This is a genomic window from Pseudomonas syringae CC1557, from assembly GCF_000452705.1.
In the GTDB taxonomy this organism is placed as follows: Bacteria; Pseudomonadota; Gammaproteobacteria; order Pseudomonadales; family Pseudomonadaceae; genus Aquipseudomonas; species Aquipseudomonas syringae_F.
The window spans coordinates 4,973,186-5,203,871 of sequence record NZ_CP007014.1; the positions used below are offsets into that span (position 1 = coordinate 4,973,186).

A 230,686-nucleotide genomic window follows, 5' to 3' on the forward strand; every position below is an offset into this window, starting at 1 on the left:
CTGAGTGGCGCTGGCGCGGGAGATGCGCTGAGTGTCGAGGCGCGTCATGCCGCTGCCCGGATCGAAACGCGGCACCCGCGCCAACCCGGCATCAATCACTACACGCACGCCGTCGATGGTCAGGCTGGTTTCCGCGATGTTGGTCGCCAACACCACTTTACGCGTGCCCTTGGGGGCGGGCTCTATGGCGGCACGCTGCGCATTGAGGTCCAGCTCGCCATGCAAAGGGCAGAGCAGAATATCGGCGCGCTCACCGAGCGCTTCCGCCAGTTGCTGGTTGACCCGACGAATCTCGGCCTGCCCCGGCAGAAACACCAGCAGGCTGCCGGACTCGCTTCCCAGCGCATCCAGCACCGTCTGCACGACACGCGGCTCGACAAACTCACCGGGCTGAAAAGGACGCCCCCACTGCATCGTCACGGGAAACATCCGCCCGTCGCTGCGCACGACCGGCGCATCGTCCAGCAACGCTGCCAGCCGCTCGCCTTCCAGGGTTGCCGACATCAGCAGAATCTTCAGCGGTTGGTCATCACGAAACAGCTCCCGGCCATTGAGGCTCAGAGCCAGCGCCAGATCAGCATCAAGGCTACGCTCGTGAAATTCGTCGAAAATCAGCAGCCCCACGCCTTCCAAAGCCGGGTCGTCCTGCAAGCGACGCGTAAGAATCCCCTCGGTGACCACTTCAATACGCGTCTTCGGGCCGACTCGACTTTCCAGACGAATCCGATAACCCACGGTCTCGCCAACCTTCTCACCCAACTCACTGGCCAACCGCTCCGCCGCCGCCCGCGCGGCAAGCCGACGCGGCTCCAGCATCAGAATGGTCTGCCCGGCCAGCCAGGTTTCCTCAAGCAGCGCGAGCGGCACGCGCGTGGTCTTGCCCGCACCGGGAGGGGCTTCGAGCACGGCTTCATGGCGTGTGGACAGGGCCTGGCGCAGGGCTGGCAGGACGGCATCGATGGGTAACGAAATCATGGGGGCTCCCGGAGAGATGCGGGGAGTATACCGGGGTGGGGTTGGGGAATCAGGCGGCGTGTTTTAGCTGGATGGCAGTCGCTACCAACAGCACGATGCACAGCACCATGCAAATAGCGTTGGTGTCTGCCCAACCCACCGTGCTGAACAAGAGCGAGGGAGTGAACGCGCCAATCGTTGCAAGGATTGCGATAGCCAGATCGTTTTTGCCTTGCATCAGCATGGCTCCGGAATTGCTCTGCTGGGCGCGTGCCAACAGTGCTCCGCCCCCGACATAGGTCAGGTTCCAGCCCAGCCCTAGAATGATCAGCGAAAAAACCACGACCTTATGACTGCTCGATCCCATGTTTATGGCAGCGCAACCAATCAACAGGATCAAGCCTGTACAGATGGTGGTTTTGATCCCGATTTTCTGGATGATCACCCCGGTGAAAAAAGAAGGCGCAAACATGGCTATCACATGCCACTGAATCGCAAGGCGAACATCCGAGAAGTCCTGATGCATATGCTTCATGTGCATCGAAGCCTGAATCATCAGCAAGTTCATGACGCCGTAACCTACGGCTGCGACCGTCATGGCAATCACGATCGTCGGTGTAAACAAGGTCTGGCGCTCTGTTTCGAGCTTTTCGTTCCCACTGATAGCTGAAGGCATCACTGGATCATCAGGCAGACAAACAGCTATCAACAACGATAACGCTGCCAGACCAATGAACGACGCATAGCACAACGAAAACAGCGGATAGCCGCCCAAGTCTCTGAGCAGTTCGGTAAGTGTGGGCCCAACGATGGCGGCGATGACGCCGCCGGCCACAACCAGCGAGATAGCCTTGGGTTTTAACGTTTGATGCAGATTGTCGGTCGCCGCGAAACGGTTGAAGTTGGCAAACGCGATATACACCCCGAGTGCAGCATGGCTGAAAACCAGCGCAGGGAAATGCTGATGCTCAACTGCCCAAAAGCCACTCATGCCGGATATCACCAGCGGGATAGCGCCCAGCATGAAGGCTTTTTTTCGGCCGATGCGACTCATCAATCTGGAGACGGGGTATGTCGCCAGCATCAGCAATAAGAACTGAAAGCCATAGGGTACGGTTGAGAATCTTGTATCGGGTGCGAGTGCCGAGCCGACAATGGCTGCCATGGTTACCGACATCACAGCTGTGGTCAGGTTGATGGATTGCGCAGTGAAATACAGGTAGGTGCGTCGGGGCAGCGTGTTCGTCATGGACAGTGCTCATGGTAGGGAAGGAGCTGCCGTCCTTTTGACAAAAAGCTCAGACATCAATGGATGCGGCGCCTTGTCTCAGCCCCGGCAGCAAATGCATGCTCGCATCTGTCCGGCGTCTGCGGGCACACAGTCGACAAGCTTTTCGATTAACTGTTAGGGTATTTTTTCTATCAGTTTGACGAAGCTGCCATGACCCCCAATGCCCTTTATGACTCGCTGAAGCAGCGCCTTGAATCAGGCGAGTGGCTGGCGGGCCAACGCATGCCCTCGATCAGGAAACTGGCCTCGACTGCTGACGCCAGCTACCACGATGCAGTGTCGGCGTATGCGCGTCTGGTGAGTGAAGGCGTGCTATCCGCCGCCCCCGGGCGTGGCTATTTTGTAACCAGCGGTGCCTCGCAAGCGGTTAACCCTCGCGAGCCAGAGTGCATGAGCGCTGATCCTCTGTTCAGGCTTCTACAGGGTGGACCGCAGTACACCAAACTGGGGTGTGGCTGGCTGCCACCGGCATGGCGCGATACCGAATTGCTGGCCAAGGCCATTCGACGCACGGCGCGGCTGGAGCAAAGTTCGTTGGCCGAATACGGCGACATTTCCGGTTATCTCCCGATGCGTAAACAGCTGTGCGTGCATATCAAGCGCCTGAGCCGCATCGATATCAGGCCGATTCAGGTGCTTACTACGCTAGGCGCGACGCAGGGCCTGGATCTGGTGGCAAGGCTACTGATCAAGCCGGGCGACCATGTATTCGTGGACGAGCCGGGCAATGGCAACCTGATCAGATTGATCCAGTTGGCGGGGGGGCATGTGGTCGGCGTGCGGCGAACTCAGGATGGACCCGACATTGCGGAGATGGAAAGTTACCTGGCGAAGCACACGGTCAAAGCCTTCTTCTGCAATAGCACCTTTCACAACCCGACCGGCAGCAACATTAGCCCGCACAACGCCTTCAAGGTCCTGCGTCTGGCCGTCGAGCACGAGTTTTTTGTGGTCGAAGATGACGTCTACGGCGACTTCAGCCCAACCGTCCGCCAGACGTTTGCCGAGCTGGATAATCTGGATCGGGTTATCTACATCGGCAGCTTTTCCAAATGCCTTTCGGCGTCACTGCGCGTGGGCTTTATCGCCTGCTCGCAAGAGCTCATCGAGCCACTGACACGCTTGAAGCTATTGACCTGCGTTGCCGTTCCTGCGTTTTGCGAGCGCTTCGTGAATACCATCCTCGCAGACGGTACTTACACTCGGCACATGCAAGATGTGCAGCAAAGGCTGATCAGCCAACAGGTCCAGACACAACGCTCGCTACTCGCACGAGGCTGGAGGTTCGATATAGCACCGCAGGGCGGCATGTTCATTTGGGCCTATCATCCGGATATTCCGGATTTACAGCCCTTCATGAAGAAACTTGAGCAGCACAAGATTCTGCTGATGCCGGGTTCGGCCTTCTCGGTGTCACGCGATTACCAGCGTTTTGCACGGATCAACTGCACGCACTTTTCCGAGGCCGTGGAGGGGCACTTTTGCCTATAGAACCGCGGATCAGATGCAGGCAGGTGACGCGGAGCGCTCATCGTTATACACAAGCCGATTTTGATTCTGGCCGCAGGCCGTCGGAGCGAGCCGGGCGAGGCTTCGCTTGTTCGCGAAAGGGCCGGTATGATCGCCGAAAATGCATCTTCTGAAACACCGTCTTCGCGAACAATGCGGATCGCCGCCCCGGTCGCTCCTACGCCCTGCGGGCAGAAGCCTGAAAGGCACCTATTCCGGGCTCTCCAAGACTTGTGTATACGCTGAGCCCAGAGCGTATTGAACGATCAGCGCCTGAAAATCAACCCGCCTTCACCGCCATCGCCGTCACCTCAACGCGCATCCCTTCAACCGCCAGCGCAGCGACACCCACTGCCGCACGAACCGGCCACGGCTTTTTGAAGAAGCGCTTATACACATCGTTGAATGCAGCGCGGTCTGCCATGTCGGTCAGGTAGATGGTCAGGTGCAGGACGCGGTCCATCGAGCTGCCTGCTCGCTCCAGCGCATCTTTCAAAGCCCGCAAGGTGCATTCGCTTTGTGCGGTGATATCACCCAGTTCCAGGCTGCCGTCGGGGCGGGTCGGGATCTGAGTGCTGACCAGCAGGCCGTTGAAGTCGGCGACGTCGGAGGAGATGGAGTCCGCATCAGGATCGGGGGTGAAGGTGATGTCTGCGTTTGCCATGGGATCTCTGCTTTGCAAAAGACGGAAAACGGTAAGCCTACGCGAGCGGCAGGTATGGGTCGAGCCGTGGGCTTTTTCGCGGAAAGTTGAAATGCACGGCGTTGCCCGACAGAATCGCGACCCGATCCAGCCAACGGTGGTAGATGTCTCAGATGAAAAGGTGCGACGGTTGAACGAGCAGACGTTGTCCATGCGCCTTGAGCGCGTCGCCTCGCAGGTGCCAGCGGGTGCGCGACTGGCCGATATCGGCTCGGACCACGGCTATCTGCCGGTGGCGTTGTTGAACCGTGGGGTGATTTCGGCGGCAGTGGCTGGCGAGGTGGCGTTGACGCCGTTCTATGCAGCCGAGCGCACCGTGCGGGAAAACGATCTGGAACAGCAGATCACCGTGCGCCTGGCTGATGGGCTGGCGGCGATTGAAGCGAGCGATGGCATCACGGCGGTGAGCCTCTGCGGCATGGGTGGCGAAACGATTCGCGACATTCTGGAAAGCGGCAAGGCGCGGCTGAGCGGTCAGGAACGGCTGATCCTGCAACCCAACGGCGGCGAGCAGCCATTGCGCGTCTGGCTGATGGAAAATGGCTACCGCATCGTTTACGAGGAGGTGCTGCGGGAAAACCGTTTCGACTACGAAATCGTTGTTGCGGAACGCACCGGGCCTGTTATTTACACCGCAGAAGAGTTGTACTTCGGTCCGCTACAACTACAGACGCGCAGCCCGGCGTTTCTGCTCAAGTGGCAGCGCCTGCTGGGCAAGAAGCAGAAGACCCTGAATAACTTCAACCGAGCGCAGAAAACCGTACTGGAAGAGAAAATGCAGCGCGTCACGCAGCAGGTGCAATGGATTACCGATTTGCTGGCTTGAGCACTCCAATCGAACTCAGGCCCTGGCCCGCTCTCAAAAACCCATGATCAACCGACGGGAGAAACATGACCATGCATTCAGACACTCTTTCATGGGGTCACGGCCCTCACTTGTTTGAAGTATTCCTTGAGCCCACCTGCCCCTTTTCAGTGAAGGCGTTCTTCAAGCTGGATGACCTGCTGGCTCAGGCCGGGGAAGACAAGGTCACGGTCAAAATCCGTTTGCAGTCTCAGCCCTGGCATATGTTTTCGGGCGTCATCGTGCGCTGCATTCTGGCCGCTGCAACGCTGGAAGGCGGCAAGGAAAGCGCCAAGGCGGTCATGACGGCGGTTGCGTCGCACCGCGAAGAGTTCGAGTTTGAACACCACGCGGGCGGGCCGAATCTCGATGCCACGCCCAACGACATCATTGCACGCATCGAACGCTACAGCGGCTTGGCGCTGGCTGAAGCATTTGCCAATCCCGACCTTGAACACGCGGTGAAATGGCACACCAAATATGCGCGGCAAAACGGTATTCACGTTTCGCCGACCTTCATGGTCGACGGCCTCGTGCAGCCCGGTTTGAGCAGCGGCGATCCCGTCTCGAAGTGGGTGTCTGAAATCAGCTGAAGCGCAGGTCAAGCCCTCGCCGCAAGCCGCTCATTGATCCACTCATGACTGCGGGCCAGGGCCTTGCGCGCCAACGCCGTCGGGAAGTGAATGAATCCGTGCGGAGACTCCGGCAGAAGGTGCATTTCCACGTCTGCCGAGTTCGCCCAGCGCTCGGCCATCTGCAGGGTGTCGTCCAGCAGAGGATCAATCTCCCCGACAAACATCAGTGCGGGTGGCAGGTCGGTCAAGTCGCCATAAAGAGGTGAAAGAGGCGCCTCTCGGCGCTTCTCATCACTGATATCGGGCGTCAACAAGCGCATTGCACTGACCATACCGGGGCCATCCAGCACGAGTGTGTCGGGGCCTGCCGTACGAACGCTTGGCGTGCCGGTCAGGTCGTAAACGCCGTAATACAGGACCGTGCCGACCACACGCTCAAGCAGTTCGGGCCTGGCCTTCAATTTCAGCAGAGTCGCTGCGGCGAGATGCCCGCCCGCCGATTCACCCACGACAATAACCGGCAGACCGGCAAACTCTTCGCAGTCCTCCAGCAACCAGCAGGCCGCAGAGAAACAGTCGTCCATCAGGCCTTCAACGGGTGTCGACACGGCCAGCCGATAATCAACAGACACGATCGCTACGTCGCAGGCGTTGAGCATGCCGATGTTGAGGTCGTCATTCATCTGCGCGTTGCCGATCACCCAGCCGCCACCGTGGATATCAAACACCACGCCTTTGGGCTTGCCCTTGGGTTTGATGATGCGTACCGGCACCGGCACTCCGTTTACGCTGATAATTCTCTTTTCAGCCCGAAGCCCTTGCTTGCCCAGCTTGAAGGCGCCACCCACCTGACCGACACGCAACAGCGCTTGAATCACCAGCGGTGCGACGCGATTGCGGATACGAAAACGTGGCAGGCGCGCAAGAGTCTTGTTGAACCGGCGCACTTCCGCCAATTCCTGCTCACTGGAAGGCCAAAGCTTTTTAGTGTCCACTGTCTGCTCTCTTGTCCGGCGTTGATGTGCGGGCGCGATTACGCAGTCTGCTCCCGCCTATACCTGAGAGGCCACTAATCGTAGAACGGTTCAACCGACGCACGGCTGCCGACAAAAAAACTGTCCGCGACCAGTCGTAACGGCTGTAGATCCAGATCGCTGGTTTTAGTGGCGATCAACTGTTGAAAGTGTCGATACACCGCCGCGTACTCACCCTCTTCCGAAACGGTCTGGCGCACACCATCGATACTCAGCAGCGCGCCGCCGTTATCCAGACGCAAGGTGCCTTCGGTGCAACGAATTTCGATGCTCCAGAGTTCGTCATGACCGTGATCGAAATCGAACTCTGCGCGGATGTCGAGGTGGCGTGCGTCAGACATTTTGATCGACGCGGCAATAGGCGACTGGCAGTTGCCCGGTACACGCAGCTCGGCAGATTCCACGAGCATTGGCAGTGGGAGCAGATGGGTCGCAATCGACAAGGCATTGATGCCCGGATCAAACACGCCCAGGCCGCCGGGCTGCCAGATCCACGCCTGACCTGGGTGCCACTTGCGCACGTCTTCCTTCCAGTCGATCTGTACGCTTTGCAGAGTGCGGGTGGCGAGCCAGTCGCGGGCAGCTTCGATGCCGGGCGCATAACGCGAATGCCAGGCAAAAAAACCGCTGACGCCCTGCTGCTTCACTTGGTCGACCAGCATCATCGCTTCACCCAACGTGGCGCATGGCGGCTTTTCCACCAGCACATGCTTGCCAGCAGCCAGCGCCTGCTGCACCAAAGCGAAGCGGCCTTGTGGCGGTGTGCAGAACGCAATCGCATCGACATGAAGCCCGCTTTCAAGCAGCTCGCCCAAAGACTTGAAATTCTCAACCCCTGCACACGGCTGCCCTTGGGTGGCAACGGCCACCAACTGAAACGCGGGGTTGGCGCGGATAGCAGGGACGTGCTGATCCTGAGCAATCTTGCCGTAACCCACCAGCCCGAGACGAATCGGTTGCATACATGACTCCCTGAGTTTTTGTAATTGTCTTGGGGCACAGTAAACCAGATGTTAATCATGGTCGGTAAGGGGGTATGGCGGGTGGAGGCAGTACCCGCGATGTGCCTGAACAGGGTTTAAAGCGCGATAGCCGGGGAAACTCGTGCTACAGGTGGCTATGCACAGATTGCCAAGCTGCCGATCGGCGACGCGGAGCGCCGCACGATCGTTGAGGTTATCGTTCCGCTCGCTCCGGCGTGAGAATGCAGTTCTGGCATCGGCAAGATAGTTCGTTGGCTTTATGTACAACCGGCACGGTGATCAATTCACGCAGAACCACGCCATCGCTCAATAGTCTTAGCCTTGCAGTCATTGCCTTGTATAGTTGCCCTCTTCATCTCAGGAGCTTTCCATGCGCATTCCTTCTCGCTTGATCGGTGGCGTTCTGGTCGCCACGTTGCTGACTCAGATTTCGGCCTGCGGCAGTATTTTCTATCCGGACCGTCGTGGTCAGATTGATGGCAAGGTTGATCCGGCCATTGCGGCGCTGGATGCTTTTGCGTTGCTGTTCTATATCGTGCCTGGGGTAATTGCCTTCGCGGTGGACTTTGCCACTGGCGCGATTTATTACGGACCGGGCGAGCACGCGCAGATTGATCCACAGAAGCTGCAACCGGCAATCAAGGCGGATGGCAGCGTCGACAACACCAAGCTGCAAGCCATCATTGAAACCGAGCTGGGCCGTTCCCTGCCGTTGAATGACCCACGCCTGATCCAGCACAAAGGCAGCGTCGAGCAACTGGCTGCGCTGGGGCTGGTCCCGGCGGCCTGATAACAACACGATTCAAGGAAGCGTCATGAGCACCACTGCCGAACATTCCCGACTGCTGCGTCTGGCGACGCGGGCCTCGCTGGCGGTTGCCGTGACGCTGATCCTGGCCAAGGGCGTTGCCTGGTGGCTGAGCGGTTCGGTGAGCCTGCTGGCCGGGCTGACCGACTCTCTGCTCGATGGCGCGGCCTCGTTTCTCAATCTGCTGGCGGTGCATTACGCACTGCGGCCGGCGGATGACGATCATCGTTATGGTCACGGCAAGGCGGAAGCCTTGTCGGGCATGGCGCAGGCGCTGTTTATCACCGTCAGCGGCGTGTTGATCGCCGTTCAGGCAGTCGAGCGCATCCAGAATCCCGAGCCATTGGGCGCGCCGCTGCTGGGCATGGTCGTGATGGTGGTGTCTATCGCACTGACGCTGGCGCTGCTTACCCTGCAATATCGGGTGATCAAGGCGACGGGCTCGGCGGCGATTCGTGCCGACTCGTTGCACTACCGCTCTGACTTGTTGCTCAACGCCAGCATTCTGGTTGCACTGACCCTGGCGTATTTCGGCTGGCAACAGCTGGATGCCTATTTCGGTCTGGGCATCGCGTTTTACATCCTCTGGAGCGCTTTGCAGATTGCTCGCGAAACGGTGTCAGTGCTGATGGATGAAGAGCTGCCTGCCGATGTCAGCACGCGTATGCTGGAACTGGCGTGCGGTGTGCCGGGCGTACTCGGGGCACATGACCTGCGCACGCGGATTTCCGGCAATCACTGGTTCGTGCAATTGCACCTTGAGTTGCCGGGAACATTGACCCTGTCGGTGGCCCACGCCCTCTGCGACCGGGTTGCCGAAGCCATCCACGCGCAATTCCCGAAGGCCGAAGTGCTGGTGCACGCCGACCCTCAGGAAGTCGTTACGCAGGCTGACGCCTGATCAGCATCAGTTGACGCTGTAACCACGCCCCGCCAGACAGGCACCCATCGAACGGCGATACACGTCCACTATGTCGGGCGGCGGCTGGCCCGCAAAGTTGGCGGGATCGAAGCCACTCTGTTCTGCTGCCCAGCGGTAGCACTGATAACGATCCAGCTCGACCTGCTGTGGGCTCTGGCCGTTCGCAGGGTAGGCAACCGGGTCATAACCATTGTCCTGCTGTTGCGGAGCAGCCTGATAAGCGGCGTTGTTCTGCGGCGGATTGACCACCACGTAGTCCTGCGTGTCAGGCTGATAGGCGTAATAGGCACCGGCTGCCAGAAACAGCAGGCTGCTGCCGATCCACACTTCCTGTGAATAAGACGGCAAGCTGCGCACACGCACGCCATAGGGTGGCGTGACCACTACATAGCGCGGGCCTTGCGGGCGATACCAGTAACCTTCCGAATAGAAATAGTCCTGCCCGCGATAAGGAATACGCGAGTATCCACCCGGCACGCGATCTATCGCATAGCCCGGTCGGTATTGCGGGCCTGGGCCCCAGCCATTGCCGTGCCCGTCCGGGCGACCTTCCCAGTGATCATTGGGGCGACCGTTACCGGCCTGCCAGTTGCGATTATTGCCACGCGGGATGTCCTGGTAGTAACCCTGACGCGGTGGCTGGGTTTGCCGGGCTTCTCCCGGGCCACCCTGAATCGGCAGGTTGTCCTGATTCTGTCTCAATTGCTGACGCTGCTGGTTTTGCTGTTGCTGAATCTGGCGCTGCTGGTCGCGTTGCTGCTGCTCGATCTGCTGTTGCTGCTGGCGCTCTACGTTGCGCTGCTGCAACTGTTGCTGCTGGATCTGCTGCTGTTGCTGACGATCAACCTGACGCTGTTGATTCTGCTGTTCCTGAATCTGGCGTTGTTGATTGTTCTGCTGCTGGTTGATCTGCTGTTGCTGCTGACGCTCGACCTGGCGCTGTTGATTCTGTTGCTGCTGAATCTGGCGCTGCTGGTTGTTCTGCTCCTGCTGCCGCTGCTGTTGTTGCTGACGTTGCTGCCCGTTTTCAGCGGGACCGCCATTGGGCTGGTTCTGCCGGGAATCATCACGCTCGTCGGCCAATGCCTGAGCACTGATGCTCAAACACAACAGACTTACACCCGCAAACTGCCAGATGCCAGATTTCATGCTTTCCTCACTCGGACGCGGGTTGATGTCATTAAGACTACTGAAGCGTAGCGCCGTTCTCGCACTTTATCAGCAGACAAAGAAAAGGGGACCAGATGGTCCCCTTGAGATATTTCGTCGTCCTGCGCAACGCTTTTGACGTTGGCTCACCTCATGCCGTCTTCTGGACAGTATGTAGCCCGGGGGCCTGGCACACCCGGTTGGGTGGGAGGCCGCGACCGGCCTGATTGGGCGGTCGCGCTGGACGCTGTGTCCGGGCAGTGATTCTGTTTAAAAGAATAGGCCTGAGGCTCTAGCGGAAGATTGCTAATATTGCCGATTAAAACATCACTTGCGCAATTTTTGACTTCAGATGAATAATCCAGCGCAATTGAACTCATTAAGGGATGCATCGTGAGCAAGCTCGACAGATATGACCTGAGCATTTTGGCGGAACTGCAACGCGACGCCCGTATTTCCAATCAGGAACTGGCCGAACGCATTGGTCTGTCACCTTCGCCCTGCTCGCGCCGGGTCAAACAACTGGAAGACGACGGCTATATCGTGCGTCAGGTCGCGCTGCTGGATCGCAAGAAACTCGGCCTGAACCTGACCGCCTATGTGTTGATCGGCATGGACCGGCACACGCCGGAGCGTTTCGAGAACTTCGAGCAGCAGATCCGCAACCTGCCGCAGGTGCTGGAATGCAGCCTGGTGACCGGCATGGACGCGGACTATCAACTGAAAGTCGTGGTGCCAGACATGGATCACTATCAGAAACTGCTGCTCGGGCACCTCACCCGGATCGAAGGCGTGACCAGCGTCAAATCGAGTTTTGTACTCAATCAGGTGCTGGCCAGCACCGAAATGCCGTTGACTCACTTGCGCAGCTGAAAGATCCCTGGCGTCACAGCTTTGCGGCAACTTCCCGGTATTGGCCCTGATCCAGGCCTTCGAGCGTCCAGTCGCCAATCCTGACCCGCACCAGACGCAAGGTCGGTAGCCCGACGGCGGCGGTCATGCGCCGTACCTGACGGTTGCGACCTTCCTTGATGACCAGCTCCAGCCAACTGGTCGGCACGCTTTTGCGAAAGCGCACCGGCGGATTGCGCGGCCAGAGTTGCGGCTCTTCCAGCTGTCGTGCCTCGGCGGGCAAGGTTGGGCCATCGTTGAGCTGCACGCCGTCGCGCAACTGCTGCAACTGCTCTTCAGTCGGTTCGCCCTCGACCTGCACCCAGTAGGTCTTGGCCAGTTTGTGCTTCGGGTCGGCAATCCGCGCCTGCAACTGTCCATCATTGGTCAGCAACAGCAGGCCTTCGCTGTCACGGTCCAGCCGCCCGGCCGGGTAGATACCGGGAATATCGATGAAGTCCTTGAGCGTGGCCCGCCCGCCCTCGTCACTGAACTGCGTCAGCACGTCGAACGGCTTGTTGAACAGGATCAGCTTCGGCTCGGCCGGGGGCGCTTTGGCAACGCGCCGCGCAGCACTGGCAGGGCCGGGGGCAGGACGACGGGAGGTGGGGCGTTGAATGCGGGACATGAGAATTCGGTAATCGGAAAACAGAAAGGGCCACTTTAGTGGCCCTTTCTGCAAATACCAATCTATTAACGAGCGGCGGTTAACGGAATGGCGGCTCGTCGAAGCTGCGCAGTTTGCGCGAGTGCAACGAGTTCAGCTGGGTACGCATCAGGTCCAGCGCGGCGATGCCGATCTTCAAGTGCTGGCTGACCGCACGTTCGTAGAACGCATTGGCCGAACCCGGCAGCTTGATTTCACTGTGCAACGGCTTGTCGGAAACGCAGAGCAGCGTACCGTAAGGCACCCGCAGGCGATAACCCTGAGCGGCGATGGTGCCGCTTTCCATATCGACAGCAACAGCGCGCGACAGGTTGATCAGCGGTCGCTCCTGAGCCCAGCGCAGCTCCCAGTTGCGATCGTCGTAAGTCAGCACGGTGCCGGTGCGCAGACGCTTCTTGAGCTCTTCGCCACGTTCGCCGGTGATCTGCGCTGCGGACTCCTGCAAGGCCAGTTGCACCTCGGCAAGGGCCGGAATCGGGATGTGCGGCGGCAGTACGCGGTCGAGAATCCCGTCGCGACGCATGTAGGCGTGGGCCAGCACGTAGTCGCCAATGGTCTGCGACTGACGCAGGCCGCCACAGTGACCGATCATCAGCCAGCAATGCGGGCGCAGCACGGCCAGGTGGTCGGTGATGTTCTTGGCGTTGGACGGGCCGACGCCGATGTTGACCAGAGTCACGCCATGACCGTCTTCGGCGATCAGGTGATAGGCCGGCATCTGGTAGCGGTGCCAGACCACGCTGGCGACAATCGCCTGGGCCTCGTCGACGCTCATGCTCTTGTCGACTACCACATTGCCCGGCAGGACCATGCGCACGAAACGCGGGTCTTCGCGGAGTTTTTCCAGACCGTGCAGAATGAACTGGTCAACATAACGGTGATAGTTGGTCAGCAGGATCCACGGCTGCACATGACGCCAGTCACTGCCGGTGTAATGCACCAGACGGCGCAGCGAGAAATCCACCCGTGCAGCGTCGAACAACGCCAATGGCAGCGGGTCGACATTGGCCCAGTCATACAGGCCGTCGGCAATACCGTCGGTCGCGGCCGAAAGGTCGGTGCTCGGGAACACCCGTGCCAGCGCCGCAGCTGTGACGCCGGTGCCCGCCAGCTCATCGCCCTGCTCGACCACATAGGGATAAGGAATGCTCTGCGCGCTCATGCCGACTTCTACCGTCACGGTGAAATCACTCATCAGCGGGACAAGTTGTTCGAGCAGGTACTTCTTGAACGCCTTCGGTTGCGTGACGGTAACGCTGTAAGTGCCGGGCAACTGCACCTTGGCGTAGGCGCGAGTGGTCAGCGGCACTTCACCGTGGCATTTGTAGACCAGTCGCAGTTCCGGGTAGTTGAACTGCGCTCGCTCTTCGGCGGTAGGCTCGACGCGGTCTTTCAGGTAGCGCTTGAGCGCCTGACTCAACGCGCTGGTGGCGCGCTCATGCAGCTCGGCAAGGCGCTCGACGGCTTGCTCGGCGGTGTCTACGGCAACAAAGGCTTGTGTCACGATTCATGTCCTGTCTGATCTGGCAGACGTGCATCGTAACGGGTTCGGGGGCTCATGCCACCTGTGGCGAAGACCTGAGCAGCAATGTTTCTACATCGACGCCTCTGGGCAAGGAGCCATACACGCGCCCGCCGGACGCTATCCGACCGGCCATGAAGCCGTCGCTGACCGCCGCGTTGCCCGCTTCCAGCAGCAGTTTGCCCTGCAAGGCGACGGCGATGTCTTCGGTCAGTTGCCGGGCGCGGTACTGAATGTCGCTGGTGTCCTGAAACGCAGCCTTGAGTGTGCGGATATGCAACCCCAGGTGGCGGTCGCCATGCCCGTCGCCCAATTCGTCAAACAGCGCATCGAGCGCGCCAGGTTCCCTGGAGAGTGTACGCAGCACGTCGAGGCACTGCACATTGCCCGACCCTTCCCAGATCGAGTTCACCGGTGCCTCGCGATACAGCCGGGGCAGGATGCTGTCTTCGACATAACCCGCGCCGCCCAGGCACTCGGCCGCTTCATTGATCATGGCCGGGGCGCGCTTGCAGATCCAGTATTTGCCCACTGCTGTGACCAGACGGGCGAGTCGTTTTTCGTGATCATTGTCCAAATGATCCAGCGCCCGGCCCATGCGCAAGGTCAGGGCCAGCGCGGCTTCGCTTTCAAGCGCCAGATCGGCCAGCACGTTCTGCATCAACGGCTGTTCGGCGAGCAATCGTCCACTGACGGAACGATGCGCACAATGATGGGTGGCCTGAGTCAGCGCCTGACGCATCAGGGCGCTGGAGCCGATCATGCAATCGAAGCGGGTCATGGCAACCATTTCGATAATGGTCGGCACGCCGCGTCCTTCTTCACCGATCATCCACGCCAGCGCGCCACGAAACTCCACCTCGCTCGACGCATTGGAGCAATTACCCAGCTTGTTTTTCAGCCGCTGGATATACACCTCGTTGCGGGTATCGTCCGGGCGGTGACGCGGCAGCAGAAAACAGCTGAGCCCTTTGTCCGTCTGCGCCAGGGTCAGAAACGCGTCGCACATCGGCGCAGAGCAGAACCACTTGTGCCCGACCAGCTCATAAGCCTGGCCGGGGCCGCCCGCGCCAATGGCAAACGCTCTCGTGGTGTTAGCCCGCACATCGGTGCCACCCTGCTTTTCGGTCATCGCCATGCCGATGGTTGCGCCGGCCTTGTGCGCGATGCCGACGTTGCGCGGGTCGTAGTGCGTAGCGAGCACCTTGGGCAACCAGATGTCGGCCAGATCGGGTTGCAGCCGCAGCGCCGGAACGCTGGCAAAGGTCATGGTCAACGGGCAGCCAGTGCCAGGCTCGGCTTGCGTGTGCAAGTAACTCATGGCGGCGCGCGCGACATGGGCACCGGGCTGCGGATCAGTCCACGGCAGGGACGGAATCCCATGTTCGATGGCGGTGTTCATCAACTGGTGATATGCCGGGTGAAATTCGACCAGATCAATGCGATGGCCATAGCGGTCATGGCTGGCGAAGCCCGGCTTGTGCTGATTGGCCAGAAAACCTGCTTCCATCAATGGCCCGCCGGCCAACGCGCCATAGGCGTAGATACGCGCCTGCGCCCAGCCCGCGCCGAACCGCTGGCTCCATTCCTGAAGCGGCACGTCGATGCGGTAAAGGTTTACGCCGTCCAGAGGCGGCGGCTGGTTGGTCACTTCGTGAGTTTCGGCGAAGGGTTTCAGGTTCATGAATCAGCTCCTGCCTGTGTGCAATCGCAGCCTGTCAGGCAGTGAATCACGCGCGCGCTCAGTGCAACAGTGCCGTAGCCGCCGAAACACCGGCGTTATTGACCTGCATCGACCTCAGACGGTCAGTGTCCCCACTGGGCTTTCAGTTCCGGTGTTCTGCGCACGGCACCTGGTATCGCCATCATGACCGGAAGGCTGAGGGTAAAGCAGCTGCCTTTGCCAGGCTCCGAGCGATGGCTCAGTTCGCCACCCTGCAATTCGATCAGTTTGCGGCAGATCGCCAGACCAATGCCAAGTCCGCCATATTCGCGGGTCATGGAGCCGTCGACCTGAAAGAAGTGCTGATAGAGAATGGCTTCGTCGAGTTGCCCGAAACCAATACCGCTGTCCATCACCTCGATGCGCAGGTGCATGCGTTCCAGATCCTGCGGCTGACCGCTGAATCGCACCTGCACCGCGCCTTTGCGAGTGAATTTGATCGCGTTGTCCACCAGGCACTCGATGCACTGGTACAGCTTGCCGACGTCCCCACGAACACTTGGCGGCAGTTTATCGTTCAGGTCCAGCGTCAGGATCAGACCTTTTGATTGCGCGGCAAGGCTGAAACGCTCACGCACCTTGTCGACCAGATCTTCAAGCACAAACGTGTTGCACTCGGCAGACAGCACCCCGGCCTGAAGTTCGGTCAGGGTCAGAATGCCGTTGATCATGGTCATCATGTCGCGCGCCGAACTGGCCGCAGTCTGATGATACATCTCCACTTCATCGTCCATGTCGAGCGTCTGCATGACCTCCAGCGACCCAATGACGCCGATCATGGGGGTGCGCAGCTCGTGAGTCAGCGTGGCAAGAAACTCGTCTTTCAACCGGTTACTGGTGGCCAGTTGCTTGTTCAACCGTTCGAGGTCCTGACCGGCCGCCAGCAGCGTCTGCGCTTGTTGACGCCGGGCATGGTTGATGCGGTCTGCCAGCGCCATGGACAGGAATGCCATTTCCAGCACGGTGCCGATGTGAACGGCGTACATGGTCAGAAAAGTATTGGGCAGATAGCCGAGTAACATCAGCGTGAACACCACGCCACTGGCCAGGAACACCGACCAGGCGAGCACAAAGTAGCGACCGACGCGTTCGCCTTTGACCACCGCGACGAGGCCCGCCAGATATATCGAGAGGGTCCCCAGTAGAATCAGATACGTCGCGCCGCGCAGGGCCGGTCCATAGCCCAGAAACAAAGCCATGCCCATCACCAACACCGCAGCGCCGATAACGGTTTTCAGCAGCCGGTCGAGCCAGCAACTCAAACGGGCGGTCACCAGAAAGCTGCGTGTGAACTGACAAGCGAACAGCATGGCCATTGACATCAGGAACGGCGTTGACGCATTGGCCCACCAAGGGCTATCGGGCCACAGGTATTCGATCGCAACCCCGTTGATCGACATCTGATACACCCCGAACGAGGCGACATACAACAGGTAGTAAAGGTAATCGGGCTCGCGGACACTGATATAGATAAACAGGTTGTAGACCAGCATGCCCAGCAGCACGCCGTACATCAGGCCAAAGACGTAAATCTTGGTCGGTTGCGCCTCAATATAAGCGTGGGTGGACCAGAGGTTCAGCGGCGCCTGAACAGGGCCTTCACTGCTGACGCGCAAATAGAACGTGCGCATCTGGCCCGGAGGCAGATCCAGTTGAAACAGGTAGTTGTTCTGGGCGAACTGACGGCTGGAAAACGGCCGCATGTCACCGGTCTGCCAGGCCATTTTCAGGCTGCCGCTGGCATCCGGCTCGTAAAAATCAATGCGATCCATCGGCGGATACGCCAGTTCCAGCAGCCAGTCGTTGTGCGTCCGGGTGCTGCCAGGGCGATAGGTGAGTTCGACTTTCAGCCAGAAAGCGGAATGCGAATACCCGGCATTGAAGGTGCCCGTATTCAGATCGCGAAATGCGCGTGTTCCCGCCGCAGAGCTGACGCTCTCGATGGTTGCCTCGCCGGTCGGGTCCTCGAACACCTGAACGGCACGCCCCAGAGGCAGAAACCGGGTGTTTTCATCAAACTCGACCGCGTGCACCTGCAACGGCAGCCAAAGAGCCAGAATGATCCACAGATAGCGCATTGAAGCCCCAAGGTAGGTCGTCGATTTCAATCCATCCGTTGATAACGACGTCCGCTAATTTCTATCCTTGAAACAGGCCGATGATTCAATACAAGCCTTTTTACGTGAACAGGCCGGCGTCAGTAAGAGAATAGTTACAAAACCTCTACATTTCCCCGCACACGTGAAGCATAGCCGCTAATAACGTAAAGACGTTATCGCCTTCAAAATCAAAGCAATAGCTCTGTATCGGCCATTTCAAGGCAAACATGAGTATTTTTCCCGGTCGTCGAGGTGTCGGGGAGGCCATCGGGTCGCGGAGCAACGCAATAAAAACCGGGGATCGGCAGGCGACTCGCGAACGGTAGTGATAAGCTCGCACACCATGAATATCTATAGCTCTCGCCCCGTTGTCCTCTGCCTTTCCGGCCACGACCCAAGTGGCGGCGCCGGTCTGCAGGCTGATATAGAAGCCCTGCTTGCTCAGGGTTGCCACGCCGTTCCGGCGATCACCGCGCTCACTGTGCAGGACACCGTGAATGTCAGTGATTTCCGAGTGCTCGATCGCGAATGGGTGATGGCTCAGGCCAACGCCGTTCTCAACGACTCATGTGTCGCCGCCGTCAAGCTGGGCATGCTCGGCTCGCTGGAGATGGTCGATACAGTTGTCGAACTGCTGCTGGCTCATCCGCATTTGCCTGCGGTCTGCGATCCGGTATTGCGCGCAGGCGGTGGCGGAGCGCTGGGCAAGGATGAAGTCGGTTACGCCATGCGTGAACGGCTGCTGCCGTTGTCGATCATCGCCACGCCCAACCTTCCTGAAGCACGCATTCTGGCGGAGCTGCCGGAGGGCACTGCGGATGAGTGCGCACATAAACTGCTGCCTTTCTGCGAACACCTGCTGATCACCGGCGGGCATGGCGACGAACAGCAGATCCATAATCGCCTGTATGTGCGCAACGGTCAGACGCACACTTTTGTCTGCGAGCGTTTGCCGGGCAGCTACCACGGCTCCGGCTGCACACTCGCCAGCGCCCTGGCCGGGCGTCTTGCGCAAGGTGAAGCACTGGTCAGCGCAGTGAAGTCGGCGCTGGATTACACCTGGCGGACATTGCGTGATGCCGAACAGCTGGGCAAAGGGCAATTCGTGCCCCGTCGCCTGCCACTGGACTTTTGTTCGTAACACGCTGCCATGAGGCTCGATTCATGAAACTACGTGGCCTGTATGCCATTACCGACAGCCAGTTGCTGAGCGGAAAATTTCTTGCCTACGTTGAAGCAGCTCTGGATGGCGGCGTCACCCTGCTGCAATACCGCGACAAGACGGGTGATGACTCCCGTCGCCTGCGCGAGGCCACTGAGCTGCTCAAGTTGTGCGAACGCTACAAGACCCGCCTGATCATCAACGACGATGCCGAACTGGCAGCGCGGCTGGGCGTCGGCGTGCACCTGGGCCAGACCGACGGTTCGCTGCCGGATGCCCGCGCGTTGCTGGGGCACAAGGCAATAGTTGGGGCTACCTGCCACGGCAAACTGGAGCTGGCGGAACGTGCCAGGGCCGATGGCGCGACGTATGTGGCGTTCGGCAGGTTTTTCAATTCACAGACCAAACCCGGCGCACCGGCCGTGCCGCTCGACCTGATCGCTCAGGTACGCGCCAAGGTTCACCTGCCCATCGCGGTGATCGGCGGCATCACCCTGGAAAACGCCCCGCAACTGGTCGAGCACGGCGCCGATCTGCTGGCCGTGGTACACGGACTGTTCGGCGCTGAAACCCCTCAGGAAGTGACGCGTCGGGCGAAAGCCTTCATGGCGTTGTTGTAGAGCTCGTCCACAACTCCGATCGACGCAGACTGCGCGCACTCAACGGCGGACGCAGAGCGTCCAGAACGGCATGCTCACGCGGAGCATGGGTACGAGAGGTGCTCGCTCAGACTATGGGCGCGAGTGTCATATGTGTGCGCAGCTTTTGTTATAGTGCGCACTCCTGCGCTTTCTCTGGCTCATGCCACTCAATAAAGCAGCCTGCCTTGAAGCTGCCCGCCTCGGCTGACCCCAGCGTAGACACGAATTCCCCGTTTCAAAGCAGAGACCCGATCATGTCCCGTTCCGAAACACTGTTCGCCAACGCCCAAAAACACATCCCCGGTGGCGTCAATTCGCCGGTTCGCGCTTTCAAGAGTGTGGGTGGCACGCCGCTGTTCTTCAAGCATGCTGCCGGCGCTTACGTGACTGACGAAGACGACAAGCGTTACGTCGACTACGTCGGCTCCTGGGGCCCGATGATCCTCGGCCATAGTCATCCGGACGTTCTCGACGCCGTGCGCAGCCAACTGGAGCACGGACTGTCATACGGTGCGCCGACGGCGATGGAAACCGAGATGGCCGACCTGGTCTGCGAACTGGTGCCGTCCATGGAAATGGTGCGCATGGTCAGCTCGGGCACCGAAGCGACCATGAGCGCGATCCGTCTGGCCCGAGGCTTCACCGGCCGCGACAGCATTATCAAGTTCGAAGGTTGCTACCACGGTCACTCCGACAGCCTGCTGGTCAAGGCAGGTTCCGGTGCACTGACCCTGGGCGTGCCAAGCTCGCCTGGCGTACCGGCTGCATTCGCGAAACACACCCTGACCGTGCCCTTCAACGACCTGAACGCCGTGCGTGACCTGCTGGCCGAAGTGGGCCCGGAAGTGGCCTGCATCATCGTCGAACCCGTCGCCGGCAACATGAACTGCGTGCCGCCTGCGCCGGGTTACCTGCAAGGGCTGCGCGCACTGTGTGACGAGCATGGCGTGGTGCTGATTTTCGACGAAGTGATGACCGGTTTCCGCGTAGCTCTTGGCGGCGCGCAGGCTTATTACGACGTGAAGCCCGACCTGAGCACGTTCGGCAAGATCATCGGCGGCGGCATGCCGGTCGGCTGCTTTGGTGGCAAACGCGAAATCATGTCGCACATCGCCCCGCTCGGCCCGGTCTATCAGGCGGGCACCTTGTCCGGCAATCCGCTGGCCATGGCCGCTGGCCTGACCACCCTGCGCCTGATCAGCCGTCCCGGCTTCCACGATGAACTGAGCGACTACACCCGACGCCTGCTCGAAGGCCTGCAACAGCGTGCCGATGCTGCCGGCATTCCGTTCGTAACGACTCAGGCAGGCGGCATGTTCGGCCTGTACTTCAGCGCAGCGCGCGAAATCGTCACCTTCGAAGACGTGATGACCAGCGATGCAGAGCGTTTCAAGCGTTTCTTCCACATGATGCTGGACGGCGGCGTGTACCTGGCGCCGAGCGCTTTCGAAGCCGGTTTCACGTCCATTGCCCATGGCGATGCCGAATTGAAACTCACGCTGGATGCTGCCGAGAAGGCCTTTGCTGCGCTGAGATAAGCCCGTCAGACTCACTTGCGCAGGGTGTCATTGAACCGGCGCAAGTGATGTCCGCACATGAAACAGCGCGATAACCCCGTATTTTGCTTCTACAATGCATTGCGATAACTGCAAACGCAGGGCCGCTGGAAGTCTTGTTTCAGGTCATACCCCTGTAAACAAGGTTATTTCATGGCCGCGCAGCAGAAAATCCGTAAAGACTTTGTAAGGTTGGCTCTGCTTATTTCATAATGCGCAGCCAGCACGTTAGCTGGTCGGGCATGCCCGCACCTTTTCAGAGGTAAGTCGACTCCCATGAACCGCACCGGCCGCACCCTTGTATTGGGCTGCCTGTTGCTTGTCTATCCCCTGCTGGCGACTGCCGGCGGCAACTCGTTGCTAGTCCCAGCGATGGGTCGTTGCACCCTGAATACTCAGCCAGAGAACCTGCCCGCTGCGCTCGCCGCGTGTCAGCAGGCGGCTCAGGGCGGGGATGCGCAGGCGCAATACGAGTTGGGTGAGTTCTATTACGAGGGCAAGAATGCACCTCGCGATCTGCCGCAGGCGCTGAACTACTTCGAGCAGGCTTCATTGCAGGGTCATGCGCAGGCGCAATATCAACTGGGCTTGATGTTCAGCCGTGGCGAGGGCGTGCAGGCCAATAACATTCAGGCGTATATCGTACTGAAGATGGCCGCCGTCAATGGTTCGGAAGACGCACTGGACGCTGCCGACGAAGTCGCGGCGAAGATGAAGCGCGATGAACTGGAAGTTGCCACTCAGGTACTGGGGCAGATTTTCCGCAAATACCTGCTTGAACTGCAAACGGCCGAAGGTCGCAGTCCGTTCTCTCCATTGCCCTGATGCGGTTTCGCTCAGGGCAATCGCTGTTCACTCCCCCAACACCTATTTTTCCGGCATCGGCATGGGAAACGGCATTACATTGCTGTTGCCGCGTGCTTCGCTGATCTTCGGCGTGCCCATGCGCTCGACTTCATCGATACGCACAATCGAATGCATCGGCACGAAACTGCGCACCACACCTTCGAACTGAGCCTTGAGCTTCTCTTCGCTCGGGTCTACCACAACAGTCGTGCGCTCGCCGAAGACGAACTCTTCCACTTCCAGAAAGCCCCACAGATCGCTTTGATAGATCTGCTTGGCGTACATTTCGAACACCTGTCCCTGGTTGAGGAAAATCACCTTGTAGATTGGAGCTTCGCGTTTGGTCATAACGGGCGGGTAACGATCAGAGATGAAAAAGGGGCGCGGACTATAGCATGTCCATCTGCATCGTCGGACAGCGAACGCTAGGAACCCGAGCCCTTCGTCCCTATAATGCTCGGTTCACTGAATCGGTTGATGATCACGCATGGCCAAGAAGCTTTACATTGAAACCCACGGTTGCCAGATGAACGAGTACGACAGCTCGCGCATGGTCGATCTGCTGGGCGAACATCAGGCTCTGGAAGTCACCGCTCGGGCGGAAGACGCTGACGTGATCCTGCTCAATACCTGTTCGATTCGCGAGCGCGCCCAGGACCGGGTGTATTCGCAACTCGGGCGCTGGCGTGAGCTGAAACTGGCCAACCCCGAAATGGTAATTGCCGTCGGCGGTTGTGTGGCCAGCCAGGAAGGCGCGGCCATCCGCGACCGCGCGCCCTATGTGGATGTGGTCTTCGGCCCGCAAACCCTGCACCGCCTGCCGGAAATGATCGACGCGGCACGCACCACCCGCTTGCCGCAGGTCGACGTCTCGTTCCCGGAAATCGAAAAATTCGACCATTTGCCCGAGCCTCGCGTCGATGGCCCGAGCGCTTATGTGTCGGTGATGGAAGGTTGCAGCAAGTACTGCACGTTCTGCGTAGTGCCCTACACGCGCGGCGAAGAAGTCAGCCGCCCGTTCGATGACGTACTGAGCGAAGTCATGCACCTGGCCGAGCACGGCGTGCGCGAAGTCACGCTGCTGGGGCAGAACGTCAACGGTTATCGCGGCACCACCCATGACGGGCGGCTCGCGGACCTGGCAGACCTGATCCGGGCCGTCGCTGCAATCGACGGCATCGACCGTATTCGTTACACCACCTCGCACCCGCTCGAATTTTCCGACAGCCTGATTCAGGCTCACGCGGAGGTGCCGGAACTGGTCAAGCACCTGCACTTGCCGGTGCAGTCGGGCTCGGACCGCATTCTGGCGGCAATGAAGCGCAACCACACCACGCTGGAATACAAGTCCAGGCTGCGCAAGCTGCGGGCTGCAGTGCCGGGGATCAGCATCAGTTCCGACTTCATCGTCGGCTTCCCCGGCGAGACCGAAAAGGATTTCGACAACACCATGAAGCTGATCGAGGACGTGGGCTTCGATTTCTCGTTCTCGTTCGTCTACAGCCCGCGCCCCGGCACACCGGCCGCCGATCTGAAAGACGACACGCCGGAAGCCTTGAAAAAAGAGCGCCTGGCAGCCCTGCAACATCGCCTCAACCAGCAGGGTTTCGAGATCAGCCGACAGATGGTCGGCAGTATCCAGCGCATTCTGGTCACCGATTACTCGAAAAAAGACCCCGGCGAACTGCAAGGCCGCACCGAGAACAACCGGATTGTCAATTTCCGCTGTGACAATCCCAGGCTGATCGGGCAATTTGCCGACGTGCACATCGATGACGCGCAGCCACACTCGCTGCGAGGCTCGCTGCTACAGTAAATCCAGCGCCGCTAAAGCAGGCCTCGCGTCCCGCGCAGAAACGAAGATCCGAATGAATTCGGTTCTGCGCGGTCCCTACCCTTGAGCACGGTGAAACCTCCAGCGCGGCCTTTAACAAGGCAAAGCTTTCGCACAACCACCGCTAGAGGTATTCTTCAATACATCTCAATTGCCGCCGGACGGCCATTAAAAGACCTTGAACGTACCCATAGAACCTCATCGTTTCACCCTCGAACCTTTCGAGGCCCATCGTTTCGCCAATCTGTGCGGGCAACTCGACGAGCACTTGCGCCTGATCGAACAACGCCTGGACATCGAGATCCGCAATCGCGGCAATCAATTCGAGCTTATTGGCGCGACCACTCAAACCCAATCCGCCGAAAATCTTCTGCGCCGCCTGTACCGGGAAACCAAAGGTACCGAGCTGACGCCGGACATGGTGCACCTGTTCCTTCAGGAATCGGGCGTTGACGGCCTGGACAACCACCCTGCCGCCGAAGTGGGCGTCTCGCTGCGCACCAAGAAGGGCATGATTCGCCCGCGCGGCCTGAATCAGCAGCGTTACGTCAAGGAAGTCCTCAGCAACGATATCAACTTCGGTATCGGCCCTGCGGGCACCGGCAAGACCTACCTGGCCGTGGCCTGCGCGGTCGATGCGCTGGAGCGCGAACAGATACGTCGCATCCTGTTGGTGCGCCCGGCCGTCGAGGCTGGCGAGAAGCTTGGCTTCCTGCCCGGTGACCTGGCGCAGAAGATCGACCCGTACCTGCGCCCGCTGTATGACGCACTGTATGAGATGCTCGGCTTCGAGTACGTCGCCAAGCTGATCGAGAAACAAGTCATTGAAGTTGCACCGCTGGCCTACATGCGCGGACGCACCCTTAATAACAGCTTCATCATTCTCGACGAAAGTCAGAACACCACCGTCGAGCAGATGAAGATGTTCCTGACCCGTATTGGCTTTGGCTCCACCGCCGTGATCACTGGCGACATCACCCAGGTTGACCTGCCCAAGGGCACCCGGTCGGGCCTGACGCATGTCATCGATGTGCTCAAGGACGTGCCTGGCATCAGTTTCACGCACTTCAAACCAAAGGATGTGGTTCGCCACCCGCTGGTGCAGCGCATCGTTGAGGCCTATGAGCGCTTCGATGACCAGCTCAGTGATGGCCCGTCGGGCAACAATGGTTACTCACGGGACAAGAATCGCAATGCTTGAGCTGGATCTGCAAGTTGCGAGCGAAACGCCTGCTCCTGGTGAAGACCAATTTCGCCTGTGGTGTGAAATGGGCCTGCGCCAGCGCAGTGCCGATTCCGAGCTGACCATCCGGCTGGTTGACGAAACCGAAGGCCGTGAGCTCAATCACACCTGGCGACACAAGAATTACGCCACAAATGTGCTTTCATTCCCGGCGGATGTTCCAGACGACATGCTGGACATTCCGTTGTTGGGCGATCTGGTCATCTGCGTCCCGGTAGTCAACCGCGAAGCCGCTGAACAGGGCAAATCCGTAGACGCGCACTGGGCGCACATGGTCATTCATGGCTGCCTTCATCTGCTGGGTTTCGACCACATCGATGATGAAGAAGCCGAAGAAATGGAAGCACTGGAACGAACGTTGCTTGAGGAGTTGGGTTACCCCGACCCTTACGCCGACGACGAAAGTGCCGACCACCCACATTCAGACACACCCAGCAAGGACCACGAGTAAGGGCTATGAGCGAAGACCGATCGAGCAACGGGCAAAAGTCATGGTTGGGTAAACTGACCCAGGCCTTTGTCCATGAGCCGAAAAACCGCCAGGAGCTGCTAGAGCTGCTGCGCGAAGCCCACCAGAACAAACTGCTGGACAGCGAAGCGCTGGCCATCGTCGAAGGGGCCATTCAGGTGGCTGACCTGCAAGTGCGCGACATTATGGTGCCGCGTTCGCAGATGATCAGCATCAAGGCCACCCAGACACCCCGCGAATTCCTGCCCGCCGTCATCGATGCCGCGCACTCGCGCTACCCGGTGATCGGCGAGAGCCATGACGACGTGCTCGGTGTGCTGCTGGCCAAGGATCTGCTGCCATTGATCCTCAAGGCCGATGGCGACAGCGACGACATCAAGAAGCTGCTGCGCCCGGCCACGTTTGTGCCGGAGTCCAAGCGTCTCAACGTGCTGCTGCGTGAATTCCGTGCCAATCATAACCACATGGCCATCGTCATCGACGAATACGGCGGCGTGGCGGGTCTGGTGACCATTGAAGACGTGCTGGAACAGATCGTCGGCGATATCGAAGACGAGCATGACGTCGAGGAAGACAGCTTCATCAAACCGCTTCCCAGCGGCGACTTCCTGGTCAAGGCCCTGACGCCGGTGGAGAACTTCAACGAGTTCTTCGACAGCAGCTTTTCGGATGACGAGTTCGATACGGTGGGCGGTCTGGTCATGAACGCCTTTGGCCATCTGCCCAAGCGTAACGAAATCACCGAAATCGGTGCCTATCGTTTTCGCATACTGAGCGCTGACAGCCGTCGCATTCACTTGCTGCGCGTGAGCCCTATTTCACGCCCGTAAACACCTGATGTCGCTCTAAGGAATCTACATGCGCTGGATAACCCGCCCCGGCTGGCCCGGTAATCTACTGGCCCTGGTGGCTGGTGGATTGACGACCCTGGCCCTGGCGCCTTTCGACATCTGGCCGTTGGTGCTGGTGGCGGTGGCGATGTTCTATCTGGGCCTGCGCGAGCTGAATCCGCGCCAGGCTCTGGCCCGCGGCTGGTGCTATGGCTTCGGCCTGTACGGTGCCGGCACCAGCTGGATCTACGTGAGCATTCACACCTACGGCGGCGCTTCGGTGCTGCTGGCAGGTTTGTTGATGCTGCTGTTCATCGCCGCCATCGCGTTGTTCTTCGCTCTGCCCGCCTTTGTCTGGGCGCGCTGGATACGTCGCAATGAAGCGCCGCTGGCCGATGCGCTGGCGTTTGCTGCCCTGTGGCTGGGGCAGGAAGCGTTTCGCGGCTGGTTTCTCACCGGTTTCCCTTGGCTCTACTCCGGTTACAGCCAGCTCGACGGGCCGCTTGCAGGTCTCGCACCTCTGGGCGGTGTATGGCTGATCTCGTTCGCGCTGGGCCTGACTGCCGCCTTGCTGTGCAACCTGCACCGCTTGCGGGCACGCAAATCGTTTCTGGTCATGGGCGTACTGTTGCTGCTGGCGCCGTGGATCGCAGGGCTGGCGTTGAAGGATCACGCCTGGACGTCGCCTTCCGGGCCGCCACTGAAAGTTGCGGCCATGCAAGGCAACATCGAACAAAGCATGAAATGGGACCCGCAAAAGCTCAACGATCAGTTGGCGCTTTATCGGGACATGACCTTTCGCTCACAGCAGGCTGATCTGATCGTCTGGCCCGAGACCGCCGTGCCGGTGCTCAAGGAAAGCGCGGAAGGCTACCTGTCGATGATGGGCAAATTCGCTTCGGACCGGGGTGCGGCGCTGATCACCGGCGTTCCGGTGCGCGAACCGAACGGGCGTGGCGAGTATCGCTACTACAACGGCATCACCGTCACCGGTCAGGGCGACGGCACTTACTACAAGCAAAAGCTCGTTCCGTTTGGTGAATACGTACCGCTACAGGACTTGCTGCGCGGGTTGATCTCGTTCTTTGATCTGCCGATGTCAGACTTCGCACGCGGCCCGAACGATCAGGCGCTGTTGCAGGCCAAGGGTTATCACATCGCGCCGTTCATCTGTTACGAAGTGGTCTATCCGGAGTTTGCGGCGGGCCTGTCGGCACAAAGCGACCTGCTGCTGACGGTCAGCAACGACACCTGGTTCGGCACCTCGATCGGCCCATTGCAGCATTTGCAGATGGCCCAGATGCGCGCACTTGAAGCGGGCCGCTGGATGATTCGCGCCACCAACAATGGCGTGACGGCGCTGATCAACCCATTCGGCAAGATAACCGTGCAAATCCCGCAGTTCGAACGCGGCGTACTGTATGGCGAGGTCGTGCCGATGCACCAACTCACGCCTTATCTGCACTGGCGCTCCTGGCCACTGGCGATTGTCTGCCTGCTGCTGTTTGGCTGGGCACTGATGGCGGCGCGGATTTCCAAGACTGTCTGATGCATCGGCAAAGGCCGACTTCGCCTGATTTCAGGTGGAGTCGGCGCTCCTGCTCAGCGGCTATTGCGATAAATCCACGGATAAACCAGCAAACCTGCCGCTTCATTAAGCAGCACCCCGCTCTGCGTGAACACCCGACTTTCAGGCAGCCAGCCGCCAAAAGGCCGAGCGTTATCCACACCGAGGAAGCCGACCGGCGCACTCACCACCGTAAAACCCGCCTGTTCGAAACTCCAGCGCGCCCGTGGCATATGCCAGGCCTGCGTGACCAGCACCACACGCTTGATGCCCAACGGTTGTAGCACCCTGGCGGTCATGGTCGCGTTTTCCCAGGTCGTACGGCTGAGCCCTTCCTGCCAGCGCACGGTCACGCCGAAGTCCTGTTGCAGCGACTGAGCCATGATGGCCGCCTCACTGGGCGGCTGATCAAAGTGCAAACCGCCGGAGGTGAGAATCGGCAGACCGGATTCTTTCGACAACCGGGCTGCCAGCCTGAGTCTCTCCAGGCCCAGACCGGTCGGCGTATCGGCGCCCCAGGTGGGTGAATTGCGCTCGCGACCGTTGCCGAGCACCACAATTGCGTCAGCCTGCTGCGCCAGTGTCACCCACTGCTGCGGTGGCAAAGGCGGAATCTGCTCCAACTGGCGGGCTGAAAATTCCACGACGACCGGCAGACTCATCAGCCACAACCCGCCAAGCCCCAGGATAAAACAGCCAGCAGCCAGGCGCGGGCGGGAACGACGCAGCCACCAGGCTGCAATCAGAAGCAGAAACAGAACGCCGGGCGGCAGCAAAAGGGTTTTAAGCAGATAGCGCAGAGGCATCGGGACATCTCCAGAGATGCCCGAAGCCTAAAATGTTTGAAGCCTGGCAACAATGTCTAAACACTGCCTTTAAGCAGGCCCTGACGCCTGCGCGTGGAACCAGAAATGTAATGGCTAAACGATGCGACCCAACCTTGCCGATGCCCTGGCGCGCCGTTTGTCCTTCAGCCAGATGATAGTGGCTGACTGCTTGGGCGCTCTGATCAACCGGTGATGCTCCGGTAAAATCGTATCACTGCCTGGTGACCCACCCGCGATGGTCACATTGGCCATCCTCGAGTCCTTTTCAAGATAGGCCTCTATCAGCTCGAACTCCGCCCTGCTCAATCCCTTTAGTTCAAGCTCGGCGGGCGACTCGTTTCGGAGCCGAACCGAAGTGCTTGCCGTTTCAAGCGCAAGCCCTAGACGATCGATCAAACGTTCATACAGTTCAGATGTGCTGACTACGTGCTGCAACTCTGTCATCCGCTCACCTCCTCGAAGATTGTCATTATCCTCGGAGTTGAGCTTAGCGCCGCTTTAAAAACAGGTAGGTAACTGCGACCAACGGCCGGATAGAGCTGTCAGACGGGCTTTGCCCTGTTGAGAGGCAATCAGGGTTTCCCTCGATAGACGGCCCTCATGTATGCTACGGCGCTTCCTGTAATTCCACTTCCGCGCTCTTGAGCCCGAACGCACCGCACAGACAGATGCAATTGTCCGGCAAGCGGTGCCGACCTGACTCGGCAGAGCAATGAAGAGGTCAAGGGTCACTAATCTTTAGCAAAAAGTAGCCATGCACGAACTCTATCAGCCCCGCGAAATCGAAGCCGCCGCCCAAACCTTCTGGGATGAGCAAAAGTCTTTTGAAGTCAGTGAACAGCCAGGCAAGGACACTTTCTATTGCCTGTCGATGTTTCCTTACCCGAGCGGCAAGCTGCACATGGGCCATGTGCGCAACTACACCATTGGCGATGTGATTTCCCGTTATCAGCGCATGCTGGGCAAGAATGTCCTGCAACCACTGGGTTGGGACGCATTCGGCATGCCGGCTGAAAACGCCGCGATCGACAACAACGTCGCACCCGCCAAATGGACCTACGAAAACATCGCCTACATGAAGAACCAGCTCAAGAGCCTGGGTCTGGCGGTCGACTGGTCTCGCGAAGTGACCACCTGCAAACCTGATTACTACCGCTGGGAACAGTGGCTGTTCACTCGCCTGTTCGAAAAAGGCGTGATCTACCGCAAGAACGGCACCGTGAACTGGGACCCGGTCGACCAGACCGTACTGGCCAACGAGCAGGTCATCGATGGCCGCGGCTGGCGTTCCGGCGCGCTGATTGAAAAGCGCGAAATCCCGATGTACTACTTCAAGATCACCGCCTACGCCGACGAGCTGCTGGAAAGCCTCGACGAGTTGCCGGGCTGGCCTGAACAGGTCAAGACCATGCAGCGCAACTGGATCGGCAGATCGCGTGGCATGGAAGTGCAGTTCCCCTACGATCAGGCATCGATCGGCGCAGCAGGCGCACTGAAAGTCTTCACCACCCGTCCTGACACACTGATGGGCGCGACCTATGTCGCCGTCGCAGCCGAGCACCCGCTGGCTACCCAGGCAGCGCAAGGCAACCCTGCGTTGCAAGCGTTCATCGATGAGTGCAAGGGCGGCAGCGTCGCCGAAGCCGATGTGGCCACTCAGGAAAAGAAAGGTCAGCCGACCTCGCTGTTCGTCGAGCATCCACTGACAGGCGAAAAACTGCCGGTGTGGGTCGCCAACTATGTGCTGATGCACTACGGCGACGGCGCGGTTATGGCTGTACCAGCCCACGACGAACGTGATTTCGAATTCGCCACCCAGTACGGCCTGCCGATCAAGCCGGTGGTACGCACCAGTGCTGGCGATGAAACGCCTGCACCGTGGCAAGCTGCTTACGGCGAGCACGGCGAGCTGATCAATTCCGGCGAGTTCACCGGCCTCAATTTCCAGACCGCCTTCGATGCCATCGAAGCCGCGCTGGTCAGGAAATCACTGGGCCAGTCCCGTACCCAGTTCCGCCTGCGTGACTGGGGCATCAGCCGACAGCGTTACTGGGGCTGCCCGATCCCGATCGTGCATTGCGACACCTGCGGTGACGTGCCGGTCCCGGAAGACCAGTTGCCGGTCGTGCTGCCAGAAGACGTCGTGCCCGACGGTGCCGGCTCGCCACTGGCGCGCATGCCCGAATTCTACGAGTGCATCTGCCCGAAATGCGGCGCACCGGCCAAGCGTGAAACCGACACCATGGACACCTTCGTCGAGTCTTCCTGGTATTACGCACGTTACGCCTCACCGCATTACGAAGGCGGTCTGGTCGAGCCGAACGCGGCCAACCACTGGTTACCGGTCGACCAGTACATCGGTGGTATCGAACACGCCATTCTGCACCTGCTGTACGCTCGTTTCTTCCACAAGCTGATGCGTGACGAAGGCCTGGTGACCTCGAACGAACCGTTCAAGAACCTGCTCACCCAGGGCATGGTCAACGCCGAAACCTATTTCCGCATGGAAACCAGCGGCAAGAAGACCTGGATCAACCCTGCCGACGTGACCCTCGAAAGAGACGCCAAGGCCAAGGTCATCAGCGCTACGCTGACCAGCGACGGCCTGCCGGTGGAAATCGGCGGCACGGAAAAGATGTCGAAGTCGAAGAAGAACGGCATTGACCCGCAAATGATGATTGACCAGTACGGCGCTGACACCTGCCGCCTGTTCATGATGTTTGCCTCGCCGCCTGACATGAGCCTGGAATGGTCCGACTCCGGCGTCGAAGGTTCGCATCGCTTCCTGCGTCGCGTCTGGCGCCTGGCGCAAAGCCATGTCGGTCAGGGTCCATCGACCGGCCTGGATATTGCGGCCTTGACCGATGAGCAGAAGGCTGTGCGCCGCTCGATCCATCAGGCCATTAAGCAGGCGAGCCAGGATATTGGCCAGAACCAGAAATTCAACACCGCTGTTGCGCAAGTGATGACGCTGATGAACGTGCTGGAAAAAGCCCCGCAGGCCACTGCGCAGGATCGCGCACTGCTGCAGGAAGGCCTGGAAACGGTCACTCTGCTGCTGGCACCGATCACGCCGCACATCAGCCATGAGCTGTGGACACAACTGGGCCACAGCGAGCCAGTCATCGACGCCGGCTGGCCGGTCTTCGACGCACATGCACTGGTGCAGGACAGCCTGCAACTGGTCATTCAGGTCAATGGCAAGTTGCGCGGTCATATCGAAATGCCCGCCAGCGCCAGCCGTGAAGAAGTCGAAGCTGCCGCACGCATCAACGAAAACGTTTTGCGTTTCACTGATGGCCTGACCATTCGCAAGGTGATCGTCGTACCTGGCAAGCTGGTCAACATCGTCGCAAGCTGATTGGATCGGGCGCCCGGCAGATGCCGGGCGTCGAACATATTTCCAGGGCACGCCAAGTCGGCCCAAACGGATTCAAGGGGAGCATCAAGATGATCAAACGCAATCTGCTGGTAATGGGCCTGGCTGTTTTGTTGAGTGCCTGTGGCTTCCAGCTGCGCGGCACCGGCACCACCGAGCTGGCGCTCAAGGAACTGGATGTCAGCGCACGCAATGCCTACGGCGAGACCGTGACGCAGCTGACTCGTGTGCTGACCAGCTCCGGCGTCAAGGTCTACACCGGGGCGCCTTACAAGCTGATCCTGACCAATGAAGCTGAAAGCCAGCGTACCATCAGCTATTCGGGCTCGGGCCGTTCGGCGGAGTACCAACTGACCACCACGCTCAGCTACGAAATACATGGCGACAGAAACCGCACGTTGCTGGACAGCAAAGTGACCGCAGACCGTTCCTATGTACACGATGGTAATAACCTGACCGGTTCCGATCAGGAAGCTGCACAGGTTCGTCAGGAAATGCGCAACGACCTGATCCAGAAGTTGATGGCGCGCCTGCAACAGCTGACGCCGGCCCGTCTGGAAGAGTTCCAGGCCAAGGCGGACGCGGTTGCCAAGGCAGAAGCCGACGCACTGGAAGCGGCTCAGCGAATCCGCGACGAGACGCCTCAGCAGTCGCCTGTCGAAATTCCAGCCAGGTAAATGTTTGGGGCCAGTCACCTGGCCCCGACATCCTCTGACCCATGAAACTCGCCCCCGCCCAACTCGGCAAGCACCTGCAAGGTACGCTTGCGCCCGTCTACGTGGTCAGCGGCGACGACCCGCTGCTTTGCCAGGAAGCTGCCGATGCCATCCGTACGGCCGCACGCCAGCAAGGCTTCGACGAACGTCAGGTATTCAGCGCCGATGCCAGCTTCGACTGGGGCACGCTGCTCCAGGCGGGTGCCAGCATGTCGTTGTTTGCCGAGCGGCGTCTGCTCGAACTGCGTCTGCCCTCTGGCAAGCCCGGTGACAAAGGCGCTGCGGCGCTCATGGAATATTGCGCCAGACCCGCAGAAGACACCCTGCTGCTGATCAGCCTGCCCAAGCTCGACGGCAGCGCGCAGAAGACCAAATGGGGCAAGGCACTGATTGACGGCGCACAGACTCAATTCGTGCAGATCTGGCCGGTGGACATCGGCCAGTTGCCGCAATGGATTCGCCAGCGTCTTTCTCAAGCCGGGCTCGCCGCCACTCAGGATGCGGTCGAACTGATCGCCGCCCGGGTTGAAGGCAACCTGCTGGCCGCCGCGCAGGAAATCGAAAAGCTCAAGCTGATGGCCGAAGAAGGTCAGATTACCGTCGAAACGGTGCAGGCGGCTGTGGCCGACAGTGCGCGCTTCGACGTATTTGGCCTGACTGATGCGGTGCTCAATGGTGAAGCAGCTCATGCCCTGCGCATGCTGGAAGGCTTGCGCGGCGAAGGGGTTGAAACACCGGTGATTCTCTGGGCATTGACCCGCGAGCTGCGTGCGCTGGCCAACATGTCCCAGCAATTCAGCCAGGGCGTGCCGCTGGACAAGATCTTCAGCTCTGCACGCCCGCCGATCTGGGACAAGCGCAAACCGCTGATGAGCAAAGCCCTGCAACGCCACTCGGCGAAACGCTGGAGCCAGTTGCTCATGGACGCGCAACGCATCGACGCGCAGATCAAGGGCCAGGCGGCAGGCTCACCGTGGAGCAGCCTGAGCCGGCTCGCATTGCTGATGACTGGCCAGCGGCTGGCACTGCCTGCGGAGTGAGGCCTGTCGAGGCATTGTTGACTCTCGTTACCACGCTCTGCGTGGTAATGGCCTTCAGGACGCTCCGCGTCCTCTTGTGACGCAGAGCGTCACGAACTGCATGCCAACGCGGTGCGTCGGCACGATAATCATGGCCGTCCGCTCCTCTTCCCAGAGCCATAGCACACAACTATTAGACACAATCGCGCATCTGCCCGATGATTTGCGTCGCGTTACAACACCCATCAGGAGCACCTCGCCATGAGCAAGCCAAAGCGGCCGAACAAGGCCAAATCCATCATCGCCCAGCCCTTGTTCCGCAGTCGTCAGGAACAACCCTCCAAGGGCAAAGGAAGCTACCGCCGCGAAGCCTTCCAGTCTAAAAGCTGGGAGGCTTCCTGCTTTATGGCGGCCTGATATCGAGCAACATCTCCGAGGCGCTTTCAACCGCTTAGCCGTGTTATGGTCTGCACCTAACGGTAATACCCTTGGACTCAAGCATGCCTTCTCGTTTTACCTATCGCCCGCAGCTGCGCCAACTCATCGCTGCCTCCAGCCTTATTGCTCTGGTAGCCTGCGCAGAAAAACCCACTGCAGCCGATGCAACCCCCCTTCAATCCAGCAAAGTACAGGTCAACCCTCCCGCTGTTGCGCCTACGCCAGCAGTGGTCGTCGACGACTCCCTTACGATTCAGCCCGCCGTCAGCTTCAGCGAATGGCAGGCCGGTTTTCGCGCGCAGGCGCTGAAAGCAGGCATTCGTGCGGATGTGTTCGACCTGGCATTCGCTGGCGTGACGCCGGACATGAGCGTGGTGAAGGCAGACCGCAGTCAGCCCGAGTTCAGCCGCCCGGTCTGGGAATACCTCGACGGCGCCATTTCCGCTGCTCGTGTGCGCAAGGGGCAGGCATTGCTTTCGCAGTACGCTGACGATCTGCTGAAGATCGAGCAGCAGTACGGCGTGGACCGTCAGGCATTGGTCGCGGTGTGGGGGATGGAGAGCAATTTCGGCTCGTTCCAGGGTACGCAATCAGTCATCCGCTCACTTGCCACACTGGCCTATGAGGGTCGTCGTCCGGGTTTCGCGCAGAGCCAGTTACTGGCCGCGCTGGAAATCATCCAGCATGGCGACATCACGCCCGACAAGATGCTCGGCTCGTGGGCGGGCGCTATGGGCCAGACGCAATTCATTCCGACCACTTACAACACCCACGCAGTGGATTTTGATGGCGATGGCCGCCGTGATATCTGGAACACACCTACCGACGCCCTCGCCTCTACGGCACATTACCTGCAAAGCTCCGGCTGGCAGCGTGGCCAGCCTTGGGGCTTCGAGGTGGTGCTGGGCACGGGGTTCGATTACTCGCTCGCCGACTCGACGACCCGCAAGAGCCTGGCTGAATGGCAGCAACTGGGCCTGAAACAGCCCGACGGCTCGGCAATCCCGGTTGCAGCCAGCCAACAGCAGGCCGCACTGCTGTTGCCTGCCGGTTACCGTGGGCCTGCATTCCTGGTGCTGGATAACTTCCGCGCGATTCTGAAGTACAACAACTCCACGTCCTATGCGCTGGCGATCAGCCTGCTTTCCGATCGATTCAAGGGCGCTGGGTACGTGGTAGGCACATGGCCGCGTGGAGACCTGCCGCTGAGCCGCTCTGAGCGCATCGAGCTGCAAACCCTGCTCTCGGCCCGCCAATACGACGCAGGCGCGCCAGACGGCATTATCGGCGCCAATACGCGCAAGGCGATCCGCAGCGCGCAGCAGTCATTCGGCTGGCCGGCAGATGGCTACCCGACGCATGAACTGCTGGAAAACCTGCGCAAGCCTGTAGGGCAGTAACTGGACGCTGAGCGTCGGCACGATAATCAACCGTAAAAAGAAGGGCCAGGTATCGCTACCTGGCCCTTCTTGTTTTGCGGCTCGTTATCAGAGCATCGCTTTGGCGATCTTGGCTTGCTCGTCAGCGTGGTACGAAGAGCGGACCAGCGGGCCAGAAGCGACGTTCTTGAAGCCCATCTTGTAGCCTTCCTCGGCGAACCAGGCGAAGGTGTCCGGATGGACGAAGCGCTGTACCGGCAGGTGGTTGCGCGAAGGCTGCAGGTACTGGCCCAAAGTAAGCATGTCGATGTCATGCTCGCGCATGCGCTTCATCACTTCGATAACTTCTTCGTCTGTCTCGCCCAACCCCAGCATCAGACCGGATTTGGTCGGTACATGCGGGACCATCTGCTTGAAGCGTTGCAGCAGGGTCAACGACCACTGGAAGTCCGAACCCGGGCGCGCGGCCTTGTACAGGCGTGGCACGGTTTCCAGGTTGTGGTTGAACACATCAGGCGGCTCGGCAGCGGTAATTTCCAGCGCGATGTCCATGCGCCCACGGTAATCCGGCACCAGCGTTTCAAGCTGCACGCCCGGCGACAGCAGACGGATCTCGCGAATGCAGTCGGCAAAGTGCTGAGCACCGCCATCACGCAGGTCATCCCGGTCGACGGAGGTAATTACCACGTACTTCAGGCGCAGGTCGGCAATCGCGATGGCGAGGCTCTTCGGCTCGTCGGCGTCCAACGCCTTCGGACGGCCATGGCCCACGTCGCAGAACGGGCAGCGACGGGTGCAGATGTCGCCCATGATCATGAAGGTTGCAGTGCCACCGGAGAAGCACTCGCCCAGGTTAGGGCAGGATGCTTCTTCGCAGACGCTGTGCAGCTTGTGCTTGCGCAGCAATTGCTTGATACGGTCGACTTCCGGGGAAACCGGGATGCGCACGCGAATCCAGTCAGGCTTCTTCGGCAGATCAACAGTCGGAATGATCTTGACCGGGATGCGCGCAACCTTCTCCGCTCCGCGCAGCTTGACGCCGGCTTCGACTTTCGGACGGGCCACACGCTCGGAAACGTCAAGCGTCGGGATCAGGGTTTGCACGGTGTCAGTCATATTGGTTTATTCCGCCCGTAAGGGTCGCCTGCTCAGCGTAGTCGAGGTGTTTGACGAGCTGCGCACGCAGTCGGGCACTAACCTCGGAAAATTCTATTTGCCCTGCCTGATCGCTCAGTTGGGTCATGACCAGCCCGGCGTAGCCGCACGGGTTGATGCGGCGGAACGGCTCCAGATCCATGTCGACGTTCAGCGCCAGACCATGGAACGAACAGCCGTTGCGAATACGCAGGCCGAGTGACGCGATTTTTGCGCCGTTGACGTAGACGCCCGGTGCATCGGCCTTGGCCGCTGCCGTGACGCCGTAATCGGCCAGCAAGGCAATGAGCGTGTTCTCGATCCGGGTGACCAGATCGCGAACACCGAAGCCAAGGCGCCTGACGTCCAGCATCAGGTAAGCGACCAGTTGACCCGGGCCATGATAAGTCACTTGGCCGCCGCGATCGACCTGTACGACAGGAATATTACCCGGAAGCAGTAAATGCTCCGGTTTACCGGACTGCCCCTGGGTGAAGACCGGCGGGTGCTGCACCAGCCAGACTTCGTCTGCAGCCTCTCGACCGCGCTCATCGGTGAAGCGCTGCATGGCGTGCCAGGCGGTTTCGTAATCGATCAGACCCAGATCACGAAAGCCAAGGGCATCGCTCATCAGAGCACCATGTGCACGAAACCCGTAGCGCGAAGGGCACTATTGATATCGCGCAGCTGGTCTTCGCCGGTGGCGACGATGTGCAGCTGGACCGTGGTGTATTTGCCGTTGCTGCTCTGGCGCTCGGCAAGCGTTGCCAGATCGACCGTGGCGTGCTTTTCAAGCACTTCCATCACGGCGGCAGTAAAGCCCACACTGGTGTCACCGATCACTTTGATCGGGTAGTCATTGCAGGGAAATTCGATTTTGTGCGACTTGACGTCGGTATCAGTCATGGCAGTAAAGGTCTCACAAGCCGTGACGACGGACACGCAGCCCGCTCAGATCATGAGCGGGCCGCGAGAAGGTCGGCAGTAGTTACTGGAAAGTCAGTTGAACAAGCCGTAGAAGAACAGGCGGATGCTATCCCACACGCGGCGGAAAATGCCACCTTCCTCGACTGCTTCAAGCGCAATCAGATTGGCGGTGTGAACCACCTGATCGTCCTTCTTGACTTCAACCTTGCCGATCACGTCACCCTTGGCGATTGGCGCAACCAGTTGCGGGTTCATGGTCATGCTGGCAGACAACTTCTTCATGTCGCCTTTGGGCATGGTCATGCTCAGATCTTCAGCCAGACCGGCCTTGACCTGACGCTCGGTGCCTTTCCAGACAGTCGCCTGGGCCAGCTCGGTGCCCTTCTGATAGAAGTTCTGGGTTTCGAAGAAACGGAAGCCATACGTCAGCAGCTTCTGGGTTTCAGCCGCACGGGCCTGCTCGCTGTTGGTGCCGAATACGACAGCAATCAGGCGCATGCCGTCACGCACAGCCGAGGACACCATGCAGTAGCCAGCTTCGTCGGTGTGACCGGTTTTCAGACCGTCAACGGTCTTGTCACGCCACAGCAGCAGGTTGCGATTAGGCTGCTTGATGCCGTTCCAGAAGAACTCTTTCTGCGAGTAGATCGCATAGTGAGCCGGGTCTTCGTGGATGATCGCGCGGGCCAGGATCGCCATGTCATGAGCCGACGAGTAGTGCTCCGGGTTCGGCAGACCGGTCGGATTCATGAAGTGGCTGTTGGTCATGCCCAGATCGGCAGCCGTCTTGTTCATCATGTCGGCAAAGGCATCTTCGCTGCCGGCAATGTGCTCGGAAATCGCGACGCTGGCGTCGTTGCCCGACTGAATGATGATGCCGTGCAGCAGATCGCTGACAGTTACCTGGCTGCCGACCTTGATGAACATCCGCGAACCGCCTGTGCGCCAGGCGTTTTCACTGATGGTCACCGGATCGTTCTCGCCGATCTGGCCGCGACGGATTTCCAGGGTCGCGATGTAGGCCGTCATCAGCTTGGTCAGGCTGGCAGGTGCCAGGCGCTGATCACCGTTGTTCTCGACCAACACGTTGCCGCTGGTGGCGTCCATCAGCACGTAGGCTTTGGCCGCAAGTTGCGGTGCGGCAGGCGTCATCTGCTCTGCAGCCCAGGCAGCCGGGGTGATTATCAGTGGTACAAGCAGGCATAAGCGTTTTGCAAAGGTGGTGATGTTCATCCGTCTCTCGAGAATCCTAATGGGCAAACATGCCCTTGCGGGCAAAGCTGAACAGACCGGCGAAGCGAAAGCGCCTCGGTACGGCTCGTGGCGCCAGGCTGTAGCCCTGGCTGACAAAGTCGCCTGTCCGACACACGACTTTGTGGACAGTTGCCTGCAACGCTTGCCCGATGGCAAATCCACGCTGCCTGCGACTGCATCTCGCCCTCCATTGTTGCCGGAGGGCGACTGTCAAAAAAAGCTTACTGATCCGATGTCACTACGCTCGGCTGGCCAAGATTGGCCGACCTGACGCTGTTTTGCAGTTGCTGGGCTTCACCCTGCGTGTCGATCGGTCCCATCCGCACCCGATAGAGCGTTTGCTGATTGCGTGCTATCGAGCTGACGAAAACCGGCGCTCGAACCATCCCGCTCAGCTTCGACCTCAGGAGTTCCGCAGCGTCCGGGTTGGCGAAGGCTCCCACCTGGAGAAACAGCCCAGCGGCTTGTCCTGAAGCGTTTTTTTTTGCGTCAACCTGCAACGGCACGACAGGTGCGGCGTGCTGCTGGGGTGGCGGCGTGTATTGTTCGACAGTGCCGGTCGAAGTGGACAGCGCGGGCGGCGTCGCCTGGGCCACGACCTGCGGCTGATTGAGCATCAGCGGCGCCGGACGACCCCGTTGCGCCCACCATTCCTGCGGGTCGATCCCTTCAACCTTGACCCGGGCGGTGCCGGTTTCGGCGTAGCCCAGCTTTTTGGCTGCAGCGTAGGACAGGTCGATGATGCGGTCCGAATAGAACGGGCCGCGGTCGTTGACGCGCAGGATAACGGTGCGGTTGTTGTCCAGGTTGGTCACTTTGACGTAGCTGGGCAACGGCAGGGTCTTGTGCGCGGCGCTCATGCCGTACAGGTCATACACCTCGCCATTGGCGGTGTTCTGACCATGAAACTTGGTGCCGTACCAGGAGGCGGTGCCCGAGGCGACGTAACGCTTGGCATCGCTCATCGGGAAATAGGTCTTACCCAGCACGGTGTACGGGTTGGCCTTGTAGGCACCTGTGTGCAGGGTCGGCGTCGCATCCGGGATACGTGAAACATCCACATCCCACCACGGCGCGCCGTCCTTGTGGGCACGGTTGATGTCCAGCCCCGGCATCGAACGCACCACTGCTCCGCCTTTCGGCGACTGCGTGGAGGTCGTGCGGGACGGCGACGAGCAACTGGCAATCAGCACTGCCAGACCGGTCAACGCCAGAAGCTTGAATGATTGAATGATCGGCAATGCCCGCATTACTTGACGCCTCGAGCTTGAACCATCGATTCAGACAGCTGATACACGGCCATGGCGTACATCACGCTGCGGTTATAACGAGTGATTGCATAAAAGTTATTCAGACCCAGCCAGTATTCAGGACCCTGGTCGCCGTCCAGACGGAACGCCGTCACGGGCATGTCATCGCGAAGCGCATCATGACTCGCCCAGCCCAGCCCTCGCAACTCCCCAACCGACATTACAGGGTCCAGAGCAGGGCTCAGCCCTTCGTCGACACGGTCACCGCGTGCCGTGGCACGGCTGACAACCGGCTGACCGGCTACCCAGCCATGACGTTTGAAATAACTGGCCACACTGCCGATTGCATCGTCCGGGTCGGTCCAGATATTGATATGACCATCGCCGTCGAAATCCACTGCATAAGCGCGAAAGCTGCTCGGCATGAACTGCGGCAGCCCCATCGCTCCGGCATAAGAGCCTTTGAGGGTCAGCGGATCAACCTGTTGCTCGCGTGCCAGGAGCAGGAACTCGCGCAGTTCCTTGCGGAAGAACTGGGCGCGTGGCGGATAATCGAAGCCTAGTGTCGAAAGCGCATCGATCACGCGGTAATTACCGGTATTTCGGCCGAAAAACGTTTCCACCCCAATGATCGACACAATGATCTGCGCCGGTACACCGTATTCCTGCTCGGCACGCGCCAGTGCAGCCTCGTGCTGACGCCAGAAGTCGACGCCGCGGGCAATGCGCGCGTCGGTGATGAACATCGGCCGATAGTCCTTCCACTGCTTGACCCGTTCGGCGGGGCGGGAAATCGCATCGAGAATGGCCTGCTTGCGCTCGACCTCACGGAACAGGCTCATCAATTGCTCACCGGCAAAGCCGTGATCGCGGGTCATTTCACCGACGAATTCAGCGACCTGAGGCGAGCCTTCATAGTCGCCGGCGAGCACTTCCTGCACTGATCCGAGGATGCCTACCAGACCGACCACTGGAGCATATCGAGCCCAGTTAAGCACTGCTTGCATTGAATTGTTCACCTTAATCAAACCTGTGCGATCCATTTACGATGTGTATGGATCGACATCAAAACTCCAAACGCTGACAGTAGCGTCACCAGCGAAGTTCCGCCGTAGCTAATGAAGGGCAGCGGCACGCCCACCACCGGCATCAGGCCACTGACCATACCGATGTTGACGAAAACGTAAACAAAAAACGTCATGGTCAGCGCGCCAGCCAGCAATTTGCCGAATAACGTCTGCGCCTGTGCGGTAATCACCAGTCCGCGACCGATCAGCAGCATATAGATGATCAGTAGCGCGCAGATGCCCACCAGCCCGAACTCTTCACCCAGTACCGCAATAATGAAGTCGGTGTGGCTTTCCGGCAGAAAGTCCAGGTGCGACTGAGTGCCCAGTAGCCAGCCCTTGCCGAATACCCCGCCAGAACCGATGGCAGCCTTGGACTGAATGATGTTCCATCCAGTGCCCAGCGGATCGCTTTCCGGATCGAGAAAGGTCAGTACACGCTGTTTCTGGTAGTCATGCATGAAGAAGAACCACATGGCCACCGCAGCAGGCACGGCGGCGGCCAGCACGCTGAGAATCCAGCGCCAGCGCAGGCCGGCCATGAACAGCACAAAGGCACCGGACGCCAGAATCAGCAGCGAGGTACCGAGATCAGGCTGGCGCACGATCAGCACGAACGGCACGCCGATCAATGCCAGACTGACCGCAACATGCTTGAGATGCGGCGGCAGCGTGCGCTTGGACAGGTACCAGGCGATAGTCGCAGGCATGATGATCTTGAGAAATTCCGAGGGCTGGAAGCGAATCACGCCGGGAATGTTGATCCAGCGGGTCGCGCCCATGGCGTTGTGGCCCATCACGTCCACCACCACCAGCAACAGCACGCCAATGACGTAGAGCACCGGCACCCAGCGAGCCATGAATCTCGGCTCCAACTGCGCGATCACCACCATGGCCACCAGGCCGATGCCGAACGAACTGGCCTGCTTGATCAGCAGATCCCAGTTCTTGCCACTGGCCGAATACAACACGAACAGGCTGCCCGCCGCCAGGGTCAGCAGCAGAATCAGCAAAGGACCGTCAATGTGAATGCGCTGCAGAAACGTGGCGCGGCGACGCATCACGTCTTCGCTGGAGAGGATGCGGTCAAAATTACTCTTCACGGGCCGCAGCCTCCAGATTCCGGGAATCAGCATACTCAGGCTTGAGATGGCCGTTTTCGTCGAGCAGCCAGGCGTCCATGACCTGGCGCACGACCGGTGCCGCGACGCCCGAGCCGGACTCGCCGTTCTCGACCATCACGGCCACGACGATTTTCGGGTTGTCGGCCGGCGCGAAGCCGACGAACAAGGCGTGGTCGCGATGGCGCTCCTGGACCTTGGTGCGGTCATACTTCTCGCCCTGCTTGATTGCCACGACCTGCGCCGTACCGCTCTTGCCGGCAATCCGGTATTGCGCACCGATGGCTGCCTTGCGTGCCGTACCGCGCGCGCCGTGCATGACTTCCTGCATGCCATGGTTGACCCGTCCCCAGTTGGTCGGATCACGCAGCACGATGTTCGGCATCGGGTTCTCGTCCACCGGCGGCTTGCCTTCGATGGTTCTGGCCAGATGCGGCCGGTTCCAGACGCCTTTGTTGGCCACCAGCGCGGTGGCCTGCGCCAGTTGCAGCGGCGTGGCCTGCATGTAGCCCTGGCCGATCCCGAGAATCAGCGTTTCACCGGGGAACCAGGCCTGGCGGCGAGTAGCGCGCTTCCAGTCCCGGGACGGCATCAGGCCGGGCGACTCTTCGAACATGTCCAACGAGACTTTTTCGCCGATACCGAACTTGTTCATGTAGGTCGCCAGCCGATCAATACCCAGCTTGTGCGCAAGATCGTAGAAATACGTGTCATTTGAACGCATGATCGCCGTGTCCAGGTCAACCCAGCCATCACCGGTGCGGTTCCAGTTACGGTACTTGTGATCGTAATTGGGCAGTTGGTAGTAGCCCGGGTCGAACACACGGGTGCCGGGCGTCACTACCCCGGCGTCCAGCGCGGCAATCGCCACCGCAGGCTTGATGGTCGAACCCGGAGGATAAAGGCCACGCAGAATACGGTTGAACAGCGGCCGGTCGATGGAATCACGCAATTCGGCGTAGGCCTTGAAGCTGATGCCGGTCACGAACAGGTTCGGGTCGAAACTGGGCGCACTGACCATCGCCAGCACTTCCCCGGTACTCGGATCCAGCGCCACTACCGCACCACGACGCCCACCCAACGCAGCTTCGGCAGCTTCCTGAAGATTGATGTCCAGGCTCAGGACAATATCCTTGCCAGGGATCGGATCTGTACGCTTGAGTACCCGCAACACGCGGCCACGGGCGTTGGTCTCGACCTCTTCGTAGCCGACCTGACCATGCAGGTCGGGCTCGTAAAAGCGCTCGATACCGGTCTTGCCTATATGGTGGGTGCCGCTGTAATTGACCGGATCGAGGCTTTTCAGCTCTTTCTCGTTGATGCGCCCCATGTAACCGACCGAGTGCGCGAAGTGCGGCCCCTGCGGGTAATGACGCACCAGTTGCGCCACCACTTCGACGCCCGGCAGGCGGAACTGGTTGACGGCGATCAGGGCGATCTGCTCTTCACTCAATTCGAACAGGATCGGCACCGGCTCGAACGGCCGACGCCCCTGCTTCATACGCTTTTCGAAAATGATCCGGTCGTCGGGGGTGAGCTGCAAAATATCGACAATGGTATCGAGCACGCTGGACCACTCACCCGAACGCTCACGGGTCATGGTCAGACTGAAGCTGGGCCGGTTGTCGGCCACCACGACGCCATTGCGGTCGTAGATCAGGCCGCGACTGGGCGGAATCGGCTGAACGTGAACACGATTGTTTTCCGACAGCGTGGAGTGATACTCGTACTGGATGACCTGCAGGTAATACAGCCGGGCAATCAACACACACACCAGCAACACGACCGCCACAGCACCGAACACGACCCTGCCGCGCACCAGACGTGCGTCTTTTTCGTGGTCTTTTAGGCGGATCGGTTGAGACATTTAGGCCGTGTTCACAGTAAAGACGATGCTACTTGTGATAAGGGTGCCCGGACAGAACTGTCCAGGCGCGATACATCTGCTCGCCGATCAGAATGCGCACCAACGGGTGCGGCAAGGTCAGCGGCGACAGCGACCAGCGTTGCTCACTGCGCGCGCAAACCTCCGGTGCCAGGCCCTCGGGACCACCCACCATCAGGTTGACCGTGCGAGCATCGAGACGCCAGCGATCGAGCTCGACCGCCAGTTGCTCGGTGCTCCAGGGTTTGCCATGCACTTCCAGTGTGACAACCCGCTCGCCCGGCTGCACCTTCGCCAGCATCGCTTCGCCTTCCTGACGGATAAAGCGCGCGACGTCGGCGTTCTTGCCACGGGTATTGAGCGGGATTTCCACCAGTTCGAGGGCAAGCTCGGAGGGCATACGCTTGGCGTATTCGTGCCAGCCTTCCTCCACCCACTTGGGCATGCGCGAACCCACCGCGATCAGACGCAAACGCACATGGATGCCTTATTCGTTACCCGGGGTATGGTGCGCGGCGCTGGCTGCACGGCTTTGCTCGGCACCCTGCCACAGACGTTCCAGATCGTAGAACTGGCGTGCAGCGGCGGTCATCACATGAACGATCACATCGCCCAGGTCCAGCAGAACCCAGTCGCTGTCGCCCTTGCCTTCTTCGCTCAGGGATTTCAGACCGGCAGCCTTGACCTTGTCACGGACGCTGTCGACCAGTGCATTCAGCTGGCGATTGGAAGTACCGGTGCAGATCAGCATGTAATCAGCGATGCTGGTCTTGTCACGCACGTCGATGGTCAGGATGTCGGCACCCTTGATCTCTTCGAGGGCTGCAACCGCAACCTTGACGACTTCTTCACTGCTCATTTTTTGCTTTGTCATATAAAACTCATTCAGCTCGTATGTGTGGGACCGCCCAAACGCTTGTCGATAAAAGCAGTTTCAGGGCAACCCATCTGTGTTCGGCGCACGGTAAAGCCCGTGCGCATCGATATAGGCCAGTACCGCGTCTGGCACCAGAAAACGTACCGACTTACCGCTGGCCAGCAGTTGTCGGATCTGGGTGGCAGACACCGATAACGGCGTCTGCCAGACGAATGTAATCTGTCCGCCCGGCCCTCTCAGGGCCTTGGGATCACTGACTGCACGTGCCGCCAGCAGATTGCGCATGGCATCCGGCGACTCGCTGTCTGCGTCCGGGCGTTGCAGCACCACGATATGGCAGTGCTCCAGCAGTTCTTCCCACCTGTGCCAGGTCGGCAGCCCGCAAAAGGCATCCCAACCCAGCAACAGGAACAACTGGTCATGAGGCGCCAGTTCTGCGCGCATCGATTCCAGCGTGTCGAGGGTATACGACGGTTTGTCCCGTTTCAGTTCACGGTCATCCACCGTCAAGGGCGACACACCTGCAACCGCACTCCTGACCATCGCCAGACGGTCCTGAGCGGTAACGCTCGGCATGTCACGATGCGGAGGCCTGGCGCTGGGCGTCAGGCGCAACTCATCGAGTTCCAGCAGTTCAGCCACTTCAAGCGCACCGCGCAAGTGACCGATATGAACCGGATCGAACGTCCCGCCGAGCATACCGATACGTCTGGGCAGCACAGCCACGGGCTCGCTCAAGTCAGGCTTGCCCGCGCAATTGACCGTCGCCGATCACGATGTACTTCTCGCAGGTCAACCCTTCCAGCCCGACCGGGCCACGGGCGTGCAGCTTATCAGTAGAAATGCCGATCTCGGCACCCAATCCGTATTCGAAGCCGTCCGCAAAGCTCGTCGGCGCGTTGACCATGACCGAACTGGAGTCGACTTCGGCCATGAAGCGGCGAATCTGGCCCTGATGCTCGGAAACGATGGCGTCACTGTGATGCGAGCCATAGTGATTGATGTGTTCGATGGCCTCGTCCAGCCCGCTGACGACCCGAATGGACAGGATCGCCGCCAGGTACTCGGTGTGCCAGTCCTCTTCGGTGGCAGCAACGACATCGATCAGTTCGCGGGTACGTTCGCAGCCGCGCAACTCGACACCCTTCTCGCGAAACTGCGCCGCCATCTGCGGCAGGAAATCGGCTGCCACGGTCTGATCGACCAGCAGGGTTTCCATCGCGCCACAAATACCGTAGCGATAGGTCTTGGCGTTAAATGCAATCTTCTGCGCCTTGGGCAGGTCGGCGTGCGCGCTGACATACACGTGGCAGATACCGTCCAGATGCTTGATGACCGGCACGCGGGCGTCACGGCTGACGCGCTCGATCAGGCCCTTGCCGCCGCGCGGGACGATGACGTCCACGTACTCGGGCATGGTGATCAGCGCACCGACGGCCGCACGGTCGGTGGTTTCCACCACTTGCACCACGGCAGCAGGCAAACCGGCCTCGGCCAGACCGCGCTCGATACAGGCTGCAATGGCACGGTTGGAATGAATCGCTTCGGAGCCGCCGCGCAGGATGGTCGCGTTACCGGACTTCAGGCACAGACTGGCAGCATCGATGGTCACATTCGGACGCGACTCGTAGATGATTCCAACAACACCCAGTGGCACGCGCATCTTGCCGACCTGAATACCCGATGGCCGATAGCTCATGTCGCGGATCGCACCGACCGGGTCTGCGAGGCTGGCAACCTGACGCAACCCGACAATCATGCTGTCGATACGTGCGGGGGTCAGGGCCAGACGTTCCAGCATGGCCGGCTCCAGCCCGCTCGACTGACCGTTGGCCAGGTCCAGCGCATTGGCGGCAGACAGCTCGTCACGCGCGGCGTCGAGCGCGGCGGCGGTAGCGTGCAGGGCGCGGTTCTTCTGCGCGGTGCTGGCACGACCGATCACGCGCGAGGCTTCGCGGGCGGCGCGACCCAGGCGGGTCATGTAGTCAAGAACGGACTCGGTCATGGTCTCAGAGGTCTTGGCAAAGAGGAAAGCGGCCGATTATAGCTGTCGTGGGGCACGAACGACAGCGCAGACAGGCGGATGGTCAATAACAGTGCGCAGATTTTTGCCCGTATCGGCGCTCATCGTTGCCCGCCTGCGTCACCCAGCGAGCGCCAGTACAACGCGGAGCTCGGCTGGCCACGTCAAGCCAAGGCCACATGGCCTGTCATGATTCGGTCATTTTCAGAAACAACAAAGTCGGCAATAGCGACACATTCAGCTGCAATTAAAGTTGCGCTTGCTATGATCGGGCATCTTCTCAAACTGCCTGTCCGATTATGCCCACTGCTGCGCCCGTTGCTCTCCCCGACAGTTTTTTCCAGCGCGATGCCCAGCTACTGGCGCGCGACCTGCTGGGCAAGGTCATCCGCCACAAGGTCGGTGATCTTTGGCTGGCGGCGCGGATCATCGAAACCGAAGCGTATTACTGCGCAGAGAAAGGCAGCCACGCCTCGCTCGGCTACACCGAAAAACGCAAGGCGCTGTTCCTCGAAGGCGGCCACATTTATATGTACTACGCGCGCGGCGGCGACTCGCTGAATTTCAGCGCCGAAGGCCCTGGCAATGCCGTGCTGATCAAGTCGGCATTTCCGTGGACCGACACCACCAGCGACGAAAACGCCTTGGCGCAGATGCAGTTGAACAACCCCGACGCCAGCGGCGCAGTCCGCACAGCGCAGAGGCTCTGCGCTGGCCAGACCCTGCTCTGCAAGGCACTCGGCCTGAAAGTGCCCGCCTGGGACGCCAAGCGTTTCGATCCACAACGCCTGCTGGTCGAGGACGTTGGCCAGACACCTGAACGCATTATCCAGACCACCCGACTGGGCATCCCCAGCGGACGCGATGAGCATCTGCTGTATCGCTTCGTGGACGCCGGTTACGCCCGTTTCTGCACACGGAACCCTCTCAGACGCGGTCAGGTCGAAGGCCGCGACTATTTACTTCTCGATCAAGGAAACTGACCCATGGGCGATCTGCTCAATGGCATGACCGGCTGGTTGACGGAAAACCCCTCCTGGGTGGCTGTCGCGATCTTCTTAGTCGCTTTTACCGAGTGTGTCGCGATTGTCGGGATCGTCGTGCCGGGCACCGTGATCATGTTTGCCATTGCCGCCCTGGCGGGCAGCGGCATCCTGCCGTTGAGCGAAGTCCTGCTCCTGGGCTTTCTGGGCGGGCTGCTCGGCGATGCCGTGTCGTATTTCATCGGTCGTCGTTTCCACCAGAGCATCCGTCAGTTGCCGGGCCTGCGCACGCACCCGGAGTGGATGGCCGGGGCCGAAACCTATTTTCATCGCTATGGGATTGCCAGCCTGCTGGTCGGCCGCTTCATCGGCCCGCTGCGGCCCATGCTGCCGATGATCGCCGGTATGTGCGACATGCCGCTGCCACGCTTTATAGCAGTCAGTGTGCTGGCGGCCGCGGGCTGGTCGATTGCCTACCTGATGCCTGGCTGGGCAGCCGGTGCCGCCATTCGCCTGCCGCTGCCGGAAGGTTTCTGGCCCGAGGCTGCGGTTGTCGGTGGCGGGCTGGCGATTCTGTTTGGAATGAGCATCCAGAGCAGCATTCGCCAGAAGCGCTATGCCACCAAGGTGATTTCCGCGCTCAGCCTGATTCTTGTAGCCGGCCTGTTCATCGGCTGGCCGCATCTGTCCGATTTCGACAACGGTTTGATGACACTGGTCCAGGAACACCGCAGTGAAGCCGCGCAGAACATTGTGCTGTTCGTCACCAGCATCGGTGACTTCAAGGCTCAGTTGCTGGCGGCGTCGCTGCTGATCATCGTGCTGGCGGTGGCCAGACAATGGCGTCATGCAGCCTTTGCACTGACCGTGACCCTGGGCACCGCCATCGCGAACGGCACACTGAAAACACTTTTCGCCCGTGCGCGCCCGGAAGTGCTCCTTGATCCGATCACCTCCTACAGCATGCCCAGCGGACACAGCTCTGCGGCTTTCGCGCTGTTCATGACCCTTGCGGTGCTGGCGGGACGTGGCCAACCGGTGCGCTTGCGCCTGACCTGGATGCTGGTCTGCGGCATTCCGGCGCTGTCGATTGCCCTGTCGCGTGTGTACCTGGGCGTTCACTGGCCGACGGATATCCTGGCCGGCATGCTCTTGGCGTTCTGCGTCTGCGCCGCCAGTCTGGCGTTCTTCCAGCGCAAGGAATCGCTGCCTGCGATGTCGGTCAGGGTCTGGTGGCTGGTCGTTCCGGCGATGACTGCGCTGCTCGGCATATTTGCCGTGCGCGCCTTGTCCCACGCGGTATTGCGCTATCAGTACTGACCGTAAACAGGGAAGTTGACAGCTTGCCAGCGCGCCTTCGAGGCGTTGTCTACACTCCCGAAACAGGAGAGTGAGCGACGGCGTTGCCGAAGGAGTGTTGATGTCTCGCCTGATTCGTTATGCCGCCTCGCGGCGTCGGCAACGCGGCGCAATCGGTCTGATGGCCGCGCTGACGCTGGGGCTGGCGTTGCTGTGCGCGCTGGTAGTGGTCGACAGCGGCAGGCTTTATCTGGAGAAACGTTCGCTGCAGAGAGTCGCGGACATTGCCGCGCTGGAAGCCGCTGGACGTCGAGGCACGTGCAGCGGCACATCCAGCGCCGCCGACTTTGCCAAACAGAGTGCCATACGCAATGGATTTACCCCCGGCAGCGACGGTCGCATACTGGCAACCCGTTGCGGCACGCTGGTGTTGAATGCTCTGAGCCAGCGAACGTTCAGCGTCGATCCTACGCAGGCGCTGGCCATTGAGGTGGTCGCCACACACCCCGTACCACGCAGTATCGCAGCGGGTATCGGAGCCTTGTTCGGCGGATCGGCGACGCCCGTGAACGTTGCGCTCAGCGCCACGGCCGTTGCTGCGAGCGCCTCGCCACTGGCGGCCCTGACCATCCGTAGCGCGACGGTCACCATAGACAGCACCAGAGCGGCGATCCTCAACCCGGTCATCGGCAGCCTGCTCGGCAGCACGCTGAACCTCAGCGTTGCCAACTGGCAAGGCCTCGCCAGCACCGATCTCAGCCTGCTCAACTACCTGAACCGGCTCAAGACCGACCTCAATCTGACGGCCGTGGGCTACAGCAGTGTGCTCAACACCTCGGTGTCGGTCAGCCAGTTGATTCAAAGCGCGATCAATACGCTGGACCCCGGCGCGACGCTGGGCGGCACCTCAACCATTGCGGGCTTGCAGGCCTTGAAACTGGTTTCAGGCGCGACCAAGGTGACACTGGGCGATTTACTGTCGATACAAGGCGCTCCGGACATCACAGCATTGAGCACCAATCTGCGACTGATGGACCTGGTCCAGGGCATCGCGCAACTGGCCAACAACAAAACCGGCATTTCAACCGCCGCGCAGATCAATGTCGGCAATCTGGCGCAGGTCACCACGCGTATTCAGGTGATCGAGCCGCCGCAGCTGTCAGCCATCGGCGACCCGAGCAAGATCGACCGGGCCAACCCCAAGACCGGTGCCAACCGGATTTACGTGCGCACCGCGCAAATGCGCGCGCTGGTCTCGATCAACCTGCCGGTGCTGGGCACGATTACGTCGCTGGTCAACACCGCAGGCTCGGTGGTCGGCAGCCTGACGCCGATTCTTAACAGTGCGCTGGGGCTGAACATTGCAGGGCTGGGAACTTCGGCCACCTGTGCGCTGGGGTTGACCAGCTGTATGGTGACCGACTTTCAGTTTCTGACCTCTGGTACATCTGGCCCCAGAATCGACCTGAGCCTGTCGCTGGCCAGTGCCGACAGTTATGTCACCGGTTTCACCTGCACCAGTAACACCAGCAAAACCCTGAGCGTCAAAACCGACGCAGCCTTGCTAAGTGCCAAGGTCGGTCAGATATCTGACAGCAACGCTTTTCCGGCCAGCACTGATCCGGCGGCAATCACCGCCCTGCCCCTTCCAGTGATTGATATCGGCACCAAAACCTGTCAGAAAATCGCTGGCCTGCTGGGCAATTGCACCACCCGCACACCCTTCGGCGGTGGCGGCATTGGCCTCACATTCGACACGGTCAGCCAGTCAGCACTGGGCAGCTCGTCGGTTGTCAGCACCACCTTCGGTTCGCCCAGTCTGCCGGAAATCAGCAAATCGCCGTATTTCCTGACACGTGTTGCGAACACCAAGCCGAGCACCTTGCTCAACGGCACGGTTTCAAGCGTGAAGGTGAATGCCTACAAACCTGCGACCAGTAACGTGCTCGGCAACGTCATCACCGGGGCGGCTGCAACGCTGAGCAGCCTCACCGTCGCGCTGGATGCCATCGTCGAAGACACGCTGACCCACTTGCTGACATCGGTCGTTGACCCGCTTTTCGAGTCCCTGGGCCTTAACCTGGGCGCCACCGACGTCGGCGCCAACCTGAGCTGCAACCTGGGCCAGGCGACGCTGGTGATCTAGACGGTATTGAATATCGGCAACTCAATGCTGAATCGCGCTCCTTCGTCCACGTTGCTCACGGTGAGCTGACCGCCCATCTGATCGACAATGCCGTAGCTGACCGACAACCCCAGCCCGGTGCCGACGCCCACCGGTTTGGTGGTGAAAAACGGCTCGAAAATACGCTCCAGCAGGCGCGGATCAATACCACCGCCGTTGTCCTGCACCACCAGGCGGATGATGTTTTCATCCCGCCCGGCCTCGATACTGATCCACGGCTCGAACCCCCGGTCCTTTTCCCGACGCGACAACAACGCATCCCGGGCATTGACCATCAAATTGATCAGCACCTGTTCCAGTTGATCGACGTGTCCACGCACCTGCACGCCCTCAAGCATGCTCCCGACACGCAGTTGAACGCCTTTGCCTTTCATGCCTTCAGTCAGCATCGAGATCGTGCCTTCGACCGCTTGAACCGGATCGAACAGTTGCTCCTCGACCTCGGAGCGGCGACCGAACACCCGCATGTGGTCCACCACCCGAGCAGCACGTTGCACCTGAGCGTCGATGCGATTGAGCTTTTCGGTGAGGTATTCGATATCCACGTCGCCGCGCCCCAGACGCTTGAGCACGTTGACCACCGCCATGCGCATGACATTGAGCGGCTGATTGATCTCGTGGGCCAAACCGGTGGCCATTTCGCCGAGGGTCGCCATTTTGGCGCTCTGGTTCAGTTGCATCCGGGAGCGGCGCACATCGGTGTTATCACGCCCTACCGCCTGAACCTCGACCAGCTTGCCCTGCTCGTCGAACACCCCCCGGTCTGCCCACACCCACCAAGCGTATTCACGACCGGGCAGTTCAATACAGATCTCTTCGGTGCTCAACGGCGACTCAGGGGTCAACAGCCCAATGCGCTTTATGAACGCCTCGCGCTGCTCATCGGAGAGCCAATCGCCCAGATTGATCCCGGTCAGTTGCTCCGGGGTGCATTCCATGTAGTTGGCCAACGGCCGGTTGCCGAAACTGAGCACCAGGTCGGGCGTGTAGCGACAGATCATCGCTGGCGAGTCCTCAACCAGAATCCGGTAACGCTCTTCGCTCTTGCGCACCTGCTCCGCCGCCAGGGTCGCCTCGGTAACATCAAGCCACAGGCCGACTGCTTCCACCGGGATACCGAGGTCATCGCGCAGCAAGCGTGCTTCGTCCAGCAGCCAGTGATAGTCGCCCTGCCGATCGCGAAGCCGATAGCGCCGACTGACGAAGCCTTCGCGCAGCAGCTGTCGAGTGCGCTCAAACCAGATGTCACGGTCTTCGGGGTGAATGTATTCAGCCAATTGACCGTCTACGCAATCCGCAAGCGTCCAGCCGAGCAACGGGGCGAGGCTGTCACTGAAGAAAGTCGGCTCCAGGTTGCCCTGATCGTAACGCTGCACATAGATCACTGCGGGCGAACTGGCAATCAGGTTATCCAGCCTGGCGTGCGCGGCGGCCGCTTCGGTTTCCTGATTCTTGATATCGCTGACGTCGAGCATGAAGCCCAGCACCCGCTGCACCTGACCACTGACCAACGCCTGCCCCTGAATACGAAACCACAGGGTTTCTTGAGCCGGATCGCTCTGCGCCAGGCGCACGCACAGCAACATTGGCGTGCCTTTGTCGCGCAGACTGGCCAGGCGGCTGGACAACTCCTGCCGATCTGCCGGATGAATCAGCGCCAGCCAGTCCGGACGCGACAGGCTCTCGACCCGGGCGCCTACGCGCAAATTGCGCGCCAGCTGCGGGGCGAGCAGGATCTCGTCACTGGCCGGCAGCAACTCCCACCAGCCAGTACCCAGCAGATCCTGCAGCACCGCCAGACGCTCGACGTGATGACGATTATGCTGCTCCGACAGGCGAAACAGTACCGGCCCGGCCAGCGCCGAACACAGGTTCAGCCATTCGCGTTCACCCAGATCCGGCGCCTGCTGCTGCGGGTCATAAAAGCCGAACATCAACCAGGCCCTGGCCACGTTGTCCCGACTGTGAGGGATCAGAAAACCGTTGGCGTTGCCGAAGGCGCTTTGCAGCCCGGCGTGTCCGCCGTCGCTGCCGTCGCTGCCGTCGCTGCCGAACTTCAATTGATGCGCACTGTTGGCATCGAACAGGTCCAGTGCGCTGCCCAGGCGCTGCCCGACCTGCCACAGCTCGGGCGCGGTGTGGGCGCTGTATTGACAGTAGACACGCCAGCCGACGCCGCTGATTTCCGGCAGCACCAGCGCGACGCAGGGGATACGCCAGAGCTGCGCCAGCTCCTCCAGTTGCTCGGTCACCACTGCGGTGAGCCGCTCGACGTTGCAAACCCGTACCCGCTCCGCCATCTGTCCGGCAAAACGCAGGCACTGCTGACGGCTGCGCGCAGCACTCGCCTCTTCCATCAAGTCGCTGATGTCCAGCAATTGCAGCAGCCAGCTCCTGCCGTGCGCCTGTACCCAGCCACGGGCGTGCAGCGTGTGCGCGTCAGCACTTTTGAAATCCAGGTCGAGCATGTGCCCCAGCCAGTCGTGCGGCACCCCTTCGATGACCAGCGCACTGTTGGGCAAAAGCAGGTTCATCAGGCGTTGCGTCGCAGCCACCGGCGCGGCGATACCCAGCCGCGCTAGCAAATTCGCACTGAGGCTTTGTACCCGCCCCTCGTCGTCCAGCAGCAGGTAGAGTTCAGCGCCAATCGGATCAGGCTCGCTGCCTGGTGTCACATTCTGCGGCACACTCTGCGGCCCGGGCGACGTACCACCACGGCCCAGCCAACGGCTCAGGCGGTTTTTATCAAGGGACAAGTTGCAGACTCGCTTGTGCAGTGAGGTTATTCGGCAAGCGCGGGACTTCACCAATGCCCGGGAGCGTCAACAGCGGCAAGACCTGGGTCAAGCGGGTTTTGGGATATTGGATAGTCACCGTCAACACGCCAGCGGTGTAGGTCACGTTGGTGTAGGCAGAACTGAAACCCAACGCAGCCGGCATCCATGCCAACTGCGTCATGACCACGCTCTGCGCCTGGCTGCGCAACAGGCTGTCGTAATTGGCAACGGCCGGACTGAGCGCGACACTTCGGCGCACGGCTTCACTGGCAGCCGCATTGAAAGACTGCATCATCAGCAACGGCAGGCTATAACTCACCATGCCGTAGAACACAGCAAAAAAGATGACGAACACTGCCGCGAATTCAATAGCAGCGGCGCCCCGTTGTTTACCCGGAGAGGAATGATGCAAGACTGTTTTCATGCCGACGTCTACCCTGACACTTGCGACTTCAAAACAGCATAGATTCTTTCCGGTAAAGTAAACAAGGTGTGTTTTGATTGATGAAATTATGTTGCCTACTCTTGTGGTGCGCAGTCTGTGCCGAGCAGGACGCGCGAAAGAAAGAAATCTCCAACCTGCTGACAATTGGCGCAATTGCCCTGGCAGCGGGCTATCTGATTGTTACCGGCCGAACCTGGCTGGACGCCGCTCCCACAGAGGCCGCTCTGGCGCTGTTGATTGCGCTGGGTTTGACGCTGCCTGGCTATGCGCTTGGCAGGCTGGGCGCTGGAGACGTCAAGCTGTTGGCGGCCCTGGCACTTGCATCGGACAGCACGTATCTGCTGGGTACTTTTATTGGCGCGGGCGTCGCCCTCTTGGTGTGGCTGGTCATCGGGCGTGCAACCTGGAGCCTTATTCACCAAGGGCTTACGCAACGCTATCCGTACATGAACCCGAAAGCGTCAGATAAATTGCCCTTCTCACCGTTTTTGTTTATCGGACTGTTGATGGCCGCCACCTTGCTCCACTAGTCGACTGCCCGGTTAATGCTATGTACATAGTCAGAAAGTACAGCTACGTTTAAACAGTCCTTCCGAAACGCCTCACGCTCAAACACAGCTCAATCATGTTTTGCTGAATGGATTAAGTCCTCGATCTATTATTGAGGCATAACAGCATGGAGTAGCATGTGAACATATCCCGAATTACAAAAGTTCTAGTAGTTGATGATCAGCCTCTTGTCGTTGAAGAACTCTGCGAGTTTCTGGAGAGCAACGACTTTCAATGTGTGCGCTGCCACTCAAGTCTGGAAGCCATCGAACAGTTCAGCCATGACAGCAGCATTGGCATTGTCCTGTGCGACCTGGAAATGCCCGGCCTGAACGGCATCGAGATGGTCGAAGCCATGAAGCAGATCGGCGGCAAGATGCACCTCTTCGAGGCCATCATGCTGACCGGCCGTGCCGAGAAAAAGGACGTGATCAAAGCCTTGCGCGCAGGCATTGCCGATTATTACCAGAAACCGGTCAATCTGGAGGAACTGTTGGAGGGTGTGCGGCTCCAGTTGGAAGCGCTGAACGAGCGGCAGAAGAACCGGCAGCAGTTGGGCCTTCTGAACGAAAAGCTTCAACACCTGGCGGCGTCCATCGACGACCTCTACCAGAATCTGGACAACAGCCGAACGGCACCGCCCACCGAGCGCCGGACGCGCAATGCTGCGCCAGACAATGCGCCGATGCCCATGGCGCTGGCCAAGCTCTCGCCTCGCCAGGTGGATGTGGCCCGCCTGGTGAGTACCGGGCTGACCAACTACCAGATCGCCTGCGAATTGGGGATTACCGAAAACACCGTAAAACTCTACGTGTCGCAGGTGCTGCGTCTGACTCACATGCACAATCGCACGCAACTGGCACTGGCGTTTTCACCCGGCAAACCCGCAGAACGGCAACGCGCCATTGAAAATCAGGAGTGAAGCAGGTTTACGCTACCGGCGAAGCCTTCACCACATGGTAAGGCGCATCCGACAGCGAGGAATGCACCTGATTGCGACCGGCATGCTTGGCGCGATACAACGCGATGTCAGCCTGGGATGCCAGGCTCAGGCTGTCGTCATGGGCGCCGAGACAGACCACACCGGCACTGAACGTACAGAACAGGTCGACAGGCTGCGCGGGATAATGAATTTCTGCGAAACGGTGACGAATTTCGTCGAGCACTTTATGCGCACTGTGGATATCGGTGTCCGGCATGACCACCGCGAATTCCTCGCCACCGTAACGGCCAATGAAATCGGTCTTGCGCAAACGCTGCTTGAGGAACAGTGCCAGGCTTTTGATCACCCGGTCGCCCATCGGATGCCCGTGGCTGTCATTGACCCGTTTGAAGTGATCGATATCGAGCATGGCAAAGCACAGTGGCTTGTCTTCACGTCGCGCACGAAAGCTGCAATCTTCCAGCAACTGCAGGATGTGCGTGTGATTGTAGAGCCCGGTCAGGCTGTCGCGGACCATACGCGCCTTCAGGCTGCGCGCCCTGGCGGCGCGATTGCGAACCGTGGTGATCAGGTGGCGCGACTTGATCGGTTTGGTCAGGAAGTCGTCGCCGCCTTCGCTCATGGCGTCGAGCTGCTTGTCCTGATCGTCTTCGGCCGACAGGTAAATGATCGGCACGCTGACATAACGATCATTGTGCCGAATGACCTTGGCCAGTTCCGTCCCGGTACAGCCCGGCATGTACATGTCGAGGATGATCAGATCAGGCTGAAACTCGGCCAGCTCGGCCATCGCCTGAATCGGGTCGATCAAGACCCGCGTCACGATACCGGCAGCATTCAGCACGCGTTCGGTGTGCAGCGCCTGGGCACGGGAGTCATCGATAATCAGCACCTTGTAAGGCTCGTATTGCGCTACACAGGTCAGGACTTCGATCTTCTCCAGCAGGCTCGACGCTTCCAGCGCACCGGTCAAAAATTCTTCACCGCCCGCCCGTACCGCAGCCAGCCGGGTAGGTGTATCGGTTTCGTGGTGGCTGAAAAACAGCAAGGGCAGCTTCTGTTCAAGCCCTTCCTGAGCAATCGATGCCAGCTTCAAGCCCTGGCCCGGACCGCCAAAATCGACATCCATGACAATCGCCGCCGGATGTCGCTGCGCCATCGCTGCCTGGAAGTCAGACACACGGTGCAACGACAGCGCAGCCAGACCGAAAAACTCCAATTGCTTGGCCAGCCGCTCGGCGCGTTCGTCATCCTGAAGCACCACATACACCGGCTTGCGTAGCGGCGGCAGTGCGGTCTGTTCAAGCCTGTCGCCGTGTCTGAGCCCGGTACGCGACAAGCGCTGCATCAGACGATTGAGCTCGGTAATGGCGCCGCTATTGAGGCGACCACGGTTGGCTTCGACGGCTTTCAGCGCCTGACTGATATCGTGCGCCAGGGTGACATGCTCAACCTGTTCGAAACGCTCGGCAAAACGCAACAGGCGCAGGTTCGACTCATTGAGTTCGGCCATGTCAGCGAGCGACCATTCGGCTTTTTGCAAGCGTTGCCATGTCTCAAGAATCTGACGAGCCTGATGAATGACCCGTTGGGCAAAATGATGCTTCAAGCGATCGCGACTGGGATCTTCGGGCTCTGTCATATTCAGACTACTATGGTTTTTCTGAGCGGTATGGCTGATGGCGCTATGCTAGCACCTCCGATACGACGGCAGCGCGCCGTAAGTCACTTATTTGACAACATTTGAATGGCGCTTAGCCATCACTCAAAATCAATCGACTCATAGATAGAAGCTATGAGCTTCAAGCGGCAAACTACAGCGGTTCGCGTCAGGCTTGCGGCTTACTGCTTGAAACTGCCCCGCAAGGTTGCGGTCGAACCACTCATGAAGCATTCAACTCAAGATTGAAAGGACCCTACCATGCTGGATTGGAAGAACCGCGCAGGCAGCTCGGGTGAGCGCAAAGCTGATACCTCATCGGCCAAACGCCGAGGTTACCTGGGTAATTTGTTCTATAGCCGCGCGCTGGGCGCCTTGATCTTGATTTATCTGTTGGTCGCCTTGCTGGTCGGCTGGTACTGGAGCAAAGAACCTGCGTTGTTTCCGGTGCAACAGAACGCGCAAGCTGCCGCCGAGCGTGAAGGCAAGCAGATGGTCATCGGCTACACCACCGTCGAAACCCTGAAGACCGTGGCGGGCACCCTGCTGAACAAGCCGGGGGGCTACCTGCTGAACGACAAACTGCCACCAGGTGTTTGGCTGGACAACATTCCAAGCTGGGAATATGGCGTGCTGGTGCAGGTTCGAGACCTGAGCCGTGCGTTGCGCAAAGACTTCGCCCGCTCGCAGTCACAGTCCGCTGAAGATGGTGATCTGGCACGTGCCGAGCCGCTGTTCAACGTGAAAGACGACACCTGGCTGTTCCCTTCCAGCGAGTCCCAGTACGCCGAAGGCATCAAGGCCCTGAGCCGCTATCAGGCGCGGTTGTCTGATCCGAACCAGAAAGGCGCGCTGTTTTATGCGCGTGCCGACAACCTGAACAACTGGCTGGGCGACGTCGGCACCCGTCTGGGTTCGCTGTCGCAACGTCTGTCAGCCAGCGTGGGCCGGGTCAAACTGAACAGCACGCTGAAAACCGAGAGCAACCTTTCAGTCAAACCGGGCGAAGTGCCGCAGGTCGATGAGGAAATCGTCGAAACGCCGTGGCTGCATATCGACAACGTGTTCTACGAAGCACGCGGTCAGGCCTGGGCACTGTCGCACTTGCTGCGCGCCATCGAAGTGGACTTCGCCGACGTACTGGCCAAGAAGAACGCGACGGTCAGCGTGCGCCAGATCATTCGTGAGCTGGAAGCCTCGCAAGAGCCCATGTGGAGCCCGATCATCCTTAACGGCAGCCCGTTCGGTGTGTTCGCCAACCACTCGCTGGTCATGGCTAACTACATTTCCAGGGCCAACGCTGCGGTGATCGACCTTCGCCAGCTGCTGAACCAGGGCTGATATGTCCATCCCCTCGAACGAGGCCGCACACCGCGCCGCCTCGGACGCCGAGCAGATCGCCTGGGTCGACGAGCAGGATCAATTGCTCGGCTCCATGGTTCGCGCAGAGCTGCGCGAACAAGGCCTGATCGGGCGTGGCACCTACATTCTGCTGTTCAATAGCGCAGGCGAGCTGTGCGTGCATCGGCGCACGCTGAGCAAGGCCATTTATCCCGGTTACTGGGATGTGGCGGCAGGCGGCATGGTGCAGGCGGATGAGAGCTACGCCGAGTCCGCCGCTCGCGAGCTGGAAGAAGAGCTGGGGGTGAGCGGCGTACCGTTGCAGGCCCATGAGCAGTTTTTCTTCGATCAGACGGGCAATCGCCTGTGGTGCGCGGTGTTTTCGGCGGTGTGGGACGGTCCGCTGACGCTTCAACCTGAGGAAGTGCTGGAGGCGCGTTTCATGCCTGTCGACGAGGTGCTACGTGAGGCTGAACAGAACCCTTACTGCCCGGACTCGCTGGCTGCGCTGAAACGCTATCTGGAGCAGGCTGCAAATTTTCGGTAAAACACGGGGCAGGTAAAGCAAGTGTTCAGTAAATTGGCGCCTCCAGCCCCTTAGCAATCGGCCTGTTTGCCGTTACACTGCGCGACCTTTTTCAAACTGTATCGGCCCTGCCGTTGCAGCAGCGCTGCCCCTGCCAGAGTGGGGCTTCGCGGTCGATGGCTGGTATGAGCCCGACCCGTCTTCAGTCCTCAACAAGAGGATTTTGCGTGGCTAAAAAAGCCGCTTCTCTTGCCGCCCTCGGTGGCTTGGTGTTTTCAACCGACGCAGGGCGTCATTGCCCCGACTGTCGCCAACCTGTCGCCGACTGCACCTGCAAGCAGACTGCCATTCCGGAAGGCGACGGCGTAGCGCGCGTGCGCCGCGAAAGCAAAGGTCGGGGCGGCAAGACCGTCACCACCATCAGCGGCGTGCCACTGGCCGAAGAGCCTTTGAAGGAGCTGGCCAAAGCCCTCAAGCAACGCTGCGGCACAGGCGGATCGCTCAAGGACGGCGTGATCGAGATTCAGGGCGACCACGTCGAATTGCTGCTGGCAGAGCTGGTCAAAAAAGGCTTCAAGGCCAAAAAGTCCGGCGGCTGAGGCCACCAATCAAATCGTCACTTCCACTCATTACACTGCGCACAGCCCGTTTCAGGCTGGCGTAACGACTTCTTTATAGGGGACTTCGATGTCCGTACGACGCACACGCAAAGACGATGGCAGCCAATGGACAGTTGCGGACAGCCGCAGCGTTTACGGGATTCGCCATTGGGGCGCGGGTTATTTTGCAATCAACGAAGCAGGTCGCGTTGAAGTTCGGCCCAATGGCCCGGACAGCTCGCCGATCGACCTCTACGAGCAGGTCGACAATCTGCGCAAGAGCGGTCTGTCGCTGCCGTTGCTGGTGCGCTTCCCCGACATCCTGCAAGACCGCGTGCGTCAGTTGACCGGTGCATTCGACAGCAACATCGCGCGTCTGGAGTATCAGAGCCAGTACACCGCGCTGTACCCGATCAAAGTCAACCAGCAGGAAGCGGTGGTGGAAAACATCATCGCCACGCAGAACGTGTCCATCGGTCTGGAAGCAGGCTCCAAGCCTGAGCTGATGGCCGTGCTGGCATTGGCGCCCAAAGGCGGCACCATCGTCTGCAACGGCTACAAGGACCGCGAATTCATCCGCTTGGCGCTGATGGGCCAAAAGCTGGGCCACAACGTATTCATCGTCATCGAGAAAGAATCCGAAGTCGAACTGGTCATCGAAGAAGCCGCCGAGCTGAAAGTGGCTCCCCAGGTCGGCCTGCGCGTGCGTCTGTCGTCTCTGGCCTCGAGCAAATGGGCTGACACCGGTGGCGAGAAGTCCAAGTTTGGCTTGTCCGCCGCGCAATTGCTGTCGGTGGTCGAGCGTTTCCGCAAGGCCGGGCTGGATCAGGGCATCCGCCTGCTGCACTTCCACATGGGCTCGCAGATCGCCAACCTGGCCGACTACCAACACGGGTTCAAGGAAGCGATCCGCTATTACGGCGAACTGCGCAAACTCGGCCTGCCGGTGGATTACATCGACGTCGGTGGCGGTCTCGGCGTCGATTACGACGGCACGCACTCGCGCAACGCCAGTTCGATCAACTACGACATGGACGATTACGCCGGTGTCGTGGTCGGCATGCTCAAGGAGTTCTGCGACGCGCAGAGCCTGCCACATCCGCACATTTTCTCGGAAAGCGGCCGCTCGCTGACCGCTCACCACGCCATGCTGGTGGTTCAGGTGACCGACGTCGAGAAGCACAACGACGAAGTCCCGGAAATCGCCGACAAGGAAAGCCTGCCGGAAACCGTGCAATGGCTGGTCGACCTGCTGGGCCCGACCGACATCGAGATGGTCACCGAAACCTACTGGCGCGCCACGCACTACATGAGTGACATCGCCACCCAGTACGCCGACGGCAAGATCAGCCTGGCGGAGAAGGCACTGGGCGAACAATGCTATTTCGCCGTCTGCCGCCGCCTGTACAACTCGCTGAAGGCACGGCAACGCTCGCACCGCCAGGTGCTCGACGAGCTCAACGACAAGCTGGCCGACAAGTACATCTGCAACTTCTCGGTGTTCCAGAGCCTGCCGGACACCTGGGCCATCGGCCAGGTGCTGCCGATTCTGCCGCTGCACCGTCTGGACGAAGAACCGGTGCGCCGCGCCGTGCTGCAAGACCTGACCTGCGACTCCGACGGCAAGATCAAGCAATATGTCGACGAGCAAAGCATCGAGACCAGCATGCCGGTGCACTCGCTGAACGAAGGCGAAGACTATCTGCTGGGGATCTTCCTGGTGGGCGCCTATCAGGAAATCCTGGGTGACATGCACAACCTGTTCGGTGATACCGACTCGGTGAACATCTACCAGAACCCGGACGGCAGCGTGTACCACGCGGGTATCGAGACCCACGACACCATCGAAGACATGCTGCGCTACGTGCACTTGTCGCCGGAAGAACTGATGACCCATTACCGGGACAAGGTCGCCAGCGCCAAGATCACTCCCCGCGAGCGCACCTACTTCCTCGACGCCCTGCGTCTGGGCCTGACGCGCTCCTCGTACTTGTCTTCCTGACGGTAATCCTGACTCTCGTGCCGATGCTCCGCGTTGGCATGCAGTTCTGGAAGCTCTGCGTCCGAAATGCGCTCCACGCTGGAGCGCGTGAAGCGAGAATTTAGTAACTATTATCCCAATGCGCTGGCAGTAGGCGTCAGTCCAGGCTTGTGCATAACGACATCAACCCAACCAATGTAGTCCCCCGCCTCTTCCCTCTGTAGGAAACGTCCTTTTCTGCCTCTCCGCGCACTGCGCTACCCGCCTTCTCCGCCAGAATCCGTGACCGCATTCCCGGTAGAGACATCTTTATGCCCGACCCAGCCAACGCGCCGTTGTTTCGTCTGGAAATCGCCCGCCTGTATCGCCGCTTCGACGTCATATCGTTCAGTGTAAAGGAGGCCATCAGCCAGCCGTTTGTGTTCGACATCGAAATTCTCGGTGACGGCTTCGATATGGACCTGGTCAGCCTGATGTACAAACCGGCCTACCTGAGTTCAGACGCCGAACAGGGTTTTCACGGGCAGATCCACAGCGCGACACGCAGCCATTACCAACCCGGCCCGGCGTATTACACGCTGACCATGGGGCCGCGGTTGAGCTGCCTGGGCCTGCGTTACACCTCACGCATCTTCCAGCACATGACTGCAACGCGCATCATCGCCCAGGTGCTGGACGAACACGGCCTGAAAAACGGCTATCGCTTTGACCTGAATACCGAGTGCCGCGAGCGCGAATGCTGCGTGCAGTATCACGAGTCCGACCTGCAACTGGTGCATCGTCTGTGTGCAGAAGAAAATATCCATTATCACTTCGTCCATTCGAGACGCCACCATCAGTTGGTCTTCGGGAATGACGGCTCGGCACCGCCTGCACGACCGCCAAGGCCGCCGATTGCACAACTGCAACGGGCCTGGCTGATGGGTCCTTACGGCGAGCACGTCAGACGCGATGCGTCAGAACGGGTGCAGGTACGGTTCGAATGGGACATACATGCCCGTGCCAACTGCTGGCTGAACATTGCGCCGGGGCTGGACTTCGCATGCCTGGGCGGCATGCCGGTGCTGGTGAGCTTTGCCGAAGATGATTCACAGCCGCCGCTGATCACCGGCGGCCTGCAGGCATCGAGCGGGGAACACCTGGCCAGCCTTGAACCACCCCACCACGGCGACGCGCCCTCACCGAGCGACAACGTGCACATGCGCCTCGACTGGCAGACGATTTCGGGCGAGCAAAGGCGTCTGCAATTGCAGGACGGCACCCACGTAGAGATCGGCAAAGGCAGCGAACTGACCGTGAAAACCGGGCAAAGCACGCTGCGCTTTGACCACGACGCCGTTGAACTGAGCGGCCCGCGTATCAGCTTTACCGGCAAGGCAAATGACCAGCCGGGTGATCCGAATGCTTCCGGCTGACGTAGCGGTAAATTGGGGCAACCGGGGCGTATCGCGGTGGTCTCAGGTATATCCGAACTATTTGTCAGAGCCCCCACCATGATCCGAGTGATTTTCCTGACACTGCTGAGCACAGCGTTACTGGCAGCCTTGGCTGGCTGTTCACCATTGACGCTGCTCAATACCCTGAACCCCAACGGCCCTGTCGATCAGGTATCCGGGTTGAGCTATGGGTCGGACCCGCGCAACAGGCTGGACATCTACACGCCGAAATCGAAACCGGCCAATGCGCCGGTGGTGGTGTTTTTCTATGGCGGAAGCTGGAACACCGGCTCCAGGACTGATTATGCATTCGTCGGCCAGGCGCTGGCGGCACGCGGTATCGTGACCGTCATTGCCGACTACCGGCTTTATCCACAGGTGCGCTACCCGAGTTTTCTCGAAGACTCGGCACAGGCGCTGGCCTGGACTTATAAACACATCAAAACCTACGGCGGCGACCCCGGACGCCTGTACGTGATGGGCCACAGTGCAGGGGCCTACAACGCGGCGATGCTGGCGCTTGACCCGCGCTGGCTGGCCGTAGAAGGATTATCGCCCTCCATCCTCAGTGGCTGGATCGGGCTGGCCGGGCCTTACGACTTCCTGCCCATCGAGAACCCGGAGGTGAAACCGGTGTTCTTCTTCCCCGACTCACCGCCCGATTCGCAGCCGATCAATCACGTCAGTTCAAACGCACCGCCTGCGTTGTTGATGGCGTCGAATAACGACACGCTGGTCAACCCCAAACGCAACACCGGCGGCTTGGCGCAGAAGCTGCGAGCGGCGGACGTGCCGGTTCGCGACCTGTACTTCTCGCGCACCAACCACGGCACCCTGGTGGGCGCATTTGCCAAACTGTTGAGTCGCCTGGCACCGGTTACGGACGAGGTGGAGATGTTCGTCAACAACACGCCGCAAAAGCAGCCGCCAGCGAAATCAACGGCTCAGTGATTGAACCAGCCATCGCTGCGCGTCAGACGCCAGGCAATCGTGCCCAGACTCAGACCGCGCAGCAGGGTAAACGCGAGAAAGGTCAGCCATAGGGCATGATTGCCGTGGCTGGAGGCCAGCCAGGCAAGCGGCGCAATGCCTGCCGCGCTGATCAGCATCGCGTTGCGCATCTCGCGGGCCCGCGTGGCGCCGATGAACAGCCCGTCGAGCAAATAGCTCCAGACGGCCAGCAACGGCATCAGTGCCAGGTACGGCAAGTAGATGATCGCTGTCTCACGCACTGCCGGGATATCGGTCTGCAGGCTGACAAACCAATGCCCGCCCGCCAGAAACAACAATGCAAAGCCTACGCTGGCAATCAGTGACCAACCGCCTGCCACCACCAGTGAGCGGCGCAACGTGTTGCGGTCGCGAGCGCCGATGGCGTGACCGCACAACGCTTCGACCGCATGCGCCAGGCCGTCCAGTGCGTGGGCGGTCAACAGCAGGCCGTTGAGCAGCAATGCGTTGGCCGCAACCGTTGCGTCACCGAGACGAGCGCCTTGCACGGTAATCAGAAACATGACCGATTGCAGCGCCAGCGTGCGCAGAAAGATATCGCGATTGACCGCCAGCAACGGTCGCCAGTTGCTCCACAGCTTCAGCGCCGACCAGACAATCTGACCGGGCCAGGCGCGCAGGGTCTTGCGCGCCAGCAGCAGACCGAGCACGACGCCGGTCCACTCCGCCAGTACCGAAGCGCGGGCCGAGCCAACCACACCCCAGTCCAGCCCCATGACGAACCATAGGTTGAGCACAATGTTGACCACATTGGTGACCAACAGAATCGCCAGCGGCGCACGGGCGTTCTGCGTGCCGAGAAACCAGCCGACCAGCGCATAAGTGGCCAGTGCTGCGGGCAGGCCGAACAGCCGGGTATGGAAGAAATCCAGAGTCATCTGTTGCAGATCGGCAGACGGCTGCATCATCGCCAGCGCCAGATGGCTGAACGGCAAGGCGATCACACCCAACAATAAGGCCAGGCCAACAGCCAGCAACAGCCCCTGCAACAAAATCCGTCGCAACTCGGCACTGTCGCTACGCCCCGCCGCCTGCGCGGCAAAACCGGTGGTGCCCATGCGCAGAAAGCCCATGGCCCAGGCCAGAAAGGTAAACAGCGTCGACCCCACCGCCACAGCGCCTAACTGATGCGCATGCGGCAAATGGCCGATCACCGCACTGTCGACCAGCGCCACCAGCGGCACGGAAATGTTCGACAGAATCATCGGCGCCGCCAGCGCCCAGACGCGACGATGGGTTGAGCGATGACGCCAATCGTTGAACAACGTGGACATGAGAACTCCCGACAAGGCGAGCATTGTAGCCAGAGTGCAAGGGCTATGTAGCTTAACTATCGTGCAGCTGCTCTGCGCGCCAAAGGTGTCAGGGCGGACACTGCTCTATCCGAGAGTAATACTTGTCACCTCGAGTGTTATATAGTCGCCTCCTCTCTACCGTTGCCGATGAGTGCCCACATGTTAAACAAAGGATTGTTTCTGGCGTGCGCGCTTGCGCTGCTGAGTGCCTGCGATTCCTCGACGCCAGACAAACCCGCGTCGAGCGCGGCCCCCGCCACTCAGGCAGCGGTTACCGATACCAGGCCCAAACCCGCAGTCGACCTCGCCGCGCTGGGCAAGCGCTATGCCGGGCGCGAGCTGACGGTCATCGATGTCTCGGAAATCCAGGTCGAGGGCGCCAGTACGCTGTCGGTGAGTTTCTCGGTCCCGCTGGACCCTGAGCAGAAGTTCGCTGAGAAACTGCATCTGGTAGACAGCAAGAACGGCAAGGTCGACGGCGCCTGGGAGCTGTCCGACAACCTCATGGAGCTGCGTTTGCGCCATCTGGAGCCGCAGCGCAAGCTGGTACTGACCGTCGACGCCGGCCTGCTGGCGGTCAACAAGGCTACACTCGCCGCCGAATACATCAGCCGTCTGGAAACCCGCGACCTGCAAGCCACTGTCGGCTTCGCCAGCCGCGGCAGCCTGTTGCCGACACGTCTGGCCGAAGGCCTGCCGATCATCGCCCTGAATGTCGACAAAGTGGATGTCGAGTTCTTCCGGGTCAAACCCGATTCGATGCCCAACTTCCTTGCCCAATGGGACGGCGCGTCGAGCCTGTCCAGCTACAGCTCCGAAGAGCTGCTGCCCATGGCGGATCTGGTCTACGGCGGCCGTTTCGACCTCAAGCCCGCGCGCAATACGCGTGAAACCGTGCTGCTGCCGATTGCCGGTATCAAGGCGCTGCAGCAACCGGGCGTTTACCTGGCCGTGATGCGCGCATCCGGCACTTACAGCTACTCGCAACCGGCCACCCTGTTCACCCTCAGCGATATAGGCCTGTCGGTCCACCGTTACAGCAATCGCCTGGACGTATTCACTCAGGCGCTGGAAGGCGGCAAGGCCCTCGGCGACGTGAGCGTCGATGTCTATGACGACAACGGCAAAGTGGTCGCCCAAGGCAAGACCGACAGCGATGGCCATGCGCAATTGCCGCTGCCGGCCAAGGCTGCGGTAGTCCTGGCGCACAAGGATGAACAAACCAGCATGCTGCGCCTGAACAGCTCGGCGCTGGACCTGGCCGAATTCGACATATCCGGCCCGCAGGCGCACCCGCTGCAATTCTTCATTTTCGGCCCGCGTGACCTGTATCGCCCCGGCGAAACCGTGCTGCTCAATGGCCTGCTGCGGGACAGCGACGGCAAGAACGTCAAGCCGCAACCGATCACCGTCGAAGTGCGCCGTCCTGACGATCAGGTCAGCCGCAAATTTGTCTGGGAAGCCGACAGCAACGGCTTCTACCAATACCCCTTGCAACTTGCCGAAGAAGCCCCGACCGGGCGCTGGCAACTGGTGTTCGACCTGGGCGACGGCAAACCGCAACTTTACGAGTTCAAGGTCGAAGACTTTCTGCCCGAGCGTCTGGCCCTCGAACTCAAGGGCAGCGACACGCCTGTGGCACCGGCTGACGACCCGCAGTTCGATATCACCGGCCGCTACCTGTACGGCGCGCCTGCGTCGGGCAACAGCCTGACCGGTCAGGTTTACGTGCGTCCGCTGCGCGAAGCGGTGCCCAAATTACCGGGCTACCAGTTTGGCTCGATCACCGAGCAAGACCTCAAGCACGATCTGGAGCTTGAGCCCGTCACTCTCGATGCCGAAGGCCATTCAACGCTCTCGGTGAAGACCGAATGGGCAGAGGCCAAATCGCCGTTGCAACTGATTCTGCAAGCCAGCCTGCAAGAGTCCGGTGGTCGTCCGATCACTCGCCGTCTGGTGCAGCCCATCTGGCCTGCCGAGCAACTGCCCGGCGTGCGGGCGCTGTTTGGCAGCAGCACGGGCGGCGAAGACTACGACGACGAAGCCGGCAAGGGCGAAGCGCAAACCAATGGCGATGGCCCGGCCGAATTCGAAATCGTCATGGCCGATGCCGCAGGCAACAAACTGGCCGCCGATAACATCAAAGTCCGTTTGATCCGTGAGCGCCGCGACTACTACTGGAACTACTCGGCCGATGATGGCTGGAGCTACCACTTCAACGAGAAATTCCTCAACCTGAACGAGGAAACCCTCACGATCACCAAGGACTCCACGGCCAAAATCAGCTTCCCGGTCGAATGGGGCCCCTACCGCGTCGAAGTGGAAGATCCGTCCACCGGCATGATCAGCAGCCTGCGGTTCTGGGCCGGTTATCGCTGGCAGGACAATACCGACGGCGGCGCGGTCAGGCCCGATCAGGTCAAACTGGCGCTGGACAAGCCTGCTTACAACGATGGCGACACGGCCAAGGTCACAGTCACGCCACCCGCCGCCGGCAAGGGCTACCTGTTGGTCGAGTCCAGCGAAGGCCCACTGTGGTGGAAGGAAATCGACGTGCCGGCCGAAGGCAAGTCGTATGAAATTCCGCTCGACAAGCAATGGGCGCGTCACGATCTGTATGTCACCGCGCTGGTAATTCGTCCCGGCGAGCGCAAGGCCAATGTCACGCCGAAGCGCGCCGTGGGCGTGCTGCACCTGCCGCTGGACCGCGCACAACGCAAACTGGCGCTGACCGTGACCGCGCCGGAGAAGATGCGCCCCAAACAGCCGCTTACCCTAAAAGTTGCCGCGAAGAATGCTGACGGCAGCGTGCCCAAACACGTCCACGTACTGGTTTCGGCGGTGGACGTCGGCATCCTCAATATCACTGGTTACGCCACGCCCGACCCGTTTGCCAGCCTGTTCGGTCGCAAGCAATACGGTGCTGACCAACTGGATATCTACGGCCAGTTGATCGAAGCCGGCCAGGGCCGTCTGGCGAGCATGGCGTTCGGTGGCGATGCGCTGGCCAAGGGTGGCAAGCGTCCGGACACCAGCGTCACCATCGTCGCGCTGCAAAGTGCCCCGGTCACGCTGAATGACGCGGGCGAAGGTGAAGTCAGCGTCGACATTCCAGACTTCAACGGCGAACTGCGCATCATGGCGCAGGCCTGGACCGACGAGCGCTACGGTATGGCCGAGGCGAAAACCGTCGTGGCCGCGCCGATCATCGCCGAGCTGTCGACACCGCGTTTTCTCGCCGGTGGTGACCAGACCAGCATTGCGCTGGACGTGTCGAACCTGTCGGGCAAGGCACAGAAGCTGGAGGTAAAAATCAGCGCTGAAGGCCAGTTAAGCATTCCCGGCGGCGATCAGAGCAAGCCGTTGCAGCTCAAGCAAGGCCAGCGCGTGACCCTGAAAGTGCCGGTGCTGGCGCAGGGCGGTCTGGGCCAGGGCAAGATCAAGGTGCAGGTGGAAGGGCTGGACCTGCCGGGCGAAAACCTGCCTGCCTTCACTCGCGAGTGGACGGTTGGCGTGCGCCCTGCCTACCCGGCGATGCTCAAGCATTACCGCGCCACCCTCAACGATCAGACCTGGAGCCTGCCGGAAGGCGCGCTGGAAGCGTTCGAGCCTGCCGGTCGTGAAGCACTACTGTCGCTGTCGAGCCGTCCGCCGCTGAACCTCGGCGAACAAATTCGTGCACTGAAGGCCTACCCTTACGGTTGCCTGGAGCAGACCGCCAGCGGCCTGTATCCATCGCTGTATGCCGACGCTGCAACCCTCAAGCGCCTGGGCCTGACTGGCGAGCCGGATGCCGAACGCAAGCGCAAGGTCGAAATCGGTATCGAGCGCTTGCTGGGTATGCAGCGCTACAACGGCAGCTTTGGCCTGTGGGGCTCGGACGGCGACGAGGAATACTGGCTGACCGCCTACGTCACCGACTTCCTGCTGCGCGCCCGCGATCAGGGCTTCGCTGTGCCGCCGGATGCGCTGAAGAAAGCCAACGAGCGCCTGCTGCGATATTTGCAGGATGCGGGTCAGATTCAGGTCAATTACAGCCAGAACGCCGAACATACCCGCTTTGCCGTGCAGGCTTACGCCGGGCTGGTGCTGTCACGCAGTCAACAGGCACCGCTGGCAGCCTTGCGCAGCCTGTTCGACCGCCGCAGCGATGCGCGCTCGGGCCTGCCGCTGGTACAACTGGCCGTGGCGCTGGAGAAAATGGGCGACAAGCCGCGTGCCGATCTGGCCTTGACCGCAGGTCTGGCGGTCGGTCGCAAGAACGAATGGCTGGCCGACTACGGCAGCTCGCTGCGTGACCACGCGCTGATTCTGGCATTGCTGGAAGAAAACGACCTCGCCAAGGACAAGCGTGATGAGCGCCTGTTTGCCTTGGCGGATGAAGTGGCTGCCAGTCGCTACCTGTCTACTCAGGAAAGCAACTCGCTGTTCCTGGCGGGTCGCAACCTGTTGAGTAAGCCGGAGAAGGACTGGACCGCAAGCATCGCCAGCGGCACCGAAACCCGTGAGTTGAGCAACCAGCAACCGGGGCTCAAGCTCGACGGCGCGTTGCTGGGGTCACCGCTTTCGGTTCGCAATCAGGGCAGTGAGCCGCTGTATCAGCAACTGACCGTTTCCGGCTATCCAACCCAGGCACCTGCGGCCGGTGGCGAAAACCTGAGCATCCGTCGTGAATACCTGAGCCTGAGCGGCGCGCCCTTGAACGTCGGCGCGCTGAAAACCGGGCAACTGGTGCTGGTGCATCTGGAGATCGGTGCCAAGCAGCGTGTGCCGGATGCCTTGGTGGTGGACTTGCTGCCCGCAGGCCTGGAGCTGGAAAACCAGAACCTCGCACAAAGCTCGGCCAGCCTGGCGGATGCCAGCGAAGAGGTGAAAACCATTCGTGAGTCGATGGAGAACGCCGGGATCAAGCATCAGGAATATCGCGGTGACCGTTATGTGGCCGCGCTGGACATCGACGGCAGCAGCAGCGTGCACCTGCTCTATCTGGCACGCGCAGTCACACCGGGCACTTATCGCGTACCGCCACCACAGGTGGAATCAATGTACCGCCCGAACTGGCAGGCCCTGGGCGAAGCGCCAGCGCAGATGGTGGTGAAGGGCAAGTGAGCACTCATTGATTGGAACGGTGGGGGCAAGCTTGCTCGCGAAAGGGCCGGTACATCCGCTGAAGATGTATCGTCCGGAATGAAGCCTTCGCGACCGAGGTGAATCCCGGTCGCTCCGATACCCCCCCGATCCGGAACAAGGCGGGCCTTTTAACGCATCAATGAATGATCCAGCTCAGCAACCACAGGCCCAGCGCCAGCCAGATGATCCCGAGGATGATAGAAGCACGCATGAACGCCCGGACGGCCGAGTACAGCAGCATCAGGCCGATGATCAGGGCGACGATGCTGATCAGAGAGGTATCCATGCCGAGCGTACGCGACAGGCCGTCGACAAAATTTCCTCCAGCGTGGGTAAACCCGTTGAACAACCACGCAAAGCCGTCGATGAAGAAACGAATCACCGCGCCGATGGCCTGCCCGAGCCATTCAAAAAAGCCTTCTACCTGCATATGTACGTCCTGATTGAGGTCGTGAAGAAAATGATCTGTCCGCTTTGGCCGTCGCCAGGGATTCAGGTTCCGTGGATCATAAAGGCTCTTTGCGTTGAAACCTGAATTTCTTATGCGCCTCGTGCAAAAAATCAAATGGCTGGCAGGCAGTATGTTGTTCCTGATCGCCCTGCTCTGGCTGGCTGATCGCGTGTGGCCGTTGCCTCTGCCCAAGGACGATCTGGCGCGTGTCGTGCTGGCCGAGGACGGCACGCCATTATGGCGTTTCGCCGATGCCAATGGCGTGTGGCGCTACCCGGTCACTCACGCACAGGTATCGCCGTATTACCTTGAGGCGCTGCTGACCTATGAAGACCGCTGGTTCTACAGCCATCCCGGCGTAAACCCTCTGGCGCTGGTGCGCGCCAGTTGGCAAAACCTCAGCGGGACGCGGGTGGTGTCCGGCGGCAGCACGTTGTCGATGCAGGTTGCGCGGCTGCTCGACCCGCATTCACGCACCCTCCCCGGCAAATTTCGCCAACTGTGGCGCACCTTGCAGCTTGAGTGGCATTTGTCGAAAGAGCAGATTCTCGACCTGTACCTCAATCGCGCGCCGTTCGGCGGCACGCTGCAAGGGGTGGCCGCTGCCAGTTGGGCGTATCTGGGCAAATCGCCGCAAAACCTGACCCGTGCCGAAGCCGCGTTGTTGGCGGTGTTGCCGCAGGCGCCGAGCCGTCTGCGCCCTGATCGTCATCCGCAGCGCGCGCAACTGGCCCGCGACAAGGTGCTCAAGCGTCTGGCCGAGTTCAAGGTATGGCCGCAGGGCGCCGTCGACGAGGCGCAGGAAGAACCCTTGTGGCTGGCGCCGCGACAAGAGCCGAGCCTTGCGCCACTGCTGGCCCGACGCCTGAATCGGCCGAACAGCCCACCGCTGATCCGCACCACGCTGGATGCCACGCTGCAACGGCGCATGGAAGACTTGCTGATGGGCTGGCGGGCGCGGCTGCCGGAGCGTACCTCGGCGGCGATTCTGGTGGTCGAGGCGGAGAACATGGCGGTACGCGCCTACGTGGGCTCGGTGGACATCAACGATGCCAGGCGTTTCGGCCATGTGGACATGGTCACCGCGCTGCGTTCGCCGGGCTCCACGCTCAAACCTTTTCTGTACGGTATGGCGATGGACGCCGGGCTGATTCACTCCGAATCGCTGATGCAGGACGTGCCGCGTCGTTATGGCGACTACCGGCCGGGCAATTTCTCGACCGGTTTCGGGGGGCCGGTGGCGGCCAGTTCGGCGCTGTCGATGTCACTTAATCTGCCTGCGGTGCAGTTGCTGGAAGTCTACGGCACGAAACGCTTCGCCGCCGAACTGCGCAATGGCGGTGTGCCGCTGACCTTGCCGCCGCTGGCCGAACCGAACCTGGCGTTGATTCTGGGAGGTGCAGGCAGTCGGCTGGAAGATCTGGTGACCGGGTACAGCGCCTTTGCCCGAGGTGGCAGAAGCGCGGATGTGCGGCTGCAACCGCAGGACCGGCTGCGCGAACGGCGGATGATGTCGCCGGGGGCAGCGTGGATTATCCGCCGCATTCTCAGTGGTCAGTCGCGTCCGGATGTTGATCCGCGGGCAGAGCTGGTGCAGCGTCCGCAACTGGCCTGGAAGACCGGCACCAGTTATGGCTTCCGTGATGCGTGGGCGATTGGTGTAGGGCCGCGCTTTCTGGTGGGCGTGTGGATCGGCAGGCCGGACGGTACGCCGGTGCCGGGGCAATTCGGACTGGCTTCCGCCGCGCCGCTGATGCTTCAGGTTCACGATGTACTGGTCAATCGCGACAGCCAGCGCGGGATTGCGGCGCCGGTGCAACCTGTACCGTTGAATGTCGGTGTGGCAGCGATCTGCTGGCCGCTGGGTCAGCCGATGAGCAAGAGCGACCCGAATTGCCGCCGTCAACGCTTCGCATGGACCCTGGACGGCACCACGCCACCCACCCTGCACGCGGCCGATCAACCCCTCGGGCTGGGTTTGCAGGAGCGAATCTGGGTCAATGCCAAGGGTTTGCGGGTCGGCGCCAGTTGCCCGGATGCCCAGCCGCAGGATATCGCCCTGTGGCCGGCGCCGCTGGAACCCTGGCTGCCCAAGGCGGAACGCCGTGACACGAGGCTGCCTCCCGCCGACCCTGAATGCCCGCCACAGAACCTGAACCTCGCACCGCCACTGAGCATCGTCGGCGTGCGCGAAGGCGACAACCTGCGCCTGCCCGTTACCAGCCGCCAGGCCCTGCGCCTGAAACTCTCGGCATTGGGCGGCAGCGGACGACGCTGGTGGTTCATCGACGGCACGCCGCTGGCAGACACCGACACCCGGCAAGACTTCACCCCTACCCTGAACAAACCGGGGCGCTACCAATTGAGCGTCCTGGACGAAAGCGGCCAGACGGCGAGGGTTGAATTCAGTGTGGTCGAGTGAGATGGGTGAAGCGGAGCATCAAGACCGACGCTCATAGTTATACACAAGTCCAACTGACTCTTGTGCCAATGCTCCGCGTTGGCATGCAGTTCTGGACGCTTCGCCTCCGATCCTGAGAGGCAGCGCATGGCTGAGCGCTTCGAAAGCCGCCGTCACTGAACCTGAAAGATCTTCGGCTCGGGGAACAGGTTATTGAGGGTTTCCAGCAAGCGGACGTGGTAGATCGGTTTACGGAACAGGTCGAGTACGTGCAGACGCAGCAGGTCGCTGACGTCGTCCATATCGGCGTGGCCTGAGGTCACGATGACAGGCAGGTGCTGGCGGGAGGTGTGATCGCGAAGGTGGCGGATCAACTGGATGCCGCTTTCCTCCGGCATCCGCAGATCAGTGATCACCAGCGCGATATCCGGATGGCGAGTCAGCTGGTGCAAGGCCATCTTGACGGAAGACGCGGTGAAGCAACAGAAACCCTCGCCTTCGAGCAATTCCGCCAGCTCCTCGTTTGCGTCCTCTTCGTCGTCAACCAGAAGCAGTTGCTGGCGGGGAGGATGGACAGCCATGTTGACACCTTCAGACTTGTTTATGGTAAGCAGGATATCTAGATTCTTCCGGCGACAAAAGGGACTTCACAGATATCCGGTGCTCCCATCACAACGCATTACTTATCGTTGTGAACATCGTTGTAATCTTGCCACTTATTGCCGGCACGAAAGCAATCAACGCCACAGCGACCATTGCAGCGATCAGTGCGTACTCGATACCTGAAGCGGCCTCACGATCCTTCAGAAAACCAGTGACCCGAGTATAGGCACCTACATAAATCTTGGTAAGGAACATCTCATTTCTCCTTGCGCCTCCGAGGCGCGAACATGCATCACACATGCGAAACCATCTGCACCCCCAGCATTGTCCCCAATCCCCAAACCTACAATCGCAAAAAAGCATTAACCGGAAAGTTATAGCCTCGCCACAACGCCCGAAACAGGCACTTCGAGCGCCGCGCCAACACACAAAACCCCTTTAATACCAAAGCACTATGGCGTTTTTTAAACAATGAGCTACCGTCACATAAAAGCCCGTACGCCGTTCACCGTTGCCTTATTACGAAGTTGACGCACCGGTTCGAAAGTGTCCTGCGATGACAAAGGGAAAGTTGCCATGAGCAGTCGTATCACCATGGTGCTCGCTGTACTGTTTTTGCTGGGTGCGTTGATCGCTGGATACTTGGGAATTGTCGTCGGCAGGCCGCCTGATGCGCCTGTCGCTGCCCCACCGACGGCCCCCCCGGTAATCGCCGAACAAGCCACTCAGACCGCCCCGACACCGTCCGTCGAGGAATCATTGCGCCACAATGTTGTGGTCGTCGCCCGGGATATCCCTGCCTACACGCCGATCACAGCGGACGATCTGGAAATCGAGCGCCTCAAGGTCGCGCCGCCCGGAAGCTTTGACGCCGTCGATAAACTCGTAGGCCGCAGCAGCTGGCGAACGCTGACTGCCGGAACCTGGCTTAGCGAGAGCAACTTCGAGGCAGGCGGCACGCTGGCGAGGATGATTCGTCCGCATGAGCGGGCGCTGGCCTTACAGGTGGACGAAGTGATCGGCGCGTCCGGGCAGCTCAGCCCGGGCGATTACGTGGACGTGCTGCTTTACCTGCCGGAAGACACCACCAATCCCAATCGATCCAGCCAAGTGGTGGTGCCAGCGTTGCGCGTGCTCAGCATCGGCGACTTGCTCGGCCCGGATCGCAATGGCAAGCCGGTGCAGTACGTCACGGCTGACGAACGCCTCAAGCAAGAACAGCACCGGGTCAATGCGCGGACGGTGTCGGTTGCCGTACCTGAAGCGCTGCTGGGGCGCCTGATGCTGGCCTCGCAAACCGGCGTATTGCGCCTGGCCGTGCGCAGTGCAGATGAAGGCAATCTGCAGAATTACTGGGCGGGCGAAGCCGGCAGTCGCGACATCGCCGAGCGGCTGGATTCAGCCAATCGCCAACTGGTCAGCTTCAGGCAACTGAGCCTGAGTACGGCCAGTGCGTCAACACCAGGTACAACATCCCGCACACCGCGCCCCGTCGAGGTGATACGCGGTAACCAGATCACGCAACAAACTCCCTGATAGAGCAAGGATTGCATTTGATGAGCTGCTGTTTCGTGCCGGTTAAAAAAAGCAGGCTGCTGGTCGTTCTGGTGACCGCCCTGTCTGTGGATTCAGTCTGGGCCGCGTCAGGCGGTTGCAACAGTCTGGCTGCGATGCCTGCGGCGGTGGAAATCGATCAGGGTATTCAACAGAACATCAGCTCGCCGGTCGCTATCACCCGCATTGCCGTGGGCGACCCGAAAATTGCCGATGTACACGTCAGCGGCAACGATGGCTTTCTATTGACCGGCGTCGCTCAGGGCACGACCAGCCTGATGGTCTGGACTGCCTGCTCGACCGCTCCGCGCCAGAGCATGGTGTTCGTTCGTGGCCGAGCCACGGCGTCGATGGTCGAGGCAGCCTCCGCGCCGTCCGGCGATACGCAGTTGCCCAGTCAGGTGCAGACCGACATCCGCTTCGTCGAAGTCAGCCGCAGCAAACTCAAGGAAGCCAGCACTTCGATCTTCGGCAAAGGCTCGAACAATTTTCTGTTCGGCGCGCCCGGCACGGTGCCCGGCGTCAACGTCACGCCCGGCACAGTCAGCGCAACCCGGCCGAGCATTCCGTTGAACAACAGCAACTTCAATATCGTCTGGGGTGGCGGCAGCAGCAAGGTGCTGGGCATGCTCAACGCCATGGAAAACAGCGGCTACGCCTACACACTGGCACGCCCCAGCCTGGTTGCGCTGAACGGCCAGAGCGCCAGCTTTCTGGCCGGTGGCGAGTTCCCGGTTCCGGTGCCCAATGGTGAAGGCAACGGCATTTCCATCGAGTACAAGGAGTTCGGCGTGCGCCTGACCCTGACACCGACAGTGGTGGGACGCGACCGGATCCTGCTCAAGGTTGCGCCGGAAGTCAGTGAGCTGGATTTCTCCGCCGGTATCACTATCGCCGGAACGACCGTGCCGGCGCTCAATATCCGGCGTACCGACACCAGCATCGCGCTGGCCGACGGCGAAAGCTTCGTGGTCAGCGGGCTGATCAGCTCCAGCAACGTCGGCTCAGTGGGCAAGTTTCCCGGGCTGGGCGACATCCCGATCCTCGGTGCTTTTTTCCGCAGTTCGCAGATCCAACGCGACGAGCGCGAGCTGCTGATGATCGTCACCCCGCATCTGGTGCAGCCACTGGCCGCCAACGCACAACTGCCTTCGCTGCCGGGAGAAAGTCTGCGCACATACGACCCGAGCTTCCCGCGCCTGTATTTCCTGGAAAACGGCGATTTTGACCGTCGCAGCGGGTTATCCAAATGAGCCAGAGCCTGAGCCAGACGTTTCTGGCCATCACCCGTAACAACACCGATCTGGAGTGGCTGCAAAGTGCCCTGGGCTCGCTCGGCCAGGTGGTCAGTGCCGGAACCGGCAGCCTCGACGATCTGCTGGCGCTGGTCGACGTGACCTTTGCCAGCGTGGTGTTCGTCGGCCTCGACCGCGAGCATCTGATGACCCAGAGCGCACTGATCGAGAGCGCGCTGGAAGCCAAGCCAATGCTGGCTATCGTTGCGCTGGGCGATGGCATGGACAACCAGTTGGTGCTCAACGCCATGCGCGCCGGGGCCAGGGATTTCGTGGCTTACGGCTCGCGCTCCAGCGAAGTCGCCGGGCTGGTCAGACGCCTGAGCAAGCGTCTGCCCGCCGTGACGCCGAACCCGAACATGAGCGGTCTGTCAGTGCTGTACGGCGCGCAGAGCGATGACGACGGAGCGCTGATCGCGACCCATCTGGCGATGGTGGTGCACAAGACCGGGCAGCGCACGCTGCTGCTGGACATGGGCCTGCCACGCGGCGACAGCCTGTCGATGCTGGGTCTGGAATCCTCGTTCAGCTTCGGTGATGCCCTGCGTCACTTGCGCAGGCTGGATGCGACGCTGATCGACAGTGCGTTCACCACCAGCGAAAGCGGCTTGCGTATTCTGGCCTACACCGACGCCGACGATCATCTTGAGCAGTCCAGCGCCGCCGAGCTGTACATGCTGCTGAGCGCGTTGCGTCAGCACTTTCAGCACGTGATCGTCAACCTCGTGGGCCAGCCGGACAGTGAGGCACTGCGCTCGCTGGTCAGCCATTGCGATCAGTTGCTGTGGTACACCGATCAGAGCGTACTGGGCTGCCGTCGTAATCTGACCGTGCTCGCCCACTGGCGCGAAAAAGGCATGAAAATGCAGCACACCAGACTGCTGGTCGATCGCTACCAGCGCTCGGTCGCGCCCAACTCGGAAACCCTGGGCAAAACCTTCGGCCTGCCGGTGCTTGCTGTGCTGCCGCTCGCGCCGGAGCTGCGCCTCAACGCCAAGAATCAGGGCATCACACTCTTTGAACTGGCGTCGCGTGACGCCTTGTGCACCGGGCTGCGTCGCCTTGGTGAACACCTCGCACGTCACTCCGACACTCACGACAAACCCGATCAGGGCTGGTTCGCACGACTGTGGGGGAATAAATGATGGCGGAAAAACTGTTTGGCGTGTCTTCACGCTCGCCAGGTCAGGCCAATGACGGTCAAGGCCTGAAACTGGTCTTGCACCGCTACATCATCGACGGCATCGAAGAAAGCGGCAAAAACCTGCTTGAAGGGTCGCGACCGGCGCTGGCGCAATTTGTCATCGACAAGGTTGCCGAGTACGTCGCTCGCCTGCGGCTGGCCATCTCGCGTTACGAAATGGAGCGGCTGGCTGAAGAGCTGGTCGATGAATTGACCGGTTTCGGCCCCCTGGAAGTGCTGCTGCGCGACAGCTCGGTCACGGAAATTCTGGTCAACGGGCCGAACAAAGTGTTTGTCGAACGTGACGGTGTGCTGCATCACACCGACCTGCGCTTCATGGATTCGCATCATGTCGAGCGCGTGATGCAGCGCATTCTCGCCCCTATGGGTCGGCGGCTGGACGAGTCCTCGCCGATGGTCGACGCACGCCTGCCCGATGGCAGCCGGGTCAATGCCATCATCCCGCCCATCGCGCTGGACGGCCCTTGCCTGTCGATACGGAAATTTCGCAAGGACATGCTCAAAAGCGCCGATCTGGTGGCCATGCAGACCATCGACCAGCCGATCTTCGAGTTTTTCCAGGAAGCAGTCGGCAAGCGCTGCAACATTCTGGTCAGCGGCGGTACCGGTACGGGCAAGACCACCATGCTCAACGTCCTGAGCCAGTTGATCGATAGCAATCAACGCCTGGTGACCATCGAAGACGTGGCCGAACTGCAACTCACCCATCCACACGTGGTACGCCTGGAAACCCGCCCGCCGAATGCCGAAGGTCATGGCGAGGTAAGGGCCAGCGACCTGATTCGCAACTCACTGCGGATGCGCCCGGACCGCATCATCCTCGGCGAGATTCGTGGTGTCGAAGTACTGGACGTGTTGACGGCGATGAACACCGGCCACGATGGCTCGATGAGCACTGTCCACGCCAACAATGCGCAGGATGCGCTGTTGCGTCTGGAAACCCTGGTCGGCCTGACCGGACGCCTGATCCCTGAGAAAACCCTGCGGCAGATGGTCTGTGCGGCGCTGGACGTGATCATCCAGCTGGCCCGCCTGCCGGATGGTCGACGCTGCGTCAGCGAGGTGGTGGAAGTGGTCGGCGTGCGCGATGACATCTATGTCACGAACACGCTGTTTCGCCTGGATCGGCGCACCGGGGTCGGTTTCATGCGTGAGGCTGCGCATGCTGCCGGTGAAAAGCTGCGGCCGGGCTACTGAGCCGGGCTATCGAGTCAGACCAAGGAGGCGGCATGACGGCATCTCTGATACTCGGCCTGGTTTCCGCGCTGCTGCTGATGGCGTCCGTGCGCATGTTCTATCTGGCGCTCAATCAAGAAGCCAGCGAACGGGTCAGGCAGCGTCTGACCGCCGGCCAGGTCGAGCCTGTTGTCGAGAAAACCGGCTGGGTCTGGCTTGACCGGGCTTTTATACGCGCCGGGCTAGGCCTGCCGACCGAGCGCGTGGGCCTGGTGTTGACGCTATATGCGCTGCTGATTCTGATCGGCTACGGGCTGGGCGACGGCATCGGCGCGGGCGCTGCGCTGCTCGGTGTGCCGCTGATGTTGCGTTTGTTCGTTTCGTGGCGGGCTCGCGTGCGCGTGCGGCGCATGATCGAGCAACTGCCGCAATTGCTCGACCACAGCGTGCGCAGTCTCAAATCAGGCAGAACCCTGGCCGATGCTGTGCTTTATGGTATCGCCGCCGCAGACCAGCCACTCAAGGACGGCATGAGTCGCATCGAACGCAACGTGCAACTGGGGGTGAGCCTGCCGGATGCCGCCAGGGATTTCGCCGAACTGTACGAAAGCGACGAATTTCACCTGTTTGCCCTGGGCCTGCGGGTCAACCATCGGTATGGCGGCAATGCCAGCGAACTGATGGAGAACCTGATCAGGCTGATTCGCGACCGCGAGCAGGCCGGTCGCCAGTTGCGCGCCATGACCGGCGAAACGCGCATGACGGCGCTGGTGCTAGGGCTGCTGCCGGTCGGCATGGCCGGTTATTTCATGGCCGTGAACCCCAATTACCTGCTGCACATGTGGAACGACGGCAGTGGACGAATCCTGCTGAGCATGGCATTTGCCCTGCAACTGCTGGGCTGCCTGATGTTGTGGCGCATGTTGAGGAGCATTTGACATGGATCTGCTGTTCAGCGCCCTGATGCTCGCCGCGGCGGCGTTTCTTCTGCTGTCCGGCATAGCCCGCAGGCGTCGCGACGAGCGTCTGGTGGCGCAGCGCCTGCGGGGTATCGTCCTGCGCGAGAGCCGTTTCGGCAGCCTGCTGCGCCTGCTGGGTGACACGCGCCTCGGACAGCGCAGCATCAGTCTCGATTCGGAAACCCAGATATTACTCAACCGCATCGGCTGGCGCCGCGCCAGTAAACGTTCGCTGTTTGCTGCCTGCCAGATTGGCGTGCCTGTGGGGTTGATGTGTGTCGTCGCGCTGGCCCAGTTGCTGTTTTTCAAAAATATCGAGCAGCCGTTGATAGCGCCGGTCTTTGCGCTGGGGATCGGCTATCTGCTGCCCAAAAGAATTCTCGCCGCAGCCGCCAAACGCCGACAGAAACAGGTAGTGGTAGAGATTTCCACGTTTATCCCCCTGCTGCGCATCCTGTTCGAATCCGGCATGGCGGTCGAACAGGCCTTGCGCGTGCTGAGCAACGAGGGCAAGGACCTGCTGCCGGTGCTGTCCGAAGAAATCCGTATGGTTCTGACGCGGGTCGATTCCGGGCTGGAGCTGGGTGAAGAACTGCGCAAGACCGCTGCGCTGCTGGCGGTCGATGAGATGAGCGATACCTGCGTGATCCTCAATCAATTGATCCATCAGGGCGGCGGAGCACTGAAATCGCTGCTGACACTCAAGCAACTGATTGACGATCGACGCCTGACCCGGTTGCAGGAATACATCTCCAAGCTGTCGGCCAAAATGTCGATGGTGATGATGGTGTTCCTGTTCCCGGCCTTGCTGATCGTTCTGGCCGGGCCAGGATTCATCGCCATCAGTCGCGCTCTGGGCGGTTTATAAGCCGGGTCGCCAGCGCTGGTTCGCCACTACAAGGAAGGAAAAGGTTTGATGAAAGCAGCCATTGCGGTTATCGGCATTCTGATGCTGAGCGGATGTGCCAGCGACGGGCGGGCATTGTGGACGCAGACGTCATCGCTGCAGGCCAGTGAGTGCCCCAAGCTGACTTCGGATCAGGAGTTTGCCCTCAATCTGGCTCAGAACATGGCCGACGAAGGGCGCCTGCATGCCAGTCTGGCCAATCTCGAAGGTTTGCCGGACAGTCTTGGCGAAGTCCGCCTGCGCAAGGCCCGGGTCTTGCGCCTGCTGGGCAGCAATGAAGCCGAGCCGCTGTATCGCAGCCTGCTGGGCACGTGTCGCGCCGCGCAGGGTGAGCATGGCCTGGGCCAACTGGCCGCGGCGCGAGGTGACAATGTACTGGCTGAGCAACACTTGCTCAGAGCCAGCAAACTGCAACCCACCGATGAAAAAATCCGCAACGATCTGGGTGTTGTGTACCTCAACCAGTTGCAACTGGAGCGGGCACGCTTTCAATTCCTGACGGCCATGGAGCTCAAACAGTCCGACTCGCTGGCAGCCGTGAATCTGGCCACGCTGCTGATTTATCAGAACAACTGGACACAGGCCGCCGAGCTGGCCACCAGGGCAGGGCTGACGCCTGAGCAGATCACCGATGCCCAGGCACGTGCCGAGCAACTCAGGAAACCTTCTACCACGCGGCCGACACCCGCCAGACCTGTCGCGAGCGTGACGGGGCAAACTACTCTTCAGGCACACGAGGGACGACCATGAAGCGCATCATGCTGGCAGGTATTGCCCTGCTGTTGATTGCCGACAACGCCTGGGCTGACAACAGTGACTCGTCGGCCTCCGCCCCCAGACAGACCGAAACCTGGCTGCAGCTACAGGCCAGTGGCAGAGCGGCTTCGCCGACGCCGCAAGTCAACACCGCGGCGGAACGTGATCTGAGCCTGCAACGCTGGCTTGAAACCTATAAGTACAAGATCCCGGAGTTTTACGATCAGGAAGCGGGGGGCAGCTTTTCATCGGGGAAGAAGTAAATCCAGCGCGCTTGTGGATTTGCTGACACCCACTTTTACAACCTGTTCTCGGCAGGCAGGGAAGCACTCCGTTATCATGCGCGGACTTTCGAGACTCGAGATTGCCATGCGCCGTTTGCTTTGCCTGATGTTACTGGTCCTGGCCCTGCCCGTTTCAGCTGCGGGTCTGCTGGACAACCGCCCCGCTTCGACACTGGGTGGCACCTCGCTGGATAACAGCAAGGATTTCCTGCCCGTTCGTCAGGCGTTTCAGTTGAGCCTGATCGACACCACGCCAGAATCAATCAAGCTGCGCCTGGTAGCCACCGAAGGCTATTACCTGTATCGCCATCGCTTTCAGTTCCGCACCGAGCCCGCCGATATCGGCCTGGGTGAAGCGCAGTTGCCCAAGGGCGAGCAGAAGCATGACGAGTACTTCGGCGACGTCGAGGTCTATCACGGCATTCTCGACATAGACCTGCCACGCAAACCCGGTGAGCAACGCCCCTTCACGCTGGTTGTGACCTATCAGGGCTGCGCCGACAAGGGGCTGTGCTACCCGCCTGAAACCGAACGACTGACCATCGGCGATGTGGCAGCCAGTGCGCTTGCCGAGGCATCTGCACCTGTGCCTGCGGCCGCCTGGAGCTGGAAAGAGCTGGCGCTGTTTTTCCTCGCCGGTGTCGGCCTGACCTTTACCCCATGCGTATTGCCGATGCTGCCGATTCTGTCCGGCGTGGTGCTGCGCGGCCAGGTTGGCGGCCTGCGCGGTCTAAGCCTGTCTCTCGCCTACGTATTGCCGATGGCAGCCTGTTTTGCGCTGCTTGGCGCGCTGATGGGCATGTTCGGTGCAGGTCTGAATCTCCAGGCTCGACTGCAATCGGCCTGGGTGCTGGTACCGTTTTCAGCGTTCTTCGTGATTTTTGCCATCGCGATGTTCGGCGCGTTCGAACTGCGCCTGCCACAAGCAATCAGCTCTCGCCTGGTCCGTGTCGCCGGCAAGACTGAAGGCGGGTCGCTTTGGGGCGCTGCGGTGCTGGGCGTGGTTTCCAGCCTGCTGGTCTCGCCGTGCGTGTCGGCCCCGCTGGCGGGTGCGCTGCTGTACATCAGTGCCAGTGGTGATGCGCTGGGCGGCGGGTTGAAGCTGTTTGCCCTCGGCCTGGGAATGGGCGCGCCGTTACTGTTGATCGCGACCGGTGGTGCGACCTGGCTGCCGAAAAGTGGCCCGTGGCTGGTCACCGTGAAAAATGCGATTGGTGTGCTGCTGCTGGCCCTGGCAATAGGCCTGCTCAGCCGTGTGCTGCCGGGGCAAATCACCCTGCTGCTGGTCGGCCTGCTGTCGGCTGGCGTCGCTCTGTTTCTCGGCGCATTGGAATTCACCGAAAAAACCACCCGGCAAAAACTGGCTCAGTTACTCGGGCTGGCACTGCTGGTCTATGCATTGGCCAACTGGTACGGCGCGTTGTCCGGGCAGACCGATCCCATGCGCCCCCTGGGCAGGGAATACACTGCGGCAAACAACGGGGCTGCAGCATCGGCCTCCTCGCAGTGGCAGACGATTACCACCTCGGCCGAACTGGACCGCGTGCTGCAGGAAGCCAGCAACGCGGGCAAGCCGTTGCTGCTCGACTGGTACGCCGACTGGTGCATCAGTTGCAAAGTCATCGAACACGAAGTCCTGCCTGATCCGGGTGTCGTCGCCGGGCTGTCGGGATACAGCCTGATCCGTTTCGACATGACCGCCAGCAATGCAGAACAACGCGCCCTGCTCGACCGCTACAAGCTGTTCGGTCCGCCCGCGATGCTTTTTTTCGGCAAAAACGGCGAAGAACTGCAAAATGCGCGAGTTGTCGGCGAAATCGATGTCACAGGCATGATTGAGCGCCTGAATAGAGCAAATGACCAAAACTAAACGGTGAGTCATAAACTTTGCGCGAATATCGGTCATCGTGTCGGCTACTGTAGTTAACTGGACAGTCCATCGCCCTTCCGGCATAGTCGCCGGGCGTAAACCGCTCGCAGACAACAAAAGGAACACGCAATGGCGACTATCCTGGTCCTTCACGGGCCCAACCTGAACCTGCTGGGTACTCGGGAACCCGGGGTCTACGGCACCGTCACCCTGCCTCAGATCAACCAGGACCTGGAGCAGCGCGCGCGCGATGCCGGTCACCATCTGATGTATCTGCAAAGCAACGCCGAATATGAACTGATCGACCGAATCCATGCCGCTCGTGATGAGGGTGTGGATTTTATTTTGATCAATCCCGCTGCTTTTACGCATACAAGCGTTGCAATACGTGACGCGCTGATGGGAGTGAGCATCCCATTCATCGAAGTGCACTTATCAAACGTGCACAAACGCGAACCTTTCCGCCATCACTCCTACTTTTCAGACGTCGCTGTAGGAGTGATCTGTGGCCTGGGCGCCAGCGGATACCGACTGGCCCTGGAAGCCGCTCTGGAACAACTGGCCGCCAGCGCCAAGCCGTGACGAGTACAGCCCTGGAGCTGACCATACGGTTTGAAGCAGCCGCCAAAAAGCCCTTACAGAACCTTGGGAGTTGATTAATGGATATTCGCAAAGTCAAGAAACTGATCGAATTGCTGGAAGAGTCCGGCATCGACGAGCTGGAAATTCGTGAAGGCGAAGAGTCCGTACGGATCAGCCGTCACAGCAAGACCCCGGCGCAACCTTACTATGCTCCTGCTCCAATGGCCGCCCCGGTCGCAGCACCTGCACCTGCCGCCGCTCCGGCTGCGCCAGAAGTGCCATCGGCTCCGAAGCTGAACGGTTTTGTGGTCAAGTCGCCAATGGTCGGTACGTTCTATCGCACCCCGGCGCCTACTTCGCCAGCATTCGTCGAAGTCGGCCAGACCGTCAAGAAAGGCGACACCATCTGCATCGTCGAAGCGATGAAAATGATGAACCACATCACGGCAGAAGCCAGCGGTGTGATCGAATCCATCCTGGTAGAAAACGGTCAGCCGGTTGAGTTTGACCAGCCGCTGTTCACTATCGTTTGAACCGGGGAGAGCCTGCGATGTTGGAAAAAGTTCTGATCGCCAACCGCGGCGAAATTGCCTTGCGCATCTTGCGTGCCTGTAAAGAACTGGGCATCAAGACCGTCGCTGTACACTCCACGGCAGATCGCGAGCTGATGCACCTGGGCCTGGCAGACGAAACCGTCTGCATCGGTCCGGCACCGGCCAATCTGTCCTACCTGAACATCCCCGCGATCATCTCCGCGGCTGAAGTGACCGGCGCCACGGCGATTCACCCAGGCTACGGTTTCCTGGCGGAAAACGCCGATTTCGCCGAACAGGTCGAAAAATCCGGCTTTGCCTTCATCGGCCCGAAAGCAGACACCATTCGCCTGATGGGCGACAAGGTGTCGGCCAAGGACGCCATGAAGCTGGCCAACGTGCCAACCGTTCCGGGTTCCGACGGCCCGCTGCCGGAAGACGAAGAAACCGCTCTGCGTATCGGTCGCGAAGTCGGTTATCCGGTGATCATCAAGGCCGCCGGTGGCGGTGGTGGTCGTGGCATGCGTGTGGTTCATCGCGAAGAAGACCTGATCGAAGCCGCTTCCCAGACCCGTGCCGAAGCGGCAGCCTGGTTCAGCAACCCGATGGTCTATCTGGAAAAATACCTGACCAACCCACGCCACGTGGAAATTCAGGTCCTTTCCGATGGCCAGGGCCAGGCAATTCACCTGGGCGACCGCGATTGCTCGCTGCAACGTCGCCACCAGAAGGTTCTGGAAGAAGCACCGGCACCGTTCATCGACGAACAGGCTCGTACCGATGTACTGGCCGCCTGCGTCAAGGCGTGCGTCGATATCGGCTATCGCGGCGCGGGTACTTTCGAGTTCCTGTACGAGAACGGTCGTTTCTACTTCATCGAAATGAACACCCGTGTTCAGGTGGAGCATCCGGTTTCGGAAATGGTGACTGGCATCGACATCGTCAAGGAGATGCTCAGCATCGCCGCCGGCAACAAACTGTCGTACACCCAGGATGACGTCGTCATCAAGGGTCATGCGCTGGAATGCCGGATCAACGCTGAAGACCCGAAAACCTTCGTTCCGAGCCCGGGCCTGGTCAAGCATTTCCATGCGCCAGGCGGCAACGGCGTGCGAGTCGACTCGCACCTGTACAGCGGTTACAAGGTGCCGTCGAACTACGACTCGTTGATCGGCAAGGTGATCACCTGGGGCGCGACTCGTGAAGAAGCCATGGCACGCATGCGCAATGCCCTGGACGAAATCGTGGTCGACGGGATCAAGACCAATATCCCGCTGCACCGTGATCTGACCCGCGATGAAGGCTTCTGCGAAGGCGGCGTCAACATCCACTACCTGGAACACAAACTGGCCAATCAATAAGCCAACGTGCTTCAGAACGACAAAGCCGCAGTGATGCGGCTTTGTTGTTTGCAGCGCATAGCAGTAAACTTGCCCGCTTCCTGCGGCCTCAACGGCCGTGCAAGCCGCACCTATTTCGAATCGAAGGTAATCCGCCATGCCTTGGCTGCAAGTCCGTCTCGCCATCAGCCCAGAACAAGCCGAAACCTACGAGGACGCCCTGCTTGAAGTCGGCGCCGTGTCCGTGACGTTCATGGATGCCGAAGACCAGCCGATTTTCGAACCCGAGCTCAATACCACGCCGCTGTGGACGCACACCCACTTGCTGGCGCTGTTCGAAGCGGACACCAATGCCGAAATGGTCCTTGCTCATCTGAGCCTGCTGACCGGCGCAGAACTGCCCGAACACAGCGCCGAAGTCATCGAGGATCAGGACTGGGAACGCAGCTGGATGGACAACTTCCAGCCAATGCGTTTTGGCCAGCGCCTGTGGATCGTCCCTAGCTGGCATGTAGCGCCGGAGCCCGACGCGGTCAACCTGCTGCTCGATCCGGGCCTGGCATTCGGCACCGGCACGCACCCGACCACCGCCCTGTGCCTTGAGTGGCTTGATGGTCAGGACCTCAAAGGCTGCAACGTCCTGGATTTCGGTTGCGGCTCGGGCATTCTGGCCATCGCCGCGCTGCTGCTGGGAGCCGAACAGGCGGTGGGCACCGACATCGACGTACAGGCGCTGGAAGCCTCGCGCGACAACGCCGGGCGCAACCATATCGCTGCCGAACGTTTCCCACTGTACCTGCCGCAGGACCTGCCCGCTCAGCAAGCCGACGTACTGGTGGCCAATATTCTGGCCGGACCGCTGGTTTCGCTGGCCCCGCAATTGACCACGCTGGTCAAGACCGGCGGTCGCCTGGCGCTGTCCGGGATCCTGGCCGAACAGGGCGAAGAAGTCGCTGCGGCCTATGCTGAAAGCTTTGTGCTTGACCCGATCGCAAACCGTGATGGCTGGGTACGCATCACGGGCCGCCGCCGTTAATCGCCGCATGAACCGGATTGCCGCATGACCGACAGTTTTGTCACCCAGTGCCCGCACTGCCAGACCAGTTTCCGAGTCAGCCACGCGCAATTGAGCGTAGCGCGAGGCGTGGTGCGTTGCGGAGCCTGCCTGCAGGTTTTCAACGCCGCCCGGCAATTGCTGGAACAGCGCGCCATCGACGACTCCGAGCGGACGGCGGCTGCGCCGTTACCCGCCGTCATCGAGCCACCGCTGCCCGAGCAGTCCGCTACGCCGGAGCCGAAACTCGCGCCAGAACCCGCGCCGCTCAAGGCCGTAGAGGATGATGACGACATATGGCAGGTCAGCGAGATGGATCTCGACAACCTGAACCTGGACGAAGAGCTGGCGCGCCTTGAACAGCGCGAGACCCGCCGGCCCGACACCTTCGGACACACAGCCAGCACTGCCGATAACGACACGCTGAGCCTTACGGCCAAGCGCGACACTCGCCAGACCGACGAAGCCGCCTGGGTCGACACGGTACACAACGACGATGTCGAGCATTTGCCGGAACTGCACGCCGAGGTCGTTTCGCCTGCCGATTCGATTGAAGAGCCGGAGCCTGCTTCAGACAACAACCGCACCGAGCCTTCACTGTCCCTGGATAAAGACCTCGACGATGACGAGCCCAACCTGCCCGTCATCACTCAGCGCAAAGCCCTGCCTGTCGAGAAAGTCGAACGCTGGTCAGCCGTGGACGACGATGACCAGGACGACGATCATGAGCCAGAGCCTGATCCACGCAGCAAACGCGCACGCAATGAACCGGCAGTCCGCGATCAGGCGCTGCTGGACCTGACCGACGACCCACTGCAACTGGACTGGCAGCCGCCCAGGCCGCGCCGGGGAAGGCGCTTTGCCTGGATCGTGCTGGTGGTGCTGGCGCTGGCTGGTCTGGCGGGGCAATACATCTGGTATCACTTCGATCAACTGGCGCGCCAAGACCAATACCGCCCCTGGTTTCAGGAAATCTGCCCGCAGATTGGCTGCAAGGTGCCGACCAAAGTCGACATTTCCCAGCTCAAAAGCAGCAACCTGGTGGTGCGCAGCCATCCCGAGTTTCAGGGGGCGCTGGTGGTCGACGCGATCATCTATAACCGCGCACCGTTTTCGCAGCCATTCCCGCTGCTGGAGCTGCGCTTTTCCGACACCAGCGGTCAGTTGATTGCCAGTCGTCGGTTCAAACCGAGCGAATACCTGAGCGGCGAACTGGCCGGCAAGGAAGAGATGCCGCCGCAGACGCCGATCCATATTGCGCTGGACATCCTTGATCCGGGCGCCAAAGCCGTCAATTACAGCCTGAACTTCCGCTCTCCGGAATGACAGGGCAGCACCCCTGCAAGCCGCCGCATTGATCCTGATCGTGGCGGTTTGCGCTATACAACACTGCACGATTACCGAAGTTTCTCTATCAATCGGCCCCTGATTGCACTCTTCAAGGACTGAAGACAACTGTTCAGATTTTATCCAATTCAGCCTTTATCCAGTCATCGAGAGCGGGTATCATGCCAACCCTTTTTCAAACTCTCGGTTCGATCTGACGGTGGCGCAAGCGGCTGGCTGGACGGGCCGTTGCAGACCGGGTGAAACGGTTTTTTACACGGCCTGCGGATGATTTGGCCTCCACAACAGGTAAGGCTATGTCGGCAGTACGCATCGGCCCATATACAGTGCACAACGGCTTGGTTCTCGCCCCGATGGCGGGCGTCACCGACCAGCCTTTCCGTCAGTTGTGCCGCCAGCTCGGTGCGGGCCTGGTGGTGTCGGAAATGGTCACCAGTGACATGAGCCTGTGGAACAGCCGCAAATCGCGGCTGCGCATGATCCACGAAGGTGATCCCGAGCCACGCTCGGTACAGATCGCTGGTGGTGACCCGCAAATGCTGGCCGATGCAGCACGTGCCAATGTCGAACTGGGCGCCCAGATCATCGACATCAACATGGGTTGCCCGGCCAAGAAGGTATGTAACAAGGCGGCCGGTTCGGCGCTGCTGAAAGACGAGCAACTGGTCAATGACATCCTGCAGGCCGTGGTGGCGGCAGTCGATGTGCCCGTCACGTTGAAGATCCGCACCGGCTGGGATCGCGACAACCGTAACGGTCTGACTGTGGCCAGGATCGCCGAGCAGGCCGGAATTCAGGCATTGGCGGTACACGGGCGCACCCGGGCCGATCTTTATACCGGTGAAGCTGAATACGACACTATCGCCATGATCAAGCAGGCGGTGTCGATTCCGGTCTTTGCCAATGGCGACATTGATTCACCCGAAAAGGCCCGACGTGTACTCCAGGCCACCGGCGCAGACGGATTACTGATTGGCAGGGCCGCCCAGGGGCGTCCCTGGATTTTTCGCGAGATAGAACACTACCTGCGCACCGGAGAAACACTCCCGGCCCTGCAGTTGAGTGAAGTGGAACGCATTCTGCTTGAGCATCTGGCAGCGCTCCACGTTTTCTATGGCGACGTGATGGGCGTGCGCATTGCACGCAAGCATGTCGGCTGGTATCTCGCAACCCTGCCGGGCGCCAGAGAGTTTCGCGCCCTCTTCAATCGTTTGGAAGATACGGAAGCACAGTGCGCCAACGTTCGGGAGTTCTTCAGCCAAGGCTGCAAGGGCCCGGATAACCAGAATGATAACGAGGTGGCCGCATGACGTTGATGACCGAGACTTTAGTGAGTGGAACAACACCCGTGAGCGACAATGTCAATTTGAAACAGCACCTCAACACGCCGAGCGAAGAGGGTCAGACCCTGCGCGGAAGCGTCGAGAAGGCGTTGCACAATTATTTCGCCCACCTCGAAGGCGCATCCGTCACTGACGTCTACAACCTGGTGTTGTCGGAAGTCGAGGCCCCGCTTCTGGAAAGCGTGATGAACTACGTCAAGGGCAACCAGACCAAGGCCTCCGAGCTGCTGGGGCTGAACCGCGGCACGCTGCGCAAGAAACTCAAACAGTACGATCTGCTTTAAAGCATTCAAAACAGAAAAAACGACCCTCCCTGCACTCGGTCGTTTTTTTTGGCTGACTTCTTTTGCTTTTGATGGAAATCCAGATGACCGACCAGACTACCCGCCTGCCGATCCGCCGCGCTCTGATCAGCGTATCCGACAAGACAGGAATCCTCGAATTTGCCCGTGAGCTTGAAGCGCTGGGCGTCGAGATTCTTTCCACTGGCGGTACTTTCAAGCTGCTGAAGGACAACGGCGTTGCGGCAGTCGAAGTGGCCGATTACACCGGCTTCGCTGAAATGATGGACGGCCGCGTCAAGACCCTGCACCCGAAGATCCACGGCGGCATTCTGGGTCGTCGCGGTATCGACGACGCCATCATGAACGAGCACGGCATCAAGCCGATCGATCTGGTAGCGGTCAATCTGTACCCGTTTGAAGCCACAGTGTCCAAACCGGGTTGCGACCTGCCGACCGCCATCGAGAACATCGACATTGGCGGCCCGACCATGGTCCGTTCCGCGGCCAAGAACCACAAGGATGTCGCAATTGTGGTCAACGCCGGTGATTACAGCCAGGTCCTGGAAAACCTCAAGGCGGGAGGCCTGACCTACGCACAGCGTTTCGAGCTGATGCTCAAGGCGTTCGAACACACCGCTGCCTACGACGGCATGATCGCCAACTACCTGGGCGGTGTCGACCAGACGGCCGAAACCCTCAGCACCGAAGGCCGCAGCCAGTTCCCGCGCACCTTCAATACCCAGTTCGTCAAGGCCCAGGAAATGCGCTACGGCGAGAACCCGCACCAGAGCGCGGCGTTCTACGTTGAAGCCAAACCCGCCGAAGTCGGCATCGCCACCGCGACCCAGCTGCAGGGCAAAGAGCTGTCGTTCAACAACGTGGCCGACACCGATGCTGCACTGGAATGCGTCAAGAGCTTCGTCAAACCCGCCTGCGTGATCGTCAAACACGCCAACCCGTGTGGCGTTGCAGTCTGCCCGGATGACGAAGGCGGTATTCGCCAGGCTTACGAGCTGGCCTACGCCACCGATTCGGAATCGGCTTTTGGTGGCATCATTGCCTTTAACCGCGAGCTGGATGCGGCAACCGCCAAGGCCATCGTCGAGCGTCAGTTCGTCGAAGTCATCATCGCACCGAGCGTCAGTGCCGAAGCGCGCACCATCATCGCCAGCAAAGCCAACGTGCGCCTGCTGACCAGCGGCCAGTGGAGCGAGCGCCTGCCAGCCTGGGACTACAAGCGTGTCAACGGCGGCCTGCTGGTGCAGAGCCGCGACATCGGCATGATCACCGAAGCCGACCTCAAGGTCGTCACCCGCCGTGCGCCGACCGAACACGAAATGCACGACCTGATCTTTGCCTGGAAAGTCGCCAAGTACGTGAAGTCCAACGCTATCGTCTACGCCCGCAACCGCCAGACCATCGGCGTCGGCGCAGGCCAGATGAGCCGCGTGAACTCGGCACGTATCGCTGCCATCAAGGCGGAGCATGCAGGCTTGCAGGTACAGGGCGCAGTCATGGCCTCCGATGCATTCTTCCCGTTTCGCGACGGTATCGACAACGCGGCCAAGGTCGGCATCACCGCCGTCATCCAGCCAGGCGGCTCGATGCGCGACAACGAAGTGATTGCTGCGGCAGACGAAGCCGGCATTGCGATGGTGTTCACCGGCATGCGCCATTTCAGGCATTAATCAGAAAAGCGGCCGCACTGTCGCCGGCGTCTGCTGCGCTGGATGCACCTGCGCCATTGCGACCTCGTATTGCGGTATTGATCTGTTCAGATATACCGCGTACCCAGAATCAGCGTCATCGAGGTTTTTGAAATGAATATTTTGATCATTGGCAGCGGCGGTCGTGAACACGCCCTGGCCTGGAAAGTCGCTCAGGACCCTCGTGTTCAGAAGGTGTTTGTCGCACCCGGCAATGCGGGCACGGCGATTGAAGCCAAATGCGAGAACGTGAACATCGACGTTCTGGCGCTTGAGCAACTGGCGGACTTCGCAGAAAAGAACGTTTCCCTGACCATCGTCGGTCCTGAAGTCCCGCTGGTTGCAGGCGTTGTCGATCTGTTCCGCAGCCGTGGCCTGGATTGCTTCGGCCCGACTGCCGGTGCCGCGCAGCTTGAAGGCTCCAAAGCGTTCACCAAGGACTTTCTGGCGCGCCACAAGATCCCGACTGCCGACTATCAGAACTTCACCGAGATCGAGCCTGCACTGGCGTATCTGCGTGAAAAAGGCGCTCCGATCGTCATCAAGGCCGACGGTCTGGCAGCCGGCAAGGGCGTCATCGTGGCCATGACCCTGACCGAAGCCGAAGACGCGGTACGCGACATGCTGGCCGGTAATGCCTTTGGCGATGCCGGTTCGCGCGTCGTCATCGAAGAATTTCTGGATGGCGAAGAAGCCAGCTTCATCGTCATGGTCGATGGCAAGAACGTACTGCCAATGGCCACCAGCCAGGACCACAAGCGTGTCGGTGATGGCGACAGCGGCCCGAACACTGGTGGCATGGGTGCCTACTCCCCTGCCCCGGTAGTCACCCCCGACGTTCATCAACGTGTCATGGACCTGGTGATCTGGCCAACAGTGCGTGGCATGGCCGAGGAAGGTAACGTTTATACCGGTTTCCTCTATGCCGGTCTGATGATCGACAAGGCTGGCAACCCCAAAGTGATCGAATTCAACTGCCGCTTTGGCGATCCGGAAACCCAGCCGGTCATGTTGCGCCTGCAGTCGAGCCTGGTGTTGCTGATCGAAGCGGCACTGGCGCAGGCACTGAACAAGGTCGAAGCCCGATGGGACCCGCGTCCGAGCCTCGGTATCGTGCTGGCGGCCGGTGGCTATCCTGGTGATTACGCCAAAGGCGCAATCATCGAGGGGCTAGAAGAAGCTGCGCAACTGGAAGGCAAGATATTCCACGCGGGCACCGCCTTGCAGGATGATCGTGTCGTGACCAGTGGCGGTCGTGTACTGTGTGCCACAGCACTGGGTGACAGTGTCGGCAGCGCGCAGCAAAATGCCTACGCGCTGGCATCAAAAGTCGATTGGGAAGGTTGTTTTTACCGTAATGACATTGGCTACCGCGCCATTGCCCGCGAGCGTGGCGAAGAACAGCAATAATCAACCAGGCCAGCGCCTGCCCACAGGAGCTGGCCGGCTGACCTGCACTGCGCGGTTTTACCTGGCATTCACTCACGAAGGGATTTCATAGTGCGCTGGCTCAGGATTGCCATAGCCTCAACGGTCGGATTGTTGACCTTGCTGTTCATGCTGTCAGCTCAGGCAGAACATGGCGCAGGCTGGTCAACGCTGCTCGACGAAAACGCCAGCCTGACGCTGGATGAAATCCGTTCTGCGCGCTATCAGAATCAATTCAGCCCCATTGAACTGGAACGCGTCACTGCTACCGAGCGCAGCGGTGCGGTGTGGCTGCATTACCGGTTGCACCCCACCCAGCATGAGCAACTGCTGCGCATCTTCGCGCCGGACCTGGTCAGTGCCGACATGTATGTCATGGACGGTGACCAACTGGTCGATCACCTGCGCACCGGCAATGAGGTGCCCATTGAAGATCAGCGCCTGCCTTCCAACGATTTCCTGCTGCCCATCCCGCAAAGCGCAGCCTCTCTGGATATTTACCTGAGGCTTGTGTCGGCCCAGAAAATGCGCCCCAGCATTACGCTGGAACAGGCAATCCAGAGCGCTGCAGACGAGACCGAACCGTTTCTGTTCGGCCTGCTGTTTGGCGCCCTGGCGATGCTGATCGTGCAGAACCTGACGCGCTACGGGCATACCCGCTCACGCAGCAATCTGTGGCTGGCAGCCTGTGAGTCATTGCTCGGACTCAGCGCACTGCTGCTGCTCAACCTGCTGCGCCCAATCGACCCGTGGCGAATCGCCCAAACGCCCAGTGCGCACCTGGCCTTGCTGTTGGCTGCCGTGGCGGGACTGATCTACACCTATTGTTTCTTCGTCCATCGCAATGCACGCAAGCTTGATCGACTGCTGTTGGGCAACGCCGTACTCATGGGGCTTGGCGCGCTGATAGTGCTGTTCGACAGCACGCTGCCGATCAACATCCTGACCTTTGTACTGGTGTCGCTTACCACCCTGAGCATCCTCGCGGTGTCGGTATGGCACTGGCAGAAAGGCTATCGTTCGGCACGTCTGTTCGTGCTGGGAATGATCACCTTCAATATTGGCTACATGGTGGTCCTGCCGGGCCTCTTATGGCTGAGTCTGATCCCGCCACAATGGCTGATACTCGCGTTGCTGACGGTGTTCTGCATCAGCGGCCTGCTGATGAGCCTGGCCCTGAGCGAACGCCATCGCAGCATCACTGAAGACCGCTTCAGCCTCAGCCGTGATCAGGCCGCCAGTACCGCTGAAATCAATGCCAAGGCAGAATTTCTGGCCAAGATCAGCCATGAGATACGCACGCCCATGAACGGCGTGCTGGGCATGACCGAGCTGTTGCTCGGCACGCCGCTTTCGGTCAAGCAACGCGACTACGTACAGACGATTCACAGTGCCGGCAACGAGCTTCTGACGCTGATCAACGAGATTCTCGACATCACCAAGCTTGAATCAGGGCAGATCGAACTCGACGATGTGCAGTTCGATATCAGCGCGCTGGTTGAGGATTGCCTGAATATTTTCCGCGCCAAGGCCGAGCAGCAGCAGGTCGAGCTGATCAGCCTTATCCAGCCGCAGGTGCCCCGCGTTATCAACGGCGATCCGACCCGCTTGCGTCAAACGCTGCTGAGCCTGTTGGAAAACGCCCTGAAGAAAACCGACGAAGGCGAAATCCTGCTGGCTGTGGCGCTGGAAACGTCGAAGACCGGCCCGTCTCGCCTGCGCATTGCGGTTCAGGACAGCGGCGAGTCGCTGTCCGACGAAGAGCGCGACGAACTGCTGCATGCCGAACTGCACAGCAGGAACTTCCTCGCCAGCAGCAGGCTCGGCGGTCATCTGGGGCTGGTGATTGCCCGACAGTTGATCGTGTTGATGGACGGCGAATTCGGTATTCAGAACAGCGGCACGCCAGGCAACACGCTGTGGCTGACCCTGCCACTGGACGCCAAACTGCTGGAGCAGCCGACCATCGATCTGGACAGCCCATTGAAAGATGCCCGCGTGCTGGTGGTCGACGACAACGATACCTGCCGCAAGGTACTGGTCCAGCAATGCAGCGCCTGGGGCCTGCATGTCAGTGCCGTGGCGTCCGGCAAGGAGGCACTCGCCCTGCTGCGCACCAAGGCGCACCTGCGCGACTATTTCGACGTGGTCCTGCTGGACCAGAACATGCCCGGCATGACCGGCATGCAACTGGCCGCCAAGATCAAGGAAGACCCAAGCCTGAACCATGACATCCTGCTGATCATGCTCACCGGCATCAGCAATGCGCCCAGCAAGATCATTGCCCGCAACTCCGGCATCAAGCGCATTCTGGCCAAACCGGTGGCGGGCTATACGCTCAAGACCACCCTGGCCGATGAACTGACTCAACTGAACAAAGGCGTCACGCCACCCAAGTCCAGCCCGGTGTTCAACACCCCGGTCAGCGTGCCGAGCGACTTCCGCATCCTGGTGGCCGAAGACAACAGCATCTCGACCAAGGTAATTCGCGGCATGCTCGGCAAGCTCAATCTGAATCCCGACACCGCGAGCAATGGTGAAGAAGCGCTACGCGCCATGAAAGCGCAGCGCTACGACCTGGTGCTGATGGATTGCGAAATGCCGATCCTTGACGGCTTCTCGGCCACCGAGCAACTGCGCGCCTGGGAGGTCGGCAATCAGCGGGTGCGCACACCGGTTGTGGCACTGACCGCGCACATCCTCACTGAACACAAGGATCGCGCACGTCAGGCCGGGATGGACGGCCATATGGCCAAGCCTATCGAGTTGTCGCAACTGCGCGAGCTGGTCGAGCATTGGGTGGCGCATCGCGACAAGGCACGCGGGCTGACCTCGGCCGGCGAGCTGTATCAACAGAACTGACAACATCGGGAACGCCTGCCTGACAAGGTTCTGAACGAAAAGTCGGCGAGCGCAGCCACTTTCCGTACAGAGCCTAGGGCCTGATAGACTGGCAACGCCCTTTATCTGCCGCAGCGAGCCCACTCATGCTTCACGTGTTGTTCAGCGTTTATCTGAAAATGCTGGTGCTTTACAGCCCGTTCTTTGTTCTTTCCTGCTTTATCAGCCTGACCCGTGGTCACTCGCGCAAAGAACAAAGACGTCTGGCCTGGAAAGTGGCGCTCGCCACACTGGTTTCCAGCGTGCTGCTGTATTTGTTCGGCCGGGTGATTTTCGATGTATTCGGGATCACAGTCGATGCATTCAGGATCGGTGCTGGCAGCGTACTGTTCATTTCGGCACTGGGTATGGCGCAGGGCAAATCCGCCGTGCAGACCGACAATATTCAGCAGGACGTGACCATCGTTCCACTGACCATTCCGCTGACCGTCGGCCCCGGCACCATCGGCGCGCTGCTGGTCATGGGCGTCAGCCAGCCTCATTGGGATGACAAGCTCACCGCCATTCTGAGTATCGCACTGGCCAGCTTGACGGTTGGCGTGGTGCTTTACCTGTCCAACCGTATCGAGCGCATCCTGGGTGATCAGGGCCTGCAGATTGTCAGCCGCTTGATGGGGCTGTTTGTCTGCGCATTGGCGGCGCAGATTATTTTTACCGGTATACGGGGCTATTTGCTGCCCTGATCTGCCTCAAATAGATGCAGAACGCACCAGGCTTTGGGCTTTGCCGTCCAGGTAGCGCGCCACATCGTTACGGTAGGCCGCATAAATAGTGCTGTCGAAGCTGTAGCTACCGCCCTTGAAGTGGAACAGCAGCCTGCGTCCGCTCGCTGCGTAATCGTCCACGCTCAGGTGCAGGCTGCACAGCAACAGGAGTATCCGGTTCGGCTCATACTGTTCACAGGGTACGACCTGAAAACTGCCCAGACGCCCCTGATCGAAACCGTTTTTAAAGTAGGACTCTACTGCCTGATTGACGCCCATTGCAGTAAAGGCACGCTGCACCATGCTGCCAAGTCGCTTGCGATCCGCAGAATTGATGACCTTGAAGGTCGCCTGCAACAAATCGTCAACGCTACTCAGGACCAGCGAGTTGCCCAGAATCACACCTTTTTGTTGCATACCGCGTGCCTTGAGCCGGCTGCGGTAATAATGCATCCAGCTGCTCCACTGTGTTTTGAAGTCAAACTGTTTGCCAGCGAACAATTGGGCTTCCAGCAGCACGTCCTGAATGTCCGTGCGCTCCTCGCTCGATAGTCCCGGAAGAAATGCCACCATGCTGGGGATATCGCCCAGGTAAGCGGCGTTATCTGTGTCTGTACTCATTGTCGTTACTCCCTTCCATGGGACCTGATCACTCGTTACAAGCTGATGATTTCGGCTATAGCACGATCGGACAGGATGTCCTGAACAGTCTGACGAAACGGTTCAAAGCGCTGGCGGCTGAAACGGAACGCCGTACCGGCAGCATGTACCTGCATTTCCCCTCCCAATATTTGCCAGAAGTAGAGCGCGGGCCTGAGCGCCAATGTTGTCATCTGCATACCGCACAGCAGGATCGTTGCTTCGTCTTCGCTTTGCATCGCACAGGGGATGATCTGAAAGCTTTCGGAGCGACCCGACACAAACCAGTTGCTGAAAAATGCCTGCGCATGATCGCTGGCCATAAGGCTGTCGAGTGAGCGCAGGTATAACTGGCGAAGTTCTGCGGAGTTGCTGAGCGCAGGTAGCTGCAACCTGCCGATATCCTTGAAACGGTGAATTTTAAAGCGGGTATCCATGATCTGTGCGCCTGAATACACGCCGGTGGCAGAAATTGTTCGCTGGTAAGCATCCAGCCATGGACGCCATGCCTGATGAGCGGAATGGAGATCATCTGCAACAATTCGGGCGTATTGCAGACAGTTCAGAATGTCCTGACGCAGATCCGGATGAACGTTTTGGGCAAATGACACCAGATTACTGCCTGACAACAGACTTTCATCGCCCTCAGACATCGGGAACCTCCACCAGTGTTTCGATCAGGCCGGAACGCTTGCTTGCCAGCGCCGAGCTGATCTGGTCGCGAAACCGGAGGTACACGTGATCCATCAAGTGCAGGGAGTACAACGTCAGACCGACGTTGCCTACCGTACTTATAGGCTCAAGGACGTCAAACAGAAAGCCGGCACTCAGCGGCTGGCGGGTGACAAAATGGAGCTGTGCCAGTGTCAGGTTATGCCGTTCGTCAACGAAACCTGCTTGCACAGCCACAAGAGTCTGCGCCCGTCCGAGCTGATCCGTTGCATATTCAAGTGTCTGGCTGCCCAGCAGTCGAATAGCCCGGCTTGCGGACGACTGCGCGCACGCCTTGCGAATCGACTGCTCTGCATGGTCAAGCGCCTCTGATGTGACTGACGGGGCAAGCGCTCGACGGAAATAGATCCATATAGTCTCGCCTGCGGCTACCGGCAACGGCTCACTGACATGCTCGGTGGCTTTCAGTACCCAGCCAAAGCGCATTGCCGCAGCCAGCCAGGTTTCACTCCATTTTTCGAAGCTGGCAAATTTCGGGTGTTTCTTCGACGCGGCCAACTGCACATACAGCATCGAGTCCATTACATCGCTGTGCGAGGCCGTCTGACCCTGCTCAGAAAAAAACAGCAGACAACCCGCGTTGACCACCCCGGCATTCAATTCCTGCATCATGGGAAAATTCCTTTTATCCCGGGAGTGGAGACGACACGCGTCTCCGCAAATAATCCGTTCAGATCTTAAACTCGGCGATTGCACTCTTGGCGCTGTCACCCAGTCTTTGCTGAATCAATTCGCGGTGGCGTGCATACAGACCGGTGTTGAGAACCAGATTGTCCTCGCCCTTCCAGGTCTCGACGCTAGTGTCCTGCCATTCCCAGAACAGAACATTGGTGACTTCGCTGTTGGTCTTAAAGCTGACGGCGCCCATGGCCAGATTGAGGGTGCCATCTTGCGACTCGATGCAGGAGGCAATACGAAAGCTGCCACCACGGTGCGTTTTGGTCTGGCGCTCGAACAGACGCAGCGGCTCTTTTTTGGCGCTCAGGGCAGCAACAGCATCAGCGGCGACCTTGAGCATCAACAGCGAAGCAGGGCCTGGCAATGCGGCGGCGGTGATCGCCGAGCCGAGAATCTCGAGGCCGACTTCGTCCATGGTGAAGCGTTGCCGGCCGGCGTTGAACCGCGAGTAGTTCCAGTGAGTGGACAGCCAGCCAATCTTGGAGAGCACTTCATTGAATTTGTCGTACCACTGATCACTTTGGGTTTCTGCGCTGAACGCCCTGTTGGCCACCAGGGTAGCGAACAGAAAGGAGTTCATGACGTCGTCCTTGTTCTGACGCGACACGCCCTCGCCAAAGGCAATCAGACCGCCTGCGACTACAGCGGCTTCAGCGGCTTTTTCGACCTCATCGCTTTGGTGGGCAGCCGTCAGCGACGGGGAGCAGTCAGCCAGTTCACAGGCAGCAAGGTAATCAAGGTTATCGGTAGTGTTCATAGGGTTTTCCTGTTTCATCTCATTAGTCCTTTAATTAATGCGTCCCGATGGACAGGCACGAGACTAACGAAATAAAACAGGCTGTTTACCCACGCCCTGTGTCGATAAATGTCGGCGTCAAATTGCCAGACTTCCGAATGTTGCAAAGGAGCAACCCGTTGAACTTCACGGGCTCCCCCGACAGATAGGGCGCAAAAGAAAAGTCCACTGGCAGACAACGAAATGAGCTACAGGTGGGGATAGCTCACAAGCGGTTATTCACGCGACGCGCAAGCCGTGAATCCGGCTTGCATGAGTGTTCTTTACGGGAGGATTCCGGCGACTTCCCACAACCGAAAGCCGCCGGTATGACAAACAGGCGGGATCAGGCTGTAGGCTTCTCGCCGTACCAGCGCGGGGTGTATACCCAATTGCCGCCGCTGTGACGAGGAAAGGTGCAGGTCAGCGATGAGCCGACCAACACCATGGTGCGCATGTCGACCTGCTCCGGTGTCAGTTCACCCAGCGTAATGACGCGCAATGTCTGGCCCGGTCGGCCAATGTCACGCCCCAGCGTCACGGGGGTTTCAGGTAGGCGGTGCTGACGGACTATCTCCAGCGCACGTCCCAGTTGCCAGGGTCGGGAGCGGGAAATCGGGTTGTAGAAGGCCAGTGCCAGATCGGCCTGACAGGCCAGCTCCAGACGCTTCTCGATGATCTCCCAGGGCTTGAGGTTGTCGGACAGCGACAGTACGCAGAAGTCATGGCCGAGTGGTGCACCGGCCTGCGCGGCGGTCGCCAGCGAGGCCGAGACTCCGGGCAGGATTTCCAGCTCGACCGCGTGCCAGTGCGGGTTGTCAGACTCATGCAGCGCTTCCAGCACCGCCGAGGCCATGGCAAATACGCCAGGGTCGCCGGACGATACGACCACCACCGAGCGGCCTTGCGCAGCCAGTTCGAAAGCATGCCGGGCGCGCAGCATTTCTTCGCGATTGTCGGTGCTGTGCAGCACCTGATCGGCCCGAAACGGCCCGGCCATGCGCACGTAGGTTTCGTAACCCAGCACATCATTGGCGCGGGCCAGCTCGGCCTTCACGGCAGGCACCATCAGATCCGCTGCGCCAGGGCCCAGGCCAATTACCGCAACGCGCCCACGGCCGCGGCCGACCTGCAATGCATCCAGCGGCTGCTCGGCGATGGCAATCGCCATCTCGCTGCCGACACTGACACAGGTCAGCCACTGCGGCACAGCGCGTGAGGCCATTTCGCTGGCTGACCCAGCCGCGATAAAGCGCACAGGAATGCCCAGTTCGGTGGCCGCCTGATGCAGTTGTGCATTGGGCATCTGCTCTTCGCTGGCCAACAGGCACGCCAGCGATTGTTCGGCGATGCCTGAGTCGTGCAAGGCCGAACGCACTCGCGCAGCCAGTTCACCGGTTATTTCTGCGACGGCAACCAGCACACTGCGGGGGTAGATCAGTAATTCATCGTTCGAAGGCTCACGCACGTCACAACCGACATGAATCACCCGCTCGGCCTGCGGGTCTTCGGGCAGTTGCGCGCGGACCAGCCAAGGGGCCTCGCCTTCAATGCGCACAGGCTCTCCGGAAAGCAGATCGGAAACGAAGCGTTTGCCGCGCTCCAGATCGTCCAGTACATACCCGCTCGGCGGGTTGAGCAGGCACGTGCCGAAGCGTAATTCGCCGCTGGTGGTGATCGCGGGAGCAACGCCAAGCCCGACCGCAATGCTGCGCGCCATGACATTGACCCCGCCCAGACCGCCCAGTAGTGGCACCACGGCACTGCCGTCCTCGGCAATAGCCAGTACTGGCGGCTCGGCGCCTTTTTCCAGCAGCAGCGGCGCCAGCGTGCGGATCACGATACCCGCCGCACACAGGGCAATGATCGGCGTGTTCTGTTGATACAGCTGACGCAGCGTCGCGCCGAATTCACGGTAGGTGCAGTCTGCGCCGCTCACCCGCTCGGCGAGACCGTGAATCTGCGCGCCGGGAAACAGCTGCTGTATGCGGCGCGCCGTGGCGAGGCTGCCGTTGCCGAGAATGACGATGGCGGGGGTGTCGAGAATCATCAGCCTTGCCACCTGTCGCCGGGAACGATGATCAGCGAAAAGTACGGTGACGACATCGGGTCGACCTGATCCAGCGGCACGATTTTCTGGTTGCTCATGGTCGCCCGCTCGACATACAGCGCACGCCCGGCCATACCCAGTTCGATCAGCACTTCGCGAACCTTGTGGAAATTGCGCCCCAGTTTCATGATCACCGCCGCATCGGCATCGGCCAGCTTGCGTTTAAGGTCGTCGTGGGACAGCACGCCGGACAGCACCGACAGGCTCTGATTGCGATACACCAACGGCGCACCGAGTACCGAAGCTCCGCCGAGCATTGAACAGACTCCCGGAATCACTTCGGCTTCGTAACGCTCGGCCAGGCGATCGTGCAGGTACATGTAGGAGCCGTAGAAGAACGGATCACCCTCGCAGATCACCGCCACATCACGCCCTGCATCCAGATGTGCAGCCACCTGAAGGCTGGACTCATCGTAGAAATCACTGATGACTTTTTCATAGGACAGCGTTGCTGGCAGTGCCTCGGTAGTGACCGGGTAGACCAGCGGCATCAGCGTCTGAGCGTCCTGCAAATGCGCTTCGATGATGCCGAACGCGTTGCCTTTCTTGCCCCTGGCGACGAAGTAGGCAACCACGGGTGACTCGCGCAGCAGGCGCAGGGCCTTGACGGTAATCAGCTCCGGGTCGCCAGGGCCGACGCCCAGGCCAATCAATCGACCGCGTGCCTGCATCATTCGATCTCCGTGGCCAGTGCGTTGACGGCGGCAACAGCCATGGCACTGCCGCCACGACGGCCCTGCATGATCACGAACGGCACGCCGCGACTGTCGGCGGCGAGCATGGCCTTGGATTCGGCAGCGCCCACGAAACCGACCGGAAAACCGAGGATCAGTGCCGGTTTTGGCGCCCCTGCATCAAGCATTTCCAGCAGATAGAACAGCGCGGTCGGCGCATTGCCGATGACCACCACGCTGCCTTCAAGATGCGGACGCCAGCGCTCCAGCGCCACCGCAGAGCGGGTGTTGCCCAGTTCCAGCGCCATTTCGCGCACGCCTTCGTCATGCAGTGTGCAGATGATCGGGTTGTTGGCGGGCAGTCGGGTACGGGTGATGCCTTCGGAGACCATGCGTGCGTCGCAGAGGATCGGCGCACCGGCTGCCAGGGCATTGCGCCCGGCGGTACCGGCACCCGGCGAGAAGCGCAGGTCTTCGATGACTTCGACCATCCCGCAGGCATGGATCACGCGCACGGCGAGTTTTTCCAGGTCGGCGGGGATCGTGTCCAGGCGCGCTTCAGCGCGAATGATCGAGAAGGAATTGCGATATATCTCCTGACCATCGCGGATGTAATCAATCATGCAATGCTGCTCCGTGAGTCGGCGTTCAACTGCGCACCGACTGCTTCAATAGTAAGGTCACGCGCGCGCAGCACCCCGAAACCGGAATGCGCTGCGTCGCGAAGATAAAGGTCGTAACGGCCGGGCGAGACAGCCAGCAAGGTCATCGGCGCCACATGAGCAGCGGCACAGGAACGCCTGCAACCGCTTAGATGCACCGCCTGGCTGCCCGCCAGCACGGCCGCCAGTTGCAAGGCATCGGCCTTGGTATCGGCCAGCCCTTTGGCGCAACCGGCAGAACCGGTACAGGCCACGATCTGTGCCAGCGGCTGTTCAGCGGAACAGATCAGGCCCGTAGCGTGCAATTGCGCCATAACAGCGGATGCACGCTCGACCGGCACATTGGGCAACAACAGGCTTTGCCACGGAGTCAGACGCAAGGTGCCATCGCCATGCGTCTCGGCCAGATGCGCCACCGTGGCGAGCATGGATGCATTCAAACGCCCGAGCGGCACGACTGCGCCCACCGCAACCAGGCCGGGCTGCGCCTGTGGATAAACCCCGATATGGCGATTGCCTTCGACCCCAGGACGCTGCCAGCCGATAACAACCGGGTCAACCCGCAATGTGCAGCTCAATCGGGTCGAGAGCTGGCTGAGTAGCCCGTCTGTGGATAACTCGGCCAGCAGATGGCGCATCCGGGTGTGCTCCGGGCGGGCCAGATCGAGAAACAGCTCCAGCAACGCGACAACCAGCGCCCGTCCGGCAGCCAGCGGCACTGCGGCCAGTGGCCGATCAGTGGCGGGACAACCCGCCAGCCCGAACGCCAGCCACACGTCGCCGTCCAGTTTCATGGCGGACAGCCACACGTCATGCGGGTGCTCCAGCATGACCAGCGCTTCGCCCGCGTCCAGCGACAGCGCGAACTTGGGCGACAGTTCGTGAAAACGCGGATGGTTTTCCAGCGCCTCGAGAATCTGTGCTGCCAGCGGCCGGGCATCGAACAGCATGTGCGGGTCCAGCCCGGCGGTCGGGCTGAGCATCAGGTTGCGCACGTCATCACTGGCTGGGTTGGCCGGGCCGAGTCCTGCCGCCATCAATGAATGGATCAATCCATCATGGTCAGCACCGATGCCGCGAATCTGCAGATTGGCGCGGTTGGTAGCTTCAATCACACCCTGCGCATACGTCTGCGCCGCCTCTGCAACCGCAAGTGCCTGCTCACAGGTAATCACCCCACCCGCCAGTTTGATCCGGCAGATCCCGCCATCCAGCGCCGGGACGATACGCAGCAACCCCGGACAGGCCGAGGGGCGTAGCGTTGCAGACGATGTGCGAGCGGCTGGCTGCTCGTTCAATGGATCACCCGATGTGGCTGGCTGGAAACGGATTAGAGCACTTGTACCCCGTTGGGCGCGGTATTATGCCTGCTTTGTCCGCAGGCATGAAAAGGCGCTCTGTCGGAAGTTCGAATTGAGGTATGTGCATGTCGCCGTGGCTGACAGTCGTGGGAATCGGGGAAGACGGTTACAAAGGCCTGGGCAAGAACGCCCGGCACGCTCTGCTGCACGCTGACCAGGTGTTCGGCGGCCCGCGTCAACTGGCATTGCTGCCGCCTTGTATTCGGGCCGAACGGCGCGCATGGCCGAGCCCTTTCTCGCTGAGCCCGGTGCTGGAACAGCGCGGTGCCGAAATCTGCGTGCTGGCCAGTGGCGACCCCATGCTGTTTGGCGTTGGTGCCAGCCTGGCCCGCGTGGTGGCCATCGAAGAAATGCGCATTCTGCCTGCACCTTCTTCCTATTCTCTGGCTGCGGCACGGTTGGGCTGGCCGCTGCAAGAGGTCGTCACGCTGTCGGTTGTCGCTCGACCAATGGCTGCCCTGAACGCCCATTTTCATCATGGTGTGCGCCTGCTGGTGCTAAGCAACGACGGCAGCAGCCCGGCGATCATTGCGGGGCTGCTGCGTGATCGCGGCTTTGGCCCGAGCCGCATGACCGTACTTGAACACCTCGGCGGCGAAGCCGAACGGCGCGTCGAGGGGCTGGCCAGTGAATGGGGCAATCCCGAGATCGCTGCGCTGAACGTGGTCGCCATCGATTGTCGCGCCGATGCCAGCGCCATTCGCCTGAGCACGCTGGCCGGTCTGCCGGACAGTGCATTCGAGCATGACGGCCAGCTCACCAAGCGTGATGTGCGCGCCATCACCCTCGCCCGCCTCGCGCCAGTGCCGGGCGAATTGCTGTGGGATGTGGGCGCAGGGTGTGGCTCCATCGGCATCGAATGGATGCGCGCCCACCCGACCTGCCGGGCCATGGCCATTGAGGCTGACGAAGGTCGCCAGCAACTGATCGAGTTCAATCGTGATGCGCTGGGCGTACCCGGCCTGCAACTGGTTCGCGGCAGTGCGCCTCAGGCGTTGAGCGGCTTGGAACGTCCGGATGCGATTTTTATCGGCGGCGGGGTGACGCGTATTGGCGTGCTGGAGACTTGCTGGGAGCAGTTGCGCTCGGGCGGGCGGCTGGTTGCCAACGCGGTGACCCTGCAAAGCGAAGCCGCCTTGATGGCCTGGCGCGAGCGGCACGGCGGTGAACTGACGCGAATTCATGTGGCGCATGCTCAGCCGCTTGGCGAGTTCGATACCTGGCGGCAAGCCTTGCCTATTACCGTGCTGGACGCGGTCAAACCCTGATGCGCGAAGAAACCGCCGAACAGCCCGCCCCGTTGCGCAGTGGCCTGACCACCGGCAGTTGCGCGACCGCGACCAGCCTGGCGGCAGCGCGATTGTTGCTCAGCGGACAGGTCAGCGACGCGGTGGAAATTGTCTTGCCCAAGGGCAAACAGGTGCAGATGCGCCTGGAGTTCTGCCGAGTTGTGGATAACTTCGCCGAAGCCGGGACGCTCAAGGATGCCGGTGACGATCCGGATGTGACCCACGGCGCGCTGGTGTTTGCCCGCGTCAGGCTGGAAGCATCGCCCGGCGTGCGCTTCGTGGCAGGCGCAGGTGTCGGCAGCGTGACCCGGCCCGGGCTGGTGCTGGCAGTGGGTGAACCGGCCATCAACCCGGTGCCGCGACGCATGATGACCGAGCACCTGCTGCAGTTGGCTGAAGAGCTGGGCTACAACGGTGGTTTCGAGGTCACGATTGGTGTCGAGGGTGGCGAGGCACTGGCACTCAAGACCATGAACCCGCGCCTGGGGATAATCGGCGGGCTGTCGATTCTTGGCACCAGCGGGATTGTCCGGCCGTTCTCCTGTGCCGCCTACATCGCCTCGATTCATCAAGGCATTGACGTTGCGACCACCAACGGCTATCGACATATCGCGGCCTGTACCGGCAATGCCAGTGAAGACACCATGCGCCGCGTCTACAACATCCCGGACATTGCCCTGATCGAAATGGGTGATTTCGTCGGCGCGGTGCTCAAGCATCTGCGCAAGGTGCCTGTGGATAAGTTGAGCCTGTGCGGCGGCTTCGGCAAGATCAGTAAGCTGGCGGCCGGTCACATGGACCTGCACAGCCGTCATTCGAGTATCGACCTGCCGCAACTGGCGCGCTGGGCGACAGAGGTCGGTGCGGATGCGGGCTTGCAGCAACAGATTCTGCAAGCCAACACCAGTCAGCAAGCATTGGCGATGAGCGCTGCAGCCGGAGTGCCGCTGGGTGACGAAGTGTGTCGCCATGCGCTGAATTTCGCGCGCAGCGTGGTGCCCGCGAGCGTTCAGGTCGAGGTGTTCGCGATTGATCGTCAGGGCGGGCTGGTGGGCCAGGCAGGCGTTGCATCATCGAGAGAGGCACCATGAAAAGAATTTTGCTGCTGGGCGGCATCACCGAAGCGCTGGCAATTGCCCGCACACTCGGACCTGAGCATATCTACAGCCTGGCTGGCGTAGGTCGGGTGCCGACAGACCTGACTTGCCAGTTGAAAGTCGGTGGCTACGGTGGTGCCGAAGGCATGGCACAGTACATTCGCGAACACGGCGTCGATCTGCTGCTGGATGCCACCCATCCGTATGCCGCGCAGATCAGCCACAATGCTGCGCTGGCTGCGCAGATTGCAGGTATCCCCTGCTGGGCCTTGCACCGCACTGCATGGCAACCAGGTGCGGGTGATGACTGGCGCGAAGTGGCCGACTGGACAGAACTGGTCACGGTGCTGAAGCCTTTCAAACGTCCGCTATTCACGCTGGGGCGCGAGCCGTTGCAACATCTGAATGACATCCCGGAACATCAGTTCTGGACACTGCGTGCCCTGGACAGCTATCCCGGCAACGACCGCTGCGAAGTGATCGGCGCACGCGGCCCGTTCTTGCTGGACGATGAACGTCAGTTGTTCGAACAATGCAATATCGACGTACTGATCAGCAAAAACAGCGGCAGCAGCTCCACCGAACCCAAACTGGACGTCGCCCGTGAACGCGGCCTGCCCGTCCTGATCCTGAAACGCCCACTGTTGCCCGAGGTTGATCGAGTGTTCTGGAGCGTGGATGAGGTGTTGGGGGCGTTGGGGCTTGCTGAAAAAAGGCTGAACCCACGATAGTTCTCGTTCCGCACGCTCCAGCGTAGAAATGCAGTTCTGGACGCTCTGCATCCGATTTTGGGTAAGCGGCGCGGCGCAGATCTGTGACGCGGAGCGTCACGGGACGCATGCCAACGCGGAGCGTCGGCACGAGAGGTGTTCTTTCGGACGACTCTCGTTCCGCACGGCCCAGCGTGGGGATGCAGTTATGGACGCTCTGCGTCCGACATTGAATGTGCGGCGCGGCTTGGATGTGTGACGCAGGGCTTCACGAATGCATGTCAACGCACGAGAGTCAGCCGGACTTGTTATAACGATGGGCAAAACATCTGAAAGCCCCCGGAGAATCCCCCCATGCTCAAAAAAGCATTCCTGCTGACCGCATTGCTGCTGCCGGCCTGCTTCGTCCACGCCCATGAGTACAAGGCGGGGCCCCTGCTGATTGGTCATCCGTGGTCGATGGAGCTGCCGCCCAATGCACCCACTGTGGCGACGTACTTCACTATCGAGAACAAAGGCGACAGCGCCGACCGCCTGATCAGCGTCGACACGCCCATCGCCGGGCAGGCTCAGTTGCATGAGCATGTGCACGCCGATGGTCTGATGAAGATGCAGCATGTCGAGGCGGTCGATATCCCGGCAGGCGCCAAAGTGAGTTTCGCGCCGATGGCCTGGCATGTGATGCTGCTGGACATCAAGGACCGTTCGAAACTGGTGGTCGGCCAGCGCTTCCCGATGACCCTGCATTTTGAAAAGGCGGGAGATGTCGAGGTCCAGGTCGTGGTACAAAAGCAGGCCCCTGAGCACCAGCACTGAGTAGCTTTCGAGAGTGAGCGCCACACGCCGTCGCAACCGTTCAACCGCACCCCGTAATAGCCGGGGCGCGTGGTTGAGCCTGTTTGCCATGTTGATGATCTTTATCGGTCCACTGGTCTCCCAGTCGATGCCGATGGACCAGCACGCCGGTATGTCGATGTCCATGCCCGCCGGCATGAACATGTCGGCTGACAGCCACGCCCATCACAGTGCCGAACATGCCATGCCTGCTGATACCGGCATGAGCGATCACGCGCTGTGGGCCAAGTGTGGCTATTGCACCCTGCTGTTCAGTTGCCCGGCGCTGCCCCATGTACTGGAGCTGGTGGCGGCTACGCCTCCCGTGCCAAGCGATTTCTTCGCGTTGTTGCCGTTGCAAGGCCACGCCCACAAACCCATCTTCCCCAACGCTCGAAGTCGGGCTCCGCCGACGCTCATCGCCGCATAACCAGAAAAAGATTCCACGACCGCGCACGGCTCCTAGGCTGCGTGCAGTTCGTGCTGTGTTATCCCTGTTGGGGAGCGTTGAACGTGTCCAAACCTGTTGTCTCCTTTTATAACCTGGCCTGGCGATGGCATTTCTACGCCGGCCTGTTCGTTGCACCCTTCATGATTCTGTTGTCGCTGACCGGGATCATCTACCTGTTCAAGCCGCAACTGGACAACCTGATGTACAGCGATCTGCTGTACGTGACGCCGACCGAGCATCGTCTTGGCGCCGATGAGCAGCAAAAGCGGGTGCTGAGTGCTTATCCACAGGCCGCCATCGGCAAGTATTTCCCGCCGACCAGCACCGAGGGCAGTGCGCAATTTGTCGTCAGCGAGCGGGGTCGCGAAGTCAATGTCTTCGTCGACCCGTATCGCGGCGACATTCTTGGCACTCAGGACGCCAAGGATAATTTGCAGGCGATCGCCCGCGCGCTGCATGGCGAATTGATGATCGGCACTGTCGGTGACCGGCTTGTCGAGCTGGCGGCGGGCTGGGGCATTGTGCTGGTGGTCTCCGGACTTTATCTGTGGTGGCCACGCGGTCGCTCGGCGGCTGGCGTGTTCTGGCCACGCCTGACCGCCAAAGGCCGAGTGCTGTGGCGAGACCTTCACGCAGTTACCGGTTTCTGGGGCGCGTTGTTGCTGCTGTTCATGCTGCTGAGTGGCATGACCTGGACCGGTATGTGGGGCAAGCAATACGCAGCGGTATGGAATACCTTCCCGGCGGCGATGTGGACAAACGTGCCCAAATCCGACAGAACGGCCGGCGAGCTGAACAGCGCCAGCGTGCAGACTGTACCGTGGGCCATGGAAAACACCCCGATGCCGGTTTCAACGGGCGAACACGCCGAGCACATGGACCACATGCATATGTCCAGCGCGCCGGCCGCGCCAAAGGTATCGTTGCAGCAAGTGGTCGACATCGCACAGGCCAGAGACATCGTGCCGGGCTACAGCATCACCCAGCCCAAGACCGCCGATGGCGTGTTTACCGTGTCGGTGTTCGCCGACGACCCACGCGATGACGCCACGCTGCATATCGACCAATACACCGGCAAAGTGCTGGCCGATGTCCGCTACGTTGATTACAGCGCAGTGTCCAAGGCCACCGAACTCGGCGTGATGCTGCATGAGGGCAAGTTTTTCGGCTGGATCAATCAGCTGTTGATCCTGCTGGTATGCCTGATGGTGTTGCTCAGTTCGGTCAGCGGCCTGGTGATCTGGTGGAAGCGCAGACCTCAGAGCGGGCTTGGTGTGCCGCCGTTGCGCCATGACCTGCCGCGCTGGAAAACCGCGACCGTGGTGATGATCGCGCTGGGATTGATGTTCCCTCTGGTGGGCATTTCAATGCTGATTGTCTGGGCGCTTGATCGAATAGTGCTTTCGCGCTTTGCCAAACAGGCGGCAACAGCTTAGATTGCTCGCTGCGGGGCCTGAAACCATTGAGTGGCGTTGTGATGAATTCCTCCTCATACCTGGTTTCAGGCCTCGCCCTGCCTTGAATCGCTCTTGCCCCACACCGATACTTCCTACCGACCACGTAGCCGATACAGCAGTCATCTACCAGCACTGGCCGGTAGCCCTGCGCCGCCAACCCTGACTACATGAAATGAACCGCGTGGCGACAGGCTGCCGCGGATCATCAATCATGCAGGCCAGCCTGACAGGCTACGCTCAGGTCACCCAGCAACGTGAACAGCGTCACAACCAGAAGCTCGCAGATTACTGGGTCGTTGAACTACCCGAGGGTAGACCCGAAGCAGCGCATTGCTTGCAGCTTTGCGCGACAAAACGCCGCAACCGCTAGTTGTTCGCTTACTTCGACGTACCTGAGCAGATCGTTGGCGAGACTTATGACCTGTATACGGTCGAGAAAGAAGACTCGGTGTGACATTCCCTATCCGATAAGCAGCTAGCCCGCCCGATGAAAGCGGGCCTTTGACGCACCGCACCATCACGGCGCGCAACGCGCACCGCCTTTCGCACGGCGTTCCACGGTGGTGCGCGACGCGCCTCCCGCGCGACAGATTCATTCCATTTTGCGACTTTTTTGCATTGGCCCAGCATTTGCTAATGCTTGATAAGCGCAATGTTTGCACCGCCCGCAACCCTCATTCAGAAATCACGAACGGAGTCAGCCATGAAGCGTCGCAGTCTGATCAAAGCCTTCACCCTGTCCGCATCAATCGCCGCCATGGGGCTGACCTGGACGGTTCAGGCTGCCGAGACCATTAAGGTCGGCATTCTGCATTCGCTGTCAGGGACCATGGCGATCTCCGAGACCTCGCTCAAGGATATGGCGCTGATGACCATCGACGAGATCAATGCCAAGGGCGGTGTCAACGGCAAGATGCTGGAGCCCGTGGTTGTGGACCCGGCATCCAACTGGCCGTTATTCGCGGAAAAAGGCCGTCAGTTGCTGACCCAGGACAAAGTGGCGGTAGTGTTCGGTTGCTGGACATCGGTATCCCGCAAGTCGGTCTTGCCAGTATTTGAAGAATTGAACGGTTTGCTGTTCTACCCCGTGCAGTACGAAGGCGAAGAGATGTCGCCCAACGTGTTCTATACCGGTGCAGCGCCTAACCAGCAGGCCATTCCTGCGGTCGAGTACGTGATGAGTGAAGACGGCGGCTCTGCCAAGCGCTTCTTCCTGCTCGGCACTGACTACGTTTACCCGCGAACCACCAACAAGATTCTGCGCGCGTTCCTGCACTCCAAAGGTGTGAAAGATACCGATATCGAAGAGGTCTACACGCCGTTCGGCCACTCCGATTATCAAACCATCGTCGCCAACATCAAAAAGTTCTCGGCGGGCGGCAAAACGGCAGTCATCTCGACCGTCAATGGCGACTCCAACGTGCCGTTCTATAAGGAACTGGCCAACCAGGGCCTGAAAGCCACCGACGTTCCGGTTGTCGCCTTCTCGGTAGGCGAAGAGGAACTGCGCGGCATAGACACCAAACCGTTGGTGGGCCACCTGGCTGCCTGGAACTACTTCCAGTCGGTGGAAAACCCAGTCAACAAGAAGTTCGTCGCTGACTGGAAAGCCTACGCGAAAAAGAAAAACCTGCCAGGCGCTGACAAGGCGGTGACCAACGACCCGATGGAAGCCACTTACGTCGGCATCCACATGTGGGCGCAGGCAGTCGAAAAAGCCAAGTCCACCGACGTGAACAAGGTGCGTGAAGCCATGGCCGGGCAGACGTTCGCTGCCCCATCCGGCTTCACCCTGACCATGGACAAGACCAACCACCATCTGCAAAAGCCAGTGATGATCGGCGAAATCCAGGACGACGGGCAATTCAACGTCGTCTGGCAGACCAAAGAACCGATCCGCGCCCAGCCTTGGAGCCCGTACATTCCCGGCAACGACAAAAAGCCGGACGCCCCGGTGAAGAGCAACTGACGGATAAAAGCCGACTGCTGATCGTTCCTACGCTCAGCGCCAAGCGTTATATACAGGTCCTGAAGCCCGCGAAATACGGGGCTTCAAAGCTTCTGCCCACAGGGCGCAGGAGCGAACTTGTTCGCGAAGACGGTAGTTCGAACGATACATTTTCGGAGAATGTACCGGCCCTTTCGCGAACAAGTTCGCTCCTACGGCCTTCGGTCAGAATCAGAACAGACCCGCACGTAACGCTGGGCGCAGGCCGTGAAGGACCGCCTCAAGAGCAGACGACGCCCTACTGAATCAAGGCCATATTGATATGCCTTCTTACCTTTACCGCTTCATCCTCGCCCTCAGCCTGCTGCTGCCCTTCACAGCACAGGCCAGCGATGCCGGTGAATTTGCCTCAGCCAGCTCTTCCCGACAGGCAGAGCTGCTGGAAGCCTGGGCAGCAAGTCCGGTCCCTGAACGCCTGGAGCTGCTTGAAGCGCTGCGCGATGGCCGTGTTGCCGCCGACAGCAGCAAACGCGCCTGGATCGAAAGCAACGAGAAATACGTGGCGGTCGATGCACAAGCGCCCACAGCAGCCGACGCCCCAAGCCCTGACGAACCGCGAAAACTGCGCCTGAATAACCGGCTGCGTGGCCTGGTCGAGACAGCTCTGGCCAGCCACCAACTGCTGGCAGACGATACGCGACTGCGCATGGCGGCCGCCTTGCAACTGCAAAAAAGCGCCCGCCCCGCGCAACTGGGCCTGCTGAGCCAACGGGTAGCCAGCGAAACTGATTCCAGCGTTAAAAGTGCACTGACACTTGCCTTGGCCAACCTGCAACTGGTCGATTCCAGCCCCACAGTGCGTCTGGCCGCAGTGCGCCTGCTCGGTGAAACCGGCGATCCGCTGGCCCGCACCCGCCTTGAGTCGCTGCTGGCTCCAGGCGTTGAAACCGACACGTCAGTCCGCATAGCCGCTGAAACCAGCCTGGCGCAGGTCAACCGCAAGCTGATGATTGGCGAAATCCTCGGTCAGGCGTTCAGTGGCATGTCCCTGGGTTCGATCCTGCTGCTGGCGGCTTTGGGCCTGGCAATCACCTTCGGCCTGCTCGGCGTGATCAACATGGCCCACGGCGAAATGCTGATGCTCGGCGCGTATTCAACCTATGTGGTGCAACTGATGTTTCAGCGCTATGCGCCGGGAGCAATCGAGTACTACCCGTTGATCGCGCTGCCAGTGGCGTTTTTTGTCACAGCCGCTATCGGCATGGCGCTGGAGCGCACGGTGATTCGTCACTTGTACGGCCGCCCGCTGGAAACCCTGCTTGCCACTTGGGGCATCAGCCTGATGCTGATCCAGGCCGTGCGGCTGGCATTCGGCGCGCAGAACGTCGAAGTTGCCAACCCGGAGTGGCTGTCCGGCGGGATTCAGGTGCTGCCCAACCTGGTGCTGCCTTACAACCGCATCGTGATCATCGCGTTCGCGCTGTTCGTGGTGGTGCTGACCTGGCTGTTGCTGAACAAGACCCGTCTGGGCCTGAACGTGCGCGCTGTGACCCAGAACCGCAACATGGCTGCCTGCTGTGGCGTGCCGACCGGACGCATTGACATGATGGCCTTCGGGCTGGGCTCGGGTATCGCAGGTCTGGGCGGCGTCGCACTTAGCCAGATCGGCAATGTCGGCCCGGACCTTGGCCAGAGCTACATCATCGATTCATTCCTGGTCGTGGTGCTCGGCGGTGTCGGGCAACTGGCTGGCAGTGTCACAGCGGCCTTCGGTCTGGGCATTGCCAATAAGATTCTCGAACCGCAGATCGGCGCGGTACTGGGCAAGATCCTGATCCTGGCGCTGATCATTCTGTTTATCCAGAAACGTCCGCAAGGCCTCTTCGCATTGAAAGGACGGGTGATCGACTGATGAGCCAGCCATTGATGGTAACTGCCGCACAAAAAGTCGGCCCTAAAGGCACGCTGACGGTGGGCATTCTGATCCTTGCAGTGCTGCTGGCACTGCCGCTACTGTCGCTGTTGCCTGCCGATAACAGCTTTCAGGTGTCGGCCTACACGCTGACACTGGTAGGCAAGATTCTCTGCTACGCCATCGTCGCCCTTGCGCTGGATCTGGTCTGGGGCTACGCCGGGCTGTTATCGCTGGGCCACGGCCTGTTCTTCGCGCTTGGGGGTTATGCGATGGGCATGTACCTGATGCGCCAGGCCGCAGGCGACGGCTTGCCTGCATTCATGACGTTCCTGTCGTGGACCGAGCTGCCGTGGTACTGGGCGGGCACCGATAATTTTCTCTGGGCGCTGTGCCTGGTGGTGCTGGCGCCGGGTTTGCTGGCGCTGGTATTCGGCTTTTTCGCCTTCCGCTCCCGCATCAAGGGCGTCTATTTCTCGATCATGACCCAGGCCCTGACCTTTGCCGGCATGCTGCTGTTCTTCCGCAACGAAACCGGCTTTGGCGGCAACAACGGTTTCACCAACTTCCGCAGCATTCTGGGTTTCAGCATCAGTTCGCAAGGCACCCGTGCCGTGCTGTTTCTGGCCACTGTCGTGCTGCTGGTCGCCAGCCTGTACATCGGCTGGAAGCTGGCACAGAGCAAGTTCGGCCGGGTGCTGACGGCGCTGCGTGATGCGGAAAACAGGCTGATGTTCTGCGGCTACGATCCACGCGGCTTCAAACTGTTCGTCTGGGTGTTGAGCGCCGTCATGTGCGGCCTGGCCGGGGCCTTGTATGTGCCGCAGGTCGGTATCATCAACCCCGGCGAAATGTCGCCGACCAACTCCATCGAAGCGGCTGTCTGGGTCGCTTTGGGCGGTCGCGGCACACTGATCGGGCCACTGCTGGGCGCGGGTCTGGTGAATGGCATGAAGAGCTGGTTCACCGTGGCTTTTCCGGAATACTGGCTGTTCTTTCTCGGCGCGCTGTTCATCATCGTCACGCTGTACTTGCCCAAGGGCGTGATCGGCCTGCTGAAGAAAAGGAGCGATCAATGAAAACCACTCCGACGCCGTCTTACATGCTCGAACCGGTGCTGGCCCCCAACTCCGACGCCGGCACCAGCCGCGACGCCGTGGGACTCGGCAAAAGTGCCGGGAAAGGCTTGAATACACGCCACGGCACGATCCTCACGCTGGAAGACATCAGCGTCAGCTTCGACGGTTTCAAGGCGTTGAATAACCTGAATCTGTACATCGGCGTGGGTGAACTGCGCTGCATCATCGGCCCCAACGGCGCAGGCAAGACCACGCTGATGGACGTCATCACCGGCAAGACCCGCCCCAGCCACGGCAAGGCCTGGTTTGGCGAAACGCTGGACCTGACGCAGATGAGCGAGGTGCAGATTGCGCAGTCCGGCATTGGCCGCAAATTTCAGAAACCCACGGTATTCGAAGCCCTGAGCGTGTTCGAAAACCTGGAACTGGCGCAGAAGGCCGATAAATCGGTGTGGGCCAGCCTGCGTGCGCGCCTGAGTGGCGAACAGCAGGACCGGATCAACGAAGTGCTGGAAACCATCCGCCTGACCACCTCGATGCATCGCCCGGCAGGCTTGCTGTCCCACGGCCAGAAGCAGTTTCTGGAAATCGGCATGCTGCTGGTCCAGGACCCGCAACTCTTGCTGCTCGACGAACCGGTGGCAGGCATGACCGACGCCGAAACCGAGTTCACCGCCGAACTGTTCAAAAGCCTGGCTGGCAAGCACTCGCTGATGGTGGTGGAACACGACATGGGTTTCGTCGGCTCGATTGCCGACCACGTCACCGTGCTGCATCAGGGCAGCGTACTGGCCGAAGGCTCATTGAACGACGTACAGGCAGACGAGCGCGTGATTGAAGTTTACCTGGGGCGCTAGCGCAACGAACTGATCGTTCCAACGCTACGCGTGGGAATGCATGTCCAGACGCTCCGCGTCGCAAAGCGGCGATCATGCTGCACTAGACGAGAACACGAACCATGCTTCAGGTCGAAAAGCTCCACCAGTATTACGGCGGCAGCCACATTCTTCGCGGTCTGTCGTTTGAGGTGAAGGTCGGTGAAGTTACCTGCCTGCTGGGCCGCAATGGCGTCGGTAAAACCACGCTGCTGCGTGTACTGATGGGCCTGCTGCCTTCGAAGGAAGGCGCGGTGCACTGGGAAGGCAAGGCCATCACAGGTTTCAAGACGCATCAGCGCGTGCACGCAGGTATTGCTTACGTGCCTCAGGGCCGGGAGATCTTCGGTCGGCTGACGGTCGAGGAAAATCTGCTGATGGGCCTGTCACGCTTTCCCGGCTCTGAAGCCAAGGAAGTGCCCGCCTTCATCTACGAGCTGTTTCCGGTGCTGCAGCAAATGAAGCATCGCCGTGGCGGAGACCTGTCCGGTGGTCAGCAGCAGCAACTGGCGATTGGCAGGGCGCTGGCGAGTCGCCCGCGCCTGCTGATTCTCGATGAGCCCACCGAAGGCATCCAGCCGTCAGTGATCAAAGAGATCGGCGCGGTCATCAAGAAGCTGGCCGAGCGTGGCGACATGGCGATTTTGCTGGTCGAGCAGTTCTACGATTTTGCCGCGGAACTGGCTGATCAGTATCTGGTGATGTCACGCGGCGAGATCGTTCAGCAAGGCCGCGGCGAGAACATGGAGGCCGACGGGGTGCGTGGCCTGGTGACCATTTGATGCGCCAATCCGTTATCGTGCAGCACTCGACAAACCAGTGAAGATGCCATGAACCTGCCTGCCCACACTGCTCTGTTCACACCCAGCTGGCATGCCGAGCTGGAACTGGGTTATGGCCGTTTTGATGACTGCACGCGCCCGACGCAACGTCGCCACAAAGGGCCGTTGCGGGTACAGAAACATCTGTACGCCGAAGGACCCGAGGTGTGCCAGCACATCATCGTTCATCCACCGGGCGGCATCGCAGGTGGCGACCGGCTGGATATTTCAGTCAACGTCGGTACAGCGGCCTGGGCACAATTGACCAGCCCCGGCGCCGCCAAATGGTATCGCGCAGCCAGCCCGGCGTTTCAGCAACTGGAGCTGCATGTTCAGCCCGGAGCGACGCTGGAGTGGCTCCCGCAGGAAACCATCGTGTTCAGCAACGCCCAGGCAGAACTGAGCACGCGCATCGAACTGCACGGTGATGCCCGGTTATGCTACTGGGACGTCGTGGCGCTGGGCCGTCCCGCCAGTGGTGAGCGTTTCGAGCACGGGCACTTTCAGTCGCATCTGGACATCCGTCGCGACGGCGCATTGCTCTGGCACGAGCGGCAACGCATTATCGGCGCTGACGGACTGCTGGATTCGCCGATCGGGCTGGATGGCAAAACGGTGTTCGCCACCCTGCTGCTGACCGGTGAGGCGGCCAGCGAGCTGCTTGAAGATTGCCGCTCGCTGTCGATGCCCAATCCGGTCCGAGGTAATCTGACTCAGTTGCCGGGATTAATCGTCGCGCGCTGTCTGGCTGACGAGGCCTTGCACGCCAGGGCCTGGCTGATAGAAATCTGGAAGCGCCTGCGCCCAGCCCTGCTGGGACGCGAGGCGGTAACGCCAAGAATCTGGAATACCTGAGGGTTGGACCCAATGCATCCAGGGCGGCATTTCTGGCCGGAGCACGGGAACGATCAACCACCGAATCTGAAGAAGCGAAAAACCCATGGACCTGACGCCACGCGAAAAAGACAAGATGCTGATTTTCACCGCCGGGCTGGTCGCCGAACGGCGTCTGGCACGCGGCGTGAAGCTTAACTATCCGGAAGCCATGGCCTACATCTCGGCGGCGTTGCTGGAAGGCGCGCGTGACGGGCAGACCGTCGCTGATCTGATGCACTACGGCACCACCCTGCTGAGCCGCGATCAGGTCATGGAAGGCATCCCGGAAATGATCCCGGAAATCCAGGTGGAGGCCACCTTCCCGGACGGCACCAAACTGGTCACCGTGCACCAGCCGATTGCGTGAAGGAATGATCATGCAGGAGCTGATTCGTGATGCATTGCCGGGCGATCTGCCGGGCATTCTGGCCATCTACAACGATGCCGTGCTGAATACCACGGCTATCTGGAATGAACAGCCGGTCGACCTGGCAAACCGTCAGGCCTGGCACGCGTCTCGCCAGACCCAGGGTTATTCGATCCTGATCGCCGTCGAGAGCACAGGCGATGTACTCGGTTATGCATCGTTTGGCGACTGGCGGCCTTTCGAGGGCTTTCGCCATACCGTCGAACATTCGGTTTACGTGCGCGCCGACCAGCGTGGCAAAGGCCTGGGGCCGCGCTTGATGACTGAGTTGATCGAGCGCGCCCGCGCCTGCGACAAGCACATGATGGTAGCCGCCATCGAAAGCGGCAACGCGGCCTCCATCGCCCTGCATGATCGTCTAGGCTTCAAGATCACCGGGCAAATGCCACAGGTCGGCACCAAATTCGGCCGCTGGCTGGACCTGACGTTCATGCAGCTAGACCTGTCACCCGGCGCTCCGCCGCCCGCTTCACAAGCGCCCAAATCCATCTAGAGAGCACGCCATGAACCATGCACACCTGCGACGGGTTACCGCTGAAAGCTTCGCGCATTATCGCCACGGCCTGGCGCAGCTGCTATTCGATACGGTTCATGACGGCGCATCGGTCGGGTTCATGGCGGACCTGGACATGGCGCAGGCGTTTGCCTGGTGCGATGGTCTGAAAGCCGATATCGCCGCCGGCAATCTGTTGCTATGGGTGGTGGCCGAGGACGATAAAGTGCTGGCCAGCGCGCAGCTGTCTCTGTGCCAGAAGCCCAACGGCCTGAACCGCGCCGAAGTGCAAAAACTGATGGTGCTGCCAGAGGCCCGGGGCCGGGGTCTGGGACGGCAACTGATGGACGAGGTGGAGCAGACTGCGGTGAAACACAAGCGCGGGCTGCTGCATCTGGACACCGAGGCGGGCTCGACGGCTGAAGCCTTCTATCGTTCGCTGGCCTACCACCGTGTCGGTGAGCTGCCGGATTATTGCGCCACACCGGACGGTCGTTATCGGCCGACCGCCATTTATTTCAAAACCCTGGGGCAACCGACATGATCCCTGGTCAATACCAGATCCAGCCCGGTGACATCGAACTCAACGCCGGACGCCGCACCCACAGCCTGACCGTCGCCAACAGTGGCGACCGGCCGATTCAGGTGGGCTCGCACTTTCATTTTTTTGAAACCAACGACGCTCTGACCTTCGACCGCGCCGCCAGCCGTGGCATGCGCCTGAACATCCCGGCCGGCACCGCCGTACGCTTCGAACCGGGCCAGTCCCGCGAAGTCGAGCTGGTCGATCTGGCGGGATTGCGCGAGGTTTACGGGTTTGCCGGTCGGGTGATGGGAAAGCTTTGAATATCGTTCCTGCGCTTCGATTACACCCACCATCGCGCAAGACTGAAGATTTGTGACGCGGAGCGTCACGGGATGCATGCCAACGCGGAGCATTGGCACGATAGTCAAAAACTTACAGCTTGCGGCTTGTAGCTTGCAGCTCTGAATCCGAGACCCGAAAGATGAAGATAAGCCGACAAGCCTACGCCGACATGTTCGGCCCCACCGTTGGCGACAAGGTTCGACTGGCGGATACCGAGCTGTGGATCGAGGTCGAGAAGGACTTCACCACCTACGGCGAAGAAGTGAAGTTCGGCGGTGGCAAGGTTATCCGTGACGGCATGGGCCAGGGTCAACTGCTGGCCGCTGACGTGGTTGATACGCTGATCACCAACGCCCTGATCATTGACCATTGGGGCATCGTCAAGGCCGACGTCGGCATCAAGAACGGGCGCATCGCCGCCATCGGCAAAGCGGGCAATCCCGACATCCAGCCGGACGTGACGATTGCAGTCGGTGCGGCCACCGAAGTGATTGCCGGTGAAGGCATGATCCTCACCGCAGGCGGCGTCGACACACATATCCACTTCATTTGCCCGCAGCAGATCGAAGAGGCGCTGATGAGCGGCGTCACGACCATGATCGGCGGCGGCACCGGCCCCGCCACCGGCACCAACGCCACCACCGTTACGCCAGGCCCATGGCACATGGCGCGTATGCTCCAGGCCTCGGACTCGTTTCCGATGAACATCGGCTTCACCGGCAAAGGCAACGTCAGCCTGCCCGGCCCGTTGATCGAACAGGTCAAGGCGGGGGCTATCGGCCTGAAACTGCATGAAGACTGGGGCACTACGCCGGCCGCCATCGACAACTGCCTGAGCGTTGCCGACGAGTATGACGTGCAGGTCGCGATTCACACCGACACGCTGAACGAGTCAGGTTTTGTCGAAACCACACTGGCCGCGTTCAAGAATCGCACCATCCACACCTACCACACCGAAGGCGCTGGCGGCGGCCATGCACCGGACATCATCAAGGCCTGCGGCTCGCCGAACGTGCTGCCAAGTTCGACCAACCCGACCCGCCCCTTCACCCGCAACACCATCGACGAGCACCTGGACATGCTCATGGTCTGCCATCACCTGGACCCGAGCATCGCCGAGGACGTGGCCTTCGCGGAAAGCCGCATACGCCGCGAGACCATTGCTGCCGAGGACATTCTTCACGATCTGGGCGCGTTTTCGATGCTCAGCTCCGATAGCCAGGCGATGGGCCGGGTCGGCGAAGTGATCATGCGCACCTGGCAAACCGCCGACAAAATGAAGAAACAGCGTGGCCCGCTGCCACAGGATGGCCCTGGCAACGATAACTTCCGCGCCAAGCGCTACATCGCCAAATACACCATCAACCCGGCGATCACCCACGGCATAAGCCATGAGGTGGGCTCCATCGAAGTGGGTAAATGGGCGGATCTGGTGCTTTGGCGGCCGGCGTTCTTCGGCGTGAAACCGACCCTGATCCTCAAGGGCGGCGCCATTGCCGCGAGCCTGATGGGCGATGCCAACGCCTCGATACCGACACCACAACCTGTCCACTACCGCCCGATGTTCGCCAGCTATGGCAGCTCGCTGCACGCCACCAGCATGACCTTCATCAGCCAGGCCGCGTTCGACGCAGGCGTGCCGGAATCGCTGGGCCTCAAAAAACAGATCGGCGTGGTAAAAGGCTGCCGCACGGTGCAGAAGAAGGACCTGATCCACAACGACTACCTGCCGGACATCGAAGTCGATCCGCAGACCTATCAGGTCAAGGCCGACGGCGTACTGCTGTGGTGCGAACCGGCAGATGTGCTGCCGATGGCGCAGAGGTATTTTCTGTTCTAGAGATGAGCATTGTCACGATAGTGATTGTTCAGGCACTCCGTTCAATACGCTGCCGATTGGACACCGCATCCAGAAAAAGGCCGTTTACCGACCAAAATGACAGTAAACACTCGGTGTTTCATGTCATGTAAAGGAGGTAATATGCGCCATCTTTTGTCATGCACCTCTAGCAAGGTACTCGGCCATGCGCCTTTCCGAATTCATCGTTGTTCATGTGGATCGCATTGTCGATGAATGGGAAGACTTCGCCAGAACCCTGAAACCGGCTGCAGAATCGATGACCAGGGTTGAACTGCGGGATCATGCGAAGTCGATTCTGCTCGCGGCTGCACGCGACATGAAAACGGCACAGAGCAAGAGCGAAGAGATCGCCAAGGCTCGTGGTGAGGAGTTGAACAAGACGCCGAGCCTGGATGAAGCCGCCAGCAGCCATGGAGAACTGCGCCATGAGGTCGGTTTTGATCTGGTGCAGATGACGTCCGAATTCCGCCATTTGCGCGCCAGCGTCATTCGTCTGTGGGCGGAAAGCCTGACTGTGCCGCAACTGACTGACTTTCAGGATGTGATTCGCTTCAATGAAGCGATTGATGAAGCCTTGGCAGAGTCCACCGCCGCCTATGCCGAGCGAGTCGGACGTTCACGGGATATCTTTCTGGCCATTCTGGGGCATGACCTGCGCGCGCCGCTGCAAGCCGTCAGCATGTCCACTGAACTGCTGGCACGCAAAATAACGCTGGACGAAAAGACCGGGGGCTACGTCGCTCGCATCCAGACCAGTACCCGTCACATGGGCGCGATGGTCAGCGATCTGCTTGAGTTCGTGCGCAGCCGTCTGGGCGCCGGGCTGCCGGTGGAGCGCAAACACATGGACCTGGCCAGCGCCTGTCGTGAAGCCATTGAAGAAGCCTGCGCCGGGCGACCGGATTCCACTCCGGTGCTCAGCATCGAAGGCAACACCAAGGGTCACTGGGACACTGGACGGATCAGCCAGATGTTGCAGAACCTGATCGGCAATGCCTTGCAGCATGGCGCAGCCAGTCACGAGATCACGGTCAGTGTCACCGGGGCCGAAAAATCAGTGGAACTGGTGGTGCACAACGAAGGCAAGCCGATCGCCGAAGATGCCATTGGCACGATCTTCGATCCGTTGGTGCGCAGCACCGAGGAAAACAGCGAAACACGCGGCACGTCGACCAGCCTGGGGCTGGGCCTGTTCATCGTCAAGGAAGTGGTGAACGCCCACGGCGGCAGCATCACAGTGACCTCGACCATTGGCGAAGGCACCACGTTTAAAGTGGTGCTGCCAAAAAACTGAAGCGGCTGGCTGCATACCACTCAGCATGCAGCCGTGACGCTTCACACCACATCAACGCCGAATCAGACGGCGCTGCCCGCGCTTACCCCTTCCAGTGCGCACGCGGATCGAACGACGCGCTGTTGTCGGCCAGCTTCTGCCAGAGCGCCCGCGTCGCCTCGTCGGACTGTTTGGGCATGACGATCTTCAACTGCGCATACAGATCGCCGCGTTCGCCATTCTTGTTCATAAGGCCATTGCCTTTGATTCGCAGGCGTTGACCGTTCTGGCTGTCAGGCCGAATAGTCAGATTGAGCCTGCTGGTCAGCGTCGGCACTGCCACCTTGGTGCCCAGCGCTGCTTCCCACGGGGCCAGCGGCACGGTGATCACCAGATCATGGCCTTCGACCTCGAACATCGGATGCGGCGCCAGGCGGATGATCAGGTACAGATCACCATTGGCACCGCCGCCGATACCGGGTGCGCCCTGGCCTTTGAGGCGAATGCGCTCGCCGTCGACCACACCTGCCGGAATCTTCACGTTCAGGGTCTTGGTGATATCGCTGACCCGCTGCCCGTTGGCGCTGTGCTGAGGCACCTTGAAGCTGACCTGCTTGGATTCCCCGGACAGCGTTTCCTCAAGGAACACCGCCAGCTCCATTTCTACATCCTGGCCCTTGCGCCCCGGGTTGCGAGTACGCCCACCCTGCTGCGGCCGACCACCGAAAATGGAACTGAAAAACTCGGAAAAGTCGGCCGTCTCTTCGAATCCGCCTGCGCCCGCCCCGGCACGGCTTTGCCAGCCAGGCGGGGTCTGGAACGGACGGCCCTGTCGACCGTACTTGCGCAGTTCATCGTACTCGGCACGCTTTTCAGGACTGCTGAGCACTTCGTAGGCTTCGGACGCTTCCTTGAACTTGTCTTCGGCGCCCGCCTCCTTGCTGACGTCGGGATGATACTTGCGTGCCAGTTTGCGATAGGCGGTCTTGATCGCCTTGTCGTCCGCAGTGGGCTCAACGTCAAGTATCTTGTAGTAGTCTTTGAAATCCATGTAACGATCACCCATCCGATTTATCCGGCAAAGCCAGATACGCTGGCGTCACGCGCCCAGCTCCCTCTGTTTATGAGGTATCTGGATTACCTAACGTCGAAAAATGTACAGGTAGCCAGCCGCGTTTCAGGCGGGTCGAGCCTTCGACGACCTGGTCTACCGAGAATACCTTCAAGATTGGGGGTGATGGGCCTCAGTTCAAGCCTTGGCCGCAAATACAGCCAGGCAAATATAAGCGACGTGTCGCGCTACGCAATTTGCCCGCGCTGACATAAACTGCGCGGCCGTTTTTTGACTGGAACGTAAAAGACATGAATGACCAATCCCCGGCCCGTGCCTGCGGTATCGACTTCGGCACGTCCAACTCCACCGTCGGCTGGCAACGCCCCGGCATGGAATCGTTGATCGCGCTGGAGGACGACAAGATTACCCTGCCATCGGTGGTGTTCTTCAACATGGAAGAGCGCCGCCCGGTGTATGGCCGCCTTGCGCTTCACGAGTATCTGGAGGGTTATGAAGGCCGCCTGATGCGCTCGCTCAAGAGCCTGCTGGGCTCCAAGCTGATCAAGCACGACACCAGCGTGCTGGGCACGGCAATGCCGTTCAAGGACCTGCTGGCGCTGTTTATCGGTGAGCTGAAAAAACGTGCCGAGAACACTGCCGGACGTGAGTTCGAACAGGTGGTGCTGGGTCGCCCGGTGCATTTTGTCGATGACGACGCGCAGGCGGACCAGGAGGCGGAAGACACGCTGGCTGAAGTGGCGCGCAAGATCGGCTTCAAGGACGTGTCCTTCCAGTTCGAACCTATCGCGGCGGCCTTCGATTACGAGTCGACCATTGAAAGCGAAGAATTGGTGCTGATCGTCGACATCGGCGGTGGTACTTCAGACTTCTCGCTGGTGCGCCTGTCGCCCGAGCGACGCCAGCACGATGATCGCCAACAGGACATTCTGGCCACCGGCGGCGTACACATCGGCGGGACCGACTTCGACAAGCAGCTGAGCCTGCAAGGCGTAATGCCGCTGTTCGGTTACGGCAGCCGCATGAAAAGCGGTGCCTACATGCCCACCAGCCACCACATCAACCTCGCGACCTGGCACACCATCAACGCGGTGTATTCGCAGAAGTCCCAACTGGCACTGGGCAGCATGCGCTACGACATCGAGGACACCGGCGGCATCGACCGCCTGTTCAAGCTGATCGAACAACGCGCCGGACACTGGCTGGCGATGGAAGTGGAAGAAACCAAGATCCAGCTGACCCACGCCGAACACCGCCACCTGCCGATGGACCGGGTTGAGCCGGGGCTCAGTGTAGAGTTGAGTCGGGCGATGTTTGAAACGGCTATTGATGGGCAACTTCAGCGGGTGCGCAACAGCGTGACCAATCTGCTGAACGATGCGGGCGTAAGCGTAGCGCAGGTCAACACGGTATTTTTCACTGGCGGCTCAAGCGGCATTCCGGCACTGCGCAACAGCGTCTCGGCGATGCTGCCCAACGCGCGCCACGTAGAAGGCAACATCTTCGGCAGCATCGGCAGCGGCCTGGCAATCGAGGCGAAGAAGCGTTACGGCTAGCTCAAGAGCGGACGCGGAGCGTCCAGAACGGCATGCCAACGCGGAGCATTGGCACGATAGCTACTCTGATGTGTATCAAGGAAAGCGTTAAACCAACCCTTCCTTCTGCAACTCGCTCTTCAGGTACGCATAATAAATCGGCCCTGCCACCACGCCCGGCAGGCCGAATGCGGCTTCGAACAGCAGCATCGCCAGCAACAGCTCCCACGATTTGGCATTGATCTGCCCGCCAACAATTCGCGCGTTGAGGAAGTACTCGACCTTGTGGATCACGATCAGATAACCCAGTGCCGCCAGAGCGACCCAGATCGAGATCGACATGCCGACGATAAAGATCAGCGTGTTGGACATCAGGTTACCCACCACCGGCAACAGGCCGAGCAGGAAGGTCAGGATAATGAGGGTTTTGGTCAGTGGCAGATGAATACCGCACAACGGCAGCACGACGGCCAGAAAGATCGAGGTGAACGCAGTATTGAGCAGGGATATCTTGATCTGGGCGAAGACGATATTGCGGAACGCGCGGCTGAGCAGATACAGACGATCAAACAGCGTTGCCGCCAGCGGCTTGCGCACGTGATCATCGGAAATCCGCTGCAAGGCGATGATCGCCCCCAGCACCATGCCGATCAGCATGGTGACGAACATATGCGCCGCGCCCTTGCCTATCATTTGTAGCTCACCGACATGCTTCTGCAGCCATTGCCCCAGGGAAATCCGGAACTCCGCCGCACTGGCTGGCAGATAAGCGTCGATGAACGGCGGTAACTGCCCGCGCGCGCGATCCACCAGCACCATGAACTTGTCCAGCGAGGCGCCGGGATTTTCGGCTTCATGCAGCACAAAGCTGATGACACCCGCGAAAATCAGGGTCAGCAGACTGACCACGATGGTCCCCAGCAAGGCAACGGCCAGCCAGCGCGCGCGCTCGCCCGAGATAAGGCGTTGCAGCTTGGGGGTCAGCATGTTGACCAGTTCGAAGACCAGCAGACCGGCCAGCAGACTGGGCAACAACTTGAAAGGCAATACCAACAGCAACCCGCCAAACACAAGAATCCAGCTGGCTATTAACACCTGACGCGCAGAAAACGTTGGCATAGACCCTCAAAGGGCGACACAAGGAAGGTGGGCAGTCTGCCAGCCTTCTCAGCCGAGAACCAGTGATGCGCAAGATGGAAAAATCACGACACAATCATCCGCCCGATGATCGGCCTTATAACCGCAAGAAAGTGCCGTGTTTGCTGCACATTCGCCAGCCATTCAAGGCATTGCTCAGCGCCGGAAAATTATTTCTTCTTGAGACAATCACTCATGAAGCTTTTCCGCGCATCACCCTTGAGCGCGTCAGCGCTGGCCGTCGCGTTGCAGGTTTTCATCTTGTCCTGCTGGGTAGCCGCAGGCGGCGGCGCGGCTTTCAGGCAGGTGCTCATGAACGTCTTGCGCTCGTCGCCCTTGAGTGACTTGGCGCTGGCGTCAGCGTTACAGGTGGTCATCTTGTTCTGCTGCGCGGTGGCGGCAAAACCCTGAGCGGACAACATCAGGCCAACGAGCAACAACGGAATACCGAGCTTCTTCATCGACAGACTCTCCAGATACCCTGCAGCAAACGGCACAGGTTGAGAACCAGTGTAGTCAAAGGTTGCGAGAGATGACGGCGCACTGCGTATTGAAGCTGGCATTCGCGAAGAACAGGCGGATAATCGCTGCTCGCTTTCATGATGATCCCCACATGCAATACGCTTTTCCGCTGATCACAATCCTTATCTGGGCAATCAATACGGCCGTCACCAAGGCGTCGTCCGGAGTGATCTTCCCGGCAGAGATAGGTTTTTATCGCTGGGCGCTGGCCGGGCTGCTGTTCACGCCATTCATGCTCGGGCCGGTCTGGGCAAACCGTGCCGCAATCAGACCGCTGCTGGGCAAGATCTTTATCCTCGCCGTGCTGGGCACAGCGCTTTATCAAAGCCTGGCGTATTTCGCTGCAGGCCTGACGACCGCCACCAACATGGGAATCATCCAGTCCATGGTGCCGATGATGGCGCTTGGGCTGTCGATAGCCTGTCTCGGCACTCGCCTGACCTCGGGCGCGCTGGTGGGGGCCATGATTTCATTCGCGGGGGTAGTAGTAGTGGTTTCGGCGGGCCACCCGGGCGAGCTGATCGAACATGGGGTCAATCGTGGGGATGCGATGGTGTTGGTGGCAGCGGCATCCTATGCCGTCTACAGCACGCTGCTGAAGAAGTGGCAGCTGTGCCTGCCGCCCCTGCAATTGCTGTATGTGCAGATTCTGCTGGCGATTATCGTGCTGCTGCCGCCGTTTATCCTGTCGGAGAAAACCGGCCTGAACGCGAACAACATCCCGATGGTGCTGTATGCCGCCATTCCCACGTCCATGCTCGCGCCATGGCTGTGGATGAAAGCGATCATGCGCCTGGGCCCCAGCCGCACAACCTTGTTCTTTAACCTGATGCCCATCGCCACGGCATTGATTGCCGCGGCGACGCTGGGCGAACAACTGGCGCTCTATCACCTGTTCGGCGGAGCGCTGACCCTGTGCGGCGTCATCCTCGCGGAACGCTGGACAACGCCGTTGCGGTCAAGGGCAGACTAGGCCGTCGCGCTGCTCTCGCCCACCTCCAGGCTATGAATTGAAACATCCGTGATACCGGCGGCGTGAGCAATGCCGGTTTCGCTGCCTGAAAGCTCGTCCAGTTCCACATGATGCTTGAGCGCCAGCTCGTGCACCACGTCGATAATGGGCACGTCCAGATTCTCGATAACGTCTATGTGGTGCTCGCCCTGCAAGGTGTACTCGATCTCATACAGTTCTTTATCGCTCATCGCATCTTCCTGGCCGTCACAGAGGATCGGCTGATTAACGAACTACGGTCTGACAGACAAACGATGACCGAGCCCAGGGCCGAACAAAAGCGCTCGACCATGCCATCAGATTGACCTCGGCCTTTTGGGAACGTGCGAGGAATATTCAAAGGGCCATCTTTTCCCAACCGTCGTGGCATTCTGGATCGAAAAAGACATCAATGCGACTGCAAAATACTGCCTCATCGCCATCTTTTTTCGAACTCTTGCACACCTTCCCTGCTCCAAGGCATACCGGGCCAAAACCGGCTCTGACATGTGGAGCAATAACGATGTACAAGAAAATCTTCGCGGCGACGTTTGTGTTGGCAACAATGGCTGGCTGCAGCAACACAACCGTGCAGAACCCGGTGGACTACGTCACTTATCGCAACGAGCCTCTGGTCAAGCAAGTCGAGAATGGCATGACCCGCCAGCAGGTTCTGACCATCGGCGGCGAGCCTTCGTCGACTATCGAGCGCAAGGTCAACCCAGGCACCTGCAACAACTACGTCATGGCCAAAGACGGCCACAAACAGGTCTACCACGTCAGCTTCAACAGCGACGGCCGTGTGACCAACAAGGGTTTCATGACCTGCGAACAGCGCGAGAAAAACGAAAAAGCGATGTAATCGATACAACCACAAAAGCCCGACGCGCAACGCGTAGGGCTTTTCCATGCCTGACGTTTAACTATTAAACACCCGATTAAACATTGCGTTTCAAACGAACCTTTGTACCTTGAATCACGCAGAAAATTTTGTTGTCATAGCCGCTCATCGCAAAATTCCTACGTTACACCACTGATTACCAAGGAGAGGTAAGCATGGCTTTCGACGCTTTCATTCAGATCGCAGACATCCCTGGCGAGGCGCTGGACGAGAAGTACAGCAAATGGATTGAAATCACCGGCTATAACTTCGGCGTCAGCCAAAGCACCTCAGCCACCGCCAGTTCCTCGGGCGGCGCTTCATCCGGTCGCACCACCATGACCAACTTCACGTTCACCAAATACCTCGACAGCGCAAGCTGCAAGCTCATGGAAGCCAGTTGCTCAGGCCAGCACCTCAAGGAAGTGAAGCTGGTGCTGTGTCGCGCAGGTAACGACAAACTCAAATACTACGAAGCTGTGCTCGAAGAAGTCATCATCGCCGACTACACGCAGAACGCGAGTTCCGGCATCCCCATCGAAATCGTTCAGCTCAACTATGGCCGGATAAAAACCACCTACACCCTGCAAAAGCGTGTCGATGGCACGGCAGGCGGTAACGTGGCTGGCGGATGGGACCGGATCAATAATAAAAAGTACTCGTGAGGTACGACCATGGCCGAAGCACGATCCTTCATCAATGCCAGAACACAGACCTTTGACTCTCTGAAAGCCAACCTAGCGCTGCCAAAGAACACCAAGGCAAAGTTCCTCGCCCTCAACTCACACATCTCGGGCAGCGTTGTTCTTGCCGGTGAGCTGGTCATCGTCGGCGACGCCTCCACTCCGTCGTCTACCGCCCAGGAAGCTTTCCTGATGGCCAAGGCCGCGGAGGTGCATACGGCGTTGCTGGTGAATGGGGTGGAAGCGGATGATTTTTTTCTTGAAAATTTTGAGCTGCTCAAGCAGGCGATCTCCTACACATCCATAGGCATAGGCGCCACGAGTGATGGCTGGGCCAAGCATATGGAAGAGATCAAGAAATCGCTCCAGGATATCGAAAAGCTCTACCAGGCGCATATGGGCTCCGGCACCATGACCCAACGGGACGCTTTCTACGCCAAGCGAACAGAGTTGTTCATGAAGCTTGAGAAGCTGCTGAGTAATTTTCTGGCATATGGGTCCGGGCTGCGCAACAAAGGCTCGATCAAAAGACTGCTCGGACTTTCAACCAACAGCTATATGCATACTGGAGAGATAGCGGGATACGCTGACAAGGTGTCTGGCGTGGCCAAAGCTTCTAAATGGATCAAGCGAGGGACCTATATTGGGACAGCCCTTGAGGTTGGTTCCACCGGGCTTGCGATTCATAAAGCTTGCACTGCGGGGCGTGAAGAACAGTGCAGGAAGGCAAAATACGTCGAGGGAAGCTCGCTATTGTTCAATGTAGGCGGAGCAAGTCTCGGTGGTTATTTCGGGGGGCTTGGGCTGACGGCAGGTTGCGCTGTCTTATTAGGAATTACAACCGGGCCGGGTGCGCTGGTGTGTGGCGTCGTCGGAGGCGCCGCTGGCGGATGGGCAGGAGGCAAAGGAGGAGAAGAAGCCGGCGAACGAATAGGTGAGTACCTTTACAGCGAGGTTACAAAATGACGAACACTCCAATAGGCTTAATCAGTCTAATTGTAGTAGGACCGATAATTCCAACCTGTATAGTCATCGCCATCATTGCAAACAAATATGTCGAGACCATTGAGACATACCTCCCAAACTGTTCCTTTGTGCAAACAATTAGGCAAACTTACTTAGAGGCCGGCTTGCTTGGCAAGGTCATGCGCGGAGGCGTTATTGGCATGATACTGCTCATGCCAAAGCCCTATTCTCGAAGAGGCCTAATAAGCGCTCAAGAAATAAATAACTTACCTAGCCATTACAAAAGAATGTTGACAATTCCACTTATTCTAACTTGCTTTCTATTTTCGGCTTTAATGGCGTTATGGGCTATGATTTATTTTTTTGACCTATAGGAATGGTCTGACGGGCGCTTTAATGGGACAACCAGATGTGTTATTAGTGATGGAAAACATTCAGGTTTCGCAAAAAGCTCGCGAGCTTATGCACAGACAATCGGAGAGCGACTCATGACGCTCGACAATGCAAGGAGATACTCTGCGTGTGCGAGATCAGAAGTTGACCAGTATCGAGCCGGGCCTGATAGGTATTATCTTATACGCCATTATGCTCATTACTATTTTTGCATCAGGCTACATAGCGCATAAATACACGTATACGTTCGAATCACACTTACCGAACTGCAAGCTCATCACAGACAACAAAGCCACTTACGGCGAAGAAGGCTTGCCCGGAAAAATAGTGCGATGAATGACATATATATTCTTGACCACCCCCAGTCTAGGCAAGAAGCAAGGGCTCATGGACATACAGCAAGCCAGACGTTTTCCTGCCAAGTTAAGATACCTGTTGTTTATTCCCTGGACGGCGCAGATTGTGGTGTTTGTAGCACTGATCTGGCTCACTCAGTTCATGATCCCCCGCGCGTGAGGTATAAAAATGATACATACAGTAATAGCGTTAGCTGGAGGATTTATACTGATGCTGATGTTACTGCTCTGTATCGCCATGGCGTTCATTGCGCATAGGTACGTCGAGGCTATCGAAGAGCGCTTGCCAAATTGCTCTTATATAACGGACATAAGACACGTCTGGTCAAATGCCGGCCTGCTCGGAAAAATCATGCGAGGTAGCATTATCGCTACAGTATTAATAATGCCCAACATTCACGAAAAAAGAGGCCTGATTGATATTCGGGAAGTAGACAATCTGCCGAAGCGCTATAAGAAGCTTCTGATAATTCCATTGGCTTCAGGATATGCGCTGACGATTTGCCTCATTGCACTGCGAATCGCATCGCATTTTCTGGAACGGTAGAGAACATGATTGCTGCGCCCTGAAGGAATCCCCCCAGAGCGCAGCATCAAGGCCAACCAGCAGGTTGACGCTTAGAAAACCAGCTTGAACAGGGCAATAACCACTACCAGGCCGATCAGAAAGATGATGCCGACGGTGCTTCCCAGGAACTTGAGCATTGTGTATCTCCACGATTTATTAGGGTCTCATGGTTGGGACCGCAGCGTTCAGAGCTCGTTTCTTATATTTTTACATTTAGTCACACCCGGCCTGTCCTGTGAAAATCCGATAAAACTTTTTGCATCCTCCGCCACTCACAACCTTTGCTGATCCTGCCGGGCAACACACAGAGCGGGACAGCAAAACCTGATGAGTCCTGGAGATAAATGATGAATTCTGCACCGCAATCACAGCTTTCCGATGTAAACACCCTGCGCCAGCGTGCGCGCCAGAACGTTGAGAATGGTGCGGTGACTGAGGGTTACAGCGCTGACCGTGAGACGGTGTTGCGCCTGCTCAATGAGTCGCTGGCCACCGAACTGGTCTGCGTGCTGCGCTACAAGCGCCACTACTACATGGCGTCCGGCCTCAAAGCCAGCGTCGCTGCGGAAGAGTTTCTGGAGCATGCGACTCAGGAAGCCGAGCACGCCGACAAGCTGGCCGAACGTATCGTGCAACTGGGCGGCGAGCCGGAGTTCAACCCGGATCTGCTGTCGAAGAACTCTCATGCGCAATACGTTGCAGGTAACACGCTGAAGGAAATGGTCTATGAAGACCTGGTAGCCGAGCGCATCGCGGTCGACAGCTATCGCGAGATCATTCAGTACCTCGGCGACAGCGACCCTACTACTCGCCGTATCTTTGAAGAAATCCTTGCTCAGGAAGAAGAGCACGCCGATGACATGGCGGACATTCTCGAAGGCCTGTAACACGCGGCATCCATAAAAAAGCCAGGACCTCGGTCCTGGCTTTTTTATGGGTAACGGGTTCTCAGGCAATGTGCAGAAACATCGTTGCGCGCCCTCAGCGGGAATGCATTTCCGACCCCTCTGCGTCCGGCCAGATGTGCGCTGGGCGCACACTTGTAACGCAGAGCGCTGGCACGAGAGATAGGGCGTTACTTCACCGTCTTCGGCGCTTTGCCGGTGCGCATCTGCTCCAGCAACGGGCCGCACTGGTTGGGTTCGTTGTCGCCCGTCGCAACCAGCGCCAGCAGGCCTGCCACCGGGCCTACGGTCGCACCGAGCAGGACCATACCTGCGCCGCGCAGCAGCAATGGCCCGGACTGCACACCGGCATTGGGCTTGGCGAACGGGCCGTTGACGTACAGCGGCGAACGCAGCGAGAACACGCGGAAGCCTTTGGATTCAGGGTTGACCTGCAAATCCAGTTGCTCGGTCTTCATGTTGGCGGTGCCGCTGATGTAGATGATGGCGTTCTCGGTGTCGAAGACGAACAAGCGGCTGGTCGCCAGCCCGTCCTTGATGCCGAAGTTTGAGGCAGCGCAGTTGATCTTCACGTCCTTGTCGCCAAACAGTTTGCCCACCACGTAGTTGCCGACGTTAAGCCCGGCGATTTCCATCAGGCCACGACTGATAGCACCGTCGTTGACCAGCATCTTCATTTCCCCGTTGGCGGTGCCGAGCAAGGCTGCGATCGAGTTGCCACGACCACTGATATCAGCATCGCCGTTCAGCTCACCGAAACTGGTCTTCATCGGCTCGAATGTCGGGAACAGTTGCTTGAGCTTGAAGTTACGCGCAGACAGCTTGGCACGGCCCTGCAAGGGTTTGTCGCGCCCGTCGAGCCGAATGTCGGCGTCCAGCTTGCCACCCGCCACGCCAAACCGCAGCGGTTCAAGGCTCAACTGGCCGTCGTTGAGAATCAGGTGCGTATAGAGGTCGGTAAACGGCAGATCAGGGCTCTGCACAATGCGTTTGCCGGTGAACTCGACGTCAGCGTCCATGGCTCGCCAGCGATCGGTCTGAAACTCTTCAACCGGCAAAACCTTGCCCGACGGCTGTTTGCTTTCGCCACCACGCTTTTTCTGCGCGGCGTTTGAATCCGCACCAATCAGCGGTGCAAGGTCACTGAACAGCAGTTGATTGGACACCAGCACGCCACTCAGCTTGGGACGAGGCTGGCTGGCGACATAAGCCAGGTCGCCATGGATATCGCTGTTACCGATCTTGCCGTTGAAGCCGTCGTAACGAAAGCTCGCGCCTGCCGCATCGTGCAGCTTGGCGACCAGTCGACCGTCGGTGGAATAGGCCGGTGAGTCAGGCAAGGTCACGCCAGTCAGCGGGTAAAGATTGCTCAGGCTCGCGCCAGACAGCTTCAAACGCAGATCCAGCGCACCGAGGTTCTGTGGATCAGTCAGGGTCCCGGCGATTACTGCATGGGTGTCGCCAATCTTGACGTCTGCCTGCACCGGGAACGGCTGGCTGGCATCCTTGAGCGCCAGCAAGCCACCGATCTTGCCGGTGCCGCTCAGCTTCTGGCCGTGGTACTGGCCGGTTACGCCCAGACCGAATGCGTAGTCCTGCGGCACAGCGCCCTTTTCCTGCGCCTTTTGCGCTTCTTTACTGCCGACAATCTCGCTGAACGGGATCGGCTTGCCGAGCATGTCGATCACCACGTCCAGATTGGCGTTCAGCGTCTGGTCATTGAAGCTCACCAGCCCCTTGTCGAACTTGATGGCACCAATATCCATCACCCATTTGGAGGGCTCGGCATTCGGATCGGACTTGGGCAGGTCAAACACCCAATTGGCACGACCATCGGCAAGCCGCTCCAGCTTCGCTTCAGGGCCAGTAAGGTCGATACGCGGAATCACCACCTGCTGGGCCAGCAAAGGCAGCAGCGACAGACGAAACTCGACGTGCTTGAGGGTGACCATCTGTGGCGTTTTCGACCACTCGGGGTTGCCCAGCGTCAGGTCATCCGCGACAAAGTGCGGCGACGGCACCCAGGCGCGCCAGCCGCCCAGTTCAGGCTCGCGAGTCCAGCGCACGTCCAGGTCACCGTTGATGGCGAACGGGCGATGCAGCGCCTCGCTGACTTTGGTGTTGAGCGTGGGTTTGATGCGGTTCCAGTCGAACGTGACGATTACGATGACCAATAGGGCCAGCAGCACCACGAGTGTGATGCCCGTCCATGCGAAAATCTTGCGGCTACGCGTCATGCGTGAATCTCCAGAAAACAGCGCCCCTACCCTGGCGCGCTGAATATGACATGAACCTTCGACTGACAAGCACGCCAAGGGTTTGATCTGAATATGAAAATAAGCAAGGGGCCAGTACGGCCATCAACCCCTCATTTGGATAGGTTGCATTAAACCTCTTCGACGCAAGCAAAGCGCTTTTGGTAAAGTGCTCCCCAGTCTATGCCAAGAATCGTTTGAGCCATGCTGCCGCGCGCCGAACAGAAACAACAAACCCGCCGAGCCCTTATGGAGGCTGCCCACCATTTAATGGAGAGCGGACGCGGGTTCGGCAGCCTGAGTTTGCGGGAAGTAGCCCGTACCGCAGGCATTGTACCGACAGGTTTCTATCGCCACTTTGAAGATATGGATCAACTGGGCCTGGCCTTGGTCAGCGAAGTCGGCCAGACCTTCCGTGAAACCATTCGACTGGTGCGGCAAAACGAATTTGCCGTGGGCGGGCTGATTCGCGCTTCGGTGAAGATCTTTCTGGAGCGCGTTGCGGCAAACCGTTCACAGTTTCTGTTTCTGGCCCGCGAGCAGTACGGTGGCTCGCTCAAGGTGCGGCAGGCCCTTGGCGCCCTGCGCGAGGGCATCAGCGCCGACCTGACCGCCGACCTGGCGAAGATGCCCAAATGGCGCCACCTGAACGCCGAAGCGCTGTCGATCATCGCCGACCTGGTGGTCAAAAGCGTGTTCGCCATGCTGCCCGAACTGATCGACCCACCCCCCGCCTCGCTGGCTCCGCACCTCACGCCTCAGGCCAAGATCACCCAGCAACTGCGCTTCATCTTCATCGGCGCACGCCACTGGCGCGGACTTGGCAGCCACGATTGAAAGCCTCAAGAGACAGGGTGTTTGAAATATTGCCTTCGCGAGCAAGCGAAGCGTCGCCCGACTCGCTCCCACATTGAACAATTTCAACGCCCTGAATTGGTGCGAGCCAGACGTTGCGCACCAAAAACATTCACTCATTAAATCGTTGGGAACTGATGTAAGCCACTTCCGTCAGCCATTTCCGACGCCCTGCCTTGTTGGCAAGCACCTTGCTCTGATTTGAAGCATCGCAACTGCCTGGAAGCAATCTGATGCTGGTGATTCACACTCGAATCGAACCTCAGGCCGAATGGGCCGCCGAGCTGCATTTGAATTTCGAAGCACGCAGCAAAAGTCGTCTGCGCTGCTTCAGTGCGGAAAACGAAGACGTGGGGCTGTTCCTGCAACGAGGCCAGTCACCGTTGCGTGATGGCGAGTTTCTGCAGGCTGAGGACGGCCGCGTGGTACGTGTCTGCGCGCGTCCCGAAAAGCTGATGCACGTCACGTGCAGCAGCGCCTTCGAGCTTACCCGCGCGGCTTATCATCTGGGCAACAGACACGTTGCCCTGCAAGTGGGTGATGGCTGGCTGCGCCTGCTCGACGACTACGTGCTCAAGGCGATGCTCGATCAACTGGGCGCGACCACTGAAACCATCGAAGCACCGTTCCAGCCGGAACATGGCGCTTATGGCGGCGGCCATCATCATTCGCGTGCCGGGGAAGAGGACTTCAACTACCCACCCCGCATGCACCAGTTCGGTGTGCGCACGTGAACAGCGCCTGGGCGCTTTTGCGTCTGGCCAGTCCGCAGTTGCCGATTGGCGGCTACAGCTATTCGCAAGGGCTGGAGATGGCCGTGGAGCAGTCCATCGTTATTGATCCGCAGACCGCAGGGCGCTGGATTGGTGATCAGTTATTGCTCAATCTTGCCCGTTTCGAAGCGCCCTTGCTGCTGGCGCATTGCGAAGCAGCGGCAGTGGGCGATTGGGACCAACTGCTGCAAGTCAGCGAGCAGCATCGCGCCAGTCGTGAAACCCGCGAGCTGCATCTTGAAAGCCGGCAGATGGGCTACTCCCTGAAGCAGTTGCTCAACGGGCTGCCTGAGCTGGACCGCGATGCCCGCCAGTTTCTGGAGCAAACCGAAGAACCACATCTGGCGCTCGGCTGGGCGCTGGCGGCGCGCACCTGGCAGATCAGCCCGCAGGACGCGCTGGCCGCATGGCTGTGGAGCTGGCTGGAGAACCAGCTGGCGGTACTGATGAAAACCCTGCCGCTGGGCCAGCAGGCCGCGCAACGCCTGACCAGCGAGCTATTGCCATTGCTGCAACAGGCGCAAATCAACGCCACCGCACACGATACCTACCATGCTGGCAGCGCGGCCTTCGGCCTGGCGTTGGCGAGCATGGCGCACGAACGTCAATACAGCCGGTTATTCCGGTCCTGATCAGCCTCCAAGGAGAACTCAATGAACAGCCAACCCCTGCGCGTCGGCATCGGTGGCCCGGTAGGCTCCGGCAAGACCGCCCTGACCCTGGCGCTGTGCCTGGCCTTGCGCGATCGCTACAACCTGGCAGTCGTGACCAACGATATCTACACCCGCGAAGACGCCGACTTTCTGGTGCGCAATGAAGCGCTGGCCCCTGAGCGCATCATCGGCGTTGAAACCGGAGGCTGCCCGCATACTGCGATCCGCGAAGACGCGTCGATCAATCTGGAAGCGGTCGATCAGTTGAACCGGCGTTTCGAAGGCCTGGACATGATCATCGTCGAGTCCGGTGGCGACAATCTGTCGGCAACTTTCAGCCCCGAACTCTCCGACCTGACAATCTACGTGATCGACGTGTCGGCGGGCGACAAGCTGCCCCGCAAAGGCGGGCCAGGTATTTGCAAGTCCGACCTGCTGGTGATCAATAAAATCGACCTTGCACCGCTGGTGGGCGCTTCGCTGGAGATGATGGACAGCGACACGCGCAAGATGCGCGGCGAAAAACCTTTCGTTTTCAGCAATCAGAAAACCGGCCAGGGTCTGGAACAGATTATTGCCTTCATCGAGCGCCAGGGCCTGCTGACTGCGGCCGCCTGAATTCACCACCATAAGGAACCCGTTGATGAACTACAAAAAAGCCCTGGGCGCCCTCGCCCTGCTGTTGATGCCGACGTTGGCACTGGCTCACCCCGGTCATGGCGATAGCGGCCTGATCGCCGGCATCAGTCATCCGCTTGGCGGTCTGGATCATTTGCTGGCGATGCTTGCGGTCGGTCTGTGGGCCGCGCAGCAAAAAGGCGCGGCGCGCTGGGCGTTGCCTTGCACCTTTGTCGGCACCATGCTGATCGGCGGCGTTCTGGGCTTCGAAGGCCTGAACCTGCCTGCACTGGAAAGCGGTATTGCTGCCTCGGTGCTGGCGCTGGGCCTGGCAGTGGCACTGGCGGTTCGTCCACCGCTGGCACTGGCGGTCGCGGCAACTGCGTTGTTCGCCCTGTTTCATGGCGTGGCGCATGGTCTTGAACTGCCTGAGATGTCCAGCCCATGGGCTTACGCGGCAGGTTTCGTGGCAGCGACGGCTGCATTGCACGCCGCGGGTTACGCGTTCGTGCGCGTACTGCCACAAGCGGCTGAGCCACTGGTTCGTCTCGCAGGCGCAGCCTCGGCAGCGGCGGGTGTGTGGTTGCTGGCGGGCTGATTGCCTATCGATGACTCTCGTGCAGGCGCTCCGCGTTGGCATGCAGTTCTGGACTGCTTTGCGTCCGTTGCCGAGCCTACAGCGCAGCAATCCTGATAACATGCTGCGCACTTCGACACTGCCGCGATGCCCGCCGATGCCTCATGTTTCCAGCTCTGCCTCCGCCCCTGAACTGACTCCGGTGTTCGCCGCTTTGCAGGCGCACTTCCTGCAAGTCGTCGTGCCGCTCTGGCAGGGGCCGGGCTGGAATGCACAGTTGGCATTGCCTTACGAAGCGCTGGATGCCAACGATCAGCCGCTGCCGCCGCAGCGCTATCGGGCGATGGCCTGTGCGCGGCAATTATTCCTGTTTTCCAGCCTGATCGACCGTCCTGAAGTGCCAGAGGCGCGAACGCGAGCCGCTGCACTGTTCCGTTCGCTACAGCAGCACTTCCATGATGCCGAGCACGGCGGCTGGTTCTACAGCATTGATCCACAGGGCAAGCCGCTGGATCGCCGCAAGGACCTCTACACTCACGCGTTCATCATCTTTGCCTGTGCGCATTACTGGGCGAAGGTGCGGGACCCGCTCGCCGAATCAGTCCTCAATGCGGCGCTTGAGGTCGTCGCTGAACGCTTTGCCGACGATGACGGGTTGTATGAAGCGCAACTCGATGAAGACTGGTCAGCGCTGGGCACAGGCCCATTACAGAACCCGCTGATGCATCTGGCGGAAGCCTTTCTCGCGACGCTGTCGGTACGCGCCGACCCGACCACTCAGTCGGCGATGGATGCGCTGGTTATCCACATGCAGCGCCGCTTCGTCGACCCGGCGACCGGCGTAATGCTGGAGAAACCGCTGGACGCTGTGGATAACTGGTACGAGCCAGGTCATCAGTTCGAATGGTTTTTCCTGCTGCAATCTTCGCCAGATCTGCACGGTCGTGAGCTGCACGAATCCATGACCCGCGCATTTGCCTACGCACAAGCGCAAGGTGTCGACCTACAGACTGGGGCAGTAACGGCCACGCTGACGCTGGAGGGCACGGTACGCGACGCTACCCAGCGCATCTGGGCTCAGGCTGAATATTTGCGGGCAATGGCGCTGAGGCCAGAATGCGAGGCCGCGCTGGCCGACCAGTTGCTGGCGTTCGAACAGCGCTTCCTGCATGCCAAAGGCTGGAACGAGTGCGTCGAACCCGATGGCAGCGTCAGCCGCAGCGATATGCCGTCGACCACGCCTTATCACCTGGCGACCTGTTACATCGGGTTGGCCGACTATATCGAGAATCGCTTCATCGCTGCATTCCCGCCGCCGAAGCCAGCAGAAGGCTGATCAGCCGCGATTGCGATCAATCGCAAAGCCGGCCCAGGTCTGGCTGACGGGCATCAGCTCCAGACTGTTGATGTTGACGTGCGCTGGCGTGTTCATGATCCAGAAAATGGTGTCAGCGATGTCCTGCGGCTGGATGGGCTCGGCGCCTGCGTAGGTAGCGTCGTACTTGGCTTTGTCCCCCCCGAAACGCACCAGCGAAAACTCGCTCTCGCAAAGCCCTGGCTCAAGGTTGGTCACCCGAACACCAGTGCCGACCAAGTCGTTGCGCAGGTTTAACGAGAACTGACCGACGAATGCCTTGGTGCCGCCGTACACGTTGCCGCCCGGATAGGGATAGTTACCGGCCACTGAACCCAGGTTGACGATGCTTGCACCGCGACCATGCGCAATCAGGCGTGGCAGCAACAGGCGAGTGGTGTAGACCAGACCTTTGACGTTGGTGTCGATCATGGTGTCCCAGTCGTCCAGATCGCATTTCGGTGCAGGATCAATCCCCAGCGCCAGACCTGCGTTGTTGATCAGGCCGCGAATGCTGGCGAACTCTGCTGGCAAATCGGCTATGGCGCTCTCCATCGCCTTGCGGTCACGCACATCCAGCACCAGCGTGTGCACCTTGGTCTGCTTCGACAGTTCGGCGCTCAGGGCATCCAGGCGGTCCTTGCGGCGACCGGTCAGCACCAGCGCCCAGCCCGCCTCGGCAAAGCGACGCGCGCAGGCCTCGCCGAAACCGGAAGTAGCGCCCGTGATGAATACAGTGGAAGTCATTTGATTCTCCTGACATGGCGCGAAAAAAGCGCAGCCTGTTAATAAGTGTTCGGCAGGGCAGCAGAATGCCCGTCCGCGGGACTGCGATGCAACAACCCGGTTTAATCTGTACAAAAAACGATCAACTCGGGCAAAGCCATATGCTCCGGGCCTCGCAGGTAGTTTTGCCCACCTTATCCACAGTCAGACACACAATCTCTGGGGGCAACTCGGATACGCTGAAAGCCACGCCATACGGGGCCTCCAGCAAAAGATGCAACGTTTTTCCCTTGACTTTGCTCGATACCCTGAAGAACTCAATAAGCATCAGAAAACCGTGATGGCCTGTAGCCCAGATGCAGTAACGGCTGGCTCACTCTTTCCAATGCTTGTTCACAGACTTATCCACAGGCGGAACGACACAGAAGACTGTATGAACGACCAGCTGCAAAGCTGTTGACAAACACCCCTGAAAGTTGGCTGAAAACCTTTGCTCAAATTTTAACCAGCTGGCTACACGCCTTATGCATAAAGGGCTGCAGGTAAATACTCCCAAGTTATTAACAGCCAGTTCCACAGTAAACCTGAACAAGTCGAAACTGTGACAAAACAACCATTTGCAGCGGTTTTATGTCGCAGTCTGGAGGCTCGCCAAAATTGTTTTCCACAATTCCAAAGAACGACGCCCCGGACGTTTGAACCTCCGGGGCGTGCGCAGGAAACGGCGAAGTTTATGACCGATTCAGTGGCCGCCCAGATAGGCGTTTCTGACCTCTTCATTGACCAGCAATTCCTGGCCGGTGCCGGACAGACGGATCTCGCCATTGACCATCACGTAGGCGCGGTCGGACAGCTTGAGCGCATGGTTGGCGTTCTGCTCGACCAGGAAGATGGTCATGCCGGTGGCCGCCAGCTCGCGCAGAGTCGAGAAGATCTGCTTGACGATGATCGGTGCCAGACCAAGGCTCGGTTCATCAAGCAGCAGCAGCTTGGGACGACTCATCAATGCGCGGGCAATGGCGAGCATTTGCTGTTCGCCACCCGACATGGTCATGGCGCGCTGATTACGCCGTTCCTTGAGGCGCGGAAACAGTTCGAACATGCGCTGCATGTCTTCCGCGGAGTGTTTGTCGCCAATCGGGATGGTGCCCATCATCAGGTTTTCCTCGACCGACATATCGGGGAACACCCGCCGCCCTTCCGGCGACTGCGCAATGCCGTTGGAGGCGATGTAATGCGACGACTTCTGGGTGATGTCGGTGCCCTGATAGATGATCTGCCCGCTGGCGGCACGCGGCTGGCCGAAGATCGACATCAGCAGTGTGGACTTGCCTGCACCGTTGGAGCCGATCAGGCTGACCGTTTCGCCTTCGTTGATGTGCAGCGAGACCTTCTTGAGGGCCTGAATCGGCCCGTAAAACACATCGATCTCTTTCAGTTCGAGGATCGGCTTGCTCATACCAGCTCCTCTTCATCAGCGCCCAGGTACGCAGCGATCACCTTCGGATCGTTACGGATCTGTTCCGGCCCGCCCATGGCAATCACATTGCCGTGGTCAAGCACCACAATATCGTCGGAAATGCCCATCACCATGCCCATGTCATGCTCGATCAGCACGATGGTCATGTCGTGTTCGTCGCGCAGCAGGCGAATCATGCCGCTCAACGCCTCGGTTTCCTGAGGGTTAAGACCGGCAGCCGGTTCATCGAGGCAGATCACTTGCGGCCGCGTACACATGGCGCGGGCGATCTCCAGACGGCGTTGCTGCCCATACGACAACTCGCCAGCCAGACGGTTGGCACAGTCCACCAGATCGACCACTTCCAGCCAGTAGAACGCGGTATTGAGCGCGTCCTCTTCGGCCTTGCGATAGCCTTTGGTGTTGAGAATCCCGCTGATCAGGCTGCGGTTGACCCACATGTGCTGGGCAACCAGCAGGTTCTCGACCACCGACATTTCCTTGAACAGACGAATGTTCTGGAACGTGCGCGCCAGCCCTGCCCGGTTGACCAGGTGCGTACCACCAAACATCTTGTAGTACACACGGCTGAGGAAGCTTTTCGGCGACACAAAATCGGTCGCCTTGAAGGGCTCGCCCAGCAGCCTGATCACGTTGGTGGTCTTGCCACGAGTGTGCAGTTCGATGCGCCCGCCAGTGGCCTTGTAGAAACCGGTCAGGCAATTGAAAACCGTGGTCTTGCCCGCGCCGTTGGGGCCGATCAAGGCAAAGATCGAGTTGCGGCGTACCTTGAGGCTGACGTCGCTGAGGGCCTTGATGCCGCCAAAGTGCATCATCAGGTGCTCGACGGAGAGGATCACTTCATTGCTCATCGCGCAGCCCCCTCTGTCACCAACGCGCCCTTGCGCGGTTTCACCCCGGTACGGCTGATGCGGATCAGGCCGCGTGGCCGCCAGATCATCATCAGCACCATCAGAATCCCGAACAGCAACACGCGGTACTCGGAGAAACTGCGCAGTAGCTCGGGAGCGACAGTCAGTACAAAAGCGGCAATCACCACACCAATGGTCGAACCCATGCCACCCAGCACCACGATGGCCAGAATCAGCGCCGACTCGAAGAAGGTGAAGGACGTCGGGTTGACGAAGCCCTGATAGCTGGCAAAAAACACGCCCGCAAGGCCTGCCGTCGAAGCACCGATGGTGAACGCCGAGAGCTTGACCAGCACGTGATTGAGGCCCATCGAGCGGCAGGCAATCTCGTCCTCACGCAGGGCTTCCCAGGCACGCCCGATCGGCATGCGGGTCAGGCGGTGCTTGATGAACAGCACACCCAGCACGACGAGGAACAGCACCGCATAGATGAAGATGAATTTCAGGTCCGGGTTGTAATCGAAGCCGAAATATTCGTGGATCGGCACCCCGCCATCCTTGGCGCGTCGGCCGAACTCCAGCCCCAGGAAGGTTGGCGCCGGCACCGGCACACCGTTCGGGCCGCCGGTGAACGACAGCCAGTTATTCAGCACCAGGCGAATGATCTCGCCGAACCCGAGGGTCACGATGGCCAGATAGTCGCCATGCATGCGCAACACCGGGAAGCCGAGAATGCATCCGGCCAGCGCCGCGGCAATCGCCGCCAGCGGTAAGGCCGACCAGAAGCCCAGTCCCAGATATTGATAGCCCAGCGCCAGACCGTAAGCGCCGATGGCGTAAAACGCTACGTAGCCAAGATCGAGGAGCCCCGCCAGACCGACCACGATGTTCAGCCCCAGCCCCAGCAACACGTAAATCAGACCAAGGATGACCACGGTCAGGATGTACTTGTTGGCGAAGATCGGGAACACGATGGCAATCACGATCAGCAACGGAATGATCCAGTACAGGCTGGACTTATGGTCCGGTTTGAGCACATGCACGCCGGAGTCAGAGCTTTCAAAGCTCTGGGAAACGCGTAGCCCTCGGGGCGTTTGCAGGAACAGACTGATCAGAAAGCGCCCGGCCATGACAATGGCGACCAGCCAGGCGACGCGGGTCGGTTGCAGGTTGAAGCTGTAACCGTCGAGCACGATACCCACAATAGGTCCGAACACGATCAGCGCCAGCAACCCGGCGACCACAGCATCGATCAGGCTTTTCTTGATTTCGACAGGTTTGGAGACAGGAATAGCGGCAGGAGCGGACATACTTATACCTTCGCCACGAGTGGGCGACCCAGCAGGCCTTGGGGACGGAAAATCAGGATCAGGACCAGCAGGCCGAAACTGAACACGTCTTTGTAATCGGAGTTGATCAGACCGGAGAACTGCGACTCGGCAACCCCCAGGATCAAACCGCCCAGCATGGCGCCCGGCAGCGAACCAATCCCGCCAAGCACCGCAGCCGTGAACGCCTTGATACCAATGATGAACCCGGCGTAGAAATCGAAGGTGCCGTAGTTCATGGTGATCAGCACACCGGCCAGTGCGGCCATGGCCGCGCCGATGATGAACACGTAGGAAATGACCCGATCGGTGTTGATACCGAGAATCGACGCCATCTTGCGATCCTGCTGCGTGGCACGGCACATGCGGCCCAGCTTGGTGTACTTGATGATGTAGGTCAGCACGCCCATACCGACGAACGCGGCGATGAGGATGAAGATCTTGGTGTAGGTGATCTGCACGAAGCCGCTGCCGACCTCGAAGCGCCACGCGCCTTCAAGCAGCGTGGGCACCCCCTGCTGCCGGGCGCCCTGACTGATCTGCGCGTAATTCTGCAGGATCAGGGAAATACCGATGGCACTGATCAGCGGTGCCAGCCGGGTCGAGTTGCGCAGCGGCTTGTAAGCCACACGCTCGATGACGAACCCGTAAACGCCGGTTACCACGATGGTGAACACCAGCGTACCGAGAATCAGGAATGGAAAGGATTCAACGCCGAAGAAAGACAGAACCGCGAGGCCGATGGCGGCCAGGTAGGCGGAAATCATGTACACGTCACCATGGGCGAAGTTGATCATGCCGATGATGCCGTAAACCATCGTGTAGCCGATGGCGATAAGGCCGTAGACAGACCCGAGAGTGAGTCCGTTGACCATTTGTTGCAGGAAGATTCCATCCATCACGCACGCTCACACACTGAAAGGCAGCTCAGCACCCTCCCGGCCACGCCCTGTTGAGGCACGACCGGCAGGTCCGAAAACAATAAAAGAGATGCAGGCTCGCTCATGGGCGAGCCCATCACCGGGTCAGCATCTGGCGGGCAGCACTGACACGAGGTCTATCTCACTTCTGTTTTTCGAGTTGCTTGTATTTGCCGGCTGCGTCCCACTGATAAACCACGTAGTCGGAGACTTTCAGGTCACCCTTGGCATCCCAGGCTTTTTCACCCATGACGGTCTTGACCGGGTTGGCCTTGAGCCATTCGGCCGCCTTGTCACCCTTGTTGGACTTGGCACCATTGAAACCGGCAGCCAGGGCCTGTACCGAGGCGTAAGCGTACAGGGTGTAGCCTTCAGGCTCATAACCGGCCTTGCGGAACTGATCCACGACAGCCTTGCTGTCCGGCAGTGCGCGCGGGTCAGCACCGAAGGTCATGTAAACGCCGTCGACGTACTGTGCGCCACCTGCAGTGGTGACCAGTTCGTCGGTCACGACGCCGTCATCGGACATGAACTTGACGTCCTTGAGGCCCTGCTCGCGCATCTGGCGAACCAGCGGACCGGCTTCCGGATGCAGGCCACCGAAGTACACGACGTCAGCACCTACCGAGCGGATCTTGGTAACCAGAGCACTGAAGTCTTTCTCGCCGCGGGTCAGACCTTCCTCAAGTACCGGCTTGACGCCACGCGCGACCAGCTGCTTGGCCGTTGCATCCGCCAGGCCCTTGCCGTAAGTGTCCTTGTCGTTGATGACCGCCACTTTCTTGCCTTTGAGCACGTCGACGATGTAGTCACCGGCAACGATACCCTGCTGATCGTCACGGCCGCACATGCGGAACATCTCTTTCAGGCCGCGCTCGGTCACTGTCGGGTTGGTCGAGCCTGGCGTGATGGCAATAACGCCTGCATCTCCGTAGATCTCCGAAGCAGGGATGGTTGACGACGAGCAGAAGTGCCCGACCACGCCAATCACCTTGTCCTGATCGACCAGGCGGTTGGCGACTGCCACGGCCTGCTTCGGCTCACAGGCATCATCGCCTGCGACCAACACGATTTTCTCCCCGTTCACACCACCTGCCGCGTTGATTGCGTCGGCTGCTGCCTGCGCACCTTTCATGTACTGCTGACCGAACGATGCGTTGGCACCGGTCATTGGTCCTGCCACACCGATTTTCACGTCCGCCTGTGCAAACGAAGACACGCCCAATGCAGTTGCCACTGCGATTGCCAGAAAACCTTTCCTGTAAAACGTATGCGACATGAGTGGTGCTCCTGAGGAATTTTTTTAGTTGGCACTGCGCTTACATGATCGAACAGATACAGCCTTGCTCAGAGCAAGGCGCGTGCCATCACTTTTTAGTAATGAGAAATGTCATGTTTTTCAGCTCATTCAATGACCTGAACACCGTGTGCAAAGGCCGTGCGATTGCTTGAAGCGCAGAAGGTGCAACCCCCACTCAAAAAAGAGCAACCAGTCGTCATTCGAGTAGCAACCCGTGCATTCGCTGATGGGCAACCCACCTGTAACAACACACGTCACCGAAGTGCACACGCGCGGTGCGCGAACGCTACGAGACGCACCATTTAAGGCTAGCGGAATTGTCGGGAATTGCCGAAACCAGCACCCGGTTTCGAGAGGCACGCCCCATCGTAGAGAAAATCCGCAGAGCACTGCCCTGTATGTGACCGACAAACGCCTTGCAGGCGAGATATCATCCAGGCCATTCATGTTGCTGAGGTCAGCACGCTCGTGTCGCAAAACAGAGAAGCCCTGCCATGCTGAACAAACGCCACCTGCCTTCAATCGCTGCCCTGCAATGCTTTGAGGCGGTCACCCGGCATTTGAGTTTCACGCGTGCCGCGGAAGAACTGAACCTGACGCAGAGTGCAGTCAGCAAACAGGTGGCGCAGCTTGAAGAGCTGGTCCAGCACCTGTTGTTTCAGCGCGTACGTCGGCGCCTGCAACTGACGCCGGCCGGCGCGCTGTATCTGGCAGAGGTACGCAAGATCCTCACGCAGATCGAGATGTCGACCCACTTCCTGCGCTCCTACGGTGGCGACACCGAGGTGCTGCGGGTCTCGACGCCTTCGACCTTCGGTGCGCGCTGGCTGGTGCCACGCCTGAAAGGCTGGCGTCTGCGTCACCCGCACATTCACCTGGACCTGCTCAACGAGCAGGAGCCCGATGACCTGATCAAGGGCCGTTGCGACGTGTCGTTCTACTTCGGTCAGGCGGCCATTCCCGGCGCGGAGAGCGTAAAGCTGTTTGGCGAGGAACTGGTAGCGGTATGTGCGCCCGACAGCCTGCCTGATAAACCCTTCAGCGACCCGACCCAGTTGAGCGAACTGGTGCTGTTGCAGAATGCCTTCCGCCCGCAGGCCTGGCATGAATGGTTCGAAAGCCAGGGCTATCAAACCGACCACAGCTACCACGGCCCGCGCTTTGAAACGTTCTACATGTGCATCCGCGCCGCTCAGGTTGGCTGCGGCGTTGCGCTGCTGCCACGCTTTCTGGTCGAGGAAGAACTGGCCGAGGGCAAACTGGTGATTGCGTGGGATTACGCATTGCCCAGCACTAACAGTGCCTACTACCTGTCCTATCCGGAACATACCGCCGACGTGCCCAAAATCCGGGTTTTTCTACACTGGATGCTGGAACAGTTGGATCAACCGCCAGCTTAAGGGCGACAATGCATACCCATTCGGCTGTGAGCTTTCCGTGGTGACAGACAGGAAGTCACGAGCCCGACATTATCCGGCTGCTCTGGAGAGCCCGATTCAATGAGCGAGAGCGCCTTTTCCAATCGCATCGTGCAAAGCCTGCTCGATACTGATTTCTACAAGCTGACCATGATGCAGGCCGTCCTGCACAACTACCCCAACGTGGACGTCGAGTGGGAGTTTCGCTGCCGCAACGGGGAAGACCTCCGCCCCTACCTGGATGAAATCCGACACCAGATCGAGTTGCTGTGCGAGCTGTCCATGACGCCTGAGCACCTGGTTTTTCTGGAGCGCATCACGTTCATCAAGCCAGACTTTCTAAGGTTCCTCGGCCTGTTCCGCTTCAATACCCGCTACGTGAAAACCTCGATCGAGCATGACGAACTGTGCATTCGCCTGCACGGGCCGTGGCTGCATGTGATTCTGTTCGAGGTGCCGCTGCTGGCAATCGTCAGCGAGGTGCGCAACCGCCACCGTTACCCGGACACCCTGCTCAGCCAGGCGCGGGACCGCCTGTACGACAAGTTCGAATGGCTGACCACCAACGCCACGACAGACGAGCTGGCCGAGCTGAAAGTAGCGGATTTCGGTACGCGCAGACGCTTTTCCTATCGCGTACAGGAAGAAATCCTCGGCGTGCTGAAAAAGGATTTCCCGGGGCAGTTCGTCGGCACCAGCAATGTGCATCTGGCGCGCCAGCTTGATTTGAAGCCGCTGGGCACGATGGCCCACGAATGGATCATGGCGCATCAGCAACTGGGGCCGCGCCTGATCGACAGCCAGATCGCCGCGCTTGATTGCTGGGTTCGCGAATACCGCGGCCTGCTGGGTATCGCGCTGACCGACTGCATCACCACCGATGCCTTTCTGAACGACTTCGATCTGTACTTCGCCAAGCTGTTTGACGGCTTGCGCCATGATTCAGGCGACCCGATAAAGTGGGCCGAAAAATGCATTGCGCATTACCGGAAACTCGGCATCGACCCGATGAGCAAGACGCTGGTGTTTTCCGATGGCCTGAACCTGCAAAAGTCGCTGGAGATTTTCCGGGCGCTACGCGGGCGCATCAATGTCAGTTTCGGTATCGGTACTAACCTGACCGCAGACATTCCCGGCATCGCGCCAATGAACATGGTGCTGAAAATGACCGCGTGTGCGGGCCAGGCCGTGGCAAAGATTTCCGATGAGCCAGGCAAGACACAATGCAAGGACCCGAACTTTGTCGCCTACCTGCGCCATGTGTTCAAGGTGCCGGCCTTGCCGACGCCTGAAAAACCCGTTTGAATTGCCCTACTTTCGAGGAGTGAATCATGCACGCCGTACAGCGCCAAATTGCTGAACAGCTCAAGGTCCAGCCACCTTTCGCGGACCAGAACGCGTTGCAGGCCGAGGTCGCCCGCCGCGTCAACTTCATCAAGGAATGCCTGCAGAACGCGCGGCTCAAAACGCTGGTGCTGGGCATCAGTGGCGGTGTCGACTCGCTGACCGCAGGTCTGCTGGCACAGCGGGCAGTCAAGGAACTGCGCGCCAGCACCGGAGATAACAGCTATCGCTTCATCGCCGTGCGCCTGCCGTATGTGGTGCAAGCGGACGAGCACGAGGCTCAGGCATCGGTGGATTTCATCGAGCCGGACGAACGCCACACAATAAACATTGGCTCCAGCGTCAAGGCACTGGCTGCAGAAGTGAAGGCTTTCGACGGCCTGCCCGCCAGTTCGGTGGACTTCGTGCTTGGCAACACCAAGGCGCGTATGCGCATGGTTGCCCAGTACACCGTCGCCGGGGCTTATCAGGGCCTGGTGATAGGCACTGACCACGCGGCCGAAGCGGTGATGGGTTTCTTCACCAAATTCGGCGACGGCGCCTGTGACCTGGCCCCGCTCAGTGGTCTGGTGAAAAACCAGGTACGCGCCATCGCTCGCCATTTCTGCGCGCCAGAATCACTGGTGGAAAAAGTCCCGACGGCGGACCTGGAAGACTTGTCACCCGGTAAACCGGACGAAGCCTCGCACGGCGTGACCTACGCCGAAATCGACGCCTTCCTGCACGGCGAGCCGGTGCGTGAAGAAGCGTTCCGGATCATTTGCGAAACCTACGCCAAGACCCAGCACAAACGCGAATTACCCTACGCGCCCTGAGAGAGTGAACCGGCTCAGTGTGACGCTCATCGCTGACTATCGTGCCGACGCTCCGCGTCGGCATGCCGTTCTGGACGCTCCGCGTCCGATCCTGAATCTGCGGAGCGGTACAGGCCTGTGACACGGAGCGTCACGCAAGGCATTTCTACGCTGGAGCGTGAGGAACGATCATCTCAACTATCGTGCGACGCTCCTCACACTGCTCAAGGGACCTGTCGTTACTTCAGCGTCACAGCGCCTTTCATCATGCTGATGTGGCCCGGGAAGGTGCAGAAAAACTGGTATTTTTCCGCCGGATCAAGCTTCGACACGTCAAACGTCACCGAGTCTTTTTCGCCAGCACCGATGACTTTGGTGTGAGCGATGACGCGGGTGTCGTCCGGCTTCACGTAATCCTTGTCGATGCCAACCGACATGCCGTCAGTGGTGATCGCCTGAGCATCGGCTTCTTTGCCCAGTACCCAGTTATGCCCCATGACGTTTTTCGGCAGGCTGCCGGAGTGGGTCAGATTGACGGTGAAGGTCTTGCAGCTCTTGTCGATCTGGATGGATTTGGTGTCGTACATCATCTGATCGGTCGAATCGACTGTGGTGCTACATTCGGCAGCCAACAACTGACCACTGGCCAACGACAACAGCGAAATCGCTACGAGCTTGCGGATCATTTGAATCTCCAGGGCAGGCTATTGGGTGAACATCATAATTAACGTAATCAGAACGCGTAACAACAGAGTGCCCAGGCAGGCCCCGGGTTCCAGAGACATGCGTCAAAAGGGCGCAACGGCAGGCACCTTTGAAGAACGATTTACCAGGACAGGTAATTAGGCGTATCAGGCGCTGACCGGCATCACCGTCACCCGGACTTCGGGATCATGCGTGCCGCCACCCAGAATCACACCCCTCAACGGCGAGACGTCAGAGAAGTCGCGCCCCCAGGCCAGGCTGATGTGTTCCAGCGCAGGTTGCACGTTGTTGGTGGGGTCGAAATCGACCCAGCCCGAGGCTGGACAGAACACCGACACCCAGGCATGCGAAGCATCTGCGCCGATCAACCGAGGCTGGCCCGGTGGCGGCTGAGTCAGCAGATAACCACTCACGTAACGCGCCGCCAGCCCACGCGAGCGCAGGCAGGCCAGCATCAGGTGAGCGAAGTCCTGGCAGACACCGCGTCGCCGCTCCAGCACTTCCACCAGCGGCGTGGCGACCTGAGTCGCCTCTTCATCAAAGGTGAATTCGCTGAAAATCTTCTCCATCAACGCCTGCACGCCCAGTAGCAAGGGCCGACCCGCAGGGAAACAGTCCTGCGAGAACTCGACGAACGAACGCTTCAAGTGCACGTAGGGCGATTCGAAACGATAGCGACAGGCGTCCAGAATATCCTCGGTCATCGGTTTGGCGCTGTAGGTCAGCGCACTGCGCGTCACTTCCCATTCCGGCGACAGATTGAAATCCAGAAACGGCCGCTCCAGTACTTCGATGCGCAGTCGGGCGTTGACCTGCAACTCGTCATGCGGCCGCTCGAACGCCAGACGGGTCAGCGGGTTGCCGAATACGTCCAGCTCATCACGCCGCGTGGTGGGCGTCGGGAAAATCTCCAGCTCCTGCTCAGTGCAACGCTGCCACGGGCTGCTACGTGGCCATAGATGCGCCAGTTGCTGAGCCAGAGAAACCGGGCTGTCGTACTTGTAATGCGTGTCATGAAAAATCTGGTAAAAAGCGCTCATCAGACAGATACCGTGCGTTGGCTGACGTCATCGACGTGAGCAAAATGGCGCAGCGCCAAGCGATCGGAGGCTTGCCCGCTGCAATCACCGATGCTCTGTAGCAGGTCGGCGAGCCCGTCGAGCACGGCGTCGATGCTGCTTTGGCCAAACAGCGGATTTTCCAGGCTGCCCAGGTCGAACCCGGCAAGACGCTGCGTCAGCACCACAAGGCTGTTGTCGCGTGGCGTATCGAACTCGTCGTTCAGGCGGCGCAGCGAACGCTGCACCAGTTTGAGCTGAAACAGCACCGCATGCGGGTTCTGCTCATCGAGCAGCAACAGGTCCAGCACCGGAATCAGGTGCGGCACGGCCATGTAACGCGAGCGATAAGTAATACTGCTGTTGCCCAGTTCCAGCAACCACTCCAGCCCTGCCTTCTCCGAGACTGCCGAGCCCCGCAAAAATGCCGCCAGACTGGTGCTGAGAAACTTCAGACGCTCTATGCGCCGCCCAATCATAAGGAAGTTCCAGCCTTCGTCGCGGGTCATGTCGTCCATCGCGAACCCGGAAAGGGCCGCCAGCGACATCACCAGACGATTGAGAAAATCCACCAGTTCGCCAAAGTCCGGCTCTTCGGTTTCCAGACTCAAGGCTTCACGCTGCAACTCGACCAGCGCCTGCCAGTTTTCCCTTGAGAGCTTGCCGCGCACTTGCGAGGCAGCCCATTGCAGACGCTGCAGGTTGGCACGCAGGCTGAACGGCCACTCATCACCCAGCATGGCCGTCAGTAGACGCGCTCTCAGTTCTTCGCCCTCCTCCGCCTCGGGCAACATGCCGAGGTTTTCAGCCAGCGCGACGGCGGCTTCCAGCGCAAGCGGGTCGTCGTCATCGACATAACGGGTCAGCATGATGCGCAGCAGTCGGGCGCTGTCCTCGCAACGCTCGCAATAACGGCCAAACCAGAACAGGTTCTCCACCACCCGCGAAGGCAGATAAGGATCGCGGCGGATCAGATCGTAGACCCCCAATGCACGCTGGCCTTTCCAGGGTTCACCGAGGTGCGAGCGTTCGCCCAGCACCCAAGTGTCCTTGCTCGCGCCGCCGCGCTGCATCGAGACCACATCGGCATCGGCTTCGGCGGCAACGCGGGTCAGACCGCCCGGCAGCACACGATAACCATCGCGACTGGCCACGGCGTAAACACGCATGCCAATAGCGCGCGGCTGCAAACCGGTGCCATCGGCTTGCAGCACCGGCGCGTGGGAAAGCTGTGCCAGTTCCTGAGCAACGTAGGCATAAGGTCGTGACTGCATGCGCCGGGCAAGTTCCTGGCGCTGCTCCTCGCTAAGATCGCGACCGAATACCGGGGCGAAATGCTGCGAGGGAAACGCGGGTTTGATCAGCAGATCAGGCAGTTTCTCCAGCGCTTGCGCCAGCACCGTCGGTTCGCCACACCACCAGGTCGCAACCGAGGGCAGAATCAGGTCCTCGCCAAACAGGTACTGACTGATTTTCGGCAGGAAGCCCAGCAAACCTGGCGACTCCAGCACACCACTGCCCAACGCATTGGCAACCAGCACATTGCCCTGGCGCACCGCTTCCAGCAGCCCCGGCACGCCCAGCGCAGAATCGGTGCGCAATTCCAGAGGGTCGCAAAAATCATCGTCCAGACGCCGCATGATGGCGTGAACCCGACGCAGACCGCTGAGGGTTTTCAGGTAAACCGTGGCATCACGCACCGTCAGATCACCGCCTTCGACCAGCGGATAACCCAACTGCCGCGCCAGATAAAGGTGCTCGAAGTAGCTTTCGTTGAAACGCCCAGGCGTCAACAGCACCACCAGCGGTGCTTCATTGCTGGTCGGCGCCTGACGGGACAAGGTCTGTTGCAGCGTGTCGAAAAAGCCCGACAGGTGCCTGACCTGCAGGTCACGAAAGGTTTCCGGCAAGGCACGGGCGACGCTCTGACGATTCTCCAGCGCGTAGCCAGCGCCTGAGGGCGCCTGCGTGCGGTCAGCGGTAACCCACCAGCGGCCATCGGGCGTGCGCGCCAGGTCGACGGCGTACATGTGCAGAAAGGTGTTTTCCGGCGGCTTGATGCCCTGACACGGCCACAGAAAGTTGTTGTGACCAAATACCAACTCGGCGGGCAGCAGGCCGTTGGCGATCAGCGTCTGTGGGCCATACAGGTCCGCCAGCACAGCATTCAGCAGGCGCGCACGCTGGGCAATCCCTGCCGACACGTGTTGCCATTCATCCGCCGCAATGATGTGCGGCAGCAGGTCCAGCTCCCACGGCCGGTCCGCGCCCTTGGGGTCGGCGTACACGTTGTAGGTGACGCCGTTTTCCTGAATCTGCCGGGTCAACAACGCCTGGCGCTGGATCAATTGCGCCGACGTGCTGCGCTGCATGTGTTCGTACAGGCGACGCCAGTGCGGACGAACCGCTCCGTCGGCGTCGAGCATTTCATGGTAAGTACCCTCGGAAAGCGGGTAGCGGTCAAGCAGGTCAGGCATGGAAGGCTCGGCAGGCAACGTAAGGACTTCAGAGTAGTGCAGTCAGATGTCACATCCGTGTGCATCTGACGCACAGAGCCACTGTTCTTTTAATGCAGACGCATATCCAGCGTCATCGGCAGCTCGTCGTTAATGTTGAGCGACGGAACGTCCAGTTTGCCGGGTGTGTGACCGATTCGGAAGAAACGTGACAGGCGACGGCTTTCCGCTTCGTTGGCGTTGACCGGTAAGGTTTCGTAGTTGCGGCCGCCCGGATGGGCGACATGATACTCGCAGCCGCCCAGCGAGCGGTGCATCCAGGTGTCGAGCAGGTCAAATACCAGCGGCGCGTGCACACCGATGGTCGGTTGCAGGCAGTTGGCCGGTTGCCAGGCGCGATAGCGCACGCCCGCGACAAACTCGCCGACCGTTCCGGTGGGCTGCAACGGTACGGGCACGCCATTGCAGGTCAGCAGATAGCGCTGCGGCGGCACTCCCGTGAGATGCACCTGCAATCGTTCCAGCGACGAATCCACGTAGCGCACCGCACCACCGGCCGAGCCTTCCTCACCCAGCACATGCCAGGGCTCCAGCGCCTGGCGCAGTTCCAGCTGGATGCCGTTGACCGCGTAATCGCCCACTTTCGGGAAGCGGAACTCCAGGTGCGCGGCGAACCAGTCGGCCTTGACCGGGTAACCGGCGGTATTCAGGTCGGCCACCACATCAGCGAAATCCTGTTCGATGAAGTGCGGCAGCATGAAGCGGTCGTGCAGTTGCGTGCCCCAACGCGCCAGCTTGGCCGGCGCATACGGCTCACGCCAGAAGCGCGCAACCAGTGCCCGCAGAAGCAATTGCTGGGCGAGGCTCATGCGCGCATGGGGTGGCATCTCGAAGGCGCGCAACTCCAACAGACCCAGACGCCCGGTCGCGCCATCCGGTGAGTACAGTTTATCGATGCAGAATTCAGCACGATGGGTGTTGCCGGTGACATCGATCAGCAGGTTGCGCAGCAGACGATCGACGACCCACGGGGCAACCTCTTCACCGGGCTCTGGCATCTGCGCGAAGGCGATTTCCATTTCATAGAGCGAGTCGTTGCGCGCCTCATCAATGCGCGGCGCCTGGGAAGTCGGGCCGATAAACAGGCCGGAAAACAGGTACGACAGCGAGGGATGGTTATGCCAGTAGCTGATCAGGCTGCGCAGCAGGTCCGGGCGACGCAGGAACGGCGAGTCAGCCGGGGTCGCACCGCCAAGCACGAAGTGGTTGCCACCGCCGGTACCGGTATGGCGACCGTCGATCATGAACTTTTCGGTGGTCAGGCGCGTGAGACGCGCCTGCTCATAGAGAAACTCGGTGCGTTCGACCAATTCGTCCCAGCTTGCGGAGGGCTGCACGTTGACTTCGATCACCCCCGGATCAGGCGTGATGCGGAAGTTGCACAGGCGCGGATCGCTCGGTGGCTCATAGCCTTCCAGCAGGATCGGGCATTGCAGCTCTTCGGCGGTCGCCTCGATCACAGCCACCAGTTCCAGGTATTCCTCAAGCTTTTGCAGCGGAGGCATGAACAGGTACAGACGCCCGTCACGCGCTTCGGCACAGAGTGCCGTGCGGGTCAGCCAGTCTGCGGACTCGTCGATCCTGGGTGCGCGCTCGGCATCAGTCTCTCTGGACTTGAGTTGCGAGGTGAGCGACTCACTGTCGGCCAGCTCAGGGAAGTCCTGGTTGTGGTCGGTCGGATGAATGAACGGATATTCAGCCGCCTTGACCCAGGGCTGGGAGGCCAGTGGCAGTCGATAACCCAGTGCAGAATCGCCCGGCACCAGACGACAGTGCTCGTCACGCAGATACCAGCGCCCGCTCTGCCAGCTGTCACCCTCTGCGCTACGCGCCAGCGGCAGGACCTGGCCAATCATCTTGTCCAGACCTTGCGCGAAGACCTTGCGAAGGCGCGCCCGCTCCAGCTCATCATCCAGCCGCGAATCTTCAGCGCTCACGTTCACCGGCAGCGCACCTTCGCGCCACAGGTAATAGAAATTGTCTTCGTAGGCCGGGAACACGAAACGACCCGGCAGCTTCAAGCGTTCGGCAACGCTGGCGAGGAAGCGCCCGGCCAGTTCACCGGTCGCGCCATAGTCCTGTGTTTCATCAGCGATCAGCGCATTGTTGCGCCAGACTGGCTTGCCGTCCTTGCGCCAGAAACAGTTCAGCGACCAGCGCGGCAGCTGCTCGCCCGGATACCATTTCCCCTGACCGAAATGCACGATCCCCAGCGGCGCGTAATGTGCGCGCATACGCTGAAACAGCTCGGCAGACAGTTCACGCTTGCGCGGGCCAAGCGCAGCGGTGTTCCACTCGGCGCCGTCGCGATCATCAATGGACACGAACGTCGGTTCGCCGCCCATGGTCAGCCGTACATCGTCGCGCAGCAGGTCGGCGTCAATCTGCCGACCTAGGGCCTGGATGTCCTGCCATTGCGCTTCGGTATAGGGCTTGGTGACGCGTGGCGCCTCCCAGATACGCTCGACCGACATCTCGTGGCTGAATTCGGTTTCGCATGGCTCGACCAGGCCGCTGATCGGCGCTGCAGAGGACGGCTCGGGGCTGCACGCCAGCGGAATGTGTCCTTCACCTGCGAACAGCCCGGACGTGGCATCCAGCCCGACCCAGCCCGCACCCGGCAGATACACCTCGCACCAGGCGTGCAGGTCGGTGAAGTCAACGTCGGTGCCGGAAGGTCCATCCAGCGCTTCGACGTCAGCCTTGAGCTGGATCAGATAGCCCGACACGAACCGTGCGGCCATGCCCAGATGACGCAGCAACTGCACCAGCAGCCAGGCTGAATCGCGGCAGGAACCCGAGGCGTTCTCCAGCGTGAATTCAGGGGTCTGAACGCCCGGCTCCATGCGGATCAGGTACGCCACGTCCTGGCTCAGGCGCTGATTGAGGCCGACCAGAAAATCGATGGCCGGGATCGGCTCGCGACTGATGCTGTCGAGATAGGCCTGAAATCTTGGCGTCAGCGGCAGCTTTTCGAGGTACGGCGCAAGCTCACGCTGCTCTTCACTGGCATACGTGAAGGGAATGTTTTCGGCGTACGGCTCCAGAAAGAAGTCGAACGGGTTGAAGACCGCCATCTCGGCGACCAGATCAACCTCGACGCGAAACTCGTTGGTCTTTTCCGGAAAGACCAGACGCGCGAGGTAATTGCCCTGAGGGTCCTGCTGCCAGTTGATGAAGTGGTTTTCAGGCAGGACCTTGAGCGAATAGGACAGCACGCGGGTGCGGCTATGCGCGGCCGGGCGCAGGCGAACGATCTGAGGACCCAATTCGACCGCGCGTTCGTAGCGGTAATGCGTGACGTGGTGCAAGGCAATATGAATCGACACGGCGTGCCTCCTGCGAGCCTGAACGGTAAATGAGCCGCGCAAGACTTATGCCATCCGGTCAAAGTCATGCGCCAATGACATCGGCATTGCCCGCCCGGCCAGACGCGGCACCAAAACTGTGCCAGCCAAACCTGACCGTGCAAGGGTCGCACAGTAATAAGGCAGACAGTGTGGCAGAGGGATTGAATGGGGGGGTGAAGAATTGTGGCCGTGACGCTGGAGCGTGAGGACCGAGAGGTGTCCGGGAGAACGCCTATCGTGCCCATGCTCCGCGTGGGTATGCCGTTCCGGACGCTCTGCGTCCGCTCTTTAGAAGACGGCGCCGGAAGCGGCTGACGCTCAGGGTTAGCGAGGCACCACTGGCTTGCGCTTCGCTGGCTTCGGACCTTTGCCTTTGGCTGCGTCCAGGCGCTCTTTGGCGGCCTGCTTGTTACGGGCCATTGCAGCAGCCTTGGCTTCTTCACGCTTGTCCCATGGCTTGCTGCCGTCGCTACCGCGTGGCGGCAGGCCGGTGTGCTGGGTCTGAATCAGCGTGGTCTTGGTATCCTTGCCAACCTTGTGGCTGCCAGCAGGCGTCGAGTTTTTACGACGGGCGCTTTGATAAGTGTCGGTCGCAGGCTGATGCAGCGGAATCAGTTGATCCTTGCCCGGCCCGATAAGGTCGGCACGCCCCATGCGTTCCAGCGCTGCACGCAGCATCGGCCAACCTTTCGGGTCGTGGTAGCGCAAGAAGGCCTTGTGCAGTCGACGCTGCTCTTCGCTCTTCACAATCGTGACCGCATCACTCTTGTAAGTAACCTTGCGCAGCGGATTCTTGCCGGAGTGGTACATGGCGGTAGCCGTCGCCATCGGCGAAGGATAGAACGCCTGCACCTGATCCGCACGGAAGCCGTTGCCCTTGAGCCACAGCGCCAGGTTCATCATGTCTTCATCGGTGGTGCCCGGGTGGGCGGCGATAAAGTAAGGAATCAGGTACTGCTCTTTGCCCGCTTCCTTGGTGTACTTCTCGAACATGCGCTTGAACTTGTCATAGCTGCCAATGCCCGGCTTCATCATCTGGTTGAGCGGACCTTCCTCGGTGTGTTCCGGGGCGATCTTCAGGTAACCACCGACGTGGTGCGTCACCAGTTCCTTGACGTACTCCGGCGACTCGACCGCCAGGTCATAGCGCAGACCGGAAGCGATCAGGATCTTCTTCACGCCCGGCAAGGCGCGAGCGCTGCGGTACAGCTGAATCAGCGACGAGTGATCGGTGTTCAGGTTCGGGCAGATACCGGGAAATACGCAGGACGGCTTGCGGCATGCCGACTCGATTTCAGGACTTTTGCAGGCGATGCGATACATGTTCGCCGTCGGCCCGCCCAGGTCGGAAATAACACCGGTGAAGCCTGGCACCTTGTCGCGGATCTCTTCGATCTCGCGAATGATCGACTCTTCGGAACGGTTCTGGATGATCCGGCCTTCATGCTCGGTAATGGAGCAGAACGTGCAGCCACCGAAACAGCCACGCATGATGTTCACCGAGAAACGAATCATGTCGTAGGCAGGAATCTTTTCCTTGCCGTAAGACGGATGCGGAACGCGCGCGTAAGGCATGCCGAACACGTAGTCCATTTCATCGGTGGTCATCGGAATCGGCGGCGGATTGAACCAGACGTCGACTTCGCCATGCTTCTGCACCAGCGCACGGGCGTTGCCCGGGTTGGTTTCCAGGTGCAGCACGCGGTTGGCGTGGGCATATAGCACAGCATCGTTGCGGACTTTTTCCACCGATGGCAGACGGATGACCGTCTTGTCCCGGGTCATGCGCGGGCTGGCAAGAATCTGCACCACCTTGGCTTCGTTCGGGTCTTCGACGTTGCCTTTTTCCTGCTCGATGGCGCAGGCCTGGGTGTCCTGAGTATTGACGTACGGGTTGATGATCTTGTCGACCTTGCCCGGACGATCAATGCGCGTCGAGTCGACTTCGTACCAGCCCTGCGGCGTGTCGCGGCGAATGAACGCGGTGCCGCGTACATCGGTAATGTCTTCGATCTTGTGGCCGTAGGACAGACGCTGGGCAACTTCGACAATCGCGCGCTCGGCGTTGCCGTACAGCAGGATGTCAGCACAGGCGTCGATCAGGATCGAGTTGCGAACCTTGTCCTGCCAGTAGTCATAGTGCGCGATGCGGCGCAGCGAGGCTTCGATGCCGCCCAGCACGATCGGCACATGCTTGTAGGCTTCCTTGCAACGCTGGCTGTAGACCAGACTCGCACGGTCTGGACGCTTGCCGGCCATACCGCCAGGGGTATAGGCGTCATCGGAACGAATTTTTTTGTCGGCGGTGTAGCGGTTGATCATCGAGTCCATGTTGCCAGCAGCGACACCGAAGAACAGGTTCGGCTCGCCGAGCTTCATGAAGTCGTCTTTGGACTGCCAGTTAGGCTGCGCGATGATCCCGACCCGAAAACCCTGGGACTCAAGCAGACGACCGATGATCGCCATGCCGAAAGACGGGTGATCGACGTACGCATCACCGGTGACGATGATGATGTCGCAGGAATCCCAGCCAAGCAGATCCATCTCTTCCCGGCTCATGGGCAGGAAAGGTGCTGGTCCGAAACATTCGGCCCAGTACTTGGGATAGTCAAATAACGGCTTGGCTGATTGCATGTTCAGGACCTACGTTTGCACGTTGGAAAAATCGCGGGCGCGGAATATAGCATATTTTTTGATCAAATCCGACGACAGTGGTCGGATTTGACGGGCTCGCCCAGCGATCAATCTTCGTCGAAGTTATAACTGCCGGGCGCCAGGTTCTCGAAGCGCGTGTATTTACCGATGAATGCCAGGCGCGTGGTACCGATAGGGCCGTTACGCTGCTTGCCGATGATGATCTCGGCAATGCCCTTGTGTTCGGTTTCCGGGTGATACACCTCGTCCCGGTAGACGAACATGATCACGTCGGCATCCTGCTCGATCGCTCCGGATTCCCGCAGGTCGGAGTTGATCGGGCGTTTGTTCGGGCGCTGCTCCAGCGATCGGTTGAGCTGCGACAGGGCAATCACCGGGCAGTTGAATTCCTTGGCCAGTGCTTTCAAAGAGCGGGAGATTTCGGAGATCTCGTTGGTACGGTTGTCGCCGCTGGAACCCGGAATCTGCATCAACTGCAGGTAGTCGATCATGATCATGCCGATTTCGCCGTGTTCGCGAACAATCCGGCGTGTCCGGGCGCGCATTTCCGACGGACTGATGCCTGCGGTGTCGTCGATGAACAGCTTGCGGTCATTGAGCAAGTTGACAGCAGACGTCAGGCGCGGCCAGTCGTCATCGTCCAGCCGACCGGCACGCACTTTGGTCTGATCGATACGGCCGAGCGACGAAAGCATACGCATGATCAGCGATTCGCCTGGCATCTCCAGCGAGTAGACCAGCACCACCTTGTCGCTGCGCAACACGGCGTTTTCGACCAGGTTCATGGCGAAGGTGGTTTTACCCATCGACGGACGGCCGGCGACGATGATCAGGTCGGCTGGTTGCAGGCCGCTGGTTTTCTCATCCAGATCGGTGTAGCCGGTGGACAGGCCGGTAATCGCGTTGTCACTGTTGAACAGGGTATCGATGCGGTCGATGGCCTTGGTCAACAGGTCGTTGACGCTGACCGGGCCACCGGTCTTGGGCCGCGCTTCGGCAATCTGGAAGATCTGCCGTTCGGCTTCGTCGAGAATCTCTTCGGCGGTTCGACCTTCAGGGTTGAACGCACTGTCAGCGATTTCGGTACTGATACCGATCAGTTGGCGCAATGTGGCCCGCGCGCGGACAATTTGCGCATAGGCCTTGATGTTGGCCACGGACGGCGTGTTTTTCGCCAGCTCACTGAGGTAACCCAGACCGCCGACTTGCGAGGTCTGGCCTTCCTTGTCCAGTTGCTCGGCAAGGGTCACCACGTCAATCGGGCTGTTCTGATCGGCCAACCGGGCAATAGCCCGGAAGATCAGGCGGTGGTCATGTCGATAGAAATCACCATCAGAGACTTGATCAAGCACGCGCTCCCAGGCGTTGTTGTCCAGCATCAGTCCACCGAGTACAGCCTGTTCGGCCTCGATGGAATGCGGCGGCACCTTGAGGGCAGCGGTTTGCAGATCGTATTGCTCGGGGGCGGAAATATCGTTCATGGCCACTTTAATTCGGGGTTTGCAGAATGGGGATGGCACAAAGACAAAGGGCACGACCTGTAAACAGGATCGTGCCCGATGTTAATCCTCTGACGTCAATGCCGCCAGACGATTACGTGTTGCTTAAGCAGCCACTACGACAACGCGTACGGTCGCTTCTACGTCGCTGTGCAGGTGCACGGCTACGTCGAATTCACCAACGTTGCGGATAGTGCCGTTCGGCAGACGAACTTCGCTTTTTGCAACTTCAACGCCAGAGGCGGTCAGTGCATCAGCAATGTCGTGCGTACCGATCGAACCGAACAGCTTGCCTTCGTCACCAGCGGTGGCAGTGATAGTCACTTCCAGCTCAGCCAGTTGGGCAGCGCGAGTTTCGGCAGATGCTTTCTTGTCTGCAGCCAGTTTTTCCAGCTCGGCACGACGCTCTTCAAACGCAGCCACGTTGGCAGCGGTTGCAGCGGTTGCTTTGCCGTAAGGCAGCAGGTAGTTACGACCGTAACCGGCCTTAACATTTACTTTGTCGCCCAGGTTGCCCAGGTTGGCGACTTTTTCCAGAAGGATCAGTTGCATGTGGAAATCCTCTTAACTTTTAACCTTCACCGTTCGCAGGACCATTGCCGGAATCTTTTGAACCCCGGCGACCGCGAAAATCAATCAGGCTGTCGACAATGGCAATTACCACGAGCAACGGATAAATCAGCTGCATGAACACCAGCAGCGTGATGTACATCCCTACCAGCCAGAACCGCGACAGGCGCTTTTCAGCGACCAGTCCGTGAATCAAGGCCAGCCCGGCGAACACCAGCGGTACGCTGCACAGCGGTGTAAGCATTGCTATCTGCGGACCGAAATTCGGCCCCACAAGCATGCACACCAACAGCGCCAACGCAGCCACCAGCGGGAGCTTCACGGCGCGAAATTCACGCCCGAAACCGCCAGGGTTGTACAACATCGCTTGCCAGTACCGCCCGATAACCAGGCACAACACACTGACGATTTGCAACACAGCCGCTATCAGGCCATTCAGGACGGGGGCAATCAGTGCTCCCAGACGCGCTCGCTCTTCTACGTTCATCTGCTCGTAGAGCCCGGCCAGCATTGTCGGCAGATGCTTCTGCAACTCCTGCGACATTGCTTCCAGAGGTTCGCGAAAAACCGTGCCCAGAATTACTGCATACACCACACCCAACGCCACGCTGACCAGCAGCGTGCGGACCCAGGACTCGCTGGCGCGCAAAACCATCGCCAAACCCAGCGAACCGGCCAGCACCATGGCTGTACGAGGTTCGCCGAAATACCACCAGACCAAGGCCGGTAGCAGAGCCCAGGACAGGACACCAACGGCATCACTGAACCCGCGCCGCAGGAGCACAAGGCAACCTGCGGCAGCACTCAACCAGAACAACAGCGGCAATGCCGCACATCCAGCCACTACAAGAGTGGCCTGCATACGGCCGCGCATGATGAATTCAGCCAGGGCACGCATGCTTTCTATCCTTTGTTACGTTTTGTCGACTACCTGGTCTCAGCGGCCGTGGCTGTCGGTGTAGGCCAGCAGGGCCAGGAAGCGGGCACGCTTGATAGCGGTGGCCAGCTGACGCTGATAACGTGCTTTGGTACCAGTGATACGGCTTGGAACGATTTTGCCGGTCTCGGATACGTAGGCTTTCAGAGTGTTGAGATCTTTGTAATCGATCTCTTTGACGTCTTCAGCGGTGAAGCGGCAGAATTTACGACGACGGAAGAAACGTGCCATGTAATTGGCTCCTCAAAAGGTCCGTGGATTACTCGTCAGCGTTATCGCTAACGTCGCTGTTGTCGCCGTCATCGCCATCGGCGCTGTCGGAGTGCTCAGGACGGTCACGACGCTCACGGCGCTCACTGCGGTTCTCTTCAGCCTTGAGCATCTCGGACTGGCCGGTTACGGCTTCGTCGCGGCGGATGACCAGGTTACGGATCACAGCATCGTTGTAACGGAAGTTGTCTTCCAGCTCGGCCAGAGCCTTGCCAGTGCATTCAACGTTCAGCATCACGTAGTGAGCCTTGTGAACATTGTTGATTGCGTAAGCCAGTTGACGACGGCCCCAATCTTCCAGACGGTGGATTTTGCCGCCGTCTTCTTCGATCAGCTTGGTGTAACGCTCTACCATGCCGCCGACTTGCTCGCTTTGATCCGGGTGGACCAAAAAGATAATTTCGTAATGACGCATGAATGCTCCTTACGGGTTGTAGCCTGCCGCTCAAAAGCGGTCAGACAAGGAGTGAATGACACTGTTGGTCTTGCTCAGGGACAGGCACATGCGCGCCTGCCGTGACAGCAAGGGGCGCAATTGTAGAGAAGGGTCACGGGAGGCGCAAGGTAATTGGTGAATTATTGAGCAGATCGCGAGAGGCGACCTGCTCACCCAAAAGCCAGCGGGAAAATCAGGATTTCTTGCCAGCAGCCTTGACACTACGCTGGCGCAGCGCTTCGAACAGACACACGCCGGTTGCAACCGACACGTTGAGGCTGCTGACGCTACCGGCCATCGGCAGGCGCACCAGATAATCACAGTGCTCGCGGGTCAGGCGACGCATGCCCTTGCCTTCCGCACCCATGATAATAATCGTCGGGCCGGTCAGGTCCTGCTGATACAGCTCGACCTCAGCCTCGCCCGCCGTACCGACAACCCACAGGCCACGCTGCTGGAGTTTTTCCAGCGTGCGCGCAAGGTTGGTCACGGCGACCAGCGGGATGACTTCGGCCGCACCGCAGGCGACTTTACGCACCGCAGGTGTCAGCGTTGCAGACTTGTCCTTGGGCACAATAACAGCCAGCGCACCGGCCGCATCGGCAGTGCGCAGGCAGGCGCCAAGGTTGTGCGGATCGGTCACACCATCGAGCACCAGCAGCAACGGTGGACCTTCGCTGCGGTCAAGCAACTCGTCGAGCATCGCCTCGCCCCAGACCTGGCTCGGGCTGACGTCGGCCACCACGCCCTGATGCACGCCTTCGACCCAGGCGTCCATTTCGCGGCGTTCAGCCTGACCGATAGTCACGCGATTCTCGCTCGCAAGCGCTACCAGCGTCTGCACGCGAGGGTCATTACGACCCTCGGCCAGCCAGATGTGCTTGACGCGTTTCGGGTGGTGACGAAGCAACGCTTCTACAGCATGTACGCCGTAGATTTTTTCCAGCTGACTCATGACTTGGCCTTGGGTTTACGAGCGCCGCTGCTTTTTGCAGCCGGCGCGGAGCCCGTCTTCGACGAGCCTTTACGGTGCTTGCTGGCCGGCCTGTCCGATGAAGGCGCAGAGCCAGACCTGTCAGACTTTCCCGACGACGCCTTGCTACCACCCTTCGCGTCTGCCAAAAGAGCTTTTTTCAGCTCGCGACTTTTACGCACTTCAGCGTTTTTTGCCGCCGCATCGCTTGGGCGATACGCTTCGGGACTGCTCTCTTTGGTAGAGGCTGCGCGGCGTCCGGACTTGGCAGGTGCCTTGTCCTTTTCAGCCGTGGTTGTGGCAGCAGGTGGCGCGGTGTCATTGCCACGACGCTTGCGACCCGTCGGCTTCGCAGCCGCTGCAGCTTCGGAAATCTCGAAATCGATCTTGCGCTCGTCCAGATCGACACGCATGACGCGCACTTCAACGGTGTCGCCCAGGCGGAAGTTACGCCCGGTACGCTCACCGGCAAGGCGGTGATGCAGTGGATCGAAATGGTAGTAGTCACCCGGCAGCGCGGTGACATGCACCAGACCTTCGACATAAATGTCGGTCAGCTCGACGAACAGGCCAAAGCCGGTCACGGCCGTGATCACACCCGGGAAAGACTCGCCGACGCGATCTTTCATGTACTCGCACTTGAGCCAGTTCACCACATCACGCGTGGCTTCGTCGGCACGGCGCTCGCTCATCGAGCATTGTTCGCCCAACTGGTCGAGCAACGCGTCGTCGTACGGATAGATGCGCGCTTTCGGAATCGTTGCAGCACCGGCACGACGGACGTGCGGGGTGTCCTGCTTGGAGCGGATGACGCTGCGGATCGCACGGTGCGTCAGCAGATCCGGGTAACGACGGATCGGCGACGTAAAGTGCGTATACGCTTCGTAATTCAGACCGAAGTGACCATTGTTGTCGGAGCTGTAGACAGCCTGACTCAACGAACGCAGCATCACAGTCTGGATCAGGTGGTAGTCCGGGCGATCACGAACGGTCTCAAGCAGTGCCTGATAATCCTTCGGCGTCGGACCATCCTTGCCTTTGTGCAGGCTCAAACCCAGCTCACCCAGGAACGCGCGCAGTTTTTCCAGGCGTTCCGGTGGCGGGCCGTCATGGACGCGGTACAACGCAGGTATCTCATGCTTCTTCAGGAACTGCGCAGTGGCCACGTTGGCAGCCAGCATGCACTCCTCGATCAGCTTGTGAGCATCATTGCGAGTGGTCGGACGGATTTCGGCAATCTTGCGCTCGGAGCCGAAGATGATGCGGGTTTCCTGCGTTTCGAAATCAATCGCGCCGCGTACATGACGCGCGCCCAGCAATACCTTGTACATGGCATAAAGCTGTTTCAGGTGCGGGACCACATCGCCGTATTCGCCACGCAGGCTTTTCGCCTCGGCGGTTTTTGGCTGCTCCAGGATCGTGCTGACCTTGTTGTAGGTCAGGCGAGCATGGGAGTGGATGATGCCTTCGTAGAACACATAGTCCGTCATCTCGCCAGTCTTGGAGATGGTCATCTCGCAGACCATGGCCAGACGGTCGACATGCGGGTTCAGCGAGCAGAGGCCGTTGGACAGCTGCTCTGGCAACATCGGTACGACGCGCTCGGGGAAATAAACCGAGTTGCCGCGCACCTGGGATTCAGCGTCCAGCGCCGAACCGATCTTCACGTAGCTCGATACGTCGGCAATCGCCACGTAGAGCTTCCAGCCACCGGAGAACAAGCGCAGCTTGCCCGGCTTGGCTTCGCAATAAACCGCATCGTCGAAGTCGCGGGCATCTTCGCCATCGATGGTCACGAACGGCAAATGACGCAGGTCGACGCGGTGCTCCTTGTCTTTCTCTTCGACTTCCGGCTTGAGCTTCGCAGCTTCCTTGAGTACGGCTTCTGGCCATACATGCGGGATGTCGTAAGTGCGCAACGCGACGTCGATTTCCATGCCGGGCGCCATGTAGTTACCGACAACCTCGACCACATCACCTTGCGGCTGGAAACGCGGGGTCGGCCAGTGAGTGATTTTCACTTCTACGAACTGGCCGATCTTGGCGCTGTTGTTACGGCCCGGGGTGACCAGCACTTCCTGCTGGATTTTCGGGTTGTCCGGAACAACGAAGCCGATGCCGCTTTCTTCGAAGTAGCGGCCGACGATGGTTTCGTGAGCACGCGAGATCACTTCGACGATCACGCCTTCGCGGCGACCGCGACGATCAAGACCGGATACCCGTGCCAGCGCCCGATCACCGTCGAACACCAGACGCATTTGCGCCGGGCTCATGAACAGGTCATCGGAGCCGTCATCAGGGACCAGAAAACCGAAGCCGTCGCGGTGGCCGGATATGCGACCCAGAATCAGGTCCAGCTTATCCACAGGCGCGTAAGTGCCACGGCGGGTGTAGATCAACTGGGCGTCGCGCTCCATCGCACGAAGGCGACGGCGCAGGGCCTCGAATTGATCCTCGGTGGTCAGGCCGAATTCTTCGACCAGTTGCTCGCGACTTGCCGGCGAACCGCGCTCGGCAAGGTGCTGCAAGATCAGCTCGCGGCTGGGAATAGGGTTTTCGTATTTTTCCGCTTCACGAGCGGCCTCGGGATCGAGGGACTGCCAATCGGCCATTAGATAGTTTTCACCTTGTATATATAGGGGTTAGTTTGGCATAGACCTCATGAAACGGGAAATTTCACGCTCAAACCGCTTATTAAAAAGCCTGCTTAACAGTGCTGAAACACCCGAAACACGCCGCCCACGATTTTTTTGGACTTTTTTTCACTGCCGGGGTTTACAGCCTAAAATGTGCTCCGTATAGTGCGCGCCATCGACAGGCTGATGCTTGTTGATACTGCCCAGATGGTGAAATTGGTAGACACGCCAGCTTCAGGTGCTGGTGACCGCAAGGTCGTGGAAGTTCGAGTCTTCTTCTGGGCACCAATTCAGGCAACAGACTACAACAGTCTCAAGCCTCACAAAAACCCGCGAAAGCGGGTTTTTGCATTTTCCGGCTTTGATTATTAAATCAAAACAGGGGTTTACAGAGTAAAACGATGGCCGTATAGTGCGCCCCATCAACGGCGTACACGCTGTTGATGCTGCCCAGATGGTGAAATTGGTAGACACGCCAGCTTCAGGTGCTGGTGACCGCAAGGTCGTGGAAGTTCGAGTCTTCTTCTGGGCACCAATTCAAACAAAACCGAGCCACTGGCTCGGTTTTGTGCTTTCAGGGGTTTGAACTTTCCAGGTTTTGAAAGTGTTCTGCCCCTGCATGTGTACAGCGCCACATCAGGTGACGCCCTACACGAAAGCCTCAAGCCCTGAATTGCCCAAGGCTCGCCTTCAACTGTGCAGCCAGCCCGTTGAGCACCTTGCCGCTGGCCGTCGTTTCTACCACTGCCTTGGCAGCACGCTCGGCCTGAGCGTGAATCACCTCTACCCGACCGCGCACCGCCTGAGCCCCTTCGGCCTGATGAGCAGCAGCCTGCGTCGCGAGGCCAATAGCTGCGTGCACCTGCTCTACGGACGTCTGCACTGTCTGCTGTCGTTTAACGCTATCGCGCAACACCTCCAACCCCTCCTTGGCCTGACGCCCGGCAATGCCGATGGCGGCAACCGCTTCTTTCGCACCGCGCTGCAAGGCCACGATGTGCTCCTGGATATCGCCGGTCGAGCTTTGCGTCTTGCTGGCCAGCGCACGCACCTCATCAGCCACTACCGCAAAGCCCCTGCCCGTCTCGCCCGCGCGCGCCGCTTCGATTGCCGCGTTCAGTGCAAGCAGGTTGGTCTGCTCGGCAATACCGTGAATCACTTCCAGCACAACTTCGATCTGCTGGCTTTGCCGCGCCAGACGCTCGATCACCTGCGCACCGGTCTCGACCTGCCCGGCCAGCGCCTCGATCAAACCGCCCACCTGATTGGACGTGCGGGTATTTTCATCGGTCGCCTGCTTGATATCGATAACCTGACGCAAGGCCGCCTGCATCGCATGGCTTTCCGACTGCGCCTCGTCAGCCATCTGCTCCAGAGCCTTCAAACTGGCCGCCACTTCATCTCGCTGCAACTCCGCCGCCGCATCGGCACCCGCGTTGCGCTCGCTCATGACGCCGATTTCCACACCAGTGCGCTGCGCCACCTCGCCCGCTTCGCGCACGATCGGCTGCAGCTTGTCGATGAAGCGGTTGACCGCGGCCGACATGTCACCAATCTCGTCATTGCTGTCCAGCTTGACGCGCTTGGTCAGATCGCCCTCACCCGCCGCCAGATCATTCAGCGCCGCGATCAGCAGATGCAGCTTGCTGACCACACGACGCCCCAGCACAACAGCCAGTAACAACAGCACGCCAAGGCCGACCAGCGCCAGGCCCATGCCGATCCGCCAGCGCAGGGTTTCCGCCGCTTCCTGCACCGCAACACGGGTATTGTCGGTCATCGCAGTCGCGGCTGACTGAGCGGATTGCAGCCGGGTACGCAAGGCCGTCGAGCTGTCTTTGGAGGCGCCGGCAAGGCTGTCTGAGACCAGTTGCTCACCGCTGGTGATCAGCGTCGCAAAGCGCTTGTCCAGTGCCGCTAGGTTTTCCTCGACCGTCGCCGTGGAAACGCCCATGCGCACCTTGCCTATTTCCACACCGTTAGGGCTGATGGACGCCTCGACGTAGTACACCGAAGCATCGTTTTTCGCCGCATTCAGGATCTTGTCCATCGCCCGCTCGCCTTCGCCCTTGGCGAGTAGTGCCTTGACCAGCGGGTTATCGCGGTTCATGTAGCGGGTAAGGTGCTCGCCTGCGGCATCGTCATAGACCACGAACAGCACATTGGGATTGCGCTGTGCACGTCGGGCAAACTCGGAGAGGGTTGGCGTATCGTTGTCCCACATGGCTCGCGGAGCAACGGCGGCCAGCAATTCGGCCAGATCGGTAGCGGAACCCTTCAGGTCTTTTTCCAGCGTCTCACGCAATTGCGCCTGCTCATCTTTCAGGCGCGTCGACAGTCCGACGCTCAGACGCTGACGGGTACTGGCAGAAAGTGCATCGAGGCTCGATGTCACTTCGCTACTCGCCAGCTCCAGCTCGGAGGAAAGGTGTTGCGAATCTACCCCTAGACGCGTGGCAAGATCAGCTTCAAGAGCCGTGACTGTGCTCCGGGTAAGCGCAACCGCCACCACGACCTGCACCAAAAGGGCGATGCCCAGCGCAATGAAGACCGGGCGCAGCAGACGACTTTGCAAAAGAGACAGGACAGCTGACACAGGAGAATCCTTCCGCCATGAGCGCCATTAAAATGATGGCACTTTTCTGTCATCTTTGTAGCAAGCGCCGTGCCGTGACACAAGTCTCACTTTTGCCGAATTTGCTGCGCCACACACAGGAACCAAAAAGGGCCGCAAATGCGGCCCTTTTTTGTACAGCTCGCTGACGTATCAGCCGAACGGGTGACGCAGCACGATGGTTTCGTTGCGGTCAGGACCGGTCGAAATGATGTCGATCGGCGCACCTACCAGCTCTTCAACACGCTTGATGTAAGCGCGCGCAGCCGCAGGCAGTTCCTCAAGGGTCTTGGCACCCAGCGTGGACTCGCTCCAGCCCGGCATCTGCTCATAGACCGGGCGCAGACCGAGGTAGCTGTCAGCGTCGGTAGGCGCGTCGATGACCGCGCCTTCTTCGTTCTCGTAGCCGATGCAGATGTTGATGGTTTCCAGACCATCGAGCACGTCCAGCTTGGTAAGGCACAGGCCCGAGATGCTGTTGATTTCGATGGCGCGACGCAGGATGACGGCATCGAACCAGCCGCAACGACGGGCACGACCGGTAGTGGCGCCGAACTCGTGGCCGCGCTTGGCCAGGAAAGCACCGACGTCGTCGAACAGTTCGGTCGGGAAAGGGCCCGAACCGACGCGCGTGGTGTAAGCCTTGGTGATACCCAGAATGTAATCCAGGTACATGGGACCAAAGCCGGAACCGGTCGCGATACCGCCAGCGGTGGTGTTGGAGCTGGTCACATAGGGATACGTACCGTGGTCGATATCCAGCAGCGAACCCTGAGCGCCTTCGAACATGATGTCCTTGCCGTCACGACGCATTTCATGCAGCGCAGCGGTGACGTCGAGCATCAGCGGCTTGAGCATGTCAGCGTATTCCATGCACTCGTCGAGTGTTTTCTGGAAGTCGATGGCAGGCTCTTTGTAGTAATTGACCAGCACGAAGTTATGGTAGTCGAGCAACTCGCCCAGCTTGGCGGCGAAGCGCTCGCGGTGGAACAGGTCACCGATGCGCAGACCGCGACGTGCGACCTTGTCTTCGTAGGCCGGGCCGATACCACGACCGGTGGTACCGATCTTGAACTCGCCACGGGCCTTTTCACGCGCCTGGTCCAGCGCTACGTGGTACGACAGGATCAGCGGGCAGGACGGGCTGATGCGCAGGCGCTCGCGCACCGGAATGCCTTTCTCTTCCAGCTTGATGATTTCGCGCAGGAGCGCGTCGGGAGCAACCACCACACCGTTACCGATCAGGCACTGCACGCCTTCGCGCAGGACACCGGAGGGGATCAGGTGCAATACGGTTTTCTCACCGTCGATCACCAGGGTGTGCCCCGCATTGTGGCCACCCTGATAGCGAACCACGGCGGTAGCATGTTCGGTCAGCAGATCAACGATCTTGCCTTTGCCCTCATCACCCCATTGAGTGCCCAGGACTACGACATTCTTACCCATAACACTTGTCCTCATTCACGCAAACTTGGTGCCGGCGGCGGCCGGCAGGAATACTCAAGAAGCCAGCGGCATTACCTGCCAGTGCTCGCCATGCTGAATCAATTGCCGGTCACAGTCGGCTTCACGTGCCGCGCTCACCTGCTGCCCAGGCAACGCCTGAACCACACGCTGACCTTCGCTGCGCAACTGGCATACCTGCTGCCAGAGTGCCGCATCCGTGCTGTCCGGCATCCAGATGCCACCGGACGGTAAAGCGATTTCTGCCTGCCCCAGGGTTACCAGGGTTTTCAGGTCAGTGGAAAAGCCGGTCGCCGGACGGGCGCGACCGAAGTCGGCACCGATGTCATCATAACGACCGCCCTGGGCAATCGACTGCCCCACGCCCGGTACGAATACCGCGAACACCACACCGGTATGGTAATGGTAGCCGCGCAGCTCACCGAGATCGAAATACAGTGGCAACTGCGGGAAGCGTGCGGCGAGACGGTCTGCGATAGCCAGCAGGTCATCCAGCGCTGCCAGCACCGGCGCAGGTGCACCGGCCAGACGATCACGGGCAGCATCCAGCACTTCACGACCGCCACACAGATCGACCAGCGCGCGCAGCATCGTCGCTAGGTCCTGCGGCAGATCGGCCGTCAGGGCAACCACTTCATCGATGGCCTTGCGTTGCAGCGCATCAAACAACTGCTGCTCCACTTCGCCCGACAGCCCGGCAGCCCGCGCCAGCCCCCGGTAGATGCCGACGTGCCCGAGGTCCATGTGTACATCAGGCACTTCAGCCAGCTGCAACATCGCCAGCATCAGACTGATAACTTCGACATCACTGCTCGGGCTCGCGTCGCCGTACAGCTCGGCGCCGAGTTGAATCGGGCTGCGCGACGAAGACAGTGCACGCGGCTGAGCATGCAGAACACTGCCCGCATAGCACAGACGGTTCGGGCCTTCGCGCTTGAGTGTGTGTGCATCGATGCGCGCAACCTGCGGCGTGATGTCGGCACGAAAGCCCATCTGCCGGCCCGATTGCGGGTCGATGACCTTGAAGGTACGCAGATCCAGATCCGAGCCCGCGCCCGTCAGCAGGGACTCCAGGTACTCGATATGCGGGGTGACGACAAATTCATAGCCCCAGCTCTGAAACAGATCCAACACCTGACGGCGCGCCACTTCAATGCGCGCCGCTTCTGGTGGCAGTACTTCTTCGATGCCATCTGGTAGCAGCCAGCGGTCAACCGTTGCCATTACGCCATTCCCCTGTGATCCGGGCGGCCAGCCTCGAGGCCAGCCTTGAGTGAAGCAGAAAGTGGTGAGCCGTATGACGGGCACGACAAACGCCCGCGAAAGACCCCGGACCACTTCCCTCGAAAAACCTGCCGACTGCCGGGATCAACCCGACTGCAGCCAATCAACCGTGCAGACGCAAAAAAGCCGGGAATTTCCCGGCTGCCGCATGATACACACGTTTCACCGTGCGATCACCCCACCGGACGGTTTTGCCGCCCGGCGGGTGATTGATTACGGCTTGGCTTTTTCCATATAGCGGAAGAATTCGCTATTCGGATCCAGCACCATCACGTCGCTCTTGTTCGCGAAGCTCTCACGGTAGGCGCGCAGGCTGCGATAGAACGCATAGAACTCCTGGTCCTGGCCATATGCCTTCGAGTAGATCGAGGCAGCCTGTGCATCACCATCACCACGCGCCTCTTCAGACTCGCGATAGGCTTCTGCCAGCAACACGCGACGCTGACGGTCGGCGTCGGCACGAATGCCTTCGGCCAGCTCGTTACCCTTGGCGCGATGCTCGCGAGCTTCACGCTCACGCTCGGTACTCATCCGCTCGAAGACGCTGCGATTCACTTCCTTCGGCAGGTCGATGGCCTTGACCCGGACATCCACAACTTCGATGCCCAGTTCTTTCTCAGCCATGCGATTCAGCGAACCGGTGATGTCCGACATCAGCGCATCGCGCTCACCCGACACCACTTCGTGCAGGGTGCGCTTGCCAAACTGGTCACGCAGGCCTGATTCCAGACGACGCGAGAGGCGCTCGTCGGCAATCTGCTTGAGGCCGGACGTTGCAGTATAGAAACGCTCTGCATCCTTCACGCGCCACTTGGCGTAGGCATCCACCATGACCGCTTTCTTTTCCAGCGTCAGAAAACGCTGGGTGGGAGCGTCGAGCGTCAGCAAGCGTCCGTCGAACTTGCGCACCTGGTTCACGTAAGGAACCTTCACATGCAGACCCGGCTGAACATCCGCCTGGACCACACGACCGAATTGCAGCAGGACCGCACGTTCTGTCTGGGACACGATATAGAAGCTGTTCCAGGCAATGACTGCCAGTACCACACCAACAATAAGGGTGATCAGCGATTTGTTACTCATCAGCGAGTCTCCCTGGTACGTACTTCACCGCGCTGCTGAGTATCGGTCGCTCGCGTGGCAGCCTCAGTATTGGCCTGAGATGACGCGCCAGTATTGGTGCCATTGGCGGTGCTGCTGCGGCTGCTCTCGATCATCTTGTCGAGCGGGAGGTAAAGCAGGTTGTTCTGCCCTTTGTCACCGGTCACGAGAACCTTGCTGGTATTGCTGAAGACTTCCTGCATGGTGTCCAGATACAGACGCTGGCGAGTGACTTCAGGTGCCTTGCGGTACTCGGCGACCAGTTTGGTAAAGCGATCAGCCTCACCTTTGGCGCGCGATACCACTTCATCGCGGTAGCCGTTGGCATCTTCGAGGATGCGCTGGGCCTGACCACGGGCTTCCGGAATCACGCCATTGGCATAACTTTCAGCCTGGTTACGGGAACGCTGCTCGTCTTCACGGGCACGGATCACGTCGTCGAAGGCTTCCTGAACTTCACGCGGTGCAGCGGCGCTCTGCACGTTCACCTGAGTCACGGTGATGCCGGTGCCGTAGGTATCGAGGAAGCGTTGCAGACGCTCCTTGATTTCGCTCGCCATCAGCTCGCGCCCTTCAGTCAGCACCTGGTCCATCGCCGTGGAGCCAACGACATGGCGCAGCGCGCTTTCAGTCGCGTGCTGCAGGCTGATCTCGGGCTGGTCGACGTTCAGGACGAAGTCTTTCAGGTTGCTGATCTTGTATTGCACGGTCAGCGGCACTTCGACGATGTTTTCGTCTTCGGTGAGCATCTGGCCCTGCTTGGTGTAGGCACGCTCGCGAGTCACGTTTTCCAGGTACTTGCGGTCGAACGGCGGGAAGTAGATGTTGAGACCCGGCCCCACGGTTTCGTGGTATTGGCCGAAGCGCAGCACAACAGCCTGCTCTTGCTCGTCGACGACGTAGATAGCGCTGTAGAGCCAGAAAGCGACGAGTACGACCAGGCCGATGCCGAGCAGGCCAAGGCCACCGCCCTTGCCCGAGCTGCCGCCATTGCCACTGCCGCCGCCATCACTGCCGCGTTTGTTTCCGCCACCGAAAAGCCCTTTCAGGCTTTCCTGCAGCTTTCGGAAGGCCTCGTCGAGATCCGGTGGCCCCTTGCGGTCGCCGCCACGGCGTTTACCACCCCAGGGATCTTGATTATTCGAGTTGCCACCCGGCTCATTCCAAGCCATAGCGCTCTCCATCTGATAAAGCAAAGACGCGCCCACGGCGCGCCGACCAATGCTACAGAATGCCCGAGAAAACCGTACAAAGGCTTTCTCGTGCTTTTATTGCAAAGTGTGTTGCTCGATGAACTCCAGCGGCTGCAATCCTTCGCGACTCACCAGACGATTGAGTTCAACGCGCGGCAATCGTACTGCCAGCAAGCTTGCACCTTCTTCATCATGCGTCTCGCTCTGCACCGCACCCAGTTCAAAAAACTGGGCACGCAGCCGGGCAAGATTCTGCGGCAAATGCAGCGTGCCGACAAACAGATCGTTACCCAGCAGCTCGGCAACCGCCTGCTTGAGCAAATCCAGCCCCCTGCCATCGCGGGCAGACAACCAGACACGTTGCGGCTTGCCATCGGCATCGCGCTGTATCTGAGGCTCCACCCCCTCCAGCAAATCGAGTTTGTTATAGACCTCGAGGATCGGCAAGCCCTCGGCCCCGATCTCGCCCAGCACGGCCATGACCTGCTCGATCTGCGACATGCGCTCAGGCTCGTGAGAGTCGATGACATGCAGCAGCAGATCGGAGTTGCTCGACTCTTCGAGCGTCGCGCGAAAGGCTTCAACCAGTTTGTGCGGCAGATGACGAATGAAGCCTACGGTGTCGGCCAGCACGATGGGACCGAGGTCATCAAGCTGCAGACGGCGCAAGGTCGGATCGAGTGTGGCGAACAGTTGGTCGGCCGCGAACACATTCGAATCGGTGATCGAATTGAACAGCGTCGACTTGCCGGCGTTGGTGTAGCCCACCAGCGAAACCGACGGGATATCGGCGCGACGACGCCCGCGACGGGCCTGGTCACGCTGACTGCGAACCTTCTCGAGACGCCCTTTGATCTGGCGCAGGCGTACCCGCAACAGACGACGGTCGGTTTCGAGCTGGGTCTCACCCGGACCGCGCAGGCCGATACCACCCTTCTGACGCTCAAGGTGAGTCCAGCCACGCACAAGACGCGTGCTCATGTGCTCAAGCTGGGCCAGTTCGACCTGCAACTTGCCTTCGTGAGTACGCGCCCGCTGGGCGAAGATATCGAGAATCAGCCCGGTGCGATCAAGCACGCGACACTCGAAAACGCGTTCGAGGTTACGTTCCTGACTGGGCGTGAGGGTGTGATTGAATATCACGAGATCAGCCTGTTCGGCTTTGACCTGGTCGCGAAGCTCCTCGACCTTGCCAGAGCCAATCAGGTATTTGGCCGATGGCCGATGACGCGGCACGTTGATAAACGCAACGGTATCGGCGCCGGCCGAGATGGCCAGCTCCTGAAACTCCTGCGGATCTTCGCGCGCCTCAGGGTCCTGACCATCCAGATGAACGAGTATGGCCCGCTCACCACCACTGTGGCGCTCAAAGAACAAGGCAGACTCCTATCAGGCGTTACCTGGCTCGGCATCCACGCCGTCAGCGTCGGTAGCGCTTGGCAGGCGGATCGGACGAACCGGTACGACGGTGGAAATAGCGTGTTTGTAGACCATCTGGCTGACCGTGTTCTTCAGCAAAATGACGAACTGGTCGAAAGACTCGATCGTACCCTGCAGCTTGATACCGTTGACCAGATAGATCGATACCCCGACCTTCTCTTTACGCAAGGTATTCAGGTAAGGGTCTTGTAGCGAATGCCCTTTTGACATGTGCCGCACTCCTTTAAGGATCAAAAAAATAATAAATCGAATTCGATTGGCTTGACCGGCCACCCCCAAGGATAGACGGCTATTGCAGGGACTCAGCCCAATATGGAGACCGATCCCAGGTATTTCAAGGCACGTGGCAGATTGTCGCTGGCCAGACTGTCGAGCCAGTGGAGATTCTCCCAGCTGCGTAGCCAGGTGAATTGCCGCTTCGCCAGTTGGCGTGTCGCAATGATGCCCCGTTCCTGCATTTCATCCCGCGTCAGCTTTCCATCCAGGTGATCCCAGACCTGGCGATAACCGACTGCTCTTATCGATGGCAACCCTGAATGCAGGTCACCTCTTGAGCGCAATGCCAGTACTTCGTCCAGAAACCCCTGATCCAGCATTTGCTCAAAACGCAGCGCGATGCGGTGGTGCAGCACCTTGCGATCAGCCGGAGCGATTGCAAGGTTCGCGACAGTATAGGGCAATTGCTGACGCCCTGATGCGGCCGCTTCAGTACTTTGCGCAGTTTGTTGCTCGCGGTGTGCCGTCATGCTCATCCCGCTGACGCGATAAACCTCCAGCGCCCTGATCAGACGTTGCGGATCATTAGGGTGGATACGTGCAGCCGACACAGGGTCGACTTCCGCTAACTGATCGTGCAACGACTGCCAGCCAAAAGCCATTGCATCGGCTTCAAGCTGCGCCCGAACCTCTGCATCAGCGGCCGGCATATCTGCCAGCCCGTCCAATAGAGCCTTGAAATACAACATAGTGCCGCCGACCAGCAAAGGAATATTTCCGCGTGCGGTAATTTCCGCCATGGCGGCCAGTGCGTCGGTGCGAAAGTCAGCGGCGGAATAGCTTTGCGCAGGGTCGAGAATGTCGATCAGACGATGAGGAAACTCGGCCAGTTGCGCCTTTGAAGGCTTGGCGGTGCCGATGTCCATGCCGCGATAGACCAGTGCAGAATCGACGCTGATCAGCTCGCAGGGCAGGACTTTGCTCAGCTCGATGGCCAGATCGGTCTTGCCTGCTGCGGTTGGCCCCATGAGAAAGATGGCCGGAGGTAAAGCGTTCATTCATTGACCGCGCAGGAATAATTTATCCAGGTCACTGAGGCCCATCTGAGTCCAGGTGGGACGACCGTGGTTGCATTGTCCGCTGCGCTCGGTGTTTTCCATGTCGCGCAGCAGAGCGTTCATTTCCGGGATTGCCAGACGCCGGTTGGCGCGGATCGCTCCGTGACAGGCCATGGTGCCGAGCAACTCGTTCATGTGCGCCTGCACCCGATCACTGGTGCCATATTCCATCAGGTCTGCCAGCACATCACTGACCAGTCGATTGGCCTCGGCCTGTTTGAGCAACGCGGGAATCTGGCGGATCGCCAGAGTTTCCGGGCCAAGCCGTTGCAGCTCGAAGCCCAGCCGCTGGAAGGTTGTAATGTGCTCTTCGGCGCAATCAGCCTCGCGCTGACTGACCGCGATGGACTCGGGCACCAGCAGCGGCTGGCCGCTCAGGCCTTCATTGGCCATGGCTATTTTCAGGCGCTCGTACATGATTCGCTCATGAGCCGCATGCATGTCGACCAGCACCAGCCCCTGGGCGTTTTCAGCCAGAATGTAGATCCCTTTGAGCTGCGCCAATGCATAGCCCAATGGCGGGATGTCACTGGCCGACTCTGGCAGGGTCGATGGCGCGGCACTCGGCAACGGCGCGAAAAACTCTCGATACGCACTTTGCGCTTCGGCGACCGGCACGCCCGACGTGGGCCGCGGCGAATACTGATACTGGTAACCACTGCCGGAACCGCTGCCCGCAGGCCTGGCGAAAGGCTCGCCCTGCGGCTGTTCCAACACATTGTTGGCCAGGCGCATCTCGCCCTGCGGCCCGAATTCGCCTGCATCCGGCCCGGTCGGCCGAGGTTCGGTGGCAACCGGCACGCTGCCACCCAGCTGATTTTCAGGACGAACGTCGCCCAAGGCTCGATGCAGGGTGCCATACAGAAAGTCGTGGACCATGCGCCCGTCACGGAAGCGCACTTCATGTTTGGTCGGGTGAACGTTGACGTCGACAGCAGCCGGATCAACTTCGAAGAACAGCACGAAGGTCGGATGCCGGCCATTGAACAGCACGTCGCGATACGCCTGACGCACCGCGTGAGCGACCAGCTTGTCGCGCACGGCACGGCCATTCACGAAGAAATATTGCAGATCCGCCTGGCTGCGCGAGAACGTCGGCAGCCCGACCCAGCCCCACAGATGCAGACCGTTGCGTTCGATCTCGATGGGCAACGCCTGCTCAAGAAAGCCCGGCCCGCAGATGGCAGATACACGACGCGCCCTGGCGGTGTCGTCATGCGCTTCGTGCAGGCTGAGTACAGTCTTGCCGTTATGACGCAGGTGAAAGGCCACGTCGAAACGCGCCAGCGCCATGCGCTTGATGACTTCCTGCAGGTGATCGAATTCGGTTTTTTCGGCCTTGAGAAACTTGCGGCGGGCAGGCGTATTGAAGAACAGATCGCGAACTTCTACCGAGGTGCCTACCGGGTGAGCTGCCGGCTGAACACGCGGGGCCATGTCGCGACCTTCTGTTTCGACCTGCCAGGCCTGATCGGCGTCGCGAGTGCGCGAAGTCAGCGTCAGGCGGGCCACGGAACTGATCGACGCCAGTGCCTCGCCACGAAAGCCCAGGCTCATTACCCGCTCAAGGTCTTCCAGATCACGAATCTTGCTGGTCGCATGTCGCGCCAGAGCCAGCGGCAGATCATCGGAAGAAATACCGCCACCGTCGTCGCGCACTTTCAGCAGTTTTATGCCAGCCTGCTCGACATCGATATCGATGCGCCGCGCCCCCGAATCAAGGCTGTTTTCCAGCAGCTCCTTGATGACTGAAGCCGGACGCTCGACCACCTCACCCGCAGCGATCTGGTTGGCCAGACGCGGGCTGAGCAATTCGATGCGCGCCGCATTCAGCACAGTACGGGCGTTATCGGCTTCGCTGCCGTCGAGAAGATCGGTCATTACTGGGTCGCAACCTCGGAACTCGGGATTCGCAGGTCCTGGCCGATCTTCAACTCATCGGTTTTCAGGTTATTGGCACTGCGCAGTGTGGCGATGTTCATGTCATAGCGCGCCGCAAGCATGGCCAGGGTTTCGCCGGAGCGCACCACGTGATTGCGCGGCACCTGGGCCAGCTTGCCGTTGTCACGCAGCCAGGCAATGTAGGTGCCCTGCGGCGGATTCTGCTGGAAGAACTGCTTTACGCCGGAAGTGATCGAACGCGCCAACGCTTGCTGGTGTGATGCAGAACCGAGCTTATTGGCTTCGTTGGCGTTGGAGATAAAGCCGGTTTCCACCAGAATCGACGGAATGTCCGGCGACTTGAGCACCATGAAGCCCGCCTGCTCAACGCGAGCCTTGTGCAGCGAAGTGACTCGGCCGATGTTGCTCAGCACTTTCTGGCCCACGTTCAGACTCGACGACAGCGAGGCGGTCATGGACAAGTCCAGCAGTACGCCAGCCAGCATGCGGTCCTTGTCATCGAGGCTGACAGCACCGGCACCACCGATCAGGTCGGAACGGTTTTCACTGTCTGCCAGCCAGCGCGCGGTTTCGGAAGTAGCGCCGCGATCCGACAGGGCAAACACCGAAGCGCCGAAAGCAGCAGAAGACGGTGCCGCATCAGCGTGAATGGACACGAACAGGTCTGCGCCCTTGGCGCGGGCAATCTCGGTGCGTTTGCGCAGCGGGATGAAGTAGTCACCGGTTCGTGTCAGCTCTGCGCGGTAGCCTTTTTCGGCGTTGACCTGACGCTGCAATTCCTTGGCAATCGACAGCACCACGTTTTTCTCTTTCTGGCCCGCGCCGCCTGAGGCGCCCGGGTCTTCACCACCGTGCCCGGCATCGATCACTACCACGATATCGCGCTTGCCGTTGGGCACCGGGGTCAATTTGATTTCCGGTTTGGCAGGGCTGACCGGAACCGCCGGTGCCGTGTTGGCGGCGGTATCAGGGATTACTGGCGTCGGGTTGGCATCGGCCGCGTTGTCGTAAAGGTCAACCACCAGACGGTTGCCATACTGCTGGTTGGGCGCAAGCGTGAAGCTCTTCGGGGTCACGCCCTTTTTCAGGTCGATGACCACGCGCAAGTCTGTGGGCGTGCGCTGCGCAGAGCGCATGCTGCTGATCGGTGTGTTGGCCGTCGGTACGTTCAGCGGTCCGCCGAGCGTCGCGCCGTTGATATCGATCACCAGCCGATCAGGCGAAGTCAGGGTAAACAGGCTGTGCTGCACCGGCCCGGTCAGGTCAAAGACCAGGCGCGTGTTATCCGGCGCGCGCCATAAGCGGACACTTCGCACTTGCGTAGCGGCAACCGCCTCGACAGCCATGGCCATCAACAGCAGACCCACTACAGTAACCAGCGCGCGCATGCGCATACCTAACCCCATATCTATTTGAATTCCAAAGCCAAAGTGGCACACCAGCGTTCGCCACGCGAGCCCAGCGGGCTCAACATTACCGACCGACCTTCGCCGTGCGGGCCAATGGTAATGGTCAGGTCAGGCTTTGGCAAAAAGCCTGCACCGCGTTGGGGCCATTCAATCAGACAAAGTGCCTCGCCGTCGAAGTAATCACGCACGCCCATGAACTCGAGTTCTTCGGGGTCGACCAGTCGATACAGGTCGAAGTGAAACACCCGCACCGCATCGATTTCGTAGGGTTCGACCAGCGTGAAAGTCGGGCTCTTGACAGGCCCGGCGTGCCCGAACCCGCGAATCATTCCCCTCGAAAGAGTGGTTTTTCCGGCACCCAGATCGCCGTCGAGAAAGATGACGCCCTTGCCTTCGGTGACCTCGGCGAGGCGCGCACCAAAATGCATCATTGCCTCTTCACCCACCACATGCAGCGTTAATTCAGACACGGTTGCAGCTCCTCCAATAACTGACGAATGGCGGGAATAATATCGCTGGCAGCCAGCCCGCGACCGGCTTCACCGACATATTGACCGGCACTGGCGTGCAGCCACACAGCCAGACAGGCCGCGTCGAAGGGCTTCAGGTGTTGCGCCATCAGCGCGCCGATCAGGCCGGCAAGCACGTCACCCAGCCCGGCGGTGGCCATCGCAGGATGACCACGATCACATAACGCCAGTTGCCCGTGCGCATCGGCGATCAGGCTGCCGGAGCCCTTGAGGACACAAACGGTATTGAATTTGCGGGCCAGTGCCCGCGCAGCAGCGAGGCGATCAGCCTGAATCTCTTTGATGCCGACGCCCAGCAAGCGCGCCGCCTCACCCGGATGCGGGGTGATGACGCTGTTTACGGGCAGGCTCACCTGCCCGGCCGACAGCATGTTCAGCGCATCGGCGTCCCAGACTTGCGGCCGATCAGCGTTGGCGGCGGCGGACAGCAGGCTGCGTCCCCAGCTGGCCTGACCCAGACCGGGACCGACCACCAGCACGCTGGCGGGCTCGATCAGCGCCATCAACTGATTTGCCGAACTGATCGCCGCACTCATTATTTCCGGCATGCGCGTCAAGGCGGCCGGAACATGTTCGGCGCGGGTCGCCAAAGTGAGCATGCCGGCACCACTGCGCAACGCGCTTTCGGCGCTGAGCAACGCAGCACCACCGAAACCGTGATCACCACCGATGACCAGCACGCGCCCGTACATGCCTTTGTGCGCAGTTCGCGGACGTGGCGGCAGCACCGGCAGATTGAAAGTGTCCAGGCGTTTCGCGCTTGGGTGACTCTGTGCAACCAACGCTGGATCGGCCTGTAGATCATCAAAAACCAGTTCGCCAACCAAATCAGCCGCCTCGCCGGTCAGCAGCCCCGTTTTCAGACCGATGAAGGTCACCGTCAGATCGGCACGCACCGCAACGCCGAGGGACTGCCCGGTGTCCGCGCTCAAGCCTGACGGGATGTCCACGGCGGCGACTGGCAGACCGCTGGCATTGATCGCCTCGATGGCCGAACGATAAGGCTCGCGCACTTCGCCGTTAAGCCCGGTGCCGAGCAAGGCATCCAGCACCACGCCCTTCAGTGGCTGCCCGGCCCAGGCCTGAACAGTCACGTCCGAAGCCATGGCATGCGCTGATGCCGCATCACCCGTCAGCGCGTCCGGCGCGCCGACCGCCAGCACACTGACCTGCCAGCCCGCCTTGTGGGCCAGCGCCGCCACCAGATACCCGTCACCGGCGTTGTTGCCACGCCCGGTCAGCACGGTCAGCTCGTTCGCTTCCGGCCAGCGCCGACGTAGCGCACGCCATGTCGCATGGGCAGCGCGCTGCATCAGTTCCAGGCCTGGCGTGCCGGCGGCAATCAGCCGGGCGTCGAGGTCACGGACCTGCGCTGCGCTGTACAGCGCGTCGGGTAAATGAGGTTTAGTGTCGAACATGCGTTTATGGGCTCCGATGTCTGGCAGAATTATACGCACCTTGGCCCCGGTTTCTCTCTGCGCATGTCCGCTATTACTGCTGAACGTCCCACTTCCGATGATCTTGCCGCCCTTGCCCTGTCAATCAAGGCGTGGGGGCGTGAACTGGGCTTTCAGGAAGTCGGGATAAGCGGCCTGGATCTGGCAGAGCACGAGCAGCACCTGCAACGCTGGCTCGACGCGGGTTATCACGGCGAAATGGACTATATGGCAGCCCATGGCAGCAAACGTTCCCACCCGGAAGAACTGGTGCCGGGAACGCTACGTGTGGTGTCGCTGCGCATGGACTATCTGCCGGGCGACAGCGCAATGGCCCAACGCCTGACAGAATCAGAAAAAGCCTACGTTTCACGCTACGCCCTGGGCCGCGACTACCACAAGCTGATCCGCAAGCGTCTCCAGCAGTTGGCCGAGCGCATTCAGCAGGCCATCGGGCCATTTGGCTTTCGGGCCTTTGTCGACAGCGCGCCGGTGCTGGAAAAGGCCATCGCCGAACAGGCAGGCCTTGGCTGGATAGGCAAGAACACACTGGTGCTCAATCGCAAGGCGGGGAGCTTCTTCTTTCTTGGCGAGCTGTTTGTCGATATTCCACTGCCGGTGGATGCGCCCCATGCGACCGAACACTGCGGACGCTGCACAGCCTGCCTGGATATCTGCCCGACTGCTGCGTTTGTCGGGCCTTATGTGCTGGATGCGCGGCGCTGTATTTCCTACCTGACCATTGAGCTGAAGACGGCGATTCCCGAAGAGCTGCGGCCGTTGATTGGTAACCGGGTGTTCGGCTGTGATGACTGCCAGATCGTCTGCCCCTGGAACCGCTTCGCCCGCCCCACCGGGCAGAGTGATTTTCAGCCGCGCCACAATCTGGATAACGCCGGACTGGCCGAGCTGTTTTTATGGGACGAAGAGAAATTCCTCGGCAACACCGAAGGCTCGCCCCTGCGCCGCGCCGGGTACGAACGCTGGCTGCGCAACCTGGCCGTCGGCCTCGGCAACGCACCGTCCACCATTCCGGTTTTAGAAGCCCTGCGGGCACGCCGCGACTACCCGTCGGAACTGGTCAGGGAACATGTGGAATGGGCGTTGCGGCGGCATGGCGTGGCGCCGCTTTAATATAGGTAGCGCGGCGCAGAGTTGTGACGCGGAGCTTCACGAAAGGCATTCCCACGCTGGAGCGTGAGGAACGATAATCCAACTATCGTGCGACGCTCCGCGTCGGCATGCACTTCTGGACGCTCTGCGTCCGATCTTGTGTGCGGCGTGGCGGAGCTTCACGAAGGGCATTCCCGCGCTGGAGCGTGAGGAACGATAATTCTCCAACTATCGTGCCTGCGCTCCGCGTCCGCTTCAAGGCTCGTCTTTATAGACGAACTTGGGCATTTCCCAGTGGAAACGGATGGCCAGCAAGCGCAGCAGCAAGCCGCCGAACAGGGTGATCAGTACAGCCTGTTCGTTTGGCAGTTGCAGGTACTGGCACAGCAGAAAGCACCATGCGGCCAGAAACGAAACGCTGGCGTACAGCTCGCGGCGGAAGATCAGCGGGATGTCATTGCAGAAAATGTCGCGCAGGATGCCACCGAACACTCCGGTAATAACGCCGCACACCGACGCGATCACCAGTCCATGCCCCGCTTCCAGGGCGGTCATGCAGCCGATCAGTGTGAAGGCCACCAGCCCCAGCGCATCGAGCACCAGAAACAGCGAGCGCAGATGGCGCATCAGCGGCGCTATGAAGATCGTCACCAAGGCAGCCACGCTGGTCAGCACCAGGTATTCCGGGTGTTTAACCCAGGTCAGCGGGTAGTGACCAATCAGCACATCTCGCACCGAACCGCCACCCAGCGCAGTCACGCAGGCGATCAGCACCACACCGAACCAGTCCATCCCGCGACGCCCGGCCGACAGTGCGCCGGTCATGGCCTCAGCGGTGATAGCGATCAGATAAAGCATCAGCAACATGGCGGCGACTCTGCGACAAAGGCGCGCAGTCTAACCAGCCGACCTGCGCACTGAAAGAGTGCAGCAGAGATTATTCACCGCACGCCAACCCCTGTTATCAATCGGTCACGACTTGATGAAGTGCTCGCGATAAAAGCGCAGCTCGGCGATTGACTCACGGATGTCGTCCAGCGCCAGATGCGTGCTGCCTTTCTTGAACTTGAGCTCGGGAGACCAGCGAGCAGCCAGTTCCTTGAGCGTCGAGACGTCCAGGTTGCGATAGTGGAAGTAGTTTTCCAGCGTTGGCATGTGGCGGTACAGAAAGCGACGATCCTGGCAGATGCTGTTGCCACAGATCGGCGAACTGCGCTCGGGCACCCACAGCTTGATGAACTCAAGGGTCTGCGCCTCGGCTTCAGCCATGCTGATGGTGCTTTCCCGTACGCGCTGGGTCAGGCCCGAGCCGCCGTGCTGGCGAGTGTTCCACTCGTCCATTTTTGCCAGTGTCTCGTCGCTCTGATGCACAGCGATGACCGGCCCTTCCGCCAGCGTGTTCAACTCACTGTCCGTGATAATCGTGGCCATTTCGATGATGACATCGGTATCAGGGTCCAGACCGGTCATTTCCAGATCGATCCAGATCAGGTTCTGCTTGTTCTGCATGTGTCGACTCCTCAGCGTAGGCGCGCAGTTTAGCTCACCCTGCCGTGATAGACTCCTGCCGATCAAACGCATAGCTTAATTCATCGGTTACATCACATCGGAACACCCATGGCCAAACGCCAACTCAATCGACGTCAGAACTGGCGCATCGAAAAAATTCAGGGCGAGCGCGCTGCCCGCGCGGCAAAACGCGAGTCCGTGACACTCGAAACACTTGAAGGCGGCGACCTCGGCCCCGAGCAGACCGGCCTGGTGATTGCTCACTTCGGCGTACAGGTCGAAGTCGAGGCCCAGGAAGGCGAGGAAATCGGCAAGGTATTTCGCTGCCACCTGCGCGCCAATCTGCCCGCACTGGTTACCGGCGACCGCGTTGTATGGCGTGCCGGCAATCAGGGCATCGGAGTGATCGTCGCGCAACTGCCGCGTACCACCGAACTGCGCCGCCCCGACTCCCGTGGCCAGCTCAAGCCTGTGGCCGCCAACGTCGATCTGATCGTGATCGTCTTTGCGCCGATGCCCGAGCCTCACGCCAATCTTATCGACCGTTACCTGGTCGCTGCCGAGCACGCCGGGATTCATCCGCTGCTGCTGCTTAACAAGGCCGACCTGATCGACGAGCAGAACGCCCCTGCGCTGAATGCGCTGCTGGCGGTCTATCGCACCCTGGGTTATCCGGTACTGGAAGTGTCCGCGCACCACGGCGATGGCATGCAGAAGCTGCAAAGCCAGCTTGATGGCCACATCAGCGTGTTCGTCGGTCAGTCCGGCGTCGGCAAGTCCTCGCTGGTCAACAGCCTGCTGCCGGAAACCGATACCCGCGTCGGCCCGCTGTCCGAAGTGTCCGGTCAGGGTACGCACACCACGACCACCGCTCGTCTGTTTCACTTCCCGGGCGGCGGCGATCTGATCGACTCACCGGGTATTCGTGAATTCGGCCTGGGCCACGTCAGCCGTGCCGATGTAGAGGCCGGCTTCATCGAGTTCAACGACTTGATCGGCACCTGCCGCTTTCGCGATTGCAAGCATGACCGCGAGCCGGGCTGCGCCTTGCTCAAGGGGCTGGAAGACGGTCGCGTGCAACAACAGCGCATGAACAGCTACCGCTCGATCATTGCCAGCCTGCCGCAAGAAAGTTACTGAACACCGCAGGCGGAAAGCCGCACACAAAAACGCCGCGATGATCGCGGCGTTTTTGTGTCTGTTGCGGTTCAGTTCTGAGCGGGTTCGACACGCAGCTTACCGTCGTCGAAGATGTTCAGCTTCTGCCGGATCTCGTGCGGCTGTGCATAGGCCTGCGGATCGGGCGGGCTAGCGGTCGAAGCTCCCGGAGCAGCAGGTGGTGCTGCCGCTGGTGCTGCTGCTGGTTCCGCTGGCTTGGCAGGTGGCGCACCGCCGGAGTTCTGATCGCCTTCGATACGATGCTGAGCCTTCTTGGTCAAGACCACGATATCGATGCGGCGATTGACAGGATTGGTAGGGTTCTCATGGTCATACAGCGCCGACGAGGCATAACCCACCACCCTGGCCACCTGTGAATCCGGATACGTCCCGGCAACCAGCGCGCGACGAGCAGCATTGGCGCGGTTGGCCGACAGTTCCCAGTTGCCGAACCCGCCACTGCCCACAAAGGGCGTCGCATCGGTGTGACCGCTGATGCTGACTTTGTTGGGCACGCTTTTGATGGTGTCGGCCAACGCTAGCAGAATGTCTTCGAAGTAAGGCTTGAGACGTGCACTGCCCGAGTCGAACATCGGCCGGTTTTCGGCATCCATGATCTGGATACGCAAGCCGTCCTGAGTGATCTCGAACAGAATCTGGTCCTTGAATTTCTGCAGTTGCGGGTTTTCCTCGACCTTGTTCTGCAGTTCCTGCAACAGCATCTCCAGACGCTCCTGCTCGACCGCCTCGGCCTTGGCTTCCGACGTCTCGGCCTCGATGGGCACAGTGTCCGGCGACGGCGTGGTCTTGACCTCGGGGTTGAGGGTCTGGTTGGGCGACATTTCCGGCGAACCACCCAGGTCGATCACGTACGGCGAACCGCTGTCCGAAAAACCGACAGGGTCCTTGAAATAGCCGGCTACCGCCAGCAACTGCTCAGGGGTAGCAGACGACATCAGCCACAGCACCAGGAAGAACGCCATCATGGCTGTCGCGAAGTCAGCGAAAGCGATTTTCCAGGCGCCACCGTGGTGTCCGCCACCGAAGCGCTTGACGCGCTTGATGATTATCGGCTGATTATTTTCCATGACTTAGCGACCGCGAACCGCTTGTTCCAGCTCACTGAAGCTGGGGCGATGCAATGGATACAGAACCTTGCGGCCGAACTCGACAGCCAGCGAAGGCGGCATGCCCGAGGCCGAAGCCACCAGCGACGCCTTGATGCTCTCGTAAACGTTCATTTCTTCCTTGGCATCGTGCGCAAGGCAAGTGGCCAGCGGGCCGAAGAAACCGTAGGCGGCGAGAATACCGAAGAACGTACCCACCAGCGCAGCACCTACGTGCATGCCAATGGCAGCCTTGTCGCCAGAACCCAGAGAGGCCATGGTCACCACGATCCCCAGTACCGCCGCCACAATGCCGAAGCCGGGCATGCCATCAGCGACACCGGTAACAGCGTGGGAAGGATGCTCAAGCTCTTCTTTCATGCTCAGCAATTCCATATCGAACAGGCCTTCAAGCTCGTGGGGAGCCATGTTGCCAGACGACATGATGCGCAGGTAATCGCAGATGTACGCGGTCATGCGCTCATCTTTCAGGACACCTGGGTATTTGGCGAAGATCGGGCTGGAGGAGGCATCTTCGATATCCCCTTCAATCGCCATCATGCCTTCGCGACGGCTCTTGTTGAGGATCTCGTAGACCAGACCCAGCACTTCGAGGTAATAGGCATGCGTGAAGCGCGTGCCGAACATCTTCAGCGACTTCTTGACCACGTGCATGGTCATGTAGCCAGGGTTAGCCTGGAGAAACGCGCCCAGCGCAGCCCCGCCGATGATCAAGACCTCATAGGGCTGGAACAGCGCCATGATCTTGCCATGGGACAGAACATATCCGCCGAGGATGCTCGCGATGACGACAATGATGCCGATTATTTTAGCCATAGGAAAAAATACTTTACTGAGTCGGGTTCAGGGACAGTGCGGAAGTTCTTGAAACTCTTCTTCTCCTTATCGGCCCATCTGAGCCAGACTATAGCCGGTTCTTGTGAAAAACCGTTTTGCCCTGCCAATCAAAGGGTGAAAATGGCCGGGCCGCCCTGCACACTGGCAGCCCTCCAGCCCAGATAATCAGTCGTACAGGCCACCGAATGCCGACAGCACGCGCACCACATCACCTGGCTCCAAAAACGCTTGATGCCTGGGTCAAACAACTCGACGGTATCGCGTTGCCGGTTCCTGCCGCCAATCATGCGCACGTTCGTTCAGCACTCAACGACAGCCGCCGTTCGCTGCGTGAAATAGCCGAAATGATGCAGGAAAGCCCTGCCTTGGTGCTGAGTGTGATGCGCGAGGCCAATCATCATACCCATGGGATGACCGAGCAGGCTGAAAGCCTGGAGATCGCGATCAACCGCCTGGGTCTGGCGCGCACCGAAACCCTGCTGGGTCGCCTGCCAGCCAAACCGCCCGAAGAAATCCCCACCGCCTATCGCCAGCTGATTCTGGTCAGTCAGCACGCCACGCAACAGGCCAACGGGCTGTTTGCCAGCCGGCTTGCGCGGCTCTGGCAGGACATCCATCTGGGCAGCCTGCTGTTCCTCGCGCCGCTTTGGCCCATGGCACTGGCCTATCCAAAATTGCTGGAAGAGCTGGAAGTACGGGTTATCCACAAGGGACACTCCAGCGACGCGGTGGAAAAAGAGCTGTTCGGCGTCAACCTGCTGGACTTGTGCCTGGCGCTGGCCGAGTTCTGGCGCCTGCCGATCTGGGTCACCCGTGGCTACAAGCTGCTGATCAATGAACGACGCGAGCTGGCCAAGACGCTGCGCATCGCCCGTGAAGACCGCAGCCCGCTGGAACAGCAACAGCTGATGGACGCGGACCCCAACCTGCGCCGCTGGCTGAATCAGCCCGCCAATACCGTGTTGCTGGGCAATGGCCTGGCGCTGGCGGCACAACAGGCCTGGAACAGCCCGCACTGCCTGCGCTGGGAGCGACTGACCAGCCTTTATCTGCAACAACCGCTGAGCGAGGTGCAGCAACAGGCGCACCAGAACGCGGCCAGCAGCGCGCGCATTCATGCGGAAAACGATCTCTGGCACCCGGCAGAATCGCTGATCTGGCCGTGGGATGCGCGTCGCGTCAGGCGCGATAACGAACCCACGCCACCGCCATCGGCCGACGCTCTGCAGTTATGGCGCAAGCAGTGCGCCGAGCTGTTGCAGGAGCCGAGCCCGTTCATCAATGCGATGCACCTGACCACCTCTGCTCGTGATGCGTTCATGGCGTGCGGTATGGAACGGGTCATGCTGCTGATGCTGGACAAGACCTCATCGGTGCTGCGGGTCAATCAGCTTGCCGGTCTGCCTCAGGACGCCGCCACCTTGCAGCTGTTCGTCAAGGAAAGCACCGTGCTGCAACGCCTGCTGACCCAGCCGACCCAGCTGCGTATGACGCCAGCCAACAATGCGCAGTTTTCGGCCTTGCTGCCCGCACCGCTCAAGACACTGTTCAGCGGCCAGCACTGGCTGATTCGCTCGCTGAGCAATAACGGCAAGGTCATGCTGCTGGTCGTCGCTGACCAGGGTGGCGGTGTCCTGTCGGAAATTTCCGTTCAGGCATTCGGAAAAATCGCGCAATGTATTGAGCGGGCACTTGGTATCTTTAGTCATCGCAAAGCGTGAGGCCTGGCGTACAATTCGCCCCTTTCTTTCCTCCGGAGGCTGCAAATGTCCGAATTCACTGGCTTGTCGCTGGTCATAGAACCCAACGATCTGCTTCAGCGCCTTGATGCTCCTGAACTGATCCTGGTGGATCTGACCAGCAGCGCTCGCTACGAAGCCGGGCACATTCGCGGCGCCCGCTTTGTCGATCCGAAACGCACGCAACTGGGCAAACCACCTGCGCCTGGCCTGCTGCCGGAGCACGCCGGTCTTGAGCAATTGTTCGGCGAGCTGGGCCACAACCCCGATGCGGTCTATGTGGTCTACGATGACGAAGGCGGCGGCTGGGCCGGGCGTTTTATCTGGCTGCTGGATGTCATTGGCCACACGCGCTACCACTATCTGGACGGCGGCCTGCTGGCCTGGGAAGCCGAATCGTTGCCACTGAGCACCGAGGTGCCGTCGGTTGCGGGCGGCCCGGTAACGCTGACGCTGCACGACGAACCGACCGCCACCCGTGAATACCTGCAAAGCCGCCTGGGCGCAGCCGATCTGGCTATCTGGGACGCGCGCGGCCCGACCGAGTACTCAGGCGAAAAAGTGGTTGCAGCCAAAGGCGGGCACATCCCTGGTGCCGTCAACTTCGAATGGACCGAGGGCATGGACAAGGCGCGCAACCTGCGCATTCGTCAAGACATGCCACAGATTCTGCGCGACCTGGGCATCACTCCCGACAAGGAAGTGATTACCCATTGCCAGACCCACCACCGTTCGGGTTTTACCTATCTGGTGGCGAAAGCGCTGGGTTATCCAAGGGTCAAGGCATACGCCGGCTCGTGGGGCGAATGGGGCAATCATCCGGAAACCCCGGTGGAAATACCCGCAGTGGTTTCAGCGCCCGTTGAGCCTGTAGAACCCGCCCGGCCAGTCCCGCCAGTCGAAGCGGTCGAACCGGTTCGCGCCCCCGAGCCGGGCCGGAGCTCGCAAACGTCTTCAGGACACTCGTTTTCAGGAACCTCCTCTTCAGGACCCTCAATGAAAGACCGTCTGTTTATTCTCAGTCAGTACCTCTTGCCGCACCACTTGCTGTCACGACTGGCTGGCTGTGTCGCCGAATGCCGCGTGCGCTGGTTCAAGAACGCATTCACCGCCTGGTTCGCCCGCCGCTATCAGGTAGACATGTCGCAGGCGCTGGTCGAAGACATGACCTCCTACGAGCACTTCAACGCCTTTTTCACCCGGGCCCTGAAACCCGACGCACGTCCGCTGGATTCCACGCCACGCGCGATCCTGTCGCCCGCCGACGGTACAATCAGTCAACTGGGCCCGATCGATCATGGCCGGATCTTCCAGGCCAAGGGGCATAGCTTCAGCGTCCTTGAGTTGCTGGGCGGCGATCCGAAGCTTTCTGCGCCTTTCATGGGCGGCGAGTTCGCCACGGTCTACCTGTCGCCGAAGGATTACCACCGCGTGCACATGCCACTGGCCGGTACGCTGCGTGAAATGGTCTACGTGCCGGGTCGCATCTTTTCCGTCAACCAGACCACCGCTGAAAACGTACCGGAGCTGTTCGCCCGTAACGAGCGCGTGGTTTGCCTGTTTGACACCGAACGCGGCCCGATGGCCCTGGTGCTGGTCGGCGCAATGATCGTGGCGTCGGTCGAAACGGTCTGGGCAGGGCTGGTCACGCCGCCCAAGCGTGAACTGAAAACTTTCCGTTACGACGAAGCGGCACGTGCGCCGATCCATCTGGAGAAAGGCGCAGAGATGGGTCGCTTCAAGTTGGGTTCTACCGCCATCGTGCTGTTCGGGCCGAACCAGGTGCAATGGGCCGAACAGTTGAAGGCCGGTTCCAGCGTACAGATGGGCCAGGCATTGGCTGTTCCGAAACAAGGCTGATGACCGATAGCTGTCTGAAGCTGAAAAATACATGGGCACTGCCTGAACGGCAGCGCCCATGCAGCGTCATAATGGAGCAAAGCTGGCATAAAGCCACACTTGCTGCAGGGTTTCACCGATACTGGTAGAGTCGCTCATTCGGTGCTGTAGGATGCTTCGCAAATTTGCGACGTACCCTGGACACATTTGTACTGCACCATAATGTCAGTCACCCACTTATATGCCACCGCCCGTTCCAGTGAGTCTCGTTGGAGTCTGCATTTCACATGAGCAATTTTAGCCTCCCTCTGTTGTTGCGTGCTCCTACGCCAACGCAGTCGAGCCTGACATTCTGTGAAGCCACTCCGCGCGACCTGAAACGCTGGATCTCCAGGCTGCCCAAGGCCAATCTCGGAGAGATGGCGCGCCAGCTGTATCAAGGTCTGACCGAGCTGAACCAGCTCGTTACCCCCAGTGACAACCGTCTGCAACTGCTTGAACTGCTACGCCCCGAGGTGTACTTCGTCTGCAAGCACCTTGAGCGTCACTTTCTCAACCAGGCCATCGTGCTCGACGAGCGGCCGCGCAAGGTTGCCAATCTTTGCCAGACCCTGCAAAACCACCTGGCGACCGGCTACAAACAGATTATTCAGCAGGTCGCAGCGCGTTACAGCAAGGATCAGAGCGGCCTGCTCGGCACCGCGCTGCAACGCGCGCTGCATGGCCTCAACGGACCGCTGATCCGCGCCAATCAGCTCTACTGCCCGGTGCAGGAAGGGCTCTGGCTCGAAATTCACCAGATTTATCAGATCGCCCGTCATTACGGGCTGCATTACGCAATGATCGACGAGCCTCTGGCTCACCACACCAAAGCGCTGAGCGTCGAACAGACCTACGTGATTGCCTTGCTGATGGGCTGCTCTCGCTGCAACCAGATGCGCCAGCTGAATATCGGCAAGCTGGCCGACGCGCTTGAAGCCTGGAGCCCGCTGGTCAAGCTGCAATCCCCTGCTGAAGAAAGCAGCCTGTTTGCACTGGACGCCACGGCTGACAAGCCGCCGCTGTACAGCACGCTGTTCACTGGCGAGCAGATGCCCCGCTTGCTCGGCATCAATACCTCTGCGCTGGCGGAAGCAATCAATCAGTATCTGGCCCTGCCGGATGATCAACGCTCACCCTCCAGACTCTTGATACCGACCGGCATCAATACCGATCTGCTGCAGCATCTGGCAGCGGCCTGGGGCGATGTGGCCGAACGCGTCTTCCAGCGCACCGCCGGGCAAGGCACGCTGAAACTGTGCATCGGCATGAGCGCTTTGCATTATTACGTCGCCGGTCAGAAATCGTTCAGCGAGCTGCTGCAGTTGAGCAGCGCGACCAGCGTGGCGAGCTTTTCGCTCAAGATGGCCAACGACTCCGAGGATGATCCCTGGTCTTCGGCTTTCGACACACAGCGCGGCAACACCTCATCTGTCTTGCTGCCGTATGAAGAGATCGAATACCCGAAGATCGACGGCGACACTGAAGCGCTTTCCAACGGTCAGCACACGTTCCCGACGTTTGACCTGAACATCGTCAATCACAGCCCTGGCGGTTATTGCCTGGCGTGGCAGAAAGATGTGCCACAACAATTGCAGGCGGGCGAACTGGTGGGTATTCAGGACGATGCTGGCCAGGGCTGGAGCGTGGCCATCGTGCGCTGGGTTCGCCAGGTACGCAGCGGCGGCACCCAGATGGGCATCGAATTGATCGCGCCTTTTGCCCAGCCGTGCGGCATGCAGTTGATCCGTGAGCAACAGAACAGCCAGTACCTGCGTACCTTGATGCTGCCGGAAGTGCGCGCCATGGACAAACCGCCGACCGTGCTCGCGCCGCGCCTGCCGTTTCAGGAAGGCAGCAAAGTGATGATCAACGTCAATGGCGAGGAACGACGAGCCTCACTGAACAATCGGCGCATCAGCAGCGCCAGTTACAACCAGTTCGAGTATCAGATGTACGACGCACCGAGGGTTGCGGAAAGCGAGAAGCCGAAGCCTGGGCAGGAATTCGACTCATTGTGGGGCACGCTCTAGCCGTCGCAATCCATCAGCGAATCACGACGACTACGAACGGCACCCGCCTCTTCGTTACCGAGCAGTGCGTTGCGCTTCGCGATCGCGAAAGCCCAGCAAATACAGCACACCGTCCAGCCCCAACGTCGAAATCGCCTGTTTCGCAGATTGCCTGACCAACGGCTTGGCACGGAATGCCACACCCAGCCCTGCAATCGCCAGCATCGGCAGATCATTGGCCCCGTCGCCGACCGCGATGGTTTGCTCAAGGCTCAAGCCTTCCTTGTGCGCCAGTTCGCGCAGCAGGTCGGCTTTACGCTCAGCATTGACGATAGGCTCGACAGCAACGCCGGTGACCTTGCCGTCGACCACTTCCAACTCATTGGCGAATACATAGTCGATGCCCAGTTGCGCTTGCAGCTGTTTGGCAAAGTAGGTGAAGCCACCCGACAGAATCGCGGTCTTGTAGCCCAGTCGCTTGAGTTCGGCGAACAGCGTTTCAGCGCCCTCGGTAAGCCTTAGCGAGGCACCGATTTCATCCAGCACGCTAACGTCCAGCCCCTTGAGCAGCGCCAGACGCTCCTTGAAGCTTGCGCTGAAATCCAGCTCGCCGCGCATCGCCCGCTCGGTGATCTCGGAAACCTGCTCGCCGACGCCTGCGGCCTTGGCCAGTTCGTCGATCACTTCGGCTTCGATAAGGGTCGAATCCATATCGAACACTGCCAGGCGGCGGTTGCGGCGGAACAGTGAATCCTGCTGAAAAGCGATATCGACGTTCAGCTCCTGCGCCACGGCAAGAAACTCGGCCTGCATGGCTTTAGGGTCGGCAGGCTCGCCGCGCACGGTGAACTCGATGCAGCCCTTGCCTTTGTCGGCAGGCGTATCGAGTGGCATGCGCCCGGAGAGGCGATCGATCTGATCGATATTCAGCCCGTATTTCGCGGTAATGGCACTGACGCACTGCAACTGCTCGGCAGTGACCTTGCGGGTCAGCAGCGTCACGATGTGCCGCGCCTTGCCCTGGCCGTCGACCCACAGCTGATAATCCTCTTCGGACACCGCCGTGAAGCGCACCTGCTGATCCAGCTTGTAGGCCGTGAACAGAATGTCCTTGAGCACGGACGAGCCTTCGACGGTGTCCGGAATTTCAACCAGGATGCCGAACGACAGGGTGTCGTGGATCACCGCCTGACCAATATCGAGAATGTTCACGCCACCCTGGGCGAGGACGCCGGTGATGGCTGCGGTGAGACCGGGACGGTCGACACCAGTGATGTTAATCAGGACGATTTCGCGCAAGGCGCACCCCCGCAGTGAAAAAAAACGCATTCTAACCACATTCAGTGACCATCGGGCACAGGCAGCGCTTTGCCGCTACTGGGTCGCTCGTTATACTGCGCGACAACTTCACCGAAAGAGCCGTGCTCTGTGAACCGGCCCACGCCCGTTAAAACCGATAATTTCTTCCTGCTCATCTTTCGTGCCCTGCGTCATCGCCGGATACCGATCGCTTTGCGCATTGCCAGCCATAACGTGATCCTGGTCGCTTTGGCGTTGGTGATCTACGCCGGTGTCATGGGCCTGCAGTTCAAGCAGGCCATGCATGAACAGGCTGATGCGCTGGGGCAGGCCCTGACGACCCAGACCGCCACCTCGGCTACCGAGCTGTTGGTGTCCAACGACATCCTCAGTCTCAATGTGCTGCTGGGCAATCTGGTCAAAAACCCGCTGGTCGCGCACGCCGCTATCTATAGCGTGGACAACCGTATTCTTGCGGAAGCTGGCCAGCGGCCGAAAAACGGGATTCTGGGTGAGGCGCAGGGCCTGTATGAAATCAAGATAACCTTCCAGGACACGATGGCGGGTCACCTGCGCATCAGCCTCGACATGTCGCAGTTCCAGCAGCCGCTGACCATCAGCCTGCAAAGCATGGGCATTCTGGCCGGTATCCTGCTGGCACTCGCGCTTGCCCTGAGCCTGCGCCTGGGGCGGCATATCTCCACGCCGCTGATGCAGATGCGCATCTGGCTGCGCAACATTGACCCATACACCCCGGCCACTGACCGTCAGGATGAAATCGGCGACCTTGCCCGGCAGTTGCGCACCTCGTTTGCGCCGCCTGAGCCAGAGCCCGAGCCCGAGCCCGAGCCTGAAGCAGAGTACGACGAACAGGACGATGATCCGTATCTGGAGCCAGAAGAAAAGCCTGCGCCAACGGTTTCGGTACGCACACCCGCAGCCAGCGAGCCAAAGCCTCGCTTGCCAGCACCGCCCGTGCAGCGTCGCATCGTTGCCGAAGAAGATGAAGAAGACGAGGAAGATCCGTTCGCGGACCTGCGTGACACGTCGAGCAGCACACCGGCCGCCCGCCCTGCTGCCGCTTCTGCTGTTCAGAGCGAGCCCCACGACAGCGCCGTGCTGGCCGTACAGCTTGGCGCACAGGACCAATTGCGGCGCTTGCCGCGCGCCCGTCTGACCGAGCTGCTGCAACGTTATCGCGACTGCCTCGATCAGGCTGCTTCCTTGTACGAAGGTGAGCTGCACACCCTGAATGACGGCAGCACCCTGATGCTGTTCCACAGCCACGAAAGCGGCGAAGACTACCTGACCAATGCGATTTGCTGCGGCGAGCTGCTGCGGGCACTGAGTCATGCCTTGCAGATTGAAGTCGCCGACAGCGGCATCACCTTGCAGCTGCAACTGGGCCTGACGCTGGGTGAAAACCTGAGCGATCTGAGCCAGATCGACCTGCTGCTGACCGAGACTGCGCAGGATGCATTGGCGTTGTCACAGCATAGTCGCAACCTGCTGCTGGTAGAGCGACGCATCAACGATGATCCGCTGATCCGCCAACGCGCCCGCATCCGCCCCATCGCCAGCCCCGAAGGCGCCTGCTGCGTTGAACGCCTGATGGAGCCCTACCCGTCAATGCTCGAACGCCAGCTGTCACGCATGCACGAAACCAACAAGGTCTGATGGATCAGGCCTCTCGTGCCCATGTTCCACGCTCAGCGTTATAAACAAGTCCGCTTTTGATTCTGTGCCCATAGGCCGTAGGAGCGAACTTGTTCGCGAAGGCGGTATTCCCACACACGAAAATGCATTGAATGTACCGCCCTCTTCGCGGACAAGTCCGCTTCTACGCCGTGCGGGCAGAGGCACGTATTCCGGGTTCATCAGAACGTGTCTATAAAGATGAGTGCTCCGCGTCGGCATGCCGTTCTTAACGCTCTTGCTCTACGCGGACCTCTGACGCAGAAAATCAAAAAGCCCGCATCGCTGCGGGCTTTTTGTTGTGGCATGACCTGATGGCCGATCCTAGAAGCGGAACACTTCAAGATCGGTACGTATAGGGGATGCCAACGGCATTCTTGGCTTGTCAGGCTCTTTGGCCTTCGCGACCGGGACTTTCTTTGGCTCATCCAGTGGCTGCCAGGCAATCGGCTTGATTGCCGTGCTGACCTGATCGACCAGGCGCTGCAAAAGCATGCCTTGCGCCTTGACCTGATCGGCCGAGCTACCGGAATGGACCTGTTCAAGGTGCACCAGTCGGCTGTCGCGAACATGGCCCTTGCGGTCCAGAAGGCGCCATTGCGCATCCAGAACGGCAGGCTGTCTGGCGCCGGAGTCCAGTCGGGTAATCGACAATACAACCTGGACATCCGGTGTGAAATTGGCAACTGCAGGCGCCATCACGACGCGCTGACTGTCCAGCTTCCAAGCCAGTTGTCGCAACAGCAACTGGTCAATGTCTGATGACAGATTGCCCGCCCAGCGCCCGTCGGGCGATACGGTCAAGGTGCCATCGGGCTCGCGTTGAAGAAGGGTTTCGCGTTGCAGATAGTCGGCCACCGAAACAGGACCCAGCAATACTGCCAGACCGCTACTCTGTTTCGGCTGACCCGGCTCACCGCTATCAAGCTGATAAAGCGCGGTCGGCGGGTGCGAACTGCAACCAGCCAGACCCAGAACGCCGGTCATCAGCAGGATCAGGGGAAAACGTAAAAAGTTCATCATCCCATCCAAGTGGCCGCCCAGAGACTGGCCACGGTATAAGTGCTTTCAAGACCCATGCAGGCACAGAGCCACGCATGCACCCCAAGACCTCATATCATCCGTGAATATGCATCGTGACTCCAGCGATTATGCATCGTACTTCATGGCAAAACGAAGAACACTGTTGCCAGATCAACGTTTTCAGCTATTTTCCACCAATAACGCGTCGACGCGCTGGAAGCCCCTTGGCAGTTTATTGCCCCGTCGGCCACGCTCGCCCTTGTAATGTTCGAGATCTTCAGGCTTGAGCGAAAGGGTTCGTTTGCCAGCCTGCAGGACCAGCGTAGCGCCTTGCGCGATGACGGCAAGGTCGGTCACATATTCCTCGCGACTGGCGACCCGCTCGCCGGGAATGCCAATGATCTTGTTGCCCTTGCCTTTGCCCAACTGCGGCAGATCGCTGATTTTAAAGACCAACAGGCGACCTTCAGTGGTCACCGCTGCCAACCAGTTCTGCTCACGGTCAGGTACGGGGCGCGGCAGAATGACCCTGGCCCCCGCTGGCAAGCTCAACAACGCTTTACCCGCCTTGTTCTTGGCCTGTAAATCTTCGCCTTTGACCACGAAACCGTAACCGGCATCGGACGCAATCACGTACAGCGCGTCATCTTCCGGCATCAATACGCACTCGAACGTCGCACCCGGTGGCGGTTGCAGCTTGCCGGTCAACGGTTCGCCCTGACCGCGTGCCGACGGCAAGGTGTGTGCAGGCACCGAGTAACTGCGCCCGGTCGAGTCGATAAACACCGCAAACTGGTTGGAACGGCCGATGGAAGAGGTTTTGAAACCATCCCCCGCCTTGTAGGAAAGCCCCGTAGCGTCTATGTCATGGCCTTTGGCGCAACGCACCCAGCCTTTTTCCGAGAGCACCACAGTGACCGGCTCGGTCGGCATCAGCTCGTTTTCAGACAGCGCCTTGGCTTCGGCGCGGGCGACGATGGGCGAACGGCGGTCGTCGCCGTAGGTTTCAGCGTCGGCGATCAGCTCGGTGCGAACCAGCTTGCGCAGCTTGGCTTCACTGCCCAGCAAGGCCAGCAGCCTGGCTTGTTCCTTGCGCAACGCGTCCTGCTCGCTGCGCAGTTTCATCTCTTCCAGACGCGCCAACTGACGCAGACGGGTATCGAGGATGTAATCGGCCTGAATTTCAGTCAGGCCAAAGCGTGCGATCAGCTCTGCCTTGGGATGCTCGGCGGTGCGGATGATGTGAATCACTTCATCCAGGTTCAGGTACGCCGTGAGCAAACCGTCCAACAGATGCAGGCGATGCTCGACCTTGTCCAGACGAAATTGCAGACGACGACGCACCGTACCGATACGGAAGGTCAGCCATTCGCTGAGCAGCGTCTTGAGGTTCTTGAGTTGCGGCTTGCCGTCCAGACCGATGATGTTGATGTTCACCCGGTAGCTGGATTCCAGCTCGGTGGTGGCGAACAGATGCTGCATCAGTTCGTCCAGCTCAACCCGGTTGGAGCGCGGGATGATGACAATACGGCAAGGGTTTTCGTGGTCCGATTCGTCACGCAGGTCGGCAACCATCGGCAGTTTTTTGGCCTGCATCTGCGCGGCGATCTGCTCCAGCACCTTGGCACCGGACACCTGATGCGGCAACGACGTGACGATAATGTCACCGTCCTCGATACGGTAGACAGCCCGCATACGCACCGAACCACGACCCGTCTCGTAGATTTTCAGCAGGTCGGCGCGCGGGGTGATGATTTCCGCTTCGGTCGGATAATCCGGGCCGAGAATGTGCTCGCACAGCTCGGGGATCGTCGCCTTCGGGTCGTCCAGCAAACGCACGCAAGCGCTGGCGACTTCGCGCAGGTTGTGCGGTGGAACGTCAGTGGCCATGCCGACGGCAATGCCGGTGGTGCCATTGAGCAGAATGTTCGGCAACCGCGCAGGCAACACCGCCGGTTCGTCGAGCGTGCCGTCAAAGTTCGGCACCCAGTCCGCAGTGCCCTGGCCCAATTCGCTGAGCAGCACTTCGGAATAGCGCGACAGACGCGCCTCGGTGTAACGCATGGCGGCGAAGGATTTGGGATCATCCGGCGCACCCCAGTTACCCTGCCCGTCCACCAGCGTGTAGCGATAGCTGAACGGCTGGGCCATCAGCACCATGGCTTCATAGCAGGCCGAGTCGCCGTGCGGGTGAAACTTGCCAAGTACGTCGCCGACGGTACGCGCCGACTTCTTGTGCTTGGCATCAGCGCCCAGGCCCAGCTCGCTCATCGCGTAGATGATGCGTCGCTGAACAGGCTTCAGGCCGTCGCCGATGTGCGGCAAGGCACGGTCCATGATCACGTACATGGAATAGTTGAGGTAGGCCTGTTCGGTGAAGTCCGCCAGTGATCGGCGTTCTACGCCATCCAGGCTGAGGTCAAGGGAGTCGCTCATGCGGGCCTCATTATTTCGTTGACTGGCGCAGCAGCAAGTTGCCGCCGCGCTGTGTGAATTCGAGTTGTTTCATTGCGCTCATGCCGAGCAACACCTGTTCGCCTTCCAGGCCAGGCGCTACCAGCGCACGCACGTTGTTCAAAACAATATCGCCCAGCTGCAGGCGGTCCAGCGTGGTACGAAAGCCCTGGCTGTTGCCATTGGCGGTGCTGACCGTGACCGGCAGGCCGCGCTTCAGGCCAAGGCTATCAGCCATCTCACCGGGGATGGCGACGTCGGTCGCCCCGGTGTCGATCATGAATTCTACCGTCCGGCCATTGATCTGACCGGTACTGACAAAGTGCCCCTGACGATTGCCTGCCAGTTGCACTTCTATATAGCCGTCACCGTGTTGCGAGGTGACCACTGCATTAGGGTTCTGCTGCTTGTCTTCCCAACTGCCGAAAAAGCGCGTCGCCAGAAACAGACCGGCCGCCCAGGCCACGAGCATCAACACCTTGCCAGCGCGCCTGCCGGGCTGCGGCTGATTCGCTGACGAGCTCACTGACCCTCACTCCAGCCCGCTTTCGGCGCAGCAAAACGCCAGACAATCGGACGCTTTTCGCCGTCGGCGCGGAGACCGAAGTTATTGTCTATGCCGACCCAGGCACCGCTCTCGTCCACCACCAGCGCTTCCGTCAGGCCATAAGGTTGATCGTAACGGCGCGAAGGGACCATTGCCTCCCTGGCGAACGACCAGCAACGCTCAACCTGCCCGGTCTGCAGGTCTCGCCGACAGATGCGGTACACCGCACGCTCCAGCGTGAACAGCTTGCCGTTGTACAACGATAGATCAGAAAAATCCGTGGACACTTTTTTGCCACCCTGCTCTGGCGGCAACGTGTCGAGACCGGATTCGGACAGCAACACACAGCTTTGCCCACAGGTCCATCGATCCTGGTCGAGCCTGACCACCAGCAAGCCGCGTTTCTCACGCTCGGCAGCCAGCCAGATGCGGTCACCTGCAGCATTCACGGCGATGCCTTCGAAAATCGCGTTGAAGTGTTGCAACATACCTTGCGCACGCGCCTGCTCGATCAGTTCTTTCGGCAGCGGCAACCACGAAGGCGTGCCACTGACCGGAACCTTGAGGACCGTGCCATAGGCTTCGCTGATCAGGTAGCGATTACCGGCAGCGTCACAACTGACACCTTCGAAATCCAGGTTGCCGCCGCGCACCACCGCTGAAAGACCCGCCATCGAGCGCAGCTTCAGCGGCAGATAGCTCTGCGGTGCCGGAGCCTCGATAGCGTGTGGCTCGGCCTTCCAGGTGTTTTCCGAGACATCAAGACTGTAAAGCAGGTTGTCGTCGCGGTCGGAAACCGTCCACAGCCGGCCATTGCACATGGCCAGTCCGGACAGATTGCCACCGACCATGCCATCCACCGGATGCTCGGATTGCAGCTTCAAGCCCTCGATCGGCGCGGCGAGAACCGGCATGCCTGCAGACGCCAGAACAGCAAGGACCAGCGTGGCGAGCCAGGCTCGCATCAAGTCAGAACCTCGGCGAGGTTGCCCTTCGACTCAAGCCAGGACTTGCGATCACCGGCGCGCTTCTTGGCGAGCAGCATGTCCATCATTTCCGCAGTGGCTGCGTAATCATCCAGAGTGAGCTGCACCAGACGCCGCGTGTTCGGGTCCATGGTGGTCTCGCGCAGTTGTGGCGGGTTCATTTCACCCAGGCCCTTGAATCGGGTGACCTGCGGCTTGCCACGTTTCTTTTCTGCCACCAGACGGTCAAGGATCCCGTCGCGCTCGCTTTCGTCCAGCGCGTAGTAGATTTCCTTGCCCAGGTCGATGCGGTACAGCGGAGGCATGGCGACATACACATGCCCGGCGTCGACCAGCGGACGGAAGTGCTGGACGAACAGCGCGCACAGCAATGTGGCGATGTGCAGACCGTCCGAGTCGGCGTCGGCGAGGATGCAGATTTTACCGTAGCGCAACTGGCTGATATCGGCCGCGCCCGGATCGACGCCAATGGCAACGGCGATGTTATGCACTTCCTGACTGGCAAGCACTTCGCCGCCGTCCACTTCCCAGGTGTTCAGAATCTTGCCGCGCAGCGGCAGGATGGCCTGGAATTCCTTGTCACGCGCCTGCTTGGCCGAACCACCGGCAGAATCACCTTCGACCAGAAACAGCTCGGAACGCGCGGGGTCCTGACCGGCGCAATCAGCCAGCTTGCCTGGCAACGCCGGCCCTTGGGTGATGCGTTTGCGTTCGACCTTCTTGCTGGCCTTCAGGCGACGACCGGCGTTGTTGATCGCCAGATCGGCCAGTTGCAGGCCCAGTTCGGAGTGGGTGTTGAGCCACAGACTGAACGCGTCCTTGACCACCCCCGAGACAAACGCCGCCGCTTCACGGGACGACAGACGTTCTTTGGTCTGCCCGGAGAACTGCGGTTCCTGCATTTTCATCGACAACACAAAGGCGATGCGTTCCCAGACGTCTTCCGGCGCGAGTTTCACGCCACGCGGCAACAGATTGCGGAACTCGCAGAACTCGCGCATCGCATCCAGCAGGCCTTGGCGCAAGCCATTGACGTGAGTGCCGCCCTGCGCAGTCGGGATCAGGTTGACGTAGCTTTCCTGCACACTGTCGCCACCTTCGGGCAACCAGAGCAGCGCCCAGTCCACCGCTTCTTTGTTACCGGCAAAACTGCCGCAGAACGGCTCGTCGGGCAGGCGCAGAAAGTCGGTCACCGAATCCTGTAGATAAGAGCGCAGGCCGTCTTCGTAATGCCACTCGACTTTCTCGCCCGAGGCTTTGTCTTCAAAGCTGACCAGCAGGCCGGGGCACAGCACAGCCTTGGCCTTGAGCACGTGCTTGAGACGGCTGACCGAGAACTTGGGGGTATCGAAATACTTCGGATCGGGGGCGAAATAGACGCTGGTGCCCGTGTTGCGCTTGCCGACGGTGCCAATGACGGCCAGCTCAGTGGCCTTGTAACCATCGGCGAAGGTCATCTCGTATTCGTTGCCGTCACGCTTGACCCGCACCCGGACCTGGGTGGACAGCGCGTTGACCACGGAAATGCCCACGCCGTGCAGGCCGCCGGAGAACTGGTAGTTCTTGTTGGAAAACTTGCCGCCCGCGTGCAGCTTGGTGAGGATCAGCTCGACACCGGACACACCCTCTTCGGGGTGAATGTCCACCGGCATGCCACGACCGTCGTCGGAGACTTCCAGAGAGTTGTCGGCGTGCAGGATGACCTGAACCGAGCGCGCATGACCGGCCAGGGCTTCGTCGACGCTGTTGTCGATGACTTCCTGCGCCAGGTGATTGGGCCGCGAGGTATCGGTGTACATGCCCGGACGTTTGCGAACCGGATCGAGGCCCGAGAGGACTTCGATGGCGTCTGCGTTATAAGAGCTAGCGCTGGGAGTGGCCATGGGTTCTCGTTATCAATCTTTCATGGAATTTCGGGATTCAATGTTCTTGCATTCATGTGACCGGGCATCAGTCACCTACAGCGCCGACAGGTCGATCTTTTGCAGCAGTTCCGGTGCAAACCCGGCAAAACCCAACACCGCAGGCAAGCGCTCGGCAAAGCCCTGAAAGCTATGGTCGCCGCCCGCCTGAATGCGCAAGGCACAGGCCCGGTAAAACGTCTCGGCGCGCCGGTAATCGAGCGTTTCGTCACCGGTCTGCAACCACACCTGAAACTGCTGCGGGTCTTGCGGAGCGGGAACTTCCAGCTCGGCCAGCGCCTGAATGTGATCTTCGGTCAGCTGCCATTGCTCGCCTGTGTACAGATTCTGCTGCATGCCCAGAAACCCGTCGAACAGCTGGTGCGGATTGACCGCCGGGTTGATCAGCACGGCCTTGAGACCGTGGCGCTGCGCCAAATGAGTCGCATAGTAGCCGCCGAGGGAGCTGCCGACCAGTAATGGGCGCCCCAGTTCGACAATGGCGGACTCAAGCTGAAGCATGGCCTGACGCGGATGGTGATGCAGCTCAGGAACCTGTAGCCGGTCGGCCAGCCCCAAGGAGGTCATCAGCGCGATCAGTTGACGGGCCTTTACTGACTGGGCCGAACTGTTCAGGCCATGGATATACAGCAATGCAGGTGTGTCGCTGATCACGCTGTCGCTCCCGAATGCAGTGCAAAGCCGTGCAGTTTACAGGGACTCAGGCTACAACACCTCACCGGAAACATGTCGAACGGCTCATTTAATAGCCAGTGCCACTCTCGTCGACTTCAAACAGCATACCCGTGACCCTGGACACCCCGGTTTCCAGCCGCCCATTGTCATGCAGCCGCAACCAGCGATAGCCCGGCGCCGACGTATCGACCTTGAAATCCACGCTGTGCGGTGCGAACTGAATACAGGTCGAGGGCGATGCGAGCAGGCGCACGCCATTACGCATCTGGTCATACTCCTGATGCACATGCCCCCAGAGCACAGCCTTGACCTGCGGGAATCGATCCAGCACCGCAAACAATGCATCAGCGTTGCGCAAACCGATGGGTGCCATCCATTCACAGCCAATGGCCACCGGATGGTGGTGCAGGCAGACCAGATGATGTCGGTCAGGCGCTTCGCTCAACGACTGTTCCAGCAACTGTAGTTGCTGCGCAGCCAGAAAACCCGGCACCGAGCCGGGCACCGCCGAATCCAGCAGCGTCACCCGCCACTGACCGATGTCGATGACCGGCTCAAGCAGCCCGTCACTCAGCGCAACATGCTCCATCTGTGGCAATTCGTCGTGATTACCGGCGAACCAGCGCGCTGGCGCAGCAATACGCGTGCTTATCTGTCGAAACGCTTCGTAGGACTCGACGCTGCCATCCTGGGAAATATCCCCGCTGGCCACCACCAGATCAATCTGCGGCTGCTCGGCCAGCACCCGATCAACAACTTTTTCCAGACTGTCGCGAGTACTCATGCCCAGCAACGCGCCATCCGCCTCGGCGAACAAGTGGCTGTCGGATAACTGCACCAGCAAAACTGACGATGAAGGGGCTGCGCTCGGCAAGGGTGTCTCCCAAGGAGGATTCAGCGCGATTATGTGATGTGGCAACGAGCGGGTAAACCGGGAATGTGGTCGCGGGTGAGCATTTGGTCACATTTGCTGATTCGCTCGATGCTTGAGCACAATTGAAGCAATAAGTCCCGCCAACACCATCCCGGCCATTCCAGCAACCAACAGGTAGCTTAGAGCGTATTCATAAGGCATGCCGGGCCAGATATACCCTGCCAGCAAAAGCATTGCAGCAATCCCGAGAATCATTCCTACCAAACCGGCCAGATGAACGGTCCACGGCATGAGCTTCAGAGACAGAACCCCGATGACTGCTCCAATCATGGCCGCATACAGCGAATGCTCCCAACGCAACGCGCTGCCCAGCAAGGTAATCAACCCGAGATAAAGGAAAAGGCCGAAGGCGATGCCCGAGACGGACGCTAACGGACGCCAGTCAGTCATTTACCGCCACCTTGCAGAGCAGCAAACAATCCGACAGACAATCAGTGTGGATGCCTAAGTAGCTCATTCGTTTTACCTGCAGATTAATTCAGGTCGAATGTAAGGCATGTAGCGTCAAATCCAAGGTGCTGCGGATTTTTCAGAAACGACCTACAGGATCGATGCTTACTCACTGTCAGCCAATACGACTTTTCAATCGATAAGGTCAGGAAGAACACTCAGAACGAAGCAACGAAGGCGTCGCGAGAAAACGACTGAACAAGGGGGGAGTTAACGCACCGCTTCAAACTCATGCCCACACGCCAGGCAATGGCTCAGCCATTCGCCCAGGAACAGGTTGAGCTGGGCCTTTTCGTCTGGCTGGTGCATTTCAGCGTTGGGATAGGGATAGATACCGCGAAAGCGCCGTGCATGTTCGGCACCGATGACTTCGGCCATGCGCGCATCGTGATAGACCTGCACTTCGAGCACGGGCACCGGCAGCCAGGGCAGGCTGTGTTCCTGGCGGACTTGCAGGGTGGTGGTGTACGGGCAGTCGAGCAGCACTTCGACGGCCAGCACGCCCAGCATCTGGTCGCCCTGGGTGACGGCGACGCGGCGCGAGCGCTGTTCGTTGCGCATGTCGGGCAGCAGGCGCATCAGGCGCGCATAGTTGGCCTCGCACGCAGCCTGTAGCCCGGCAAGATCGACACGGTAGCGTTCGCGCAATAGATTCACGACCATAATCCCCTTATTTCAGCGCGATTCAACGCCAGCCATTGCAAGGCAATGATCGTTGAAGCGTTCTTGATTCTTCCGTCTTTCATCGCCTGCATCGCGTCGTCGAACGACCAGACCGTCACGCGGATGTCTTCGCCTTCCGCCTCAAGGCCATGCAAACCACCTGCCCCTGCGCTGCTGCAGCGCCCCATGTACAGGTGGACGAACTCGTCACTGCCGCCCGGCGAAGGGAAATATTTGGTGATTGGCCACAGCGCATCGAACACCAGCCCAGCTTCCTCTTCTGCCTCGCGATGAGCAACTTCTTCCGGCAGCTCGTCCTTGTCAATGAGACCGGCAACCAGTTCGATCAACCATGGGTTGTCGGCCTTCTTCATGGCACCGACGCGGAACTGCTCGATCAGCACCACTTCATCGCGTTTGGCGTCATAAGGAAGCACGCAGACGGCATCGTGACGCACGAACAGTTCGCGACTGATTTCCTTGCTCATGCCACCTGCGAACAGCTCATGGCGCACATGCAGCTTGTCCAGCTTATAGAAGCCCTTGAAGCAGTTTTCACGGCTGATTGTTTCAAACGCTGTAGGTGCAGTTCGTGTGTTCTGGGTCATGGAATTCTCGCTTGCCGCCATTTTGGACATTGGTCCATCCTAACGCGCATCGACGGTCGGATGCAGCCCCCTTGAACACGCAGGGTAGACGGCCGCAACATAAAACAATTCTAATCTGCCATCTAGCGAACCGAAGTCGTTGTTTACAGTCCAACCAGCCTGCACACGCACAACGCAACCGCCTTTTTTGACACTGCCAAGGATCAACATGTCGTTATTGAGGATCACTTCACTGGCTTGCCTGGCCCTGTTGCTCGGCGCCTGCCAAAGCCTCTTCACACCCAACATGCGCACCCCGCTGCAAGTCCAGCGCGATGCTTCCGAGCTGATCAAGCCGGGCTGCACCACCGCTGACTGCCCGCTGGTGAACGTCGATACCGTGCATTTCCCCGATGAGCCGCGCCTGGACGCCATCGTCCAGAAGACGCTGCTGCAATTGACCGTCGGTGAAACCAGCGCGTCGGCACCGCCGTCCGTCAAAGCCTATCAGGAGCAGTTCCTGAGCCAGGCCCAGGGTCGCAACGCCAGTTACCTGCAAGCCAAGGTACGCGAACAGCATGACGGTATCGTGGTTGTGGAGCTGTCCAGTTATCTGGATAACGGTGGCGCTCACGGCAATCCCGGCCGTGCGTTCATCAACTATTCGCGTCAGCAACAGAAAGTTCTGACCCTGGCCGACATGATCATTCCGGGCAAGGAAAGCGAGTTCTGGCAGAAAGCCCAACTGGCTCACCAGGGCTGGCTGGTCTCGACCAAGATGAACGAAGACAGCGAATTCATTAAGACCTGGCCTTTCAAGCGCACACCGCATATCGCCCTGACCTACGGTGCCGTGATCCTCAAGTATCCGGTGGAAACCATTGCGCCCTACGCAATGGGCCATATCGAACTGAAGATTCCTTATCCGCAGCTCAATGGCATCCTCAGACCGGAACTGTTCCCCGGTCGCGGTTGATTGCTCCGTCGATCAACAGCTGCAACACGCCAGCGACAATGAGCGCTGGCAGTGTTGCGCCCACTTCGGGATAGAGATTGGCCAGCAGGTGATAGGTGCTGATGCCGCCCAGCCACGCCAGCAGACTCATCCAGCGCAGCCCCCTCTCCACGACCTGACCACTGCGCCGACGCAGAATGAAATGGTCAACCAGCACCACGCCGAACAGCGGCGCGAACACCGAGCCAATCAGCAACAGGAAGTTCTGGTACTGCGCCAATGGCGCGAGACAGGCGATCAAGGTGCAGATCACGCCAATGATCAATGCCAGATGCTCGACCTTGATGCGCGTCAGCAGCGCGCTGGAAACCGCAGCCGAGTGGATATCAGCGAACGCATTCTCGGTTTCATCCAGCAGAATCAGCAACAGCGGAATCCCCAGGCCTGCACCCGCCAGCGCTAGCAGCAAGGCATTGACTTCACCACTCGGCGCAAACGCCAGGGTGTACGCAACGCCGAGGCTCATCAGCCAGAAGTTGCCGATGAAAAAACCGACTGCGGTGCCGCCGAAGACACTTCTGGCGCGCTGGCCGAAGCGCGAGTAGTCGGCGATCAATGGCAACCAGGACAAGGGCATAGCAATGGCAATGTCGAACCCTGAGGCGAACGGCATCGAACCGTCGCCGGTTGTCGCCCACAGCGCGCCCAGATCAGCTTTGGCGAGCAGGTTCCAGGTCAGCCATGAGCAGGCCGCCAGCAAAATCCATACGCCCCATTTGCGCAAAAAACGGCGCACGAAGGTCAACGGCCCACTGACCGCCAGCAGGGTGGCCAGCGCACCGAACAACAGTGTCCAGAGCAGCGGACTGGTCAATGGGCTGCCGTCTGCAAAAGCTCGGGCGCCCAACAGGCTGGCGGCATCGCGCATGACGATAAGCTCGAAAGAGCCCCAACCGATCAGTTGCAGCAGGTTCAACAGCGCAGGTACCGACGCGCCCTTGCTGCCCAGGCTGAGCGTGAGCGCAGCCATGGACGACAAACCGGTGTCGCAGCCGATCACCGCGACACTGGCGAGCAGCAAAACGCCCAGCAACGTGCCGAGAAAAATCGCCAGCATCGCGCCCGACATGCCGAGCCCCGGCGCCAGCAAGGCCCCGGTCTGCAATACCATCAGGCCGATGCCAAGGGAAAACCACAGGGAAAACAGATCCCGCCCGCCGAACACCCGCTGACTGGCGGGGACGGGGGTGTCGGGGGAATAGGTGCCGGGTGTGTTCACGTGTATGTCTCATGTGGAGCGTTGATGAACTGATAACGGCGGCGCTGCGCGCCCAAAGTCGGACGCAGAGCAGGCTTTTGCCCGGTTGGCTCCTGCGCCCTGCGGGCAGAAGCCAACGCTCTAAAGGTGCGGGCTGCTGCTCTCTACACTTTCTTGTACAGCTGACTACCTTCCTGCTTGAACCGCTCGGCCTGTTCGGCGAGGCCTTTGGCGACGTCGACGTCCACCGCTTCAATACGCTGATTGGCCGCGTACTCACGTACTTCCTGGGTGATTTTCATCGAGCAGAATTTCGGCCCGCACATGGAACAGAAGTGCGCGACCTTGGCCGAGTCCTTGGGCAGGGTTTCGTCGTGGTACGAGCGTGCGGTGTCCGGGTCCAGGCCAAGGTTGAACTGGTCTTCCCAGCGAAATTCAAAGCGTGCCTTGCTCAGCGCGTTGTCGCGGATCTGCGCGCCCGGATGCCCTTTGGCCAGATCCGCCGCGTGGGCAGCGATCTTGTAGGTGATGATCCCGGTCTTCACGTCATCCTTGTTCGGCAGCCCCAGGTGCTCCTTGGGCGTGACGTAACACAGCATGGCGCAGCCAAACCAGCCGATCATTGCTGCGCCGATGCCTGACGTGATGTGGTCGTAACCCGGAGCGATATCGGTGGTCAGCGGGCCCAGCGTGTAGAACGGCGCTTCGTCGCAGCATTCCAGTTGCTTGTCCATGTTCTCCTTGATCAACTGCATCGGCACATGACCGGGGCCTTCGATCATGGTCTGCACGTCATGCTTCCAGGCGATTTTGGTCAGTTCGCCGAGGGTTTCCAGTTCACCAAATTGTGCCGCGTCGTTGGCGTCGGCAATCGAGCCGGGACGCAGGCCGTCGCCCAGCGAGAAGCTGACGTCGTAGGCCTTCATGATTTCGCAGATGTCTTCGAAATGGGTGTACAGGAAGTTTTCCTGGTGATGCGCCAGGCACCACTTGGCCATGATCGAGCCGCCCCGGCTGACAATCCCGGTCACACGCTTGGCGGTCAGTGGCACATAGCGCAGCAGCACGCCAGCGTGGATAGTGAAGTAATCGACCCCCTGCTCGGCCTGCTCGATCAGCGTGTCGCGGAACAGCTCCCAGGTCAGGTCCTCGGCCGCGCCACCGACTTTTTCCAGCGCCTGATAGATCGGCACAGTGCCAATCGGTACCGGCGAGTTGCGGATGATCCATTCGCGGGTTTCGTGAATGTGCTTGCCAGTGGACAAGTCCATGACCGTGTCCGAGCCCCAGCGAATGCCCCAGGTCAGCTTGGCGACTTCCTCTTCAATCGAGGAACCCAGCGCACTGTTGCCGATGTTGCCGTTGATCTTCACCAGGAAGTTACGGCCGATGATCATCGGTTCCAGTTCGACGTGGTTGATGTTGGCCGGGATGATGGCGCGGCCACGGGCGATCTCTTCACGCACGAACTCGGCGGTGATTTCCTTCGGGACGCTGGCACCGAAACTGTGCCCGGCGTGCTGCTGGGTCAGCAGGCCGGCGGCGCGGGCTTCCTGAAGCTTCATGTTCTCGCGGATGGCGACGTATTCCATCTCGGCGGTAATGATGCCCTGACGCGCATAGTGCATCTGGCTGACGTTGGCCCCTGACTTGGCGCGGCGCGGGTTGCGCACATGGGCAAAACGCAGCGCGGTCAGTTCGGCGTCGCTCAAGCGTTGCTGGCCGAAGTTGGAGGTCAGGCCAGGCAGGCGCTCGGTGTCATTGCGCGACTCGATCCACGGAGAGCGGACGTCGGCCAGGCCTTTGCGCACGTCGATGATCACGTTGGGGTCGGTATACGGGCCGGAGGTGTCATAAACCGTGACCGGGGCATTGATTTCGCCGCCAAAGTCGGTCGGTGTGACATCCAGAGTGATTTCGCGCATCGGCACGCGGATGTCCGGGCGCGAGCCCTGAACGTAGATTTTCTGCGAACGGGTAAAGGGCTGTACCGATCCGGAATCGACCTGCGCCGACTCGCTCAAATGGGCTGTGTTTTTTAGTGTTGTACTCATCACGGGCTCTCCAGACATCCGGTTGCGGATTTATTGTCGGAGTGACCTGATCATGACGGACGGATGCACCAGTGCTGGTGCTGAGTATCGAAAGGAGGCGAAACTGTTCATTATTTGAACAATCGACCCCGGACGAAACTCAAGAGGACTCGCCGGGAGACGAGAAATCTTGTTCCCTACGCAGGCGCTAACCTGATCAGGTTCAACGGGATCCGGTTTAACCGATCTCAGCCTCATAGCAAGGCACCCCGACAAGAACGCGGTCAGTCTATGACGGGGCGCGGTCGCAATGCCAGCCTATTTGCACAGACCTCGATAAATGGCGTGAATCGACGATTGTTGCAAAAAGCGTCTGGCTCTACACTCGCTAGCCCGGTTTTTTTCAAACTGTGATTACTTTCTTCATGAACAGGGAATGCCTCATGTTGCGCAAACTTTCGTTGGTTGTGGCCGTTTCGTTTGCGTCCAGCGGGCTGACCTGGGCAGCCGACCTGCCAATGCCGACCAAGACCGGCCTGCTGAATGTGTATCAGCAGGCGGTGGACAACAACGCCGACCTCGCCGCTTCGCGCGCTGATTACGATGCCCGCAAAGAAGTCGTGCCGCAGGCGCGTGCCGGTCTGCTGCCGAATATTTCCGGTAGCGTGCAGAACAGCAACACCCGCACCAGCATCGACCAGCCACGAGCCGTTGCCACCCGCAGCGGCAATGTCTATCAAGCCACACTGAGCCAGCCGATCTTCCGCGCCGACCGCTGGTTCCAGTTGCAGGCAGCAGAAGCGAGCAACGAACAGGCAGCACTGGAGCTGTCCGCCACCGAACAGAACCTGATCCTGCAATCGGCGCAGAGCTATTTCAGCGTGTTGCGTGCGCAGGACAACCTGGCGTCGACCAAGGCTGAGGAAGCAGCATTCAAACGCCAGCTGGATCAGGCCAATGAGCGCTTCGATGTCGGCCTGTCGGACAAGACCGATGTGCTGCAAGCTCAGGCCAGTTATGACACATCGCGCGCCAGCCGGCTGCTCGCCAAGCGTCAGGTGGAGGATGCCTTTCAGGCGTTGGTAACCCTGACCAATCGTGAATACAACTCCATCGAAGGCATCGTCCACACGTTACCGGTGCTCGCGCCCACACCCAATGACGCCAAGGCCTGGGTCGACACCGCCGCACAGCAGAACCTCAATCTGCTGGCCAGTAACTACGCGGTCAGCGCCGCCGAAGAAACCCTGCGCCAGCGCAAGGCCGGGCACGCACCGACACTGGACGCCGTGGCCACCTACCAGCGTGGCGACAACGACGCACTGGGTTTCAGCAACCCCAACTACACCGGCCGCAATTACGGCGGCGATGTCGAGCAGCGCAGCATTGGTGTGCAGTTGAATATCCCGATCTATAGCGGCGGTTTGACCAGCTCGCAGGTGCGCGAGGCTTATTCGCGGTTGAGCCAGAGCGAGCAGCGTCGTGAAAGCCTGCGCCGTCAGGTGGTGGAAAACACCCGCAACCTGCACCGTGCCGTGAACACTGATGTGGAGCAGGTCCAGGCGCGCAAGCAGTCGATCATCTCCAACCAGAGCGCGCTGGAAGCCACGGAAATCGGCTATCAGGTCGGTACGCGCAACATCGTCGACGTGCTGGATGCGCAGCGCCAGCTGTATGCCTCGGTGCGTGATTACAACAACACGCGCTATGACTATATCCTCGACAACCTGCGCCTCAAGCAGGCAGCCGGCACCCTGAACCCCGGCGACCTGCAGGACCTGTCGCGCTACCTGAAGCCTGACTACAACCCGGACAAGGACTTCCTGCCGCCGGACCTGGCGACTGCGACGCAGAAGAACTTCGAGCGGCCTGCGCAACGCTGAGGTTGCTGGCCGTTCTGGATGCTTTTAAGGCATGCAGCGCGGCGCAGATGTGTGACCCGGAGCGTCACCCAGGCATTCTCGCGCTGGAGCGTGAGGAACGATAGGCGTCTGCACAGGCGTGAGGAACGAGAATCTCAACTATCGTGCCGACGCTCTGCGTCGGTATGCAGTTCTGGGCGCTCCGCGCCCTCCCCGATTCAGCGCCGGGCTATCAACCGGCCTATCCCGTCCAGCAAGCGCTGCAGCGCACCTTGATTGGCTTTCATCACCGCCAGTCCAGCCTCGGCCATACCGCGGGCCAGTTCCGGCTGGTCTATCAGGCGCTGCACGACAGCAGCGAGTGTGGTCGCGTCACTGACGTCTTCCAGCGCACCGGCATTGCGCAGCTTTTCGGCAATTTCAAGAAAGTTGAAAAGGTGCGGGCCGCTCAGTATAGGTTTGGCCAGCGCAGCAGGCTCCAACAGGTTGTGTCCGCCGTTGGGCACCAGACTGCCGCCAACGAAGGCAATATCAGCCAGCGCATAGAGAAACAGCAATTCGCCCATGGTATCGCCCAGCAGCACCGAGGCGTCTGGCGTGACAGGTTGTTCCGAGGAACGCCTGACGGTGGCAAAGCCCTGCTGCTGACACAGCGCATGCACGCTGCCGAAGCGTTCGGGGTGACGCGGCACCAGAATCAGCAGCGCATCGGGGTGGCTCGTCAGTAGCGTGCGATGGGCTGAAAGAACGCTTTCGTCCTCGCCAGCATGGGTGCTGGCGGCGATCCACACCGGACGCCGCGTCGCCTGCCATTGCTCACGCAGTTGCGCAGCGCGCTCCAGCAGTTGCGGGTCGATGCTCAGGTCGAACTTGATCGAGCCGGTCACCGCAACGCATTCGGGACGCGCACCCAGATCGCGAAAGCGCTGCGCTTCGGCTTCAGTCTGCACCGCAAGCCAGGCCATTTCCGAAAGCATCGGCCGGGTCAGCCTGGCAAAACGTGCGTAGCCACGCGCCGAACGCTCCGACAACCGCGCGTTGGCCAGCACCACGGGAATCTCGCGCCTGGCACACTGATGAATGTGATTGGGCCACAGCTCGGTCTCCATGATGATGCCCAGCCGCGGCTGCACATGATCGAGAAAGCGCCCGGCGGCCCACGGCAGGTCATACGGCAGGTAGCAATGCTGAATGCGCGGCTCGCTGGCGAACAGCGCCTTGATTCGCTCCGAACCTGTGGGCGTCATGCAAGTCACAGTGATCGGCAACTGCGGGTATTGCGCCAGCAGCGCACGAATCATCGGCGCGGCTGCAATGCTTTCGCCGACCGACACCGCGTGTACCCAGATGCCGCCGTGCTGCATGGCAGGCAGGCCTCTGGCGAAGCGTTCGCCGATACGCTGGCGATACGCCGGGGCTTTGCGCGCACGCAGCCACAGGCGCAGTGCGACCAGCGGCAGGCCGAGATGAAACAGCACGGTATAAAGAGTTCTATTCATGGGCGCGGAGTTTATCAGCCCGCCATCACAAGTCGCTAGAATGCGCAGCCTGACGAAAAGGAATGCACCATGAACGCTTACTACCTATTGGCAATCGCCGTGTGCGCGGAAGTCATCGCCACCACCTCCATGAAAGCGGTCAAGGGATTCAGCACACCCCTGCCCTTGATACTGCTGATCACCGGCTACGCGATTGCGTTCTGGATGCTGATTCTGGTGATGCGCACGATTCCGGTCGGCATCACTTACGCCATCTGGTCGGGGATGGGCATCGTCATGGTGAGCATCGCCGCGTTCTTTATCTACGGTCAAAAGCTCGATCTGCCCGCGCTATTGGGTATGGGGATGATTGTCGCTGGCGTGGCGGTCATCCAGCTGTTCTCGAAAACCGCCGGGCATTGAAAACCTGATCCCTTATAATGCTCGTACTTTTTGCTCACTGAGGTGCTCATGCCATCGGTTATTTCCACTGACGTCCTGATTGTCGGGGCTGGCGTAGCCGGTCTCTGGCTCAATGCCCGGTTGCGTCGTCAAGGGTTCTCGACAGTGCTGGTAGAAAGCGCCAGCCTGGGTGGCGGGCAGAGCCTCAAGTCGCAGGGGATCATTCACGGCGGCGCCAAATACGCACTGCATGGCGCGCTGTCCGGCGCTTCGGAAGCCATCGCCGACATGCCACGCCGCTGGCGTGAAGCGCTCGACGGCAAGGGCGAGCTGGACCTGTCTGGCGTACGCCTGCTGTCCGAGGCCCATTACCTGTGGTCGCCGGGCACCATCGCCGGCAACCTGACCAGCTTTTTCGCCAGCAAGGCGGTGCGCGGCCGCGTGGATCAGGTCAAGGGCGAGCAACTGCCGCCGGCTCTGCAAAACCCGAAATTCAAGGGCAAGGTCTATCGACTGGCGGAGCTGGTGGTCGACGTGCCAAGCCTGATCGAACGACTCGCAGAACTGGCGGGCGACAGCCTGTTGGCCGGGCAGAAAATCGAGCCGCTGTACGAGGCGGATGAGCTGATCGGCCTGCGCGTCGACGGTCGCGATATTCATGCCCAGCGTATCGTGCTCAGCGCCGGGGGTGGCAATGCCGAGCTGTTGAACGCACTGGGCGTGGCGCAACCGCAGATGCAACGCCGTCCGCTGCACATGGTGCTGGTCAAGGGGCCGACCCTGAAACCGCTGTTCGCCCACTGCCTGGGCGGCGGGCCCAAGCCGCGCATCACGGTCACCACGCATCCGGCGGCTGATGGCCAGTGCGTGTGGTACCTGGGCGGAGACCTGGCCGAGGCCGATGGCGTGGCACGCGAACCGGAAGCGCAGATTGCCGTCGCTCGCAAGGAGCTCGAAGCCCTGCTGCCGTGGGTCGACCTGAGCCAGGCGCAATGGGCGACCCTGCGGGTGGATCGCGCCGAGCCTGCGCAATCCGGGCTAGTGCGCCCGGACAACGCCTTTCTCGACAGCCAGCATCGCCTGATGATCGGCTGGCCGACCAAGCTCGCCCTGGCACCGGACTTCGCCGATCGGGTCCTGTCCCAACTGTCGCGAGACGGCATCCATCCGACACCGCAAGCACCGCTGGTGGATGTGCCAAGGCCGCCAATGGCCATACCTGTGTGGGATGAACTGCTGCCATGAGCCTGAAAACCCTGCACGACCTGCATCGTCCATTAGGCAGCACCGGCCTGAGCGTCTCGCCGCTGGGGCTGGGCACCGTCAAACTGGGCCGCGACGTGGGCGTCAAATACCCCAGCGGCTTCAAGATCCCCGATGACCAGCAGGCACAGATGCTGCTGCGCATGGCCCGCGACATGGGCATCAACCTGATCGATACAGCTCCGGCCTATGGCACCAGCGAAGAACGCCTCGGTCCGCTGCTCCGCGGGCAGCGTCAGGACTGGGTGATCGTCAGCAAGGCGGGCGAAGAATTCGACAACGGTCAGTCGCGCCACGACTTCAGCGCAGAACACACACGCCGCTCGGTGGAGCGTAGCCTGAAACGTCTTGAAACTGACTTTCTCGATCTGGTCCTGGTGCATTCGGACGGCAACGATCTGGCGATTCTCAACGACGCAGAGGTGTACCAGACACTGGCTGATCTCAAGCGCGAAGGCAAGATCCGTGGCTTCGGTTTTTCCGGCAAGACCGTCGAGGGCGGCCTGCTGGCCTTGCGCGAAGGGGACTGCGCGATGGTCACTTACAACCTCAATGAACAGGATGAAAAACCGGTTCTGGACTACGCTGCCGCGCACGGCAAAGGCATCCTGGTCAAGAAAGCACTGGCCAGTGGTCATGTCTGCCTGACACCGGGCATGGACCCGGTACAGGCCAGCTTCCAACTGCTGTTTGGGCATCCGGGGGTTGCCAGTGCTATTGTCGGAACCATCAACCCCATGCACCTGGCGCACAACGTTGCAACTGCCGCTGCCGTGATTTGCCGTCAAGCCTGATTGAGGCGGCCGACCCCAACGCAAGAAGGAGCCGTTATGCCGCGAACACTGATCCGCAAGAACCCCAGCAACTTCAAGACCCTGCCACTGTTCGTCGAGGCCACGCCGGAAAATCTGACCTACCAGAGCGTCGGCATGCCGATGAACTTCGCGCAGACCTTGCAGCGGCGGCGCAAAATCGACGTGCCGGACACCGAGCGTTTCGCCACCGAACTGGCCAACCTGGGTGTGTCGGTGCGCCTGACCGTCAGTTGGCAGAACCGCGACTATTGGGTGCTGGTCCGCCAGCGCCGTCAGGACCGTGGCGACGTGGTGCTCAAGCTGATCTCCGGCTACGTTCCGGCCCATGAGCTGAGCCTGCCGCTGCACACCGCGATTCAGGAAGTGGCCGAAGAGTGCCTGATCGAAACGCCCCAGGGCTGGCTCAGCGGGCGCTTCAAGGACACCTGGCTGCCCGCGCCCTATGCCGCAGCGCTGCATTATCGCGAAGCCATGCCCTTTCGCCTGAGCCCGTTGTCCGGCGCGGCACGACCGGTACGCAGCGGCACCCTTACGCTACTGGAACGGCCTCGGGCCTATGTGCATCTGCCCACCGCGTCGCTGCAATTGATCTACGACATGCGTCTGGAAATCCCCAAAGAGGCACGCCCGGTCAGCCTGTTTCACGTCGATGAGGCGCTGGAAAACGACGAACTGGTCGCCCGCCTCAATCGCAGCAAGCCTGACCTGTATCTGATGCCGCTGGAAAACGGAGCGCCGCTGCCCGAGCTGTACACGCTCAAGCGCGACAAGCTGATCCCGGCCCCGACCCGAGGGCTGTATCTGGCAGAGAGTTTTGCCGCGCAGGACGGCTGGGTGGTGCGCGAAGAACGCATTCGCTGGAAGGACTGGCTGCGTCAGCAGGGCATGACCCCGCCACCGAAAAAAACCGGCCTCAAACGCCTGACCGGCAAAGCCCGGGAGCTGATACAGGCGATGAGTGGCAGGCTTTGAGCTGCAAGCTGCAAGCTGCAAGCTGCAAGCTTGAAGCTTGAAGCTTGAAGCTTGAAGCTTGAGACTACTGGTTACGAATCTTCTCGACGATGGCCGTGGTCGAGCTGTTTTCCACCAGCCCAAGCACCTTCACTTCGCCGCCGTAGGCCTGGACGATATCGGCACCGACAACCTGCTCGACCCCGTAATCACCGCCTTTGACGAGCACGTCCGGTTTGACGTGAGCGAGCAGGTTTTCCGGCGTTCCTTCAGGAAAGCTGATCACCCAGTCCACCGCGCCCAGCCCAGCCAGTACCGCCATGCGCCGGTCGACGCTGTTGATCGGACGGCCCGGCCCTTTCAGGCGGCTGACCGAAGCATCGTCGTTGACCGCAACAATCAGACGATCACCCAGCGCACGCGCCTGTTCCAGATAGGTCACGTGCCCGGCATGCAGAATGTCGAAGCAGCCGTTGGTGAACACGATCTTTTCCTGGTGCGCACGCGCATCGTCGACGGCCAGCAGCAATTGCTCCAGCCCCAGCACACCGCGCTCTGAGCCTTCTTCGCGCTGGATGGCGCGACGCAGTTCCGGGGCGCTGATCGCAGCTGTACCCAGCTTGCCGACCACAATGCCTGCCGCCAGATTGGCCAGGGCCACGGCATGCGGCAGCTCCTCACCCGCCGCAATCGCTGCCGCCAGGGTGGAAATGACTGTATCGCCAGCACCGGTCACATCGAACACTTCGCGAGCACGGGCAGGCAGGTGAAGCGCCTGTTGATCAGGGCGCAGCAGGGTCATGCCATGCTCGCCACGGGTCACCAGCAACGCACCCAGATCAAGCTCCTGCATCAACTGCGCACCTTTGGTGACCAGTTGCGCCTCGTCTTCACAATGTCCGACGATGGCTTCGAATTCGCTGAGGTTCGGCGTAATCAGGCTGGCACCGCGATAGATCGCGAAGTCCTTGCCCTTGGGGTCGGCGAGCACCGGAATGCCGCGCTTGCGGGCGGCCTGAATCAGCGCCTGATGGTTCTTCAGCGCGCCCTTGCCGTAATCCGACAGGACCAGCACCTTGATGCCATCGAGCAGGCTGTAGACCTCTGCACTCAGGGCCAGCGGGTCGGTGTTGAACGGTTCTTCGAAATCGATACGCAGCAATTGCTGATGGCGACTCATGACGCGCAACTTGACGATGGTCGGCTGATTGGCGATGCGCTGGAAGCGCGCCAATACGCCCGCCGCTTTCAAGCTGTTGGACAGGCTTTCTGCAGCCTCGTCGTCGCCCGTCACGCCGACCAGCGATGCAGGAGCACCCAGGGCTGCGATGTTCAAGGCCACGTTGGCCGCGCCACCGGGGCGATCCTCGATCTGATCGACCTTGACCACCGGCACTGGCGCTTCAGGGGAAATACGCGAGGTACCACCATGCCAGTATCGGTCGAGCATGACATCGCCGACCACCAGGACAGGGGCCTGATCAAAGCGCGGCATGGATAGCTTCATGGAACAACCCGTACTTGAAAAATGGACAGGGGCGGAATCTTAGCACAGGGGTTTGCAACCGGCAGGCTGTTGAATCGCGCCGCTTAAAGGCAGGCGGGCTGCATCAGCCCGCCGGATAATGAGGTCACACCGCGCCGACAGGAGCTGGCTCGTCCAGTCCCATGGCGTGCAGACGGGCGTAGTAACCGTTCTGCGCAAGCAACTCTGCGTGAGTGCCGCGCTCGACGATCTTCCCGGCATCCATGACCAGAATCATGTCGGCCTTCTCGATGGTCGAAAGGCGGTGGGCGATGACCAGTGTGGTACGGCCCTTCATGACGTGATCCAGTGCTGCCTGGATATGCCGTTCGGACTCGGTATCCAGCGCTGACGTAGCTTCGTCGAGAATCAGCAGCGGTGCGTTCTTGAGCAGTGCGCGGGCTATGGCCAGACGCTGCCGTTGACCACCGGACAACAGCACACCGTTTTCACCGACCTGAGTGTCGAACCCCTGCGGCAGCTGGTCGATGAACTCCTTGGCGTAGGCATCAGCAGCGGCCGCTTCGATGTCCGCACGCGGTGCACCGGCCAGATCGCCATAGGCAATGTTGTTGGCAATCGTGTCGTTGAACAGCGTGACGTTCTGATTGACCTGGGCAATGTGCCTGCGCAGGTTACGCAAACGGTAGTCATTGATCTCGACGCCATCGAGCAAAATGCTACCCATCTCGTGCCCGTAGAAACGCGGGATGAGATTGGCCAGCGTCGACTTTCCGCTACCGGAACGCCCCACCAGCGCAATCATCTGCCCCGGTGCCGCAGAAAAACTGATGTCGTTCAATACCTGGCGCGCGGTCTGCGGATAGAAGAAGCTGAGGTTTTTGACTTCCAGGTGACCGGTGACACGATCGCGCTCGATGGTGCCCGTATCGACCTCCTCTTCGACGTCCAGTTGCTCGAAGATACTTTCAGCACCGGCAACGCCTTTCTGGATGGTCGAACTGACTTCCGACAGCTGACGGATCGGCTTGGGCAACAAACCGGCTGCGGTGATATAAGCCACCAGATCGCCCGCTGTCGCGTCGCCGCGCAGGAACAGCACCAGAAACATCAGCACCGCCATAGCGCTGTAGATCACCAGTTGCAGCATCGGCGTGTAGATTGCGCCGGTTTTAGTCATGCGCAGTTGTTTGCGAGTGTTGCTGTCACTGGCCTCGGCGAAACGGTTCTTCTCGTAAGCCTCGCCACCAAAGCTGCGTACCACGCGATAGCCTTGAATGGTCTCCGACGCGACGTGGGTGACATCGCCCATCGCCACTTGAATCTTCTTGCTCTGCTTGCGGAATTTCTTGCTTGCGCTGCCCACCATGACGGCTATCAGCGGCAGGATGGCGAGCATCACCATGGTCAGTTTCCAGTTCATCATCAGCAGGTAGATGAACAGGAACACAACCGTCAGACCTTCGCGAATCACCACCTTGATGGCATCGGTGGCAGCACCGGTCACCATGGTGACGTTGAAGGTGATGCGCGAGATCAGATGGCCGGAATTGGTCGTGTCGAAATAACGATTGGGCAATACCAGCAACTTGTTGAACAGTTCGACGCGCAGGTCATGCACCAGCCCCAGCGAAACCTTGGCCAGAAAGTAGTTACCCAGAAACGAACCAAGCCCTTGCCAGGCGGCAATCAGGACGATCAGCAGCGGCACCGCCTGCAACAGTTGCAGCTCGCGCAAATAAGGTACGTTGGGAAACAGCACAGCTTCGGGATTGGTCAGGCCATCGACAAAGTATTTGAGGATGCCGGCGAGCATCGGCTGGGTCGAAGCGAAGATCACGAAACCAATGATGCTGAGCAGGAAAATGCCCACATACGGACGCACATAAGACAACAAGCGAAAATAGATTTTCACGCTGGAGGTTGTGGACGATTCGGAGGTTGTCATGAGAATCCGTCGTATTAAAAAGAGGCCGAATTGTATCACAGCAGTTTTCGCGGCTGCCTGCTGCGGTAACATAGGCGGCCCGTCCATTCCCTGGAGTTTCCGGGGCGTAAAAACCGGAGTATCGATGCAAGCGCTTGACCACGCCCATTATCTTGACCTGGTTCAAGGTGCCGAAGTGCTTGAAGCTGACGGCACGGGTGACAAAGTACTACGCCTGCGTGACGGCTCGATGTTGAAATTGTTTCGACGTAAACGTTTTGTCAGCTCGGCAGCCTGGTATCCCTATGCGCAGCGCTTCGCAGACAATTGCGTAACGCTGGCCAGCCGCGACGTCCCGTGCCCGCGCATCCGCACCGTAAGCCGGATCGCAGAGATCGAGCGCGATGCGGTGCATTACGATCCACTGGCCGGGTTTACCCTGCGCCAATTGCTGGGCTGCGCGCTCAGCGATGACCGTCTGCGCACGCAGCTAGGGCGCTTCATCGCGAGCCTGCATGAAAAAGGTATCTACTTTCGCTCGGCACACCTGGGCAATGTGATCCTCACTCCTGAGGGCGAACTGGGTCTGATCGACATCGCCGACATGAAAATCTATCGCCACTCGCTGCGTAAAAGCCTGCGTCTGCGTAATTTCAAGCACATGCTGCGCTATCAGGAAGACCGCAAATGGCTGCTGGATGATGGCAATCCAGCGTTTCTGGACGGTTACATGAGTGCCCAGTCTACCTGCGACACCGACGAACTTACCCAGGCAATCAACTAAAAATGGCCGCTTTCGCGGCCATTTTTGTCAGACTTCTGCTGTCCGTTGGAGTCGATGCTTCTGCACCACTAGTCCCAGCACCATCGTCGCCGGTAACAACACCAGAACCCATAACTCATCTGGATTACCGACCAACTGGCCGCCGTCGAAATTGAGCATGATCAGCGCGCACGCCAGATAAAGGCCCCACGCATCGCCATTGCGCAAGGCGTTCCACAGCGTCATGGCCATCACGACCAGAAACATCACCAACGAAGCCGCGCCGGTATACAGCCCCAACGAGACGAAGATGTTGTGCGGATGCTGGATCGGTATGCCGCCAGTCAGCGTCTTGGTGGTGTAGAAGTCGACACCGCAGCCCAATAACCAGCCGCAGTTGCGCCACTCGCCGGTCATGATTTCAAACAGTTCGATGCGGTAAGAGTCGCCCCTGACCATCAGCAAGGCAACCCACTGTTCATCCTTCACAAGCCAGAAGCCTGCCGCTGTCACGACACCCAATGCCAGCAAGGCCACAACGGTGCGCTGCGGAAAGCGGTAGAGCGAATAAGCTGTGCAGACAAGAAACAGGAAGGCCATGCCCACCAGCGCAGTGCGGGTCTGAACGATAAAGGCTGTAAGCAGCAACGTAACGAGCACGGCACAGACCGCCTCGACCCAGCGCCGCTCCCTCGCCCACAATGGCAATGCCAGCGCAAGGCTGCACACCAGCCAGGCACTCGCGTAAATCACGTTTTGCATGCGCCCGGGAAGGATCGCCACACGCTGCCCGAACTGAAATTGTCCGGTAACCCAGCTGTGAATACTGCTGATCAGGATGTACAGGCAAATAGCCCAGAACATGCCGCGCACGAAGACTCCGCGGCGGAAGAAATCGTTGTTCGTTATGCCTGCACCCACAAAGACGAACAAGCTGACGTAGATAATGTGCTTGTAGTACTGAAACTCCTGCGCTTGCAGGGCCGGAACCAGAAAGCACGCCATGAACACGACCCAGGCAATACCCAGCGGTATCACGAAGACCCCGGCGCCACGGTATCTGATCAGGAAGAACAAACCTGGTAGAGCCGTGAATGCATAAAACAGATTATTGGTCATCTTGGCTGATGGGTTGAGAATAAAACTCAGCAGAAAGACGACGAGCACTGCAACGAAATACGTCTGTACTTTTTTACTCGGGATAACGCTTCGGTCAACGGACATTATTTAGCAACCAGCCTGCTACCAGGGCAACGAGCACAGCGACGATCAGCTTGAGGCTTTCCCGACGCTTGCGACGCTGTTTGTCCAGCCGCTCCTGCGGCACCACCACGTGCTCACCGAAACCGGTGTGCAATACGGCATCATTTTCCAGAATCAGAGCGTAACGGTTTTGCGCAGCGAATAATTGTGAAAGTTTTTTCTCGCCGCCTTGCGCAGCATAAGGCGCATGCTGTTGGTAATCAGCCAGACGGCGAAGCCCGGGATTGAAGGAAAAACCCTGCCATTCCTGCTTGTGCGAGCCCAGCTTGTAAAACGGGATACCTTCGACCACTTCACGCTCGTTCAGATAGACATAAGGGCTGTGGATGCGCAGATCATGATTGTAGCTGCGCAACCAGACCTGCAATGCCTGGGGATCGTGCTCAAGCAAAGTCATCGACTCTTCGATGAAGTGCGGGCGATAGAATTCCCAGTCATCTTCACAATGGAAAACCCAGGACGTCTCGATCAATGAGTACGCCGCATCGACAGAGCGCATCTGCCCCAGCTTGGGGTTGTTGATGATAAAGCGCGTATGCGGGTGCCAGTGTTCGGGAATGCAGCCCTGGACCTGGGCATCGCCCGAGTCTTCGGTAATCAGCACATGGCGTATAGGTGCCGTATTGAAACGGTCGAACGTTTCCAGGGTGCGCTTCAACAAGTCGAATCGACCACAACTGGTGACGACCAGCGTGATGTCGCTGTTTTCGCTGAATACCATCATTCGTTCCCAATCATTGAATATTCGTAATTAACTACCATCCCCACCGTGACCGCAGACGATCGACCCAGCTCAACGCTGGCATGCTGCGCAGTGGCGAATGCATGGCATCCACAATGGCTTTTCCAAGGGCGTGGAATGTAAAGCGTTCCTCGACCAAAGTCTGCCCATTACGGGATATTTCGCTGGCCAGCGCGGTGTTCTCGCGCAACTGCGCCAGCTTTTCACGAAGTTGGGGAATGTCGCGGTAAAGCACAATATTGTGCATGTCCACGAAGCCTAGCGCGCGATTCTCTTCGGCGCCCTGATCGAAGGCCAGCAGCACACAACCGCAGGCCATAGCCTCGAAATTCTTGATCATGTATTCGCCCATGCCGACATCGGCACTGACGAAAAAGCGGATGCGATTGAGGGTGTCGCAATACTCTTCCCCGGACTTGGTGCGCGTGACGAGCAGATTTTCGACCTGCCCCAACTCGTCCAGCAATGCCTTGCGACCGCTGTAAGCCACGCTGTTGGTGCTGCCCACAAAAGCCAGTTCGATGTCACGCTCGCGCGCTTGCAGCTGCAACAGGCTTTGGTCATAGCCCTTGGGCACGAACACCGCATCGAAGCCTTCTTCGCGCAGGCGTTCGCTGACCATGAAACCCGAACAGATCACCCGCGCCCAGGGCAGCTTGCGATAGTGCGCGCTGAACTTGCCGGTGTACTTGCAAGGGATGTAATTCTGGTAGGCATCGTGTTCAAGAATGACCAGATTGGGAATCGTGCGAATGAACCCGACCTGACGCACTTCCTGCTTGAAGCGCAGGAAAAACACGATCCGGTCATAACGGGTGACGTCTACTTCACGGCGGAAATAGCCACGCAGGTTGCGCTGCTCATCAGAGCTCAGCCAATGCACCTCACAATCGCAATGCGCGGCGATGCCTTCATAGAGACGGTCCAGAATGGCCCGCTGCTCTTTCTGGACCAGAAGTAGAACTTTCATGGTTTTCCTTGCAGTACTGCGCCTGCTGAATCAGATATCACGGCTGCACCAGAACAACTCGTGCCGTCGCACCGCTTTGCGGAAGAATTCGTTTTCACCCTCAGCCGGCCAGCGGCGACCGGCCAAAATACGCTGCAAGGAGCGACGCATACGACGCTTGAACGGCATTGGCGGCTGCAGGTCATGCATCATGCCCAGCGCCATCGCCTTGTCTCTTTGGGTCTCAACCGACAATTGAAGGCTGTACGGCACCAGCGGCAGCTGGCCATCGAACACTGGTGGCAGGCTGATGCCCGTGTAGGCATCGCCCATCGGCCAGCGGTCGTTGTCGTGCAGGTGGTTGGCGTAACCAAGCAGCACGTCTGGCTGCCATTCAAGCCCGACCAGCGCTTCACGCACCGCCGCCTGGGCGCAGATATGGTCGGGATGCGGATCGATGGCCGGGTGCGGCATGACAATAACCTGTGGCCTGGCCTTGAGGATCAGCGTGCGCAGGTCGGCCAGCAAATTGTTCCAGGTCGGCTGGCCGTCATCGCCGGGCAACGACAGGGTATTGAACTGACGGAACAACCGGGTATCGGTCAGCTCAGCCTCTCGCGACCCGACCGGCGTGTCCGGTGCCGCTTGCATGGCGGGCAGTTGCAGGCAGAAATAACCCAACTGCACACACTGCGACTCGGGCACACCGCCCCAGCGCGCTACCGCAATGCTGTCCCAGGCCCGCAGGCGGCCCTTCATGCGCGCAGCCTCGGCGCGCTGCATGCCCATCTGTTGGTAATGCTCGGCTTCGATTTCACCGGCGGTCAGCGTGACAATCCATGCTTCCTCGGCCTGACTGTACAGCCCGAACGCGGCCAGTTCGGCATCGTCGGCGTGCGGCGCAATGACCATGACACGCTGCTGGCGCGCGTCTGGCTGACGAAACAGCCAGAGGCGCGGCGCAGCTGAAAGACCACAGAAACGCCCGCGCAAATGCAGCACACCAGCGGCCAGCGGCTCGCCGAGCCCGGTCAGGTTCAGATAACGCACACCGGAGACACCACGCTCGAAAGCCTGCCGGTCGTGTAAACCCAGCCCGCGCAACTCGACGAACGGATCGAGAAAACGCCCCAGCCACGTGCTTTTGATCGTCAGCGCCAGGATCAGCGTCTCGTCGCCTGCCAGTTGCAGCGGTTTACTCAGTACCAGCTTGCCACTGTCGAAATGCACGTCTGGCACTTCGCTGTCGGCAGGAAAGGTGTACTGATAATCGTCGGATGGCGAGTAGAACAGATGATCGGCAAACCATGCTTCATGAGCGATCCATGCACAAAACGCCAGAACCGGTGCCAGCCACCAGGCAACCCATACACCGAGAGCAATCAACAGAAACAGACCACCCAGCAACGCCAGCCGCTTGTTACGGCGATGGCGTTTGAGCAACTGTTGCTTGCGGCTCAAAGCTGGAACACCGGAACGGGGTTGCACCATCGGTCCTTGTACTCGCGGTCGGCACGACCAAAGGAAAAACGCAATGATTTGCCCAGCGCCCGGGCGTCTTCCCAGGCGGATTGGGTATTGACGAAGCTCAGCACACTGCCCGGACTGAAATCACGGGTTTCGGGATCAACGCCACCGTTGACGTACTCGATGCTGACCCACTGCGGCGCTTCAACGCGGTACACCAGTTGAATGGCGATGGGCGCGTCGTTGAGAAACACTACCGAGCCGATCAGCAGCTCGCGCAACAACTCGATGACCTCGGCCTTGTGCCGGGCGCCAGTGGCCTCAAAGCCCCAGCGACGCTGGAACAGATCGCAATACATGCTCGCCAGCTCGGCACTGCTGAATTCGCTGACAGGCCGTACCGAGCCGCCAGCCTCTTCAAGCAGACGAAGTTCGCGACGCTGGTTGTAGCGGAATTTCTTCGACAGCTCTTCAGGCGTGCGTGCCATTGCCAGTGATTCGGCCTGCGGTTTGAACGTGCTGATTCGGCCTTCGTTGAGCGCAGAGACGTAGCGAGCCCGATGGCGAACCGGCACCTGAACGTCCTCGGCCACCGGAAGAATCAGCTCGGCATTGCCCAGATCGAACAGGCCTTTTTTGCCGTGACGTTTGAGCTCGTCCTTGGAGAGCGCCAGCGAGCGCCCCCAAGTGGCAATCGCGGCCTTTACTTCACCGCCCTGTTCCCAGGCCAGGTAGCGCACCGCGATGCCGGCAAACTCGGACAGGCGTGCAACGACCAGCGGGTGAGTGGCCACACTGCCACCCAATTGCTGCCAGGCCTGCTCATAAGCCGCGGCATCGATCGGCACCCAGCCACGCTCGCGCCAGCCTTTGAATCGATTGAGCATCAGGCCCCCGCCGTCAGGCTGGAGACTTGCGGCAAGCGCCAGAAGACATCGCGTACCGCATGATCGGAAAAGCGTTCACGCAAGCGCAGCAGCATACGTTCGGCGCAATCCTGACGCTGCTCGTCGTCAAGCCCCGCCATGTGCAGCAGGCCATGCGCCAGGCTGTGAACATCGCCCAACGGGAACAGCAAGCCGACATCTTCGACCACTTCCTTCGCGCCGCCGCACGAGGTCGCAACCAGTGGCACACCAGCCACCATCGCTTCCAGAAGCACCATGCCGAACGGCTCGTGGTCCGAACTCAACGCGAACACATTGAACGCCTTGAAGTAGCGGCGCGCGTCAGGCACCTGTCCCAGGAACAGCACCTGAGCGCCAATGCCCAGTTCCAGCGCCAGTGCCTTGAGGGTTTCTTCAAGACGGCCCTTGCCGAGAATCACCAGTTGGCTGTTCTCGGGAAGGCTGGGCAGTGCCTCGGCAAAACCGCGCAACAGCGTGGCCTGATCCTTGTCTGGATGCAGACGGCCGACGTTGCCGACAATCCATGCTGACTGCGATAACCCCAGCTCTGCGCGCGCATCTTCAACAGAAAACTGGCTGCCCTGAAGTTGCTCGACATCGATGCGGTTGTACAAGGTCTGAATGCGCTCGGCCGGCCACTTCGGCAGGCTGTTGCGCATATCATCGCGCACTGCATCAGAGACACCGAGCAGGCTCAGGCGCTTGCGAAACAGGGTGGCGAACAATTTGCGCGTTCGACGCTTGTAGTCGCCGAACGCATGGTGCACGCCGATCACTGGCAGGCTGGTCGCCAGCAGCGCGATGTACACCGGCTTGAAACGGTGGGCGATGCAGAAGCTGAAACTGCGCGTGGCGGCGATTTTGCGCAGATCACGGATAGCGCCCAGCTTCAGGCCACGAATGGCGCTGGAGCTGTACTCCATGAACAGCACTTCGTCCGAACCGCAGTCAGCGACCACATCAGGGTCGGCGGCGCCAGTCAGAAACACCGTCGTCACTCGATAGCCCTTGCCGGCGAACAGGCTGGCGTATTGCCGCGCGCAGTCCAGAAACGGCCCGTCATAGCCGTGGCAGAACTGCAGCACGTGACGTTCAGCCGAGCGTGTCATATGCCTCGACGCCCTCTTT

At 59.9% G+C, this 230,686-nt stretch carries 203 protein-coding genes, 2 tRNA genes, 1 pseudogene and 1 riboswitch (2 of these 207 cut by a window edge); of the genes and pseudogenes, 104 read left to right on the forward strand and 102 right to left on the reverse strand.

Features of this window, described 5'->3' with window-relative positions:
* Together hrpB and N018_RS21945 are read right to left on the reverse strand one after the other, a co-directional pair.
* Positions 1-975, reverse strand: the start of a protein-coding gene (hrpB, locus tag N018_RS21940; protein WP_025390737.1) for an ATP-dependent helicase HrpB. Its footprint begins 1,560 nt before the window's first position; 975 of the gene's 2,535 nt are visible here — the first part of the coding sequence; it begins with the start codon at positions 973-975; its stop codon lies beyond the left edge, outside the window.
* A gap of 49 nt (positions 976-1,024) precedes the next feature.
* A complete protein-coding gene (locus tag N018_RS21945) occupies positions 1,025-2,203 on the reverse strand; it encodes an MFS transporter (protein WP_025390738.1) in 1,179 nt (392 codons plus the stop codon).
* A gap of 192 nt (positions 2,204-2,395) precedes the next feature.
* Here N018_RS21945 and N018_RS21950 point away from each other — a divergent pair, with 192 nt between their 5' ends.
* Positions 2,396-3,736, forward strand: a complete 1,341-nt coding sequence (locus N018_RS21950) for a PLP-dependent aminotransferase family protein (RefSeq protein WP_025390739.1) — start codon at positions 2,396-2,398, stop codon at positions 3,734-3,736.
* Positions 3,737-4,034: 298 nt separating this feature from the next.
* Here the strand turns inward: N018_RS21950 and N018_RS21955 are convergent, their stop codons facing one another.
* On the reverse strand, positions 4,035-4,418 hold the full coding sequence (locus N018_RS21955; protein ID WP_025390740.1) for a RidA family protein: 384 nt from the start codon (positions 4,416-4,418) through the stop codon (positions 4,035-4,037).
* Between the two features lie 169 nt (positions 4,419-4,587).
* On the opposite strand from N018_RS21955, the gene N018_RS21960 reads away from it, so the two are divergent.
* Both N018_RS21960 and N018_RS21965 read left to right on the forward strand, forming a co-directional pair.
* Positions 4,588-5,283, forward strand: a complete 696-nt coding sequence (locus N018_RS21960) for a tRNA (adenine(22)-N(1))-methyltransferase (protein ID WP_025390741.1) — start codon at positions 4,588-4,590, stop codon at positions 5,281-5,283.
* A gap of 71 nt (positions 5,284-5,354) precedes the next feature.
* The gene (locus tag N018_RS21965) at positions 5,355-5,894 is read left to right on the forward strand and encodes a DsbA family protein (protein ID WP_025390742.1); all 540 of its coding nucleotides are present in this window, start codon (positions 5,355-5,357) and stop codon (positions 5,892-5,894) included.
* An 8-nt stretch (positions 5,895-5,902) separates the two neighbouring features.
* On the opposite strand, the gene N018_RS21970 is transcribed toward N018_RS21965, so the two are convergent.
* Positions 5,903-6,871 carry an alpha/beta hydrolase gene (locus N018_RS21970; protein ID WP_025390743.1) on the reverse strand — a complete coding sequence of 323 codons (969 nt, stop codon included), beginning with the start codon at positions 6,869-6,871 and terminating at the stop codon, positions 5,903-5,905.
* Between the two features lie 74 nt (positions 6,872-6,945).
* Positions 6,946-7,872: a Gfo/Idh/MocA family protein gene (locus N018_RS21975; RefSeq protein ID WP_025390744.1), complete on the reverse strand. Its 927-nt coding sequence runs from the start codon at positions 7,870-7,872 to the stop codon at positions 6,946-6,948.
* A gap of 391 nt (positions 7,873-8,263) precedes the next feature.
* Between N018_RS21975 and N018_RS21980 the strand changes: the two genes are divergently transcribed.
* Complete coding sequence (locus N018_RS21980) at positions 8,264-8,683, forward strand: polyribonucleotide nucleotidyltransferase (RefSeq protein ID WP_024647193.1); 420 nt, start codon at positions 8,264-8,266, stop codon at positions 8,681-8,683.
* A gap of 25 nt (positions 8,684-8,708) precedes the next feature.
* Positions 8,709-9,602 (forward strand): cation diffusion facilitator family transporter, encoded by an 894-nt coding sequence (locus N018_RS21985; protein WP_025390745.1) that lies wholly within the window; start codon positions 8,709-8,711, stop codon positions 9,600-9,602.
* 6 nt (positions 9,603-9,608) lie between these two features.
* Here N018_RS21985 and N018_RS28430 read toward each other — a convergent pair whose 3' ends face one another.
* Positions 9,609-10,100, reverse strand: a complete 492-nt coding sequence (locus N018_RS28430; RefSeq protein WP_324294027.1) for a DUF6515 family protein — start codon at positions 10,098-10,100, stop codon at positions 9,609-9,611.
* Positions 10,101-10,268: 168 nt separating this feature from the next.
* Between N018_RS28430 and N018_RS28435 the strand changes: the two genes are divergently transcribed.
* Positions 10,269-10,823, forward strand: a complete 555-nt coding sequence (locus N018_RS28435; RefSeq protein ID WP_032633040.1) for a hypothetical protein — start codon at positions 10,269-10,271, stop codon at positions 10,821-10,823.
* A gap of 342 nt (positions 10,824-11,165) precedes the next feature.
* Positions 11,166-11,645: an Lrp/AsnC family transcriptional regulator gene (locus tag N018_RS22000; RefSeq protein ID WP_024647196.1), complete on the forward strand. Its 480-nt coding sequence runs from the start codon at positions 11,166-11,168 to the stop codon at positions 11,643-11,645.
* A 13-nt stretch (positions 11,646-11,658) separates the two neighbouring features.
* Here N018_RS22000 and N018_RS22005 read toward each other — a convergent pair whose 3' ends face one another.
* From N018_RS22005 to N018_RS22020, 4 genes are all read right to left on the reverse strand, one after another.
* Positions 11,659-12,291, reverse strand: a complete 633-nt coding sequence (locus N018_RS22005) for a pseudouridine synthase (protein ID WP_025390746.1) — start codon at positions 12,289-12,291, stop codon at positions 11,659-11,661.
* 79 nt (positions 12,292-12,370) lie between these two features.
* Positions 12,371-13,834 carry an AMP nucleosidase gene (amn, locus tag N018_RS22010; protein ID WP_025390747.1) on the reverse strand — a complete coding sequence of 488 codons (1,464 nt, stop codon included), beginning with the start codon at positions 13,832-13,834 and terminating at the stop codon, positions 12,371-12,373.
* Between the two features lie 52 nt (positions 13,835-13,886).
* Positions 13,887-15,536: an acyl-CoA dehydrogenase family protein gene (locus N018_RS22015; RefSeq protein ID WP_025390748.1), complete on the reverse strand. Its 1,650-nt coding sequence runs from the start codon at positions 15,534-15,536 to the stop codon at positions 13,887-13,889.
* Between the two features lie 122 nt (positions 15,537-15,658).
* A complete protein-coding gene (locus N018_RS22020) occupies positions 15,659-17,653 on the reverse strand; it encodes a sensor histidine kinase (protein WP_024647200.1) in 1,995 nt (664 codons plus the stop codon).
* A gap of 364 nt (positions 17,654-18,017) precedes the next feature.
* Here N018_RS22020 and N018_RS22025 point away from each other — a divergent pair, with 364 nt between their 5' ends.
* From N018_RS22025 to N018_RS22040, 4 genes are all read left to right on the forward strand, one after another.
* Positions 18,018-18,815, forward strand: coding sequence for a hydroxymethylpyrimidine/phosphomethylpyrimidine kinase (locus tag N018_RS22025; RefSeq protein WP_025390749.1), 798 nt, complete (start codon positions 18,018-18,020; stop codon positions 18,813-18,815).
* A 23-nt stretch (positions 18,816-18,838) separates the two neighbouring features.
* Entirely contained in the window at positions 18,839-19,456 is a 618-nt protein-coding gene (gene thiE, locus N018_RS22030) for a thiamine phosphate synthase (RefSeq protein WP_024647202.1), read from the forward strand.
* 275 nt (positions 19,457-19,731) lie between these two features.
* Positions 19,732-21,015 carry a glutamate-1-semialdehyde 2,1-aminomutase gene (hemL, locus tag N018_RS22035; protein ID WP_024647649.1) on the forward strand — a complete coding sequence of 428 codons (1,284 nt, stop codon included), beginning with the start codon at positions 19,732-19,734 and terminating at the stop codon, positions 21,013-21,015.
* 294 nt (positions 21,016-21,309) lie between these two features.
* Positions 21,310-21,858 (forward strand): tetratricopeptide repeat protein, encoded by a 549-nt coding sequence (locus N018_RS22040; RefSeq protein ID WP_024647650.1) that lies wholly within the window; start codon positions 21,310-21,312, stop codon positions 21,856-21,858.
* 42 nt (positions 21,859-21,900) lie between these two features.
* On the opposite strand, the gene N018_RS22045 is transcribed toward N018_RS22040, so the two are convergent.
* Entirely contained in the window at positions 21,901-22,227 is a 327-nt protein-coding gene (locus tag N018_RS22045) for a DUF1820 family protein (RefSeq protein ID WP_024647651.1), read from the reverse strand.
* A gap of 139 nt (positions 22,228-22,366) precedes the next feature.
* On the opposite strand from N018_RS22045, the gene miaB reads away from it, so the two are divergent.
* The 5 genes from miaB (at position 22,367) to lnt (ending at position 27,804) form a co-directional block, all read left to right on the forward strand.
* Positions 22,367-23,695, forward strand: a complete 1,329-nt coding sequence (miaB, locus tag N018_RS22050) for a tRNA (N6-isopentenyl adenosine(37)-C2)-methylthiotransferase MiaB (protein ID WP_024647652.1) — start codon at positions 22,367-22,369, stop codon at positions 23,693-23,695.
* Between the two features lie 196 nt (positions 23,696-23,891).
* Positions 23,892-24,914 (forward strand): PhoH family protein, encoded by a 1,023-nt coding sequence (locus N018_RS22055; protein ID WP_024647653.1) that lies wholly within the window; start codon positions 23,892-23,894, stop codon positions 24,912-24,914.
* Entirely contained in the window at positions 24,907-25,407 is a 501-nt protein-coding gene (gene ybeY / locus N018_RS22060) for an rRNA maturation RNase YbeY (protein ID WP_024647654.1), read from the forward strand. The genes N018_RS22055 and ybeY overlap by 8 nt, the downstream gene beginning before the upstream one ends.
* Before the next feature lie 5 nt (positions 25,408-25,412).
* Complete coding sequence (locus N018_RS22065; RefSeq protein WP_024647655.1) at positions 25,413-26,255, forward strand: HlyC/CorC family transporter; 843 nt, start codon at positions 25,413-25,415, stop codon at positions 26,253-26,255.
* A gap of 28 nt (positions 26,256-26,283) precedes the next feature.
* The gene (gene lnt, locus N018_RS22070; protein WP_025390750.1) at positions 26,284-27,804 is read left to right on the forward strand and encodes an apolipoprotein N-acyltransferase; all 1,521 of its coding nucleotides are present in this window, start codon (positions 26,284-26,286) and stop codon (positions 27,802-27,804) included.
* Between the two features lie 53 nt (positions 27,805-27,857).
* Here the strand turns inward: lnt and N018_RS22075 are convergent, their stop codons facing one another.
* On the reverse strand, positions 27,858-28,628 hold the full coding sequence (locus N018_RS22075) for a YdcF family protein (protein WP_025390751.1): 771 nt from the start codon (positions 28,626-28,628) through the stop codon (positions 27,858-27,860).
* Between the two features lie 114 nt (positions 28,629-28,742).
* Positions 28,743-29,093 (reverse strand): hypothetical protein, encoded by a 351-nt coding sequence (locus N018_RS22080; RefSeq protein WP_025390752.1) that lies wholly within the window; start codon positions 29,091-29,093, stop codon positions 28,743-28,745.
* A 310-nt stretch (positions 29,094-29,403) separates the two neighbouring features.
* Here N018_RS22080 and leuS point away from each other — a divergent pair, with 310 nt between their 5' ends.
* From leuS to N018_RS22105, 5 genes are all read left to right on the forward strand, one after another.
* Positions 29,404-32,010: a leucine--tRNA ligase gene (leuS, locus tag N018_RS22085; protein ID WP_025390753.1), complete on the forward strand. Its 2,607-nt coding sequence runs from the start codon at positions 29,404-29,406 to the stop codon at positions 32,008-32,010.
* Positions 32,011-32,099: 89 nt separating this feature from the next.
* Entirely contained in the window at positions 32,100-32,705 is a 606-nt protein-coding gene (locus N018_RS22090; protein WP_024647660.1) for an LPS-assembly lipoprotein LptE, read from the forward strand.
* Positions 32,706-32,746: 41 nt separating this feature from the next.
* On the forward strand, positions 32,747-33,784 hold the full coding sequence (gene holA, locus N018_RS22095) for a DNA polymerase III subunit delta (RefSeq protein ID WP_025390754.1): 1,038 nt from the start codon (positions 32,747-32,749) through the stop codon (positions 33,782-33,784).
* 240 nt (positions 33,785-34,024) lie between these two features.
* A complete protein-coding gene (gene arfA / locus N018_RS22100; protein WP_003376569.1) occupies positions 34,025-34,180 on the forward strand; it encodes an alternative ribosome rescue factor ArfA in 156 nt (51 codons plus the stop codon).
* Between the two features lie 83 nt (positions 34,181-34,263).
* Positions 34,264-35,601 (forward strand): lytic murein transglycosylase, encoded by a 1,338-nt coding sequence (locus tag N018_RS22105; RefSeq protein WP_024647024.1) that lies wholly within the window; start codon positions 34,264-34,266, stop codon positions 35,599-35,601.
* A gap of 87 nt (positions 35,602-35,688) precedes the next feature.
* Here N018_RS22105 and lipA read toward each other — a convergent pair whose 3' ends face one another.
* The 12 genes from lipA to N018_RS22165 all read right to left on the reverse strand — a co-directional run bounded on the left by lipA (position 35,689) and on the right by N018_RS22165 (position 47,100).
* Positions 35,689-36,696 (reverse strand): lipoyl synthase, encoded by a 1,008-nt coding sequence (gene lipA / locus N018_RS22110; RefSeq protein ID WP_024647025.1) that lies wholly within the window; start codon positions 36,694-36,696, stop codon positions 35,689-35,691.
* Positions 36,689-37,345, reverse strand: a complete 657-nt coding sequence (gene lipB / locus N018_RS22115) for a lipoyl(octanoyl) transferase LipB (protein ID WP_025390755.1) — start codon at positions 37,343-37,345, stop codon at positions 36,689-36,691. Before lipB ends, lipA begins: the two co-directional genes overlap by 8 nt.
* Positions 37,345-37,620, reverse strand: a complete 276-nt coding sequence (locus N018_RS22120; protein ID WP_024647027.1) for a DUF493 domain-containing protein — start codon at positions 37,618-37,620, stop codon at positions 37,345-37,347. The genes lipB and N018_RS22120 overlap by 1 nt, the downstream gene beginning before the upstream one ends.
* Positions 37,621-37,713: 93 nt before the next feature.
* A complete protein-coding gene (locus N018_RS22125) occupies positions 37,714-38,874 on the reverse strand; it encodes a D-alanyl-D-alanine carboxypeptidase family protein (protein ID WP_007250889.1) in 1,161 nt (386 codons plus the stop codon).
* 242 nt (positions 38,875-39,116) lie between these two features.
* On the reverse strand, positions 39,117-40,145 hold the full coding sequence (locus tag N018_RS22130) for a septal ring lytic transglycosylase RlpA family protein (protein WP_024647028.1): 1,029 nt from the start codon (positions 40,143-40,145) through the stop codon (positions 39,117-39,119).
* On the reverse strand, positions 40,145-41,152 hold the full coding sequence (mltB, locus tag N018_RS22135) for a lytic murein transglycosylase B (protein ID WP_024647029.1): 1,008 nt from the start codon (positions 41,150-41,152) through the stop codon (positions 40,145-40,147). Before mltB ends, N018_RS22130 begins: the two co-directional genes overlap by 1 nt.
* 17 nt (positions 41,153-41,169) lie before the next feature.
* Positions 41,170-42,273: a rod shape-determining protein RodA gene (gene rodA / locus N018_RS22140; protein ID WP_007250893.1), complete on the reverse strand. Its 1,104-nt coding sequence runs from the start codon at positions 42,271-42,273 to the stop codon at positions 41,170-41,172.
* A 31-nt stretch (positions 42,274-42,304) separates the two neighbouring features.
* Complete coding sequence (mrdA, locus tag N018_RS22145; protein WP_025390756.1) at positions 42,305-44,200, reverse strand: penicillin-binding protein 2; 1,896 nt, start codon at positions 44,198-44,200, stop codon at positions 42,305-42,307.
* Between the two features lie 28 nt (positions 44,201-44,228).
* Positions 44,229-44,696, reverse strand: coding sequence for a 23S rRNA (pseudouridine(1915)-N(3))-methyltransferase RlmH (gene rlmH, locus N018_RS22150; RefSeq protein ID WP_025390757.1), 468 nt, complete (start codon positions 44,694-44,696; stop codon positions 44,229-44,231).
* 9 nt (positions 44,697-44,705) lie between these two features.
* The gene (gene rsfS, locus N018_RS22155; protein ID WP_024647032.1) at positions 44,706-45,092 is read right to left on the reverse strand and encodes a ribosome silencing factor; all 387 of its coding nucleotides are present in this window, start codon (positions 45,090-45,092) and stop codon (positions 44,706-44,708) included.
* A gap of 60 nt (positions 45,093-45,152) precedes the next feature.
* Positions 45,153-45,812 (reverse strand): nicotinate-nucleotide adenylyltransferase, encoded by a 660-nt coding sequence (gene nadD / locus N018_RS22160; RefSeq protein ID WP_195757205.1) that lies wholly within the window; start codon positions 45,810-45,812, stop codon positions 45,153-45,155.
* Between the two features lie 22 nt (positions 45,813-45,834).
* Positions 45,835-47,100, reverse strand: coding sequence for a glutamate-5-semialdehyde dehydrogenase (locus tag N018_RS22165; RefSeq protein WP_025390758.1), 1,266 nt, complete (start codon positions 47,098-47,100; stop codon positions 45,835-45,837).
* A 317-nt stretch (positions 47,101-47,417) separates the two neighbouring features.
* Here N018_RS22165 and N018_RS22170 point away from each other — a divergent pair, with 317 nt between their 5' ends.
* The 3 genes from N018_RS22170 to N018_RS22180 all read left to right on the forward strand — a co-directional run bounded on the left by N018_RS22170 (position 47,418) and on the right by N018_RS22180 (position 51,546).
* Positions 47,418-48,101 (forward strand): DNA-3-methyladenine glycosylase, encoded by a 684-nt coding sequence (locus N018_RS22170; RefSeq protein ID WP_025390759.1) that lies wholly within the window; start codon positions 47,418-47,420, stop codon positions 48,099-48,101.
* 3 nt (positions 48,102-48,104) lie between these two features.
* Positions 48,105-49,421, forward strand: coding sequence for a bifunctional DedA family/phosphatase PAP2 family protein (locus N018_RS22175; RefSeq protein ID WP_025390760.1), 1,317 nt, complete (start codon positions 48,105-48,107; stop codon positions 49,419-49,421).
* A 100-nt stretch (positions 49,422-49,521) separates the two neighbouring features.
* Entirely contained in the window at positions 49,522-51,546 is a 2,025-nt protein-coding gene (locus N018_RS22180) for a pilus assembly protein TadG-related protein (RefSeq protein ID WP_025390761.1), read from the forward strand.
* Here N018_RS22180 and N018_RS22185 read toward each other — a convergent pair.
* A complete protein-coding gene (locus tag N018_RS22185) occupies positions 51,543-54,341 on the reverse strand; it encodes a PAS domain-containing sensor histidine kinase (protein WP_025390762.1) in 2,799 nt (932 codons plus the stop codon). The genes N018_RS22180 and N018_RS22185 overlap by 4 nt on opposite strands.
* Positions 54,331-54,786, reverse strand: a complete 456-nt coding sequence (locus tag N018_RS22190; protein WP_024647039.1) for a TadE/TadG family type IV pilus assembly protein — start codon at positions 54,784-54,786, stop codon at positions 54,331-54,333. The genes N018_RS22185 and N018_RS22190 overlap by 11 nt, the downstream gene beginning before the upstream one ends.
* Before the next feature lie 80 nt (positions 54,787-54,866).
* Here N018_RS22190 and N018_RS22195 point away from each other — a divergent pair, with 80 nt between their 5' ends.
* Both N018_RS22195 and N018_RS22200 read left to right on the forward strand, forming a co-directional pair.
* Positions 54,867-55,337 carry a prepilin peptidase gene (locus N018_RS22195; RefSeq protein WP_025390763.1) on the forward strand — a complete coding sequence of 157 codons (471 nt, stop codon included), beginning with the start codon at positions 54,867-54,869 and terminating at the stop codon, positions 55,335-55,337.
* Positions 55,338-55,495: 158 nt separating this feature from the next.
* Positions 55,496-56,278, forward strand: a complete 783-nt coding sequence (locus N018_RS22200; protein ID WP_025390764.1) for a response regulator transcription factor — start codon at positions 55,496-55,498, stop codon at positions 56,276-56,278.
* Between the two features lie 7 nt (positions 56,279-56,285).
* On the opposite strand, the gene N018_RS22205 is transcribed toward N018_RS22200, so the two are convergent.
* Positions 56,286-57,941 (reverse strand): response regulator, encoded by a 1,656-nt coding sequence (locus N018_RS22205; RefSeq protein WP_025390765.1) that lies wholly within the window; start codon positions 57,939-57,941, stop codon positions 56,286-56,288.
* A gap of 279 nt (positions 57,942-58,220) precedes the next feature.
* On the opposite strand from N018_RS22205, the gene N018_RS22210 reads away from it, so the two are divergent.
* The 6 genes from N018_RS22210 to N018_RS22235 all read left to right on the forward strand — a co-directional run bounded on the left by N018_RS22210 (position 58,221) and on the right by N018_RS22235 (position 64,793).
* Complete coding sequence (locus N018_RS22210) at positions 58,221-59,300, forward strand: DUF2333 family protein (RefSeq protein WP_024647043.1); 1,080 nt, start codon at positions 58,221-58,223, stop codon at positions 59,298-59,300.
* Between the two features lies 1 nt (position 59,301).
* The gene (locus N018_RS22215; protein ID WP_025390766.1) at positions 59,302-59,847 is read left to right on the forward strand and encodes an NUDIX hydrolase; all 546 of its coding nucleotides are present in this window, start codon (positions 59,302-59,304) and stop codon (positions 59,845-59,847) included.
* 206 nt (positions 59,848-60,053) lie between these two features.
* Positions 60,054-60,425 carry a translation initiation factor Sui1 gene (locus tag N018_RS22220; RefSeq protein WP_024647045.1) on the forward strand — a complete coding sequence of 124 codons (372 nt, stop codon included), beginning with the start codon at positions 60,054-60,056 and terminating at the stop codon, positions 60,423-60,425.
* An 88-nt stretch (positions 60,426-60,513) separates the two neighbouring features.
* The gene (gene speA, locus N018_RS22225) at positions 60,514-62,427 is read left to right on the forward strand and encodes an arginine decarboxylase (protein WP_024647046.1); all 1,914 of its coding nucleotides are present in this window, start codon (positions 60,514-60,516) and stop codon (positions 62,425-62,427) included.
* A 290-nt stretch (positions 62,428-62,717) separates the two neighbouring features.
* On the forward strand, positions 62,718-63,821 hold the full coding sequence (locus N018_RS22230) for a contractile injection system protein, VgrG/Pvc8 family (protein ID WP_025390767.1): 1,104 nt from the start codon (positions 62,718-62,720) through the stop codon (positions 63,819-63,821).
* 78 nt (positions 63,822-63,899) lie between these two features.
* Positions 63,900-64,793, forward strand: coding sequence for an alpha/beta hydrolase (locus N018_RS22235; RefSeq protein ID WP_025390768.1), 894 nt, complete (start codon positions 63,900-63,902; stop codon positions 64,791-64,793).
* Here the strand turns inward: N018_RS22235 and N018_RS22240 are convergent.
* Complete coding sequence (locus tag N018_RS22240) at positions 64,787-66,127, reverse strand: MATE family efflux transporter (protein WP_025390769.1); 1,341 nt, start codon at positions 66,125-66,127, stop codon at positions 64,787-64,789. The genes N018_RS22235 and N018_RS22240 overlap by 7 nt on opposite strands.
* A gap of 180 nt (positions 66,128-66,307) precedes the next feature.
* Here N018_RS22240 and N018_RS22245 point away from each other — a divergent pair, with 180 nt between their 5' ends.
* Positions 66,308-71,257: an alpha-2-macroglobulin family protein gene (locus N018_RS22245; RefSeq protein WP_025390770.1), complete on the forward strand. Its 4,950-nt coding sequence runs from the start codon at positions 66,308-66,310 to the stop codon at positions 71,255-71,257.
* Between the two features lie 157 nt (positions 71,258-71,414).
* On the opposite strand, the gene N018_RS22250 is transcribed toward N018_RS22245, so the two are convergent.
* Entirely contained in the window at positions 71,415-71,708 is a 294-nt protein-coding gene (locus N018_RS22250; protein WP_024644152.1) for a hypothetical protein, read from the reverse strand.
* Between the two features lie 94 nt (positions 71,709-71,802).
* On the opposite strand from N018_RS22250, the gene pbpC reads away from it, so the two are divergent.
* Positions 71,803-74,151, forward strand: coding sequence for a peptidoglycan glycosyltransferase PbpC (pbpC, locus tag N018_RS22255; RefSeq protein ID WP_025390771.1), 2,349 nt, complete (start codon positions 71,803-71,805; stop codon positions 74,149-74,151).
* Between the two features lie 152 nt (positions 74,152-74,303).
* On the opposite strand, the gene N018_RS22260 is transcribed toward pbpC, so the two are convergent.
* Both N018_RS22260 and N018_RS22265 read right to left on the reverse strand, forming a co-directional pair.
* The gene (locus N018_RS22260) at positions 74,304-74,711 is read right to left on the reverse strand and encodes a response regulator (protein ID WP_025390772.1); all 408 of its coding nucleotides are present in this window, start codon (positions 74,709-74,711) and stop codon (positions 74,304-74,306) included.
* Positions 74,712-74,799: 88 nt separating this feature from the next.
* Positions 74,800-74,988, reverse strand: a complete 189-nt coding sequence (locus tag N018_RS22265; protein WP_025390773.1) for a Flp family type IVb pilin — start codon at positions 74,986-74,988, stop codon at positions 74,800-74,802.
* Between the two features lie 321 nt (positions 74,989-75,309).
* Here N018_RS22265 and cpaB point away from each other — a divergent pair, with 321 nt between their 5' ends.
* From cpaB to N018_RS22365, 20 genes are all read left to right on the forward strand, one after another.
* Positions 75,310-76,269 (forward strand): Flp pilus assembly protein CpaB, encoded by a 960-nt coding sequence (gene cpaB, locus N018_RS22270; RefSeq protein ID WP_025390774.1) that lies wholly within the window; start codon positions 75,310-75,312, stop codon positions 76,267-76,269.
* A 20-nt stretch (positions 76,270-76,289) separates the two neighbouring features.
* Positions 76,290-77,540, forward strand: a complete 1,251-nt coding sequence (locus tag N018_RS22275) for a type II and III secretion system protein family protein (protein ID WP_025390775.1) — start codon at positions 76,290-76,292, stop codon at positions 77,538-77,540.
* Positions 77,537-78,727 carry an AAA family ATPase gene (locus tag N018_RS22280; protein WP_024644147.1) on the forward strand — a complete coding sequence of 397 codons (1,191 nt, stop codon included), beginning with the start codon at positions 77,537-77,539 and terminating at the stop codon, positions 78,725-78,727. The genes N018_RS22275 and N018_RS22280 overlap by 4 nt, the downstream gene beginning before the upstream one ends.
* Complete coding sequence (locus tag N018_RS22285) at positions 78,727-79,983, forward strand: CpaF family protein (protein ID WP_025390776.1); 1,257 nt, start codon at positions 78,727-78,729, stop codon at positions 79,981-79,983. Before N018_RS22280 ends, N018_RS22285 begins: the two co-directional genes overlap by 1 nt.
* Positions 79,984-80,015: 32 nt before the next feature.
* The gene (locus tag N018_RS22290; protein WP_025390777.1) at positions 80,016-80,900 is read left to right on the forward strand and encodes a type II secretion system F family protein; all 885 of its coding nucleotides are present in this window, start codon (positions 80,016-80,018) and stop codon (positions 80,898-80,900) included.
* 1 nt (position 80,901) lies between these two features.
* Positions 80,902-81,789, forward strand: a complete 888-nt coding sequence (locus tag N018_RS22295; protein WP_025390778.1) for a type II secretion system F family protein — start codon at positions 80,902-80,904, stop codon at positions 81,787-81,789.
* Positions 81,790-81,837: 48 nt separating this feature from the next.
* Positions 81,838-82,578, forward strand: coding sequence for a hypothetical protein (locus N018_RS22300; RefSeq protein WP_025390779.1), 741 nt, complete (start codon positions 81,838-81,840; stop codon positions 82,576-82,578).
* Positions 82,575-82,847, forward strand: coding sequence for a DUF3613 domain-containing protein (locus tag N018_RS22305; RefSeq protein WP_025390780.1), 273 nt, complete (start codon positions 82,575-82,577; stop codon positions 82,845-82,847). Before N018_RS22300 ends, N018_RS22305 begins: the two co-directional genes overlap by 4 nt.
* 106 nt (positions 82,848-82,953) lie before the next feature.
* Positions 82,954-84,738 (forward strand): protein-disulfide reductase DsbD, encoded by a 1,785-nt coding sequence (locus tag N018_RS22310; RefSeq protein ID WP_267872188.1) that lies wholly within the window; start codon positions 82,954-82,956, stop codon positions 84,736-84,738.
* Between the two features lie 129 nt (positions 84,739-84,867).
* Positions 84,868-85,320, forward strand: a complete 453-nt coding sequence (aroQ, locus tag N018_RS22315) for a type II 3-dehydroquinate dehydratase (protein WP_024644140.1) — start codon at positions 84,868-84,870, stop codon at positions 85,318-85,320.
* Between the two features lie 77 nt (positions 85,321-85,397).
* Entirely contained in the window at positions 85,398-85,853 is a 456-nt protein-coding gene (accB, locus tag N018_RS22320; RefSeq protein WP_024644139.1) for an acetyl-CoA carboxylase biotin carboxyl carrier protein, read from the forward strand.
* Between the two features lie 17 nt (positions 85,854-85,870).
* Complete coding sequence (gene accC, locus N018_RS22325; RefSeq protein ID WP_024644138.1) at positions 85,871-87,214, forward strand: acetyl-CoA carboxylase biotin carboxylase subunit; 1,344 nt, start codon at positions 85,871-85,873, stop codon at positions 87,212-87,214.
* A 136-nt stretch (positions 87,215-87,350) separates the two neighbouring features.
* Positions 87,351-88,229: a 50S ribosomal protein L11 methyltransferase gene (prmA, locus tag N018_RS22330; protein ID WP_024644137.1), complete on the forward strand. Its 879-nt coding sequence runs from the start codon at positions 87,351-87,353 to the stop codon at positions 88,227-88,229.
* Positions 88,230-88,253: 24 nt separating this feature from the next.
* Positions 88,254-89,573, forward strand: a complete 1,320-nt coding sequence (locus N018_RS22335; protein WP_025390782.1) for a DUF3426 domain-containing protein — start codon at positions 88,254-88,256, stop codon at positions 89,571-89,573.
* 317 nt (positions 89,574-89,890) lie between these two features.
* Positions 89,891-90,904 (forward strand): tRNA dihydrouridine synthase DusB, encoded by a 1,014-nt coding sequence (dusB, locus tag N018_RS22340; RefSeq protein WP_024644135.1) that lies wholly within the window; start codon positions 89,891-89,893, stop codon positions 90,902-90,904.
* The gene (gene fis, locus N018_RS22345; RefSeq protein WP_005888657.1) at positions 90,901-91,221 is read left to right on the forward strand and encodes a DNA-binding transcriptional regulator Fis; all 321 of its coding nucleotides are present in this window, start codon (positions 90,901-90,903) and stop codon (positions 91,219-91,221) included. The genes dusB and fis overlap by 4 nt, the downstream gene beginning before the upstream one ends.
* An 83-nt stretch (positions 91,222-91,304) precedes the next feature.
* Positions 91,305-92,909, forward strand: coding sequence for a bifunctional phosphoribosylaminoimidazolecarboxamide formyltransferase/IMP cyclohydrolase (purH, locus tag N018_RS22350; protein ID WP_024644134.1), 1,605 nt, complete (start codon positions 91,305-91,307; stop codon positions 92,907-92,909).
* Positions 92,910-93,041: 132 nt separating this feature from the next.
* Positions 93,042-94,337, forward strand: a complete 1,296-nt coding sequence (purD, locus tag N018_RS22355) for a phosphoribosylamine--glycine ligase (protein WP_024644133.1) — start codon at positions 93,042-93,044, stop codon at positions 94,335-94,337.
* 90 nt (positions 94,338-94,427) lie between these two features.
* On the forward strand, positions 94,428-97,217 hold the full coding sequence (gene retS, locus N018_RS22360) for a hybrid sensor histidine kinase/response regulator RetS (RefSeq protein ID WP_024644132.1): 2,790 nt from the start codon (positions 94,428-94,430) through the stop codon (positions 97,215-97,217).
* 125 nt (positions 97,218-97,342) lie between these two features.
* Positions 97,343-97,939 carry a MarC family protein gene (locus N018_RS22365; protein ID WP_003313945.1) on the forward strand — a complete coding sequence of 199 codons (597 nt, stop codon included), beginning with the start codon at positions 97,343-97,345 and terminating at the stop codon, positions 97,937-97,939.
* A 6-nt stretch (positions 97,940-97,945) separates the two neighbouring features.
* On the opposite strand, the gene N018_RS22370 is transcribed toward N018_RS22365, so the two are convergent.
* The 8 genes from N018_RS22370 to cobG all read right to left on the reverse strand — a co-directional run bounded on the left by N018_RS22370 (position 97,946) and on the right by cobG (position 105,528).
* Positions 97,946-98,581, reverse strand: coding sequence for a hypothetical protein (locus tag N018_RS22370; protein WP_024644131.1), 636 nt, complete (start codon positions 98,579-98,581; stop codon positions 97,946-97,948).
* Between the two features lie 35 nt (positions 98,582-98,616).
* Positions 98,617-99,252, reverse strand: coding sequence for a hypothetical protein (locus N018_RS22375; protein ID WP_024644130.1), 636 nt, complete (start codon positions 99,250-99,252; stop codon positions 98,617-98,619).
* Positions 99,245-99,943, reverse strand: a complete 699-nt coding sequence (locus tag N018_RS22380; protein ID WP_025390783.1) for a hypothetical protein — start codon at positions 99,941-99,943, stop codon at positions 99,245-99,247. Before N018_RS22380 ends, N018_RS22375 begins: the two co-directional genes overlap by 8 nt.
* A gap of 58 nt (positions 99,944-100,001) precedes the next feature.
* Positions 100,002-100,784: a hypothetical protein gene (locus tag N018_RS22385; protein ID WP_025390784.1), complete on the reverse strand. Its 783-nt coding sequence runs from the start codon at positions 100,782-100,784 to the stop codon at positions 100,002-100,004.
* A gap of 346 nt (positions 100,785-101,130) precedes the next feature.
* Positions 101,131-102,834 (reverse strand): precorrin-3B C(17)-methyltransferase, encoded by a 1,704-nt coding sequence (gene cobJ, locus N018_RS22390; protein WP_025390785.1) that lies wholly within the window; start codon positions 102,832-102,834, stop codon positions 101,131-101,133.
* Entirely contained in the window at positions 102,834-103,568 is a 735-nt protein-coding gene (locus N018_RS22395) for a precorrin-2 C(20)-methyltransferase (protein ID WP_418903457.1), read from the reverse strand. The genes cobJ and N018_RS22395 overlap by 1 nt, the downstream gene beginning before the upstream one ends.
* Positions 103,565-104,191, reverse strand: a complete 627-nt coding sequence (locus N018_RS22400; RefSeq protein ID WP_024644125.1) for a precorrin-8X methylmutase — start codon at positions 104,189-104,191, stop codon at positions 103,565-103,567. Before N018_RS22400 ends, N018_RS22395 begins: the two co-directional genes overlap by 4 nt.
* A complete protein-coding gene (cobG, locus tag N018_RS22405; protein ID WP_080274887.1) occupies positions 104,188-105,528 on the reverse strand; it encodes a precorrin-3B synthase in 1,341 nt (446 codons plus the stop codon). Before cobG ends, N018_RS22400 begins: the two co-directional genes overlap by 4 nt.
* 128 nt (positions 105,529-105,656) lie before the next feature.
* Between cobG and N018_RS22410 the strand changes: the two genes are divergently transcribed.
* The 18 genes from N018_RS22410 (at position 105,657) to N018_RS22495 (ending at position 123,883) form a co-directional block, all read left to right on the forward strand.
* The gene (locus tag N018_RS22410; RefSeq protein WP_025390787.1) at positions 105,657-106,859 is read left to right on the forward strand and encodes a bifunctional cobalt-precorrin-7 (C(5))-methyltransferase/cobalt-precorrin-6B (C(15))-methyltransferase; all 1,203 of its coding nucleotides are present in this window, start codon (positions 105,657-105,659) and stop codon (positions 106,857-106,859) included.
* Positions 106,859-107,971, forward strand: a complete 1,113-nt coding sequence (locus N018_RS22415; protein WP_025390788.1) for a cobalt-precorrin-5B (C(1))-methyltransferase — start codon at positions 106,859-106,861, stop codon at positions 107,969-107,971. The genes N018_RS22410 and N018_RS22415 overlap by 1 nt, the downstream gene beginning before the upstream one ends.
* Positions 107,968-108,708, forward strand: a complete 741-nt coding sequence (locus N018_RS22420; protein WP_025390789.1) for a cobalt-precorrin-6A reductase — start codon at positions 107,968-107,970, stop codon at positions 108,706-108,708. The genes N018_RS22415 and N018_RS22420 overlap by 4 nt, the downstream gene beginning before the upstream one ends.
* 333 nt (positions 108,709-109,041) lie before the next feature.
* Positions 109,042-109,503, forward strand: a complete 462-nt coding sequence (locus tag N018_RS22425; RefSeq protein ID WP_024644120.1) for a copper chaperone PCu(A)C — start codon at positions 109,042-109,044, stop codon at positions 109,501-109,503.
* Between the two features lie 13 nt (positions 109,504-109,516).
* A complete protein-coding gene (locus tag N018_RS22430) occupies positions 109,517-109,951 on the forward strand; it encodes a DUF2946 domain-containing protein (protein ID WP_025390790.1) in 435 nt (144 codons plus the stop codon).
* A gap of 83 nt (positions 109,952-110,034) precedes the next feature.
* Positions 110,035-111,408, forward strand: a complete 1,374-nt coding sequence (locus N018_RS22435; protein WP_025390791.1) for a PepSY-associated TM helix domain-containing protein — start codon at positions 110,035-110,037, stop codon at positions 111,406-111,408.
* Positions 111,409-112,132: 724 nt separating this feature from the next.
* Positions 112,133-113,398: an urea ABC transporter substrate-binding protein gene (gene urtA, locus N018_RS22440; protein ID WP_025390792.1), complete on the forward strand. Its 1,266-nt coding sequence runs from the start codon at positions 112,133-112,135 to the stop codon at positions 113,396-113,398.
* A gap of 301 nt (positions 113,399-113,699) precedes the next feature.
* Complete coding sequence (gene urtB, locus N018_RS22445; protein ID WP_025390793.1) at positions 113,700-115,289, forward strand: urea ABC transporter permease subunit UrtB; 1,590 nt, start codon at positions 113,700-113,702, stop codon at positions 115,287-115,289.
* Complete coding sequence (urtC, locus tag N018_RS22450; protein ID WP_024644115.1) at positions 115,289-116,368, forward strand: urea ABC transporter permease subunit UrtC; 1,080 nt, start codon at positions 115,289-115,291, stop codon at positions 116,366-116,368. Before urtB ends, urtC begins: the two co-directional genes overlap by 1 nt.
* Positions 116,365-117,225 carry an urea ABC transporter ATP-binding protein UrtD gene (gene urtD / locus N018_RS22455; RefSeq protein ID WP_024644114.1) on the forward strand — a complete coding sequence of 287 codons (861 nt, stop codon included), beginning with the start codon at positions 116,365-116,367 and terminating at the stop codon, positions 117,223-117,225. The genes urtC and urtD overlap by 4 nt, the downstream gene beginning before the upstream one ends.
* A gap of 101 nt (positions 117,226-117,326) precedes the next feature.
* Entirely contained in the window at positions 117,327-118,025 is a 699-nt protein-coding gene (urtE, locus tag N018_RS22460; RefSeq protein ID WP_024644113.1) for an urea ABC transporter ATP-binding subunit UrtE, read from the forward strand.
* Positions 118,026-118,073: 48 nt separating this feature from the next.
* Entirely contained in the window at positions 118,074-118,919 is an 846-nt protein-coding gene (locus tag N018_RS22465) for an urease accessory protein UreD (protein WP_024644112.1), read from the forward strand.
* Positions 118,920-119,004: 85 nt separating this feature from the next.
* Positions 119,005-119,307, forward strand: coding sequence for an urease subunit gamma (ureA, locus tag N018_RS22470; protein WP_005888604.1), 303 nt, complete (start codon positions 119,005-119,007; stop codon positions 119,305-119,307).
* Positions 119,308-119,317: 10 nt separating this feature from the next.
* The gene (locus N018_RS22475; protein WP_025390794.1) at positions 119,318-119,860 is read left to right on the forward strand and encodes a GNAT family N-acetyltransferase; all 543 of its coding nucleotides are present in this window, start codon (positions 119,318-119,320) and stop codon (positions 119,858-119,860) included.
* Positions 119,861-119,870: 10 nt separating this feature from the next.
* Positions 119,871-120,404, forward strand: coding sequence for a GNAT family N-acetyltransferase (locus tag N018_RS22480; protein WP_025390795.1), 534 nt, complete (start codon positions 119,871-119,873; stop codon positions 120,402-120,404).
* Positions 120,401-120,706, forward strand: coding sequence for an urease subunit beta (locus tag N018_RS22485; protein WP_024644109.1), 306 nt, complete (start codon positions 120,401-120,403; stop codon positions 120,704-120,706). Before N018_RS22480 ends, N018_RS22485 begins: the two co-directional genes overlap by 4 nt.
* A 161-nt stretch (positions 120,707-120,867) precedes the next feature.
* Complete coding sequence (ureC, locus tag N018_RS22490; protein ID WP_003419475.1) at positions 120,868-122,568, forward strand: urease subunit alpha; 1,701 nt, start codon at positions 120,868-120,870, stop codon at positions 122,566-122,568.
* Between the two features lie 184 nt (positions 122,569-122,752).
* Complete coding sequence (locus N018_RS22495) at positions 122,753-123,883, forward strand: sensor histidine kinase (protein WP_024644108.1); 1,131 nt, start codon at positions 122,753-122,755, stop codon at positions 123,881-123,883.
* Positions 123,884-123,965: 82 nt separating this feature from the next.
* On the opposite strand, the gene cbpA is transcribed toward N018_RS22495, so the two are convergent.
* A complete protein-coding gene (cbpA, locus tag N018_RS22500) occupies positions 123,966-124,913 on the reverse strand; it encodes a curved DNA-binding protein (RefSeq protein ID WP_025390796.1) in 948 nt (315 codons plus the stop codon).
* 311 nt (positions 124,914-125,224) lie between these two features.
* On the opposite strand from cbpA, the gene N018_RS22505 reads away from it, so the two are divergent.
* A complete protein-coding gene (locus tag N018_RS22505) occupies positions 125,225-126,490 on the forward strand; it encodes an Hsp70 family protein (protein ID WP_025390797.1) in 1,266 nt (421 codons plus the stop codon).
* An 87-nt stretch (positions 126,491-126,577) separates the two neighbouring features.
* On the opposite strand, the gene N018_RS22510 is transcribed toward N018_RS22505, so the two are convergent.
* Together N018_RS22510 and N018_RS22515 are read right to left on the reverse strand one after the other, a co-directional pair.
* A complete protein-coding gene (locus N018_RS22510) occupies positions 126,578-127,588 on the reverse strand; it encodes an AI-2E family transporter (RefSeq protein WP_025390798.1) in 1,011 nt (336 codons plus the stop codon).
* A gap of 188 nt (positions 127,589-127,776) precedes the next feature.
* Entirely contained in the window at positions 127,777-128,067 is a 291-nt protein-coding gene (locus N018_RS22515) for a PsiF family protein (RefSeq protein WP_024644104.1), read from the reverse strand.
* 152 nt (positions 128,068-128,219) lie between these two features.
* Between N018_RS22515 and N018_RS22520 the strand changes: the two genes are divergently transcribed.
* Entirely contained in the window at positions 128,220-129,101 is an 882-nt protein-coding gene (locus N018_RS22520) for a DMT family transporter (RefSeq protein ID WP_024644103.1), read from the forward strand.
* Here the strand turns inward: N018_RS22520 and N018_RS22525 are convergent.
* Positions 129,098-129,331 (reverse strand): hypothetical protein, encoded by a 234-nt coding sequence (locus N018_RS22525; RefSeq protein WP_024644102.1) that lies wholly within the window; start codon positions 129,329-129,331, stop codon positions 129,098-129,100. The genes N018_RS22520 and N018_RS22525 overlap by 4 nt on opposite strands.
* Before the next feature lie 311 nt (positions 129,332-129,642).
* Between N018_RS22525 and osmE the strand changes: the two genes are divergently transcribed.
* The 5 genes from osmE to N018_RS22560 all read left to right on the forward strand — a co-directional run bounded on the left by osmE (position 129,643) and on the right by N018_RS22560 (position 133,852).
* On the forward strand, positions 129,643-129,981 hold the full coding sequence (gene osmE / locus N018_RS22530) for an osmotically-inducible lipoprotein OsmE (protein WP_024644101.1): 339 nt from the start codon (positions 129,643-129,645) through the stop codon (positions 129,979-129,981).
* Between the two features lie 146 nt (positions 129,982-130,127).
* Positions 130,128-130,664: an Hcp family type VI secretion system effector gene (locus tag N018_RS22535; RefSeq protein ID WP_080274889.1), complete on the forward strand. Its 537-nt coding sequence runs from the start codon at positions 130,128-130,130 to the stop codon at positions 130,662-130,664.
* A 9-nt stretch (positions 130,665-130,673) separates the two neighbouring features.
* Entirely contained in the window at positions 130,674-131,648 is a 975-nt protein-coding gene (locus tag N018_RS22540; RefSeq protein WP_025390800.1) for a hypothetical protein, read from the forward strand.
* A gap of 960 nt (positions 131,649-132,608) precedes the next feature.
* Positions 132,609-132,944, forward strand: coding sequence for a hypothetical protein (locus tag N018_RS22555; protein WP_229631178.1), 336 nt, complete (start codon positions 132,609-132,611; stop codon positions 132,942-132,944).
* A 368-nt stretch (positions 132,945-133,312) separates the two neighbouring features.
* A complete protein-coding gene (locus N018_RS22560; protein ID WP_024644100.1) occupies positions 133,313-133,852 on the forward strand; it encodes a ferritin-like domain-containing protein in 540 nt (179 codons plus the stop codon).
* Positions 133,853-134,040: 188 nt separating this feature from the next.
* Here the strand turns inward: N018_RS22560 and N018_RS22565 are convergent, their stop codons facing one another.
* Entirely contained in the window at positions 134,041-136,107 is a 2,067-nt protein-coding gene (locus tag N018_RS22565; protein ID WP_025390803.1) for an AsmA family protein, read from the reverse strand.
* A gap of 222 nt (positions 136,108-136,329) precedes the next feature.
* Between N018_RS22565 and N018_RS22570 the strand changes: the two genes are divergently transcribed.
* The 6 genes from N018_RS22570 to N018_RS22595 all read left to right on the forward strand — a co-directional run bounded on the left by N018_RS22570 (position 136,330) and on the right by N018_RS22595 (position 140,937).
* Positions 136,330-136,962 (forward strand): TetR family transcriptional regulator, encoded by a 633-nt coding sequence (locus N018_RS22570; protein WP_024644098.1) that lies wholly within the window; start codon positions 136,330-136,332, stop codon positions 136,960-136,962.
* A gap of 251 nt (positions 136,963-137,213) precedes the next feature.
* On the forward strand, positions 137,214-137,714 hold the full coding sequence (gene ureE, locus N018_RS22575) for an urease accessory protein UreE (RefSeq protein ID WP_025390804.1): 501 nt from the start codon (positions 137,214-137,216) through the stop codon (positions 137,712-137,714).
* Positions 137,711-138,385 (forward strand): urease accessory protein UreF, encoded by a 675-nt coding sequence (locus tag N018_RS22580; RefSeq protein WP_025390805.1) that lies wholly within the window; start codon positions 137,711-137,713, stop codon positions 138,383-138,385. Before ureE ends, N018_RS22580 begins: the two co-directional genes overlap by 4 nt.
* Before the next feature lie 21 nt (positions 138,386-138,406).
* Positions 138,407-139,024 (forward strand): urease accessory protein UreG, encoded by a 618-nt coding sequence (gene ureG, locus N018_RS22585; protein WP_007250976.1) that lies wholly within the window; start codon positions 138,407-138,409, stop codon positions 139,022-139,024.
* A gap of 25 nt (positions 139,025-139,049) precedes the next feature.
* On the forward strand, positions 139,050-139,622 hold the full coding sequence (locus N018_RS22590) for a HupE/UreJ family protein (protein WP_024644095.1): 573 nt from the start codon (positions 139,050-139,052) through the stop codon (positions 139,620-139,622).
* A gap of 100 nt (positions 139,623-139,722) precedes the next feature.
* Positions 139,723-140,937, forward strand: a complete 1,215-nt coding sequence (locus N018_RS22595; RefSeq protein ID WP_025390806.1) for an AGE family epimerase/isomerase — start codon at positions 139,723-139,725, stop codon at positions 140,935-140,937.
* On the opposite strand, the gene N018_RS22600 is transcribed toward N018_RS22595, so the two are convergent.
* The 6 genes from N018_RS22600 to N018_RS22625 form a co-directional block, all read right to left on the reverse strand.
* The gene (locus N018_RS22600) at positions 140,938-141,702 is read right to left on the reverse strand and encodes an SDR family oxidoreductase (RefSeq protein ID WP_025390807.1); all 765 of its coding nucleotides are present in this window, start codon (positions 141,700-141,702) and stop codon (positions 140,938-140,940) included.
* Positions 141,703-142,423: 721 nt separating this feature from the next.
* Positions 142,424-143,140, reverse strand: a complete 717-nt coding sequence (locus tag N018_RS22605; protein WP_004407872.1) for an ABC transporter ATP-binding protein — start codon at positions 143,138-143,140, stop codon at positions 142,424-142,426.
* Entirely contained in the window at positions 143,137-144,012 is an 876-nt protein-coding gene (locus N018_RS22610) for an ABC transporter ATP-binding protein (protein ID WP_025390808.1), read from the reverse strand. Before N018_RS22610 ends, N018_RS22605 begins: the two co-directional genes overlap by 4 nt.
* Positions 144,009-145,322 carry a high-affinity branched-chain amino acid ABC transporter permease LivM gene (livM, locus tag N018_RS22615; RefSeq protein ID WP_024644091.1) on the reverse strand — a complete coding sequence of 438 codons (1,314 nt, stop codon included), beginning with the start codon at positions 145,320-145,322 and terminating at the stop codon, positions 144,009-144,011. Before livM ends, N018_RS22610 begins: the two co-directional genes overlap by 4 nt.
* A 2-nt stretch (positions 145,323-145,324) precedes the next feature.
* Positions 145,325-146,239, reverse strand: a complete 915-nt coding sequence (locus N018_RS22620; protein WP_011266504.1) for an ABC transporter permease subunit — start codon at positions 146,237-146,239, stop codon at positions 145,325-145,327.
* Between the two features lie 163 nt (positions 146,240-146,402).
* Positions 146,403-147,539 (reverse strand): branched-chain amino acid ABC transporter substrate-binding protein, encoded by a 1,137-nt coding sequence (locus N018_RS22625; RefSeq protein WP_025390809.1) that lies wholly within the window; start codon positions 147,537-147,539, stop codon positions 146,403-146,405.
* 515 nt (positions 147,540-148,054) lie between these two features.
* Between N018_RS22625 and N018_RS22630 the strand changes: the two genes are divergently transcribed.
* The 3 genes from N018_RS22630 to nadE all read left to right on the forward strand — a co-directional run bounded on the left by N018_RS22630 (position 148,055) and on the right by nadE (position 151,137).
* Entirely contained in the window at positions 148,055-148,960 is a 906-nt protein-coding gene (locus N018_RS22630; protein WP_025390810.1) for a LysR substrate-binding domain-containing protein, read from the forward strand.
* Positions 148,961-149,059: 99 nt separating this feature from the next.
* On the forward strand, positions 149,060-150,283 hold the full coding sequence (gene pncB, locus N018_RS22635) for a nicotinate phosphoribosyltransferase (protein ID WP_025390811.1): 1,224 nt from the start codon (positions 149,060-149,062) through the stop codon (positions 150,281-150,283).
* Between the two features lie 26 nt (positions 150,284-150,309).
* Complete coding sequence (gene nadE, locus N018_RS22640; protein ID WP_024643833.1) at positions 150,310-151,137, forward strand: ammonia-dependent NAD(+) synthetase; 828 nt, start codon at positions 150,310-150,312, stop codon at positions 151,135-151,137.
* 218 nt (positions 151,138-151,355) lie between these two features.
* On the opposite strand, the gene azu is transcribed toward nadE, so the two are convergent.
* From azu to rnr, 12 genes are all read right to left on the reverse strand, one after another.
* Positions 151,356-151,802, reverse strand: coding sequence for an azurin (gene azu, locus N018_RS22645; protein ID WP_025390812.1), 447 nt, complete (start codon positions 151,800-151,802; stop codon positions 151,356-151,358).
* A 165-nt stretch (positions 151,803-151,967) separates the two neighbouring features.
* Positions 151,968-152,861, reverse strand: a complete 894-nt coding sequence (locus tag N018_RS22650) for a transglutaminase family protein (protein ID WP_024672841.1) — start codon at positions 152,859-152,861, stop codon at positions 151,968-151,970.
* Positions 152,861-155,356, reverse strand: a complete 2,496-nt coding sequence (locus N018_RS22655; RefSeq protein WP_024646416.1) for a circularly permuted type 2 ATP-grasp protein — start codon at positions 155,354-155,356, stop codon at positions 152,861-152,863. The genes N018_RS22650 and N018_RS22655 overlap by 1 nt, the downstream gene beginning before the upstream one ends.
* Before the next feature lie 89 nt (positions 155,357-155,445).
* Positions 155,446-158,724 (reverse strand): DUF2126 domain-containing protein, encoded by a 3,279-nt coding sequence (locus tag N018_RS22660; RefSeq protein WP_025390813.1) that lies wholly within the window; start codon positions 158,722-158,724, stop codon positions 155,446-155,448.
* Between the two features lie 345 nt (positions 158,725-159,069).
* On the reverse strand, positions 159,070-161,379 hold the full coding sequence (locus tag N018_RS22665; protein ID WP_025390814.1) for a YgiQ family radical SAM protein: 2,310 nt from the start codon (positions 161,377-161,379) through the stop codon (positions 159,070-159,072).
* 107 nt (positions 161,380-161,486) lie between these two features.
* On the reverse strand, positions 161,487-162,881 hold the full coding sequence (gene dnaB, locus N018_RS22670; RefSeq protein ID WP_024646413.1) for a replicative DNA helicase: 1,395 nt from the start codon (positions 162,879-162,881) through the stop codon (positions 161,487-161,489).
* Positions 162,882-163,004: 123 nt separating this feature from the next.
* Positions 163,005-163,451 (reverse strand): 50S ribosomal protein L9, encoded by a 447-nt coding sequence (gene rplI / locus N018_RS22675; protein ID WP_003317208.1) that lies wholly within the window; start codon positions 163,449-163,451, stop codon positions 163,005-163,007.
* 19 nt (positions 163,452-163,470) lie between these two features.
* Positions 163,471-164,367 (reverse strand): hypothetical protein, encoded by an 897-nt coding sequence (locus N018_RS22680; protein WP_024646412.1) that lies wholly within the window; start codon positions 164,365-164,367, stop codon positions 163,471-163,473.
* 39 nt (positions 164,368-164,406) lie between these two features.
* Positions 164,407-164,637, reverse strand: coding sequence for a 30S ribosomal protein S18 (rpsR, locus tag N018_RS22685; RefSeq protein ID WP_002551829.1), 231 nt, complete (start codon positions 164,635-164,637; stop codon positions 164,407-164,409).
* 28 nt (positions 164,638-164,665) lie between these two features.
* Complete coding sequence (gene rpsF / locus N018_RS22690; RefSeq protein ID WP_002551828.1) at positions 164,666-165,091, reverse strand: 30S ribosomal protein S6; 426 nt, start codon at positions 165,089-165,091, stop codon at positions 164,666-164,668.
* A 214-nt stretch (positions 165,092-165,305) separates the two neighbouring features.
* Entirely contained in the window at positions 165,306-166,067 is a 762-nt protein-coding gene (gene rlmB, locus N018_RS22695; RefSeq protein WP_024646411.1) for a 23S rRNA (guanosine(2251)-2'-O)-methyltransferase RlmB, read from the reverse strand.
* Positions 166,064-168,697, reverse strand: coding sequence for a ribonuclease R (rnr, locus tag N018_RS22700; RefSeq protein ID WP_024646410.1), 2,634 nt, complete (start codon positions 168,695-168,697; stop codon positions 166,064-166,066). The genes rlmB and rnr overlap by 4 nt, the downstream gene beginning before the upstream one ends.
* A 225-nt stretch (positions 168,698-168,922) precedes the next feature.
* Here rnr and N018_RS22705 point away from each other — a divergent pair.
* Both N018_RS22705 and N018_RS22710 read left to right on the forward strand, forming a co-directional pair.
* Positions 168,923-169,009 (forward strand) — tRNA-Leu (locus N018_RS22705).
* 160 nt (positions 169,010-169,169) lie between these two features.
* Positions 169,170-169,256, forward strand: a tRNA-Leu gene (locus N018_RS22710).
* 126 nt (positions 169,257-169,382) lie between these two features.
* Here the strand turns inward: N018_RS22710 and N018_RS22715 are convergent.
* The 12 genes from N018_RS22715 to N018_RS22770 form a co-directional block, all read right to left on the reverse strand.
* Positions 169,383-171,317: a methyl-accepting chemotaxis protein gene (locus N018_RS22715; RefSeq protein ID WP_024646409.1), complete on the reverse strand. Its 1,935-nt coding sequence runs from the start codon at positions 171,315-171,317 to the stop codon at positions 169,383-169,385.
* A gap of 171 nt (positions 171,318-171,488) precedes the next feature.
* Positions 171,489-172,781 carry an adenylosuccinate synthase gene (locus N018_RS22720; protein ID WP_007251002.1) on the reverse strand — a complete coding sequence of 431 codons (1,293 nt, stop codon included), beginning with the start codon at positions 172,779-172,781 and terminating at the stop codon, positions 171,489-171,491.
* 54 nt (positions 172,782-172,835) lie between these two features.
* Complete coding sequence (locus N018_RS22725; RefSeq protein ID WP_024646408.1) at positions 172,836-174,023, reverse strand: ATP phosphoribosyltransferase regulatory subunit; 1,188 nt, start codon at positions 174,021-174,023, stop codon at positions 172,836-172,838.
* A 273-nt stretch (positions 174,024-174,296) separates the two neighbouring features.
* A complete protein-coding gene (gene hflC, locus N018_RS22730; protein WP_007251004.1) occupies positions 174,297-175,166 on the reverse strand; it encodes a protease modulator HflC in 870 nt (289 codons plus the stop codon).
* On the reverse strand, positions 175,166-176,356 hold the full coding sequence (gene hflK, locus N018_RS22735) for an FtsH protease activity modulator HflK (protein ID WP_024646407.1): 1,191 nt from the start codon (positions 176,354-176,356) through the stop codon (positions 175,166-175,168). The genes hflC and hflK overlap by 1 nt, the downstream gene beginning before the upstream one ends.
* A gap of 96 nt (positions 176,357-176,452) precedes the next feature.
* Entirely contained in the window at positions 176,453-177,754 is a 1,302-nt protein-coding gene (gene hflX / locus N018_RS22740) for a ribosome rescue GTPase HflX (protein ID WP_024646406.1), read from the reverse strand.
* A gap of 12 nt (positions 177,755-177,766) precedes the next feature.
* The gene (hfq, locus tag N018_RS22745) at positions 177,767-178,027 is read right to left on the reverse strand and encodes an RNA chaperone Hfq (protein WP_024646405.1); all 261 of its coding nucleotides are present in this window, start codon (positions 178,025-178,027) and stop codon (positions 177,767-177,769) included.
* Between the two features lie 92 nt (positions 178,028-178,119).
* Entirely contained in the window at positions 178,120-179,091 is a 972-nt protein-coding gene (gene miaA, locus N018_RS22750) for a tRNA (adenosine(37)-N6)-dimethylallyltransferase MiaA (RefSeq protein WP_024646404.1), read from the reverse strand.
* Entirely contained in the window at positions 179,092-180,987 is a 1,896-nt protein-coding gene (gene mutL, locus N018_RS22755; RefSeq protein WP_195757206.1) for a DNA mismatch repair endonuclease MutL, read from the reverse strand.
* Between the two features lie 44 nt (positions 180,988-181,031).
* Entirely contained in the window at positions 181,032-182,459 is a 1,428-nt protein-coding gene (locus N018_RS22760; protein WP_229631188.1) for an N-acetylmuramoyl-L-alanine amidase, read from the reverse strand.
* A 2-nt stretch (positions 182,460-182,461) separates the two neighbouring features.
* The gene (gene tsaE / locus N018_RS22765) at positions 182,462-182,932 is read right to left on the reverse strand and encodes a tRNA (adenosine(37)-N6)-threonylcarbamoyltransferase complex ATPase subunit type 1 TsaE (protein WP_024646419.1); all 471 of its coding nucleotides are present in this window, start codon (positions 182,930-182,932) and stop codon (positions 182,462-182,464) included.
* Complete coding sequence (locus N018_RS22770) at positions 182,920-184,410, reverse strand: bifunctional ADP-dependent NAD(P)H-hydrate dehydratase/NAD(P)H-hydrate epimerase (protein WP_025390817.1); 1,491 nt, start codon at positions 184,408-184,410, stop codon at positions 182,920-182,922. Before N018_RS22770 ends, tsaE begins: the two co-directional genes overlap by 13 nt.
* A gap of 63 nt (positions 184,411-184,473) precedes the next feature.
* Between N018_RS22770 and queG the strand changes: the two genes are divergently transcribed.
* The gene (gene queG / locus N018_RS22775) at positions 184,474-185,562 is read left to right on the forward strand and encodes a tRNA epoxyqueuosine(34) reductase QueG (RefSeq protein WP_024646400.1); all 1,089 of its coding nucleotides are present in this window, start codon (positions 184,474-184,476) and stop codon (positions 185,560-185,562) included.
* 234 nt (positions 185,563-185,796) lie between these two features.
* Here the strand turns inward: queG and N018_RS22780 are convergent, their stop codons facing one another.
* Positions 185,797-186,408, reverse strand: coding sequence for a trimeric intracellular cation channel family protein (locus N018_RS22780; RefSeq protein WP_024644783.1), 612 nt, complete (start codon positions 186,406-186,408; stop codon positions 185,797-185,799).
* 105 nt (positions 186,409-186,513) lie between these two features.
* The gene (gene orn, locus N018_RS22785) at positions 186,514-187,050 is read right to left on the reverse strand and encodes an oligoribonuclease (protein WP_025390818.1); all 537 of its coding nucleotides are present in this window, start codon (positions 187,048-187,050) and stop codon (positions 186,514-186,516) included.
* A gap of 108 nt (positions 187,051-187,158) precedes the next feature.
* Here orn and rsgA point away from each other — a divergent pair, with 108 nt between their 5' ends.
* Positions 187,159-188,190: a small ribosomal subunit biogenesis GTPase RsgA gene (gene rsgA / locus N018_RS22790; RefSeq protein WP_024644781.1), complete on the forward strand. Its 1,032-nt coding sequence runs from the start codon at positions 187,159-187,161 to the stop codon at positions 188,188-188,190.
* Positions 188,191-188,258: 68 nt separating this feature from the next.
* On the opposite strand, the gene motB is transcribed toward rsgA, so the two are convergent.
* Positions 188,259-189,296, reverse strand: a complete 1,038-nt coding sequence (gene motB / locus N018_RS22795; protein ID WP_025390819.1) for a flagellar motor protein MotB — start codon at positions 189,294-189,296, stop codon at positions 188,259-188,261.
* Between the two features lie 3 nt (positions 189,297-189,299).
* A complete protein-coding gene (gene motA, locus N018_RS22800; RefSeq protein ID WP_024644779.1) occupies positions 189,300-190,151 on the reverse strand; it encodes a flagellar motor stator protein MotA in 852 nt (283 codons plus the stop codon).
* Positions 190,152-190,357: 206 nt separating this feature from the next.
* Between motA and N018_RS22805 the strand changes: the two genes are divergently transcribed.
* From N018_RS22805 to N018_RS22815, 4 genes and pseudogenes are all read left to right on the forward strand, one after another.
* On the forward strand, positions 190,358-191,893 hold the full coding sequence (locus N018_RS22805; RefSeq protein ID WP_025390820.1) for an HDOD domain-containing protein: 1,536 nt from the start codon (positions 190,358-190,360) through the stop codon (positions 191,891-191,893).
* Between the two features lie 45 nt (positions 191,894-191,938).
* A pseudogene (locus N018_RS28215) lies at positions 191,939-192,751 on the forward strand (rhodanese-like domain-containing protein); the annotation flags it as partial.
* 156 nt (positions 192,752-192,907) lie between these two features.
* Positions 192,908-193,771: an archaetidylserine decarboxylase gene (gene asd, locus N018_RS28220; RefSeq protein ID WP_025390821.1), complete on the forward strand. Its 864-nt coding sequence runs from the start codon at positions 192,908-192,910 to the stop codon at positions 193,769-193,771.
* Between the two features lie 266 nt (positions 193,772-194,037).
* Positions 194,038-195,822, forward strand: coding sequence for a hypothetical protein (locus N018_RS22815; RefSeq protein WP_024644776.1), 1,785 nt, complete (start codon positions 194,038-194,040; stop codon positions 195,820-195,822).
* Positions 195,823-195,876: 54 nt separating this feature from the next.
* Here the strand turns inward: N018_RS22815 and serB are convergent, their stop codons facing one another.
* Positions 195,877-197,100: a phosphoserine phosphatase SerB gene (gene serB / locus N018_RS22820; protein WP_025390822.1), complete on the reverse strand. Its 1,224-nt coding sequence runs from the start codon at positions 197,098-197,100 to the stop codon at positions 195,877-195,879.
* 129 nt (positions 197,101-197,229) lie between these two features.
* Between serB and N018_RS22825 the strand changes: the two genes are divergently transcribed.
* A complete protein-coding gene (locus N018_RS22825; protein WP_025390823.1) occupies positions 197,230-198,777 on the forward strand; it encodes a HAMP domain-containing protein in 1,548 nt (515 codons plus the stop codon).
* Between the two features lie 342 nt (positions 198,778-199,119).
* Here the strand turns inward: N018_RS22825 and N018_RS22830 are convergent, their stop codons facing one another.
* The 10 genes from N018_RS22830 to N018_RS22875 form a co-directional block, all read right to left on the reverse strand.
* Positions 199,120-199,815 (reverse strand): PqiC family protein, encoded by a 696-nt coding sequence (locus tag N018_RS22830; RefSeq protein ID WP_024644773.1) that lies wholly within the window; start codon positions 199,813-199,815, stop codon positions 199,120-199,122.
* Positions 199,816-199,998: 183 nt separating this feature from the next.
* A complete protein-coding gene (parC, locus tag N018_RS22835) occupies positions 199,999-202,254 on the reverse strand; it encodes a DNA topoisomerase IV subunit A (protein WP_024644772.1) in 2,256 nt (751 codons plus the stop codon).
* Between the two features lie 10 nt (positions 202,255-202,264).
* Positions 202,265-202,798 (reverse strand): retropepsin-like aspartic protease family protein, encoded by a 534-nt coding sequence (locus N018_RS22840; RefSeq protein WP_024644771.1) that lies wholly within the window; start codon positions 202,796-202,798, stop codon positions 202,265-202,267.
* Positions 202,795-203,784 (reverse strand): esterase-like activity of phytase family protein, encoded by a 990-nt coding sequence (locus tag N018_RS22845; RefSeq protein ID WP_025390824.1) that lies wholly within the window; start codon positions 203,782-203,784, stop codon positions 202,795-202,797. Before N018_RS22845 ends, N018_RS22840 begins: the two co-directional genes overlap by 4 nt.
* Positions 203,784-205,688 carry a DNA topoisomerase IV subunit B gene (gene parE / locus N018_RS22850; protein WP_025390825.1) on the reverse strand — a complete coding sequence of 635 codons (1,905 nt, stop codon included), beginning with the start codon at positions 205,686-205,688 and terminating at the stop codon, positions 203,784-203,786. Before parE ends, N018_RS22845 begins: the two co-directional genes overlap by 1 nt.
* Positions 205,689-205,763: 75 nt before the next feature.
* Positions 205,764-206,381, reverse strand: coding sequence for a YqiA/YcfP family alpha/beta fold hydrolase (locus tag N018_RS22855; protein ID WP_025390826.1), 618 nt, complete (start codon positions 206,379-206,381; stop codon positions 205,764-205,766).
* Between the two features lie 88 nt (positions 206,382-206,469).
* Positions 206,470-207,276 (reverse strand): 3',5'-cyclic-AMP phosphodiesterase, encoded by an 807-nt coding sequence (gene cpdA / locus N018_RS22860; RefSeq protein WP_032632628.1) that lies wholly within the window; start codon positions 207,274-207,276, stop codon positions 206,470-206,472.
* An 87-nt stretch (positions 207,277-207,363) separates the two neighbouring features.
* Positions 207,364-207,726: a hypothetical protein gene (locus N018_RS22865; protein WP_025390827.1), complete on the reverse strand. Its 363-nt coding sequence runs from the start codon at positions 207,724-207,726 to the stop codon at positions 207,364-207,366.
* Positions 207,727-207,996: 270 nt separating this feature from the next.
* On the reverse strand, positions 207,997-208,449 hold the full coding sequence (locus N018_RS22870; protein ID WP_005620906.1) for a DUF1249 domain-containing protein: 453 nt from the start codon (positions 208,447-208,449) through the stop codon (positions 207,997-207,999).
* Positions 208,440-209,057, reverse strand: coding sequence for an NUDIX domain-containing protein (locus N018_RS22875; protein ID WP_024644765.1), 618 nt, complete (start codon positions 209,055-209,057; stop codon positions 208,440-208,442). The genes N018_RS22870 and N018_RS22875 overlap by 10 nt, the downstream gene beginning before the upstream one ends.
* Positions 209,058-209,265: 208 nt before the next feature.
* Between N018_RS22875 and N018_RS22880 the strand changes: the two genes are divergently transcribed.
* On the forward strand, positions 209,266-210,012 hold the full coding sequence (locus N018_RS22880; protein ID WP_024644764.1) for an RsiV family protein: 747 nt from the start codon (positions 209,266-209,268) through the stop codon (positions 210,010-210,012).
* Here the strand turns inward: N018_RS22880 and cytX are convergent.
* Both cytX and thiC read right to left on the reverse strand, forming a co-directional pair.
* On the reverse strand, positions 209,981-211,270 hold the full coding sequence (cytX, locus tag N018_RS22885) for a putative hydroxymethylpyrimidine transporter CytX (RefSeq protein ID WP_025390828.1): 1,290 nt from the start codon (positions 211,268-211,270) through the stop codon (positions 209,981-209,983). The genes N018_RS22880 and cytX overlap by 32 nt on opposite strands.
* Before the next feature lie 143 nt (positions 211,271-211,413).
* The gene (thiC, locus tag N018_RS22890) at positions 211,414-213,303 is read right to left on the reverse strand and encodes a phosphomethylpyrimidine synthase ThiC (protein WP_025390829.1); all 1,890 of its coding nucleotides are present in this window, start codon (positions 213,301-213,303) and stop codon (positions 211,414-211,416) included.
* Positions 213,304-213,459: 156 nt separating this feature from the next.
* Positions 213,460-213,564, reverse strand: a riboswitch (TPP riboswitch).
* A 161-nt stretch (positions 213,565-213,725) separates the two neighbouring features.
* On the opposite strand from thiC, the gene N018_RS22895 reads away from it, so the two are divergent.
* Entirely contained in the window at positions 213,726-215,165 is a 1,440-nt protein-coding gene (locus N018_RS22895; protein WP_025390830.1) for a TolC family outer membrane protein, read from the forward strand.
* Positions 215,166-215,362: 197 nt separating this feature from the next.
* On the opposite strand, the gene waaA is transcribed toward N018_RS22895, so the two are convergent.
* Positions 215,363-216,643, reverse strand: coding sequence for a lipid IV(A) 3-deoxy-D-manno-octulosonic acid transferase (gene waaA, locus N018_RS22900; protein ID WP_025390831.1), 1,281 nt, complete (start codon positions 216,641-216,643; stop codon positions 215,363-215,365).
* A 69-nt stretch (positions 216,644-216,712) separates the two neighbouring features.
* Here waaA and N018_RS22905 point away from each other — a divergent pair, with 69 nt between their 5' ends.
* From N018_RS22905 to N018_RS22920, 4 genes are read left to right on the forward strand one after another with little or no spacing between them, the layout of a single operon-like run.
* Positions 216,713-217,045, forward strand: coding sequence for an SMR family transporter (locus N018_RS22905; RefSeq protein ID WP_007251975.1), 333 nt, complete (start codon positions 216,713-216,715; stop codon positions 217,043-217,045).
* 48 nt (positions 217,046-217,093) lie between these two features.
* Positions 217,094-218,269: an NAD(P)/FAD-dependent oxidoreductase gene (locus N018_RS22910; protein WP_024644759.1), complete on the forward strand. Its 1,176-nt coding sequence runs from the start codon at positions 217,094-217,096 to the stop codon at positions 218,267-218,269.
* The gene (locus N018_RS22915; protein ID WP_025390832.1) at positions 218,266-219,081 is read left to right on the forward strand and encodes an aldo/keto reductase; all 816 of its coding nucleotides are present in this window, start codon (positions 218,266-218,268) and stop codon (positions 219,079-219,081) included. Before N018_RS22910 ends, N018_RS22915 begins: the two co-directional genes overlap by 4 nt.
* 36 nt (positions 219,082-219,117) lie before the next feature.
* Entirely contained in the window at positions 219,118-220,074 is a 957-nt protein-coding gene (locus tag N018_RS22920) for a hypothetical protein (protein ID WP_024644757.1), read from the forward strand.
* Positions 220,075-220,138: 64 nt separating this feature from the next.
* Here N018_RS22920 and hldE read toward each other — a convergent pair whose 3' ends face one another.
* Together hldE and msbA are read right to left on the reverse strand one after the other, a co-directional pair.
* On the reverse strand, positions 220,139-221,560 hold the full coding sequence (gene hldE / locus N018_RS22925; protein WP_024644756.1) for a bifunctional D-glycero-beta-D-manno-heptose-7-phosphate kinase/D-glycero-beta-D-manno-heptose 1-phosphate adenylyltransferase HldE: 1,422 nt from the start codon (positions 221,558-221,560) through the stop codon (positions 220,139-220,141).
* 124 nt (positions 221,561-221,684) lie between these two features.
* The gene (gene msbA / locus N018_RS22930) at positions 221,685-223,487 is read right to left on the reverse strand and encodes a lipid A export permease/ATP-binding protein MsbA (protein WP_024644755.1); all 1,803 of its coding nucleotides are present in this window, start codon (positions 223,485-223,487) and stop codon (positions 221,685-221,687) included.
* Positions 223,488-223,611: 124 nt separating this feature from the next.
* Here msbA and N018_RS22935 point away from each other — a divergent pair, with 124 nt between their 5' ends.
* Positions 223,612-224,250, forward strand: coding sequence for a toluene tolerance protein (locus tag N018_RS22935; protein ID WP_024644754.1), 639 nt, complete (start codon positions 223,612-223,614; stop codon positions 224,248-224,250).
* A 27-nt stretch (positions 224,251-224,277) separates the two neighbouring features.
* Here N018_RS22935 and N018_RS22940 read toward each other — a convergent pair whose 3' ends face one another.
* The 7 genes in view from N018_RS22940 to N018_RS22970 are tightly spaced (at most 31 nt apart) and all read right to left on the reverse strand, a layout consistent with a single transcriptional unit that may run on beyond the window.
* Positions 224,278-225,453 carry an O-antigen ligase family protein gene (locus tag N018_RS22940; RefSeq protein WP_025390833.1) on the reverse strand — a complete coding sequence of 392 codons (1,176 nt, stop codon included), beginning with the start codon at positions 225,451-225,453 and terminating at the stop codon, positions 224,278-224,280.
* A complete protein-coding gene (locus N018_RS22945) occupies positions 225,443-226,216 on the reverse strand; it encodes a hypothetical protein (RefSeq protein ID WP_024644752.1) in 774 nt (257 codons plus the stop codon). The genes N018_RS22940 and N018_RS22945 overlap by 11 nt, the downstream gene beginning before the upstream one ends.
* Before the next feature lie 31 nt (positions 226,217-226,247).
* Positions 226,248-227,204 (reverse strand): glycosyltransferase, encoded by a 957-nt coding sequence (locus tag N018_RS22950; RefSeq protein WP_025390834.1) that lies wholly within the window; start codon positions 227,202-227,204, stop codon positions 226,248-226,250.
* Positions 227,205-227,234: 30 nt separating this feature from the next.
* The gene (locus N018_RS22955) at positions 227,235-228,644 is read right to left on the reverse strand and encodes a PIG-L family deacetylase (protein WP_025390835.1); all 1,410 of its coding nucleotides are present in this window, start codon (positions 228,642-228,644) and stop codon (positions 227,235-227,237) included.
* Complete coding sequence (locus N018_RS22960; protein ID WP_024644749.1) at positions 228,641-229,537, reverse strand: antimicrobial resistance protein Mig-14; 897 nt, start codon at positions 229,535-229,537, stop codon at positions 228,641-228,643. The genes N018_RS22955 and N018_RS22960 overlap by 4 nt, the downstream gene beginning before the upstream one ends.
* Positions 229,537-230,667 carry a glycosyltransferase gene (locus N018_RS22965; RefSeq protein WP_025390836.1) on the reverse strand — a complete coding sequence of 377 codons (1,131 nt, stop codon included), beginning with the start codon at positions 230,665-230,667 and terminating at the stop codon, positions 229,537-229,539. The genes N018_RS22960 and N018_RS22965 overlap by 1 nt, the downstream gene beginning before the upstream one ends.
* Positions 230,651-230,686, reverse strand: the final stretch of a protein-coding gene (locus tag N018_RS22970) for a carbamoyltransferase family protein (RefSeq protein WP_025390837.1). It continues 1,722 nt past the right edge of the window; only the last 36 of its 1,758 coding nucleotides appear in the window; the start codon falls outside the window, past its right edge; the stop codon is at positions 230,651-230,653. The genes N018_RS22965 and N018_RS22970 overlap by 17 nt, the downstream gene beginning before the upstream one ends.

Excerpts from the sequence above, each read along its gene's own strand:
- N018_RS21945 (WP_025390738.1), bottom strand. The coding sequence starts at position 2,203 with ATGACGAACACGCTGCCCCGACGCACCTACCTGTATTTCACTGCGCAA.
- N018_RS21950 (WP_025390739.1), top strand. The coding sequence starts at position 2,396 with ATGACCCCCAATGCCCTTTATGACTCGCTGAAGCAGCGCCTTGAATCA.
- N018_RS21955 (WP_025390740.1), bottom strand. The coding sequence starts at position 4,418 with ATGGCAAACGCAGACATCACCTTCACCCCCGATCCTGATGCGGACTCC.
- N018_RS21965 (WP_025390742.1), top strand. The coding sequence starts at position 5,355 with ATGCATTCAGACACTCTTTCATGGGGTCACGGCCCTCACTTGTTTGAA.
- N018_RS21975 (WP_025390744.1), bottom strand. The coding sequence starts at position 7,872 with ATGCAACCGATTCGTCTCGGGCTGGTGGGTTACGGCAAGATTGCTCAG.
- N018_RS21980 (WP_024647193.1), top strand. The coding sequence starts at position 8,264 with ATGCGCATTCCTTCTCGCTTGATCGGTGGCGTTCTGGTCGCCACGTTG.
- N018_RS21985 (WP_025390745.1), top strand. The coding sequence starts at position 8,709 with ATGAGCACCACTGCCGAACATTCCCGACTGCTGCGTCTGGCGACGCGG.
- N018_RS22005 (WP_025390746.1), bottom strand. The coding sequence starts at position 12,291 with ATGTCCCGCATTCAACGCCCCACCTCCCGTCGTCCTGCCCCCGGCCCT.
- N018_RS22015 (WP_025390748.1), bottom strand. The coding sequence starts at position 15,536 with ATGAACCTGAAACCCTTCGCCGAAACTCACGAAGTGACCAACCAGCCG.
- N018_RS22020 (WP_024647200.1), bottom strand. The coding sequence starts at position 17,653 with ATGCGCTATCTGTGGATCATTCTGGCTCTTTGGCTGCCGTTGCAGGTG.
- N018_RS22025 (WP_025390749.1), top strand. The coding sequence starts at position 18,018 with ATGAATATCTATAGCTCTCGCCCCGTTGTCCTCTGCCTTTCCGGCCAC.
- thiE (WP_024647202.1), top strand. The coding sequence starts at position 18,839 with ATGAAACTACGTGGCCTGTATGCCATTACCGACAGCCAGTTGCTGAGC.
- hemL (WP_024647649.1), top strand. The coding sequence starts at position 19,732 with ATGTCCCGTTCCGAAACACTGTTCGCCAACGCCCAAAAACACATCCCC.
- N018_RS22040 (WP_024647650.1), top strand. The coding sequence starts at position 21,310 with ATGAACCGCACCGGCCGCACCCTTGTATTGGGCTGCCTGTTGCTTGTC.
- N018_RS22045 (WP_024647651.1), bottom strand. The coding sequence starts at position 22,227 with ATGACCAAACGCGAAGCTCCAATCTACAAGGTGATTTTCCTCAACCAG.
- miaB (WP_024647652.1), top strand. The coding sequence starts at position 22,367 with ATGGCCAAGAAGCTTTACATTGAAACCCACGGTTGCCAGATGAACGAG.
- ybeY (WP_024647654.1), top strand. The coding sequence starts at position 24,907 with ATGCTTGAGCTGGATCTGCAAGTTGCGAGCGAAACGCCTGCTCCTGGT.
- N018_RS22065 (WP_024647655.1), top strand. The coding sequence starts at position 25,413 with ATGAGCGAAGACCGATCGAGCAACGGGCAAAAGTCATGGTTGGGTAAA.
- lnt (WP_025390750.1), top strand. The coding sequence starts at position 26,284 with ATGCGCTGGATAACCCGCCCCGGCTGGCCCGGTAATCTACTGGCCCTG.
- N018_RS22075 (WP_025390751.1), bottom strand. The coding sequence starts at position 28,628 with ATGCCTCTGCGCTATCTGCTTAAAACCCTTTTGCTGCCGCCCGGCGTT.
- N018_RS22080 (WP_025390752.1), bottom strand. The coding sequence starts at position 29,093 with ATGACAGAGTTGCAGCACGTAGTCAGCACATCTGAACTGTATGAACGT.
- leuS (WP_025390753.1), top strand. The coding sequence starts at position 29,404 with ATGCACGAACTCTATCAGCCCCGCGAAATCGAAGCCGCCGCCCAAACC.
- N018_RS22090 (WP_024647660.1), top strand. The coding sequence starts at position 32,100 with ATGATCAAACGCAATCTGCTGGTAATGGGCCTGGCTGTTTTGTTGAGT.
- holA (WP_025390754.1), top strand. The coding sequence starts at position 32,747 with ATGAAACTCGCCCCCGCCCAACTCGGCAAGCACCTGCAAGGTACGCTT.
- arfA (WP_003376569.1), top strand. The coding sequence starts at position 34,025 with ATGAGCAAGCCAAAGCGGCCGAACAAGGCCAAATCCATCATCGCCCAG.
- N018_RS22105 (WP_024647024.1), top strand. The coding sequence starts at position 34,264 with ATGCCTTCTCGTTTTACCTATCGCCCGCAGCTGCGCCAACTCATCGCT.
- lipA (WP_024647025.1), bottom strand. The coding sequence starts at position 36,696 with ATGACTGACACCGTGCAAACCCTGATCCCGACGCTTGACGTTTCCGAG.
- lipB (WP_025390755.1), bottom strand. The coding sequence starts at position 37,345 with ATGAGCGATGCCCTTGGCTTTCGTGATCTGGGTCTGATCGATTACGAA.
- N018_RS22120 (WP_024647027.1), bottom strand. The coding sequence starts at position 37,620 with ATGACTGATACCGACGTCAAGTCGCACAAAATCGAATTTCCCTGCAAT.
- N018_RS22125 (WP_007250889.1), bottom strand. The coding sequence starts at position 38,874 with ATGAACATCACCACCTTTGCAAAACGCTTATGCCTGCTTGTACCACTG.
- N018_RS22130 (WP_024647028.1), bottom strand. The coding sequence starts at position 40,145 with ATGCGGGCATTGCCGATCATTCAATCATTCAAGCTTCTGGCGTTGACC.
- mltB (WP_024647029.1), bottom strand. The coding sequence starts at position 41,152 with ATGCAAGCAGTGCTTAACTGGGCTCGATATGCTCCAGTGGTCGGTCTG.
- rodA (WP_007250893.1), bottom strand. The coding sequence starts at position 42,273 with ATGCGTCGCCGCGCCACGTTTCTGCAGCGCATTCACATTGACGGTCCT.
- mrdA (WP_025390756.1), bottom strand. The coding sequence starts at position 44,200 with ATGTCTCAACCGATCCGCCTAAAAGACCACGAAAAAGACGCACGTCTG.
- rsfS (WP_024647032.1), bottom strand. The coding sequence starts at position 45,092 with ATGACAAAGCAAAAAATGAGCAGTGAAGAAGTCGTCAAGGTTGCGGTT.
- N018_RS22165 (WP_025390758.1), bottom strand. The coding sequence starts at position 47,100 with ATGACCGAGTCCGTTCTTGACTACATGACCCGCCTGGGTCGCGCCGCC.
- N018_RS22170 (WP_025390759.1), top strand. The coding sequence starts at position 47,418 with ATGCCCACTGCTGCGCCCGTTGCTCTCCCCGACAGTTTTTTCCAGCGC.
- N018_RS22175 (WP_025390760.1), top strand. The coding sequence starts at position 48,105 with ATGGGCGATCTGCTCAATGGCATGACCGGCTGGTTGACGGAAAACCCC.
- N018_RS22180 (WP_025390761.1), top strand. The coding sequence starts at position 49,522 with ATGTCTCGCCTGATTCGTTATGCCGCCTCGCGGCGTCGGCAACGCGGC.
- N018_RS22190 (WP_024647039.1), bottom strand. The coding sequence starts at position 54,786 with ATGAAAACAGTCTTGCATCATTCCTCTCCGGGTAAACAACGGGGCGCC.
- N018_RS22195 (WP_025390763.1), top strand. The coding sequence starts at position 54,867 with ATGAAATTATGTTGCCTACTCTTGTGGTGCGCAGTCTGTGCCGAGCAG.
- N018_RS22205 (WP_025390765.1), bottom strand. The coding sequence starts at position 57,941 with ATGACAGAGCCCGAAGATCCCAGTCGCGATCGCTTGAAGCATCATTTT.
- N018_RS22210 (WP_024647043.1), top strand. The coding sequence starts at position 58,221 with ATGCTGGATTGGAAGAACCGCGCAGGCAGCTCGGGTGAGCGCAAAGCT.
- N018_RS22215 (WP_025390766.1), top strand. The coding sequence starts at position 59,302 with ATGTCCATCCCCTCGAACGAGGCCGCACACCGCGCCGCCTCGGACGCC.
- speA (WP_024647046.1), top strand. The coding sequence starts at position 60,514 with ATGTCCGTACGACGCACACGCAAAGACGATGGCAGCCAATGGACAGTT.
- N018_RS22230 (WP_025390767.1), top strand. The coding sequence starts at position 62,718 with ATGCCCGACCCAGCCAACGCGCCGTTGTTTCGTCTGGAAATCGCCCGC.
- N018_RS22235 (WP_025390768.1), top strand. The coding sequence starts at position 63,900 with ATGATCCGAGTGATTTTCCTGACACTGCTGAGCACAGCGTTACTGGCA.
- N018_RS22240 (WP_025390769.1), bottom strand. The coding sequence starts at position 66,127 with ATGTCCACGTTGTTCAACGATTGGCGTCATCGCTCAACCCATCGTCGC.
- N018_RS22245 (WP_025390770.1), top strand. The coding sequence starts at position 66,308 with ATGTTAAACAAAGGATTGTTTCTGGCGTGCGCGCTTGCGCTGCTGAGT.
- N018_RS22250 (WP_024644152.1), bottom strand. The coding sequence starts at position 71,708 with ATGCAGGTAGAAGGCTTTTTTGAATGGCTCGGGCAGGCCATCGGCGCG.
- N018_RS22260 (WP_025390772.1), bottom strand. The coding sequence starts at position 74,711 with ATGGCTGTCCATCCTCCCCGCCAGCAACTGCTTCTGGTTGACGACGAA.
- N018_RS22265 (WP_025390773.1), bottom strand. The coding sequence starts at position 74,988 with ATGTTCCTTACCAAGATTTATGTAGGTGCCTATACTCGGGTCACTGGT.
- cpaB (WP_025390774.1), top strand. The coding sequence starts at position 75,310 with ATGAGCAGTCGTATCACCATGGTGCTCGCTGTACTGTTTTTGCTGGGT.
- N018_RS22275 (WP_025390775.1), top strand. The coding sequence starts at position 76,290 with ATGAGCTGCTGTTTCGTGCCGGTTAAAAAAAGCAGGCTGCTGGTCGTT.
- N018_RS22280 (WP_024644147.1), top strand. The coding sequence starts at position 77,537 with ATGAGCCAGAGCCTGAGCCAGACGTTTCTGGCCATCACCCGTAACAAC.
- N018_RS22285 (WP_025390776.1), top strand. The coding sequence starts at position 78,727 with ATGGCGGAAAAACTGTTTGGCGTGTCTTCACGCTCGCCAGGTCAGGCC.
- N018_RS22290 (WP_025390777.1), top strand. The coding sequence starts at position 80,016 with ATGACGGCATCTCTGATACTCGGCCTGGTTTCCGCGCTGCTGCTGATG.
- N018_RS22295 (WP_025390778.1), top strand. The coding sequence starts at position 80,902 with ATGGATCTGCTGTTCAGCGCCCTGATGCTCGCCGCGGCGGCGTTTCTT.
- N018_RS22300 (WP_025390779.1), top strand. The coding sequence starts at position 81,838 with ATGAAAGCAGCCATTGCGGTTATCGGCATTCTGATGCTGAGCGGATGT.
- N018_RS22305 (WP_025390780.1), top strand. The coding sequence starts at position 82,575 with ATGAAGCGCATCATGCTGGCAGGTATTGCCCTGCTGTTGATTGCCGAC.
- N018_RS22310 (WP_267872188.1), top strand. The coding sequence starts at position 82,954 with ATGCGCCGTTTGCTTTGCCTGATGTTACTGGTCCTGGCCCTGCCCGTT.
- aroQ (WP_024644140.1), top strand. The coding sequence starts at position 84,868 with ATGGCGACTATCCTGGTCCTTCACGGGCCCAACCTGAACCTGCTGGGT.
- accB (WP_024644139.1), top strand. The coding sequence starts at position 85,398 with ATGGATATTCGCAAAGTCAAGAAACTGATCGAATTGCTGGAAGAGTCC.
- accC (WP_024644138.1), top strand. The coding sequence starts at position 85,871 with ATGTTGGAAAAAGTTCTGATCGCCAACCGCGGCGAAATTGCCTTGCGC.
- prmA (WP_024644137.1), top strand. The coding sequence starts at position 87,351 with ATGCCTTGGCTGCAAGTCCGTCTCGCCATCAGCCCAGAACAAGCCGAA.
- N018_RS22335 (WP_025390782.1), top strand. The coding sequence starts at position 88,254 with ATGACCGACAGTTTTGTCACCCAGTGCCCGCACTGCCAGACCAGTTTC.
- dusB (WP_024644135.1), top strand. The coding sequence starts at position 89,891 with ATGTCGGCAGTACGCATCGGCCCATATACAGTGCACAACGGCTTGGTT.
- fis (WP_005888657.1), top strand. The coding sequence starts at position 90,901 with ATGACGTTGATGACCGAGACTTTAGTGAGTGGAACAACACCCGTGAGC.
- purH (WP_024644134.1), top strand. The coding sequence starts at position 91,305 with ATGACCGACCAGACTACCCGCCTGCCGATCCGCCGCGCTCTGATCAGC.
- purD (WP_024644133.1), top strand. The coding sequence starts at position 93,042 with ATGAATATTTTGATCATTGGCAGCGGCGGTCGTGAACACGCCCTGGCC.
- N018_RS22365 (WP_003313945.1), top strand. The coding sequence starts at position 97,343 with ATGCTTCACGTGTTGTTCAGCGTTTATCTGAAAATGCTGGTGCTTTAC.
- N018_RS22370 (WP_024644131.1), bottom strand. The coding sequence starts at position 98,581 with ATGAGTACAGACACAGATAACGCCGCTTACCTGGGCGATATCCCCAGC.
- N018_RS22375 (WP_024644130.1), bottom strand. The coding sequence starts at position 99,252 with ATGTCTGAGGGCGATGAAAGTCTGTTGTCAGGCAGTAATCTGGTGTCA.
- N018_RS22380 (WP_025390783.1), bottom strand. The coding sequence starts at position 99,943 with ATGATGCAGGAATTGAATGCCGGGGTGGTCAACGCGGGTTGTCTGCTG.
- N018_RS22385 (WP_025390784.1), bottom strand. The coding sequence starts at position 100,784 with ATGAAACAGGAAAACCCTATGAACACTACCGATAACCTTGATTACCTT.
- cobJ (WP_025390785.1), bottom strand. The coding sequence starts at position 102,834 with ATGATTCTCGACACCCCCGCCATCGTCATTCTCGGCAACGGCAGCCTC.
- N018_RS22395 (WP_418903457.1), bottom strand. The coding sequence starts at position 103,568 with ATGATGCAGGCACGCGGTCGATTGATTGGCCTGGGCGTCGGCCCTGGC.
- N018_RS22400 (WP_024644125.1), bottom strand. The coding sequence starts at position 104,191 with ATGATTGATTACATCCGCGATGGTCAGGAGATATATCGCAATTCCTTC.
- N018_RS22410 (WP_025390787.1), top strand. The coding sequence starts at position 105,657 with ATGTCGCCGTGGCTGACAGTCGTGGGAATCGGGGAAGACGGTTACAAA.
- N018_RS22415 (WP_025390788.1), top strand. The coding sequence starts at position 106,859 with ATGCGCGAAGAAACCGCCGAACAGCCCGCCCCGTTGCGCAGTGGCCTG.
- N018_RS22420 (WP_025390789.1), top strand. The coding sequence starts at position 107,968 with ATGAAAAGAATTTTGCTGCTGGGCGGCATCACCGAAGCGCTGGCAATT.
- N018_RS22425 (WP_024644120.1), top strand. The coding sequence starts at position 109,042 with ATGCTCAAAAAAGCATTCCTGCTGACCGCATTGCTGCTGCCGGCCTGC.
- urtA (WP_025390792.1), top strand. The coding sequence starts at position 112,133 with ATGAAGCGTCGCAGTCTGATCAAAGCCTTCACCCTGTCCGCATCAATC.
- urtB (WP_025390793.1), top strand. The coding sequence starts at position 113,700 with ATGCCTTCTTACCTTTACCGCTTCATCCTCGCCCTCAGCCTGCTGCTG.
- urtC (WP_024644115.1), top strand. The coding sequence starts at position 115,289 with ATGAGCCAGCCATTGATGGTAACTGCCGCACAAAAAGTCGGCCCTAAA.
- urtD (WP_024644114.1), top strand. The coding sequence starts at position 116,365 with ATGAAAACCACTCCGACGCCGTCTTACATGCTCGAACCGGTGCTGGCC.
- urtE (WP_024644113.1), top strand. The coding sequence starts at position 117,327 with ATGCTTCAGGTCGAAAAGCTCCACCAGTATTACGGCGGCAGCCACATT.
- N018_RS22465 (WP_024644112.1), top strand. The coding sequence starts at position 118,074 with ATGAACCTGCCTGCCCACACTGCTCTGTTCACACCCAGCTGGCATGCC.
- ureA (WP_005888604.1), top strand. The coding sequence starts at position 119,005 with ATGGACCTGACGCCACGCGAAAAAGACAAGATGCTGATTTTCACCGCC.
- N018_RS22475 (WP_025390794.1), top strand. The coding sequence starts at position 119,318 with ATGCAGGAGCTGATTCGTGATGCATTGCCGGGCGATCTGCCGGGCATT.
- N018_RS22480 (WP_025390795.1), top strand. The coding sequence starts at position 119,871 with ATGAACCATGCACACCTGCGACGGGTTACCGCTGAAAGCTTCGCGCAT.
- N018_RS22485 (WP_024644109.1), top strand. The coding sequence starts at position 120,401 with ATGATCCCTGGTCAATACCAGATCCAGCCCGGTGACATCGAACTCAAC.
- ureC (WP_003419475.1), top strand. The coding sequence starts at position 120,868 with ATGAAGATAAGCCGACAAGCCTACGCCGACATGTTCGGCCCCACCGTT.
- N018_RS22495 (WP_024644108.1), top strand. The coding sequence starts at position 122,753 with ATGCGCCTTTCCGAATTCATCGTTGTTCATGTGGATCGCATTGTCGAT.
- cbpA (WP_025390796.1), bottom strand. The coding sequence starts at position 124,913 with ATGGATTTCAAAGACTACTACAAGATACTTGACGTTGAGCCCACTGCG.
- N018_RS22505 (WP_025390797.1), top strand. The coding sequence starts at position 125,225 with ATGAATGACCAATCCCCGGCCCGTGCCTGCGGTATCGACTTCGGCACG.
- N018_RS22510 (WP_025390798.1), bottom strand. The coding sequence starts at position 127,588 with ATGCCAACGTTTTCTGCGCGTCAGGTGTTAATAGCCAGCTGGATTCTT.
- N018_RS22515 (WP_024644104.1), bottom strand. The coding sequence starts at position 128,067 with ATGAAGAAGCTCGGTATTCCGTTGTTGCTCGTTGGCCTGATGTTGTCC.
- N018_RS22520 (WP_024644103.1), top strand. The coding sequence starts at position 128,220 with ATGCAATACGCTTTTCCGCTGATCACAATCCTTATCTGGGCAATCAAT.
- N018_RS22525 (WP_024644102.1), bottom strand. The coding sequence starts at position 129,331 with ATGAGCGATAAAGAACTGTATGAGATCGAGTACACCTTGCAGGGCGAG.
- osmE (WP_024644101.1), top strand. The coding sequence starts at position 129,643 with ATGTACAAGAAAATCTTCGCGGCGACGTTTGTGTTGGCAACAATGGCT.
- N018_RS22540 (WP_025390800.1), top strand. The coding sequence starts at position 130,674 with ATGGCCGAAGCACGATCCTTCATCAATGCCAGAACACAGACCTTTGAC.
- N018_RS22555 (WP_229631178.1), top strand. The coding sequence starts at position 132,609 with ATGCTGATGTTACTGCTCTGTATCGCCATGGCGTTCATTGCGCATAGG.
- N018_RS22560 (WP_024644100.1), top strand. The coding sequence starts at position 133,313 with ATGAATTCTGCACCGCAATCACAGCTTTCCGATGTAAACACCCTGCGC.
- N018_RS22565 (WP_025390803.1), bottom strand. The coding sequence starts at position 136,107 with ATGACGCGTAGCCGCAAGATTTTCGCATGGACGGGCATCACACTCGTG.
- N018_RS22570 (WP_024644098.1), top strand. The coding sequence starts at position 136,330 with ATGCTGCCGCGCGCCGAACAGAAACAACAAACCCGCCGAGCCCTTATG.
- ureE (WP_025390804.1), top strand. The coding sequence starts at position 137,214 with ATGCTGGTGATTCACACTCGAATCGAACCTCAGGCCGAATGGGCCGCC.
- ureG (WP_007250976.1), top strand. The coding sequence starts at position 138,407 with ATGAACAGCCAACCCCTGCGCGTCGGCATCGGTGGCCCGGTAGGCTCC.
- N018_RS22590 (WP_024644095.1), top strand. The coding sequence starts at position 139,050 with ATGAACTACAAAAAAGCCCTGGGCGCCCTCGCCCTGCTGTTGATGCCG.
- N018_RS22595 (WP_025390806.1), top strand. The coding sequence starts at position 139,723 with ATGCTGCGCACTTCGACACTGCCGCGATGCCCGCCGATGCCTCATGTT.
- N018_RS22600 (WP_025390807.1), bottom strand. The coding sequence starts at position 141,702 with ATGACTTCCACTGTATTCATCACGGGCGCTACTTCCGGTTTCGGCGAG.
- N018_RS22605 (WP_004407872.1), bottom strand. The coding sequence starts at position 143,140 with ATGAGCAAGCCGATCCTCGAACTGAAAGAGATCGATGTGTTTTACGGG.
- N018_RS22610 (WP_025390808.1), bottom strand. The coding sequence starts at position 144,012 with ATGAGCAATGAAGTGATCCTCTCCGTCGAGCACCTGATGATGCACTTT.
- livM (WP_024644091.1), bottom strand. The coding sequence starts at position 145,322 with ATGTCCGCTCCTGCCGCTATTCCTGTCTCCAAACCTGTCGAAATCAAG.
- N018_RS22620 (WP_011266504.1), bottom strand. The coding sequence starts at position 146,239 with ATGGATGGAATCTTCCTGCAACAAATGGTCAACGGACTCACTCTCGGG.
- N018_RS22625 (WP_025390809.1), bottom strand. The coding sequence starts at position 147,539 with ATGTCGCATACGTTTTACAGGAAAGGTTTTCTGGCAATCGCAGTGGCA.
- N018_RS22630 (WP_025390810.1), top strand. The coding sequence starts at position 148,055 with ATGCTGAACAAACGCCACCTGCCTTCAATCGCTGCCCTGCAATGCTTT.
- pncB (WP_025390811.1), top strand. The coding sequence starts at position 149,060 with ATGAGCGAGAGCGCCTTTTCCAATCGCATCGTGCAAAGCCTGCTCGAT.
- nadE (WP_024643833.1), top strand. The coding sequence starts at position 150,310 with ATGCACGCCGTACAGCGCCAAATTGCTGAACAGCTCAAGGTCCAGCCA.
- azu (WP_025390812.1), bottom strand. The coding sequence starts at position 151,802 with ATGATCCGCAAGCTCGTAGCGATTTCGCTGTTGTCGTTGGCCAGTGGT.
- N018_RS22650 (WP_024672841.1), bottom strand. The coding sequence starts at position 152,861 with ATGAGCGCTTTTTACCAGATTTTTCATGACACGCATTACAAGTACGAC.
- N018_RS22655 (WP_024646416.1), bottom strand. The coding sequence starts at position 155,356 with ATGCCTGACCTGCTTGACCGCTACCCGCTTTCCGAGGGTACTTACCAT.
- N018_RS22665 (WP_025390814.1), bottom strand. The coding sequence starts at position 161,379 with ATGCAATCAGCCAAGCCGTTATTTGACTATCCCAAGTACTGGGCCGAA.
- dnaB (WP_024646413.1), bottom strand. The coding sequence starts at position 162,881 with ATGAACGATATTTCCGCCCCCGAGCAATACGATCTGCAAACCGCTGCC.
- rplI (WP_003317208.1), bottom strand. The coding sequence starts at position 163,451 with ATGCAACTGATCCTTCTGGAAAAAGTCGCCAACCTGGGCAACCTGGGC.
- N018_RS22680 (WP_024646412.1), bottom strand. The coding sequence starts at position 164,367 with ATGCGTGCCCTGGCTGAATTCATCATGCGCGGCCGTATGCAGGCCACT.
- rpsR (WP_002551829.1), bottom strand. The coding sequence starts at position 164,637 with ATGGCACGTTTCTTCCGTCGTCGTAAATTCTGCCGCTTCACCGCTGAA.
- rpsF (WP_002551828.1), bottom strand. The coding sequence starts at position 165,091 with ATGCGTCATTACGAAATTATCTTTTTGGTCCACCCGGATCAAAGCGAG.
- rlmB (WP_024646411.1), bottom strand. The coding sequence starts at position 166,067 with ATGAGTCAGCTGGAAAAAATCTACGGCGTACATGCTGTAGAAGCGTTG.
- rnr (WP_024646410.1), bottom strand. The coding sequence starts at position 168,697 with ATGGCCGATTGGCAGTCCCTCGATCCCGAGGCCGCTCGTGAAGCGGAA.
- N018_RS22720 (WP_007251002.1), bottom strand. The coding sequence starts at position 172,781 with ATGGGTAAGAATGTCGTAGTCCTGGGCACTCAATGGGGTGATGAGGGC.
- N018_RS22725 (WP_024646408.1), bottom strand. The coding sequence starts at position 174,023 with ATGGCAACGGTTGACCGCTGGCTGCTACCAGATGGCATCGAAGAAGTA.
- hflC (WP_007251004.1), bottom strand. The coding sequence starts at position 175,166 with ATGAGTAACAAATCGCTGATCACCCTTATTGTTGGTGTGGTACTGGCA.
- hflK (WP_024646407.1), bottom strand. The coding sequence starts at position 176,356 with ATGGCTTGGAATGAGCCGGGTGGCAACTCGAATAATCAAGATCCCTGG.
- hfq (WP_024646405.1), bottom strand. The coding sequence starts at position 178,027 with ATGTCAAAAGGGCATTCGCTACAAGACCCTTACCTGAATACCTTGCGT.
- miaA (WP_024646404.1), bottom strand. The coding sequence starts at position 179,091 with ATGAACGCTTTACCTCCGGCCATCTTTCTCATGGGGCCAACCGCAGCA.
- N018_RS22760 (WP_229631188.1), bottom strand. The coding sequence starts at position 182,459 with ATGGGGTTAGGTATGCGCATGCGCGCGCTGGTTACTGTAGTGGGTCTG.
- N018_RS22770 (WP_025390817.1), bottom strand. The coding sequence starts at position 184,410 with ATGTTCGACACTAAACCTCATTTACCCGACGCGCTGTACAGCGCAGCG.
- queG (WP_024646400.1), top strand. The coding sequence starts at position 184,474 with ATGTCCGCTATTACTGCTGAACGTCCCACTTCCGATGATCTTGCCGCC.
- N018_RS22780 (WP_024644783.1), bottom strand. The coding sequence starts at position 186,408 with ATGTTGCTGATGCTTTATCTGATCGCTATCACCGCTGAGGCCATGACC.
- orn (WP_025390818.1), bottom strand. The coding sequence starts at position 187,050 with ATGCAGAACAAGCAGAACCTGATCTGGATCGATCTGGAAATGACCGGT.
- rsgA (WP_024644781.1), top strand. The coding sequence starts at position 187,159 with ATGGCCAAACGCCAACTCAATCGACGTCAGAACTGGCGCATCGAAAAA.
- motB (WP_025390819.1), bottom strand. The coding sequence starts at position 189,296 with ATGGAAAATAATCAGCCGATAATCATCAAGCGCGTCAAGCGCTTCGGT.
- motA (WP_024644779.1), bottom strand. The coding sequence starts at position 190,151 with ATGGCTAAAATAATCGGCATCATTGTCGTCATCGCGAGCATCCTCGGC.
- N018_RS22805 (WP_025390820.1), top strand. The coding sequence starts at position 190,358 with ATGCCGACAGCACGCGCACCACATCACCTGGCTCCAAAAACGCTTGAT.
- asd (WP_025390821.1), top strand. The coding sequence starts at position 192,908 with ATGAAAGACCGTCTGTTTATTCTCAGTCAGTACCTCTTGCCGCACCAC.
- N018_RS22815 (WP_024644776.1), top strand. The coding sequence starts at position 194,038 with ATGAGCAATTTTAGCCTCCCTCTGTTGTTGCGTGCTCCTACGCCAACG.
- N018_RS22830 (WP_024644773.1), bottom strand. The coding sequence starts at position 199,815 with ATGAACTTTTTACGTTTTCCCCTGATCCTGCTGATGACCGGCGTTCTG.
- parC (WP_024644772.1), bottom strand. The coding sequence starts at position 202,254 with ATGAGCGACTCCCTTGACCTCAGCCTGGATGGCGTAGAACGCCGATCA.
- N018_RS22845 (WP_025390824.1), bottom strand. The coding sequence starts at position 203,784 with ATGCGAGCCTGGCTCGCCACGCTGGTCCTTGCTGTTCTGGCGTCTGCA.
- parE (WP_025390825.1), bottom strand. The coding sequence starts at position 205,688 with ATGGCCACTCCCAGCGCTAGCTCTTATAACGCAGACGCCATCGAAGTC.
- N018_RS22865 (WP_025390827.1), bottom strand. The coding sequence starts at position 207,726 with ATGACTGACTGGCGTCCGTTAGCGTCCGTCTCGGGCATCGCCTTCGGC.
- N018_RS22870 (WP_005620906.1), bottom strand. The coding sequence starts at position 208,449 with ATGGTCGTGAATCTATTGCGCGAACGCTACCGTGTCGATCTTGCCGGG.
- N018_RS22875 (WP_024644765.1), bottom strand. The coding sequence starts at position 209,057 with ATGACCCAGAACACACGAACTGCACCTACAGCGTTTGAAACAATCAGC.
- N018_RS22880 (WP_024644764.1), top strand. The coding sequence starts at position 209,266 with ATGTCGTTATTGAGGATCACTTCACTGGCTTGCCTGGCCCTGTTGCTC.
- thiC (WP_025390829.1), bottom strand. The coding sequence starts at position 213,303 with ATGAGTACAACACTAAAAAACACAGCCCATTTGAGCGAGTCGGCGCAG.
- N018_RS22895 (WP_025390830.1), top strand. The coding sequence starts at position 213,726 with ATGTTGCGCAAACTTTCGTTGGTTGTGGCCGTTTCGTTTGCGTCCAGC.
- waaA (WP_025390831.1), bottom strand. The coding sequence starts at position 216,643 with ATGAATAGAACTCTTTATACCGTGCTGTTTCATCTCGGCCTGCCGCTG.
- N018_RS22905 (WP_007251975.1), top strand. The coding sequence starts at position 216,713 with ATGAACGCTTACTACCTATTGGCAATCGCCGTGTGCGCGGAAGTCATC.
- N018_RS22910 (WP_024644759.1), top strand. The coding sequence starts at position 217,094 with ATGCCATCGGTTATTTCCACTGACGTCCTGATTGTCGGGGCTGGCGTA.
- N018_RS22915 (WP_025390832.1), top strand. The coding sequence starts at position 218,266 with ATGAGCCTGAAAACCCTGCACGACCTGCATCGTCCATTAGGCAGCACC.
- N018_RS22920 (WP_024644757.1), top strand. The coding sequence starts at position 219,118 with ATGCCGCGAACACTGATCCGCAAGAACCCCAGCAACTTCAAGACCCTG.
- hldE (WP_024644756.1), bottom strand. The coding sequence starts at position 221,560 with ATGAAGCTATCCATGCCGCGCTTTGATCAGGCCCCTGTCCTGGTGGTC.
- msbA (WP_024644755.1), bottom strand. The coding sequence starts at position 223,487 with ATGACAACCTCCGAATCGTCCACAACCTCCAGCGTGAAAATCTATTTT.
- N018_RS22935 (WP_024644754.1), top strand. The coding sequence starts at position 223,612 with ATGCAAGCGCTTGACCACGCCCATTATCTTGACCTGGTTCAAGGTGCC.
- N018_RS22940 (WP_025390833.1), bottom strand. The coding sequence starts at position 225,453 with ATGTCCGTTGACCGAAGCGTTATCCCGAGTAAAAAAGTACAGACGTAT.
- N018_RS22945 (WP_024644752.1), bottom strand. The coding sequence starts at position 226,216 with ATGATGGTATTCAGCGAAAACAGCGACATCACGCTGGTCGTCACCAGT.
- N018_RS22950 (WP_025390834.1), bottom strand. The coding sequence starts at position 227,204 with ATGAAAGTTCTACTTCTGGTCCAGAAAGAGCAGCGGGCCATTCTGGAC.
- N018_RS22960 (WP_024644749.1), bottom strand. The coding sequence starts at position 229,537 with ATGCTCAATCGATTCAAAGGCTGGCGCGAGCGTGGCTGGGTGCCGATC.
- N018_RS22965 (WP_025390836.1), bottom strand. The coding sequence starts at position 230,667 with ATGACACGCTCGGCTGAACGTCACGTGCTGCAGTTCTGCCACGGCTAT.